We start from the raw sequence: 184,896 nt of genomic DNA on the forward strand, positions 1-184,896 counted from the left end.
TCATCAGGTAGGCCGGATCGCTGAGCGCCACCGGCATCCCCTGCTGCAGCAGCGTGTCGCGAATGATGCCGCCGCCGAGACCGGACATGATGGCCAGAACCACGAAGCCCACGATGTCGAGGCGGGCGGTGCGCGCGGCGACGCCACCCAAAATAGCGTTGGCGAGAACCCCGGCCAGGTCGACGGAAAGGATCACGTCGTTCAGGGCTGCGGTGTCCAGGGTGAAAGCTGCAGGTATCACTTGCCCCATTGTCGCGCACATCGCCCCGCCCACGTGCGCCGGTGACGCCCCGCGACGCACGGTTCTAGGCTGGACCCATGAGAATCACCGCGTTTTCCGACGTCTGCCTGCGGGTGGTCATGCTGCTCGCGGCCGCACCGCAACCCGGGCTTCTGACGGCACGGGTTGTCGCCGATGGCGTCGGCACTCCGTACAACCACGTGAGCAAGGCCATCATTCGACTGCGTGAACTGGGTCTCGTCGATGTCGTACGCGGCCGCGCCGGTGGCGTCAGCGTCAGCGAGGCCGGCCGCACCGTGACGGTCGGCTGGCTGTTGCGCCGCCTCGATACCAGAACGGATGTCGCCGCCTGCGACTCCCCGAACGGCCCCTGCCCCCTGCTGGCCGGCTGCGGACTGCGCGGTGCTCTCAGCCGCGCCCGCGAAGCCTTCTACGCCGAGCTCGACGGCCTCGTGATTTCTTCACTCCCGCACAGCCGGGTTTCCGGACCGGTGCTCGTCGGCCTCAGCGCCGGACCGGTCTGAGCGTCAGCCCAGCAGGCAATTTCTACAGAATGTAGAAGAACTGCCTTAATCTGGCATTTTTGATGCTACTTTTGTTGAGTACGCATTATTCCGACAGAAGGAGAAAGCATGCTTTCGGCTAAATCCACACCGATCATCGAAGCGACACTGCCGACGGTTGGTGAGCGGATGCCAGCCATCGCGCGCAACTTCTACGGCCGGATGCTCGGGGAAAACCCGGAGTTCTACGACGGCATGTTCAGCCGCTCGAACCAGAAGAGCGGCGCGCAGCAGCAGGCTCTCGCCGCCAGCGTCGCGCACTTCGCCACCCACCTCCTGGCGCACCCCGGCACCACGCCGGAGCAGCTGCTCAGCCGTATCGCCCACAAGCACATCTCCCTCGGCATCCGTCCCGAGCAGTACGACATCGTCTACAAGTACCTTTTTCAGGGCATCGCCGACGAACTCAGCGACGTCATCACCGCCGAGATCGCCGAAGCCTGGACCGAGGTCTACTGGCTCATGGCGCACGCCCTGATCAAGCTCGAAAACGGGCTGTATGCGGGACTGGCCAGCGACAAGGCCCTCGCCCCCTGGACCGTGACCGGCAAGGTCGCCGCCGGCACCGACGCCGTGACCTTCACCCTCGTGCCCGGCGATGACACCCCCGTCTCCAAGTCCCTCCCCGGCCAGTACGTCGGCGTGTCCGTCGTCATGCCCGACGGCATCACGCAGGTTCGGCAGTATTCCCTGTCAGCCGGTACCGGAACCGACGTGCGCGTGTTCACTACCAAGCTCGACACGGCCGGCGAGGTCTCCCCGGCGCTGCACCGCGACGTGCAGGTCGGCGACACCCTGATTCTGTCCCACCCCTGCGGCGACGTAACGCTTGCCGACGGTGATGGCCCGCTCATCCTGGCCTCGGCCGGAATCGGCTGCACCCCGAGCGCCTCGATCCTGCGGGCGCTGTCGGACAACGACTCCAAGCGCAAGGTGACCGTGCTGCACGCCGAGAGCACGCTCGACCGCTGGGCCATGCGCGAGCAGATGAACGACGACGTCGAGCACCTCGACTTCGCCGCCCTCGAACTCTGGCTGGAAAACCCCGTGGCCGGAGCCGACGATGGCGCCCACCTGGGTTACATGTCCCTCGACAACGTGACCATTCCGACGGATGCCACGGTCTACCTCTGCGGTCCGCTGCCCTTCATGCGCGCCATCCGCACGCAGGCGCTCGAATCCGGCGTGCCGGCCGCGAACATCCACTACGAGGTCTTCGGCCCCGACCTGTGGCTCGCTTCCGCCTAACCGTCATCACCCCGGGCTCACACCCGGAACATCGGTGCCGCCCGCCACGCCTCCACGTGGTGAGCGGCACCGGCGTCGTTTTACCGGCGTCGTTTTACCGGCGTCGTTTTACCGGCGTCGTTTTACCGGCGTCGTTTCACTTGGTTAAGATGCAGCTATGACTACAGGCGATTATGCACCAGCCGCCGCTGACCCCCGCACGCTCGCCCCCAAGGGCTCGGCAGGCCGGGCGCTTCTGCGGTACCTGCAGGAACAGGTGCAGGTGCTGCGCGAGCAGGATCCCCGGGTGCGCGAGAACGCCCCCGACGCCGTGCACAAGATGCGCACGGCAACCCGGCGACTGCGATCCGCGCTCGCGAGCTATCGGGCGCTGCTGAACCCCGCGACGGCCGATCAGCTTCGCGGCGAACTCCGCTGGCTGGCCGGCGTGCTCGGAATCGCCCGCGATGCCGAGGTGCTGCACGAGCGTCTGCGCGGTGAAGTCACCGACGAGGCCGCCGCACTCGGCATCGAGCCGAGCATCAACGCGATCGATGAGCTCCTGGGCTCCGATGTGCACACCGCTCAGCTGACCGTGCTCGACGTTCTGCAATCCGACCGCTACTTTCAGCTGGTGGCCGCCCTCGAGCAACTGCTCGCGAATCCGCCGCTCAGTGCCGATGCACGCCAGCCCGCGCGCCGGGTCGCGCAGAGCGAGATCGACGCGGATGTGAAGCGCCTGCGCCGGGCGGTGAGGGTTGCGGGGGCACTGCCCGACGGTGCCGCTCGTGATCACGCCCTGCACGAGGTGCGCAAACGCGCCAAGCGACTGCGGTACGCCGCCGAGGCCGCGGTCACGGTCGACCCACGGCGAGCGACCCGCATGGTCGCGCTCGCCCAGAGCCTGCAGGAGGCGCTGGGCGAGCATCAGGACAGCGTCGTCGCCCGCGACGTGCTGCTGCGGCTCGCAAACGAGGCGCACGCTCGCGGCGAGGACGCGTTCGGTTTCGGCCGACTGCACGCCCTCGAAGAGGTGCGCGCACGCGCAGCCGAGGCGCGCTTTCGCCGAGACTGGCGCACGCTGCTGCGCGCCCTCTGACCGGGCACTCTGACCGGGCACTCTGACCGGGCACTCTGACCGGGTCAAGCCGACCGGAACTGAAGCAGCGTCACGAGCTTGCGCTCCAGAGGCCCACATGCACCGGCGAACCACGGCGCACGACGGCCGGTGATGCGCCGGTCGCGAGCATCGCGGCCGTCGCCTCGATGCTCGTGACAAAGCTCTGCAGCGCGCGGGCGGCAGCGGATGCCCGGCTGGGGTCGAGGGTGCTCGCGCACCACAGCCCCGAGATCGGTGTTCCCGCCACGGGCAGGCGCTCGAGCGTACCGGCGTCGATCTCGCCCCGCACGACATGACCCAGGGCGAGCATCACGCCCTCGCCGCGGCGCACCGCGCTGAGGCCCTCGGCCTCGCTCGCCCGCTCGAGCACATCGGGCAGACCCGAGAGGGTGCCGAGCCACCTGTCCTCTTCGCTGAGTTGCTCCACCCCGGCCGGGCCGGCAAACCAGGGATAGACCAGCAGCTGGTCGGCCGAAATCAGACTCCCGGGGTGCGCCCGGTGATACCGACTGAGCGGATGCTCGCGAGCGGCCACCAGAATGCGCTGGTAACGCAGAAAGGGTACGACTTTCGCGTGCGGGCCGGCCGCTACCGGTCGTGCCCCGAGGGCAATGTCGCAGGAGTGGTCGACGAGCCGTGCACCCACGCTCGAGGCCGGTCCCACGCACACGTCGACTTCGCCGGCGGCGCCGGGCAGCCGAGCCGTAAACGCGTCAAACAGCCGGGGCGCCGCGTGCTCGGCGAACGCGGCCGTGACGAGAACCCGCAACCCTCCGGTCGAGCTGGCCGCGTGGGCGACCTCCCAGTGGATCTTGTCGGCCAGTCCCACCATTTCCTGAGCGTGTTCGGCGAGCGCCACGCCGCCGGGGGTCAACGCGATCCCGCCACCCGAGCGTAGGTAGAGCCGGTCGCCGAGGTCACGGCGCAGGGCCGCGAGCGCCGATGAGACCGCCGGTTCGCTGATGCCGAGGGCAGTCGCGGCGGCACGAAGCGAGCCCAATTGGGCGACGAGGGCGAAAGCCCGCAGCTGGCTCAGCGTCATCGACAAGCTCATAACCTTTCGCTTATCTCGATGTTGACACCGAGTCGGGTTGAGAGCAAGATGTGGCTCGTTCCGGTCTTCCGGTCTTCCGGTCCGTGACTTTCCGATCTTCAGATACACCTCAACGATGAGGAGTGAACTGTGCAGATACCGGCACCCTTCGACTATGCGCGCGCCAGCACCGTCGACAATGCCCTCGCTCTTCTTGAGCGACACGGACCAGAATCGCGCATCCTCGCCGGCGGGCACAGCCTGCTGCCGATGATGAAGCTGCGGCTGGCCCGCCCCGAATGGCTCATCGATATCAACGACCTCTTCGAGCTGGACTTCATCGTTCGGGGCGCCGACGCCCAGGGCGCAGACACCCTGCGCATCGGAGCCCTGACCCGGCACACGACACTGCTCGAGTCCGACCAGGTTCACGCGCTGTTCCCCATCATCACCGACGCCGAAAAGGTAATCGCCGACCCCATCGTGCGTAACCGCGGCACGATCGGCGGGTCGCTCTGCCAGGCCGATCCGGCCGAGGACCTCTCCACGGTCTGTGAGGTACTCGGTGCCGTGGCCGTCATTCGGGGCTCCGGCGGGGAACGCCTGCTGTCGATGGCCGAGTTTCACCGCGGGCCCTACGAAACCGCCGTCGCCCACAACGAGATCCTGTGTGAGCTGCGCTTTGCCGTGCGGGCCCGCACCGGAAGCGCCTACGAAAAGGTCGAGCGTCGGGTCGGCGACTGGGCCGTCGCCGCGGCCGGGGCCTCGGTGACGCTCGCGGCCGACGGCACCATCGAGGCCGCCACGATCGGCCTGACCGCCGTCGGGCAGACCGGCACCGTCGGCGCCGCCGCCGACGCTCTGCTGGGGCAGCTCCCGACCGAAGCCCTGTTCATCGAGGCCGGGCGCCTCGCATCCGTCGCCTGTGACCCGATCGCCGACCAGCGCGGCCCCGTCGACTACAAGCGCCACCTCGCCGACGAGCTCACCCGCCGAGTGCTGCGCCGGGCGACAGAGCGCGCCCATGCAAGCGCCACCTCGACCGCCACCCAGGAAGGCTGACACCATGCAGGTCACCATGACGGTGAACGGCACCGACATCACCGAAGAGATCGAACCGCGCGTGCTGCTCGTGCACTTCATTCGCGACGTGCTGAGACTGACCGGTACCCACTGGGGCTGCGATACCTCCAACTGCGGCACCTGCGTGGTGCTCATGGACGGCCAACCCGTCAAAAGTTGCACGGTGCTCGCGGCCATGGCCGACGGGCATGCCATCACCACGGTCGAGGGCCTCGCAACCGGCGCTGTGCTCGACCCCGTCCAGCAGGGCTTCATGGAGGAGCACGGCCTGCAGTGCGGATTCTGCACCCCCGGAATGATGCTCACCGCACGGGCCCTGCTCGATCACAATCCGCACCCAGACGACACCGAGATTCGCCAGGCGATCTCCGGTCAGATCTGTCGCTGCACGGGTTATGCCACCATCGTTCGGTCGATCAAGTGGGCCGCCGAGCATCCCGCGGCGGCCGAGCACGGCGACACCGTGCAGTCTGACACCGCGCAGTCCGACACCGGGCAGTCCCACAACACCGCGCAGTCCAGCAACACCGCGCAGTCCCAGAGCGCAGACGAGGTGCACGCATGACCCTCATCGAAGACCACCCGGCCAACCCGGCGGCCGGTGACGAAAGCCGGCCGATCGGCTACGGTCGACTGCAGCGCAAAGAGGACCCCCGCTTCGTGCGCGGCAAGGGCCACTACGTCGATGACATCGTGCTGCCCGGCATGCTGCACGGAGCCATTCTGCGAGCACCCGTGGCCCACGCCCGACTCGTGTCGATCGACACCAGCGAGGCCCTCGCCCACCCGCACGTGCACGCCGTCATCACCGGAACCGACCTGCAGGCCCTCGGCCTGGCATGGGCACCGACCCTGTCGATGGACGTGCAGGCCGTGCTCGTGACCGACAAAGTGCGCTTTCAGGGCCAGGAGGTCGCCTTCGTCGTCGCAGATGACCGCTACGCCGCCCGCGACGCGCTCGAACTGATCCGCGTCGAGTATGAGGTGCTGCCCCCGGTGATGGATGCCCGCACCGCCCTCGCTGCGGATGCCCCGGTCATTCGCGACGATCTGGAGGGGCGCACCGACAACCACATCTTCGATTGGGAGGCGGGCGACGCGGCCGAGACCGATGCGGTCTTCGCGTCAGCGGATGTGGTCGTCAGCCAGGAAATCGTCTACCCCAGGGTGCACCCGGCGCCGATGGAAACCTGTGGCGCCGTCGCCGACTTCGATGCCGTCGACGGCCGCCTCACGCTCTACGAGACGACGCAGGCCCCGCACGCCCACCGCACCCTGTTCGCCATGGTCGCCGGCATCCCCGAACACAAGATTCGGGTGGTCTCCCCCGACATCGGCGGCGGTTTTGGAAACAAGGTCGGCATCTACCCGGGGTACATCCTCGCGGTCGTCGGCTCGATCGTCACCGGCAAACCGGTCAAGTGGGTCGAAGACCGCTCCGAGAACCTCATGTCCACCTCGTTCGCTCGGGATTACATCATGCAGGGCGAGATTGCCGCCACGAAGGACGGCACGATTCTCGGCCTGCGCACGACCGTGCTCGCCGACCACGGCGCCTTCAATGCGACCGCGCAGCCCACCAAGTACCCGGCCGGCTTCTTCCACATCTTCACCGGCAGTTACGACCTCAAGGCCGCACACTGCAAGGTGACCGGCGTCTACACGAACAAGGCCCCGGGTGGCGTCGCCTATGCGTGCTCATTCCGGGTGACGGAGGCCGTGTACCTCGTCGAGCGGATGGTCGACATCCTCGCCGCGAAACTGGGCATGGACCCGGCGGAGCTGCGCCTGAAGAACTTCATCAAGCCCGAACAGTTTCCCTACGCGAACAAGACCGGGTGGGAGTACGACTCGGGCAACTACGAACCCACCATGCGTCTGTCGATGCAGATGGCGGGCTACGACGAGCTGCGCCGAGAACAGAAGGAGAAGCGCGAACGCGGCGAGCTCATGGGCATCGGCATCTCGTTCTTCACCGAGACGGTTGGCGCCGGGCCCCGTAAACACATGGACATTCTCGGCCTCGGCATGAATGACGGTGCCGAGTTACGCGTGCACCCCACCGGCAAGGCGGTGGTGCGCATCTCGGTGCAGAGCCAGGGCCAGGGTCACGAGACGACGTTCGCCCAGATCGTGGCCGAGGAGCTCGGCATCCCGCCGGAGGACATCGACGTCGTGCACGGCGACACGGACCAGACCCCGTTCGGCCTGGGCACCTACGGTAGTCGCTCGACGCCCGTGAGCGGCGGCGCCGTGGCGCTCGTGGCCCGCAAGGTGCGCGAGAAGGCGAAGTTCATTGCCGCGGCGATGCTCGAAACCCGCCCGGAAGACCTTGAGTGGGAGAAGGGCCGCTGGTTTGTCAAGGGCGACCCGAGCGTGGGCAAGACCATCGCGGAGATCGCGATGGGTGCCCACGGCACGGTCGCCCTGCCGGAGGGCATCGACGGCAACCTCGACGCCGAGGTCACCTACGATCCGCCGAACCTCACGTTTCCGTTCGGCGCCTACATCTGCGTCGTCGACATCGATCCCGGCACCGGGCGCGTTGTGGTGCGCCGCTTCATCGCGGTCGATGATTGCGGCACCCGCATCAACCCGATGATCATCGAGGGGCAGGTGCACGGCGGCCTGACGGATGGCGTGGGCATGGCCCTGATGGAGATCATCGAATTCGACAAGGAGGGTAACTGCCTGGGTGGATCGTTCATGGACTACCTCATCCCCACCGCGATGGAGGTTCCCGACTGGGAGACCGGCTACACGGTGACCCCCTCACCGCACCACCCGATCGGTGCGAAGGGCATCGGAGAATCCGCCACGGTCGGTTCCCCGCCGGCCATCGTCAATGCGGTCGTCGATGCGCTCGCCCCCTACGGGATCACCCATATGGACATGCCGTGCACGCCCGCCCGGGTCTGGGAGGCCATGCAGGGTCGCCCGCGCCCGCCCATTTAGGCCGCCTGATGTCGTCGACCCAGCACGCCGAGCAGCGCACCGCCCAACTCACCGCGCAACTCACCGCGCAACTCGCCGCGCAGCTCGCAGAGCGCCGCGAGCCGTTCGTGCGGGCGACCGTCGTGCGCGCGCAACGCCCCACGAGCGCGCACGCCGGGGACACGGCCCTCGTGCTGGCCACGGGGGTCATCGAGGGTTTTGTCGGCGGCGCCTGCGTCGAATCCTCGGTGCGCACCTACGGACTGCGCGCGCTGGCGGCACGGGAGCCGCTGCTGCTGCGCGTTGTTTCTGGTCACGACGGCACTGCTCTTAACGGCACTGCTCCTAACGGCACTGCTCCTAACGGCACCGCTCCTAACGGCACCGCTCCCGCCGAGTCCGGCGCGCCCCAGGAGGAAGGCGCGGTGCAGGAGGAAGGCGCGGTGCAGGTCACGAATCCCTGCCTGAGCGGCGGCACGATCGAAATCTTCCTCGAACCCTGTATTCCCCTTTTGCGCATCGTCATCGTCGGCGCTACCCCCATCGCCCAGGCCCTTGCCGCCCTGGGTTCAGCGTTGGCGTTCGATGTGGTTCTGGTCGAGGGCGGCGAGGCCACCCCGCTCGGCGACGACGCCGCACTCATCGTCGCCTCCCACGGCCGGGAGGAGGAACCCGCCCTCACCGCGGCCCTCACCGCCGGCGTGCCCTACGTCGCGCTGATCGCCAGCCGCACCCGTGGCCGCGCCGTCGTGGACTCCCTCGAGGTGACCAACGAGCAGCGTGCCCGGATCGTGAGCCCCGCCGGCCTCGATCTGGGGGCTCGCACGCCGGCCGAGATCGCGCTCTCGGTGTTCGCGCAGCTCGTGCAGTTGCGCGCCGCCGCTCGCGCGCAGGATCACGCGGGCTCGGCGATACCCGGCGCGACACCCGACACAACGCCCGACGCAACGCCCGAACCGACCGGGTCAGAACAGGCGAGGCCGCATCCGTCGCCGGCGTTCGCGATCGACCCGATCTGTGGCATGTCCGTCGCCGCGGTACCGGCGTCTCTGCACGTCGATATCGACGGCGGCACGGTCTATTTCTGCTCCAACGGATGCCGCACCGCCCACCGCACCCGTACGGCAGCGCTCGAGCGGGCCACATGAGCGGTTCTGGGCACGGCAGTTCTGGGCACAGCAGTTCTGGGCACACCGGTTCTGGGCACAGCAGTTCTGGGCACGGTAGTTCTGGGCACACCGGTTCTGGGCACGGTGCTCCGCGTCGCGGCGCCGGTGCCGAGGTGCGTCGCCTGCTGCCCGACGTCGACGCGGTGCAGAGCGCCTTCGACTCCGAGGACTATCTCGCCGACGAGGGTCTGGCGACCGCTGTGTTTCTCGCCGTGACCCTGGCGCAGCCGCTGCTGCTCGAGGGCGAACCCGGTGTCGGCAAGACCGAGGTCGCCAAGACGCTGGCTCGAGTGCTCGGCACTCCCCTGTTTCGGCTGCAGTGCTACGAGGGAATCGACGCCGGCGAGGCCCTCTACGAGTGGAACTACCCCCGCCAGCTGTTGGGTATCCGACTGGCCGAGGCGCGCAGCGACACCCTCACCGAGCATGAACTGTTCAGCGCCGACTACCTGCTGCGGCGCCCGATGCTGCAGGCGATCGAACACGCCGGGCCGCTCCCGGCGGTGCTGCTGCTCGACGAAATCGACCGGGCCGACGCCGAGTTCGAGGCCTTCACCTTCGAGCTTCTGGCCGAGGCCGCAATCACGATTCCCGAACTCGGAACCGTGCGCGCTGCGCATCCGCCGATCGTCATACTCACCTCCAACCGCACCCGTGACCTGCACGATGCCCTCACCCGGCGATGCCTGTACCACTGGATCGACTATCCGGCACCGGAGCGGATCGCCGCCATCGTGCGCCGCCGGGTGCCCGCCAGTTCCGCGCCGCTCGCGCTCGAGGCCGCCGCCGCGATCACGAAGCTGCGCTCGCTCGATCTCGTAAAACCGCCCGGCATCGCCGAGGCCATCGATTGGGTCTCGGCGCTCGCCGTGCTCGGCGTCGACCGTCTCGCCCCGCGGCAGGTCGAGCAGACCTGGGGCACGGTGCTGAAGAATCGCGACGACCTCGAACTCGCCGGTGCGCGCGGGGCGGCCTGGCTCGTGGCCGACTCAGCCGGTACCGATTCCCCCGGCGTGCATTCCCCCGGTGTGCATTCCCCGGGCGGCAGCCATGGTTGATCGAGCCGCACTGCCTGTTCGAGCCGCACTGGCTGACCGAGCCGCACTGGCTGCGGGATTGACGACGGCGCTGCGGCGGGCGGGCCTGCCGACGAGTCCCGATCGCGCTGCCCGCCTCGCGGAGGCCCTCGGCCAGGTCCCCCCGATCGCTCGAGGCCCGCTGTACTGGACCTGCCGAATCGTGCTGGTGTCCGCCCGCACCCAGCTGCCGGTCTTCGACGCCGTGTTCTCGGCCGTGTTCGACGGTGTGCTCGATCCCGCAGACAGTCGCGGCGACCCGGCGGCACCGCCCGCCGTCGGCGCAGAGGCCCGCACCCGGCCGACCCCGCCGGACGCGCGGCCGAGTGCCCCACCCCCGACCGACGCAGAATCCCCCGAGCCGCGCCCCGCGGCATCCGTGCCCCCGACCGATGACGACGCTGACGACGACGCTGACGACGACGGGGCGGATGCGACGGAACGGGACACCTTGCTCATGGTCGCCTCCCCGGATGAGCGGCTGCACACGACCTCGTTCGCCGAGCTGCTGCCCGGTGAACTCGAGCAGTTGCGGCATCTCGTGCGTCGTCTCGTGCTCCGCTTACCCACCCGCAGGAGTCGTCGAACCCGCCCGTCGCGACGCGCCGGCGGCCGCCTGTCGATTAGGCACACCGTGCGGGCGGCGCAGCGCACCGGCGGCGATTCCACCCGACTGATCTACGCCGCCCGTCGGCCGACGCCCCGGCGTCTGGTCTTTCTGTGCGACGTGTCAGGGTCGATGGAGCCGTACACCCGGGTGTACCTGTCGCTGTTGCAGGGCGCCGTGGCCACGGCACGCGCCGAAGCCTTCGTCTTCTCCACCCGCCTCACCCGCGTGACCCGCATGCTCGCGGCCCCGCAGCCCGACCTGGCCCTGGCCGCGGCCGCGGCGAGCACCTCGGACTGGGCCGGCGGCACCCGGCTCGCGGGCAGCATCCGCCTGTTCATCGACAACTTCGGGCGGCGGGGCCTCGCCCGCGGCGCAATCGTCGTCATCGTCTCCGACGGCTGGGCGACCGACGATCCGGCCCTCGTCGCCGCCCAGATGGCACGGCTGCGGCGCCTCGCCTGTCGGATCATCTGGGTCAACCCGCGTAAGGCCGCAACCGGCTACCAGCCGCTCGTGGGGGGAATGCAGGCGGCCCTGCCCTTCTGCGACGCCTTCGTCAGCGGCCACAGCTACGCGGCACTGCACGAACTCGCCGCCGTGATCTCGACCGCAGGCACAGCTCCATCCACAGGCACAGCTCCATCCACAGGCACAGCTCCATCCACACACACAACCAACCCACACCTAGGGGAATCTCATGCAACTTGACAGCACCTTCACCGTCGTCGCACCGGTCGACACCGTCTGGGCGACGCTCATGGATTTCGAGCGCGTCGCCGGCTGTGTGCCGGGAGCACAGATTCTCAATCGACTCTCCGATGATGCCTATCAGGTCGGCATGAAGGTCAAACTTGGCCCCGTCACGATGGCGTACCGGGGCCAGATGAACGTGCTCGAGCGCGATGCGGCCGCGCACCGGGCCGTCTTTGACGGCAAGGCGCAGGAGACCCGCGGTCAGGGCACGGCATCGGCGACCGTGACGCTCGTGCTCGTCGAAACCGACGGCACGACTCAGGGCACGGTGAGCGCAGACCTCGCCCTCTCCGGCAAAGCAGCCGCCATGGGCAAGGGCGTCATCGGAAGCGTCACCGACCAGATGATGGCCCTGTTCGCGAGCAACCTGCAGCAACTGATCGAGCAACCGGCGACGGATGCCGCGGGCACCGATACCGGCGAGACTCCGGTCGGCGCCCACCTGCAGGAGCCCACCGAGCACACCCAGGAGTCCGACCGGGCGGTCGCCGAGATGGCCGATATCCCGCCCGGCGAGGCCTATGCCGCCGACCGGCTCACGGCGGTCACGCCGGGGCCCGGCGAGCCGCGTCTTGACCCGCGCCGAAACGCACCCGGCGGGGTCAGTGCGGCTGGCGCGGCTGGCGCGGCCGGCGCACACCGTCCACTGCCGCACCATTCCCCGCCCGTGCCGCCCGAGACCAGTCTCAATGCCATGGACCTCGTGAAGGGTGTCGTCGCCGATCAGCTCAGCAACCCCGCCAAGCTGCTCGGGGTGATCGTCGGCGTCGCCTTTGTCGCGTACCGTATTGGGCGGCGCCGTTCCGGCCGCTAGTCTTCACCTCGATCACTAGATCAGCTCGACAGATCAGCTCGACAGATCAGCTCGACAGATCAGCTCGACAGTAACGGAGGACATGATGCGGCAGATTCTGAGTTCCGTGCTGGCCGGTTGGCGCACGGGCGAGCGCGCGGGGCTCGCCACCGTGGTGCGCACCTTCGAGTCGGCGCCCATGCCGGTCGGCTCATCGATGCTCGTGACCGCTGGTGGTCAGGCCGTCGGCTCGGTCTCCGGCGGGTGTGTCGAAGGCGCCGTCTACGAGCTCGGCACGCAGGTGGCCCTCGACGGGCAGCCGGTGCTCGTGCGCTACGGGGTGAGCGACGACGACGCCTTCGCCGTGGGGCTGTCCTGCGGCGGCATCATCGATGTCTTCGTTGAGGCCGTATCCCGCCAGACCTACCCGCAGCTGGAGTCAGTGCAGGCCGACATCGACGCCGGTCGCCCGGTCGGCGTCGCCACCATCATCGAGCATCCCGATCCCAGCCGGGTCGGCCGTCACCTGGTCGTGCGGCAGGGCGGCACCGACGGAAACCTCGGCTCGCCGCGGGCCAACCAGGCCGTCGGCGACGACACCCTCGGCCTGCTCGCCACCGGCCGCACCGACACCCTCAGTTATGGTCCAGAGGGGCAGCGACTCGGAGTGGGCATGCGGGTGTTCTTCGCGAGTTTCACGCCGCCACCGCGCCTGCTCGTGTTCGGGGCAATCGATCTTGCCGCCGCCCTGGCCAGAGCGGGCAGTTTTCTGGGCTTCCGGGTCACTGTCTGCGACGCCCGCGCCGTCTTCGCGACCCCAGCCCGGTTTGCGGGCGCCGACGAGGTCGTCGTCGCGTGGCCGCACCGTTACCTGTCAGAGCAGTTCGCCGCCGGTCTCGTCGATGAACGCACCGTCGTGTGCGTGCTCACACACGACCCGAAGTTCGACGTGCCCCTGCTCGAGGTGGCCCTGCGCGGGCCACGCCTGGCCTATATCGGTGCAATGGGGTCACGGCGCACCCACGATGACCGCATGCGACGGCTGCGCGAGGCCGGGGTGGGCGAGGCAGAACTCGCCCGTGTGCACAGCCCGCTCGGCCTCGACCTCGGTTCCCGCACCCCGGAAGAGACCGCCGTGTCGATCGTGGCCGAGATCATCGCCGAACGGTGGGGCGGTACCGGCGAGCCGCTTGGCACGCTGGGCCGCCGCATCCACCCGGAAGTTAGGCCCTCGCCTCCGCGTCCGCCAGCGACGACGGATGCCGCTCCCGAGCCACACCCCAGCCGCGTGGGTTAAGATTTTGGGGTGCCCCATGTTTTGACGCCCCTCCACATCGCCCTCGTCTGTCTGCACACCTCGCCCGGAGACGAACCGGGCTCCGGCGACGCCGGCGGCATGAACGTCGTCGTGCGGCACCAGGCCGAAGCGCTGGCCGCACTCGGGCACACCGTCGACATCCTCACCCGGCGCAGCTCCGCCACCCTGCCGGACTTCGTCGATCTCGCCCCGGGGGTCACCCTCCGGTTTCTCGACGCCGGCCCGGCCGAGCCCGTCGCGAAAGGTGACCACGAGTCGTTCGTCGATGAATTTCGCGCCCGCATGAGCGCCCTCGGACCCTGGGACGTCATCCACTCGCACCACTGGTTCTCGGGCATGGCCGCCCTGCCGCTCGCCCGGTTGACCGGCACCCCGCACGTGCAAAGCTTTCACAGTATCGCGGCGCCCGAGAGCTCACCGCTGTCCTGGGGCGAACGGCCAGAGTCCCCCGGTCGCCTCGCCGGTGAGGCGTGGCTTGCCCAACAGTCCGACGCGGTCATCGCGATCAGCGAGGCCGAGGCCGACACCGTGCTCGAACGCCTCGGTGGTTCGGCCGACCGTCTGGCCATCGTGCCGCCCGGTGTCGACGGAACCCTGTTTCGTCCGAGCGTCTCGCCACCGTCCAGCCCGGGCCAGTCCCACCCGCTCGAGTCGGGACCGCGCGAGTCTGGACCACGCGGCTATGCGATCGTCGCCGCACGCCTGCAGCCCCTGAAGGGGCTCGACCTCGCGATCGAGGCCGTCGCGGCCGTCGCCGAGGACCTGCGCCCCGACCTCATCATCGCGGGCGATGCGTCGAGCGACTTCGATGGCTACGTCGACGAGCTGCGCGAGCTGGCGGCCGCTCGCGGCATCGCCGACGGCGTTCGATTCGTGGGACCTCAGTCCCGCGAAGACTTGGCGACGCTGCTGAGCGGCGCACAAGTCGTGCTCGTGCCGTCACATTCCGAGACCTACGGACTCGTGGCCCTCGAAGGCGCCGCGAGCGGAGTTCCCGTTGTCGCGGCGGCGGCCGGAGGTCTGCGTGAGGCGGTCATCGACAGCGAAACCGGCTTGGTAATGCAGTCGCGCGACCCCGCCCTCTGGGCCGCCGCGATCGCGCGCATAGTCTCCGACCCGGCGTTCGCCGATCGATTGTCGCATGCCGGTCGCGAACGTGCCGAACTTCTCAGCTGGGAGCGCTCCGCCGCCGGCCTCGCCGCCGTCTACCGCGCGCTGCTGCACCCGGATGCTGCCGGGCGCCACCAGGAGCTCGCAATCGCGTGACACCGCGACCAACGAGTCTGCTCGACGGATGCCACACGGTTATGTTCGTGCACGCACACCCCGATGACGAGACCATCACAACCGGTGCCCTCATCGCCGAACTTGTGGCACGCGGCATCCGCGTCTGCCTGCTGACGGCGACCCGCGGTGAACGCGGCGAGGTCGTCGCCGGCACGCTCACGGGGCTCGAGGGCACGGCCGAGCTCGCCGCCGAGCGCGAGCGCGAGCTGCAACGGGCGACGGATGCCCTGGGCATCTCGCAGCGCTTCTGGCTCGGCGAGGCGCCGGCCCTGGCCGACCCACTGAGCGCCCGACGGTACCGCGATTCGGGAATGGAATGGATTCGCCCTGGCCTCGCCGGGCCGGCCGGCGACGTGCACGACGATGCATTGGTTCGGGCACCGCTGACCGCGGTCGTGGCCGATGTGGCGGCGCTGCTGCGCCACATCAGGCCCTCACTCGTGGTCAGCTACGACAACGACGGCGGGTACGGGCATCCGGATCACGTGCGCGTGGCCGAGGCAACCCTGCGGGCCGGCCGGGCGTGCGGCATCCGCTTCGCCGAAATCGTCGCGACGCCCGGTGTCGACGTGGAATGGTTCGACCTCGAGAGCCGTCGCAACACGGTGACGGATGCTCTGCGCCAGCATGCAAGCCAGCTCACGGTCGACGGCACCGATATCGTGCACTCGGGCGGCCAGCGCGAAGCCATCACGACCTCGATCGGCCTGCGTGTGACTCAGAACAGCGTGTAACAACGAACCCGATGGTGGAGATGCGGGGAATTGAACCCCGGTCCACTGCTGTGGTCATATGCCTTCTACGGGTGTATCCAGTGAAATCGCTTTCTCGGCCCCGGAATTTGCCACTGGCATCTACTCCGACAGGCCCAGCCTTCGTTTAAGTCCCTCTACACCCCGTGGCTCAATGTAGAAGCAATCTCTCTAAATGGCGTCAGGATCCGGGTAGAGAGCATTCCCGGTCTGGCGGACTTCTTAGTGCTTTCGCTTAGGCAGCGAGAGCGAAGTCGATGCGCTTAGAATCGGCATCTATTTTTTTGCAGAGATCGTTAACGAGATAACCCTGCATCCTCGACCCGCTTCTCACAATTGCGCAAACAATGTCGAAACCGATCATCCCCCTGGTGGGGTCGTTGTCACACGCTGTTGAGTTGTCAATCTGCACCGCCACCGAGTGGATTTGGTGCAGCCCCCAATACTACATCCCGGCTCAGGACGGGTCAAGGCGAATCAGTGCGGGTCAAGACGGAAGAACCGAGGGAGCGCCTAACTCACGGCGCGGTTGGCGCGGTGGTTTTGGGCGGGCCGCCACGTTTGGCTGGGGTCTATCCAGGCCGGGCCGAGTACTTCGGGCCGTCCGTGGGTCATGCGGATCTGCCAGCCCGAGGTGTCGATGGCGTGGTGATGTCGGTAGCAGAGGCAGACTCCGTTGGCGACTTCGGTTTTGCCGCCCTGGGCGTAGCTTTTCACGTGGTGCAGTTCGGTCCAGTACGCCGGGATGTCGCAACCCGGGATGATGCAGCCGCCGTCGCGAGACATGATGGCTTTGGTCATCGCCGGGGAGAACGCCCGCCGCTTATCGCCAACACGCAGCACCTCGTTATTCGGACCGAACAAGATGGGGATGAACCCGCCGCTGCAGAGGGCCTGGTCGACGGTCTTCAAGGAGACCGGGGCGTCGACCCCGTCGATCCAGCCGACGCCGCGCCCGGCGTTGAGGTCAACCGCGTTCACGTGCACCGTGACGGTGGGGGCGGAGCCGCCCATCACCCCAGCTTTCGGGTCGCGGGCGGCTTCACGGACCATGTCACGCAGAATATCGGCCCGCTTCTCGCCGGCGGGGCGACGGTCGATGTCGACGACGTCGGTGTCGGGCACGACCTCGGCCCCCTCGGACCCGTCGGCCCCCTCGGACCCGTCGGACCCGTCGGCCCCCTCGTGCCCGTCGGCCCCGTCGGCCCCGTTCAGCTCGGTCTGTCCGGCGGTGGGTAGAAACTTCACCGTCGCCCGCGCCGACAGCCGGGACGCGAAATACGTCTCGAACTCGCCCCGCAGGTCGGGCGTGACGCCGCCGAAGATCCGGTACAGGCCCCGTTCGAACGAGCCGAAACTGATGCTGCTCTTGGCCTCCCGAGCCTCTTCCTGAGGTGCGATACCGTCGGGGTCGAGGCGGGCCTGCCACTCATGTACCAACACCCGCATCCGATCAGCCGGCAACGCGATACCGGCGCCGGGGAGACCCTCGGTGTCGTCGTTGAGTGCGCCCGTCGCGTTGGCTACCAAGACTCGTTCGGCGAGGTGCAGGTCCGAGGGGTCGGCCTGCCGGATGACCTCCTGCAGGCCTTTCACGATGATCTCGGCCGAGTCCACGCCAATCTCCCCGGCGGCCAGTGCCGCACTCACGGTGGGAAACACCGCCGGTCGCAGCGGACCCACCCCGGATCGCACGCTGGTCAGCGCCCCCAGGCTGATGCGTCGGCTCACTTCCCGCACGGACACGTGGGTGACGCTCGTGATCAGGTCGAGCTTGCCGGTGCAGCCCATGCGCTTGGAGAGGCTGGGCGTGCCGCCGAAGAGCTCGACGTCGGCGCGGCGGGCAACCTCCGCTGTTGATGCAACGCGGGCACCATCGACGCGGCGGCCGAGCTGCTCAAGACCATCGAGAAGCGCGAGCGACTCGGCATCTTCTTGCAGCGCGTAGGTCAGCCCGGTCAGGGCCTTGGCGAGCAGCTCGTTGATGTGGGCGAGCTGGTCTACCGGATTGTGGTCGGCATCTGTGTCCGACGGGAGTGTCTGTGACATATTCTCAGTTTACTCCCGAATGAAGACAAATACCAGAGATTCTTCAAAACTTTTTCTGAGTCTGGTATTTATCGACGCCCCGAGTAGCGGCCTGTTCGGCCGGTTGATCGTGCTGCACCAGCTCCCGCTGTCGGAGTCTGAAACGCATCCTTTCAACCCGAGCCTCTCACCACCCACCGACACTCCACCCTCCGCGCCCCGGCGGCTCGCGCCGAGGCCCAAACGCGCGTTTCGGCAGCGCCAACGAGCACCGGTTACGGCGTCGAATGCGCGCTCGGTGGTTGAGCCTGCCGAAACACCGGTTTGCATCCTGCCAAACGCGCAGCACGGCGCGCGGCACGGGAGGGGGCGAGTGCCGCCGGCCTAGTCGCCGAGGTTGCGGCGGGCCGCCATGGCCCGGTCGGACTCCCGCTTGTCCTGGCGTTCGCGCAGGGTCTGTCGCTTGTCGTATTCCTTCTTGCCCTTGGCGACGGCGATTTCGACCTTGGCCCGGCCGTCGAGAAAGTAGATCCGCAGCGGAACCAGGGTGTAGCCGCCCTCTTTGGTCTTCTGGTGGATCTTCAGAATCTCCTGCTTGTGCAGCAGCAGCTTGCGCTTGCGGCGCGGCGGGTGGTTGGTCCAGGTTCCCGCCGTGTACTCGGGAATGTGCACGGCATCGAGCCAGGCCTCCCCGCCGTCGATGAAGGCGTATCCGTCGATAAGAGACGCTCGCCCGGCGCGCAGGGACTTCACCTCGGTGCCGCTCAAGACCATTCCGGCCTCGTAGGTGTCGCCGATGGAATAGTCGTGCCGCGCCTTGCGATTGCTGGCTACGACCTTTTCGCCACGTTCCCTGGGCACGGTCCCCTCCTTGAAAGTATGTGTGAGCCCGGTTGAAGCCGAGCAGCCCTCCAGTCTAGACCTTGAGGCCTAGACCTTGAGATACCGGGTGATGGCGAAGTTGGCCGAGAACGCGGCGAGCACCGCACCGACGACCAGCAGAATCGGAACCACAATCAGTGCGTCATCGAGGCCGACCAGGGCAAACCCGGTAAGGCGTTGCCCCAGATAGCCCTGCACGAAGAAGTTCACCAGAGCCACGATCGCGCCTCCCGCCAGCAGCGATCCGAGCAGCGCCGCAAACACACCCTCCAGAATGAAGGGGGTTTGAATGAACCGGTTTGATGCCCCCACCAGCCGCATGATGCCGAGTTCCCGGCGCCGCGAGAATGCAGACAAACGGATGGTCGTGGCTATCAGCAGGGCCGCCGCGACGAGCATCAGCCCGGCAATTCCGATCGCCGTGTAGCTGGCCACGTTGAGCACGGAGAAGATCTGGTCCAGATACTTACGTTGATCGGCGACGTTCTCGACCCCGGCAACGCCGGACAGGCTCTCGACGAGCACATCCGACTGTGACGGATCGTTGAGGTTCACCCAGAACGTCTGGTTGAGCTGGTCGGCCGTCACATAGTCGGCCACCGGGTTGCCGGCGAACTGCTTCTGAAAGTTCTCGAACGCCTGCTCGTGCGTTTCGAAGTAGTACTGGTCCACGAACTCGGTGAGGGTCGGTGACTCAAGCTGGGCTTCGACCGCCGCGATCTGTTCAGCGGATGCCTCACCCGCCGTGCAGGTATCACCGGGCGAGATCGCCGTGCACATGTAGATACCCACCTGCGCCTTGTCGTACCAGAAGCTTTTCATCTGGCCGATCTGCATCTGCATGAGCACCGCTGCCCCCACGAAGGTGAGCGAGATGAAGGTGACGAGTACGACGGACACGACCATCGATGCGTTGCGGCGCAACCCGTTGGCGGCCTCGGAAAGTACCAATCCCAGTCTCATCGGGTGGGTCCTACATTCTGTTCGCCGGTCTGGTCGGGTTTTTCGCCTGGCGCTCTCAGGCCGAGTTTCTCGGCGAGGGTCAGCTGGTCGGCGGCATCGTGTGCGGCTGCGGGTACGACAGGGCGAGCCATGACAGGTGCAGAATCTGCGGCAGCGCCCGCAGATGCGGGTTCGGGCGCGGCATCGGCCGTGAGGTCGGATGCGGTGTGCGGTGTGGTTTCCGGTGCGGCTTCGCCAACCGGCGCAGCGGCGGGGGCCACCGTCTCCGGCACGACCGGCGCCGGCTGGGCCGCACGAACCGGTGCGAACCGGGTGACCGGCATCCCGGAGTCGGGGGCCGTGACGACCACCGGCTGCGGATCAGACTCGGCGGCCGAAACGGCAACCGGTTCCGCAGCGGGCATCCGTTCGGCGCCCGCAGGCGCGGCGGCAGCCGCCGCAGCAGAAGCGGGCACAGAGTGGGCGGCGATGGGGACAGAGGGAAAGGTGAGCGGCTGGTCGGCGGCTCCGGCGCCCACCCGCACCGGATGGGCCACGGGTTCGGCCACACCAGCCGGCACCTCGGCCTGACGGGCCGCGGCTTCGAGGCGCGTGGCGTTGGTCTGCGCGGCAGCGGTGACGGTGGGGATCGCCGCGGTGGCGTAGCCGCCCTGGCGCTCATCACGCACGATCTCGCCGTTGACCAGCTCAATCACGCGGCGCTGCATCTCATCGACGATTCCGGCTTCGTGGGTGGCCATGATCACGGTCGTACCACCGGCGTTGATGCTGGCGAGCAGCGCCATGATGCCGGCGCTCGTGGTCGGGTCGAGGTTTCCGGTGGGCTCGTCGGCGAGCAGAATCTGCGGCTTGTTGACGATGGCCCGGGCAATGGCCACGCGCTGCTGCTCACCACCGGATAGTTCGTGGGGAAAACGCTGAGCCTTCTCGGCCAGCCCGACCATCTTCAGGGTGTCGGGCACGGCTTCCTGAATGAAGCCGCGCGACTTGCCGATGACCTGCAGGCTGAACGCCACGTTATCGAAGACGGTTTTGTTGGGCAGCAGCCGAAAGTCCTGAAAGACGACCCCGAGGTTGCGGCGAAAGTAGGGCACCTTGCGGTTCGAGATCGACCGCAGGTCCTGGCCGAGCACGTGGATGCTGCCGCTGGTGGGCTTCTCTTCCTTGAGCACGAGGCGCAGGCAACTTGACTTTCCCGAGCCGGACGCACCGACCAAGAAGACGAATTCACCACGCAGAATTTCGACGTCAATCGAGTTCAGCGCCGGTCGGGTCGTACCGGGATACTTCTTGGATATGTGATCAAATCGGATCATGGCAAGTCGAGCCTAGGCACGCAGCGGCTGAATATCGACTTGCGACTCGCCCCACCCACCGAATGCCAAGCTTGGAAAGCTCCGGCGGGGCTGCCGAAAGCTACTCCGCGGGTGTCTTCTTGCGCCAGCGGATGCCGGCGGAGATAAAACCGTCGAGGTCGCCGTTGAACACGTTGGTCGGGTTGTTGACCTCGTGGTTCGTGCGCAGGTCCTTGACCATCTGGTACGGAGCGAGCACGTAGCTGCGCATCTGGTCGCCCCAGCTCGCCGTGATGTTGCCGGCGAGTTCCTTCTTCGTCGCGGCCTCCTTCTCGCGCTCGAGCAGCAGCAGGCGCGATTGCAGAACGCGCATCGCTGCCGCGCGGTTCTGAATCTGGCTCTTCTCGTTCTGACAGCTCACGACAGTGCCGGTCGGCAGGTGGGTGATGCGCACGGCGGAGTCGGTCGTGTTCACCGATTGGCCGCCGGGGCCGCTCGACCGAAAAACGTCGACGCGAATATCGCCGTCGGGAACGTCGATGGACTCGGTCTGTTCGATCAGGGGCACAACCTCGACCGCCGCGAACGAGGTCTGGCGTTTGCCGGCCGAGTTGAAGGGACTCATGCGCACCAGCCGGTGGGTACCGGCCTCGACGCTCAGCGTGCCGAAGGCGTACGGCGCGTCGACCTCGACGATGGCCGACTTGATACCGGCCTCCTCGGCATAGCTGATGTCGAGCACGCTCGTGCGGTAATCGTGCTGTTCGGCCCAGCGCAGGTACATGCGCAGCAGCATCTCGGCGAAGTCCGCGGCGTCCACGCCACCGGCACCGGCGCGAATGGTGATGACGGCGTTGCGCTCGTCGAATTCGCCGTTCAGCAGGGTCTGCACCTCGAGCTCGCCGAGCAGTTTCTGCAGGCTCGCCAGCTCGATCGTGGCCTCGTCGGCGGAATCTTGGTCGCCGTGACCCTCATTGGCCATCTCCACGAGCAGCTCGAGGTCGTCGAGACGAGACTCGATGCTCTCCATCCGGGCGAGGGCACTCTGTCGGTGGCTGAGATCACTCGTCACCTTCTGGGCATGCTCGGTGTCGTTCCACAGGTCGGGCTCCCCCGCCTGCTCGCTCAGCTCGGCAATGTCGGCCCGCAGCCGCTCAACATCGACCACCGCACGAATATCGCCAAAGGTGGTCCGCAGTGCGGCGATCTGCTCCGAAAAATCCAGGTCAATCATGTCGACCCAGCCTACCGGCCCAGACCCCTCACACGTGCGGGCCCGCACGCCCGGTCGCAGTGGATACGGGCAGCTGGCGTAGCATCGAAATCTATGAGTAGTCCGGAGCGCCCCTTCAGCCTGCGATCGGTCGCCCTTGTCGCTTTTCTGCCGACCCTGCTGTTTTCGATCGGTGAGGGCGCCATCATTCCGTTGATCCCGCTCGTGGCCGATGATCTCGGCGCCACCCTCGCCCTGGCCGGTTTCATCGCCGCCATGATCATGTTCGGCGAACTGATCGGGGATATCCCGAGCGGCTGGGTCGTATCCCGCATCGGCGAGCGCAATGCCATGATCTGGTCATCCGCGCTGACCATCGGAGCCGTGCTGATCTGCCTGAGCGCGCCCAACCCCTGGGTGCTGGGTATCGGCATCTTTCTGGTCGGAGTCGCCACGGCCGTCTTCTCGCTCGCTCGGCACGCCTTCATGACGACCTATGTGCCGCTCGTCTATCGGGCCAGAGCCCTCTCGACCCTCGGCGGCGTCTTTCGGGCCGGCTGGTTCATCGGGCCGCTGCTCTCGGCCGGTCTCATCTACCTCACCGGCAGCACGCAGTCGGTGTTCTGGATGTTCATCGTGTGCAGCCTCGCCGCTGCCACGGTTCTGCTTCTGCTGCCCGACCCGTCGAGCACCTTCGCCCGCCCCGGCCGCCCCGATTCCAGCCGGTCGGCAGCGCAGCCCGCCTCGCAGCCGCAGGCACCGCCGGTCGTCGGCCTGTTCCAGACGATCTGGAGCCATCGTGGTGTGCTCACCCGGCTGGGCACCGGGGCCGCTCTGGTCGGCGCAATGCGGGCCAGCCGCACCGTCATCCTGCCGCTCTGGGCGGTCAGCATCGGCATCAGCGCGCCCGAGACCGCCCTCATCATCGGCATCGCCGGGGGAATCGACTTCGCCCTGTTTTACGCGAGCGGCCAGATCATGGACCGTTTTGGCCGCATCTGGACCGCGGTTCCCTCGCTGATCGGACTCGGAGTCGGCCACCTCGTACTCGCCACCACCCACGACCTGCCGAGCAACGTCGAGTGGTTCATCGCCGTCGCCATGTTCCTGGCCCTCGCCAACGGAATCGGAAGCGGCCTGATCATGACGCTCGGCGCCGATCTGGCCCCGAGACACGACCCGGCCCAGTTTCTGGGCGCGTGGCGATTCACGGCCGACTTCGGCAGCGCCATGGCCCCGCTGGGCGTCGCCGGCATCACCGCGCTCGCCTCGCTCTCGCTGGCCAGCGGCGTCATGGGCGTGCTGGGCCTGTGCGGGGCGATCCTGCTCGGCCGCTATATTCCGCGATACGCGCCGCACCCGCGCCGATGAGGCCGCTGGCCGCGAGCATCCGGGAATAGTCAGCCCGTGCCGGTGGTTCTGGGTTGTATGCCCCTCATCGGAGAATACGAAGCCAGCACATCCCAGTGGGTGCGCGACCAGGTCGAACTCTACGAAGGGTCAGGCGGCACAGAGGGCACCACGATGCGCGACATGCCCGTGATCGTGCTCACGACCCTCGGCGCCAAGAGTGGCAAGCTGCGCAAGGCTCCGCTCATGCGCGTCGAACACGAGGGCGCCTACGCCGCTGTTGCGTCCCTCGGCGGCGCCCCGAAAAACCCGGTGTGGTACGCGAACGTGATCGCGCATCCGCTCGTGGAGCTGCAGGACGGCACCCGTAAGTGGGACATGCGTGCCCGCGAAGTCACCGGCGCCGAGAAGGCGCTCTGGTGGGAGCGTTCCGTGGCCGCGTTCCCCGACTACGCCGATTACCAGGTGAAAACCGATCGCGAAATTCCCGTGTTCGTGCTCGAACCGGTGGCCGAGCTGACCGTCGCCCCGACCACGCCCGCCGTTTAGGCGTGGCCCGCCCGCGCCAGACGGCCGGCACTCGCTCACCACTGATCGACACGGTCAGGCTCGAGGGCCTCACCGACCACGACGGCACCGCCCTGCGACGCGGCGACGGATGCGAGGCGCAGCGCTTCACCGGCATCGACCTGGGCGGCCAGGATCTCACCGGTGCGACCTTCGAGGAGTGTGAATTCGTCGGGGTCGACCTGAATGAGGCAACCCTGCGCGGGATGACCGTGTCGGAGAGCCTCTTCACCGACCTGCACGCGCCGGTCTTCAGCGCGCCCCGATCCACCTGGCGTGACGTGCGCATCGACCACGCCCGCATCGGGTCGATGGAAGCCTACGAGGCGACCATGCGGTCTGTGCACATCGACGGGTCCAAGCTCGACTTCGTCAACCTGCGCAACGCGACGCTCACCGATGTGCTGCTGTCCAACTGCATCATCGATGAACTCGATCTGGGCAGCGCGACACTGCAGCGGGTCGAGCTGCAGAACTGCCGGATCGGCACGCTCGACGTCACCGGTTCGCGCAGCACCGACGTCGATCTGCGCTCGAGCGACTTCGGTGCCATCCACGGCCTCGACGGTCTGCGCGGCACCACGATCGACGACGTGCAGCTGTCGCTGCTCGCTCCCCTACTGGCCGCTCACCTCGGAATTCGCGTCGAATAGCGGTTACGGGTTGTCAAGCGGAATGAACCGATACTCGCTCGTCAGGTGCTCACGTTCGCACACCCCGCAATAGAGAACGCCGGAACTCTGCATCGCGGCGACCCGAGGCGAGCACTGGATGACTTTGGGACCACAGCACGGGGAGATCACCATAAAGCCCCCAGACTCGGCTGGCACATGCCCGCTGAGTCCGCGGTCGTGGTGCACCCCCTCGCAGGGAAGCACAGATTCAAAATCAAGCAGCGAGACGCTGCGCATGTCCAGGATTACGTCCATGAGTATCACGGTCAATCACAATGGGTGAAACAGTGCCGCGAAAAAACTGGGGCACACGGTGGCGGCCACACCGTATGGACAGGTTCCCAAACCGAACCACGTTCGATCCAATTCACAATTCCTGACAAGCCCGACCCGGGTAGGGGCCGAGCCGTGTAATAAAAAATGCCCCCTACAAGGTAGGAGGCTTCCTTTGTCGACTACGAGTTGGGGTTAGTCTACACGCAATTTTGATTAATGCTCAAAAGATGACGGGACTTGTGGAAAGTTTCCGCATCGCCTCCAATGGCCGTCGTCGTCGGCTGCCGTCACCGGCCGCCGAACGCCGACCGGGCGTCAGCAGTGACCTCGAGCGGAATGCCGGTCGGCAGAACCAGGTTCAGCACCGGCGGCCGCCAGTAGGCGATCAGCGTCACGCTCGCACCGATGTCGTCCACGGCGACGGCCCGACGAACACCCAGGCCCTCAAAGCCGTCGTGCAGCGCGACGGCCAAAAATCGTTCAACAGCCTCTGACACCGCCACGGAACTCAGGTGCGGAGCGGCCGTGCCCGAGGAGGTATCGAGGGTGAACGCCTCCGACGCCGCCAAGGCCGCGCCGTCGGCGAGGGTAAACAGGCGCTTGCGCTCGAGATACAGTGACGTCGCCGCCACGACCACGAGAATCAGGCTCGTCGCCAGCATCCCGTAGAAGATCGTCAGCAACAGGGTTGAGCCCTGCTCGCCGCTCCCTCGCCTGCTCGTTCGGCGGCGCCCGACCGTGTTCACTGTGTTTCCTGAAGGCGCGGTGTTTCCTGAAGGCGCGGTGTTTCCTGAAGGCGCGGTGTTTCCTGAAGGCGCGGTGTTTCCTGAAGACGCGGTGATTCCTGAAGGCGCCGGGATTCCTGAAGGCGCGGCACATCCCGAAACCGCGACACAATCTGGGTAGCGGAGCCGCGCAGCGGGATGCTCGCGGCGCTTTTCAGCGACAGGACATCGGGTACCAGCGGAAGCACGATGTTCAGGCCCACGGTCACCGTGACGGCCGCCTCGCGGGTGAGACAGCCCTCGCCGCCACCGCTACAGGTAACCCGCACCGTGGCCTCGTCGGCGTTGAGCCCGTAGTCGGCCAGCGCAAATTGAACCGCCAGAGCGGCCCGCCGGGCGGCGACCTGTTCGGTGGGAGCCTGCACGTAGACCCGCGCGGCCTGCCGGGCGGCCCCTTCGACCGCAAGAGCTCCGGCCTGCACCACCGAGAGTGTCACGACGAGGTAGACCAGCGGCACCAATAACAAGAACCCGGCCGTGAGAAACTCGAGCGACGCCGAACCGGACTCGTGTACTGGTCTGGCCGAGCCTGCCCGTCTGGTCTCGCGAACCTGTCTGCCCGAGCTAATCGCACCGACCCAGCGAAACGCGCTAGCCGAGCGTTTCGAGAGCCCCATGCCCGGTCACCTCGAGCCCGTCCTGAGGGCCGAGCAGCCCGAGAATCGGCAACGGAGCGCGTACCCGCACCGCCACGGTCGAGACCCCGCTCACGGTCTCAATGCTCGCGGTGACGTCGGCGGCGAAGCGATCTCCCAGCGCGGCGCTGATGAGATCACGGGTACGCAGGCTGCCGTCCGCCGGCACGTGGCCGGCGAGCGCGGCATACCGGGCACCCTCGGCCGCCGCATCCAGCACGGTGTTGCGAATGTGCAGGGCCAGGGCAAGCTGCATCACCGACAGGGTGAGCAGCGTCAACAGGGAGACCACCATGACGAACTCGGCGACGGCCGAACCGCTGTCGGCTGCACGGCCGCAGCGTAGCCGTTGCACCCGGGCGCGGGCGGACATCCGTCGCGAGACCATCGTCTTAGAAGGCACTCACGCGGTCGATCGCCTGTTGAAAGACACCGCTCAGCGCGGGGCCGGCCAGCCCCCAGATTATCAGCACGAGGCCCGCGGTCATCAGGGTGATCAACACCCAGCCGGGCACGTCACCGCGTTCCTCGGCCCAGCGCGGTGCACGCCGACTCCACTGCAGCCGGGATGTGATCGAGAAGAAGTACCGGGTCAGAAAGGTGAACATTGCGTACCTGCTTTCGTGTCGGGCCGAGAGTGCTCGTGAAAACTAGAAGCCGGTCTGCAAGACGACGAGACCGGGGAAAATTGCGAAGAGGATGGTCATCGGAAGAATCAGAAATACCACCGGAACCAACATGGCCACCTCCTTCTTGCCGGCCGTCTCGAGCAGGCCGCGCTTGGCCTGCTCGCGGGCGTCCTGAGCCTGTGCGCGCAGCACCTCGGCGAGTGGCGACCCTCGGTCGAGGGCACCGGTGACTTGGTCGGCAAACCGGTTCACCTCGGGCAGGTCCAATCGGCGGGCCATCGAAGCGAGGGCCGACGCGAGCGGCAGGCCCGTGTGCACCTCGGTCACGACTCCACCCAATTCGCGGGAGAGTTCACCAGAGCTCGACGCCGAAACGCGTCGAATCGAGTCGAGGATTCCCTCGCCCGCCGAGAGCGAGAGTGTGAGAAATTCGAGCACGGTGGGCAGCTCGCTGCTCATCCGCGCCAGCCGACGCACGGCCGCCCGCTGCAGGAGGGCGTCCCGGCAGAGCGCTCCGCCGAGCCCCGCGAGCAGCGGCGCCATCAGCTGAAGGGCAACGGGCAGCGAGCGGGCGGCCGGGGCGACGAGAACGAACACCGCGCCGGCGGCGAGCGCTGCCAGCGCCCAGACCAACTGTCGAAACCGAAACTCGTAGACCGTATGCGTCAGCCCGGCCTGCCGCAGCCGACGTTCGACGGCCTCTGCTCCGCCCAGAACGCGGGCCAGCAGTTGGGTGAGGGTTCCCAGCATCGGGGCTGCGAGGCTGCCGAGAACAGGGATCGGGTCGACGGTTTTGCGCCCGACAAACGCCCGAGCGGCGCTCGACACATCAAGAATGTAGGGCGCTACCCGGTCGATGAGTCGGGGGCGGCTGAGCCGGGGCGTCAGGCTCACGAGTGACCACAGGCCGACGCCGAGGCCCGTGCCGCAGAGCACGGCCCATCCGAGCGCAGAGGTTACCGCGGTCATCGAAACCACCGCCGTTCCTCTGGCAGCCGGCCGAGGGCGATCATGAACCGGTAGGCCAGGATCGAGACGAGGAGCCCCCCGGCAATCACGACGCTCCCCGTCGGAGTGTTGTAGGCGAATGCCGCTTCGGGCCGGGAGGCCAGCAGCACCAGGATGATCCACGGGGCCGCGACCCCGAGTCGAGCCGCGTTGACGATCCACGACTGACGCCCCTCGACCTCGGATCGAATCGCCGCATCCTGGCGCAGCCAGGCGGCCAGACTCCGCAGCACCACCGTCAGGTCACTGCCGCCGACTTCGCGAGCCATGCGCAGTGTTTCGAGGATACGGTCTGCGATCGGGTCGGCGAGTTGTTCCTTGAGGTGCGCCGCGCACTGCGCGAAGTTTCCCGTGGCCCGATACTCACGCTCGAAAGCGGCAAATGCGGCGCGGGTCGTGAGCGGGCCGGTGTGGGCAAGGCTGCTCACGCCGTCGGGCAGGGCGAGACCCGAACGAAGTGCCGATACCAGATGATCGACGACATCGGGCCACACCGTGCGATTCGCCCGGCGCCGGGTGCGGGCCCGCCACGCCACGACGAGCAGCGGTGCGGCGGCGCTGCCCAGACCCCCGATCGTAGTGAGTGCGGCCACGCTCAGCAGCCCCTGGGCCAGCCCGGCGCCGGCAAGGCCCAGAACCGCAGAAACCGCGACGAATCCCGTGACCGGAACGGTGCCGAGGCCGGCCTGAGCCAGCAGGGTGCGCATCCGCTGTCCGGCACCGCGCCTGGTCGGTTCGGCGGCGACCCGAGCCGGCCAGAGCACGGGGGCGAGCACGAGCACCAGGCCGGCACCCAACACCCCGCCGAGGGCTGCCCCGGCCAGAAGCACGCCGCCGGTCATGCGGCACCCGGCCCGAGCACGATCGCCGGGTCGAGCCCGGCCGCCCGAAACTTGGCGAGCTTCGTGGGATACCCGCCGGTCGCGGTGAGTCGCCCGTCCGGCGACAGAAAGATCGGGCTCGCCTCGATGAGAGAGCCGCTCAGCTGACCGCTCGGAGCGATGATCTCCGAGACCCGACGAAACCCCTGGCGGTCGAGTTCGCAGTGCACGACCAGGTCGATGCACCCGGCGACGGTGGGCAGCACGAAGGCCGAGTCGATGTTGCGACCGGCCAGCAACGGCAGCGTCGACAGCTTGGCCAGAGCGTCCCTGGCGCTGTTGGCGTGAATCGAACACATCCCCGGAAGCCCGCTGTTGAGCGCGATGAGCAGGTCGAGGCTTTCGGCCTCGCGCACCTCTCCCACGATCAGGCGATCGGGGCGCATGCGCAGCGCCTCTTTGATCAGGCGACGCAGGGTGATCTCGCCCGTGCCTTCGAGGCTCGGTTGGCGGCACTGCATGGCGACAACGTCGCGGGCAGTGAGGTCGAGCTCAAAGGTTTCCTCCACGGTGACGATGCGGTCCCTGGCTCGGGTTGCCGACAGCAGGGCGTTCAGCAGGGTGGTCTTTCCGGTCTGGGTGGCACCGGATACAAGAATGTTCTGCCCGGCCAGCACGCACATCCGCAGAAATTCTGAGGCCTGCGGGGTCAGCGACCCCAGCTCCACGAGCTGGTTCAGATCACGGATGCGACGGGTGAACTTGCGAATGTTCACCGCCACATTGTGCTTCGTTATATCCGGAATGAACACGTGCAATCGAGAGCCGTCGGGCAGGGTGGCATCCACGAACGGTGACGACAGGTCAACCCGGCGGCCGGAGGCCTGCAGCATGCGCTCGACGAGGTCACGCATCTCCTGCTCGGTGAACGTCATCGAGGTCAGTTCGGACACCCCGTCGCGTGCGACAAAGACTCGATCGGGTCCGTTGATCCAAATCTCCTCGATCTCGGGGTCGTCCAGCAGCGGCTGCAAGGGCCCGAAGCCGGTCAGCGAGGCGACGATCTCCCGGGCGGCCTGATGCTCGTCCCGAATCAGCGAACCATGGCCGCCGAGGGCTCGTTCGCTGTAGCGGCGCAGTTCGTCGCGCACATACTGCTCTGCAAGACCCCGATCTGCTGCCAGATCAACGCCCTCGCGGCGCACGCGCAGGCGGACTTGCTCGGTTATTTCGCGCACGGCCTCGGTCATGTCTGCATGATGCAGCATTCCGGCCCTCAGTGGGAATGTTATCCACAGGCAATATTCCGGCGCTGCATATTTGACAGCGCGCCAAGCAAGGGTGATTTGCCTGCGGCCAGTCGGTTTTCCGCCACTCTGGCTGAGGCACTCGGGTCACTGGTCTGCGAACGAGTCCGTTACGGTGTACGACGCGAGCAGGGCGAGTTTGTCGGCACTGTCGGTGCCAGAGTCGGGATGATAGATCGCCAAAACGAGAGCCTGAGTGGTGTCGCCGATCACGAGCTTCTCGCGATTGAGGGTGAGCTCGCCGACGAGGGGGTGAGCGATCGTGACGGGCCAGCTCTGTCGCGCCTGCACGTCCTGTTGCGCCCAAAGCACACGGAACCGATCACTCATGAGTGAGAGCTCTCCAACGAGCTCGATAAATCTGGCGTCGTTGGTGTCTGTGCCCACGGAGCGGCGAAAGCCCGCGACCAGTCGGGCGGTGGTGTCGTTCCAGTCGGGGTAGAGGGCTCGTTCGTCGGGATCGAGGAAGACCGCGAGCAGTCGATTTTCGCCCGGACGGAGTCGGGGAGAAATGGCGGTGGCGAGCGGATTGGCGGCAAGCACGTCGAAGTAGCGGCCCTCGACGAATGCGGGCAGTTGCAGGGCCGAGAGCAACTTGCTGATGCCTTCGGGAACGGTTTCACGGTGCGGCCGTCGGCGCCGCCGCAGGGGCGATTGCTCGGTGAGCGAGAGCAGGTAGGCGGTTCCGATGGGGTCCAGCCCGTAGACGCGGGCGAGGGCCTCGAGAATCTGCGCGGACGGATGTCGGTCACGCCCCTGTTCGAGGCGGAGGTAGTAGTCCGCGCTGATATCGGCGAGAAGAGCGACTTCGGAACGTCGGAGACCCGGCACGCGCCGGTTGCGTCCCGCGGGCAGCCCCACCTGCGCTGGACGTACACGTGCGCGCTGGGCGCTGAGATACTCGCCGAGCAGGTTTTCTCCAGGTGTCATCACCGAATCGTACGTCGTCGAAGGGGTCCTGGTCGTAGCCCTGTGAAGACCACTGTCACCGGGGCATACCCACGGCAGAGACGCCCGCACCAGTATCGAAAGAACACAAGCGCATCCGGGTTCTCACGCAGAACGGGTGGGCATCGCCAGTGCCGCGATTGCGGCAGACGAATGATGGAGAGAACCATGAACGGGTTGGCTGTAGTAACGGGGGCGTCATCGGGCATTGGCCGCGAATACGCGCGTCGTCTGGCGTCGCGGGGCGTTGACTTGATCGCGGTCGGGCGGCGACAGGAGCGCCTGAACGAGCTCGCGACGGAGTTTCCCGGAGTCACCGTGCAGACCGTGATCGCGGACCTGTCCACGCAGGAGGGCATCGACAAGGTCATCGCCGCCGTCGGGGCACAGCCGGTGACGCTGCTGATCAACAACGCCGGAGTCGCGCACTACAAGCCGTTCACCGAGCTGCCGCGGCAGCAAGCGGTGGAGCTCGTCGGGGTGAAGGTGCTCGCACCAACGCTGCTGGCCGGTGCGATCGCCCCGGGGATGGTCGCGCGCGGCACCGGGCAGATCGTCAACGTGGCGGGAATGATTGCCTTCAGCGCACCCGCAACGCTTGAGCAGGTACCGCTGCGGCGCGCCGTCTATGCCTCGAGTCTGGCCTACGCGGTTGCCCTGTCGCAGACCCTGCAGGCGGAGCTGTCCCCGCACGGCGTGCACGTGCAGGCGCTGCTCCCCGGTGTCGTCGCGACCGAGTTTCATGAGCGCCAGGGCTTGGACCTCAGTGCGGTGCCCCGGATGAGCGCTGCCGACGTCGTGACGGCGAGCCTGCGCGGCCTGGAACTGGGCGAAACCGTCACTGCTCCCGGAGTCGAGCACAACGAACTGCTGCAGAACGTATTCACCGCGGACCTCGCAGCGTTCGGCGCCCAGTCACCGCAGCTGGCGGCCCGTTACCGGTCCTGACCGGCACGCCGCCCCCGCAGAGCGGAGGGCGGCGTGCCGGGGATTTCTGGAGCAGGCGACGGATGCAGCGGGTCAGCGGGCGGACCAGCCGCCATCCATCGTGTAGCTCGACCCGGTGACCATCGCGGCCTCGGTCGACGCCAGCCAGGCCACGAGCGAGCCAACCTCGGCGGGTTCCACGAGTCGCTTGATCGCGCTTTCGGTGAGCATGATGCGGCTGAGCACCTCGGACTCGGGGATGCCGTGCGCGGCGGCCTGATCGGCGATCTGCTTCTCGACGAGGGGCGTGCGCACGTATCCGGGACTCACACAGTTGCTCGTGACTCCGTGGGCGCCGCCCTCGAGGGCGGTGACCTTCGACAGCCCCTCGAGCCCGTGCTTGGCCGCGACATACGCGCTCTTGAACGGCGAAGCCCGCAGTCCGTGCACCGATGACACGTTGATGATGCGCCCGAAACCGGCCGTGTACATCTGTGGCAGCACGGCACGAATGAGCAGAAACGGCACCTCGAGCATGAGGTTGATGATGCGGTGAAAGTCGTCCGGCGCGAAATTCTGGATCGGATTGATGCGCTGGATTCCGGCATTGTTCACGAGGATGTCGACGCCGTCGAGCGCCTCGGCGAGCGCTGCGTCGGTCACCGCCTGCGGGTCGAGCAGGTTGACGGGCCAGCTCGACCCGTCGACCTCCTCGGCGAGCGACGAGGCTCCGTGGTCGTCCATGTCGGCGACGATCACGTGGGCGCCGCGCTCGGCGAGGGAGCGTACGATGGCCGCTCCGATACCACTGGCTCCCCCGGTCACGACCGCACGACGGCCGGTCAGCGAGCCCGACGGCAGCGCGAGCTCGGCCCTCGGGGCGGCGGCCTCACGGTGCATCAGGTCACTCATGGAGCGCGGCTGCCGGGGTCAGGCCGTGCTTGTGGGCATCGACCGCGTCGATCTCACGCAGCGAGGCCCCGCGGGTTTCCTTGAGCGTGACCACGGCAACGACCGTGATCGCGCAGGCGATCATGAGGTAGACGGCGACCGGCACCCACGACTCGAAGCGCTGCAGCAGGGCCGAAGCGATGATCGGGGCGAGCGAGCCGGCGAGGATCGACGTGACCTGGTAGCCGAGCGAGACCCCCGAGTACCGCATGCGGGTCGGGAACATCTCGGCCATGATGGCCGGCTGGCCGGCGTACATGAGCGCGTGGAAGCACAGTCCGATGGTGATGGCGGCCACGATGAGAACCGGGTTGAGCGTGTCGAACATGGGAAAGGCGAAGAAGGCCCAGGTCGATCCGAGCACCGCGCCGGCGAGGTAGACGGGCTTGCGGCCGAGCCGGTCAGACAGGCGGCCGACCTGCGGAATCACGAGGAAGTGCACGACGTGCGCGATCAGCAGCGCGAGCAGCAGCTGGCTGGTGTCGTACTGGTGCACGGTCACGAGGTACACGATCGAGAAACTCACGATGATGTAGTACAGAATATTCTCAGCGAAGCGCAGGCCCATGGCACCGAGGATGCCCTTCGGGTACTTGCGAACGACCTCGAGCACGCCGTAGCTGATGGCCTTCTCGGCCTCGACCTGCGCGCGGGCTTCGAGAAAGATCGGGGCTTCGCTGACGTGGGTGCGAATGTAGTAGCCGATGACGACGATGACGGCCGAGAGCCAGAACGCGACACGCCAACCCCAGCTGAGGAACTGGTCGGCGGGCAGGATCCAGGTCATGGTCAGCAGCACGAGAGTTGCCAGCAGGTTACCGACCGGCACGGCGGCCTGCGGCCAGCTCGACCAGAACCCGCGGGACTTGTTGGGGCTGTGCTCGGCGACGAGCAGAACGGCGCCGCCCCACTCACCGCCCACGGCGAAGCCCTGAATGAAGCGGAGGGCGACGAGCAGTGCCGGGGCCCAGTAGCCGATGGTGTCAAACCCGGGCAGGCAGCCCATCAGGAACGTCGCGACACCAACCATGATGATGGTGACCTGCAGGGTGTGCTTGCGGCCGAGCTTGTCGCCGATCTGACCGAACACGATGCCACCCAGTGGCCGGGCGATAAAGCCAACGGCATAGGTCAGGAACGCGGCGATGATGCCGTCGAGTTCACTGCCGGCGTTGGGAAAGAACACCTTGCCGAAGACCAGGCTCGCGGCGGTGGCGTAGAGAAAGAACTCGTACCACTCGACGACGGTTCCGACCATCGAGGCCGCGACAATCTTTTTCAAGCCCGACTTCTCTGTGTCCGGCACACGCTGCCCGGCCGATTTACTCGACCCGCCGGCTTCCAGACGCTCATTGACGCTCATGGCTGTCTCCTTCACTGTCGTCTCTGACAGGTGGTGGGGTGAGGGATGGCTGGCTCGGTGAGCCGCCTGTACCGAGTATTCCTGCAGGCCTTGAGTGCAACAAGAACCACTTCGACACAGGCCGTGTGCATAATTGCAGACATGACGTTCCCCCACGTGCCCGCGACACCTCCCAACCCCGATGATCTGCTCGTCTTGCTCACCGTGGCGCGCACGGGGCGTTTTACCAGCGCGGCGGACAGCCTGGGCCTCAACCACACGACCATTTCGCGTCGCATCACGAGTCTCGAGAAGGCCCTCGGCGGGCGGGTGCTGTCCCGTACGACGGGCGGCTGGGAGGTCACCGACCTCGGCAGCCGCGCGGTGGAGGCGGCCGAACGCATCGAGGCCGCCGTCGGTGTTCTGCAGGCTCCGATGGATGCCCCGGCGCAGCTCACGGGGGTCGTGCGCATGTCGGCGACGGATGGCTTCAGCGCCTACATCGCGGCGCCCGCCGTCGCCGAGCTGCGGCGCTCACACCCTCAGTTGCGGGTGGAAATCGTGACGGTGACCCGGCGTGCCCTGCAGCACCGTTCCGGCCTCGATATCGAGATCGTCGTCGGGGAGCCACAGGTGCACCGCGCCGAGGCCTTTCGGCTGGGCTTCTATATGTTGGGCATGTATGCCTCCCGCGGTTACCTGGCCGAGCACGGGACTCCCGCCACCGTGAATGAGCTGACCCGACATCCACTCGTCTACTTCGTGGACTCGATGCTGCAGGTTGACGACCTCGACGCACCCCGCCGACTGGTGCCGACCATGATCGACTCGGTCAGCTCCACGAACGTCTTTGTGCACGTCGAGGCGACCCGCGCCGGCGCCGGCATCGGCTTTCTGCCCTGTTTCATGGCGGACCGGCACCCCGACCTGATCCGGCTGCTGCCGGAAGACTTTCACGAACAGCTCCCCTATTGGATGGTGCTGCGCCCCGAGTCCCTGCGGCAGCCATCGGTGGCCGCCGTGGTCGCGGCCCTGCGGTCGCGCACCATCGCCGTGCAGCGGGAGTTGCTCGGCGGGAACCGGGCGGACAAAGTAGACTGATCGGGTCGCTGCGGGAGTGGTGGAATTGGCAGACACGCAGGATTTAGGTTCCTGTGCTTTCGAGCGTGGGGGTTCAAGTCCCCTCTCCCGCACCAGCAACATCGCCGCCAGAAGGGGTTCTCGTGCTGCCTGCCGCCGCGCTCGATCAACAGCTCGGCGACCTGCTCGGCGCAACCGGGATCGTGCTCTTCTACCTCATCGTGTGGGGCCTGGTCTTCGCCGGAACCGCGCTCTTTCTCGGAGTCTTCATTCCGTTCGTCACCGGGGACTCGTTGCTCTTCGGGTCGGGCCTGGTCGCGAGCGCGAGCGGGGACCTCAATATCGTGCTGCTCGTCGTCGGCACCGGCGTCGCGGCTTTTCTCGGCGATCAGGTCGGCTTTCTGCTCGGTCGGCGTTATGGACGCGGCTATCTCGAGCGCCGCGGCGGCCGCCGCACCCTCGTCGCAATCGCGCGCACCGAATCCTTCTACCGCAAATTCGGCTGGTGGGCGGTCGTCATCGCCCGTTTCATGCCCTGGGCTCGGGTCTTCGTGCCGGTGATCGCCGGTGTCGGCCGCATGAACTACGTCAAGTTTCTGACCAGCAACCTGCTCGGAGCAGTGGCCTGGGGGGTCGGCCTGACGCTCACGGGGTATTACGCCGCCTCCATCCCGGGGGTCAAGAACGCGGCCTACGTGATCGCCGCGGTGTTCATCGCCGCGTCGATCGTGTTTGGCTACCGCACCTGGCGGGCGGACCGCCGTGCCGGCAGCGAGGCTGCGACCACGGCCGAGTTTCCCGGTCAGAGGCACACCCGAGACCGGTGAGGAAGCCCCCAATTTCACGGCGCATTTTCGCCTTAACGCGGTAACCTGTCGTCAGTATCCGCGCTCACCACCCCTTGCCCCCGTGGCCGCCCGCCGACTGGAGTTTTCTCTGTGAATCACACCGCCCTGATACCGTGGCTTGACCCGGAAGTGCTCATCGCCGGGTTTGGCCCGTGGGCTCTGCTCGGAGTCTGTGCCATCGTGTTCGCGGAGACCGGGCTGCTGATCGGATTCCTGCTTCCGGGCGACACCCTTCTCGTGATCACCGGGCTGCTCACCTTCGCCGGGGTCATCACCATTGACATTTGGTGGGTGGCCCTCGCCATCGGGCTCGCGGCCTTTCTGGGCGGCGAGGTCGGCTACCTGATCGGCCACCGCTTTGGCCCGCGCATCTTTGAGCGCAAGGAATCGGGCATTTTCAGCATCAAGAACGTCGAGCGCACCAACGCCTTCTTTGTGCGCTTCGGTGGCCTGGCCGTCATCGTCGCCCGCTTCGTTCCCATCGTGCGTACCTTCGCCCCGGTCGCCGCCGGCGTCGGCCACATGGACTACCGCAAGTACACCTTTTACAACCTGATCGGCGCCCTGATCTGGGGCGCCGGCCTGACGTTCGGCGGTTTTCTGCTGGGGTTCATCCCGCCCGTCGCCGAATTCGTGCAGAGCTACATCGACGTCATCCTGATCGCGGCCGTCGTGCTCACGCTCGTTCCCACCGCCTTCCACTACGCCCAGTCGGTGCGCAAAGCCCGCCGCCTGAACCAGCGCCCGGCGACCACCGAAAGTCTGGTGCTCGACCCGCACACCTTCAATACCGCCCACGACGGCCGCCACGAAGCCTGAGCTTTCCCGTACGAACCCGTACGAACCCGTACGACCATCGATCACCGCTATCGGTGGTGGTGCTCCTCGTGGGCAGCGTGCTCGGCGGGCTCCAGCTGAAAGGTTGAGTGTGCCACATCGAAGTGGTGAGCCAGACACTCGGACAGTTCGTCGAGAAGCGCGCCGGTCGTTCCGGCGGCCAGGACCTGCGGATCCACCACGATGTGTGCGCTGAACACGTGGGCTCCGCTCGTGATCGCCCAGACGTGCACGTCGTGCACCGCGAGCACACCCGGCGTCGAAACGAGGTGGCGACGAATCTCCGCCACATCGGTGTCGGCCGGCGTGGATTCGCTGAACACACGCACCACGTCACGCAGCAGAACGAAGGCCCGCGGCAAGATCATGGCCGCGATCAGCAGGGAGGCGATCGCATCCGCCTGCTCGAAACCGGTGAACAGAATCACGATCGCGGCCACAATCACGGCGACCGAGCCAAGGGCGTCACCGAGCACCTCGAGGTAGGCGCCCCGCATATTGATCGAACTGGCCTGCGCCGGGCGCAGCAGCAGCAGCCCGGCCACGTTGGCGAGCAGGCCAATGACGGCCACGAGCAGCATGCCGCCGCCGAGCACGTGACCGGTGCCCGGATCGAGCAGCCGACCGACGGCACCCATCACCACGGCCACCGCGACACCGACCAGGATCAGTCCGTTCAGCAGCGCACCGAAAACCTCGGCCCGCTGGTAGCCGAAGGTCTGCCGGTCGGTGGCCGGCCGAGCAGCCACGACGGTCGCCGCGAGGGCGATCGTGAGTCCGGCCAGGTCGGAAAACATGTGGCCGGCATCGGCGAGCAGGGCCAGAGATCCGGTGATCCAGGCACCGATCACCTCGACGACCAGCACCGTCGCCACAATCACGATCGTGAGCGTCAGCCGGGTGCGGTTCGACGCGGCGGCGTCGTGAGAATGCCCGTGCGAGTGCGCCATACCCTCAAACTAGAACCGCGACCGGGTAATTACCAGCCGGTGCGGCAGTTGGGAATGAGTGCCATTCTCAGCCGCTCAGACAGATTAGCCAGCCGCACGACCTCAGCCGAGCAGCGCGCGCAGTTCCGGCACGATGGCCTCGAAGGCGAGCGCCCGGTGGCTGATCTGATTCTTGACGGATGCCGTGAGCTCGGCCGCCGAGATCGCGTAGCCGTCGGGCAGAAAGATCGGGTCGTAGCCGAAGCCGTTGGCTCCGGCCGCTTCGGCGAGCACCTGGCCCGGCCATTCCCCGCTACCTACCCGCTCGGTGCCGTCGGGCAGGGCGAGCGCCACCACACAGGTGAAGTGGGCCGTGCGGTGCTCGGCCGACATATCGGCGAGCTGCCAGAGCAACAGCTCCAGGTTTGCGACGGCGTCTTTCGCCGGGCCGGCCCAGCGCGCGGAGAAGATGCCGGGTGACCCTCCCAACACATCGACGCAGATGCCCGAGTCGTCGGCGATCGCCGGCAGACCGGTAAAGGCCGCGGCCGCGCGGGCCTTGATCAGGGCGTTCTCGGCGAAGCTCGAGCCGTCTTCGATCGGTTCCGGCCCGTCGTAGGCGAGTACCTCGATTCCGGGCAGAGCCGGTGCGAGAATGCGGCGGAGCTCCTCAACCTTGTGTGGGTTGTGGGTGGCGAGAACGACCTTCACGGTCAGCGCCCCTGCACGGATGCGGGCGCGGCCTCGGCGAGGGCGCTCTTCTGAAACCCGGTGAGCGACACGGCACCGCTGAGGGCCAGGTCGAGGAGGGAATTCAGCTCGGTGCGATCGAAGGGGGCTGCCTCGGCGGTGCCCTGAACCTCAACGAACAGTCCGCGGCCGGTGACGACCACGTTCATGTCGGTGTCGGCCCGCACGTCCTCGGTGTAGGCGAGGTCGAGCATCGGCACTCCCCCGATGATGCCGACCGAGACGGCGGAGACGCTGTCGATGAGCGGCTGCGCCTTCGCCGAGATGAACTTCTTCGCACGACCCCACTCGAGCGCGTCGGCCAGCGCCACGTAGGCGCCGGTGATCGCGGCCGTCCGGGTGCCGCCATCGGCTTGCAGCACATCGCAGTCGAGAACGAGGGTGTTTTCGCCGAGGGCCTTCATGTCGACGACGGCGCGCAGGCTGCGGCCGATCAGACGACTGATCTCGTGCGTGCGGCCGCCGATCTTGCCTTTGACCGACTCGCGGTCCATGCGGGAATTGGTCGAGCGGGGCAGCATCGAATACTCGGCCGTGACCCAGCCCTTGCCCTTGCCGCTCATCCAGCGCGGAACGCCGTTGGTGAATGAGGCGGTGCACAGCACCCGGGTGTTGCCGAACGAGATCAACGCCGAGCCCTCGGCCTGCTTGCTCCAGCCGCGTTCGATGGTGATGGGGCGCAGCTGGTCGTTGGTGCGGCCGTCAACGCGCAAGGCTGCGGTCGGGGTGGCGGGGATGGTCACGGGTTCTCCTTGAGGTAGCGGGACTGAGCGGCGAAGGCCTCGATCGATCCGAGGCTGAGAGCCCCGGTCTCGATCAGGTCGACGCGTGAAATCTGGGGGCCGAGCAGGCGGTGGGCGAGCGCGAGAAAGTCCTCGGCGCTGTCGCCGGTCGCTTCGTAGCGGTAGCTCGGCGCGCTCGTCTGCTCGCGAGCGAGGCCCTGGCTCACGAGGGTGCGGTAGACGTCGTTGGCCGTCTCGGTATCGCTCGAGACGAGGGTCACGTCGTCGCCCATGACGTACGAAATCGCGCCGCGCAGAAACGGGTAGTGCGTGCAGCCCAGCACGAGCGTGTCCACGTTCTGCTCGCGCAACGGCGCGAGGTACTCCTCGGCGACGTCGAACAGCTCCTGCCCCGTGGTCACGCCGGCCTCGACGAACTCGACGAAGCGCGGGCAGGCCTGCGTGAACAACCGAATATGGGTGGCCGCGGCGAACGCGTCGTCGTAGGCAAGCGAGTTGACCGTGCCGACGGTGCCGATGACACCGACGCGCTGGTTGCGCGTGGTGATCACCGCACGCCTCACGGCCGGCTGGATCACCTCGATCACGGGCACGCTGTAGCGTTCGCGGGCATCACGCAGCATGGCTGCGGATGCCGTGTTGCACGCGATCACGAGCATCTTCACGTCTTGCGCCACGAGTTCGTCGAGCACTTCGAGGGCGTAACCGCGCACATCGGCTATCTTCTTCGGCCCGTAGGGCGAATGCGCCGTGTCGCCAATATAGAGGATGGACTCGTTGGGAAGCTGGTCTTTAATGGCCCGGGCGACGGTCAGGCCGCCGACTCCCGAGTCAAAGATGCCGATCGGTGCGTCTGTCACTGGATCAAGCTTAGTCGCGACGGATCGGTCAGGCGGGTCAGGCGGGTCAGGCGGGTCGGCCGGGTCAGGCGGGTCAGACGGGTCAGACGGGTCAGACGGGTCAGGCGGGTCGGCCGGGCAGGGCGGGCCGATGGGCGGATAGGCTGGCGAGGTGATCCCGACCCCCGCATTCCGCACCGACCGCTACGAGCTCACGATGGTCGACGCCGCCATTTCGAGCGGAACCGCCGACCGCGAGTGCATGTTCGAGGCCTTCGCCCGCCGCCTGCCGCCGGGCCGCCGCTACGGCATCCTCGCCGGCACCGGCCGCCTGCTCGAGCTCGTACGGGCATTTCGGTTCACGGATGCCGAGATCGGCTGGCTCGAAGAGAACGCGGTCGTGCGCCGCCCGACCCTCGACTGGCTCGCCAACTACGCGTTCAGCGGCAGCATCTGGGGCTACCAGGAGGGCGAAGCATACTTTCCGGGCTCTCCCCTGCTCAATGTGCAGAGCACCTTCGCCGAGGGCGTGTTGCTCGAAACCCTGATTCTCAGCGTACTCAACTACGACACCTCGGTCGCGAGCGCGGCCGCGCGCATGGTCTCGGTCAGCCTCGGCCGCCCACTCGCCGAGATGGGATCGCGCCGCACCGGCGAATACTCGGCCGTGGCCGCCGCGCGAGCGGCATACATCGCCGGCTTCTCGTCGACCAGCAACCTCGAGGCCGGGCGAAGCTGGGGAATCCCGACGATGGGCACCGCCGCCCACTCCTTCATGCTGCTGCACGATACCGAAGAGGATGCCTTTCGGGCGCAGGTCGCGGCCTTCGGTGTCGGCACGACCCTGCTCGTGGACACCTACGACGTGCCCACCGGCATCGCTCTCGCCGTCGCCGTGGCCGGCCCCGCCCTGGGGTCGATCCGTATCGACTCGGGCGACCTGCCGACCGTTGTCGCGGCGGCTCGTGCCCAGCTCGACGCCCTCGGCGCCGTGCAGACCCGCATCACGGTCACGAGCGACCTCGATGAGCATGCGATCGCCGCGCTCTCGGCGTCGCCGGTGGATGCGTTCGGCGTGGGGACATCCGTCGTCACCGGCTCGGGCGAACCCGCCGCCGGCATGGTCTACAAGCTCGTTGCCCACAAGAACGACTCCGGCCAGTGGACGAGCGTCGCGAAGACCTCAACGGCCAAGCTCTCCGTCGGCGGACGCAAGACCGCGCTGCGCCGACTCGACTCCGCCGGCATTGCCCGCGAAGAGATTGTGCAGCTCGGCGACGGCCCCGAGGGCGCAGCTCCGGCCCCGCACGGCGGGCTGGAACGCGAGTTGCTCGTGCCTTTGGTGCAGGGCGGAGTCGTCGACGAGCGCTACGTCGGAGTGGCCGGTACCCAGCGGGCCCGCCAGCATCACGCGGCGGTCATGCAGGAGCTTCCGATCGAAGCGTTCCGCCTCGGCCGTGGCGACGCGGTCATTCCCACGTCATACCGGTAACCGACCCAACCCCGTCGAGGCCTAGCTGGCCTTCATCTTCTCGTAGATGGCCTTGCAGGTCGGGCAGACCGGAAACTTCTCCGGATCGCGACCCGGCAGCCACTTCTTGCCGCATAGCGCCTTCACCGGCTTGCCGGACAGCGCCGATTCGAGAATCTTGTCCTTGGGAACATAGTGCGAGAACCGCTCGTGGTCGCCGGGCTCGATCTGCTCCTGCTCGATGAGTTCTTCGAGTTCGCGGTCGAGAGTCGACGTACCGCCGCCGGCGCCGGGCTGGCCTGGTTCTGCGATGCTTGCGCGAATGTCCTGAGTCATGGCCCAAGTCTAAGCGGGCGGGTACACGCTATGCACGCAGCGCTGAGGCGAGTATTTCGGGCCCGCGGCGTTCGAAGGCTCGCGCTCCGCGCCAGACCCCGACCACGAGAACGAACAGGCCCATGGCCACGCCGTAATAGAGGGCCGGCATAAACCAGTACGGGTCGACGAAGATGCCCAGCAGCAGCCCCAGCAGGGCCGGGCTCGACAGCACGATCGCACCGGTGAAGGTGAGCGATTGCACGATCGCGGAGGCCGTGTCGGATGCCTGCGGCTGCGCGAACGGGCTGTCACCGGGTTTGGTTGCCGGATAGGGGAAGCGAGCAGAGGTGTAGCTCGAGAAGCCGAGGCCGGTGAGAAAGATCGACGTGCTCACGCCGAGCATCGCGGGCAGCGGGCCCCAGTCGCCGTAGAAGAAGACGCTGAGCGCCGAACCGAGACCGATGAGGGGGATGCCCACGACCAGGGTCGGCACCAGACGACCGATGCGGTCGGCCACGCCGCGGGTTCCAGACGCGACGTGCAGCCAAATCGCGGTGCTGTCGTAGGCGACGTCGTTGTGGATCGTCCAGCCGAGAAACAGGCACATGAGCGGCACCGGAAGCAGGGTGAGGTAATGCTCGGGCACTCCCGCGATCGTGAGGGGGATGTACACCAGAACCGGCACGACCGGGATCATGATCAGTGACACCCAGTACCGTGAGTCTCTGCCCCAGGAGGTGATGCTGCGCGCGGCAATCGCCCCGGCGGGAGTGTGCGGCAGGCGGTCAAACCAGCTCAGGCCGCCATACTGCCTGGCCGCGGCTTCCCGCCCCGGCGTCACCAGCATGCGGGCCACGAGTGCGACCCAGGCCAGCCAGAGCAGCCCGGCGGTTGCGAGCGCCACGAGGAGTTTGAGCAGAGCGGTCGCCCACTCGCCGGTCGCGGCGTCACCGGGAACGGCCCAGGCCGCGCCCATCGGCGTCCATCCCAGAATGGCGGCCAGGCCGCCCACGAGATCGAGCCCGTATCGGCTCCACTCCACGTTGAGCAGCAACACCCCGATCGGAGCACAGATGATGAGCACGAGCACTCCGGCCGCGCCGGTGAACTCTCGTGACCGCCGGGTCGACAACAGAAGGGAGGCCAGCGAGGTGCTCACGCGGGTGGCCAGCATGCAGGTGACGAACAGTGCTCCCGCCGCGATCAGTGCCAGCAGTGTCTCTGGAATGCCGCGGGACCAGGTGATCACCGTGGCGAGCAGCGCGAGACCGAGCACGATGGCGGGAACCCCGAGAAAGGAAGACACGAGCAGTCCGCCGGCCAGAGAACGCGTCGGCACCCCGAACAGGGCGAAGTTGCGCGGATCCATGGTGTCATCGATGCCTACCAACAGGGGCATCACGAAGAAGCCCAGCACGACAAGCGCCCCGCCAACCGTGCACGCGTCACGAATCAGGGTGACGTCATCCACAAACCGGGCGCCGACCAGAACGGTGACGAGAACGGCGGCGATGGCGAGACCGTAGGCCAGGCCGACGAGAACACCGACTATTTGCCAGGGACTGCGCCGAAAGGCGTTTCCGAGCAGACGAACCTTCAGTCGGAGAAGCTGTGCAACCATTCCATGCCCTCCGCGACCTTGCGCCCGCCGGCCAGTTCGATGAAACGCTCTTCGAGCGTGGCCGAACCGCGCACCTCGGCAATCGTGCCGGAGGCCAGAACGGTACCCTGCACGATGATCGCGACGTGGTCACAGACACGCTGGATGAGGTCCATCCCGTGGCTGCTGAGCAATACCGTGCCACCGCTCGCGACGTACTTCTGCAAAATCTCGGTGACATTGACGGCCGAAACCGGGTCGACGGATTCGAACGGTTCGTCGAGCACGAGCACCCGCGGCGAGTGGATCATGGCACAGGCCAAGGCGATCTTTTTCGTCATTCCGGCCGAATAGTCGGCGACGAGTCGATTGAGGGCATCCTCGAGCCCGAAGGCTGCGGCCAGGTCGGCGCTGCGTTCTCGCACCGCGCGGTTGTCGAGTCCGCGCAGGGTGCCGGAGTAGTAGAGCAGCTGGGCGCCCGTGAGGCGATCGAAAAGTCGCAGACGATCGGGAAGAACGCCGATCAGTCGCTTCGCCTGCACGGGCTTGGCCCAGACGTCGATTCCGTGAACGTGGATGGAACCGGCGTTCGGCCGCAGGAGACCCGTGATCATCGAGAGCGTCGTGGTCTTGCCTGCCCCATTGGGGCCGACAATTCCATAGAACGATCCGGCGCGTACCTCCAGATCGACGCCCGAGACGGCGGTGGTGGGCCCGAAGCGCTTCACCAGACCGGATGCGCGCACAACGACGGGCGCGAGCGGATCGGCCAGTTCGACGGTGGCGCGCTCGATGACGGCCACGGGCTTGCGCTTCTTGGGCCGCGGGGCCGCAGCAGGCCGGTCGGGCGTCACGCTGGGCAGCGCTGTGGGCAGCACCGCGGTCACGAGAGCCTCAGCGGTCAGCTTCGACTCAGCGGTCAGCTTCGCCTCGGCAGCCGATCTCGCCTCCGAAGCCAGTCTCGCCTCCGAAGCCAGCGCTGCCTCACGGGTTTCTGCGGCGAGCGTCTGGGCTGCGAGCGTCTGGGCTGCGAGCGTCTGGGCTGCGAGCGTCTCGGCCCGGGCTGCTGCCGCCTCTGCCTTGCGGGCAGCTTCGGCGCGCGCAGCTACGGCACGGGCGGCCGCGGCGGTACTCGCGGCCGTCTTTGCCGCGCTCGACCGCGCCGCGCCGGGCCGCGCCGCGGACGACGAGGCTGACGAAGCAACTGCCGTGCGGGCCTGGCTGCGTGCAGCGGCAGCCGACTTGGCAGGTGAGGGTCTCGCAGGTGAGGGTCTCGCAGGTGAGGATTTCGCGGGTGAGGACTTCGCGGGTGAGGACTTCGCCGGTGATTCGGAGATCGTGCCGGGGCGGGCCTGTTGGGGGGGCGCGGGCTTGAGGGCGAAAGGTTTCGGCGCTGCCGACTTCGCTGCGGTGGTGCGCGGTCGAGCCGGCTTGGGGCGACCGGAGGCCGGCCGCGACGCGGTCACGGGTGCGACCGGGTCCGCCTCCGCTGCTGTGTTTCTCGAGGGATCTGAGGGTCTCGAAGACTCGCCCCTCGGGGGTTCGGCTCTCGGGGCTTCAGGGGTCACCCCGCTAACTTACCAACCGCACCCTGACACCCAGATGTGGGTCGGCAGCTGCGGGCCGCCCGCCACGGTCGTCGTGTGGTCACAGCTTGGGCACGGAATCTGCCCATACTTGGCCTCATTCTACTAAAAGTGTATGGTTATAGTGGCATAACGATGTGTCTTTGTGTGAACCAGTGGGTAAACCTTGGGCAAACTCTGACTTATTCAATCCCTGAGAAGTCGAGTGGTTCCTGAGGCTGCGCCCAAACCATTCTTGAGGAGATAATCGTGACCACCCAGGTAGTCATTCTCGCGGCGGGCATGGGCAGCCGTCTCGGCCGCTCACTTCCGAAGCCGCTCACCGAGCTCAGCGACGGCCGCACCATCATGCAGCAGCAGTTCGACAACATCGCTCACGCCTTCGGCACGGTCGCCAAGGTCACCATCGTTGTCGGCTACAAGCTCGAGCACATCATTGAGGCCTTCCCCCAGGCATCCTTCGTGTACAACGAGCAGTACGACCAGACGAACACCTCGAAGAGTCTGCTGCGCGCGCTTCAGGCGTCCGCTCCCGGCGGTGTGCTCTGGATGAATGGCGACGTGGTCTTCGACCCGGCCATCCTCGATCGTGCAGCGGCCATGATGGCCCGCGACCAGTCCTTCGTCATGGTCAACACCGACAAGGTGTCCGATGAAGAGGTCAAGTACACGATGAGCACTGAGGGCTACATCAAGGAGCTCTCGAAGACCGTCAAGGGCGGCCTCGGCGAGGCCGTCGGCATCAACTACGTGTCGGCCGCCGACAAGGCGCTGCTCATTCGGCACCTGATCAAGGTCGACGCGCAGGACTATTTCGAGCGCGGCATTGAACTCGCGATCGAAAAGAACCGCATGCTGGTCGAACCGATCAATATCTCGGACTTCTACGCCGTCGAAGTCGACTTCGCCGAAGACCTCGAGCGGGCCAACCTCTTCGTCTGATCCGTCACGGGCGAGCGCGGGCGGGCATCCGCCCGCGCAGACACACGCGCGTGCCCGCCCACGGCCCGCGCTCACCTACGCCCGCGCTCACCTACGCCCGCGCTCACCTACGCCCGCATTCACCTACGATAGAGCGCGTGAACAGATACGGTGCGCGTGAACAGATACGGTGCGCGTGAGTAGTTTTGCCGAGGTACGCCCGCAGCAGCGCACCGCCTTCGCCCGTTACCGACACTCCCTGTGGCTGCTGACTCAGCGGGACCTGCGGGTGCGCTATTCAACGTCGGTGCTCGGATATTTCTGGTCGATTCTCGACCCGCTCGTCATGGCCGGCATCTACTGGTTCGTCTTCACCCAGGTTTTTCAACGCCCGGTCGGCGACGAGCCGTACATCGTGTTTCTGCTGGCGGCACTGCTGCCGTGGATGTGGTTCAACGGTGCCGTCTCCGACTGCACGCGAGCGTTTCTGCGTGAGGCGAAGCTCATCCGCTCGACGCGCATCCCGCGCACCATCTGGGTGAACCGGCTCGTGCTGTCGAAGGGTATCGAGTTTCTGGCAGCGATCCCGGTTCTCATTCTCTTCGCGATCGTTTACCGCGCAGAGCTCAACGTCGACGCGGTGCTGTTTCCCCTCGCGATCGTGCTGCAGACCGCGCTCACTGCGGGAGTCGGCCTGCTGGTCGCTCCCCTGGTTGTCTTTTTCCGCGACCTTGAGCGCGCCGTGAAGCTGATTCTGCGCTTTCTGTTCTACGCCTCCCCCATCATCTACGGCACGAGCAACCTGCCGCCGGAATTGCAGTTCTGGGCCGCGTTCAACCCCCTCACCGGGATTTTCAGCCTGTACCGGGCCGCGTTCTTTCCCGACCAGCTTGATTGGTTCGCGGTGGCCGTCAGCGCGGCCATGTCGCTGGCCTTTCTGGGACTCGGTCTGCTCGTCTTCAGCCGGGCCGAACGCGCCGTTCTGAAGGAGATCTGATGTCGAATCCGACCGTTGCTTCACCGGGAACGACACCCCAGGCGCCCGTAATTGCACTGACGGATGTCGGCATCCGCTTTCGCCGTAATCGGCGTGGTCGGCGCTCGTTCAAGGATCTGTTCTCGAGCCGCAGCCGCCGTAGTCGACCGAATGAGTTCTGGGCCCTGCAGCACGTCAATTTCACGGTGCAGCGCGGCGAGGCGATCGGGGTGGTGGGCCGTAACGGCCAGGGCAAGTCCACCCTGCTGAAACTCGTGACCGGCGTGGTGTTGGCCGATGAGGGGCGCGTGCACGTCACCGAGGGGGTTGCTCCGCTCATTGAAATCACGGGCGGTTTTGTCGATGATCTCACGGTGCGCGACAACGTCTATCTGACCGCCGGGCTGCACGGCATGACCCGCAAGCAAATCGATTCTCGATTCGATGACATCATCTCGTTTGCAGAGATCGCCGATTTCATCGATACGCCCTACAAACACCTGTCGAGCGGCATGAAGGTGCGCATCGCCTTCGCCGTTATTTCGCGGCTCGAGGAGCCAATTCTGCTGGTCGACGAGGTGCTCGCCGTCGGCGACAAGGCCTTTCGGGAGAAGTGCTACCGCCGCATCGAGGAACTCCTCGCGGGCGGGCGCACCCTCTTCTTTGTCTCACACAATGAGCGGGATCTGCGTCGGTTCTGCACCCGTGGGCTGTACCTCGACAAGGGCGCCCTCGTGCTCGACGCCCCCATCGCCGAGGTGCTCGGCCGATACAACGCCGACTACGGTATCAAACCGGCCAAGCCGTAACTCGGCGCTGCTCTTAACGGCGGCGCTGTACTCAGCGGCGCTGTACTTAGCGGCGCTGTACTTAGCGGCGCTGTACGGCGTGTGCCTCCTGTTCACGGCGAAAGTCCAGAGCGGTGTAGCTGTCGCGGGTCGGCGGCAGGTGAGCCGTCGTGAAACCGATCAGCAGTTCACTGGGTTCCATCCCGAGCACTGTCGCCAGGCGGATGAGGGTATGGAAGGTGGGATTGCCGTGTCCGCGGTCGATTCGGGCGTAATTCGACACGTTGAGTCCGGCTAGATGGGCGACGGTCTCTTGATTCAGAGAGAGCGCCAGACGGCGTTCGCGCAAGCGACCACCCAAGATTCGGGACGCTTCAGATTTAGGCTCAGGCATGTCTCAGTTCTACTCTTACAGGGGATATGGCACCAGTGGTTTTGAGGCTCGCGGTACCCCCACTTTCGGCATCAGACCAGCACTGGGGTCATCCCGTCAACTCGCGTAAACTGACCGCGGCAGGCACTGCAGAGGTTTCCAGCCACACACGGCCATACACCGCCATACACCGCCACACACCGCCACACGAGGAGGCGCCACGATGTCCACGCAGCCCACACCCATCCTGTCTTCGACCGGCGGCACTCCCGAGGGCGGCCAGCTGCCGACCGGTGTCGTCAAGGGCTTCGATCGAATCATGTCGATCCACCGACCGGTGGTGCTCGCGCACATCCGCGGCATCCGCCGCCGCCACCCGGATGCGACGCCGTCCGAATTGGTGCGCATTCTCGAACGCCGGTATCTGGCCGCCGTCACGACGGGCGGGGCCGCTGTCGGCGCGACGGCCGTTATTCCCGGCATTGGTACCGGCGTGACGCTCGCCCTCTCCGGGGTCGAGACGGCCGGTTTTCTCGAGGCGACCGCCCTGTTCGCTCAGTCGGTGAGCGAGGTGCACGGTATCGCCGTCGACGAGCCGGACCGCGCGCGCGCCCTCGTCATGACGATGATGCTCGGGCACGAGGGCACCGACCTGGTTCGGCAGCTGGCCGGGCAGTTCACCGGCAGCGGAGCCGCTCGCGGCGCCTACTGGGGTGAACTGGTCACCAACAGCATTCCGCGGGCCATAGTGGGGCCCCTGACGGATCGGCTGAGGTCGGCCTTCATCCGCCAGTTCGCGGCCCGCGGGGGCGCGAGCCTCGTGGGCAAGGCACTGCCGTTCGGCGTCGGAGCCATCATCGGCGGTGCCGGAAACCACATTCTCGGCAAGCGGGTCATGCAGACCTCGAGGCTCGCCTTTGGACCGGCTCCCGACGGATTCCGACCGGAGCTTGATCCTCAGCTGCGCGAGATCACCCTTCGTCCGTCGCGACCGTCCCGTCTGTGGAGCGTTCGGCGTAAGGGCTGAGCGCGTCATCGCCCGCGTGCAGGGCCGCGAATCGGTCCCACTCCGCGAGCAGCCGGGCAATCGCAGCGTGAAACCGGGCGGTGGCGCTGCCGGGCGTGGTGTCGCCGAAGTAGCGGGTGACCCAGGAGGTCAGGCGCGCCCTGGCCGGACCGTCGACCGCGAGGGCATCCAGGGCTTCGATGATGTCGCCGGTCTGTACGGCGTAGAGCCATTCACAGTCGGAGAGGTATCCGCTCGTGTCGATCTCGGCCGCTGGATCGACCGGGCGGGTCACCATGAGCGGTTTTCCGGTCGCCAGACGGTCATAGACCATGGCTGAGATGTCGACAATGGCAACGTCGGCCGCGACCAGCTGCCAGCCGAGGTCCGGACCATCGTCGTAGACGTGTTGGGCCGTGGCATCCCGCGCGTTGGCCGCGGCAATCGCGGCGATGATGCGCCGGTTCGCGGCTCCGTACTCGGGGTCGGCGACCCCGCTGCGCGGGTGTGGACGATAGATCACCCGGTGTCGACCGCTCGCGAGCAGCGCCGTCACCAGAGCGACACCGTGGGTGGCGACGGAACCGTACGACGCCGACGGGCGGTCCCCCTCCCAGGTGGGCGCGTAGAGCACCACCGTGCGGTCGTCGGGGGTATAGGGTACATCGCGGGAGAAGTGGTCGGCCTGCGGGCGCCCAATGGGCAGGGCACGCTTGTCGAAGTCGTAGTCCCACAGCACCCGGTTCAGGCGCGCGAGGGCGGCATCGCCCGCAACGAAGGCGTAGTCGTAGGCCTTGAACTGATTGGTCAGCATGTACATCTTGTCGCTCTCACCGTGGTTGATGAAAACATGCCAGCGCCGTCCGTAGCGCATCATCTGAAAGTTGCGCGGGTTCTGGTTGACGTACAAGACAATACGGATGTCCTGTTCCTCGATGATGTGCTCGAGGTCGGATACCTTGCGCACGTAGGCAACCGGTACCGGCGACTCTTCCATGAGCATGACCGTGCCGCCGGCGGTGCGGCTCAACACGACGACCGGCCAGGTCTCGGCGAGGACGGCGAGCGGCTTGTACCACTGACGCATCTGGTACATGTTGACGGGGCCGTCGGCGAAGTAAACCGCGACCTTGAACCGCTTGGGTTCAAAGGGGGTTCGCGCGTTCATGCGCCCGGAGAGCCGGCGATCTGCGATGCGCGAGTGCACGGCATCCCGAACGAGTTTTACCGCGAGGCGGGCGTCCTTCTGAATATCCACCAATTGAGCCTACCGTCCGGTTCGTCTGCGCGATCGGCGCCCAGACCATCGGTGCCCAGTCGATCGGTGCCCAGTCGATCGGTGCCCAGTCGATCGATGCTCAGACGATCGGCAGCCGTCCGGCGCGGGTCATGCGCCAGACCGTGCGCATCGAGAGTGGCCGCCGCGGGCCGGGATCGCTGCGCCACCCCTCACTCCAGCCGCCGAACCAGGCACGCAGGGCGGTGGGGTTGCGTGCCCAGCGCAGTGCCTGAATCGCCGTCCACGCTCCGACGTACAGCGGAACGAACGGCAGCGGCAGGTTGCGGCGAGCCAGCCAAACCCGGTTTCGGGCGTTGAGCCGGTAGTAGTCGGCGTGCCGGGTTTGTTGGATGACCGGGTGATTGGCCTCGAGATCGCCCGCGTACCAGACCCGCAGGCCCTGATCCCAGACTCGCCAGGCCAGTTCGATGCCCTCGTGAGCGTAGAAGAACGGCTCGGCCCAGCCATCCGTTTTCAGAAAAACCGCGCGGGGCAGCAGCACGGCTCCCTCCCAGACCGAGAACACCGGCCCGGACTCGGTCGCGAGTCCCTTGCGAATTCGCGGAATCCAGCGCCGCGGCGACGCGATGCCGGTGGGGTCGGTGACCCGAGGCTGCAGCAGCCCGATGCTCGGATCCGCCCGCAGCGTGTTAATGGCGCTGAGCAGAAATGCGGGGTCGGGAATGCTGGCATCGTCGTCGAGAAAGAACAGGTACTCCCCGGCTACGAGCGGCACGCCCCGGTTGCGGCCGGCCGGAATTCCGAGGTTCTCAGCCAGGCCGAGCGCCCGCACACCGTGCGGGAGGCCGGCGGGCTGCCATCCGTTTCCCACACAGACCACGTCGAGCTGCACGCCCTGCTGCGCCAGAATGCTGCGGATGCCGCGCTCCAGGTCCCGGGGACGGGTGCCCTGGGTGAGCACCACGACCCCGACCGTCGGCAGCGGCGGGGCCGTGGGTGCGGTCTCAGGAACGAACACGCTTCGACGCCATAATCGCCACGAAATGACCGATCAGCGACAGAAAAGCCAGAGGCACGATGGCGAACAGCACGACCCGGTCGACAATCGGCTGGCCGAAGATCAGGCCGACGACGGCTGCGGCGAAGATGACCATGGTCAGCTCAACGGAGTGGTACAGGCGGTGAAAGGGCAGGAACCGCGCGAACTTGCGAGCCCTGGCCAGCAGGCTCGAGGTCGGCGTCTTCTCGCCATGGGTGTCGGCGAGTTTTGTCAGTCCCGCGTTGGCACGGGCCACGTGCACCATGTCGTTGAGTGCCTTGTTCAGCACGATGATCAACGCGAGCATCAGGCCGAGCGTGGTGAAGAGATAGTCCGCGGGCGCTTCGAAGGGGTATGCGGCGGCCCGAATGCCGAGGGCGATGGGAATCAGGGCCTCGGTCGAGTAATGCCCGACCTTGTCCAGAAACACCCCGGCCGGGGAGGACGTGCGGCGCCACCGGGCGACCTCGCCATCGCAGCAGTCGATGAGCATCTGCAGCTGCCCCAGCACGAGGGCCAGCAGGGCGCCCCCGATGCCCGGAATCAACAGCGCGGCGGCGGTCGACCAGCCGACCAGAATCATGAGCGCGGTCACGCCGTTGGCCGAAATGCGGGTCTTGAGCAGCATCCAGGTCACGTACGGCGACAGGTCGCGCAGGTACAGCGAGGCGGTCCAGTGCTCGGCGTTCGCGCGCAGGCGAACCTCGGGCGGCTGCGCCACGCGGCGCAGCTCGGCGATGGACGACGGCCGGTCGGAGTGAGGGCGAGCGGATGCGGGTGAACCGGGTGTCATGGTCACCTTCCGGTGTGAGCGCTGATGTTGCGGGTGAAGGTCAGGTAGCCGAGCACGAAACCGATCCCCCAGCAGAAGTGGATGCAGGGCAAGACTACGAGGAACCGCAGGGCAGTGCGAAATTCGTCTCGTCGCGACGCCGTGGCCGCCAACACGATTGCGAGGTATCCGAGTGGGGGAACCCACCCAAGAAGCAGCCAGGGGGTGTGCGCGAGCGCGAGCTGCACGAGGCCACCGAGTCCGGCCACCGTGCCGAGGAACACCGCGAGCACCATGGCGGGCGGAATGAAGTAGCGGATGCCGTTGGCTTCGGGAAACCGTCTGGCCAGTTCGCCGCGCCACAGCCCCGTCGAGAGCATTTGACGCGCCAGCCGGGAGACGCTCGGTCGCGGCCGGTAGAGCACCTTCAGGCGGGGTGTGAACCAGACCGACCCACCGGTCTCACGCAGGCGCCGGTTCAGCTCCCAGTCCTGGCCGCGCTTGATGTTCTCGTCGAAGAGTCCGACCCGAAACAGGCTCTCGGTTCTGAAACATCCGAGGTAGACCGTTTCGGCTTCACCCTCTGGGCCCCCCACGTGCAGCGGGGTACCGCCCAGACCGATGCGGGTGCCGTAGGCGCGGGCGACGGCCTTCTCGAAGGGGCTCACGCCCTGCGCGTCCATGATGCCACCGACGTTGTCGGCTCCGGTGCGCTCGAGGGTCTCGACCGCGATGCGGGCGTAGTCGGCAGGAAGCACCGAGTGAGCGTCGACGCGAATGATGATGGGGTACTGCGAGGCGCGGATGGCGGTGTTCAGGCCAGCGGGGGTCGAGCCGACCTCGTTGGCCACCACACGAATACGGGAATCAACCGCGGCCATCTCTTCGACCAGTTCGGTGGTGCCGTCGATGCTCGGGCCGAGGGCCAGGGTGACCTCGAAGGGACCGGCGTAGTCCTGGGTGAGCAGACTTGCCACGGCGTCGCGCACGTGACTGGCCTCGTTGAGCACCGGCATGACGTACGACACACCGGGCAGCTCGGGCGCGCTCCCTGTTCGGTCACTCCCCTGTCGGTCATGCACCTGGCTGGCCAGCTTTCCGGTTGAGGGGTAGGACGATAGAGCCTATCAGTCGGTCTCCCGCACGCATGCTCACACCCGCGGCCGCACGCACACACAGCTGCGCCGCCGGGGTGACCGGCGGCGCAGCTGGCGGGAGCCAGGAAGGATTGGCCCGTGGAGCCGGGTGCTTAGCTTGCGAGCTCCCCCACGGTGACAGACACGGTAACCGATTTGCCATCGCGTACATACGTGAGGTCTGCGGTGCCGCCCGCCGGAAGCACCCGCACCTGAGCGGTGAGGTCGTTTGAATCGGTGATCGGTACGCCGTTGAAGTTGGTGACGATGTCGCCCTTCTCCAGTCCGGCCTTCTCGGCTGCTCCGCCCGAGCTGACCTCGCTGATCAGCGCGCCGACGGTCGTGCTGCTCGCATCACTCGAAGCGGTCGTCACGCTTGCGCCCAGCAGGCCGTGGGTGGCGACGCCGTCGCTGATCAGTTCCTCGGAGATGCGCTTGGCAAAGTTCGAGGGAATGGAGAAGCCCACGCCGATGCTGCCGGCGGCGGTGGATGAGCTGCCGCCCGCGTTGGCGATCGCCACGTTGATCCCGATCAGCTCGCCCTGTCCGTTGAGCAGGGCACCGCCGGAGTTGCCGGGGTTGATCGCGGCATCCGTCTGAATCACCGGCAGCGAGATGCTGCTGTTGGCGGTGGGCGCCTGAGTGGATTCGGAGCCGTCAGGGTTGGGAATATCGAAATTCCAGAAATCGAAGGGGCTCTGGCCGCTGTCATCGGGAACGGTTTCATCGGGCGTCGCGGGGGCCGCCGAGGAGGCGACCGTGATGCTGCGGTTGAGGGCGCTCACGATTCCGTTGGTGACGGTACCCGAGAGGCCCAGCGGAGCACCGATGGCGATGGCGGTGTCGCCGACGTTGAGCTTGCTCGAATCGGCAAAGTCAATCGGGGTGAGTCCGCTGGCGTTGTCGAGTTTGATCACGGCAAGGTCTGAAATCGGATCGGTGCCCACCACGGTCGCGCTGTAGAGCTTGCCGTCGTCGGCCTTGACCTGAACGGCGACGTCGGAGACGGCACCGTCGAGGGTGACCACGTGGGTATTGGTGAGCACGTAGCCGTCGGCGCTGAGGATGACGCCGGAACCGGTGCCGCCCTCCTGGCCGCTCGCGACCTCGATCGTCACGACGCTCGGCGACGCCTTGGCTGCCACGGCGGTGATCTGGTTGACGCTCTCGGTATTGTTGACGACCACATTGCTCGGGCCGGTGGCGTCGCTCACTTCGATGCCGTTGCCGCGGCCGGAGTCGGCGAGCGCGTAGATGCCGGCACCGGAGACTCCTCCGACGAGGGCGCCAATGGCGAGCGCGGCGATCAGCGCGACGCTGTTCTTGCGTCGTGCGGGGTCTTTCGGCCCGGGGCCGCTCGGCTGGCCGGTCTCGGTCGCGTATCCCTGCTGCGCGAGGTACGGCGGGTAAGCGAGGGTCTCGGCACCGGCGGGAGCAACGGCGATCGGGCGGCCGAAAGCGTCTCGCGGGTAATCGACCGCAGAGCCGCCGGCAGGCAGTGCGGCGGTCGGGTAGGCCACGGTGTCCGCGGTGCGGTCGACGGATGCGCCCGCACCGGTCTCGTGGTCCGGCTGCGGGTTCTGCTGCTGCGGGTTCTGCTGCTGCGGGTTCTGCTGCGGAGCTGCTTCTACGGGGTGAACCGGCTGAAACGGCTGCACGGGGGCTGCCTCAACCTGGTTGGCCTCAGCCTGCTGGTTGGCCTCAGCCTGCTGGTTGGCCTCAGCCTGCTGGTTGGCCTCAGTGGGGTTGGCCTCAGTCGGGATCGGTTCAGGAATGTTGCCCGGTTCCTTGGTGCTGTCAGTCATGGGGTGCTCCTTCCAAGCTGTGCCAGCCTTGCGCCTCAACCTGAGCGTTTGGTATGCGCAAACTGGGAGCATTCAATGTCGACACCGTGCATTCAATGTCGACACCGTGCATTCAATGTCGACACCGTGCATTCAATGTCGACGCCGTGACGTTGCGCAGTGCTCGTTCACTCATAGTGCCACGGGGAATGTCATAGGTTGGAAGGATGCTGATTCTCATGAGATCCGTCGGGCCTGGCGCATGACAGTTTCGGGCGCGTGGCGCCGAACGGCCAGGGGCGCCGGACTACTTGCCGACGACGGCAGCGTCGCGGCCAGTATCTTCGCCGAAATGAGTGCCCTCGCGGTGCGCACGGGAGCGCTCAACCTGGGCCAGGGTTTCCCCGATGAGGATGGCCCGCCTGAGGTACTCGAGGCCGCGCAGCGCGCCATCCGCGACGGCATGAACCAGTACCCGCCGGGACGCGGCCTGCCGGTTCTGCGCGACGCGATAGCGCGGCACCAGAAGCGCTTCTACGGGCTCGATCTCGATGCCGACCGGCAGATCCTCGTGACGGCCGGCGCCACCGAGGCGCTCGCGGCGACAATTCTGGCGCTGCTCGAGCCCGGCGACGAGGTGGTCACCTTCGAGCCGTTCTACGATGCCTACGGTGGCCTGATAGCCCTGGGCGGCGGCATCCATCGCACGGTCCCGCTGCGGGCGCCGCACTTTCAACCCGACCTCGACGAGTTGCGGGCGGCCGTCACCGACAAGACGCGGCTCATCCTGATCAACGATCCGCACAACCCGACCGGTGCCGTCTTCTCTGCCGAGACCCGTGCCCTGATTGTGGAACTGGCCCACCGGCACGACGCCCTGATCGTGACGGACGAGGTGTATGAGCACCTCACCTTCGGTGCGGCACACGTGCCGATCAGCACGCTGCCGGGCGCGTGGGAGCGTACCATTACGATCTCCTCGGGTGGCAAGACGTTCAGCACCACCGGCTGGAAGGTCGGCTGGCTGAGCGCACCGGCGCATCTCGTGACCGCCATTCTCGCGGTCAAACAGTTTCTCACCTACGTCAACGGGGCTCCCTTTCAGCCCGCGATGGCGGTGGGGCTCGACCTGCCGGACAGCTATTTCACCGGTATCGCCGACGTGCTGCGCTCCAAGCGTGACACGCTCGCCGAGGGGCTGATCCGAGCCGGATTCACGATCAGCGTGCCGCAGGGTTCCTATTTCATCGTCGCGGATGCCCGGCCGCTCGGCTACGCGCACGGCGCCGACTTCTGCCGAGCCCTGCCCGGCCTTGCCGGTGTCGTTGCGGTGCCGATCTCGGCGTTCTGCTCCCCCGCACACCGTCACGAGTACGCCTCGCTCGTGCGCTTCGCCTATTGCAAGACAACGGATGTGCTCACCCAGGCCACCCGCAACCTCGCCGCCCTCGCCCCCGCGTAGCGCCTAACCCGACCCGACCCGAGCCAGTTTTCCTGCCGCGAGAGCGGGTGAATCGTCGGTGAGACTGGGTCTGACCGACGATTCACCCGCTTTCGCGAGAAGGGCGGGGCGTGGGTGCCGAGGAGGGTTAGGAGGCCAGGGCGGGGTAGTCGGTGTAGCCGACGGCTCCGTCGCCGTAGAAGGTCGCCGCGTTCGGAGCGTTGACCGGCAGGTCCTCGCGCCAGCGGCGCACCAGGTCGGGGTTGGCGATCGCGGGCCGACCAACGACGACGGCGTCGGCGTGGCCGTCGCGCACGATGCTCAGGGCCTCGTCACGGCTCGTCACCTCGCCGAAGCCGCTGTTGACGATGAAGGTTCCGTCGAAGCGGGTGCGCAGCTCCTGCACGAGCGCGCCGGTCGGGTCGGCGTGCAGCACGCTCAGGTAGGCGAGTCCGAGCGGGGCAAGGGCGTCAACGAGTGCGCCGTAGGTGGCAAGCACGTCGGCGGCGTCGGTCTCGAGCGCGTCCTGGATGTTGTGGGCCGGTGAGATGCGGATGCCGACCTTGCCGGCGCCGATCGCCGCGGCGACCGCGGTGGTCACCTCAACCACGAAACGGGCACGGTTGGCGGGGGAACCGCCGTAGTTGTCGTCTCGCACGTTAGAGGCCGGCGACAGGAACTCGTGCAGCAGGTAGCCGTTGGCGCCGTGAATCTCGACTCCGTCGAAGCCGGCGGCGATGGCATCCGTCGACGCCGTGACGAACTCGGCGAGAACGCCGGGCAGTTCGTCGGGCGTGATGGCGTGCGGCACCGGGTAGGGCTGCTTGCCCGTGCTGGTGCGGGTGTCACCGACGATGGCGATGGCACTCGGTGCCACGACCTCGTAACCGCCGTTGGTGTCGGAGTGACTGACCCGGCCGGCGTGCATGACCTGGGCGAAGATGCGTCCGCCGGCGGCGTGTACGGAGTCGGTGACGCTCTTCCAGCCGGCCAGCTGCTCGGGGGTCACGAGACCGGGCTGGCCCGCATAGCCCTGACCGGCGTGGCTCGGGTAGGTCCCCTCTGAGACGATGAGTCCCAGGGTGGCGCGCTGGGTGTAGTGCTCCACGACGAGCGGGCCGGGAATGCCGAGCGCGCCCGAGCGGGTGCGGGTCAGCGGGGCCATGATCACGCGGTTGGGCAATTCGATGTCGCCGAGGTTCAGGGGGGAGAAAAGTTTCACGAGCCACTCATTCTGTTGATCATGCCATCTGTTGATACGCCGCTGCCTGTTGCTATGCCACTGGCCGTTGATAAGCAGTTGGGGCCGCAACGGCGAACCCGGCGCACTGGTCGACAACGGCCGCACGGGCGCCCGTATTCCACTCGCGGTACTTCATCAGGCATTTCATCAGCCGCTTCTCAGGCACTCCGTGAAGTGGTTCCCGGCGTCGGTCGCTCCAATCCACCGGGGCGTCCGCGACGAACCTGTTACATGAGCACCACGATGACCCGGGCCACGCGCATCGATGCGTCGCGGGCACCGGAGGGGCGGCGTGCCGCCGATCCTCTCGGCACCGGCATGCTCAGCACGGAAGCAATCGGCGCCGGCTACTGTCCGTTTCCGATCAGCACCGATCCGCGGCAGTTCGGCCTCACGACGAGCACCATGCGCCTCGCGCACGGCGTGGTCGTGGTGCGCCACGGCCGCCGAACCCTGGGCGACACGGCCACCATCCTGCTGCACGGAGCCGCCGGATCCTGGACGACGTGGACACCGCTGCTCGCGGCGGCTGCCTCCGGCACCCCCGCTTCGCAGCGCCACGCCGAGACGGATGCCGCCACCCTGCCGCTGACGGACCTCATCGTTGCGGATCTGCCCGGCTGGGGCGAGAGCGCGCTCGCCGCCGACCCGGCCGACCGCACGGTGGAGGCGCTCGCGGCCACGGTCGCCGAGGTCGCGCGCGCCCTCGGCTACCGCCGCTGGGTCGTGCTCGGGCATTCGATGGGCGGGTTCGTTGCCCTGCAGCTCGCCGCCTCGGAACCGGAATCCACCGTGAGCGTTGCCCTCATCTCCCCCACGACCTTTTCGGTCATCGACAGCGTGCGTCACCCGGTCACGCGAGGTGCGGCCCTGCCCGCGTACACGGCCCTCCTGATGATGATGCGCCTGCTCGCCGGGCTCGGCCGGGTCGGAGAAGCGCTCATCGCCGGTGTCGCCCGACTGTCCCTGCTGCGCCTGCTCGTCTCTCCCCTCTTCGATCGGGCCGCCCGAATGGATGCGACCGTCATCGCCGCTCTCGCTTCAGAGGTTCGCCCCGTCGGCTTCACCGTCGCATCCGCTCAGGCCGGGGGATATGACGCTGCCGAGCGATGGTCGCGGATCGTGTGCCCGGTGCGTTCGGTCACCGGCGACTCCGACGTGTTCATCGCCGCGAGCGATGCCGAGCGGCTGCGGGGCGTCATCGCGAACTTCGAGACCGTGATCATGGCCGGCGCGGGACACTTTGCGCACATCGAGCGACCGTTCACGGTGCTGACAGCCCTGAACGCTCATGAGGGTTGACCCCCAATGCTTGGCACGTCTCTTGTGGCGGCCGCGCAAAAGGAGCAGAGTGAGTAGAGCAGCACAGTGAGTAAAGCTCCGGTTCATTTGCACAGTCGGTTCTCTTACGCAGTCGGTTCACTTGCACTGTGGAAAGCACCGCTTTCGCCGGCCCCTGCACCTCGCGCGACCGATCGAAAGTGACACACCATGGGTTCTCTCACCTACGACCGAGTTGTGGTCGAATTCGACGACCGAATTCTGGCCCACCTTCAGGTCGTCATCATTCAAAAGTTGCGCCGCGGCGAGAGCTTTCTGCTCTCCTGGCGCGATGCGGCGGTGGTCGGCGACGGCCGCAGTTCGGCGTGGCTGCATCCCGCCATTCCCCTGTATTTCAAGTTCGCCGGTGGTCGGGCTCCGATCATCAATCCGCAGTGGCTGGCTCAACTGACCCGGTCGGCCAACAGCTCACAGGGCCTCGTCGTGACCGGCGAGGAGAGTTCCATGGTCGAGCGCGACCCGGCCGCCCGTTCCGAAGTGGCGTTCAGCATTCGGCCGGCCGCCACCACCCGCGCCACGAAGGCCACCGAAAGCTAGCGCTCCACGACTCGAAAACGACGCAGGTGAAGCGCAGGGTTCCGGGCACGCACCGCGCGCAGCCGCTCCGCCGACAGCCAGGCGACCGCGACGTCGGTGGTCTCCCCGATCGTGACCAGTTCGACCCCCATGGGGTCGAGCACCAGGCTGTTTCCGACGCCGATCGGCGGGGCATGATCGGCGGCCGCGACGTAGACGGTGTTTTCCAGCGCCCGGGCGGTCAGCAGCGTGCGCCAGTGGTGCTCCTTCAGGGGCCCCCGCACCCATTCCGCCGGCACGAGCACCAGGTCGGCGCCAGCGTCAACGAGTCGGCGGGTGACTTCGGGAAAGCGGATGTCGTAACAGGTCTGCATTCCAACGGTCAGGTCGCCAACCCGAAAGGTCTGCGGCGCCTCGATCGGGCCCGGCAGCACCCAGTCGGATTCGCGTTCGCCGAAAGCGTCGTAGAGGTGCAGCTTGCGGTAGCTGGCGACGAGCTGTCTACCGGGATCCACCGCGATCAGGGTGTTACTGAACCGGCCAGGATCGGCTGTCGTTTCCACCATTCCGGCCACGACATACACGCCCAGTTCGGCCGCGAGGTCGGCGAGCGCCGTGACGAATGGTCCGTCGAGCGGTTGCGCCGCGGCCAGCCAGGTCGGGCCGAGAACCGGCTCGAAGAAGGCGGCGTATTCGGGAAACACGATCAACTGAGCGCCCCGCGCGGCCGCGGTTCGCGCGAGGGCGGTCATGGCCGCCAGGTTGTGCTGCTCGTTCGCCGTCGGTCGAAACTGGGCGACGGCCACCGCGGTGCTCGGGAACTCGTTCATGGCGCCAGCCTAGCCGTGGGACGGGTGGCTGCCCTGGATCGGCGGCCCCCGCACAACCTGTCGGCGCGCACGCTTGCGGGCATACTCGTGCCTGTTTTTCAGGCGCAACCGGCCGAACCGGCGCCCAACGTTCATCTGGGTGCCCTAGCGTCGTTCTGTAGCCCGTCCGACGAAATCCTGAGGTAGCCGAATGCCCAACACTCTGGTCATTATTCCCACCTATAACGAGCGCGACAACATCGGGCCGATTGTGGCGCGAGTGCGGGCGAGCGTTCCGCAGGCCGATATTCTCGTCGTCGACGACGCCAGCCCGGATGGCACGGGCGTGCTGGCCGACGCCCTGGCCGTCGGGGACACGCAGGTGCACGTTCTGCATCGCCGGGCGAAGGCCGGGCTGGGTGCGGCGTATCTGGAGGCGTTCGGTTGGGGCCTCTCCCGCGGTTACGACCGGCTCGTGCAGCTTGACGCCGACGGCTCGCACCTGCCCGAGCAGCTGCCCGACCTGCTCGCGGCCGCGAATTCGGCGGACGTCGTCATGGGATCCCGGTGGGTGCCCGGCGGACAGGTGAAGAATTGGCCGTGGCACCGGCGCGCGCTCTCGCAGGGCGGATCGATCTACTCGCGGGTGATTCTGCGCCTGCGGCAGCGCGATGTGACGGGCGGCTACCGCGTGTACACGAAATATGCCCTGGAGCGCATGCAACTGTCCAACATCGACAGTTTGGGCTATTGCTTTCAAATCGACATGCTGTTGCACGCGGTGCAGGCCCGTCTGCTGGTCGTCGAGGTTCCGATCACCTTCGTCGAACGAACGCTCGGCTCGTCGAAGATGAGCGGCCGCATCGTGGCCGAGGCGATGGGCCGGGTCACGCTCTGGGGGCTCACCGGCATGGGCGCCACACGCTCGACCGTCGCGCGGGCCGCGGCGAGTCCCGGCCGCGGCTAGCCCCGACCAGGCCTGGACCGCCTCAGTCTGAACAAACTCAGTCTGAACAAACTCAGTCTGAACAAACTCAGTCTGAACAAACTCAGTCTGAACAAACTCAGTCTGAACCAACTCGTCCGGCCACCTGCCATGAGGGTGGCCGGGTCCCTCACCGGACCTATATGATGGCTTCAACAGTTAGAGTCCCCGTGACCTTTACCTGATGGAATGACCTTTACCTGATGGAAGCCACCCTTCATGAAGCTGCGATGACAAGTCCCCGAGTGAACACGCTGGCCGTGTCGACGGTGATCTTTGCGCTGCGCCCCCGCGGCGATACCGGTGCGACCATGATCGGCACTCAGCTGCCCGACACTGCGCTGCCCGACACTGCGCTGCCCGGCACTCAGCTGCCCGGCAACCAATTGCTCTGGGTGCCGCTTGTACGCCGCACCCGCGATCCGTTCCTGGGGCTGTGGGCGCTGCCCGGCGGCTGGCTCTCGGCCGAGGAAGAACTGGCCGTCGCGGCCTCCCGCACGCTGCACGAGACGACCGGGCTCGCCCCGAAGTTTCTCGAGCAGCTCTTCACCTTTGGCGACCTCGACCGCTCCCCCGGTGACCGCGTCGTGTCGATCGTCTACTGGGCTCTCGTGCAGTCGACCGAGGCCGATCGTGCCACCGTCGACGACAACGTGCAGTGGTTCGCTGCCGATCGGCTGCCGCCGCTGGCCTTCGACCACAACCGCATCGTCGAATACGCCCTGTGGCGACTGCGCACGAAGATGGAATACTCCCGGATCGCGCAGGCCTTCCTGGGGACGACTTTCACACTCGCGCAGTTGCGCGAGGTGCACGAGGCCGTGCTGTTGCGGCCGCTCGACCCGGCCAATTTTCGGCGTTCGATGGAGACCTCAGGCACGCTCATCGACACGGGCGAACGGGTCGCGGGGGCCCGCCACAGACCACCCCGCCTGTACCGCTACAGTGCCGGCACCGAACATCCGGAACCCAGCCAACCCGCCGTCCGGCACACCATCCAGCCGCCCTTCCAGCCCACCATCCAACCCACCATCCAGCCCAGCCGCCACGAGGAGCACGCCCATGACGATCGCATCCGTTGATCGCACCATTGCCCTGATCAGCACCGCCAGCGCCGAGGGAAGACCTACCGCCGGCAGCACCTGCAGCCCCGATCTTGCGCGCAATCCCTGGGAGTTCGACGCCGAAGCCCCGGGCTACGGCCCGGGTTCGTCGATGGGCGACGTAATTCCGACCGGGTCGCCCCGGCAGGGCGAGCTGCCGGCGCGCTATCGCACGGCCAGCGCCGACGAGCTGGCTGAGCGCATCCGCTCGGCCAAGGCCGTTCTGGGCGAACGGGTGGTTATTCTGGGGCACTTCTACCAGCGCGAGGAGGTACTGCGTCACGCCGATTTCATCGGTGACTCCTTTCAGCTGGCCCAGGCCACCACGAGTCGCCCCGACGCCGAGGCGATCGTCTTCTGCGGGGTGCACTTCATGGCCGAGACCGCCGATCTGCTCTCGGGTGCCGATCAGGTCGTCATTCTGCCCAACCTCGCTGCCGGCTGCTCAATGGCGGACATGGCCGACCTCGACTCCGTGACGGAGTGCTGGGAACAGCTGGAAGACCTCTACGGCACCGAGCCGGATGCCTCCGGCCGGGTTCCCGTGATCCCGGTCACCTACATGAATTCCTCGGCCGCGCTCAAGGGCTTCTGCGGTGAACACGGCGGCATCGTCTGCACCTCGTCCAACGCGCAGACGGTACTGGAATGGGCCTTCGAGCGCGGGCAGCGGGTGCTGTTCTTTCCCGACCAGCACCTCGGCCGCAACACCGCCAAGGCGATGGGGGTACCGCTCGCTCAGATGCCGATGTGGAACCCGCGCCGCCCCCTCGGCGGCAACAGCGACGAGCAGCTGACCGACGCCCGCGTCATCCTGTGGCACGGATTCTGCAGCGTGCACCGCCGCTTCACGGTCGACCAGATCACGGCCGCCAGGGCCGAACACCCCGGCGTGCGCGTGATCGTGCACCCGGAATGCCCGATGGAGGTCGTGGACGCCGCCGACGAGAACGGATCGACGGACTACATCGGCAAGGCGATCAGCGCGGCCCCGGCCGGCTCGACCTTCGCGATCGGCACCGAGATCAACCTCGTGCAGCGCCTCGCCGCGGCGCACCCCGAGCACACCATCTTCTGCCTCGACCCGGTCGTCTGCCCGTGCTCGACGATGTATCGCATCCACGCCGGTTACCTGGCCTGGGTACTCGACGGGCTGGTCGGCGACGACGAGAACCCGCCGGAGGCCCTCAACCGCATCGTCGTCGCCGCCGACGTCGCCGACCACGCCAGGGTCGCCCTGGAGCGCATGCTCGCGGCCCGCCCGCCGGTGCCGGCATGACCACGCTGTCGGTGCTCGTGATCGGCAGCGGCCTCGCGGGCCTGGTCGCCGCGGTCCGGGCGACGGATGCCGGCCACCACGTCGTTCTCGTCACCAAGGCCGCCCTGCCCGAGAGCAACACGCGCTACGCGCAGGGCGGAATCGCGGCCGCGCTGTTTCCCGACGATTCCGTGCGCACGCACATCCGCGATACCCTGCGGGCCGGTTCCGGGCTCTGTTCCCCGGCCGCGGTGCGCATCCTCTGTTCCGAGGGACCGGCTCGGGTGCGCGACCTGATTCGGTTCGGCGTCGACTTCGATCGGGACGAGTCGGGAGTGTCACGGGGCCTCGAGGCCGCACACTCCCGCTCGCGGGTCGTGCACGCCGGCGGTGACGCGACCGGTGCCGTCGTCGAAAATGCCCTCGTCGCCACGGCCAGGCAGCGCGCCGCCCAGCCGAACGCCCGACTGCAGATTCTGGAGCACACCATGCTCACCGATCTCGCGGTGACCGACGGGCGGGTCACCGGCGTGCGAATCGTGCAGGGCGGCAAGCCCGGCACCCTCGCAGCGGATGTCGTGGTTCTCGCCACCGGCGGCGGCGGCATGCTCTATCGGCACACCACGAACCCGGCCGTGGCGACCGGTGACGGCCTCGCCGCGGCGTGGCGAGCCGGAGCATCCGTCGCCGATCTCGAGTTCTACCAGTTTCACCCCACCGCACTGGCCGTTCCCGGCACTCCCCTCGTGTCGGAGGCCGTGCGCGGTGAGGGCGCCGTGCTGCTCACCCGCGCCGGAGACCGATTCATGATCACCGAACACCCCGACGCCGAGCTCGCCCCGCGCGACGTCGTGGCCCGCGGCATCGCACGGCAGATGGCCGCGCAGAGCGGCGAGCCGGTGGTGCTCGACGCGACCGCTCTGGGGCGCGAGCTGCTCGAGCGCCGCTTTCCCACGATCACCGCCGCCTGCCGCGCGGCCGGGCTGGACTGGGCCCGGCAGCCCATTCCGGTGGCCCCGGCCGCGCACTACTGGATGGGCGGCATCGTCACCGACATCTGGGGGCGCAGCACCCTGCCCGGCCTGTACGCCGTGGGCGAGGTCGCCCGCACCGGCGCGCACGGCGCCAACCGGCTCGCCTCCAACTCGCTGCTCGAAGCCGCGGTCTTCGCCGACCGGGCCGTGCGAGCGCTGGCCTCGGAGCCGGGCAGAACCGCCGGCACGACGGCCACCCTGGTTCCGACGCCGACGGCGCCACCGACAGCGCCATCGACAGCGCCATCGGCGAGCGCGGCGACGCCGGGCCTGCGCGGGGCGCTGCAAGACCTCATGTGGCAGTCGGCCGGCGTGCACCGGTCCGGTGCCGGTCTCGCCACAGCCGTGCAGACCCTCGCCGGGTGGAGCGCCGCCGCAGCGCCCCGCACCGTCGCCGAACACGAGGACCGCAACCTGCTCGACCTGGCACGCATCACGGTCGCGGCCGCACTCGAACGCCAGGAATCCCGCGGCGCCCACCACCGGGCAGACTTTCCCGACCCGAGAGCGGAACTCGCCGTGTCGTCGGCGTGGACGATCGCCGCCGCAACACCACACCCGCTCCGTCCCGACGATGTCGATTCCGAGGCCCAGGAGGCCATTGCATGCTGACCGAACGCACGATCGACACCGTGGTGCGCGCCGCCCTCGACGAAGACGCACCGTGGGGCGACCTCACCTCTGAGGTGCTGATCCCGGTCGACGCGCTGGCTTCGGCCCGTCTGGTGGCACGAGAGCCCGGCGTGTTCAGTGGAGGCGCTGTGTTCGCCGCGGCGTTTCGTCTGATCGATCCCCGCATCAGCGTCACGCTGAGCCTTGCCGACGGCGAGCCGTTCGGGCGCGGCGACGTGCTCGCCACGGTTGACGGCCCCGCCCGCGGCGTGTTGCAGGCCGAACGCATCGGCCTGAACTTCGTGCAGCGCATGAGCGGAATCGCCACGCTCACGGCTCGCTACGTTGCAGAGGTGGCCGGCACCGCCGCCCGCATCGTTGATACGCGCAAGACGACCCCGGGATTGCGGGCCTTCGAGCGCCAGGCCGTGCGCGACGGCGGCGGTCACAATCACCGCTTCAGCCTGTCCGACACCGTCATGGCCAAGGACAACCACCTCGCCGTACTCGCCCAGAGCGGGCTGGGTCTCACCAACGCGCTGCTCGCGGTGCGAGCGACGCTCTCACACACCACCCACCTGGAGGTCGAGGTGGACCGCATCGACCAGATCGAGGAGGTGCTCGCGGCCGGCATCGACACGATCATGCTCGACAATTTCTCGACCGCGGATCTCGTGACCGGCGTCGCGCTCGTCGCCGGCCGCGCCCTCGTCGAGGCCAGCGGCGGGGTCTCGCTCGAGACAGTGGGTTCGATTGCCGCCTGCGGCGTCGACATCATCTCGGTCGGCGCGCTGACGCACAGCGTGCATGCGCTCGACCTCGGCCTCGACGTGCACGTGCGCGTGTGATCTACCTCGACCACGCGGCCACGACCCCCGTGCGGCCGGAGGTGCTCGCCGCCATGTGGCCCTTTCTCACGACCCGCTACGGCAACCCGTCGAGCCACCACCACGTGGGCGAAGCCGCCGCCGCCGCGCTGCTCGAGGCCAGGCAGACGGTGGCGCAGCTGCTCGGCTGTCGCATCGGTGACATCATCTTCACCGGCGGCGGCACAGAGGCCGACAACCTTGCCATCAAGGGGCTTGCGCTCGGCGCTCCCCGCGGGCGGCACCTCATCACGACGCCCCTCGAGCACGAGGCGGTGCTCGAGTCCTGTGACTATCTGCACCGGCTGCACGGTTTTGAGGTCACCCTGCTGTCGACGGATGCCACGGGCCGGGTCGATCCCGACGAGCTGCGTTGTGCACTGCGCCCCGACACCACCCTCGTCTCGGTGCAGTATGCCAACAACGAGGTCGGCACCGTGCAAAACATCGCCGCACTGAGCGCCCTGACCCGGGCAGCGCGGGTTCCCCTGCACAGCGACGCCGTGCAGGCCGCCGGCTGGTTGCCCCTCGACGTGGCTGCTCTCGCGGTTGATGCCCTGAGCCTGTCCGGTCACAAGCTGGGCGCACCTCCGGGTACCGGGGCGCTCTACCTGCGTGGCCGCCTGCCAATCGAACCGCTCCTGCACGGCGGCGGGCAGGAACGCGGCAAACGCAGCGGCACCGAGAACGTCGCCGGCGCGGTGGCCTTCGCGACGGCCCTGCGACTGGCCGAAGCGGAACGACCGGCGGCCGCGGCATCCGTCGCCCGACTGCGCGACGACTTCATCGAGGCCGTACTGCGCGACACCGCCGGCGCGCGACTCACCGGGCATGCCACCCACCGGCTGGCCGGATCTGCCTCGTTCGTCTTTCCCGGAACGAGCGGAGAGGCCGTGCTGCTCGAACTGGAGTCCCGCGGCGTCGTGTGCTCCAGCGGCTCCGCCTGCGCCGCCGGAAGCTCGGACCCCTCACACGTGCTCACGGCCCTCGGGGTGAGCGCCGATGAGGCCCACACAGCCGTGCGCTTCACGCTGTCGACGTCAACGACTGCGGCGCAATTGCAGCAGGCCGCACTCAGCCTGCGTGACTCGGTGATTCAGGTCCGTCGCCTTCAGACCTGAACGGCATCGCGCACCAAAGCACGCACACGAAAGGCCCGGAACCACTGGTTCCGGGCCTTTCTGGTGTTTCTGGTGTTTCTGGTGTTTCTCGTTGCGGGGACAGGATTTGAACCTGCGACCTCTGGGTTATGAGCCCAGCGAGCTACCGAACTGCTCCACCCCGCGCTACTGAACTAACTATACCCCCTGATTCGAGGGCCGCTGACCACCCGCCGGTGGCAACAGAAAAGTCCCGATCTCTTTCGAGACCGGGACTTTTCTACTGCATCTATCTTGGTTGCGGGGGCAGGATTTGAACCTACGACCTCTGGGTTATGAGCCCAGCGAGCTACCGAACTGCTCCACCCCGCGCTACAAGATTTAGGTTAGCACACCCCGGTGACCGGGTCGTACCACCGCCGGTTCGGCGGGGCACGACCCAGCTACCTGTTGAGGTTCTACTCGCCGAGCAGGGCGAGCATGCTCGCGATCGTCTCGGTGAGTTTCGCGTCAGCGACACCGAACGCGGCGAAGTCACCGGAGCTCAGCGCGGCCTGCTTTTCGGCGAGCGCCGTGTTGGCGACCTCGAGCAGAGCCTTGAGTTCGGCATCCGTCGCCGGGTCACCGGTCGAGGTGGCCCCGTCGGTGGCGCCGTCCGTTGCCGTCTCATCGGTCGGGCTCGTGGTCGAGATGTCGTCCTCGGTCACGGGCACCTCGGTGTCACCGGCCGCGGCTCCGGAGTCGCCGCCGAAGAGCACGTCGAGAGCGGAGTCGAGGGTGTCCTCGAAGGCGATCTGGTCTCCGAAGGCCACGAGCACCTTCTGCAGCAGCGGGTAGCTGGTGTCACCCGTGGACTGCACGTAGACCGGCTGCACGTAGAGCAATCCGCCACCGACCGGGAGCGTCAGGAGGTTGCCGTTGAGCACCGTGGACGATCCCTGTCGCAGCAGGTTGAGCTCGGTGGAGACCGTCGGGTCACCGTTGAACTGGTTCTGTACCTGGCCGGGGCCGGGAACGGTGCCGTCCTTGGGCAGGGTGAGCAGTCGCAGCGTTCCGTAGTCGTCATCGCGTTCACCGTCGACGGATCCCGCATCCGCGTTCACCGACAGGTAGCCGGTGAGAACGTTTCGGCTGCCCTCTCCCGAAGCGTTCGGCTGGAAGGTGGAGTAGAGCGAGTACGACGGCTCGTCCTGGTCGGGCATCTGCATCGTCAGGTAGTACGGCGGCTGCAGTGTCGGGTTCGCGGCCGGCGACGCCGGGTCGTTGGGCGAGGTCCAGGCGTCGTCCTGCGAGTAGAACGAGCCGGGCTCGGTGACGTGGTACTGGCCGAGAATCGCGCGCTGAACCTTGAAGAGATCGGCCGGGTACCGCACGTGGCTCATCAGGTCGCCGGTCATGTCACTCATCGGCTTGACCGTGGAGGGGAAGATCTTCTGCCAAGTCTGCAGCAGCGGCTCTTCGTCGTCCCAGGCGTAGAGGGTGACCTCGCCGCTGTACGCGTCGACGGTGGCCTTCACCGAGTTGCGCATGTAGTTCACGCTGTCGAGCGCGAAGGGCTGCGCCGGGGTTTCGGTGTCGGCGATGGCGTCGCTCAGGCTGACCGGCGTCGAGTACGGGTAGCTCGCCGAGGTCGTGTAGCCGTCGACGATCCACTTGACCCGACCGTCAACGACGGAGGGATAGGCGTCGGAGTCGAGCGTGAGGTACGGCGCAACCTTCTGCACGCGCGTGACGGGGTCGCGGTCGTACAGCACCTGCGACTCGTCATTCACGGAGTCGGCCAGGAAGATCTGCTCCGACTGGAACTTGAGCGCGTAGATGAGCTTCTTGAAGGCGTTGTCGAGAGCCGGGCCGCCGTCGCCGTCGAAGGTCGTGTAGGTCTGGCCGGCTCCCTCTTCGCCGGACGGGTAGTCCAGCTCGATCGGGTCTGAGCCCTCAGGGGCACCGACGATGGAGTACTCGGGCGAGGTCTCACCGAAGTAGATGCGCGGTTCGAACTTGCCGAGCTCACCGGTGGTCGGGATGCCCGACTCGAGGAACACGGGCTGGCCGTCGGCCGAGCGCTGGTTGCCGTAGGCAGCAACGACGCCGTAGCCGTGGGTGTAGATGGTCTTCGAGTTGACCCAGGTGTTGCCGTCGTTGAGGCCGTCAAGGTCGAGGTCACGCACGGCAACCACGGTGTCCTGCGTCTTGCCGTCGATCTCGTAGCGGTCAACGTCGAGGTTGGCGGGGAACTGGTAGTACTGACGGAACTGTTCGAGTTGACCGAAGGAGTCGCTGACCAGAGCCGGGTCGAGAATACGGATGTTGGCGGTCGTCTCGGCGTCTTCGCGCAGGGCTCCGGGCTCGGCGGTGGTGACGGCGTTGTACGGAATCTCGTCGACATCGGCGAGGCCATAGGCATCACGGGTGAGGTCGATATTGCGCTCGATATACGGCGACTCAAGCGACCGGGCGCTCGGGTCGACCTGGAAGCGCTGCACGACCCAGGGGTAGAGGGAGCCAATCAGCAGGCTGCTAATGATCAGCAGCGCGGTGCCGATGACCGGCAGGCGCCAGCGACCGATGATCGCGGTGACGATGAAGAGCACGGCGACGAGGGCGGCGATGCCGGCCAGGATTGCCCGGCCGGGGATGGTCGCGTTGACCTCGGTGTATGCGGCACCGGTGATCAGGTCGCCCTGAGCGGTCAGCGTCGAGTACTGGTCGAACCAGATGCTGATGGCCTGCAGAAACAGGTAGAGGCTCGCGGTGACGGCGATCTGTACTCGGGCTGCCTTGCTGATGAGAACCTCACGGCCGCTCAAGCGGATCGAACCGTAGAGGTAGCTCGTGGCCACCGCGACGAGCGCTGCGATGAGCACGACGGCGGATGCGAAGCCCAGCACGGCCTGATAGAACGGCAGGTCGAAGAGGTAGAAGGCAATGTCGAAGCCGAACTGCGGGTCGGTCTGGCCGACGGGCGTGCGGTTGAGCCACATCAGAATCGGCTGCCAGCGCGTGGCAGCGGCGACTCCGGCGAAGAGGCCGAGGAGCGCGGGGATGCCGTACATGGCCAGACGGCGCAGCGGCTCGATGACCTGCTGGTAGCGGTCGAGCTGTGAATTCAGCTTGGCGTAGACGGGGCGCATGCGGTACGCGAGCTGGATGCTCACCCAGACCGGCACGGACATCGCGATGAAACCAATGACGAACAACACCGCGCTGGCAATCCACTGGGTGGTCAAAACGTTGACGAACCCGAGTTGGTCGAACCACAGCACATCGGTATACAGTCCGGCGAAGATAAAGAACAAGATCACCAGCCCGGCGATGATCGCTGCCGTGATGGCGAGCGGGGCTCGGCTCCGGGGAGGAGCGCTGGCGGAAGATGAAGTCACGAATTGGCCTCTTGCTCTAAGTGGTCGGGTCGCCATCCATCTTAGACAAAAGGTGCCCGTAGCCGGGCCTCAAGCACTACACAGAACTCCCGGTTCGCTGAGAATTCGGTCTCGATCCGGTCACTACCTGGACTGCTAGGCGGCCGGGCAGGACGGCAGGGCGCTTGTGTCGCCGCCGGCCGCGAGGGCTTCGAGGGCAGTGACCGCCTCGTCGAGGGTGTCGACGGCAAATACCGTGAGTCCGTCGGGAATGTGGCCGGTCACCTCGTCGCAATTGTCAGCGGGGGCAAGAAACCACTCGGCGCCGGCTTCGTCGGCCCCGTAGAGCTTCTGCTGGATGCCGCCGATCGGTCCGACCTCGCCGGCCTGGTTGATGGTGCCGGTTCCGGCGACGTTTTCGCCGCCCTGCAGAGCTCCGGGGGTGAGCTTGTCGATAATGCCGAGGGCGAACATCATCCCCGCGCTCGGACCACCGACGCGATCGAGCTGAATCTTGACGTCAAACGGAAAGTCATACTCCGTGGTGACGCTGATGCCGACGATCACGGCCCCGTCCACCTCGATCGGAGTCACCTGAACGTTCTCGGCCTCGCCGTCTCGCACGATGGCGACCGTTGCGGCATCCGCCGTTCCGTTGTCCTGCAGGGCCAGCCGGAGTTCGGTGATGTCACGCACCGACACACCGTTCACCGAGACGACCTGGTCGCCGGCCTCGATGATGCCGTCGGCCGGTGAACCGTCGGCGAGCCCGACGACAGAGACGGTCGTCGGGTAGTCGTAGCCGAGATGTGTGAGGGCCGCGGCGACGGAGTCGGTCTGGGAGTTCACCATAGCGGTGGCGTTCTGCTCTTCGCGCTGCTCGGTCGTGACGTCGGCCGGATAGACGTCATCGAGCGGCAGCACGGCCTCGCTCGGGTCGAGCCAGGCCCGAGCGACGGCGAGCCAGCTCGGACGGTTTTCCCGGTTGCCGACCACCGATACGGTCAGCAGATCGAGACTGCCCTCGGTGGCGTACACCGTTTCCCCCGGAATCGTGATGAGTTCGGTCTCACCGTCGGGGTCGCCGTCGTCGCTGTCAGCGCTCGGCACCGTTCCGAGGGTGTTGTAGACCGGCCCGGGGCGTTCGATGACGTAGGGCGATGGGGTGAGGCCGAGGATCACTCCGGCGACGAGTGCGACGCCGAGGATGACCCAGCCGGTCGTACCCGAACGCCGGGGCCGCCGGGGGCTGGCAGTCGGGTAATCGCTGAAGAGAGCCACGGCTCACCTTTCACATGTTCGGGAGCGGTGTTGGGAAGATCGCGGTGTTCGCGACAGGCGGACACCGAAGCTCTTTAGCCTAGGACATTTCCCAGTCGCACCGGATTTCTCCGACTAGCGTAGAAGTACGCAACTGAGAGGTGCCTGACGTGGCCGACAACTCCCGACCCAATGACGACCAGAACGACGACGGGCTCAACGATGACGGCCTGAACAGCGACGACGGTCTGAACAACGACGACGGTCTGAACAACAATGCCCGAAACCCAGGCGGCCAGAATCCCGAGGACGAATTTCGGGACATGCTTCAGAACATCCTCTCGGGCAAGTCGACGATCGATCCGAGCCAGCTGGCCGGCGTCGCCGGACTGCCGAGCGACCCCGCCAGCATCGCCGCACTCATGAGCCAGCTGCAGGGTGCCTTGCAGGGCGCACAGTCGGGTACCGGCGCGATCAACTGGGACATCGCGCTGAAGTCGGGTCAGGAACGTGCCGCCACCGGTCAGCTGACGCCCACGACTCAGGAACGCACCCAGCTCGACCAGGCCTTTCACATCGCGGCGCTCTGGCTCGACGATGTGATCTCGGTCGCCGAACTGACCGCCGTGCCGCGCCTGCTGACCCGCAAGGAATGGGTGACCGCGACCCTGCCGCTCTGGAGCCAGCTGGCCGAACCGGTCGCGACGAGCATCTCCGAGTCACTCACGCGGGTGCTCACCGATCAGGCCCCCGAAGAGCTGCAGGGCATGATCGCCAACGCGAGCCAGATCGTGCGCAGCATCGGCGGAACCCTCTTTGCGATGCAGCTCGGCCAGGTCGTCGGACAGCTCGCGAGTGAGGTCGTCTCGGGTGGTGACGTGGGCATTCCACTGCTCGACGACGGTCAGGCCGCACTGCTCCCCCAAAACGTCGCCGAGTTCGGCGACGGCCTCGACGTTCCCACCGACCAGGTACAGATCTACCTCGCCGTGCGCGAACTCGCCCATGCGCGACTCTTTCGCCACTCCCGCTGGCTGCGCCTGCACCTGATCAGTTCCATCACCGATTTCGCGCACGGCATCACGATCGACTCGAGTCGGCTCGAAGAACTCGCGTCGGGCTTCGACCCGTCGAACCCCGAAGAGCTGCGCGAGGCGATGCAGAACGGTTCGCTCATCCCGCCGAAGTCCGAGGCTCAGCTCGCCGCGCTGGCGCGACTCGAAACCATGCTCGCGCTCGTGGAGGGCTGGGTCGACGTGGTGACGGTCGAGGCGACCAGCCGGCTGCCCAAGGCGGATGCGATCAACGAGACGGTCAAACGCCGCCGAGCATCGGGCGGTCCGGCGGAATCGGCGTTTGCGACGCTTGTCGGTCTCGAACTGCGTCCGCGGCGGTTGCGCGAGGCCGCCGCGATGTGGCAGGCGATCACGGATGCCGTGGGCAACGAGGCGAGGGACGCCCTCTGGGCGCACCCCGATATTCTGCCCACAATGGCCGACCTCGACGATCCTCAGGCCCTCGTCGCCCGGCTCACGAATGCCGCCAGGGGCGAAGCGGCCGAGCTCGACGACGTCGACCAGGCCCTCGAAGACCTGCTGCGCGACGACGGCGCGGAACGCCCCAAGGAAGAACGCCCCAAGGAAGACTGACCCGGTTGCGGGCGCCCCCGAACGGGGATGATCCGCCCGCAACCCGGCGCAACCTTGGCGCAACCTTGACCGACCTAGCCTCTTCATTACGGACAGAGAATCCCTAACGAAGGAGTTAGCACATGACTGTTTACGCCCCCGAGACCACGGCTCGTGTCGAGCCGGCCGGAGACGCCCGCGCGACCCGAATGCAGGCGGCGGTGGTGACCGAATTCGGCACCGACCTTTCCGTCGAAGAGATCACCGTTCCCCAGCCGGCCACCGGCCAGATCCTCGTCAAGCTCATCAGCAGCGGCGTCTGCCACACCGATCTGCACGCGGCCGAGGGCGACTGGCCCGTCAAGCCGACCCTGCCGCTCGTTCCCGGACACGAAGGCGTCGGTACCGTCGTCGCCCTCGGCAACGGGGTCACCAACCACCACGTCGGCGACATCGTCGGCAACGCCTGGCTCTGGTCGGCCTGCGGTAACTGCCAGTACTGCCGCACCGGCTGGGAGACGCTCTGCGAGTCTCAGAAGAACGGCGGCTACGGCGTCGACGGCTCTTTCGGTGAGTACATGCTCGTCGACGCCCGCTTTGCGGTGAAGATCCCCGAGGGCAGCGACCTGATCGAGATCGCCCCCGTGCTCTGCGCCGGCGTCACCGTTTACAAGGGCCTGAAGATGACCGAGGCCCGCCCCGGCCAGTGGGTCGTGATCAGCGGGATCGGTGGTCTCGGCCACATCGCCGTGCAGTACGCCAAGGCCATGGGGTTGCGCGTCGTTGCGGTGGATGTCGCAGACGACAAGCTCGCTCTCGCCACCAAGCACGGCGCTGAAATCGTGATCAACGCCCTGAACGAGAACCCGGTCGAGGCCGTGCAGCGCCAGACCGGCGGTGCCCACGGTGTGCTCGTCACGGCCGTGCACCCGGCCGCCTTCGGCCAGGCGATCGGCATGACCCGTCGCGGTGGCACGATCGTCTTCAACGGTCTGCCGCCGGGCGACTTTCCCGCACCGATCTTCGACATCGTGCTCAAGGGCCTCACCATCCGCGGCTCGATCGTGGGAACCCGCCAGGACATGGAGGAGGCCCTCGCCTTCTACGCCCGCGGCGAGATCCACCCGACCGTGTCGACCCGCTCGCTCGGGGAGATCAACGACATCTTCGACGAGATGAAGCACGGCAAGATCGACGGCCGCGTGGTCATCAAGTACTAGCTCACGCCCTGAGAACACCCGGGTCGAGCACCCGGCTCGAGCACCCGCTCACGAAAACGCACTTCTGGTCGCCATCACCCGGTTTCATCCGCGGTGTGGCGGCCGGGAGTGCGTTTCTCTCGTGTCGGCCCACGTTCTCGTGAGAAAGCCTGTGGACAACCCGGCGGCATCGGCTGTGCGTGTCTAGGGTGACGGCATGGTCATTCGCATTGATCCCCGTATCCCGTTGGTCTGGCGCACTCCCGACACGTTGCAGCTCGGCGTCGACCACCCCGTGGTCGTCACGGAGGTGAGCATTGCGCTCGAACGGGTCGTGGCCGCGCTGTGCTCCGGTATCCCCCTGGCCGCTGCACACCTGCTCGGAGTGGATGCCGGGGCGACCCCGGCGCAGGTGAGCGCGCTGCTGGCAACGCTTGGCCCCACCCTCATCGATACCCAGGCCGCGGGCCGCTCCCCGGCGGGCGTGGCAGCACCGGTCTGCATCGACGGCGATGGTCCCACCGCGAATCGGTTGCGCCGGCTGCTCGACGAGAGCGGTGTTGCGGTGTGTTCGCGTACCGAGAACAGCTTCGGCGCACCAGCAACGGATGCGGCAACGGACGCGGCCACGGACGCGCCCGGCGGCATCGCACTCGCCGTTGTGCTCGGCCATTACGCGCTGCGCCCCGGGCGCCACGAGTTCTGGCTGCGCCGCGACGTGCCGCACCTGCCGGTGGTGTTCAGCGACACCGAGGTGCGCATCGGCCCCCTCGTGACGCCGGGTCGCGGGCCGTGCCTCTACTGTCTCGAGCTCGCCCACACCGATGCGGACCACGCCTGGCCGCGCATCGCCAGCCAGCTGCAGGGCGCAACGGCTCCCACCGAAACGACCAGACTCAGCATCGACGTCGCCGGCCGCACGGCCGGGCACGTGCAGGAGTTTCTGACCGGCCGGCGAACACCGCTGGTGGCGCACTCCCTCGGGATCAACGAAAGATCGGGCGCGCTTACGCTCCGCGCGCACCATGCGCACGGGTCGTGCGGATGCCGAGCTCTTCCAGAAAACGGGACCGCTCCCGAGGAGCACGCTGCTGTGGGCCGGAGGCCGCCCAGCTGAGGGCCAGTCGGGTTCTGGCGCGAGTGATACCCACGTACAACAGCCGGCGTTCCTCATCGACCTGCAACGGCCCGGCGGCATAGGTGATGGGAACGAGCCCTTCGCTCAGGCCGATCACAAAGACAGCCTCCCACTCCAGGCCCTTCGCGGAGTGCATGGTCGACAGGGTCACCGCCGACACCGTCGGCTCGTGCTGCCCGGCCTGGCGCTCCATGAGCTCGTCGGTGAACTGCCGGAAGGTTGTGCCGGGAGCCGCCTGGTCGACGAGGCCCATCAGCGCGTTGAGGGATTCCCAGCGATTGCGCACCGCGCCCGGGGCATCCGGAGAGGTTTGGCTCCAGCCGAGCGAGCGCAGCACATCGCTCACGGACTTGAACAGCGGCTCACCGACGATCGACACGGAGGCGGCCCGCAGGCTCATCACCGCCTGTTTGACCTCGGGAAGGTCGAAGAATCGTTTGGATCCGCGGATCTGAAAGCTGACACCGAGGTCGCCGAGCGCGGCTTCGAGCACCGCGGCCTGCACGTTGATGCGAAATAGAATGGCGATGTCTTCGGCACGGGTGCCACCGGCGATCAGATCGGCCACGGCCTGGGCGATGCCGCGCGCCTCGGCTATGTCACTCGCGAAGTCGCGGATGACGGGCACCGTGCCCGCGTTCGCGCCGACTCCTGTGCCTGCGCCGGTGCTCGTGCCCGTGCCCGCAGCAGCGGCCTGCAGGGTCAGGGCGCCTGGTCGCCCGCGCATGAGCTGGTTCGCGGTGGCCACGATGGCGCCGGTCGAGCGATAGTTCTGTTCGAGGCGCACGACGGTTGCGTCCTCGTAGCGCCCGGGAAACTCGAGCAGATACTCGCTTCGGGCCCCGGCGAAGGAATAGATGGTCTGGCTGGCGTCTCCGACCACGCAGAGGTCACGGCGTTCACCGAGCCAGAGCAAGAGCAACGAATGCTGCAGGGGTGAGACGTCCTGGAACTCATCGACGACGAAGAAGCGGTACTGTTCCCGCACCTGCAGGGCGACGGATGGCTCGGCCTCGATCATGCCCGCCATGGCGAGCAGCACGTCTTCGAAGTCGATCTGTTTGCGTTCGTCTTTCAGGCGTTCGTAGCGTTGCTGCATGGCGACGACCTGATCGAGGTCGAGCCGTCCGGGCAGGGCGCGGCCGCCGATTCCAGCCCCGTACTGTTCGAGGCTCAGGCCGCTCGTCTTGCGCCACTCGATCTCGGCGGCGAGGTCGCGCAGGGTCGCGGTGTCGATCTTCAGGTGCAGGGTTTCGGCGACGTGTCCGAGCAACCGTGCCTTCCCGTCGAGGATGCGCGGCGCCTGGCCGCCGACCACGTGCGGCCAGAAGTAGTTGAGTTGCGACAGTGCCGCCGCGTGGAAGGTGCGCGCGGCGACCCCGCCGGCGCCGAGCTGGCGCAGTCGTCCGCGCAGTTCGGCCGCCGAGCGCGACGTGAAGGTCAGCGCCATGACCCGGTTCGGTGCGTAGGCGCCCGTCACGACCCCGTAGGCGATGCGGTGAGTGATGGCCCGGGTCTTGCCGGTTCCGGCGCCGGCGAGCATGCAGACCGGGCCGATCAGGGCCTCGGCCGCCACGCGTTGCTGGTCATCGAGCCCGGCCAGCAGCCCGTCGGGAGTGGTGTCGGCACGGTGGTTCATGCGGCGAGGTCCGTCACTGCGCGAGCCCCATCACTGCGCAAGCCACTGTTCGATCATCGCGTGGGCGATCGACGAGGGCCCGGGAAGCATCAGCCAGCTGGCCTCGGCGGCACGCAGTTCCGGCCGGGTGAACCAGCGCAGGTCGAGAATTTCCGCGCCGTCGGGCGCGAGCGCCGTGGGATCCTGGTCGTCGGCGACGCGCGCGGTGAAGCCGCACATGATCGAGGCGGGGAACGGCCACGGCTGGGAGCCGAGGTAGGTCGCGTCGGTCACGCGCAGCCCCGACTCCTCGAAGGATTCCCGAACCACGGCGGCCTCGAGCGACTCCCCCGGCTCGACGAATCCGGCCAGCAGGGAGTACCGATTGTTCTCCCAGAGGGCGTTGGATCCAAGCAGGAGCCGATCGGCGGCATCCGTGATGAGCATGATCACGGCCGGGTCGGTGCGCGGAAAGATCTGGCTGCCGCACGCGGTGCAGCGACGCACCCAGCCGGCCGATTCGATCGACGCCGGCGCGCCGCAGCGGGGGCAGAAACGGTGCGAGTGGTGCCAGTTGCGCAGGCCGAGGGCCTCGACAAAGACCCCGGTGTCGCGGTCGCCGAGCACCGCGGCCAGGTCACGCAGACTCTGCCAGTGGGTGACCTCCGGATCGAGATCCAGCGCCTGTTCCTCGGTGAGTTCAACGGCGAGAAGCGGCGTACCGACGGGCTCCGCGGCCTGCGGATCGACGGACCGGCCGAGGTAGAGCACGATCGTGTCCGCGCCCGGCGCGGGCAGGTTCGCGGCCGGCACACATGCCAGCTGCGGCGGGCTCGCCTCGCCGGGGCGCACGAGCGCCTTGCCGTTCCACAGGGCGACCACGCGTGTGGCGGTATCCGCCCACAGAATGGCAATCAGGTCGGCCCGGGCACGCGCCTCGTGGTCGCGGTCCACCAGGTAGCGGGACAGCGGCAGCCGCGCCGTGAATTCGAACGACGGCGCATCCAAGGACTGGGAATCTAAGGACTGGGAATCTAGGGACTGGGAATCTAGGGACTGGGAATCTAACGACGTGGATTCGAACGACATCCGGAACTCCGCAGGGCTGCTTGGGGGGCACAGAGACGGTGCCGAAGTGGTGTGGGGGCGTGGCGAACGACCACCATGGAGGAAAGTCGACCTAACCTAGTAGGCATGGCCAGATCTCATCTCACTCTAGCCGCGTTGGCTACTTCTGCTCTGCCGGGCCTCGACGTGGCCCGCACCCGTAAGCACAGTCACGGCAGCACCGGCATGTTCGATTCCGCGCTGCTGGTCGACCGTGACGGTCGCGAGCTCATCATTCGGGTGCCGATGACCCAATCGGCCGAAACCGAACAGTCCGCCGACCTGCTGGCGCTGCGCGCGCTCACCGTCGGCAACCGCAGTCGGCTGCCCTTCGACGTGCCACAGTTCGTGGGCCAGACCCCCGCCTCCGGCACCCGCGCGATCGTCTACGAGATGCTTCCGGGGGATTCATTCGCTGCGGATGCCCTCACCGCGCACGCGGGCGTCGCCGGCTCCATCGGCCGGGCGATCGCGGCGATTCATGCCCTGCCGACCGCGTTCATCCAGGCCGCCGGACTGCCGCAGCAGAGCGCCCAAGACTGCCGCACCGGCGTGATCGACCTGATTGATCGGGCGGCCGCGACCGGCTTTCTGCCGGCGGCGCTACTGCGCCGCTGGGAGCAGGCGACCGATGACGATGCTCTGTGGGGCTTTGCCGCCTGTGTGGTGCACGGTTCGCTGTCGGCCGATTCGATCCTGATCACCGACGACGCCGTCTCGGGCGTGCTGGGCTGGGCCGGCCTCAGCGTCAACGATCCCGCCCGTGACCTGCACTGGCTGCTCGCCGCCCGCGGTCACTACGCCGAAACCGCGATGGACACCTACATTGCCGCTCGGCAGGGCGGCGACGCCCACATCGTGCAGCGCGCCATGCTCTACGCCGAACTCGAACTGGCCCGGTGGTTGCTGCACGGGGTCGACAGCCACGACCAGGCCGTGATCGACGACGCGATCGGCATGCTCGACGGACTCGTCGGCACGGTTCACGACCGTTCGTCTCAGCCACTCTCCCCCGAGACCGGCCCGATCATGACCGTGAGCGACGTGGAGAGCATGCTCGACGACATCCCGAGCGGTGCCCGCGGAAACGGCCAAAACGGCGCTCTGCACACCGACAGCACGATGCACACCGACAGCTACGACGGCGACTTCACCGAAAGCGACTTCGCGGATTCAGATTCCGGGTCGGACGCCTTGAACGACTCGGATAATGCGCCCGCTTCCGGCACAGCGACCGACGCCCAGGCTGCCCGCAGGTCGTCTTCGGAGTAGAGCCGGTCGGGGGCGATGATCGTGTCGTCGGCGACGAAGTAGAACACGGCGTCGACGATGTCGGGGTCGATGCCCTTCCAGCGCGCATAGGCGAGACGGTAGAGCGCGAGCTGGGTCTGCTTGAGTTCGAGGTCGGCGGCGTTCTTCGGTGCCCGCCCGGTCTTCCAGTCCACGACCTGGTAGCCGGTGGGGGTCTCGTAGACGGCGTCGAGTTTGCAGACGAAGACCTGCTCGGCGAGTACCAGGTGAATCTCGATCTCCACGTCGACCGGTTGCCGCGAAGCCCACGGCGATTGTTCGAAGGTGCGCTGCAACACGGCGAGCTGCTCGAATTCGCGCGAGGGATCGTCGCTCCCGGCGCCCTCGAGCAGGTCGCCCTCGAGCAGGTCGGCATCATCGAGGTCGAACAGGCCGGCATCGACCCGGTCGCCCGATGCGAGCCCGCCCGAACGCTGTTCCACCCACGAGTGGAAGAGCGTACCGAGCCTGGTGGCTCGGTACGGGCGCTGCGGCATGGGACGCGCGAGCCCTCGGCTCACCGCGGCCGCATCGTCGACGTAGTCCTTGAAGCGCGAGGCCGGGATGCGCACGGGCAGTTGCAGGTCGATGCCGCCGGCCAGACGCAGCGCGCGCTCTTCAAGCAGCAGGGTCACCTCGCGTGCCCACTCGGAGCCGGCGGCCGTGCGCGGCGCTGGCGCTGGCGGGGCAGCATCCGTGGGCGCAGCATCCGTGGGCGCAGCATTCGTCTTTGCCGCGTCCGTCTTCGCAGCATACGTCTTCGCAGCATCCGTCTTCGCAGCGTCCGCTGCCTGCCGGGCGGCAGTCACGAGGGCGGCCGCGGCTTCAACGACCGGGCGGCGGGTTCCGAGCGGATCGAACGGCCACGTCTCCCGCAGGGTGTCGGCGGACGCGGGCTTGTCGGTGTCAACGCTCCCTTCAGGCAGGGCCGGGATGAGTCCGGCCTCTGCGAGCTCGACGAGGTACGGACTCGGTTTGCGCACTGTGCTGCCTGAGGCCCAATAGGAGCCGGTCAGCAACAGGGAGTGCTGCGCGCGAGTCGTCGCGACGTAGATCAGGCGGCGTTCCTCGGCATCGTGCCGGGCGGCGAGTTCGTCTTTGAAGGCGAGAAATTCGGTCTCGTACGAGAGCTGGGTGTCGTGCTGTCCCCAGCGCAGTTCGGGCAACTCTGACCGGTCGCCGCGAAACGGGTAGGGCAGTTCGCCGAAGCGCAGCCAGCCGGTGACCTCGCGCGCCGGCGCGGGCAGGCTCTTGGCGGTGAGATTGGGAATGGCCACGAAGTCCCATTCGAGACCCTTCGCACCGTGGATTGTGAGCAGTTGCACCGCGCCCGGCTCACCCGGTTCGGGGCGTGGGCCGAGATCGTCGTTGCGCTCGGCGCGGGTCAGCCAACGCAGAAAACTGCCGAGGGTGCCCTGTTCGTCGCTGTCTAGGAATGCTCCGACCGTGTCGTGGAAGGCGTAGAGGTTCTCGAGCCCGCGAGTCTCATTGGCGACCAGTTCGATGTCGAGGCGCAGCTCCTGCTCGATCAGGCGCACGAAGTCGAGCAACGGCAGTCCGGCCCGGGAACGGAAGAACGCCAGCTGACGGCCGGCGTTGCGCAGCCGCTCGCGGCCGGTCTCGCTGAAAGCGAGAAGCTGACCGTGGGTCGGAGCGGCCGTGGCCACAAAATCGAGGGCGTCAACGAGGGAGCGGCCGTCGTCGGCGACGACGGAGTCCCGCAGTCGGGCGCGCACCTCGTCGCTGACCTTCTTCTGGGCCCAGTCGTGGGTGGCGAGCCAGCCGGCGACCCCGGCGAGCGCCTGCAAGTCGCGTACTCCGACCCGCCAGCGCCCTCCACTGAGCAGTCGCACCAGTTCGCTGCCGGCGGCCGGGTCGTGCACGGCGCGCAGCACGCTGATCACATCGGCCACCTCGGGGGTGGAGAGCAGCCCGCCGAGGCCGAGAACGTGCGCGCGTACCCCGTGTTCGCGCAGCACCTCCGCGAAGAGGTCCATCTCGCGGCGGGCACGAAACAGCATGGCGCCGGTCTTATCGCTGCCGTTTGCACTGCTCTGATTGGCACTGGTCTGATTGGCGCTGCTGTGATTGGCGCTGCTCGGCAGGCGTGCGGCGAACCAGGCGGCGACCACGCGGGCCTCCTCCGCGATGGTCTCGACCATCGCGGCCTCGACCGTGCCCTGGGCCTTGCCGGGCGGTGTCTTCAGGGTGTCGACCTGAATGCCGTTCGGCTGGGCGCGCAGCTGGTCGCTGAGCGGGGCGACGAGGGTGTTGGCGACGCCGAGAACCGTGACGGGATTGCGCCAGGTATAGGACAGGCTCATGGCCGGCGCTTCGTCGTTGGAGAGACCGGCGAAGCTGCGCGAGAAGCCGAGCAGGTTGGCGGAGGACGCGCCGCGCCATCCGTAAATCGACTGGTGGGGATCGCCGACGGCCATCACCGGGTGGTGGGCGAACAGGGTGTGCAGCAGTTCGGTCTGCAACACCGAGGTGTCTTGGTATTCATCGAGCAGCACGATGCGGTACTGATCGCGATAGCGGTCGACGACGCTCTGCACCTTCTGGCAGACCTGCAGGGCGAGGGCGACCTGATCGGAGAATTCGATGAGTCCGAGACGGTGCTTTTCGGCGCCGTAGCTCGCGGCCAGCCGGGCGAGCACGGGCAGCGGGGCCACCGCGGCGAGCGAATCGGTGACCGAGGCGTAAGGGATCTTCTTGCGCGGTGAGCCGTAGGGCAGGTCGACGAGGTAGTCGAAGCCGGCGGCGAGGCCGGCTAGGTCGTGGCCTGCGACGTTGCGACTGGCGGGGTTCTCACCGGGCACGAAGGCTGGCGGGTTTTCGGCGAGGGCGCGACTCAGGGCGAGCACGGCATCCGTTACCGCGTCGATCTTCTTGCCGAAGGGCACGAGTTGGCCGTCGCCGTGCGTGATCACGACCTGACGGGCGAGAAGCCAGGCCGAGTTCTCGTCGAGCAGTACCGACTCGGGCTCCCGACCCAGCAACAGCGCGTTGTCGCTGAACAGCCGGCTCGCAAAGGAGTTGTAGGTGGAGACAACCGGGGTGTTGAAGAGGTCGGAACTGTCGCGCGTGAAGGTGTCGGCGGCCAGCTCGGTGGCGGCGGGAACGGGCAGTAGGCCCGCGGCGGCAAGCTCGCCGATGCGCTTGTTGATGCGCTCGGCGAGTTCCCCGGCGGCCTTGCGGGTGAAGGTGAGGCCGAGAATCTGGTCGGCGCGGGCGTGCCCGTTGGCCAGCAGCCACAGCACCCGGTTGGCCATGGTCTCGGTCTTGCCGCTGCCGGCACCGGCCACGACGAGGGTCGGTGTGAGCGGGGCCTCGATGACGCGCTGCTGTTCGGGGGTCGGCGGCGGCATTTTCAGGGTTGCGGCGATCGTCAGGGCCGAGATTGGCTGAGGGACAGTAGCGGTCATGAGCTCACCTGTTTGATGATGTGGATGCGGCAGGCGCCGAAGGAGCGCGGGTCGAGGCAGTGGCTGGCGATTTCGGCCTGAAAGACGGCGCCGCCCATGGCCGTGGCGTCGTCGCCGACCCGGGTACGGAAGGCGTCGAGTTCTTCGGAGGTGAAGACCTGCTGGGTGGGGTTGCGGTAGTTCTGTTTCTGAGTGCCGGAGGAGACGATCACGAGGCGGGCACCGGCGAGGTCCATGCCGGGTTCGACACCCGCGATCAAGCCGTCGGCGAAGGCCAGCTGATAGGCGCCGAGCTGCGGATGGTCGACCACGCCCGTGTCACCGGTGGGGTCGCCCTTGCCCGTTTTCAGATCAACGATCACCGCACGTCCGTCGGCGAGTCGTTCCACCCGGTCAATCGTGCCCGAGAGCACCGCGCCACCCACATCGAGGGTGAAGCGCCCCTCGGCGCTCAGCAATTCGCCGCCGGAGCGGTCGAAGTCGCCGAGGTAGGAGGCGAGCCGATCGGTCAGGGCTCGCGCCTCGACCTTCTGAACCTGGGACTGCCAGTCGGAGTCGAACACGAGCTCGCCCCAGCGTGCCTCCACCGCGGCCCAGAGCGCATCCGGGGTGCGGGCCGCCGGATCAGCGGGCGGGGTGTCTTCCATCGCCTTGTGGATGATGGTTCCGAGGTTGGCTGCGGTGTTGGTCGTGCCGCCGCCGATCTGGCCGATCAGCCAGTGCAGGGGGCAGGCTTCGAAGGAGGCCATCTTCGACGGGGAGACTCGCATCTTCTCGTCGCCGGCGTCGGGGTCGTTGAGCCGCTGGAGCGTGCTGGGCTCGGTCAGGCCGTACCATTCGGCCGGATCGGCGCCCGCGACCCCCTCGGCGGCGAGGCGGGCAAGTGTGGCGGCCTCTTCGATGGCGCGCAGCGAGACGGACGCGCCACGGTCGGCCGCACGGTCGACAGCACGGTCGGCCGCACGGTCGGCCGTGCGCACGGCATCCGTCACCTCGCGGCGCAGCCGGCCGACCATGCCGCGCAGCGACAGCGGGAACCGGCCGAGCGGTGCCGGATCGGCCGCCGGCAGCAGGCGCAGAAAGACGGAGGGCTGGTTGTCGTCGTTGCTGATGGCGGTGACGAGCAGCTCGTGGCGGGCGCGCGACGCGGCCTGCGCGAACATGCGCAGTTCGTCGTGCAGCACGGCGAGGCGGGCAGCGCCGCCGTCTGAGACGCGAGGGGCGCCGGGCTCCGTGGGGCTCGCTCGCACGGCCGGTTCGCCGACTGCGGCGAGGGCAAGATCGCCGGCGCCGAGAAGCGAGCCGCGAATGCGCAGGTCAGGCCAGACATTTTCTTGCACCCCGGCGAGCACGACGATATCGAATTGCTGGCCGATGGTTCCGCTGCCGGTCGAGACGGTGACGGCATCGCCGAGCGACCGGGGTGCGAGTGTGTCTTCGGGAACGTCGGTGTCGACGAGGTGCTCGAGAAAGAGCAGCGGCGGAGCGGCGGGGGTGCGCTCCACATAGCGCTGCGCCGCGGAGAACAGGGCCACGACCGCGTCGAGGTTGTGATTGGCCTCGTCGGCGCCGATGCCGGTGCCCTGGGCCTGATCGAACCAGGTGGTGGCGAGGCCGCTGCGGGTCCACAGCCCCCAGAGCAGTTCTTCGATCGTGGCCCCGGCGGCATATTCGACGGATGCCGCCGCCAGGCTGGCCCCGCAGGCCGCGGCCCGGCGGGCCGTGCGGTTGTCGATGCGGTCGAGGGTACCGGGCACGGTGAGCGCGGCGACAAGCAACTCGTCGGGACTCCGGGCCGGCGCCGCTGCCGCTGGCGCGCTCTGGGGGGCGGTGCCGGCCGTGCTGGCGGGGCCATGCAGCGTGTCGGTGTCGGCGTCGGTGCCGGTGCCGGTTTCGGTGTCGGTGTCGGCGTCGGTGCCTGTATCGATCTCGGTGTCGGCGAGGTCGATCAGGCGCAGCGCGGCGCGCAACCGGCGCAGGGTGATGGGGTCGAGGCCGCCGAGCGGGCCGCGCAGCAGCTCCACCGCCGCCTGAGCGTCGAGCGTGCGGCGGCCCAGGGTCACGTCGAGCGCCAGAATGAAGGCCCGCACCGCGAACTCGTCACGCAGGGCAGTCTGCGCGGTCGCCACCTGGGTGGGCACCTCGAGGGCGGCGAGGCCTTTCGACAGCGCGGGTACGAGCGAACCCGTGCGCACGATCACGGCCATACGCGACCAGGGCACCTTGCCCAGTACATGGCGCTCGCGCAGACGGCGAGCGATCACCGAGAGCTGGTCGGCCGGGCTGGCCACGACGACCGTCTGCACGGTATCGGTCGGCACGGCATCCGTCGGCACAGCATCCGTCGGCACAGCATCCGTCGGCACAGCATCCGTCGGCACAGCATCCGTCGGCACCGCATCCATCGACACCGCATCCATCGGCATAGCGTCGGTCGGCACCGCATCGGCGGCCATCTCGGCGGCGACGCCGGCACGCTGCGGGCCGGCTGCGGCCGCTCCGATGCGGCTCGTGATCTCGCTCACTACGCCCCGCACGGTGGGCCCGTGCCGGTAGACCGTGTCGAGGTAGAGCGTGCGAACGGCGCGAGTCTGCGGGCGCTGGCCCGGCGCTGCGGCACCCTGAACGACACGACCCTGAGCGACACGACCCTGAGCGACACGGCCCTGAGCGACACGACCCTGAGCAAGCCCGGCCAGATAGGTGCCCAGGCGACCGAGGGCATCCGGATGCGCACCGTGAAAAGAGCCGGTGCTGATGTCGGGGTCGCCGAAGAACACGATGGTGACGCCGCGAGCCGCGAACTGGGCCAGCAGGGTGAGGGTGGCCTGCGTGACCTCCTGCGCGTCGTCGACGATGAGCAGTCGCAGCCCGGCGAGCGTGCCGAGAGTCGCAGCACCGGCCGCCCCCGGAGCCGCGTCGTGCACGACGGCGGCCGCGAACTGGGCCAGTTCGGTGGAGTCGAACTGTCCGGGGCGGGTCTGGTCTTTCACCTCTTCATAACCGCTCACGAACTCGGCGGCCGCCACCCACTCCGGCCGACCGGCCGTCTGCCCGAGCGCGGCCAGGCGGGCGGGGGTGACCCCGTATTCCACGGCCCGCATCATGAGGTCGCGCAGTTCCGTTCGGAAGCCACGCAGGCGTCGCACCTCGGGGCCGAGGCTCGCCGGCCAGTTGGGGCCGGTGTTCTCGTCGAGGTGCCCCTGCAGCAGTTCGGCGATGATCTGGTCTTGCTCGCCACCGGTCAGCAGCGTCGGGCTCGGGCGTGCGGCCTGTGTTTCGGCGCCCTGCACGAGCTGAAAGGCGATGGAGTTGGCGCTGCGGGCCATGGGCCCGTTGGTGGGAATGGCGAGTCGCAGGGCGAGTCGGTCCCGCAGCGCGGTCGCTCCGGTGCGGGTCGGTACGAGCACGAGCACCTCGCTCGGCGAGTAGCCGCGACCCCGCACCCGATCGGCAACAAACTCAACGAGGGTGGTGGTCTTGCCGCTTCCCGGAGCCCCGATCACGGCGGCGCTCTCGCCGTCGGCGAGGTTGAGTACGGCGAGCTGCGCCGGGTCGAGCAGGGCCTGGTCGAGCAGGGTCTGCTCGAGCGAAACGTCGGGCTGCAGGGTGGTTTCGGGCGAGGGGCTGGTCACGTCTGCAACGGTACAAGGTTCCGCCGACAGTGAACTCGGTCGGGTCGGCGCGCCGTTCTGCCGTACTCTGAGCGGAGTCGACGAAAGGCATACCTGGTGGATATCCGCATTGGCATTTTCAATTCCCCCCGTGAGATCGGTTTCGAGACCTCACAGCCCGCAACGGTCGTCGAGGAAGCGGTTGCCGCTGCCCTCGCGGACCAGACCGGGTACCTCAAGCTCAAAGACGATAAGGGCCGCGTCTATATCGTGCCCTCGGTCGGCCTCGCCTACGTGGAAATCGGCTCGGAAGAGTCTCGCCGCGTCGGTTTCGTCGCGTAACTCCCCTCGTGGAACTGCTGTTCGTCGCCCTGGGCGGAACCGTTCTGGGCCTGGCCGCACGCTATCTGCTGCCCGGCCGGTCCACCCAGGGATCGGTCCTGATCCCGGCGATCGGCACCGCCGTCGCCTCGCTCGTCTGGGTCGCTCTGACCTGGCTCGGCTGGGCCTACGACGGCGGCTGGATCTGGGCGGTGTCCCTGGTTGTGGCCGGCGTCGTATCCGTCGTGAGCGATATTGTGCTCACTCGCACCCGGTCGCTCTCTGACCAGCGGATGCTGCACACGCTCGTCCACGCGGGCACGCCGGCACCTCACTAGGCTCAGCACCGCACTAGGCGCAGCACCGCACTAGGCGCAGCACCGCTGAGAAACGCACAAAGCACCCTCGTTGCTCGCGACGAGGGTGCTTTTTTCGTGTGTCACCGGATGCCGGCGGTGCGTCAGGCGGTGCGTCAGGCGGTGAGGCCCAGTCCGTCCATGCGGCGGGTGTGCGCGGCGATCAGATCGGTGAACACCGGTTCGATGCGCAGCTCGGTGAAGGCATCCGCTTCGGACGCCGGCATCGCCGAACGCGCGACGAGCAGCGTGTCGCCCACGAGGCGTCGGCCCCACATGGCCAGGCGCGAACCGAGAGCGGGCTGGGACGCGATGGCGGTCTGCAGTTCGCGCACGAGCACCTCCGTGCCGGCGTCATCGCCCAGCAGCTGGGCGATGCGGGGGCCCACGTCCCGCGGCAGCCCGTCGGAGAGCCGAATGAAGAAGTCATCGAGCAGGCCCCCCGTGAGGTAGCAGCTCAGCAGCAGTTCGTGCCAGTCGGCGCCGTGCGTCTTCGCCCGGAACGCGTCGAGGGCGGGCGCGAACGGAGCCATTTCGGTGGCCGGGTCGGCCTCGCGGCGACGGATCTCGGCGACCAGTCCGTGGTGCTTGGACAGCGCACGGCCGGCGGCGGCACTCAGCCCCTCCTTCGCGGCGAGGTCAGGAGCGGTGAAGACCGCCCGGGCCAGGGTTTCGAAGGCGCCCAGCTCGCAATAGGCCGACTGACCGAGAAAGTGGTTCAGCGTCGGGGTGAGCGAACTGATATCCATTTTGGTTGTCGGTTTCGCTGCACCACGCGTGCTGAGGCGGGGAGTCTCCGTGCGCGGCGGGCGTCGACCAAAGCTGGGGTTCACCTGCCCAGCATAGGACAGCGCGCCTCCCGGGGGCTGCAGACGACACGGGTAAGATGGCCTCACGTCACCGACACGGTTCGGTGACCCTGCGCCTAAGACAAAAGATGGCGCATACCGCTTCCAGCTACTGACAGGCATACATTCGTGACTTTCTCCGAACTCAAAATTGACCAGGACATGGTCGACTCCCTTGCCGCCAAGGGCATCCTCGAACCGTTCCCGATTCAGACCCAGACCATCCCCCTCGCCCTCGCCGGCCAGGACATCATCGGCCAGGCCAAGACCGGCACCGGCAAGACCTTCGGCTTCGGCCTTCCGGTCATTCAGCGCCTCGGCCTGAACCCGGAACCCGGTGTGCAGGCCCTCATCGTGGTGCCGACCCGCGAACTGTGCGTGCAGGTCTCCGAAGACCTCGAGCTCGCTGCCCGGGGCCGCGACACAAAGATCGTGTCGATTTACGGCGGCAAGGCGTACGAGGGCCAGATTGAACAGCTCAAGGCCGGCGCGCAGATCGTGGTCGGCACCCCCGGCCGCCTGCTCGACTTGGCCAGCCAGCGTCTGCTGAGCCTCGCCAACGTGCGAGAGATGGTGCTCGACGAGGCAGACAAGATGCTCGACCTCGGGTTTCTCTCGGACATCGAGAAGCTCTTCGCGCAGACCCCGGCCGACCGCCACACGATGTTGTTTTCGGCGACGATGCCGGGCCCGATCGTGGCACTCGCCCGCCGTTTCATGAACCGTCCGATTCACATCCGCGCCACGGATCCCGATGAAGGCCTCATGCAGGCCAACATCGAACACCTCGTCTACCGCGCACACAACATGGACAAAGATGAAGTCATCGGTCGCATCCTGATGGCTGAGGGCCGCGGCAAGACCGTGATCTTCACCCGCACCAAGCGTGCCGCCGCCAAGCTCGTCGAAGAGCTCGGCGACCGCGGCTTCAACGCCACGGCGGTACACGGCGACCTCAACCAAGAGCAGCGCGAGCGCGCCATGGCCTCGTTCAAGGCCGGCAAGAAAGACATCCTCATTGCAACGGATGTCGCGGCGCGCGGCATCGACGTCGAAGACGTCACCCACGTGATCAACCACACCATCCCCGAAGACGACAAGGCGTACCTGCACCGCGTCGGTCGCACCGGACGCGCCGGCAAGACCGGTATCGCGGTGACCTTCGTCGACTGGGACGACCTGCACAAGTGGGCACTCATCAACAAGGCGCTCGACTTCGGCGTGCCGGAGCCGATGGAAACGTATTCCTCGTCGCCGCACCTGTATGCCGACCTCAACATCCCGGTCGGTTCGAAGGGGCGTCTGCGTGCCACTCCCATCAAGGACGTCGTCGCCGGCGCACCCGCCGGGCGGTCCGACGGCGCTCGCTCCGGTTCGCGCTCCGGCGGTCGCGGCGCATCCGCCGGCCGCGGTGACGGGCGCCGTGAGTCAGGTCGCACCGAATCGGGTCGTACCGAGTCAGGTCGCACCGAGCCAGTGAAGACGGATGCCGCGCGCGGCACGTCCACGCGCCCCGACGCTGCCCGCGCCGGCGACCAGACCACGGACCGCCCCACTCGTACCCGCGTGCGCGTCGGCTCGACCACGAACCCCGACGCGCCGGCTGCTACCCCCGCCGCCGGCACCCACGACGGGGGCGGCGCCGAGCACCACGACGGCAACAGCGCCCCGCGTCGCCGCAGCCGCAGCCGCGGCCGCCGCTCCCCCCAGGAGTAAGTCGGACCGCCCACCCCGGACGATGTGATCCTGCTCCCTGAATCTTCCCGATGGGTGTGGCTAAATCAGGAAATCCGAGGCTACGACGACAACGGATGCCCGCAACTGCGGGCATCCGTTGTCGTGCGTTTCTGAATCTCCTGAATTGGCCCCGCAGCGGGGGCTCCGGCGCTGGGAGCGCGCGAGGTCGTGCGCCGTCAGGGGGTGACGGGAGCCGAACCGGTGGCCTCGGCGACGATGCGCTCAAGCACCTCGGGCGACGTGGTGTTCTCGCCCAGACGGTTGGGCTTGCCGGCGCCGTGGTAATCGCTCGAGCCGGTGACGGCCAGCCCATACTTCTCGGCCAGGTGATACAGCCGCGCCTTGGCCTCCGGACGGTTCTCCCGGTGCTCGAGTTCAAGGCCGAACAGCCCGGCGTCGACGAGTTCGGCGAGGCGGGACTCCGCCATCACATCGTCAACCCCGCGGGTCGCCGGATGCGCGATGACGGGCACTCCCCCGGCCGCCCGCACCAGACGCACGGCCTGAAGCGGGTCGGGCGCGTAGTGGGGCTGGTAATACCCTGCCTTCCAGTGCAGAATTCCTGCGAACGCCTCGCTGCGTGTCAGGGCGTGACCGCGCGCCACGAGCGCGTCGGCGATGTGGGGGCGGCCGACCGTGGCATCCGGGGTGGTCTGGGCGACGACATCCGCCCAGGTCAAAGCGTAATCGAGCCCGATGCGCGCGACCATCTGCTCGGCCCTGGTCAATCGGGCGGCACGGATGCGGATGGTTTCGGCGACGATCGCGGCATCGGTCGGGTCGAAGAGATAGGCCAGCAGGTGCACGCTCGCGTACTGAACACGGGTGCTGAACTCCATGCCCGGAATAAGGGTGATGCCGGTGTCGCGCGCGGTGCTGCCGGCCTCGGCCCAGCCGGCGGTGGAATCGTGGTCGGTCAGCGCCAGCGTGCCGAGGCCGGCCGCGACGGCGGCGCGCACGAGTTCGGCGGGCGTTTCGGTTCCGTCGGAGACGCTCGAGTGCGTGTGCAGGTCGATCGGGCCCGGGAACCCCACATGTGCTGACATTCCCCCATGTTAGTTGGGCGCCGTGATCGCGGGGCGCCGTGATCGCTGGCGCCCCGGCACCGGGAGCGCGGCCGACCCGCCCAACCCGCGCCGACCGGCGTGTGCCCAGATTCGTCACCTATTCTGACTGGTCTATGTTCTCCCGAATGTTCAGTCGAATCCTGCGCGCGCTGGCCGCCATCCTGCTCGCGGCGGGCCTCGCTGTGCTCACCTGGCCACAGGCCGTCGGCCTGCAGAACAGCTGGATCGTGGCCCACGCCGTCTCGTTCCGAGCCATCTTGGTGGTTGTCGCGGTCGCGGCAGCGGTGTTGTTTCTGGCGCTCGCGCTGATTCGTCGCCGTCGCGGTACGGTGCTGACACTGCTCGTACTCACCGTGCTGTTCGGGGCCGCCAACGCCGGCGTTCTCGCCGACCGCGGCTTCGGCAACTCTGCCGGCAGCAGCAATTCAGACACCGGAACCAGTTCGAACAGCACCACGGATGCCGTCACGGTGCTCAGCTGGAACACCCTCGGCGATGCCCCCGGTGCGACGGCCATTGCCGACCTGGCCCTCGCCGAAGGAGCCGACGTGGTCACCCTGCCGGAAACCACCGAAGAGGCCGGCGTCGCCATTGCCGAGCTGATGCGGGCCGGCGGTCGGCCAATGTGGGTGCACACCGTGGCGTTCGACCTCGTCTCCAAGGCCCGCTCGACGACCCTGCTGATCAGCCCCGAGCTCGGCGACTACACCGTCACCTCGGCGGCGGGATCCGGCCCGCCGGGCAACACCAACGTGCTCCCCACCGTCGTGGCCACGCCGGTGGCGGGTAGCGGCCCCACGATCGTGGCCGTTCACGCCGTCGCGCCCATCCGCTATGAGATGTCGAACTGGCGCTCGGACCTTGATTGGCTGGCAGCGCAGTGCGGCAACACGGGTTCGGCTGCGGCGAATGTGATCATGGCCGGGGATTTCAATGCGACTGTCGACCACATGGCCGGGCGGGCGGCATCCGGTGCCGCGTCGCCAGCCGCCGTGCTCGGGGAGTGCGTGGATGCGGCGAGCGCGGCCGACTCCGGCGCCGTGGGCACCTGGCCGACGAAGCTGCCGGCCGTGATCGGCAGCCCGATCGACCACGTGCTGGCGACCCCGAACTGGCAGGTCGACGACGTGCGCATCATCGAGTCGCTCGACGATGCCGGCAGCGACCACCGTCCGGTCGTCGCGACGCTCTCGAGCGCGTTCTGACTCTGTGATGATTCGGCCCTCGTTCGGGGGTGTTCACCTGCCGGACTTGTCGCCGTCCTACAGTGCATATAAGTCCCCTCGGGACTCTGCCGCCCGGCACCGCCGCCGAGCAGCACCGCACCGCTTCGAACGGACACCATGCGCTCCAGGCACGCCCTCGCCCTGTTCTCTCTTCCGCTCTTCGTCATCTCCAGCCTGGCCATCACCTCTCCCGCGGTTGCCGCTGAGACATCGGCGCAGATTCCGGTCACCGAACTGTTCGCCGAAGTCGGCACGGCCAGTCCCGTGACAAGCGGTTACAGCCGTGACCTCTTCACCCACTGGATCGACGCCGACGGTGACGGCTGCGATACCCGTCAGGAGGTGCTGATCGAGGAATCACTCGTGCCGGTCACGTTCTCGTCCGGGTGCACGGTCTCGAGTGGTGAGTGGTACTCGTGGTACGACGGTGCCACCTGGACCGCGCCGAGTGACGTCGACGTCGACCACTTCGTGCCGCTCAGCGAGGCTTGGCAATCGGGCGCCCACGCCTGGTCCGCCGACCAGCGCCGCGCCTTCGCCAACGACCTTGGTCTGGCCGTCGGCCTCGAGGCGGTCACCGACAACGTCAATCAGTCCAAGGGCGACCGGGACCCCGGCGCCTGGCTGCCGCCGCTCGCCGACCAGTCCTGCCGGTACGTGGCGGAATGGGTGGTGGTGAAGTACCGCTGGGCACTCACCGTCGACATCGACGAGCGCGCCGCGATGGACGACATTCTGGTGGGAGCCTGCGCGAACACGATCGTGACCGTTCCCGCGCGGGGCGGCAGCGAGGACATCGCACCAGAGGGAGACGTGCCCGCCAACCCGCAGGATTCACGGAACTGCACGGACTTCGCCAGCTGGCGTGAGGCCCAGGACTGGTTCGAGTTCTACTTTCCGCACTACGGTGATGTCGCCCGCCTCGACAGCAACGGCGACGGCATTGCCTGCGAGTCGCTGCCCGGGGCGCCCTGAGGCCGCGGGCAGCCTCACGCAGCCGCACGACGCCGCACGACGCCACGGCGACGGATGCCGGGCCAAATTCAGGCGGCAATGCCAGAATGGAAGAATGGCTACTTCCCGCAACACCGGCTCGGCTCCCCGCGACACCGTCCCTGCTCCCGCTCGCACCAACGAAAACCGATCGACGACCCCGGGCTCGGCCGGGTTCAAGTCGTACATTTCCAGCCAGTGGGCCGAGCGCGAAGACGCGCTGCCGGCGGCCCGCGAACAGGCTCCCTTCGCGGCCGCGCGCCGCGCACGCATCAGCGCCCAGTACCCCGGCCAACGCCTCATCGTGCCGGCCGGCAGCCTGAAGCAGCGCTCCAACGACACCGATTATGCCTTTCGGGCCCACTCGGCGTTTGCCCACCTGACCGGCTGGGGCAGTGACAGCGAACCCGGCGCCGTGCTCGTTCTCGAACCCAGCAGCGACGGCCACGAGGCGACCCTGTACTTTCGTGAGCGCGCCGGTCGCGACTCCGACGAGTTCTACGCCAACCCGGACATCGGCGAATTCTGGATCGGACCCCGCCCCTCGATCGCCCAGGTGTCCAGCGACCTCGGCCTCACCGTGCGCGGCATCGCCGACCTCTCCGAGGTGCTCGGCCTGACCGATTCTGAGACCCTCGTCGTGCGCGAAGCCGATGCGGCCTTCACCGACCGGGTCGACGAGGCGCGCCTGCGCTTTGCCGCCGAGCGGGTGCTCGGTTCGAACGCGGCCGATTCGCCCTTCAGCATCGAGATCAACGGCGCCCACGACCCCGACGTGCACTTCGCCCGCGACCTGTCCGAGCTACGGCTCGTGAAAGATGCCTACGAGATCGCCCAGATGCGCCTCGCCGTCGCGGCGACCGCGCGCGGCTTCGACGACGTCATTCGCGATCTGCCCCGCTCGAGCAGCCACGCTCGCGGCGAACGTCTCGTCGAGGGTGTCTTCAACACCCGCGCCCGCAGCGACGGAAACGCCGTCGGCTACGACACCATCGCGGCCTCCGGCCCGCACGCCTGCATTCTGCACTGGACCCGCAACGACGGCCCCCTCGTGCCGGGCGACGTGATCCTGCTCGACGCCGGCGTCGAACTCGACAGCTACTACACCGCCGACATCACCCGCACCCTGCCGGTGAACGGCACCTTCAGCCCCGTGCAGCGTCGGGTCTACGACGCCGTGCGCGAGGCAGCGGATGCCGCCCTCGCCGTCGTGCGCCCCGGCGCCATTTTTCGAGACGTGCACGCCGCTGCCATGGCCGTGATCGCGAAGCACACCGCCGACTGGGGCATGCTGCCGGTCACCGCCGAAGAGGCCGTGCTGCCCGACAACGGCCACCACCGCCGCTACATGGTGCACGGCACGAGCCACCACCTCGGCCTCGACGTGCACGACTGCGCCCAGGCCCGCCGCGACATGTACATGGACGGTGTGCTCGAACCCGGCATGGTCTTCACGATCGAACCCGGACTGTACTTTCAGCCCGATGACCTCACCGTGCCGGCGGAGTTCCGCGGTATCGGCGTGCGCATCGAAGATGACATCCTGGTCACCGAGACCCGCGGCGAGAACCTGTCGGCCGCGATCCCGCGCACCTCGGGCGACGTCGAAGCCTGGATCGCGACCCTCACCGCGTAACCCACGGCAGACCTCCCCACGAAAGCGGGTGAATCGTCGGTTAGCCACAAGCTCACCGACGATTCATCCGCTTTCGCGGATTCTGACGGCAGGCAGGGTCAGGCAGGGTCAGGCAGGGTCGCGCGAGGTCTCGGGAGCGTCGGGGTCGGCGGCAGGGGCCTGAACGGGCACCGGTGCGACGGCCTGCTCACCCTGACCGGTGAGCAGGTTACGGGCCCGGTTCACGAGGGCGCCGTCGACGATCACCTGGTAGTTGCTCGCGATCACCTGCATCGTCGAGGTGAAGTCGCGGCGGCGGCGATTGATGGCGTAGCTCACGAGCCCGAACATCATGCCGAAGCCGGCGCCGATCAGCACGGCGGCGAACACGAACGGCAGGCTGGAGCCGCTCGGCGAAAACAGGAAGAACAGCAGGCCGAAGAAGACACCGAGCCAGGCGCCGGATGCCGCTCCCGCCAACGCGACACGGCCCCAGGTCAGTTTGCCGGTCACCCGCTCGACGCTCTTCAGGTCGTTTCCCACTATCGAGAGCTGCTTGACCGGAAAATCGGCCTTGGCGAGCCGGTCGACGGCGGCCTGGGCATCGGCGTAGGTCGTGTATGTTGCCATAACCTCGCCCTTGGGCAGTGTGGGAGGAAGGCCGGCGCCTCGTCGGGGAAAGGGGCTCGGTGTGCTCATAGGACCATTCTTTCACGGCGCTCCGACGCCCGGACCGAAGAACGCTCGACGTGGCCTAGATTTGTACTGTGAGTGCCACCAGAGTTTTTGTCGCCCGTTTGGCCGGGTGCACCGTTTTCGACCCCGCGGGAGACCGCGTCGGTAAGGTGCGCGATGTTCTGGTCGTCTATCGAAAAAGTGACCCGCCCCGCGTCGTGGGACTGATCGTCGAAATCCCCGGTAAACGCCGGGTCTTCGTGTCGATCGGCCGAGTGACGAGCATCGGCAGCGGTCAGATCATCACCAACGGCCTCATCAACGTGCGCCGTTTCGAGCAGCGCGGCGGTGAGGTGCGGGTGATCGCCGAACTGCTCGGCCGCAAGGTCGCCTTCAACGACGGCACCGGCGACGCCACCATCGAAGACGTCGCGATGAAAGAAACCGACGAAGCCGAGTGGGAGATCAGCCAGCTCTTCGTGCGTCGCCCGAAGACCACGGCGTCTCCCTTCAACAAGGGAATCACCGACTTCGTGACCTGGGCCGAGGTGCACGAGAAGTCGACAGAGGGTCAGGCCCAGTCTGCCGAGCAGCTCATCGCGACGTACTCCGACCTGAAGCCCGCCGACCTCGCCAATACCCTGCTCGACCTGCCGCGTGAGCGCATGTTCGAGGTCGCGAGCGAGCTGCCCGACGACCGCCTCGCCGATGTGCTCGAAGAGATGGCGGAAACCGACCAGGTCGGCATCCTCACGATTCTCGGCGATGCCCGTGCCGCCGACGTGCTCGACCAGATGCAGCCGGACGACGCCGCCGACCTCATCGCCCAGCTGCCAGAGGAACGCGGCGAGCAGCTGCTCGACCTGATGGAGCCGGAGGAAGCAGAAGACGTACGTTTTCTGCTCTCCTACGCCCCCGACACCGCCGGCGGCCTGATGACCACGGAGCCGGTCATCGTCTCAGCCGACGCCACCGTCGCGGAGGGACTCGCCCGCATCCGTCGCCACGATCTCGCCCCGGCGCTCGGGGCGGCAATCTGCGTGACCCTGCCGCCCTATGAGGCCCCGACCGGCCGTTTTCTGGGAATGGTGCACTTTCAGCGGATGCTGCGCTACCCGCCCCACGAACGCCTCGGCACGCTGCTCGACCAGGGTCTCGACCCCGTCACAGCGGATACCTCGGCCGCGGAGGTGTCCCGGATCCTCGCGAGCTACGACCTGGTGTCGGTACCCGTCGTCGACGACAACCATCGGCTCGTCGGGGTCGTCACGATCGACGATGTGCTCGACTACCTGCTGCCGGACGACTGGCGCAGCCAGGACGGCAACGACGACGTGCACCGCCGGGCGGTTGCGCGCACCCACCTGAAGACCGGCAGTATTCCGCTGCCGGGCGCTCGGAGACCGGGTCATGGCCAGGGCTAGCAAGGCGGGCCTGCGCCTCGACGCGCCCAAAGGTCTGCGCCCCGGCACGCTGGGCGGCCGTCGAGGCGCCGGCAACGACCGTTTTGGCCGCTTCACCGAAGCGATCGCCCGCGGTATGGGCACCCCGTGGTTTCTGCTCGGCCTGACCGTCTTCGCAATCTCCTGGATTCTCTGGAACACCCTTGCCCCACCGGCCTGGCGTTTCGACTCCGTCTCGCTCGGGTTCATCGCCCTGACCCTCGTGCTGTCGATGCAGGCGTCCTATGCGGCACCCATGATTCTGCTCGCACAGAACCGTCAGGACGACCGCGACCGGGTGCAGTTCGAACAAGACCGGCAGCGCTCCGAACGCACCCTCGCCGACACCGAGTACCTGGCCCGCGAGGTCGTGGCCTTGCGCATCGCCATGAAAGACCTCGCCTCCAAGGACTTCATCCGCAGCGAGCTTCGCGCACTGCTGGAAATTCTCGACGCGGCCGACGAGGCCGAGGCCGCCGAAGCGGCCGAAGCAGCCGGTCTCGCCCGCCCGGCCAAGACCGACCGGCCCGACCGCGGCGACCGTAACCGCTCGGCTCGGGAACGCACCGAACGCGAACGCACCGGAAGGTCGGCTCTTGACTGACTCCCCCACCACGGAGGTGGAGACCGACACCACCGCAACCCGGGTACGAGCCGCCCTGACCCGGGTCATCGACCCCGAGATTCGCCGCCCCATCACCGAACTCGACATGGTGGAGAGCGTGGAGGTGAGCCAGACGGGAACGGCGACCGTGGGCATCCGCCTGACCATTGCCGGCTGCCCGGCGGCCGCCCGCATCGAGGCCGACGTGCTCGCCGCGACCGAGACCGTCGTCGGCGCGGGAAACGCCAGCGTCGTCGTGAGCGTCATGACCCGCGAACAGCGCACCATTCTCACCGAACGCCTGCGCGGCGGCGCCGCGGCGCGCGTCACCCAGTTCGGCCCCGACTCCCTCACCCGCATCTATGCGATCACGAGCGGCAAGGGCGGCGTGGGCAAGTCCACGATCACCGCCAACCTCGCCGTCGCCCTCGCCGGCCGCGGCCTCGCCGTCGGAATCATCGACGCCGATGTCTACGGCTTCTCGATTCCGGGACTGCTCGGCCTCGTGCACGACGGCCTCGCGGTGAAACCGACCCAGGTCGGCGACATGATTCTGCCGCCGGTCGCCCACGACGTGAAGGTCATCTCGATCGGCATGTTCGTCGACGACCCCGCGGTCGCCGTCGCCTGGCGCGGCCCGATGCTGCACCGCACCATCTCGCAGTTTCTGACGGATGTCTACTTCGGCGACCTCGACGTCTTGCTGCTCGATCTGCCCCCCGGAACCGGCGACGTGGCGATCACGGTGGGGCAGCTGCTGCCGCACTCCGAGGTCATCGTGGTGACGACCCCGCAGCCAGCCGCCGCCGACGTCGCCGTGCGCAGCGGCATCGTCGCCCGGCAGACCGGGCAGAAGCTCTACGGCGTGATCGAGAACATGTCGGGAATGGCCCAGCCCGACGGCAGCGTGCTCGAGATCTTCGGCTCCGGCGGCGGCCACGAGGTCGCCCGGCGGCTGAGCGAGGGTCAGCCGGAGGCGACGGCCATCGCGGCAACGGACACCGCGGCATCCGTGCCGCTGCTGGCCCAGGTGCCGCTGCTGGCCCAGGTGCCGCTGAGCGTACCGCTGCGCAGTGGCGGCGACACCGGCACGCCGATCGTGCTGTCGAACCCCGAGGACCCGGCAGCGGTCATGATTCAGACCGTGGCCGCGCGCCTCGCCACGCGGGCCCGCGGCCTGTCCGGCCGCAGCCTGGGCATCTCGCCGCGCTGAGCCGACCCTACCTCGACTTCTTGGTCTTCTTTTTCAGGGTCGCGGCATGGTCGGGCACCGAATGGTTCAGCTCACGCGGCGGGCGCTCGTAGTCCGAGCTCGGCGGGCGAGGCGGAATGTGCACCTTCGGCGGGTCGGTGTGCTCGTAGGGCACGAGTGAGAGCAGGTGGCTGATCATGTTCAGCCGGGATGCCCGCTTGTCCTCGCTCTCGACGACCCACCAGGGCGCCTCCGCGATATCGGTGTGCACGAACATCTCGTCTTTGGCCTTGGAGTAGTCGGCCCATTTCGTGATCGACAGCACGTCGGTCTCCGAGAGCTTCCAGCGCCGCATCGGGTCGTTGAGCCGCGACCGGAACCGTCGCTCCTGCTCGTGATCGCTGACCGAGAACCAGTACTTGACGACGAGGATTCCGTCTTCGACGAGCATCCGCTCGAAGAGTGGCGCCTGATGCAGAAACCGGCGGTATTCGTCGGCGGTGCAGTAGCCCATCACCCGTTCGACGCCGGCCCGGTTGTACCAGGACCGGTCCATCAGCACGATTTCACCCTTGGTCGGCAGGTGCTCGATGTAGCGCTGAAAGTACCACTGTCCGCGTTGGCGTTCGGTCGGCATCGGCAGCGCGACGATGCGGGCCATGCGCGGGTTGAGATATTCGGTGACCCGTTTGATGGCCGACCCCTTGCCGGCGGCGTCGCGGCCCTCGAAGATCACGACGACGCGGGCGCCGGATGCCTTCACCCACTGCTGCATGGTGACGAGTTCGGCCTGCAGGCGGCGCAGCTCCACCTCGTACACGGTCTTGTTCACGCGCTTCACCGGCGTGGACTGCTCAGAATCGGACACGATTTCTCCTGACTAACGGTCGGTACAGCAGGCGGTACAGCAGGCAGTACAGCAGGCGGTGCAGCGGGCAGTACAGCGGCCGGTCAGGTCGCTTCGGAGTCGAAGGGCGCGGGCCGGGCGTCGGTCCGGCTGCGGTCGGCGGCACGCTGGCGTTGGGCCGCGGCCCAGTCGGGGGCGGATGCTCCGCGCGACACGGTCGCAGGGCCCGGCGCCGATTGCCCCTTGGCCCCGGGGTCGGCCGGATCTTCCTGCAGGGCTTCGCGAATGATGCGGCGCGGGTCATACTGGCGCGGGTCGAGCTTTTTCCAGTCCAGGTCGTCGAATTCCGGCCCCATCTCGTCACGCATACGATCCTTGGCACCATTGGCCATGTCGCGCAGTTGGCGCACCAGACGGGCGAGCTGGGCGGCGTAGTACGGCAGGCGCTCCGGACCGAGCAGGAAGACGGCAATGATCCCGATCAGCAAGAGCTTTTCGAAAGTCAACCCAAACATATCCCCAGAATAACCCCCGGCGAGGCCTCCCCTGACCACGGGCTCGACGGCCCTAGTCTTGACCTAATCATCAACTGGAGTGGCATCGTGTCTGACATTGAATTGAACTGGAAATTCTCCGACGACTCTGTCGTGGAATCCGACGCCGTAGCGCGCGCACGGCAGCAGTCCCTCGAACTGGGTATCGACGCGATCGCGCCGTCGGTCGGGGCGCAGAGCGCCGTCATCGCCGCCGCGACCGGGGCACGCAGCATCCTCGAGGTGGGTACCGGCGCGGGAGTCTCGGGCATCTGGCTGCTCACCGGGTCGCCGAGCGCGACCCTGACCTCGATCGATACCGAGATCGACCACCAGCAGCACGCGCGGGCAAACTATCTCGACGCGAAGATCCCGGCAAACCGGGTGCGTCTGATCACCGGGCGCGCGGCCGAGGTCCTGCCGCGCATGAACGAGAACTCCTACGACATCGTCTTCATCGACGCCGACCCGCAGTCGGTCATCGAGTACGTTGAGCACGGCCTTCGTCTGGCTCGCCCCGGTGGAACCGTGCTCGTTGCCCACGCCCTCTGGCGCGGCCGGGTCGCGAACCCCGCCCAGCGCGACGACGTCGCGACCGGCTTCCGTACCCTGCTGACCGAGATCGCGTCGAGCAACGCCGTGATCAGCGCCCTTTCCCCCGTCGGTGACGGCCTGCTGCAGATCACGAAGCTGCGCGCCTGACGGCAGCCCAATTGCCAAAAAGGAAGGCCGCCCGGTACGGGGCGGCCTTCCTCTTAAAAGCGTGTGTATCTTGATGACTACTTGACGGGGTTAACAACCCCGGCGAGAGCATCGTGGAGTTCCTTGGCCTCTGCATCGTTCACGGAAACGACGAGTCGGCCTCCACCTTCGAGCGGAACACGCACAATAATGAGGCGCCCCTCTTTTACAGCCTCCATTGGACCGTCTCCGGTCCGTGGCTTCATGGCCGCCATGAACTCCCCTTTCATCAGTGATTAGTACCATTATCGACCATGTAAGGCCGAGAGGAAAATTGCCCCGCCGTTCGAGGTCAGATCTACGGTGGCGTCCAGTCCGCGCCGTCTACCCCCCAACAGAGCAACAGCCACCCCCATTGGCCCAGGATGCACAGAACAACCACTCCGACCCGGTACCAGAGGCTCCGCGGCAACGCGGCCGCACCCAGCAATGGGAACATCGGCATCAGCAGCCGAAACGTGCTCGATTGGGGAAAGAACACCGCGAGCAGGTAGAGCGCGTAGCTGGCCAGCCACAGGCGCAGGTCCACGCCGAGCCGGCGCACCGCGGGCGTGAACATGCAGAGGGTGAAGGCCAGAATCAGCGCTACCACCACGAGGATTCCGAGCGGCAGGCCCAGCCACCACACGCCACTTTGGAACCATGCCGTGAACGGAATGAGTTCGACGTAGCCGATATACGGCGCCCGCCAGGCCAGTTCGGTATCGGTGTAGGCCGTCAGGCTGCCGGTCACCGCCCAGGCCGCGGCCGGCCAGGCCAGTCCCATCACACCGCTGAAGACCGCGACGGATGCCGCGAGCATCCGTTGCCGAGGCGGAAAGGCATCTGTCGCCCGCGTGAACCAGCGGTAGCCCACGTGCAGGGCCAGTGCGAGGGCGAAGGCGAGCCCGCTCGGGCGCGTCAACGACATCACGGCAATGACCGGAAAGAGCAGGGCATAGCGCCGCTCCAGCAGCAACAGCAGTGCCAGGGTCAGAAAGAACAGGTACATCGATTCGGCGTAGCCGAACTGCAGCATCGGTGAGAGCGGGGCCACGCAGAACAGCACGACGGCGAACCGGGCCGCCGACGCGTCAAGCACCCGGCTCATCAGCCGGTGGAACAGCAGCGCGGTGCCCAGGCTGAAGGCGACGGATACGAAGACCGCGACCGGTTCCCAGCGCTGGCCGCTGACCTCCATCAGAAGGCGGGCCAGAACCGGGTAGCCGGGCATGAACGCCCAGGCACTCTCACCGATCTCGCCGGCGTCGGTGAGCGGCAGCACCGTGGGGTAGCCCACGACCGCGACGATGTTGTACCAGTGGGCATCCCACATGGTCGCAAAATCGGTGTATCGGGGGTTCGCACCGGTCCAGGCGTTGGCACCCTGCACGCTCGCCAGAACCGAGATGAGTGTCGTCGTGATGACCCGCGAGAGGGCCCAGATCAGCAGCACCTGCGCCCACCAGGGCCGAAGCCAGGCGGGCGCCGCGGCGCGGCGAGTGGTCACCGAGGCCGGCTCGGCGGGTGCTTGCTGCGCGGCCGAGGCCACCGGGCGGGTTAGTTCGCCGCCGCGGTGAGCCACGACCGCAGGCCGATTTCACAGTCGGTGATCTGGAAGAGCGCAACCCGTTCGTCGTCGGCGTGTGCCTTGAGCGGGTCGCCGGGGCCGTAGTTGACGGCGGGCATGCCGAGCGCCGAGAACCGGGCGACATCGGTCCAGCCGTACTTCGGCATGGCGTCGCCGCCGCCGACCGCGGCGAGAAACTGCTGCGCCAGCGGGGCGTCGAGGCCCGGGCGGGCGCCCTCGGCAAGGTCGACGACCGTCATCTCGTAACCGGGGAACAGCTCGTGCAGGTGAGCGAGGGCTTCGGCGCCGCTGCGGCTCGGGGCGAAACGGTAATTGACGTGCACCATGCACTCGTCGGGAATGACGTTACCGGCGATGCCGCCGGTAATGCCCACGGCGTTCAGGCCCTCACGGTAGACGAGGCCCTCGACCTCGACCGAGCGCGGCTCGTAGGCGGCGAGAATATTGAGGATCGGTGCGGCCTTGTGGATGGCATTCTCGCCGACCCAGGCGCGCGCGGAGTGCGCCCGCAGTCCAAAGGTGCGGATCTCGACCCGTAGGTTGCCGTTGCAGCCACCCTCGATGCGGCCGTTGGTCGGTTCGCCGAGAATCGCGAAGTCACCCGCGAACAGGTCGGGCCGGTTGCGGGCGAGACGACCGAGGCCGTTGAGGTCGTCGGAGACCTCCTCGTGGTCGTACCACATCCAGGTCACGTCGACGACGGGAGCGACGAGTTCAGCGGCGAGCTTGAGCTGCACGGCAACCCCCGCCTTCATGTCCACTGTTCCACGACCCCAGAGATAGTCGACCTCGTCGAGGGTCTCGAAGCGGGTCGGCAGGTTGTTGTTGAGCGGCACGGTATCGATATGACCCGCAATGACGACGCGCTGCGCGCGGCCCAGACTCGTGCGGGCGACGATGGTGTCGCCGTCGCGAATAATCTCGAGGTGATCGAAACCGGCGAGCGCCGCCACGATCGCGTCGGCGAGTGGGGTTTCATTGCCCGACACCGATTGCAGGTCACACAGCTGTCGGGTGATCTCGATGACGGACGCGGACAGGTTCAAAGTCAAGGTCTCAGGCACTCTACTAATCTAGAGGCATGTCTGCCGTCACGCCGCTCGAGCCCACTGTCCCCGATTTCGCTCTGTCCACCCCGACCCACGCCTGGGGTTACGGCCTCGCGACCGTCGCCGACGAGGGCACGGTGCTCGACACCTGGTTCCCGCAGCCGCACCTCGGCCCCTTGCCGGCGGGGCGCGACCGCTGGCTCGTTCCCGCGGAGCTGGATGCGGCATCCGTCGACGACCCCCGCCGAGCCGTGCACGTCGGCGCCGTCACCATCGAAATTGAGCTTCAGGCGAAGCCGGCGAGCACCTCGGATGCCTACCTGCGCCTGCACCTGCTGTCCCACCTGCTCGTTCTGCCCAACAGCATCAACCTTGACGGTATCTTCGCGCACCTGCCGAACGTCGTCTGGACCAACGCTGGCCCGGTGTTGCCGGCCGACTTCGCCCGCCTGCGGCCGTCGCTGCAGCGCCACGGCATCTCGGCGACGGGCCTGGATAAGTTTCCGCCGCTGCTCGGCTACGTCATTCCCGAGCGGGTGCGCATCGCGGATGCGTCCCGTGTGCGGCTGGGCGCGTACCTGTCCCCCGGCACCACCGTCATGCACGAGGGTTTCGTCAACTTCAACGCCGGCACGCTCGGCTCCTCGATGGTCGAGGGCCGCATCTCGCAGGGCGTCGTGGTCGGTGACGGCGCCGATATCGGTGGCGGAGCATCCATCATGGGCACCCTCTCGGGCGGCGGCACCCAGCGGGTTACGATTGGCGCCCGCGCGCTACTCGGCGCCAACTCGGGTGTCGGCATCGCGATCGGCGACGACACCGTCGTCGAGGCGGGCCTCTATGTGACGGCCGGCACCAAGGTGATTGTCGTCGGGGCACCGCGCACCGCCGACGGCGCACCGCAGACCGTGAAGGCCGTCGAGCTGTCCGGGCTGCCGAATCTGCTGTTTCGTCGCAATTCGCTCAGCGGCGCCGTCGAGGTACTCGAGCGCAGCGGCACCGGCATCGTGCTCAACGAGTCCCTGCACGCCTAAACGCCGAATTTCTCGCGCCGGCAGTCTCGCACCGGCACAGTCTCGCACCGGCACAGTCTCGCACCGGCACAGTCCCGCACCGGCACAGTCTCGCACCGGCACAGTCCCGCACCGGCACCGTCCCGCACCGGCACAGTCTCGCGAGCGAGCTGACCGAGGGATGAGCGGGCTGACCGGAGATTAGCCCTCGAGGTAGGCCACGGCTTCGGCGGCCGACCAGCCTGCGGGGTGGGCGGTGAGCAGCGCGGTGACCCCGTCGAGGTCGGTGCCGAGGGTGACCAGCGGGGCCTCCTCGTATCCGTCGCGGCGGGTCTGCCCAAGTCCGACGTTGGCGGTGAGTGCGTTGCAGAGGCACTTGCGGCCGGCGGCCTGCTCTGCCGAGCCGCCCTTGCGCACGAAGGTCGCGACCGGCTCGGCCGGGCAGCGGTAGCCGAGCACGCCGGGTGCCCGCTCGTAGGGCACCCGCAGGTAGCCCAGGTCGCAGAGGCGCACACGCTCTTCGTACAGCTCCGGGTCCGACAGGGTTCCGGGCAGCGTGGCGACCTTGAACGGGAATCCCGTCGACGACGCGAGCGGGTCGGTGCGGATCTGCAGGCCGGAGTTCTCGAGTTCTCCGAGCAACTGCGCGCGCAGGGTATCGTCGAGGCCGGACTCGGCGGCGAGCGCGAACAGGGTGCCGACCTGTACCCCGGCGGCGCCGAGTGCGAGAGCCTCGGCAACCCGCTCGGGGGTGCCGTAACCGCCGGCGACCCAGAACGGCAGGCCGACTGCGGCGACCTTGGCCAGGTCGGCGTCGTCCCGCGGGCCGTAGACCGGCTGGCCGTCGTCGTCGAGGGCGCCGCGTCCGCGCGGCGGTGCGTTGTGCCCGCCGGCCCTCGGGCCTTCGATGACGAAGCCGTCGGGCCGGGTCGACTCTTCGCGGGTCAGGTAGACGGCGAGCACGTGAGCGGCGACGATCGCGAGAAACAATGGCCGGTGCAGGGGCGGCAGCCCGCCGCCGGCCGCGTCGGAGCCCATCAGGGCCTCCGGGTCGAACTCGACGCTGTAGCGAGTCGTGGAGTCCTCGACGTGCAGATCGAGCGCACAGGTCTGGTGCCGCGCCAGCCCGTTCAGCAGGGCCGGAATTTCGGCCGGGATACCGGCCCCCATCAGCACATAGTCGACGCCGGCGAGCATGGCACCGTAGGCAGCACTCGGTGTGGCCAGCTGCACCTTCTCGAGATAGTTGATGCCGACGAGGCCGTCGTGGCCCTCTTTGGCGAGCCAAACCTCTGCGAAGTTCGCGACGACCGACAGTTCGAGCGACTTCACGAGCGGATGCTGACTCAGCTTCGCGATCGGAAGGTACGGAATTCCCGGCGCGCGTCCCCCTTCGCGAAAGTACTTCGTGCGCACTCGCTCGGCGAGCGCCGGCACCGGGAAGTGGTCGAGTGCGCGGCGCACGTGGCCACCCTCGTCGCCGTCCTGCAGGCGGCGGGCGATGACCGCGTCGAGGGCGGTGCCGCTGACGACACCGAGCTGTCCGCTCTGAGACACGGCGCGCGCGAGCTGCCACGAGGACACGGCCACGCCCATGCCGCCCTGAATGATCGTGGGCAGCACTCGTGTCGCGCGCTTATTTTCCGAGTCGCTCGTCGCGGAGGCGGTCATGTCGAGCAGAGTCATCGGGCGAACCTTTCAGCAACGGAAACCACGGCTGTGGGCCTACCCAAAGCGTATTCCCGTACATATTCCGACTCCGTCATACGTTCTGCCGACGGCGCAGCTCCCGCGCAGCGGCGGGCAGCATCCGTCGCCCGGGAGCTGCGCGGGTCGTGCGCCGCTACGCGGGACGTGCGCCACCCGCGCAGCGGCGCACCTCCCGCGCATCGCCCCACGCGCCCCACGCGCCCCAAAGCGCAGCGGCGCAGCTCCCGCGCAGCGGCCTACCGGCGTTGCCGTGGCTCCGGAACCCTGCATGCTGCTACGTTATTGCCACACGGCCCCATTCATGCCGCTCCGTTCAGCGTGAACATATGCACAGCACAGCACAACACCGCACAACACAGCACAGCACAGCACAGCTCGTCACAAGGGAGTGGCATGGGCACCGATCTACCCCGCAGCAGGCGGCACCGGCGCGTGCGCGCGGGTATCGTGGTGCTCGCCTCGCTCGTGGTTCTGCTGCTCGTGGCGACCGGCGTCGGCGTCGTCACCGTGACCCGCTCGTTTCCGCAGCTGGCCGGCACCATCGAACTCGCCGGGCTTGACGCGAAGGTCACCGTGTACCGCGACGACGCCGGGGTGCCGCAGATCGTCGCCGACACCGCCGGTGACCTGTTTCACGCCCAGGGCTTCGTGCACGCGCAGGACCGGTTCTGGGAGATGGACTTTCGCCGCCACGTGACGAGCGGCCGGCTCTCCGAACTGTTCGGCGAGAGCCAGCTGCCGACCGACACGTTCATTCGCACCCTCGGCTGGCGGGTCGTCGCCGAGGCCGAGGTGGCCTTGCTCGACCCGACCACACTCGGCTACTACGAGGCCTACGCCGACGGTGTCAACTCGTATCTCGATTCGCATCGCGGCGCCGAACTCTCGCTCGAATACGCGATACTCGGGCTGCAGAACCCCGAGTACGCACCCGAGCAGTGGACACCGGCGGACTCCGTCGCCTGGCTCAAGGCGATGGCCTGGGACCTGCGCTCGAACCTCGACGAAGAAATCGACCGGGCACTGCTCGGCGCCGCTCTGAGCCCCGAGCAGGTCGCCACCCTGCATCCCGGCTATCCCTTCGACTCACACCCGACAATCGCCGACGGCAGCGCTCTCGAAACGGCCCAGGCCAGCGCGGCGACGGTGGCGACGGATGCCCCGGGGACCGTTCCCGATACATCCGTCGGCGCCGCCGACACGGCCACGGCGCTCGGCGCCCTGCGCACGAGTCTCGCCGCGCTGCCCGAACTGCTCGGCCCGGCCGGCGGGGAGATCGGGTCCAACTCCTGGGTCGTTTCCGGCGCCCATACCGAGAGTGGCGCTCCGCTGCTCGCGAACGACCCACACCTCGGGCCGGCGCTGCCGTCGGTCTGGTATCAGGTCGGGCTGCGCTGTCGCAGCGTGACCGCCGACTGCCCCTTCGACGTGGCCGGCTACAGCTTCAGTGGGCTGCCCGGAGTGGTGATCGGCCACAACCAGCGCATTGCCTGGGGCTTCACCAACCTCGGTCCTGACGTGGCCGACCTGTACCTCGAGAAGGTCACCGGCGACGGCTACGAGTACGACGGCCAGCAAAAACCCTTGATCGTGCGCCAGGAGACGATCCGGGTCGCCGGGGGCGATGCGGTGACGATCGACATTCGCGCCACCGAGCACGGCCCCCTCGTCAGCGACCTCGCCGGCAGCGACTTCGAGCGCATCGCCGGCACGACCGAAACGGAGCTGTCGCTACAGTGGACGGCCCTGACCCCGGGGCGCACGGCATCGGCCATCTTCGCCCTGAACGCCGCGACGAACTGGACGAGCTTTCGCGCCGCCGCGAGCCTCTTCGACGTGCCCGCGCAGAATCTCATGTATGCCGACATCGACGGAAATATCGGCTATCAGGCGCCCGGAGCGATTCCGGTGCGCCGTTCGGGCGACGGCACGGTGCCCGTACCCGGCTGGAGCAGCGAGTACGGCTGGACCGGCACGATTCCCTTCGACGCCCTGCCGCAGGTGTTCAATCCGGCCAGCGGATACATCGTCTCAGCCAACAACGCCGCCGTCGGCCCCGACTACCCCTCCCTGTTGACGGCCGATTGGGACCAGGGCTACCGGGCCGAGCAGATCACCCTGCGCCTGCAGCAACTCCTGGACGCCGGCACGCCGATGAGCGGGGCCATGATGAGTGAGATCCAGGGCGACAACCACAGTGCCATCGCCGCAGCCCTGGTGCCGGTGCTGCAGGCCGTTCCGGTCACCGGTGATACCCGGGCAGCCCTGGCCCTGTTCGAAGGCTGGGACTTCGAGCTCGACGCCGACAGCGCTCCGGCCGCGTACTTCAGCGTGTTCTGGCGGGTGTTGCTCGAGCAGCTGTTCGCCGACCTGCCGGAGGGCACCGCGATGGTCGGCGGGCACCGCTCCTTCGCGGTCGTCGAAACCCTGCTCGCACAGCCGGACTCCGAGTGGTGGGCGAGCGCAGCGGTCGCGGCCAACACCGCCGCCGACAGTGACCCGGATGCCTACGCCGACCTGCCCGCAGCGGACGCCGGCGCGCGCGAGACGGTACTGGCTCTGGCCCTCGTCGATGCCGCCGCCGAGACGAGCGACCTGCTCGGATCCGACCCGACACGGTGGGAGTGGGGACAGATTCACGAGCTCGAGCTCACCCACGCGAGTTTCGGCACGAGTGGCATTTCACCGCTCGAGTGGCTCTTCAACCGGGGCCCGTATGCGGTGGCGGGGGGATCATCCGTCGTCAATGCCGTCGGCTGGGACGCGACCGAGGGCTATGAGGCCAACTGGGTTCCGTCGATGCGGCTCGTGGTCGACCTTGCCGATTTCGACAATTCGACCTGGGTGAACCTGACCGGTGCGTCGGGGCACGCCTTCCACCCAAACTACACCGACCAGGCGCCGCTCTGGCAGAGCCAGCAGACCCGCCCGTGGCGGTACACCCTGGCTGCGGTGGAAGACGCGATGCGCAACCGCCTGACCCTCACCCCGGTGACGGATGCCGGCGGCTGAGTCACAGGGACACGGTTTGCTGTCCTGCGCAAGGACGCAAGGACGCAAGGACGCAAGCCCGCGAGAAGCCAAAAAATGCCCCTTGAATGCAATTCAAGGGGCATTTCCTGGCGAGTCGCATGCGGCAGATTCGGCTCCAGGGGCCGTTCTTGGCAACTCGTGAACGAGAAGCCAAAAATTGCCCCTTGAGCGGCCGGGCCAGCCAGCGGCCAAGCCAGCCAGCGACCAAGCCAGCCAGCCAGCGGCCGAGCTGCTAGCGGACGGGGTAGTCCCGAGCGGGCGCGCCGACGTACAGCTGCTGCGGGCGGCCGATCTTGGTGGCCGGATCCTCGTTCATCTCACGCCAGTGCGCGACCCAGCCCGGCAGGCGGCCGATCGCGAAGAGCACGGTGAACATGCGGGTCGGAAAGCCCATTGCCTTGTAGATGACTCCCGTGTAGAAGTCGACGTTGGGGTAGAGCTTGCGTTCCTTGAAGTAGTCGTCGCTAAGGGCGAGGTGTTCGAGTTCCTGCGCGATGTCGAGCAGGTCGTCCTTCACTCCGAGAGCGGCGAGCACCTCGTGGGCGCTCTCCTTCACGAGGGTCGCGCGCGGGTCGTAGTTCTTGTAGACCCGGTGGCCGAAGCCCATGAGCTTGACGCCCTGCTCCTTGTTCTTGACGCGTTCGACGTAACGCTCGACGCCCTCGCCGGATGCCTTGATCTCACCGAGCATCGACAGCACCGCCTCGTTGGCACCACCGTGAAGCGGGCCGAAGAGGGCGTTGATGCCGGAAGAGACGGAGGCGAACAGGTTCGCATCCGTCGACCCGACCAGACGCACGGTCGAGGTCGAGGCATTCTGCTCGTGGTCCTCGTGCAGCATCAGCAGGCGTTCGAGGGCCTTGCTGACAACGGGGTTGACGACGTAGGGCTCGGCGCGGTTGCCGAAGTTCAGCTTGAGGAAGTTGTCCACGAAGCTGAGTGAGTTGTCGGGATACAGGAAGGCCTGCCCGATGCTCTTCTTGTGCGCGTAAGCGGCCATGACCGGCAGCTTGGCGAGCAGGCGAATGGTGGAAATCTCGACCTGCTCGGGGTCCTTCGGGTCGAGCGAGTCCTGGTAGAACGTGGACAGGGCCGAGACTCCCGAGGCGAGCACGCTCATCGGGTGGGCCTTGTGCGGGAGGGACGCGAAGAAGCTGCGCATGTCTTCGTGCAGCAGCGTGTGGTGACGAATCTTGTCGTCGAAGTTTTCAAGCTCGAGCTTCGACGGCAGCTCGCCGTAGATGAGCAGCCAGGCGGTCTCGAGAAAGCTCGAGTTCTTGGCAATCTGCTCGATCGGGTACCCGCGGTAACGCAGGATGCCGGCCTCGCCGTCGATGTAGGTGATCGCGGACCGGGTGGCCGCGGTGTTGACGAAGCCGTAGTCCAGCGTCGTCAGCCCGGTCTTCTTGGTCAGCGTCGAAATGTCGATGCTGGACACGCCGTCCACGCTGGTGAGAATCGGAAACTCTGCGGACCCTCCCGGGAACGTGAGAGTGACCATGTTCGGGTCGATGGTCTTCTGATCACCGGATGCTAATTGCTGCGCGACGTCGGTCACGGAGCCTCCCTGAATATCACTGACGGATGGGTGTGTCGATACGTCGCAGAAAGAAAAGCCTGGGCAACGCTGTCGCGACTACAGCCTAAACCGCTCGGCCGCCTACTGTCGCATCCGCTAAGAGATCACGGATTTCATTGGTGATAGTCGACAGCCCCGTGTGGGGGTCCCGTCAGGCTCGCAGCCGGGCGGCCGCGGCGGCCACGCGTTCGTCGGTCGCGGTGAGCGAGAAACGCACGTGTTCGGCGAAGTGGTCACCGTAGAACGGGCCGGGCCCGGCCAGGATGCCGCGCGAGGCGAGCCAGTCTATCGAGTCCCAGGCCGGGCGGCCCTCGGTCGCCCAGAGGTAGAGCCCGGCCTCGCTGTGGTCGATTCGAAATCCCGCGTCGAGCAGGGCTGGCAGCAGCACGGCCCGCCGGGCGCGATACTTCTCGCGCTGCACGGCGACGTGGTCGGGGTCGCCGAGGGCGGCGATCATGGCCGCCTGCAGTGGGGCCGGCAGCATGAGTCCGGCGTGCTTGCGCACGGTCAGCAGCCTCGCGAGCACGGCCGCGTCACCGGCCGCAAATGCGGCGCGGTAGCCGGCCATGTTGGACTGTTTGCTGAGCGAGTAGATTGCGAGCACGTTGCGGGTATCCCCGTCGGTGACCCTGGGGTCGAGAATGCTCGGGATCGGCGTCAGGTCCCAGGGGGCGTCCCAGCCGAGTTCGGCGTAACACTCGTCGCTCACGATCAGGGCGCCGAGCTCACGGGCGCGAGCGACGGATGCCCGCAGCTCGGCCACCGAGAGCACGCGGCCGTCTGGGTTGCCCGGGCTGTTCAGCCAGATCAGCTTCGTGCCCTTGGGCCAGAGGGCTGGGTCGTCGCAGGCGAGGGCTTCTGCGCCGGCCATCGCGGCGCCGATCGCGTAGGTCGGGTAGGCGGCGAGCGGATGCACGATCGTGTCACCCTCGCCGAGCCCCAGCATGAAGGGCATCAGCGCAACGAGCTCTTTCGAGCCGATCGTCGGCAACACCTGCTGCTGCGTGAGGCCGGGCACGCCACGGCGGCGTGCGTACCAGTCGGTGATCGCGGCCGCGAGCTCGGGGGTGCCGGCCGTCTGCGGGTAGGCGTGGGCATCCGTCGCCGCAGCGAGGGCCGCGCGGATCACGTCGGGCGTCGGATCGGCCGGGGAGCCGATCGACAGGTCGACGATGCCACCTACATGGGCGCGGGCCCGCGCCTGGAAGGGGACCATCTGATCCCACGGGTAGTCGGGGAGCGGCTTCAGCACGGGTGGTCTGGGCGCCGGGGCTAGTGTTCGACCTGGGGCGGCAGCACGGAGATGACCGGGTGGTCCTTGGCGATCACGCCGATCTTGGCGGCGCCGCCCGGCGATCCGATGTCGTCGAAGAACTCGACGTTGGCCTTGTAGTAGTCGGCCCACTGCTCGGGCAGGTCGTCTTCGTAGTAGATGGCCTCGACCGGGCAGACCGGTTCGCAGGCGCCGCAGTCGACGCACTCGTCGGGGTGAATGTACAGCGAGCGTTCGCCCTCGTAGATGCAGTCAACGGGGCACTCATCGATGCAGGCCCGGTCTTTGACGTCCACACACGGTAAAGCGATCACATACGTCACTAAATTCACAGTCCTTTCAAACGCGAAAGCGGCCCTTCGCGAGCAGGTGCAGCCCATTGACGGGCAGAGTACGAAGTCTACCGCGCGCGACCAGTGACCGAAATTGTCGGCCAGGCCAGTACGAGCGCCGCAACGAAGGCCGGAACGATCGTCCACAGGGTGCCGGGGAGTCCCTCCGGCACGAGCACCGAACCGCCGACCCCGCGCAGCGACAGCATGAAGGAGGTCAGCAACAGCCCTGCGGCGGTCAGGCCGACCACGAGTCGGTCGCGCAGCACGAGCCGCAGCCCGACCAGCAGGGCGCAGGCTGCGACGAGTGCGATCACGAGGCCGATCGGCAGGGACACCGCACCGCTCGCCGGGCCGATCTCGATCGTGGCCTGGTGCGCGATGGTGCCGAGCACCGCGAATACCGCGCCGACGACGAGACCGAGGGCGCCGGCTCCGAGCCGAGTCGCCAACGTTGGCGGCGCGGGGGCGGGCGGCGGATGCGGGGCATCGAGCCGGCTGTAGGTTTCCGCGCCGCTGACTGCCTGCCGAGTGCCGTCCGGCAGCACGAGGGCATGACCGTCGATGCTCCAGCGGGAGGGGTAGTCGGCGAGGGCGGCGAGTTTCTGCTCCACCTGGTCGCTCACGTCGATCGCGGTCAGGCGCTGGCCGCCACCGTCGGCGACCCCGCGGGTGAGAAAGGCCGGGATGCCGGCGGCGTGGGCCGCACGCACGGCTGCCTGGCGCATCCGCTCGTCGACGACACCGATGACCACGGCCGTCGCCCAGGCTGCGCTCAGGGCCTCGCCGAAGTAGGCGTCGAGGTCGGGGGTGAAATCGGGGGTGAGATCGGGGGTGAGATCGGGGGTGAGATCGGCCTCGAGATCGGGTGCGGGGGCATCTTCGGCGAAGAGCAGCAGTACCGGGGCGTGCGCGGCGCGCAACCGGGCGATGGTGCCGCCGGTGAGTCGGGCCTCGTCGCCCGGCAGGGCATGCACGAAGACGACCGACTCGCCGTTTGCGGACATGACCATGAAGAACTCCCTGATGGGGGTGTGGGGTGGGGGCGCAGGGCACGGGTGCGGGCGCGGGGCAGGCGCCCTCGAAGAATTCTAACTAGACAGGCACCAGCCAGAGCACTAGAGTCTCACTTGGTAAGGATAGCCTTGCCTAGCTTTTTTAGATCTCCGCAGCTACGGTTCCCCGCAGCTCCTGGCCCCGACCGGAAGACCGCGTGCTCGCAAACTATCTCATCGGCCTGCGTGAAGGCCTCGAAGCAGCGCTGATCGTCACCATTCTTATCGCGTACCTCGTCAAACTCGATCGCCGCGACCTGATCCCGCGCATCTGGCTCGGGGTCGGTCTCGCCGTTCTACTCGCGCTGGGCATCGGCGCGGTGCTGACCTTCGGCACCTACGGGCTGTCGTTCACGGCGCAGGAGACGATCGGCGGGTTACTGTCGATCATCGCGACCGGTCTGGTGACCTGGATGGTTTTCTGGATGCTGCGCACCGCCCGCAACCTGTCCGGTCACCTGCGTAGCAACATCGACCACCACCTCGTGGGGTCCGGGCTGGGCCTCGTCGTGGTCGCTTTTCTGGCCGTGGGCCGCGAGGGCATCGAAACGGCGCTGTTCCTCTGGGCCGCCGTGCAGGCGACGGGTCAGACCACCCTGCCGCTGACCGGCGCAGCCCTCGGCATCCTGACCGCGGTCGCCCTGGGGTGGCTGATCTACGCGGGAATGCTGAAGATCAACCTGGCCCGATTCTTCACCTGGAGCGGCGCGATCCTCATCATCGTCGCCGCCGGAGTGCTGTCCTACGGCGTGCACGACCTGCAGGAGGCCGGCCTGTTGCCGGGCCTGCACTCCCTGGCCTTCAACGTGAGTGCCGCCGTGCCGCCGGACAGCTGGTACGGCACCCTGCTGAAGGGCACCCTGAACTTCTCCCCCGCCACGACCTGGCTCGAGCTTCTCGTCTGGGTCGGCTACGTCGTGCCCACCCTCGCGCTGTTCATCAGGCTGAGCCGGCGCCCCACGTCGGCGTCGGCACCCACGCCGGCCGCTGCGAGCAGCCGGCCGCGCGCATCCGTCGACGCGCTCTAATTCGACACGCTCCAACGCTTTCGTCTCGACCCCACCCCATCAGAAGGATTGCCATGCGCGCCCCGCTCCCCCTCCTCGCCCTCGGCGCTCTCGCCCTGCTCGCACTCACCGGCTGCGTCGCCAACAACCCGGCGGGCACCGGCGATGGATTGACAGTGGACAGCAGCGCCGACGGATGCTCCGTCTCGGCCTCCGAGGTCGCCGCCGGAACCACGAGTTTCAGCGTCACGAACTCGGGTGACCAGGTCACCGAGTTCTACCTGCTCGGGGACGACGGCCTGCGCATCGTCGGAGAGGCCGAAAACATCGGCCCCGGCCTCACCCGTGATCTCGTCGTGCAGCTCGCCGAGGGCAGCTACTTCACCGCCTGCAAGCCCGGAATGGTCGGCGACGGCATCGGCAAGGCCGCCTTCACCGTGACGCCGTCGGAGTCGGGCACGGTCGTCAACGCCGACCTGGACAAGCAGGTCGAGACCGCGAACACGAACTATTCCTCGTACGTGAAGGACCAGATCGCCCAGCTCGTCACCGGCACCGACTCGTTCGCCGCCGCCTACGTCGCGGGCGACTTCGACACCGCCCGAACGTTATATGCCGCGACGCGCATGCACTGGGAGCGCGTCGAGACGGTCGCCGAGTCGTTCGGCGACCTCGACCCGAAGCTCGACCTGCGCGAGGCCGACCTCGAAGAGGGCCAGGACTGGACCGGCTGGCACGCGATCGAGAAGGACCTCTGGCCCGCAGAAGCCGAGGCCGGCTTTGCCGCGTACAGCGCCGAGAAGCGCGCGAGCCTCGCCGAACAGCTCGTCGTCGACACCGCCACGCTCAACGACAACGTGCAGGGCCTGAGCTTCACGCTCTCCCAGCAAACCAACGGCGCGATCGGCCTGCTCGACGAGGTCGCAAGCGGCAAGGTCACCGGCGAGGAGGAATTCTGGTCGCACACCGACCTCTGGGACTTTCAGGCCAACATCGACGGCGCCACGGTGCTCTACGCGGGCGTACGCGACATTCTCGTCGAAGAAGACGCCGATCTTGCAGTCAGCCTCGACAGCGAGTTCGCGTCGCTGCAGCAGCTGCTCGACGCCCAGCGGGTGGGCGACGGCTTCACCCTCTACACCGACCTCGAGCCGGCCGAGATTCGGGCCTTCGCCGATCAGGTCAACGCCCTCGCCGAGCCGCTCAACCAGCTCACCGCCACCCTCGTGCTGTGAGCCGGGCCATGCCTGAAGACACGGCCACCCAGACCCCGGCACCGACCACGGCTGCCGTTGATCCGGTGCGCGGGTTCTCCCGGCGCGCCCTCTTCGGCCTGGCCGGAGCGGGTGCGGTTGGCCTCGGGCTCGGTGTTGCCGGTGACCGGGCCGCAATCGCGGCGGCTGCAGCGGCGTCACCCACCGGCGGCTCCGTCAGCTACCCGTTTTTCGGCACCCACCAGGCCGGCATCGTCACCCCCGCGCAGGACCGTCTGCACTTCGCGGCCTTCGACGTCGCGGATGACCTCTCCCGCGACGATCTGATCGAACTGCTGCAGGACTGGAGCACGGCCGCCGCACTCATGACGGCCGGCCGCGATGTGGGCGAGTTCGGCTCGGTCAACGGCCCGTACGACGCCCCACCGGAGGACACCGGCGAGGCGCAGGGGCTGCCGCCCGCGGGCCTGACGATCACCTTCGGCTTCGGGCCGACGCTTTTTCAGGCAGCGGATGGCGCGGATCGTTTCGGTCTCGCCGCCCGCCGCCCCGAAGCACTCACCCCGCTGCCGCACTTTCCCGGCGACATGCTCGAGGCCGGCCGCAGCGACGGCGACCTCTGCATTCAGGCCTGCGCCGATGACCCGCAGGTCGCGGTGCACGCGATCCGCAACCTGTCGCGCATCGCCTTCGGCCGGGCGGCGATTCGCTGGTCGCAGCTCGGGTTCGGGCGCACCTCCTCCACGTCGACGAGCCAGGCCACCCCGAGAAATCTCTTCGGTTTCAAGGACGGCACCGCCAACATCAAGGCCGAGGAACCTGACGCCGTGAATGATCAGGTGTGGGTCGGGGACGGTGACGGCCCCACATGGCTGGCGGGCGGATCGTATCTGGTGGCCCGGCGCATCCGCATGACGATAGAGACCTGGGACCGCACCCTGCTGCGCGAGCAGGAGACCGTGTTCGGCCGCACGAAGGGTGCCGGGGCACCCCTGTCGGGCGGTACCGAGTTCAGCGAACCCGACTTCGTGATCGTTGGGCGCGCGGACGCACCGCTGATCGACCACGCCGCGCACGTGCGGCTGGCACACCCGACCCAGAACGCGGGCACCCGGATGCTGCGGCGCGGCTACAACTTCGTCGACGGCAACGACGAACTCGGCCGCCTCAACGCCGGCCTGTTCTTCATCAGCTTTCAGCGCTCCCCCGAACAGTTCACCCGGGTGCAGCTGAACCTCGCCAAGAACGATGCCTTGAACGAGTACATCCGACACGTCGGCAGCGCCCTCTTTGCCGTGCCCCCCGGCGCCGCGACCGGCAGTTACGTCGGCGCCGCCCTCTTTGCCTAACTCCCGCCGACGAACAACCGTGGCTGGATCAAACAACCGTGGCTAGATCAAACAACCGTGGCTAGATCAAACAACCGCGGCTAGATCAAACAACCGCGGCTAGATCAAACAACCGTGGCTAGATCAAACAACCGTGGCTAGAACGGTGGCGGGGCGTCTCGGTCGATCGGCGGAATCTGGATCGGCGGTACCTGGATCGGGGTGGCGGGGTCGGTGTAGTAGACGTGTCCGGTCGGTGAGGTCCAGGCGAGGACGCCGTCTTTCACCTGCACGAGCTGCCATCCGGTTTGGTGTTTGAGCAGATGGTGCATTTTGCATAGGTGTGAGAGGTTGTCGTGGGTCATTTGCCCGCCGAATTGGCGGTCGAGGGTGTGGTCGATCTCGGATAGTCGGGCGGGTCGGCCGCAGCCGGGGAATCGGCAGGTTCCGTCGCGCACCTGGAGGAACCGTTTCAGGTCCGCCGGCACCTGGTCGGGGTTCTTGCTCACCGAGAGGACGACGCCGGTTTCGGGGTGGGTGAGCAGGCGGATCCAGCTGGTCGCGGTGCCGGCCAGCCGGCGGGCGGTCTCTGCGTCGATCGGGCCGTAGCCTTCGAGGGTGGCGGGGTCGTCGTTTTTGCCCATCAGGGTCAGTGCCGGCACGGTCACGTGCACCGTTGCGACGATGCCGGCGCCGAGGCCGTCGTCGGTGACGCCGCGCAGCAGCAGGTCGCTGGCCACATCGGAGCGCAACTGGGTCAGGGTGCGTTTCTCGTCGGCGCCCTGCAGGCTGAGGGCGATGTCGGTGATGCGGGCGTGCGCGGCCTCGGCCCAGTCGGCGGACTGGTAGAACTCCAGCATCGCCATGCCATCGTGCCGCGGCAGGAATCGCACGGAGCGGTCGCCCAGGCACATCTCCCGCCGCTTCTCAATCGACCACGGATGCTGACGCTCCCGCACCTGACGTGCCACCGCCCTAAACCGCACCGGCGTGGTGCGGGCCGCTCGTGGCAGGACCGCCGCCTCGAAGTCCTCGAGGGCCTCGGCGGGCAGCGCACGAATCTCTTCGACCACGGTGCGGGCGTGCTGGTAACTGATCGTGCCGTCGCCGAGGGCCGCGAACGTCTGCGGCAGCCGATTGACCAGCATCGAACTCTCCAGCAGGATCCGGCCGGCGCTGACCTCGGGAATGCGCAGCGCACAGGCAACCTCGGCCCGCAGGCCGCGCATGGCCACTTCGTAACCATCCCACTGCGCACCGGTAATCGGGATGCCCGGCAACACCGCCCGCTCGGTGAACTCCTGCGCCGCCGCGATCGCCACCGCCCGATCCCGATGCGCCGCCGCGAGACGACGCTCGGTCGCCACGATCGTATCGATATGCGCGGCCCGCTCCGAAGCGAACCGGTCAGGCGGCACCGGGACAGCATCCGGATCCGCCGGCTCCTCATGCTGGATGTCGGCCCACCACTTCAGGTCGTAATCGGCCAGTACCTGCACGTCAGCCCAGTCATCCACACCAGCCCAGTCATCCACGCCAGCCCAGTCATTCAAGCCAGCCCAGTCACCCACGGCACCGCCCTGGCCGCCCGGGGCATCGGGCGGGGGACTTTCCTCACTCTCGGTAGTCTTCATGAGCAATAGTCAACACCGACCCTCCGACATTCCAGCCCCGACCAGACCCCAAATCGGGTCTAAATCAGTGATACCCAAAAAGAACTTTTCAGTATTTTTCACACCGCTCCCGCGTGCCGGATCCACGCAGAGGACTTAAAGCCAGAACCCCCGCAGCCGAGGCTGCGGGGGTTCTGTGGTTCAGAAGAGGACTTAGGCGTCCAGCTTCTTCACGCGCGAGACCAGGCGCGAGCGAGCGCCGGCCGTGAGCTCAACCTTGCGAATACGCACGGCGGCGGGGGTGACCTCGACGCACTCGTCTTCACGGGCGAACTCGAGGCACTGCTCGAGCGAGAGCACCTTGGGCGGCGTCATCGACTCGAACGAGTCCGAGCTGGACTGACGCATGTTGGTCAGTTTCTTTTCCTTGGTGATGTTGACGTCCATGTCGTCGGCGCGCGAGTTCTCGCCGATGACCATGCCCTCGTACACCTCGGAGGTCGGCTGCACGAAGAACGACATGCGCTCCTGCAGGTTGATGATCGCGAACGGGGTGACCGATCCTTGGCGGTCGGCCACGATCGAGCCGTTGGTGCGGGTGCTGATGGTTCCGGCCCAGGGCTCGTAGCCGTGCAGGATCGCGTTGGCGATACCGGTACCGCGGGTGTCGGTGAGGAACTGGGTGCGGAAGCCGATCAGGCCACGCGAGGGAACGATGAATTCCATGCGAACCCAGCCGGTGCCGTGGTTGGCCATGTTCTCCATGCGGCCCTTGCGGGCGGCGAGAAGCTGCGTGATCGCGCCGAGGTACTCTTCGGGCGCGTCAATGGTGAGGTGCTCGAAGGGCTCGTGGATCTTGCCGTCGATGCGCTTGACAACCACCTGCGGCTTGCCGACGGTGAGCTCGAAGCCTTCGCGACGCATCTGCTCGACGAGGATGGCGAGGGCCAGTTCTCCACGGCCCTGCACCTCCCAGGCATCCGGACGTCCGATGTCGACGACCTTGAGCGAGACGTTACCGACCAGTTCGCGGTCGAGACGGTCCTTGACCATGCGAGCGGTGAGCTTGTGGCCCTTGACCTTGCCCATGAGCGGCGAGGTGTTGGTTCCGATGGTCATCGAGATGGCCGGGTCGTCGACCGTGATGGTCGGCAGGGGGCGCACGTCTTCGGGGTCGGCGAGGGTCTCACCGATGGTGATGTTCTCAATACCGGCAACGGCAACGATGTCGCCGGGGCCGGCGCTCTCGGTCGGGTAACGGTCGAGCGCCTTGGTGATGAGCAGCTCGGTGATCTTGACGTTGCTGACGGTGCCGTCCTGCTGCACCCAGGCCACGGTCTGGCCCTTCTTGATCGTGCCCTGGAAGATACGCAGCAGCGCGAGGCGGCCGAGGAACGGCGAGGCGTCGAGGTTGGTGACGTGCGCCTGCAGGGGGTGCGTGTCATCGTAGGTCGGTGCCGGAATGTGCTTGAGGATCGCGTCGAACAGCGGCTCGAGGTCGTCGTTGTCGGGCAGGGTGCCGTCTTCGGGCTTGTTCCAGCTCGCGGCACCGTTACGGCCAGAGGCGTAGACGACGGGCACGTCGAGAACGGCGTCGAGGTCGAGGTCGGGGAAGTCGTCGGCCATGTCGCTCGCGAGACCGATGAGCAGGTCCTGGCTTTCGGCCACGACCTCGTCGATGCGCGCGTCGGGACGGTCGGTCTTGTTGACCAGCAGAATGACGGGCAGCTTGGCTTCGAGCGCCTTGCGCAGCACGAAACGGGTCTGCGGAAGCGGACCCTCTGAGGCGTCAACGAGCAGAACGACACCATCGACCATGGACAGGCCGCGCTCGACCTCGCCACCGAAGTCGGCGTGGCCCGGGGTGTCGATCACGTTGATCGTGATGGGGCCATCCTTAGCGTGGATGCCCTTGTACGAGACCGCCGTGTTCTTGGCGAGAATCGTGATGCCCTTTTCGCGCTCCAGCTCGTTGGAGTCCATGGCACGTTCTTCGACCTTGGAGTGGTCGGCAAACGAGTCGGTCTGCTGGAGCATCGCGTCGACCAGCGTCGTCTTACCGTGGTCAACGTGAGCGACGATGGCAACATTTCGGAGGTTATTGCGCGTAGCAATCGCCATAAAAATAGATCCTTACGAAGAATGAATGCCGCAGACTACCGCTGGCGACGAAGAATGGAAACAAGGGGTCATAGGCTGACCCAAAGTACTATCCTACCGTATCCTCACGGCGGCTCGACGGAGAACGCGGCGCAGGGCTGATCTAGGCGGCGCCCGAGAGCTTCGCGGCCTGGCGCGCCTCGCGGCGCAGGCGCTGTTCGGCCGGGTCTGGAACCGGAACCGCGCTGATCAGACGCTGCGTGTATGCCTCCTGCGGTGACCGCAGAATCTGGGCGCTCGTACCCTGCTCGACGAGCTTGCCCTTGTGCATCACGGCAATGCGGTGCGCGAGGGCGTCGACGACCGCGAGGTCGTGGCTGATGAACAGGCAGGCGAAGCCGAGGCTGCCCTGCAGCTCCTGCAGCAGGTCGAGGAACCGTGCCTGAACCGAGACGTCGAGCGCGCTCGTGGGTTCATCGGCAATGAGCAGGTCGGGATGCAGGGCCAGCGCACGGGCGATGCCGACCCGCTGCTTCTGCCCGCCGGAGAGTTCGTGCGGAAAGCGGTTGCGGTAGCTCGTGGGCAGCTCAACCTGCTCGAGCAGGGTCTGCACGCGCTTGTCGAGTTCGTCGCCGCGCGCCTCGCCCGAGAGGTACAGGGGCTCTCCGATCGACTCGCCGATCGGCATCCGTGGGTTCAGCGACGACGCCGGGTCCTGAAAGACGATGCCGGCCTTGCGGCGCAGCGGGCGCAGGTCCCGCAGGCTCGCCTTCGAGATGTCCAGGCCGCAGCTGATCAGGGTTCCGTCGGCGATCGGCAGCAGTCCGACGGCGGCCCGCCCGAGCGTTGTCTTGCCCGAACCGGACTCCCCCACGAGCCCGACGATCTCGCGCGGGAAGACCTGAAAGTTGATCTCTTTTGCGGCACGGAATGCCGGGATGCGGCCGCGCTTGGGGTAATCGATGGCCACGTTCTGAAAGTCGAGCACGGGGGCGCCGCCGGCCACCCGCGCGACCTGTTCGCGCTCGACGGTCTCGATGCCGCGCCCGAGGTGCGGCACCGCGGCCAGCAGCTGCTGGGTATACGGATGCTGCGCGTTGTTGTAAATTTCGTCGATCGTTCCGGTCTCCACCGTGAAGCCGTTCTTCATGACGAGAACCCGGTCGGCGAGGTCGGCCACGACGCCCATGTCGTGGGTGATCAGGATGATGGCGCTGTCGAGGCGGGTGTGCAGGTCGCGCAGCAGGTCGAGAATCTCGGCCTGCACCGTGACGTCGAGGGCCGTGGTGGGCTCGTCGGCGACGAGCAGCACCGGGTCGCACGAAATCGACTGCGCGATCATGGCCCGCTGACGCTGACCACCGGAGAGTTGGTGCGGAAACTTGTTGAAGGTGAGTTCAGGCGTGGGCATTTCGACCATCGTCAGCAGCTCGATCGCCCGGGTCTTCGCCTCGGCGGGAGACATGTCGAAGTGCGAGCGCAGCGCCTCGGAGATCTGGAAGCCGACGGTGTAGACGGGGTTCAGCGCCGTCATCGGCTCCTGAAAGATCGTCGCCACGGTATTGCCGCGCACCTTGCGCAACTCCGCCTCCGGAATGCCGTTGATCTCCTGGCCGAGGAGTTTGATGGAGCCCTGAATGCGCGCGTTCTGCGGCAGCAGGCCCAGCAGGGCCATGGTGCCGGTGCTCTTTCCGGAGCCGGACTCCCCCACGATCGCGAGTACCTCGCCGCGGCGCACCTGATAGTTCATGCCGATGCTGGCCGGGAACAGTTCGCCCTCGACCCAGAAGTCCACGTCAAGGTCGGTGACCTCGAGCACAACCTCGGGAAGCCCGTCGCGGGCCGGTGAAGCGGATGCTGCGTCGGAGTTTCCGAGGGCTGCTGCGTTAGTCATTGCTCACGATCCTGTTTGATAGCGCTAAGTGATAGTGCGAAAATAGTCGGATGCCCACCGAGCCGTCTGAACCTCGTCCGACTTTTGAGTATCGCCCGATGTTCGGGCGTGTGCTGGCCTGCATCGTTGGCGTGGTCTGCCTGGCCGGTGTGATCGGGCTGGCATTGGCTGGTGACAACGGCAACCTGCTGCGCACGGTCTGGCTGCCGATGCTGCTGGCATTCCTCGCTTTCGCCCTGTTCTGGCGTCCGAAGATTGTCGTTGCCGACGAAGCCGTGACGGTCGTGAATGTGTTTCACACCGTCGTCGTGCCGTGGGGCCTGATCGAGCGCATCGACACCCAGTACAGCGTGACCCTGCACACACCCACCCGTCGCGTGTCGGTGTGGGCGGCGCCGAGCCCCGGAGTGCGCGGGGCGATCGGCATCGAACGTGCCGATGTGCAGAACCTCAGCACGTCGGCCTACGGCGCCGGAAACAGCGTGCGCCCCGGCGATTCGGTCAGCACTCCCTCTGGACAGGTGGCCTTCGTGCTGCGTCAGCGTTGGGAAGAGCTGCAGGGCGAGGTGCCCGCCAACCCTGCTCCGGGCGCCCTGCTCTACACGCTCCACCGCACCACGATCGCCGTGTTCGGCGCTCTGTTGCTGGGCTTCGCGCTGGGCGCCCTGCTCCCCTAGTTCCACGATCTGCACCGCCGCACCTACTTCGGCGTGCGGGTGGCGTGGGCGCGACGAGCGAGCGCCTTCGCGAGCGCCTTCGGCGACGGCATCTTCTTCTGGCGCGGGTCGAAGGCATCCCGCAGCCCGTCGCCGATGAAGTTGACGGTGAGAGCGATGACGATGATGAACACACCGGGCCACCAGAACAGCCAGGGCCGCGTCGCGAACGCGGCCTGGTTCTCTGACACGATCACGCCGAGTGAGGTGTCCGGGCTCTGCACCCCGAAGCCGAGGAAGCTGAGCGCCGTCTCGGCAAGGATGGCCCCGGCCATGAGCAGGGTCGCACTCACGATGATGACACCGACCGAGTTCGGCAGGATGTGCTTGAAGATGATGCGCTTGTCGCTCGCGCCGGATACCCGGGCGGCATCCACAAATTCGCGTTCCCGCAGGGAGAGAAACTCGCCGCGCACCAGCCGGGCGAGGCCGGTCCAGGCGAACAGCCCAAGGAACAGGCCCAGCACGGGTGCTCCGAAACCGCCGACCGCACGGCCGACGACCGCTCCGATCACGAGGAACGGAATGGTGATGATGACATCGGTGAAGCGCATCAGCAGGGCGTCGCCGATGCCACGGTAGAAGCCGGCGAGTGACCCGATCAACACGCCGAGGCCGGTTCCGACCGCTCCAACGAGCACCATGATCATGATGGACTGCTGCGCGCCGCGCATGACGAGGGCGAAGATGTCCTTGCCGATCTGGTCCTGGCCGAACGGGTGCGGGCCGATGCCGAAGCCCGGCCCTGGAATCAGGTTCAGTGTGGGAACCCCGCGGTTGATCAGCGGCGGGGTCGCGTTCCAGTGCCACTGCCACCAGCCGGGGATGCTGATGCCGAACATGTGCAGCCCGACCGAGCTGTAGGCCAGCACGATCACGAAGGCCAGCACGATGATCGAGATGACCGCGCCCTTGTGGTGGAAGAAGCGCTTGCGCACGATCTGACCCTGGCTGAGGCCGACCGTTTGCCGCTGCTCGATCGTGGTTTCGTCGGCGGATCCTCCGTCAGACGGCGGCACCTGCAGGGCGGAGTTGAGCTCAGACATTAGGACACCCGAATTCTGGGGTCGAGGGACGCGTAGAGAAGGTCGGCGACCAGGTTGAAGACAACGGCGAGCAGACCGGTCACGACGAAGAAGGCCATGACCGGGTTCGGGTCAATGTGACGCAGTCCCTCCAGGAAGAGCTGGCCCATACCGCTCCAGCCGAACACGGTCTCGGTGATCACCGCGCCGCCGATCAGGGCACCGATGTCGAGGGCGATCACCGTGGAGATCGGGATGAGCGCGTTGCGCAGGGCGTGACGCACCACGACAGTGCGCTGCGTGAGACCCTTCGACCGAGCGGTGCGAATGTAGTCCTGATTCATCACCTCGAGCATGCTCGCCCTGGTGTAGCGGGTGAGGCTCGCGAAGGAGATCAGAATGATCGCGATCGTCGGCAGCAACAGGTGGGTGAAGGTATCGATGCCCTGGATCCAGAAGTTTCCGCCGAGGTTCGGGGTCGCCGATCCGATCGTGGCGATCGGGCGACCGTTGATGCGCGTGGAGTTGAAATAGGCGTTCCAGTACATCAGGAACCCCTCGAGTGCGATCACGGCGCCGATGATGAAGGCGACGATGGCCGAGGTGCGGGCCGACTGCCAGCGGTCGCGTCCGCCGAAGAAATAGCCGATCACACCTCCGCCGATGATGGCGCCGACAGCGAGCGCCAGGAACAGCGGCAGGTTCATGCCGGGGAAGACGAAATAGGTCATCGGGTAGTACAGTGCGATGCCCACGACGGCGGTCACCAGAGCACCCCGCACGGCGTGCTTGTTCGCAAGGCCAACGGAGATCGCGGTGACTCCGAGTGCCGCGGCAATCGCCGTGACGGCAACACCCACGATGCCCACGTTCGGGGTCGTGAACCAGTTGGTCAGTTCGAAGTAGACGAGCATGGCCGCGGTCGATGCTGTTGCCACCCCGAGGGTGACGAGCCGGCGTTTGGCCGCTCCGCCCAGAAAGGACATCCAGAGCAGGCCGGACACGATCGAGATGCCGATCACGACCGGAACGCCGATCAGGGGGTCGGCGAGCCAGTTGTTGAAGCCGATGGCGATGTACTGCTTGAGCAGCACGGCCACCCAGAAAATGGGGAGCGAGAAGAACAGGAACGACGCGAAGGTGATCGAGTAGTCGTATCCGCTGTACTGGCGAAGGGCCGTAGTGATACCGACGATCAGGCCGACAACGATGGCGATGATCTGGGCGCCGGTGACCAACTGCAGTGTTGATCCCATGGCCTGTTCCAGCAGCGTGAGCACGGGCAGTCCCTGCACGTTGACGCCGAAATCGCACTGGCCGACGAAGCACTGGCCGACGCCGCCGAGCCAGAGAAAGTACCGAAGAAATGGGGGAACGTCAAGGTTGAGTCGCATGCTGAGCGAGTCCATGAGCTGTTGCTTGTTCGGGGCATTGCCCTGGCGCAGTTCCTCGAGCGGATCGCCGGACAGGGCGACGAGCATGTACATGAGAAACGTTGCGGCCAAAAGAACGAAAAAAGCGGCGATCAGACGCCGGGTGACAAATGAAGCCATGAGCGGTGGCAACCTACCTGTAGTCGGGGGAAGGCGCTGGGACCAGTTGGTCCCAGCGCCCGCACTGCATGTCAATCGTTAGTCGAGATTTCACTCGTTAATCGAGCTGGGGCTCCACTATGCGTCTGCCAGTGTCCAATCCCAGACGTTCCAGAAGATGGTCGGCGCCAGAATCGACGGCTCGATGCCCTCGATCTTGTCGCTGAACGCCGTGACTCCGGGGAACTGGAAGATCGTGACCCCGTAGTAGTTGTCGTAGAGCAGCTTGTCGAGTTCCTGCTGAAGCGCAACCTGTGCTTCAGGGTCGAACTCGCCACTCAGCTCCTGGATGACCGAGTCGACCTCTTCGTTGGAGAAGAAGTTCATGTTGTTGATGCCGCCGGTTTCGAACGTCGGTCCCGATTCCGTCACCGCGAGGCTCGTGGACTGCCAGCCGAACAGCGAGGCGTCGTACGCGCCGGGGGTTCCGAGCAGGCCACCCCATTCGGTGCTGCCGCAGTCGGTCACGTTGAAGCCGGCGAGGGCTGCGGAGGTCTGGATCAGCTGGAACTCGTTGACCCGACGCGGGTTGTTCGAGGCGTAGAGCACGCAGACCTCGGGGCTCGTCACTCCGGCCTCGGCGAGGAGTGCCGTGGCACCCTCGACGTCGACGTCGGCGTAGGCCTCTGAGCCGTTGGCGGCGACGGAGTCGTCGTAGCCTGCGGCGCCCGGAACGAGAATCTGCGAACCACGCAACTCGGCGTCGTCGCCGACGATCGGCTTGATGAGCTTGTCGAGGATCTCCTGACGCGGGATGACCTTCAGGAAGGCCTCACGCACGAGCGGGTCGTTGAAGACACCGCTCTTGGACTGGTCGACCTGCAGGTCGACGTGCTCGTAGGTTCCTTCAACGCCCTTGATCACCGTGACGTTCTCAACCGCGTCGAGCGCGGTCACGAGGTCGGAGGTGGACTGGGGCGAGATGACATCGACGTCGCCGTTTTCGAGCGCCTGAACGGCAGCGAGCGGGTCGTCGATGAAGCGAACCGTGATCTCTTCGATCGACGGGGTGTTCGCTCCGGTGTAGTCGGGGTTCGCCGTGAGAGTGATGTACTGGTCGGCTACGAACGCGGAGATCGTGTACGGGCCGGTTCCGAGGTAGAGCTCGGGGTCATCGGGCAGTTCGGTGAAGTTGAAGCCGCCGTTCCAGAACGAGGAGATCGGTGCGAGGGCGGCATCGTCGCCGTCTTCGATGGCCGCGACAACGGCATCCTTGGCCTCGGCGTTGTCGGTGAGCTCGAGGGCGTTCTTGCCCACGACGTGTGCGGGCAGGGCGCTCGGCAGGGCCAGCTCCCAGTCGACGTACGGCGAGCTGTAGACCATGGTCATCGACTTGCCGTCGTCGCTGATGGTGGGGGTGTCGCGCACGAGACCCAGGCCGGAGTCGGGCTGGGCGCCGGAGTCGAAGTAGACGACGTCGGTGGGGAACGCGTCGGTGAATTCACCGGTTTCCGCATCGGTGAAGTCGGCGGGATCGAAGTCGGGGGTGTCGAGGGAGCGCGAGTTGGCGGCCCAGTCGAGCAGCAGGTCGGCAGCGTCGACGTCGGTTCCGTCTGACCACTTCACATCGTCGGCGATGGTGTACTTCACCGTGAGCGGGTCTTCGGAGACCATTTCGTAGCTGCCGAAGGCCTCGTTCGTCACCAGCTCCGGGGTGTTGTCGTAGTAGTTGAACCAGTCGTTCGTCATGTAAATGATGTTGTTGTTGGCCGTCGCGTTACCGAAAGAGGTCGCCCCGTTGTACGAGTAGAAGGCCTGGTTCCATGCGACGTTGACCGACGTACCGGTGTCGAGTCCGGAATCGGCCGTGGGGGCCGAACAGCCGGACAGAACGAGCGCGGCGGCGCCAACGGTGGCAACAGTTGCCCCGATGCGTCTGATTCTCATATTTCCTCCTGTGCAGGGTGGACCAGTGAAAGTGATCCGCAGAGGCTCACTTCCGTGCTGGGTACCTTTGACCCTAGGGAGGGGTAGACACCAGCGCCTAACAAAGTCGCGAAACGTTACACGTTGGTAACCAATAATTGCGAATAATTGGCTGGAATGCACAAATTCATCGATGTAAGCGCTTCAACTGACTGAGAACGTTCGTCACACCGCCGGTTTACTCAATTATCTTGATTCACCGGCGATGCCCGGAGCGGCCCAGAGCGGCCCAGTAGAGCCTGGACGCTACCGGCCGAACTCGAAGTCCCCGCCGGGAATCGCCGCGAGCAACTCCTGAGTGTAGGCCTGCTGCGGGTTGTCGAAGACGTCGTCCGTCGACGCCGCCTCGACGATGCGACCCTTCTGCATGACACAGACGTTGTCGGCCACGAGGCGAACCACCGCGAGGTCGTGCGTGATGAACAGGTAGGTCAGCTCGAGTTCGGTCTGCAGCTCGGTCAGCAGGTTCAGAATCTGGCCCTGCACGAGCACGTCGAGCGCCGATACCGCCTCATCGAGCACGAGCACGTCGGGCTTGAGGGCGAGCGCCCTGGCGATGGCGATGCGCTGCCGCTGCCCGCCCGAGAGCTCGCTCGGGTAGCGAAACTGAGTCGCCGCCGGTAGCGACACTTGGTCGAGCAGCTCGAGTACGCGAGCCTGACGCTCTCTACGGGAGCCGATGTTGTGTGCGAGCAGTGGTTCGGCGATCGTATTGCCCACGTTGTACTGCGGATCGAGCGAGCCATACGGGTCCTGGAACACGGGCTGCACGCGCCGTCGAAACTTCAGCAGCTCCTTGCCCTTGAGCCCGGCCACGTCTGTGCCGTCAAACGCGATGCTGCCGCTCGTGAGGGACTCGAGCTGCAGAATCAGTTTGGCAACGGTGGATTTGCCCGAGCCCGACTCGCCGACGATCGCCGAGGTGGTGCCCTTCTTGATACCGAAGGACACATCGTTCACCGCGAGCAGCTCGGTGTACTTGAGCCCCTTGGTGCGGATGCGGTACATCTTGCTCACGCCCTGGACCGTGATGAGGTCGCCGGACGGTGCCAGCTCTTCCCGAATCGCGGCCCGGTCGATCAGTGCGGTGTCGGTGCCTCCACTGGAGTAAATATCCGCTGCCTCATCGTGCTTCTTCGCCTGGATGCGCTTGGAGGCGAGGCTCGGTGCCGCCGCCACCAGGCGCTGCGTGTACGGATGCTTCGGGTTGGCCAAAATCTGCTGTGACGGCCCCGACTCGACGATCTTGCCCTTGTACATGACCACGAGCTGTTCGGCCCGCTCCGCGGCGAGGCCGAGGTCGTGGGTGATGAACAGCACGCTGGTGCCGTAGTCGCGGGTCAGGGTGCCGAGGTGGTCGAGGATCTGGCGCTGCACGGTCACGTCGAGCGCACTCGTTGGCTCGTCGGCGATCAGTAGTTTCGGGCGGCTCGAGAGGCCGATGCCGATCAGCACCCGCTGGCGCATGCCGCCGGAGAACTGGTGCGGGTACTGCTTGAGACGGTCTTCGGCGTCGCTGAGGCCGGCCTCCTGCAGCACTTCGACCGTGCGCGCACGCAGGGCCTTGCCGCGCAGGTCGCTGTTGGCCTTGATCGCCTCTTCGACCTGGAAGCCGATGTTCCACACCGGGTTGAGGTTCGACATCGGGTCCTGGGGCACGTAGCCGATCTGGCTGCCGCGCACGCCCTGCATCTCGGTCGCCGTCAGCGCGGTCAGGTCGCGGCCCTGGAACAGAATCTGCCCGGCCGTCACCCGCCCGGTGCCGGCCAGCAGATTTATGATGGCCTGCGCCGTCGTGGTCTTGCCCGAGCCGGACTCCCCCACGATCGCGAGGGTCTGACCCGCGTAGAGGGTGAGGCTGACGCCGCGCACGGCGGGAACGACACCGTACTGGGTCGTGAAGCCGACCTCGAGGTCGCGAATCTGCAGCAGCGGGCTGCTGTCATCCACGGAAATGGTGGGAATGGACTGGGTTACTAACCGGGTCATCGGCGTGCCCTCGCTTGGGGGTCGAGGGCGTCGCGAACCACGTCGCCGAGCATGAGAAAGGACAACACGGTCACCGAGAGTGCGGCTGCGGGATACAGCAAGACCTGGGGGGCCGTGCGAATGGTGCTCTGGGCGTCGCCGATGTCGTTGCCCCAGCTCATGATGCCCTCGCCCAGACCGATGCCGAGAAAGGACAGCGTGGCTTCGGCCACGATGAACGTACCGAGTGAGACCGTCGCGATGACGATGACGGGGGCGATCGCGTTCGGCAGCACGTGGCGCACGAGAATCGTGAACTTCGACACTCCGAGGGCGACGGATGCCGTCACATAGTCGGAATTGCTGGCCGTCAGTACCGCGCCGCGCATGATGCGGGCGATCTGGGGCCAGGCGAAGATCGACATCACGAGCGCGATCGTCACCGGAGTGCGGTCGGGCAGCACGGAGAGCAGCACGATGGCGCCGAGCACGGTCGGAACGGCGAAGAAGATGTCGCCGATGCGGGAGACGATCGCGTCGAGAAATCCGCCGTAGTACCCGGCGAGGGCACCGACGACGATGCCAACGATCGTGACGAGTACCGTGGCGAGAATTCCCACGGTGACGGATGCCTGCGTGCCGAAGATCACGCGGGCGTAGATGTCACAGCCCTGAAAGGTGAAGCCGAGGGGATGCCCGGCCTCTGGCCCGCCGTTGCTGTTTCCGAGCTCGCAGCCGTCGTTGGGCTGGGCGCTCGCGAACAGTCCGGGAAAGATCGCCACGAGGGCGACGAGCAGAATCAGGGCGGAGGAGATCCAGAAGGTGGGCCGGCGACGCATGGCCTGCCAGGCATCCGACCACGTACTGCGCGCCTTCTGACTCTCGTCGAGCTTGTCGAGCGGGGCCACCGGAGTGTCCTCGAGCGCGGCAACGAAGTGCTCCTGATCGGGGCGGGTGCCCCGCGGGGCGTCGGGAACGGTACTACTTGGCATAACGGATCCTCGGGTCCAGGGCTGCGTAGAGCAGGTCCACGAACAGGTTGGCGACGACGAAGATGACCACCATCACGGCGATGAAGGAAACCACCGTTGGCCCTTCGCCGAGCTGGATGGCGTCGTAGACGGTGCCGCCGACGCCGTTGATGTTGAAGATTCCCTCGGTGACGATGGCGCCGACCATGAGCGAACCGATATCGACACCCAGAAAGGTGACGACGGGAACGAGCGAGTTGCGCAGCACGTGCACGGTCACGACTCGAGGCCGGGACAGTCCCTTCGCCGTCGCGGTGCGCACAAAATCAGCGCCCAGATTGTCCGACACGCTGGCACGGGTGAGGCGCACGATATAGGCGAACGAGACGGATGCCAGCACCAGCGCGGGCAGGATCAGTTCGTCCAGCGGCGCTGCCCCACTCACCGTGGTGCGGAATATCCCAAGCTGCACGCCGAAGACGAACTGCAACACAAAACCGATGACGAAGGTCGGCACACTGATCAGCAGCAGGCTCACGACGAGGGCGCTCGCGTCGAACAGTTTGCCCTTGCGGAGGCCCGCGACGAGACCGACGAGGATACCCGCGCTGGCCTCGAAGAACAGGGCGAGCATGGCCAGACGGGCCGTGATCGGGAAGGCGGAGGCCATGACCTCGGAGACCGGGCGACCAGAGAAGGTCGTGCCCAGGTCGCCCTGGAAGAAGCCGCCGATGTAGAGCAGGTACTGCTGAATCAACGGTTTGTCGAGGTTGTACTCGGCGCGGATCTGGGCGATCACGCCCGGGGAAACCGGGCGGTCACCGTAGAGGGCCGCGATCGGGTCGCCGGGAAGGGAGAAGACCATGAAGTAGATGAGAAAGGTGGCGCCAAAGAACACGGGGATCATCTGGAGCAGGCGCTTGCCGGTGTACCAGAGCATCAGGTCGCCACAGTGGAACGAATGAGCATGAAAATCGCAATCGATGAAGTGACTCTTGTCGCTGCGCGCGAAAGTCGCGCCAGTCTTGGGTGTGCGCTGTCCGGGGCACGAGGCCCCGAACAGCGCACGGTGAAGCAGGTTCTCAGGTGGCGGGCGCGCTACTCCTTGGTGATGTTGGAGTACAGCGGAACGGAATCCCAGCCGAACTCAACGTTCTGAACCGTGTCGGCCCAGACGCCGGTGACGTTGGCGTACCAGAGCGGAACGGTCGGCAGGTCCTTGAGCAAAACCTCCTGCGCTTCCACGTACTTCGCCGTGGCGTCTTCGACGCTGGATGCCGAGGCACCCTCGTCGAGCAGGCCGTCGAACTCTTCGCTGCTGTAACCCTCGTAATTCGAGCCGGCGCCGGTCTTGTACAGCGGGGCCAGGAAGTTGTACATCGAGGGGTAGTCCGCCTGCCAGCCGGCACGCGTCGCACCGGTCAGGGTCGCGGCCGAGCGGTCATCGAGCGCGGCCGCGAAGGTCGGGTACGGCTTGCCGGCTGCTTCGATGTCGAGCGTATTCTTGATGCTGTTGACCACGGCGTCGACCCAGGCTGAGTGGCCTCCGTCGGAGTTGTAGGCGATGTCGAAGGTGTCCTCGTAGGGCGAGATCGCATCCGCTTCGGCCCACTTGGCGACGGCCTCCTCGGGATTGTACTCGAGAACCTCTGAGCCCTCGAGGGAGTCCGAATAGCCGTCGATGACCGGCGACGTGAAGTCGGTCGCCGGGGTGCGGGTGCCCTGGAAGATGACGTCGGTGATCTCTTCGCGGTTGATCGACATCGAGATCGCGGCCCGGCGCAGTTCGCCTTCTTCACCGCTCCAGTGCTCGAGGTAGTACGGCATGTTGAAGGCCTGGAATACGGCGGCCGGCTGGTTCACGAACGTGTCCGGAAAGTCGGACTGGTAGCTCGCGAAAGCGGATGGCGGCAGCGCATCGAGCACATCGAGGTCACCGCCCTGCACGGCCGCGTAGGCACCCTCCTGGGTGCCGTAGAAGACGATGTCGAGGCCGCCGTTCTTGGGCACCCGCACGCCCGCATAGTCGGGGTTGGTCACGAGGGCGATCTGCACGTCGTGCTCCCACGCTCCCTCGGCGGCGAGTTCGTACGGGCCGTTGCCGATCGGGTTCTCGCCGAAGGCATCCATGTCTTCGAAGGCGACCTTGGGAAGCGGGGAGTAGGCGGTGTAGCCCAGTCGCAAGGGCCAGTCGGCCTCGGCGGTGGCGAGTTCGACCGTGAAGGTCGTGTCATCCACGACGGTCAGGCCGCTCATGGTCTCGGTGAGCGGGTCGCCGACCTGCAGCGGAGCGCCGGCCTCGTCAACCGCGCCGGACGGGTCGTCCATGGTGTTCTGCACGTCGGAGTAGCCGACGATGTTGTCGAAGAAATACGAGGATCCCTGAGCGTTGTCGTAGAGCGCCCCGTAGTTCCAGGCGTCGATGAACGACTCGGAGGTGACCGGTTCGTCGTTGGTGAAGGTCCAGCCGTCATTGAGCGTGACGGTCCAGGTCGTCGCGTCGTCGGACTCGATGGACTCGGCAACCTCGAGCTCCTGCTCACCCGTTGCGCTGTAGGACACCAGCCCCGCGAAGACCGACGTGACGATCTTGCCGCCACCGGCCTCGGTGGTGTTGGTGGGAATCAACGGATTCTGCGGTTCGGAGCCGTTCGTGGTGACGATCGCGCTCCCGTCGCCCGTTGATTGCGGTTCGGATGAGCAGCCGCTGAGCGCGAGCGCTCCGACGGCGGCCAGAGCGATGGCAGTGGTGCCCATTCTCCTGATTTTCAATTGTCCTCCAGTGCACAGGGGGTACCCGGCAAGGCTCGTGGCCACGCCGTTGTACCAGTTCTATGTACCCTAGATAGGGGTCAGAGCATCCCCCCACTCGGGGGGCTTAACGTTACCGATACGAAACATTTGACCTGCTATAAGTGCAGTATTCTAGTAAATTGTGCAGAAATGCTCGGTTAATGGCCTGTCGGCGCTCTGTCAGCGGGCCCTCAGAGAGAGCGGCAGAGCGGCAGCCGCAATGACAGAATGAGCACATGGCCCCCGCGACGGTTCCGCTCTCTGCCCTGCTCATCTTTGACGGGGACTGCGGCTTCTGCACGACCGCTGTGACCTGGGCCACGCGGCTGTTGCCGGCTATGCCGCACGCCTCCCCGTTTCAGTGGACCGACCTCGAGACCTACGGCGTGACGCTCGCCCAGGCCACCCACCGGGTCTGGTTCGTCGCCGACGGTCGACGCTACGGCGGCGCGGCCGCGGTCGCTGCCATCCTGCGCCGCCAGCCGATCGCCGCCCTGAGGTTCTGCGGCTGGCTCGGTACGGTGCCACCGTGGTCATGGACCGCCGAGGTCGGCTACCGGCTGGTCGCTCGCTACCGCCACAGGCTGCCCGGCGGCACGCCGGCCTGCAGGATGCCCGCCGGTGCCTGAACGCTCCGCATCCGAGCGGCCCGCGCCTGGTCGGCCGTCGCCCGAGCGGCCGTCGCCCGAGCGGCCCGCGCCTGCCCCGCAGGGCGGGCTCGTCGTGCCCGCCCTGTCCCGGCCCGACAAGACGCGACTGTACTGGGAGGTCGCGATCGTTCTCGGGCTGTCGCTCGGGGCATCCGCTGTCTATTCGATCGTGTCGATCATTGCCCGGCTGACGGATGTCACGCCCCTCGCCGAGCAGTCGGCCACACTGAACGGGTCGCAGTCCCCGCGGGAGTGGCTCGACTTCACGTACCAGTTTCTGGGCATCGTCTTCGGGGTGTTCGCCGTCGCACTCGTGCTCTTTCTGCTGTGGCGGCCGGGGCTGAGCGCGTTTCGGCGCATCGGCTTCGACCTCACTCGGCCGGGGCGCGATGTTCTCGGCGGCCTGGGGCTGCTGCTCGTCATCGGCATTCCGGGGCTGGGCCTCTATCTGGCGGGTCGGGCATTGGGCTTCACGGTCGCCGTCGTGCCGTCTCCGATCGACACCTTCTGGTGGACGATCCCCATTCTCGTACTCTCGGCGCTGCGGGCGGCACTGCTCGAGGAGATCATTGTCGTGGGCTACCTGTTCACCCGGCTGCGCGAGCTCGGCTGGTCGCGGTGGACGATCATCCTGTCGTCGGCCGTGCTGCGCGGCAGCTACCACCTGTACCAGGGAATCGGGCCGTTCTTCGGCAACGTCGCGATGGGAGTGGTGTTCGGCTGGTGTTACGAGCGCTGGGGTCGCACGATGCCGCTCGTGGTGACGCACTGGCTGCTCGACATTCTCTCGTTCGTCGGCTACCCGCTCGCGCTGGCCTGGTTTCCGGGGCTGCTGGCCCCCGCCAGCTGACCTCGCGCGGATGACCTCGCACGGATGACCTCGCGCGGATGACCGCGCCCAAAACGGGTGGCCGCTACGGCCGTTACCGTAGCGGCCACCCCGGTTGTTGAGCCCGTCGAAACATAGGGGCGGTGGTGAGCGAGACCCCGCATCACCACCGCTATTCGACCGTCCGCACCCTACTCGAAGGCCTCCGGCGGCGGGCAGGAGCAGGCCAGGTTGCGATCCCCGAAGGCGTTGTCGATGCGACGCACCGGCGGCCAATACTTGCCACGCACGAGCGAGGCGAGCGGGTAGACCGCCGTCTCCCGGTCATACGGATGCTCCCACTCCCCCGAAATCACGGCCTGCGCCGTGTGCGGTGCATTGTGCAGCGGGTTGTCGTCGGCCGGCCAGGTGCCGGCGCCCACGGCATCCGCTTCGGCCTTGATCGCGAGCATGGCCTCGACGAAGCGGTCGATCTCGCCGAGGTCTTCGCTCTCGGTCGGTTCGACCATGAGCGTGCCGGCCACCGGAAAGCTCATCGTCGGCGAGTGGAAGCCGTAGTCGATCAGGCGTTTCGCGACGTCGTCGACGGTGACCCCGGTCGCCGCCGTCAGCGGCCGCAGGTCGAGGATGCACTCGTGCGCGACGAGTCCGTTCTCGCCCGAGTAGAGCAGCGGGTAGGCGCCTGACAGGCGCGAGGCGACGTAGTTCGCGGCGAGTACGGCTGCTCCGGTGGCGGCGCGCAAGCCGTCGGCGCCCATCATGCGCACGTAGGCCCAGGAGATGGGCAGGATGCTCGGGCTGCCGTACGGCGCCGCCGAGACCGGCCCGCCGCCGTGTACGACGGTCGCGGTGGGCTGGTCAGGGGGCGTCAAGAGGTAGTGCTCGTCGCTCTGGGCGAGCGGATGCCCCGGCAGGAACGCCGCGAGGTGGGCCTTGGCCGCGACCGGGCCGACGCCCGGGCCGCCCCCGCCGTGCGGGATGCAGAACGTCTTGTGCAGGTTGAGGTGCGACACGTCGCCGCCGAAATCGCCGTAGCGCGCGAAGCCGAGCAGGGCGTTGAGGTTGGCGCCGTCGACGTAGACCTGGCCGCCGGCGTCGTGCACCGCGCGGCAGATGGTGGCGACCTCATGCTCGTACACCCCGTGCGTCGACGGGTAGGTGATCATGAGCGCGGCGAGGTCGGCGGCGTGCTCGGCGATCTTCGCCTGCAGATCGTCGAGATCGACGTTGCCGAGGCTGTCGCAGGCGACGACGACGACGCGCATGCCGGCGAGGGCGGCGGATGCCGCGTTCGTGCCGTGCGCGCTCGAGGGAATCAGGCACACCGTGCGGGCCGTATCCCCCCGGGAGCGGTGGTACCCGGCAATGGCCAGCAGGCCGGCGAGTTCGCCCTGGCTGCCGGCGTTCGGCTGCAGGGACACGGAGTCGTAGCCGGTGACGTCGGTCAGCCACGTTTCGAGCTGGCGCACGAGGCCGAGGTAGCCCTCGACATCCGCTCGCGGAGCGAAGGGGTGCAGGCCGGCAAACTCGGGCCAGCTGACGGCCGCCATCTCGCTCGCAGCATTGAGCTTCATGGTGCAGCTGCCGAGCGGGATCATGCCACGGTCGAGCGCGTAGTCGGCGTCGGCGAGGCGCTTGAGGTAGCGCATCATGCTCGTCTCCGAGCGGTGCGTGTTGAAGACCGGGTGGGTGAGGAATTCGCTCGTGCGGGCCAGTTCGACCGGAAGCCCCTCGACCGCGGTGCCGAAGTCGACGTGGCCGAAGGCGTCCGAGCCGCCGAAGGCCTGCACGACCCAGGACAGGTCGGTCAGCGTCGTGGTCTCATCGACCGAGAGGCCGAGGGTGTCCGCATCGATCAGGCGCAGGTTCACGTCGTTGTCGGCGGCGCGGGCGAGAATCTCCTCGGCGCGGCCGGGCACCGACACGAGCAGGGTGTCGAAAAAGCTCGCCCCGAGCACCTCGGCGCCGGCGGCGGTCAGGGCCGCGGCGAGCTGCCCGGCCTTCTCGTGCACCTGGCCGGCGATCTGGCGCAGCCCGTCGGGCCCGTGGTAGACGGCGTACATGCCGGCCATCACGGCGAGCAGCACCTGCGCGGTGCAGATGTTCGAGGTCGCCTTGTCGCGGCGGATGTGCTGCTCGCGCACCTGCAGCGCGAGGCGGTAGGCCGGGTGGCCGTCGGCGTCGACGCTCACTCCGACGAGGCGGCCCGGCAGCTGGCGTTCGAGGCCCTTTCGCACGGCCATGTAGCCGGCGTGTGGTCCGCCGAAACCCATCGGCACGCCGAAACGCTGGCTGGTGCCCACGGCGACATCCGCGCCGAGTTCGCCGGGCGAGGTGATGAGGGTGAGGGCGAGCAGGTCGGCCGCGACGACGGCGAGGGCCTTCTGCTCGTGCGCGAGGGCGATGACGGATGCGGGATTCCACACCCGTCCGCTGGCCGCCGGATACTGCACGAAGACACCGAAGTACTCGCCGAGGTCGGCGGCGGTGGTCTGCTCGTTGAGGTCGACGACGGCGAGTTCGATGCCGAGGGCGGCCGCGCGGTTCGCGAGCAGCGCGTGGGTCTGCGGGAAGGCATCCGCATCGACGATGAAGCGGCGGGCGGCGACCTTGGAGGCGCGGCGGGCCAGCAGCATGCCCTCGACCACGGCGGTGGACTCGTCGAGCATCGACGCGTTCGCGGTCGACAGGCCGGTGAGGTCGGCGATCATGGTCTGAAAGTTGATGAGGGCTTCGAGGCGGCCCTGCGAGATCTCCGGCTGGTAGGGCGTGTACGCGGTGTACCAGCTCGGGTTCTCGAACACGTTGCGCTGGATCACGGCGGGCGTGATCGTGTCGTAGTAGCCGAGGCCGATCATCGACCTCTTGACGGTGTTCCACTCCGCCATGACGCGCAGTTCGGCAATCGCCTCCCGCTCGGTCGCGGCCGGCGGCAGGGTGCTGTCGCCGGGGGTGCGGAAGGAGTCGGCGTGGATGTTCGCCGGGATCGCGGCATCGACGAGGGCGTTCAGGGAGTCGTAGCCGAGGGTGGCCAGCATGTGCTGCTGGGCGGCGGCATCCGTGCCGATATGGCGTTCGACGAAGGGCAGGGCGGCGGGTGCGGGGGTCGTGCGCAGGGTCGGGGAGCTCGACATAGTCATAACGGCGGCTATTCGCCGGTGAGGGCGGTGTACTCGGCGAAGCTGAGCAGGGCGGGCAGCTCGGTGAATTCGACCTTGATCAGCCAGCCCTCGCCGAAGGGGTCGCTGTTGACCAGTTCGGGGCTGTCGACGACGGCCGCGTTCGTGGCCGTGACGGTGCCGTTCACCGGGGCGAAGAGCTCACCGACCGATTTGGTGCTCTCGATCTCGCCGACGACGGTGCCGCTCGCGACGGCGCTGCCGACCTCGGGCAGCTCGACGAAGACCACATCGCCGAGCTTCTCGGCGGCGTAGGCGGTGATGCCAACGGTCGCGACGCTACCGTCGACCAGCACCCACTCGTGCTCACTGGTGTACTTGAGTTCAGACTTGTCTGCCATGGGAATTCCTCTCAGGTGAATCAGTATGAAGCTGAATCAGTATGAAGCTGTGAAATCAGGAGCTGCGCTATTTCTGGCGCTTATAGAAGGGAAGCGACGTGACCGTCGCGGGAATGCGGGTGCCGCGCACGTCGACGTAGACCTCGGTGCCGAGGCGGGCGAGCGGCGCGGGCACGTAGGCCATCGCGATCGGGTAGCCCAGCGTGGGCGAGAGCGCACCGCTCGTGATGATGCCCTCGGGTTCGGTCGCATCGAGGCTGCGAAAGATGCGGTAATCGGCACGCCCGGCGCGCTTGCCGGTGCTGATCAGCCCCACGAGCACCGGGGCTTCGGCGCTCGGGCCCTCTTCGCTTGCGGCCCGGCCGATGAAGTCGGTGTCCTTGGCGAGGTTCACGACCCGGCCGAGTCCGGCCTGGGCGGGAAACGTGTTGCGGGTCAGTTCGTGGCCGTAGAGCGGCATCCCCGCCTCGAGGCGCAGCGTGTCACGGCTCGCGAGCCCGGCGGGAACGAGCCCGGCGTCGGTACCGGCCGCCAGCAGCGCGTCCCACAGGGCGGCCGCGTTCGCATTCGGCAGGTACAGCTCGAAGCCGTCTTCACCGGTGTAGCCGGTGCGGGCGATGAACACCGGCACCTCGGGCAGGTCGATACCGGCGAAAGTGCCGGTCACCGCGCGGTAATAGCGCAGCGTTCTGAGGTCAGCAGATGCTCCGAATCCGGCCGTCTGCGCCAGGATAGCGAGTGCGGCGGGGCCCTGCACGGCGATCAGGGCGGTGTCATCACTCTCGTCGGTGACGGTAACGTCGAAGCGCGCGGCGCGCTGCTGCAGGGCGTCGACCGCGGCAAAACGGTTGCCGGCATTGGCGACCACGAGGAACTCGGATTCGGCGGTGCGGTAGACGACGACGTCGTCGATGATGCCGCCGTTCTCGGCCAGCAGCAGGCTGTATTTCGCCTGCAGCAGCGTGATCGCGGACAGCTGCCCGGCGAGCGCATAGTCGAGGTAGGCGCCGGCATCCGGTCCGCTGACCCGGATCTCGGCCATGTGCGAGAGGTCGAAGAGGCCGGCGGCGGTGCGCACGGCGTGGTGCTCGGCGAGGTCACTCGAGTAGCGCACCGGCATCTGCCAGCCGGCGAAGTCGGTGAAGCTGGCACCGGCATCAATGTGAGCCTGGTGCAGGGGCGAGAAACGCTGGGCGTTGGTGTCCGTGACGGTCATGAGTTCTCCGGTGTCGCCGGCCGGAGCCGTGGGTCAGCGAGGCTCAGGTGAACCCCATTGGTGCGACCAGCCTAACGCGTGCAATCTGCGCTCGGGGTGCACGACATCGCAGGTCCTGCGGCTGTGCCCGGTGCACACCTCCTGGGCCGACTTCCGGACCTTCTAGTCTTGTGGCCAGGCCTCACCGAGTGTTTCGGTCGCCGCTGTCGCGAGGTCGAGCACCGAGGTCAGCAGCCCCTCCATGGTCTCGGAGCGCAGCAGCGCGATCTGGTCGAGCGGGCCGAGCGGCGCGACCGCGGCGAGCTGCCAGGCCGCCGCCACCGGGTCGGTCGACAGTTCCACCTCGGGCGACCACTGCTGGTCGGTGAACTCGCTCGCGAGGGCGAGTCCGCGCCGCACTGTCGCTTCGACCTGGGCCCGCAGCGGCAGCAGGGAGTCGTGCCAGTCGAGCTCGGCGAGTTCTCGCACGACGGCCTGCGGATGCGGCTCCTCGGCCATCCACTCGACCACCTCGATGCGCCGCTCGCCCTGGGCGAAGACACCGAGGTAGCCCTCGGGCGCGGACACCTGAATCACCCGCGCGACGGTACCGACGTCGAACCGGTGCTCGCCGCCGCCGACCTCCTGGCCGCGTTCGATCAGCACCACGCCAAAATCCGGCAACGGGGCATCAAGTACCTTGGCGAGCATGACGAGGTAACGCTCCTCGAACACCCGCAATTTCATGGGCATATAGGGGAACAGCACGGATCCGAGCGGGAACATCGGCAGGGTCGTCATGGTCCCAGCGTTTCACGCCTCGGCCCGCACGCCAAGACCCCTGTCCCTGCACGCCGCCTAGCCCGCCGCCCTAGCCCGCCGCCCTGGCCCGCCGCCCTCGCCCCGCGGGCGGCGTCATATCCGCGAGAGCGGGTGAATCGTCGCTCTGAGCAGGCCTGACCGACGATTCACCCGCTCTCGCGGAAGGGCGGCCGCCCTGCCCTGCCGACCGGCGGGGTCGCGTAGCCTAGAAGGCACACGAATCGCGCCCGCCACGAAAGGCTTCTCTCTTGGACATCACCCTGCTTCGGCAGTTCATCGCCGCGGCCGAGGAACCGGACTTCGTGCGCGCCGCGAACCTGCTCGGCGTGACCCGCCAGAAGCTGAGCGCCGGTATTCGTACCCTTGAAAAGCAGGTCGGCTTCGCTCTCTTCGACCGCGACGCCCCCGCCACCACTCTCACCGAGGCGGGCACTGCCCTGCTGGCGGATGCCCGCCTCGAGCTGGCAGCATCCGTCGCCAACGCCAAACGCACGAGTCCGAACACCGGCGGAAAGGCCAAAGCGTCGAAGGGTCAGGGCCGGGCGCCCGCGGTGAAGGGGCAACCGCGCCCCGGCAAGAAACGCCAGTCGCGCTGACCTGTGCCCGCCCGCGCCGGAGGTTTCAGACAGGTAACGGCTGGGCGGAACACACCTGCGGGGAACGCTCGTGAGGCAGGATGGACAGATGGACTCATCAACGGTGCCCCTGCTGCGCGTGCGTGACCTCGCGGTCAGTTTCAGAACGAGCGGCGGCGATGTGGATGCCGTGCGGGGCGTGTCCTTCAACATCCCCCAGGGCGAGACCCTCGCCATCGTCGGCGAGTCGGGTTCCGGCAAGTCCACCACGGCGATGGCGATCATCGGCCTGCTGCCCGCCAACGGGCGCATCACCGGCGGCAGCATCGAATTCAACGGTCGCGAACTGGTCGGGCTGCCCGAATCGGAGATGCGCGGCATCCGTGGCGCGTCGATCGGCCTCGTGCCGCAGGATCCGATGTCGAACCTCAACCCGGTGTCGCGCATCGGCACTCAGGTCGCCGAGACGCTGCTCGCACACGGCAAGGCCACCCGCAAAAACGTCACCGAGAAGGTCGTCGAGGCGCTGAGCGCGGCCGGACTGCCGAACGCCGCCGAACGGGCTCGCCAGTACCCCCATGAGTTCTCGGGCGGAATGCGCCAGCGAGCCCTCATCGCCATCGCGCTCGCCTGCTCGCCGAAGCTGCTCATCGCCGACGAACCCACGAGCGCGCTCGACGTGACGGTGCAGCGCACCATCCTCGACCAGATCGACCGGATGACCGCCGAACTTCATTCCGGCGTGCTGCTCATCACCCACGACCTGGGTCTGGCCGCCGAGCGCGCCTCCCGGCTCGTGGTCATGCACCGTGGCCTCGTCGTGGAGACCGGCCCGGCCGCCGCCCTGCTCCGGGCCCCGCAGCACGACTACACGAAGGCTCTCGTGAACGCCGCCCCGAGCGTCGCGGCGATTCGCGCCGGGTCGGTTGCGGCTCGACCCGTGATTCGCCTCGCCGATCGGCCCGATGGCGCTCAGCCCGCTGCGGTGCCCGTCGACAATATCGTCGAGGTGCGCGGACTCACCAAGCACTACCCGGTTCGTGGCCAGAAGAGCCCGTTCGTGGCCGTCGACGATGTGTCATTTGACATTCCGCGCGGTCAGACCGTCGCGATCGTCGGCGAATCGGGGTCGGGCAAGACCACGACCGCGCGCATGCTGCTGCGCGTCTTCGACCCCACCTCCGGCTCGATCAACTTCAACGGCCGCGACGTGGCCAAGCTCGATAAGAAGCAGCTGCGCGACTTTCGCGAGCGGGTGCAGCCGATCTTTCAGGACCCGTATTCCTCGCTCAACCCGTCGTTCACGATCGGGCGCATCATCGAGGAACCGCTCGTCGCCTATAAGCGCGGCTCGCAGACCGAACGGCGCACCCGCGTGCGCAGCCTGCTCGACCAGGTCGCGCTACCCACAACGATGCTGCGCCGCTACCCCAGCGAGCTCTCCGGCGGCCAGCGCCAGCGGGTCGCGATCGCTCGGGCGCTCGCCCTGAACCCCGACCTGATCATCTGCGACGAGCCGGTGTCGGCCCTCGACGTGCTCGTGCAGGCACAGATCCTCGACCTGCTGACCGAGCTGCAGGACCGCCTCGGCCTCAGCTACCTGTTCATCTCCCACGACCTCGCGGTCGTTCGGCTGATCAGCGACCGGGTCTGCGTCATGCAAAACGGTGCGATCGTCGAGTCGGCGCCCTCGGAGCAACTCTTCAGCAACCCAGAGCACCCGTACACTCGGCAGCTGTTGGCTTCGATCCCCGGCAACGAACTGCAGATCGCCTAGCTCGCCCCGCGTACCATTCGACGGAGTTCGACCCCGAAAAGCACATCGGCAGCCCGCAACAGATGTTTTCGAGACCGATCTCCGTCGAATGGTACGGCCCACACCAGTTCCGGACCCACCGCCGGGCAGCGGATGCCCCGGGGGCGGGCCCCGCGCATCCGTCGCCGCTCGCCACGCGTACCATTCGACGGAGTTCAGCCCGATCAGCCGGCTTCGCAGCCCGAAACACACGTTCTCAAGCCCGATCTCCGTCGAATGGTACGGCCCACACCAGTTCCGGGCCCACCGCCGGGCAGCGGATGCCTCGGGGGCCGACCCCGCGCATCCGTCGCCGCTCCGCCCCGCGTACCATTCGACGGAGTCAGACCCTGAAAAGCACGTCGGCAGCCCGAAACATCTCTGAAACGGGCGAAACTCCGTCGAATGGTACGGGGCAGAGACGCTAGCGGCGGCCGCGCGGGTCGAGAGCCTCCCGCAGGGCCTCGCCGAAGAGGGTGAAGCCGAGTGCGGTGATTGCGATGCAGATACCGGGCAGGAACGCGAGTTGCGGGGCGATCGCCAGCTCGTTCTGGGCGTAGGTCAGCATGCGACCCCATTCCGCGGTTTCCGGGCGGCCGCCGCCGAGACCGAGGAACGACAGCGCCGCCGCATCGATGACGGCGGTCGCGAGGCTCAGCGTGCCCTGCACCACGACCGGGCCGAGACTGTTGGGCAGCACATGGCTCATCGTCACCGTACGCCGACTCAGCCCGAGGGTTTGCGCGGCCAGCACGTAGTCAGCGGTGCGCTGCTGCAGCATCGACGATCGCAACAGCCGCGCGAAGATCGGTACCTGGCTGGCACCGATGGCGATCATGATGGCGAGCGGTCCCTGGCCGAGGATCGCGGCGATGCTCACCGCGAGCAGCAGGTTCGGGACCGACAGCAGAATGTCGACCAGGCGCATGAGCACGTTGTCGACCCAGCCGCCGAAGGCTCCGGCGATGATGCCGATGAGCATGCCGCCGGCCAGGCCGAGGGCGGTCGAGACCAAGCCGATCACGAGCGAGGCGCGGGCACCCCAGATCAGTTTCGAGAGCACGTCGCCGCCGAAGCGGTCGAGACCCAACGGATACGCAGCGATCTCGCCGATGCCGGGAATGACCGTCGGGCGAATCTCGCGCTGTCCGGGCAGTGCCTCACCGCCGTAGGGGGCGAGCCACGGGGCGAGCAGGGCCACCAGCACGAACAGGAAGACGATGATCGTGCCGGCGATTGCCTGCGGGTTGCGCCGCAACCGCGCGAAGGCGTCGCCCCACAGGCTCGAGCCGTGGTCGGCGGCACTGCCAGAGGGCGGGGTCGGCGTTCCGGGCGCACCAGGCAGACCGGTGGGGCCGGCCGGCGGAAGAGAAACACTCATTGCACACGCACCCTGGGGTCGATGAGGCTGTAGCTGAGGTCCACGATCAGGTTGATGATCGCGTACAGCACAGCGATGAAGAGAATGAAGCCCTGCAGCACGGGAAAGTCGCGCGCAAAGATGGCGTCGGCGAGAAAGCGTCCGATACCACTGAACGCGAAGACCGTCTCGGTGAGCACCGCCCCCGAGATCAGCAGGCCGAGCTGCAGCCCGATCGTCGTCACGACGGGCAGCATCGCGTTGCGAAGCACGAACCGGTCGCGAATGGTGCGCTCGAGGATTCCCTTGGCGCGGGCGGTTCTGACGTAGTCGGCGCTGGCTACTTCGAGAACGGATGCCCGGGTGATGCGCACAATGATGGCCAGCGGGATCGTGCCCAGCGCAATGCCGGGCAGAATCAGGTGGGTGAAGGCATCCCAGGCGGCGTCGTACTCACCGGTCAGCAGGCCGTCGAGCACCCAGAAGCCGGTGAAGTGGGTCGCGTCGATGCGCGAATCCTGACGGCCGTCGGGCGGGAACCAACCGAGCTGAACCGCGAACACCCACTTCAGGATGAAGGCGAGGAAGAACACCGGGATGGTGATGCCGATCAGGCTCACCACGACCGAAACGTGGTCGGCGGCTTTGCCGTAGTACTTGGCCGCGACGTAACCGAGCGGAAGTCCGATGCCGATGGCGAAGATGAGGGCAACGATCGTCAGTTCGATCGTCGCGGGAAAACGCAGGGCGAATTCCTGCAGCACCGGGCGGCCGGTCTCGATCGAGACGCCGAAGTCCCCCGTGAGGAGGCGCTGCATGTAGGTGAAGTATTGCTCGACGATGGGTTTATTGAACCCATATGTTTCGTTGATCTCGGCGATGGCGTCCGGGGTCGCCCGCTCGCCGAGCAGGGCGGTCGCCGGACCGCCCGGAAGAGAGCGCACCCAGAGAAACAACAGCAGGGACAACCCGAGCAGGGTGGGAATCACGAGGGCGATTCGTTTAGCTATGACGCGGAGCACACGAGCCTTTCGATGACCCGGGGGAAGAATGCGGTTGCACTCTTCCCCCGGGCGGTGGACTAACTATCTTGTGGCGCGGCGTGCGTCTATTCGCTCAGTTCGATGCGGTTGAACGTCTCATCGTTGACGGGGCTCACGGGGTAGCTCGTGACCCGCTTCGAGAACGCCAGCGACGGGGCCGGGTGCGCGAGCGGGATCGCCGGGATGAACTCCGCGATCGTCTGATTGATGTCTTCGTAGAGCGGGATCTGTTCTTCGAGGTTGCTGATGCCGCGGGCCTCGTCGAGCGCTGCGAACAGCTCGGGGTTGTTGAAGCCGTACTCGGGCTTCTCGTCGCCGAAGAAGACGCCGACGAAGTTGTCGGTGTCGTTGTAGTCGCCGGTCCAGCCGAGCAGGTGGATGCCGTGGTCCGTCGAGGCCTGAACGCGGTCCAGGTAGTCAGGGCTCCAGGCGTTGGGCTGCGGGTTGATCGTGATTCCGATTTCACTGAGCTGGGCGCTGAGGTTGGTGAAAACCTCTTCCGGTGTCGGCATGTACGGCCGGGAGACCCCGGTCGGGTAGTTGAAGTCGAGCGTGAAGCCTTCGGGGTAGCCGGCCTCGGCGAGCAGTGCCTTGGCCGCTTCGGGGTCGTACTCGAACGTGGTCACGTCTTCGTTGTAACCGGCGACCACCGGCGGGATGAACTGCGTGGCGAGCTGGGTGCCCTCGGGCAGCGTCTGGTCGATGAGCTGCTGCTTGTCAATGGCCATCGACAGGGCTTGGCGCACGCGCACGTCCTGCAGTTCCGGAACGGCCTGGTTGATGCCGAGGTAGAGGATCGTGAACGGGTCGCGCGGCATGATCTGGAAGCCGTCGGCGGCCAGGGCTACCGTGTCGGCGGGGGCGACGAGGTCATAGCCGTCGATACTGCCGGCCTCGAGGGACTGGCGACGGGCCTGTGGGTCGTCGATGATGCGGAAGATGATCGACTGCACATCGCCCTGTTCGCCCCAATAGTCGGCATAGGCGCTCAGCTCGATCTGCGAGCCGACCTCCCACGAGTCGAAGACGAACGGGCCGGTTCCGACGGGGTGACCCTGCGCGTACTCGCTGAGGCTCGGTGCTTCTTCGGAGCCACCGATCTCGTCGGCGGCGAACTCTTCGAGCGCGGCGGGGCTCTGCATGGCGAAGGCCGGCAGCGAGAGAGCGGCGATGAATCCGGCGAACGGCAGGGCCAGGTTGACCGTGACTTCGCCCTCGGTGTCGCCGACGGCACAGCTGTCGTAAACGGCACCCTCCGGGGCATCGGCGTAGGCGCGGAACAGGCTGCCGTAGTAGTAGGCGACGGCCGGGCTCTGGGCGACGCCGGTGAAGTTGAACCAGCGGTCGAAGTTGAAGCAGACGGCGTCGGCGTTGAAGTCGGTGCCGTCGTGGAACGTCACGTCTTCTTTGAGAGTGAACGTGTACGAGAGCCCGTCGTCGGACTGTTCCCAGGACTCGGCGAGCAGCGGGGCGGGGTCGGCGGTGCCGGCTTCGACGCCAACGAGGCCCTCAAAGATCTGGCGGGAGACACGGAACGACTCGCCGTCACTCGCGAAGGCCGGGTCGAGGCTCTTGGGGTCGCTCGACGCGGCGAAGACGAAGGTGCTGTCGACGTCACCCGTGTCGGTGGCGGCACCATCTCGGTCACTCTGCACGCATCCGGTGAGGAGCACAACACCAGCAACGACGATGGCGGCGGCGGTCATGCCGCGCCCTCGGGATTTCACTCTGAACACGGGGATTCTCCTGTCCGATGATGGAATGTCACGATATTTGCGACATTGGAAAGTACGTGCCACCGCCCCAGGGCGAAATCGGCATGGTTCGAGGCTATGTCGCCCGATGTTTCCTGCGCATTGCCTCCACTGAATGGGGCATAACGTTTTGGCATCGAATGACTATTTGTGCATTCTGACGCACGAAACCGTTCGTCTGATCGGCCTGTGCGCACAATTTCGCCACGGCAGCCCCCGCGAGACCGACGCTCATTCGAGCGGATGCGCAGACAAATCGGACCTGCCCGTTGACTCAAACGGGGGTGCACGCCATGATCGGCGCGACACCGGTGCGACCGGTTCCATTCGGCCACCACCACCCGTCGGTCACAGCCCGTCGAACAGAGGAAGCGCCGATGCACACTCGAGGTACCCCCGCACCCTCCCGGCCGCGACTGCTCTGGGCATCCGCTCTCGCCGTCGCCCTCGTCGGCACCCTGATCACGGGGCTATTCGCGCCGCTGGGGGTGCCGGCCGCCCGGGCCGCCGGTCCCTGCGACGTGCCGATCGTGAACGCCGTCGCGTGCGAGAACACCAAGGCCGGCACTCCCGCCTCACAGTGGGACGTCTCCGGTGCCGGCGACCCCACGATTCAGGGCTTCGCCACGGACATGAGCGTCAACCTCGGCGGCCGCATCGGCTTCAAGGTCGACACGACCGCGGCGAGCTTTCGCATCGATATCTACCGAATAGGCTTCTACGGCGGATCAGGGGCGCGGGCCATCGGTTCCGTCACCGCGACGACCGCGCGTGATCAGCCCAACTGCGTGAGCAACTCCGGCACCGGACTCGTCGACTGCGGCAACTGGAGCGAATCCGCCTCGTGGACCGTTCCCAGCACCGCGGTCTCGGGGGTCTACATCGCCCGCCTCGTGCGCACCTCGGGCGCTGCCGGGGCCAGCCACGTGATCTTTGTCGTACGCGACGACGCCAGCCGGTCGGACCTGTTGTTTCAGACCTCCGACACGACCTGGCAGGCCTACAACCAGTACGGCGGTAACAGCCTCTACACCGGATCCCCCGTCGGTCGCGCCTACAAGGTGAGCTACAACCGGCCCGTCACCACGCGAGGAAACGCGCCGGAAGACTCCCTGTTCAACGCCGAATACCCGATGATTCGCTGGCTCGAAGCGAACGGTTACGACGTGAGCTACTCGAGCGGTGTCGACAGCGACCGGCGCGGCGCGCTGATTCGCAACCACAAGACGTTTCTCTCGGTCGGCCATGACGAATACTGGTCGGGCAACCAGCGCAATCAGGTCGAAGCGGCCCGCGATGCGGGCGTCAACCTCGCCTTCTTCAGCGGCAACGAGGTGTTCTGGAAGACCCGCTGGGAGAACTCGATCGACGGCTCGGGCACCGCGTTCCGAACCCTTGTCTCCTACAAGGAAACCCAGGCCAACTCGCGCATCGATCCGACCGGCATCTGGACCGGCACCTGGCGCGACCCACGCTTCAGCCCGCCAGCGGATGGCGGTCGGCCAGAGAATGCTCTGACCGGGACCTCGTTCCGGGTGAACTGTTGCACGACCCAGATGCGCACGACCGGGGCGTTCAAGAGCCTGCGGCTGTGGCGGGGAACCAGGGTGGCCGGTCTCGCGGCGAGCGCCTCCACCCAACTCGGCACCAACACCCTCGGCTATGAGTGGGACGAAGACCCCGACAACGGGTTCCGTCCCGCCGGCCTGCTGCCGATGTCAACGACAACCGTCGGCGGCATGGACGTGCTGCAGGACTACGGCTCGAGCTATGCCAGTGGTTCCGCGACGCATTCGCTCGTGCAGTACCGCGCCGCGAGCGGGGCTCTCGTTTTCGGCGCCGGTACCGTGCAGTGGTCGTGGGGCCTCGACGGCACGCACGATCGCGGCAGCACCACCCCCGACACCGCGATGGCCCAGGCCACCGTGAACCTGTTCGCGGACATGGGCAGCCAGCCGGCCACGATTCGGGCCGGACTGAGCGCGGCATCCGCTACGACCGACAGCACGCCACCGACGTCGGCGATCACGTCGCCCGCGGCGGGCGGCATCGCCGCGAACACCACCATCACCATCACCGGCACGGCGGCCGACACCGGCGGCGGGGTGGTCGGCGCCGTTGAGGTCTCGACCGACGGAGCCCGCACCTGGCATCGCGCGACCGGCACCACCGCGTGGACCTACAGCTGGCGCACTCCCGGTTCGGGCTCGGCGACGATTCAGACCAGGGCGGTCGACGACAGCAGCCGCCTCGAGGTGGCCGGCTCCGGGGTCACGGTCACGGTCGGCGGCACGCCGCCACCACCCCCGCCGCCGGTCACCTGCCCGTGCACGCTGTGGGATCCGGCGACGGTGCCGGCCACCCCGGCCGACACCGACACCGCTGCGGTCGAGCTCGGCACGCGCTTTCGCGCCGACACGAGCGGCGCGGTCACGGCGGTGCGGTTCTACAAGGGTCCCGGCAACACCGGCAGCCACACCGGGCGGCTGTGGTCGGCGGCCGGTGGCCTGTTGGCCACCGCGACGTTCTCGGGTGAGACCGCGACGGGCTGGCAGCAGGCCAGCTTCGCGACCCCCGTGAACCTCACCGCCGGGGCCTATTACGTGGTCTCGTACCATGCCCCCGTGGGCCGGTATGCGGTCGCCGCCAATCTGTTCACGGCGGCCGGACTGACGCGCGGACCGCTCTATGCGCCGCGCGACGGAGAGTCAGGGGCGAACGGCGTGTACCGCTACGGCGCGGCCGGGCAGTTTCCGAACGCGACCTTCCAGGGCTCGTCTTACTACGTCGAACCGGTCTTCGTGCCGGGCACGACACCCCCGCCAGGACCGGACACGACCCGGCCGACCGTCACCGGGCGCAGCCCGGCGGCCGGCGCGACCGGGGTCACCACGACGTCGGCGGTCAGTGCGACGTTCAGCGAGGCCGTCAGTGGCGGTACCCTATCGGTCGCGGCCTCGGCCGGCGGTGTGGTCGCCGGCACGACGGCGCTCGATGGTACCGGGCGAGTGCTCACCTTCACTCCGAGCACCGCGCTGGCCGCCGGCACCGCCTACACGGTCTCGTTGTCGGGGTCAGCGGATGCCGCGGGCAACGTCATGCAGGCCGTCTCCTGGACCTTCACCACGGCATCCGCCCCGCCCCCGCCGGGCGCCTGCCCGTGCAGCCTGTGGCCGACCACGACCGTGCCGACCACGAGCACCAATGGCGACTCGGCGGCCGTCGAACTTGGGGTGCGGTTCAGCTCCGATGTGAACGGTTTCGTGACCGGAGTGCGGTTCTACAAGGGGACCGGAAACACCGGCACCCACCTCGGCCGCCTCTGGTCGACCGCCGGTACGCAGCTGGCGACGGCGACCTTCACCGGGGAGTCCGCGACCGGCTGGCAGCAGGTGACCTTCGCGACGCCCGTCGCGGTGACCGCCGGCACGACGTATATCGCGTCGTACTACGCGCCGGTGGGCCGATACGCGGCCGACGCGAACTACTTCGCGACCACCGGCGTCGACCGGGCGCCCCTGCACGCGCCGGTGTCTTCGGCAACCGCGCCCACGAGCGTCTACCGCTACGGCGCGGGCGGCGGGTTTCCGAGCAGCACCTTCCGGGCCACGAACTACTGGGTGGATGTGGTCTTCACGACCGGCTGAGCGAGCCGCTAACGGCAGGAAAGGTGCCGCGCCGGCGGTCAGGCCTCCGTGACCTGGCCGCCCGCGACCCGCCAGTGCCGGTCGATGCGCACGGCATCGAGCATTCGGCGGTCGTGGGTCACGAGCAGCAGGGTGCCCTCGTAGTGTTCGAGGGCCTGCTCCAGCTGTTCGATCGCCGCGAGATCGAGGTGGTTGGTCGGTTCATCGAGCACGAGCAGGTTCACCCCCTGCGCCTGCAGCAGCGCGAGCCCGGCCCGGGTGCGCTCCCCCGGCGAGAGCTCGCCGGCCGGCCGGTTGACGTGGTCGGCCTTGAGCCCGAATTTCGCGAGCAGCGTGCGTACCTCGGCCGGCGACAGGTCCGGCAGCAGCGCTTCGAGGCTCGCCGCCAGCGGTTCGTCGCCGTCGATCAGGCTGCGGGCCTGATCGATCTCGCCGATCGTCACGTTGCTGCCGAGGTGGGCCGAGCCCGCATCCGCGCTCTGACGCCCGAGCAGAGCGCGCAGCAGCGTGGTCTTGCCGGCACCGTTGCGTCCGGTGATGCCGATTCGGTCGCCGACGTTGATCTGCAGCGAGACCGGCCCGAGAACGAAGTCTCCCTGCCGAAAGACGGCGCCGTTCAGGGTACTGACCACGGTGCTCGACCGGGGCGCGGCGCCGATCGTGAACTCCAGCTGCCACTCCTTGCGCGGTTCGTCGACCTCGTCGAGGCGTGCGATGCGGCTCTCCATCTGACGAACCTTCTGGGCCTGCTTCTCGCTCGATTCAACGGATGCTTTACGCCGGATTTTGTCGTTGTCCGGCGCCTTCTTGATCGCGTTGCGCACACCCTGACTGGACCATTCGCGCTGCGTGCGGGCCCGACCGACGAGGTCAGCCTTCTTCGCGGCGAACTCATCGAACTCCTCGCGCTTGTGGCGGCGAGCGGTGGCACGTTCCTCCAAATAGGAGTCGTAGCCGCCGCCGAAGAGCCGGTTGGAACCCTGACCGAGGTCGAGTTCGAGAACCCGGGTCACGCAGCGGGCGAGAAACTCACGGTCATGGCTGACGAGCACGACGCCGCCGCGCAAGCCACGCACGAAGGTTTCGAGCCGCTCGAGGCCGTCGAGGTCGAGGTCGTTGGTGGGCTCGTCGAGCAGCACCACGTCGAAGCGGGACAGCAGCAGTGCGGCGAGCCCGACCCGAGCGGCCTGCCCGCCGCTGAGCGCGGTCATCAGCGTCTCGGCCGAGACGGCCGAACCCGCCGCATGCGCCGGGCTGCCCGGGCCGCCCGGTGCGGTCGGTGTCGCGTCGGCGAGCGCGAGGCCGAGTTCGGCGAGCACCTGCGGCAACCGCTCGTCGAGGTCGGCGGCGCCGCTGGCCAGCCAGCGGTCGAGGGCACTCGAGTACACGTCGGCCGGGTCCCGCCCGTCGGCGCGGGGCGGCGGGTTCGGGTCGCCCAGGGCCTCGGCGGCGGCGTCCATGTCGGCCGTGGCCGCGGCGCAGCCGGTTCGGCGCCCGATGTAGCCGGCAATCGTTTCGCCGGGCAGGCGGTCGTGCTCTTGGGGCAGGGCGCCGATGAAGGCATCCGTCGGTGAAATCGTCACCGTGCCCGCCTGTGGTTCGGTCACGCCGGCGAGCAGGTTCAGCAGCGTCGACTTGCCCGATCCGTTCACCCCGACGACGCCGATGACGTCGCCGGGCGCGACGCTGAGGTCGAGATTGTCGAAGAGGGTGCGGTGGCCGTAGCCGCCGGCGAGGCCACGGGCCACGAGGGTTGCGCTCATCCGTCAATTCTGCCAGACGCGATCTCTGAGGTATTCTGCAGAAAGTGGGGCTTCTTGCCGCCGGACATACACCTGTCCGAGCTGGGCATCCGGAGTTCAACCGGAATCGGCCGCGGCCCCCCACACGAACGGCCCGCCCCCTCGGCGCGCCGACGACCAGTTCTGCCGGGCCTTTCGCGCTGACCAACGCCGCCGAGACCCGTGCCGCCGCCCTCCGCGACAGATTGTGAGCCACCCATGAAGCGACCCCCCGAGTCCCGCACCGTGCTGCCCATCCCCGACCCGATCCGCGAGAACGGCGTGCCGGTCGAGGCGCTGCTGCCCCCCACCGGCGCCCCGAACGTGGTGGTCGTCGTGATCGATGACATGGGTTTCGGCGCTTCCTCGCCGTTCGGCGGGCCGTGCCTGATGCCAACCGCGCAGCGCCTCGCCGACGAGGGTCTGCGCTACAGCCGCTTTCACGTCACCGCGCTGTGCTCGCCGACCCGGCAGGCCCTGTTGACCGGCCGCAACCACCACTCCGTCGGCATGGGCGGCACCACCGAAATGGCGACATCGTCGCCCGGCTACAACGGTTACCGCCCCTCGAGCGCCGCGACGACCGCGCAGATTCTCGGCGGCAACGGCTACAGCACGGCGGCCTTCGGCAAGTGGCACCAGACCCCCGCGCGCGAGGTCAGCCTGTCGGGACCCTTCGACCGCTGGCCCACGGGCGAAGGCTTCGATGAGTTCTACGGCTTCATGGGCGCCGAGATGAACCACTGGTACCCGCAGCTGTTCCACGGCACCACCCCGGTCGTGCCCGAGCAGCGCCCCGAAGACGGCTACCACCTCTCCGAAGACCTCACCGATCACGCCATCACCTGGATCCGCACCCAGAACGCCCTCACCCCCGACAAGCCCTTCTATACCTACCTCGCCTTCGGCGCGACCCACGCCCCGCACCACGTGGCCCCGGAGTGGATCGACAAGTACCGCGGCCAGTTCGACGGCGGATGGGACGTGCAGCGCGAGCAGACCCTCGCACGTCAGAAGCGCCTCGGTCTGGTACCCGACGACGCCGAGCTCGGCCCCTGGGCCGAGGGCGTTCCCGCCTGGGACGAGCTCGATGACGAGGCCAAGGCCGTCGCCGCCCGGTTCATGGAGACCTACGCCGGCTTCGCCGAGCACACTGATGCCCAGGTCAGCCGCCTCATCGACGAGCTCGAACGCCTCGGGCAGCTCGACAACACCCTGATCGTGTACCTGCTCGGCGACAACGGTGCCTCGGGTGAGGGCGGAATCGAAGGCACCCTGCACGAACACCTCGTCGGCCACGGCATCCCCGACAGCACGAGCGACATGGCCGAGAAGCTCGACTCCTTCGGCGACGCCACGACCTACTCGATCTACCCGGTCGGCTGGGCCCTGGCGATGAACGCGCCCTACCAGTGGACCAAGCAGGTGGCGAGCCACTTCGGCGGCACCCGCGACGGCATGATTTTGCGCTGGGGAGACCAGATCACGGGAGCCGCCGCGGGCACCGTGCGGCACCAGTTCCACCACGTGATCGACATTCTGCCGACCATCCTCGAGGCGACCGGGCTGCCGCAGCCGACGAGTGTCAACGGCGTCGTGCAGAGCCCGATCGAGGGCACCTCGATGCTGTACACCTTCGCCGATGCCGAGGCGCCGGACCAGCGCACCACCCAGTATTTCGAGATGTGCGGCAACCGTGGCATCTACCACGAGGGCTGGATGGCCGTCACCCGGCACGGCACCCCGTGGCTGATGCTGCCCGACGGGCTGCCCGCCTTCGAGGACGACGTCTGGGAGCTCTATGACACCTCCGTCGACTGGACCCAGGCCCACGACCTCGCGGCCGACCTGCCCGACAAGCTCGAGGAGCTCAAGGCGGTCTTCGTGACCGAGGCCACGAAGTACCAGGTGTTCCCGCTCGACGACCGGGTCACCGAGCGCGAGAACCCGTTCCTGGCGGGGCGCATCGACCTGCTCGCGGGCAAGGATTCGATGACCTACTCGGCCGGAATGGGCCGGTTCACCGAAGAGACCACGATGAACACCAAGAACCGCTCGCACACCCTGACGGCGAGCGTCGTGGTGCCCGAGGCCCAGGCCGACACCGTGTCCGGCGTGCTCATTGCCCAGGGCGGCCGGTTCGGCGGCTGGTCGCTGTACTGCCACGAGGGCGCGTTGACGTACTCGTACAACACCTACGGTACCTACAAGTTCACCGTGCGCGGGGAGACGACGCTCGCAGCCGGCGCCCACGAGCTGCAGATGCGGTTCGACTATGACGGCGGTGGCCTCGGCCGCGGCGCCACCATCACGCTGCTCGACGGTACGGCGGTCATCGGCGAAGGCCGCGTCGACCGCACCACGGCGTACTATTTCTCCTTCGACGAGACGCTCAACATCGGCGTCGACCTCGGCACCCCGGTGACCGACGACTACCTGGCCGTGGACAACGGCTTCACCGGTGAGATCGACTTCGTGCGTATCGACGTGCTCGAGGACGCCGTCACCGGCACTGAAGAAGACGTGGCCCGGCACGTGATGGCGCACCAGTGAGCGGGCACTGCTGTAGTCCGAGCAGCGAGGAACGGAAAACGCAGGCCACCGCCCCGGGAGCCGCGACGGGGCATCCGCTGACCGAATCGGCGCTGACCGAATCGGTGCTGAGCGAATCGGCGCTGACCGAATCGGTGCTGAGCGAATCGGCGCTGAGCGAATCGGCGCGGACCGGCGCGTTCGGCGACGCCGTCAGTCTGCCCGGCGGCGCGTTCCTGATGGGCAGCGACGACCCACTCGCCTACCCCGACGACGGCGAGGGACCGGTGCGCAGCGTCACGGTCGGGCCGTTCCGCATGCAGGCGACGACGGTCACGAATGCCCGGTTCGGCGCCTTCATCGCGGCCACCGGGTACGTGACGGATGCGCAACGCTACGGCTGGTCGTTTGTCTTCGCGGGAGAGCTTCCCGATGTGTTTCCGCCGACCCGCGGCGCCGTGCAGGCACCCTGGTGGCGGCAGGTCGAGGGCGCCACCTGGAACCTGCCCGGCGGACCCCTCGGCGGCCTGACCGCGCTGCCGGAGCATCCGGTCGTGCACGTCAGCTTTAATGACGCCACCGCCTATGCGACCTGGGTTGGCGGCCGGCTGCCGACCGAAGCCGAGTGGGAGTACGCGGCCCGCGGCGGCCTCGAACAGCAGAATTTTCCCTGGGGAAACGACCGGGAACCCGGCGGCGAGCACCGCATGAACGTCTGGCAGGGCACGTTTCCGGCGAGCAACAGCACGGCGGACGGCTGGTACGCGACCGCCCCGGCACGCTCATTCGAGCCCAACGGCTACGGCCTCTACAACATGACCGGAAACGTCTGGGAGTGGTGCGCGGACTGGTTCACGCCGGGCGAAAACCGGGTCGCCAAGGGCGGCTCGTTCCTCTGCCACGAGTCGTACTGCCGGCGCTACCGGGTGTCGGCGCGGCAGGGCCTCGGCCCGGATTCCACGACCGGAAATACCGGGTTTCGCTGCGTGGTCTGAGGCCGGAGCGGGGGTCAGCGCCGCCCGGCGGTGGCCTCGCGCTGCAACGGCGTGACCTCGGCCAGCGGCACGTTCAGCAGGTTCACGAGCGGGGTCATCGCCCGAAAACGTTCGATCACCAGGGCGGTGAAGTCCACGCCGAGGGCCGCGTCGCCGGGCAGGTTCGCGGTGACCGCCCACTGCCGGTTGCGCAACAGGTCGACTGCCGGGTGCTCGGCGTCGAACCCTTTCGGCGAGCGGATGAGCCGGTGCCCGTCGAGCGGTTCGGCCAGCCCGGTGCGCTCCACGGCCGAGAGCACCCGCCGCATCTGGGTGTGGTGCTCGAGCAGGTACTCCCGAATCGCAAACAGCTGCGGCGCCGCCGGCAGGTAGGAGCCGGCGGCGATCATCACGCCGTGCACGCCGATCTGCACGAAGTAGCCGGCTCCGCCGGTCTTTTCGAGGCCCTGCCGCGGCCAGAAGGCCGCGACGTGGGTCTTGTACGGGGTCTTGTCGCGGGCGAACCGCACGTCGCGGTAGATGCGCATCACGGCCTTCGCGGGCGGTCGCACGTGCTCGGGCGCGAACTCGGCCAGGCCGGCGCTGATCGCGTCGGCGATGAGCAGCATCCGATCTTTGAGCTCGAGTTCGTAGGTTGATTTGTGTTCGAGGAACCACTCGCGGTTGTTGCGGTGTTCGAGTTCTTCGAGAAAGTCGAAGCTCGCCTCACTGAGGTGGGGTCCCGTGATCGGGTCGCTCACTTTCCGGCGGACTTGGCGGCGGCCTTCGCGGCCCGTTTGGTCTCGCGCACCCGGGTCAGCGACTCCGGGTCGACGATGTCCGCGACGGAGCGGAACGAGCCCTCTTCGCCGTAGGGCGCGCTTGCTTCGCGCCAGCCCGTCGCCTTGAGACCGAGCCGCTTGCCGAGCACGGCGAGAAAGATCTTGGCCTTCTGCTCGCCGAAGCCGGGGAGCTTCTTGAGGCGTTTCAGTATCTCGGCGCCGTCGGGGTCGCCGCGGGTCCAGAGAGCGGATGCGTCGCCGCCCCACTCCGCCGCGATCACGCCGGCGAGGGTCTGTGTGCGGGCGGCCATTGAGCCCGGGTAGCGGTGCACAGCGGGGGTGGCGCGGAAGATCTCAACGAAGGCGTCGGCGTCGTGCTCGGCGATCGCGGACGGGTCGAGGGTGCCGAGGCGGTCCTTGACCTTGGCCGGGCCGGCGAACGCGGTTTCCATGGCAATCTGCTGGTCGAGCAGCATGCCCAGCAACAGGGCGAACGGGTCATCGGAGAGCAAAGCATCGGCGGCTAAATCGCCGGTCAAGTGCAGCATCATAGGTTCCATTCTGCCACCGGATGCCCGCGGGCTGGCCCGAGATCGGCATCCGTCAGCCCCGTTCTCGCGTTCCTCGCCGGGGTCTCACTGAAAATTGGGGAGGTCTCACGGCGAACGGCTCGATGCGGCCGGATAGGTCAGTGCGCTGCGAGCACAACCTCCGCGATCAGCCGGTCGAGCCGGCGAATATCGATGGCCTTGCCCACCTTGATCTTGATGTGACCGGCCCGTGTCCACAGCTCGAGTTCAGCGTTGAAGTCGAGCGTGCCGGCATTCTCTGAGGACCACATGTTCACGCTCGTGTACGGCAGGGAGTACAGCTCGATCTTCTTGCCTGTGATGCCTTGGGCATCGCGCACGATGAGGCGTTTCGTCGTGAAAATCGCACTATCTCGAAACGTCTTGAAGGCGGCGATGGGCTGTTCCCCGGCCACCAAAATCTCCTCAAGGCCCGCAGGAATCGGAGCTTCGGCAACGAAAGTCCAAACGGTGATTGCGGCGGCTTCCATGTTTCTCCCTGCTCGTGGACTATCGGGTGACACACCCCCCACCTTAGTGAACGGCCGGCGCGGGCAACTCAATCGCGACGAGGCTTAAAGCGTTCTATTCCCTGCCGTCCTCGAGAGGGATCAGCATCGTGCGGAACGGACCGGCAACGGAGTGGAGGTCCCAGATGCGGTCAGCGACGTCGTCGATGCCGCCCGGGAGTTGAAGCTGAGGGATACCACCGGGAATCACCAATTGATTGACGCGGATGCCCTCACCCTCGAGGGCATCGTGGAGCATCTCGCCGTAGGCACTCTCGGCAGGGAAGGCGATCGAGGTGCCGGCGAAGCCCGCACGTGCCTTCACCGAGGTTCCGCCGTTGATCATGATGATGCTGCCGCTACCCGCCTGCCGCATCGCGGGGAGCACCGCACGCGCCGCGTGGATGAGCCCGAGGGCCGAGAACTGCAGGGCCTCCAGCGCCAGCTCGGGAGTCATCTCCAGCACCGGTTTCAGGTAGTCGCGTGACGGGAGCGGGCTGTATTGCAGCGCGGTGATGGGCCCGAGCTCTGCCGCGGCGCGCGCCAGGGCGTCTTCGAGGGTGGCCGGCGTGCGAACATCCGCTGCGTACGCACTCGCGGTGAAGCCTGCAGCCGTGAGCTCGGCTGCCATGGCGTCCAGCTTCGACTGGCTCCGCGAGATGAGGGCTATCGAGAAGCCTTCCCGCCCGAACTTTCGCGCAACTGCCGCGCCGAGTCCGGGTCCAGCTCCGATAATGGCAATGACAGGCATGATGGGTTCCTTCGGTCGATGATGTTGTCGTGACCACGCGCGGCCGGAGTGATCGCCTAGCGGCTGGAGCGGGGCTCCTCCGGGTACCGTAGCCGACCAGCCTGTGCACCCTCAGGATTTGGGCTTGGCCCCCGCCCGGAAGCCCTATCGCACCCGCTGAAACCGTTCTACGGTATGCCCAGAGCCGATGTCGTCTCCATGCCGTCTTGACAGCAGACAAAACCGGCCCGAACCCGATCGGAGCCAGACATGCTAAAGAAGCTGTCCCTTGTCACGGCCGTCGCAGCCGTCGCAGCCGTATCGCTGTTGATAATGCCGGTTCTGCCCGCCACGGCCGCGCCCCTGTCCGGGGCCATTTTCACGACCGACAGTTCCGGGGTTCCGGTGAACCTGAACATCTACCCCACCAAGGAAGCGGTCTACCTCAACGGCGGACCGGGCATCAACGCCCCCGACGGCGCCGCCGGACTTCCCGCCGACACCTATTCCTTCCAGGTGACCGACCCATCCGGCGGGACGTTGTTGTCCAGCGACGCCGTCGAATGCCGACAATTCACCGTCGACGGTAGTGGTGTGATCCAGAACGTCCTGGCTTCCGGTGTCTGCGCGCACGCGACCGGATCAGACGGCGAAGACGGCGGGGCAACCGTTCAGCTGTTCCCCTACGCTGACACGCCGAATAACGGCGGCGTCTACAAGGTATGGGTCAGCCCGACGTCGCGTCTTGACTGCTCCGCTGCGGGCAACAAGAACTGCTTCGTTCCCCGGTACAGCAAAACGGACAACTTCAAGGTGAGGGACAGCCGGATTGTCGAAATCGATACCAGGTTCTGGAAGGCCGGATATTCCCAGCCGCTGGACGGGATGCTCGCCATTTGGACGGACACCAACGGTGCAACGAATGAGAAATATTCGGAGTACAACCCCGCTGTCCTGGCATTCCATGAAGCGCACGTCGAGGCGGCCGAGCAGGGCACCCATCTGATCCAGGTCAGCGATCAGGCCAATTGCGCGATCGCCCGGGTGGTCAGCCCGACAGGCAAGATCAGCACCGCGACGGGCGGCTCGGTGAGCATTGCGGTTTCGGTGAAAAACCACAGTGCCGGCAACGCAACCTACTTCGTGGACGTGTACTGCCGTTAGAAAACGGAGCCGTGGTGCGCGGCGATCACGTGCGGCGGGCAACCACCCGCCGCACGTGACTACGACCACACGCGGTACCCGACTCATCGCTCGAGCCAGCTGCAGCAAGCGGCATTCCAGACGTTGAATCCGAGGGCGCGGCGCACTACCCGTAGCCGGCATCCGCCTCACAGGACTTACTCGTCTAGGTGCAGAGACCCCACGTGTAGGGATGTGCGGCCTGATCCAACACGGCAGTTCCGCCGACCAGTGTGACGAGGGCTGGCTTAGTGGAGGTCAGGAACAATCCGAGTCCACCGGGGATGCACTGCTTCTGAGCCAGGTAGAGGCCGGCGTGCAGGCCACCCGCAGCGGCCGCAGCGGCCAGCGCATCGGGGAAGTTCTCACCCGATGCCACGAAGACATGCCTGGTGAACTGGCCCGACCATTCGTTGATGAGTCGAGACGTGTCATAGCGATCTGTTCCGGCGAAGCGCTTGACATTCTGGACGCGCGTCGTGAGTTCGTTTTCGATCGCCGGAGAGACGGCCGCAGTTCCGCCACCGATGCTTGCTTCCGTACACCCGAGGTCGGCAATCACAGACCTGGCAGACACTCCGAGGCTTTGGCTGAGGCCGTCAACGAGAAGCAGAGGGCCAGCGCTTGCGGCCGCTGTCGCGCTCAGCGACAGGGCATCTGCGAAACTCCGGCCCGAAGCGATGAAGACGGTGCCACAGCTCGGGAACGCCAGACGCGCGATGGCGGCGGATGTGGCATAGCGATCGGCGCCAAACACTCGTTGCGTTGCGTACCCCCGATTCGTCAGGGCTGCGACGACGCTGTCGTCAATGGCTCCCGGTCCGCCGGCCACGATCACGCGTGCCGGCTGGAGCCGATTGAGCTCGGCAATAACCGAGGGAGGGATCGAGAGTGGTGTCGTCAGGAGCAGCGGTCCACCCATCTGTGCCGCAGCCGCCGACGCGCTCAACCCATCGGGAAAATTCTCCCCACTCGCGAGGAACACCACTGGCGCCGCAGCAAACGCATAGCGCGAGACGGCCACGGCGGATTCATAACGATCAGCCCCGGCCACCCGTTCGACGGTGGGTTCGAGCGGTGAGCTTTCGAACGGCACGAGCGGATCGATGCCGACGGTTCCACCGGCAACGAAGGTGAACAGCGTGTCCGCGAACCGGCCTACATTTCCACTCGTCCCGTTGAGCCCCCAGCTCTGGGTTCTCGAACCGACGTTGATGTAATAGTTCCCAGGGGCGATGCCGGCCGCCTCAAAGCGCCCAGACGCGTCGGTGGAAGCCGTGTAAGCATAGCGCTCCCCGGCGGAACGGCTAAGAGCGACGTAGAAGCCCTCCTTGACCGGGTTATTTGGGCTCTCTAAGAAACGAATGGTGCCGCTGAATGTCGCGGTCACTGCGTCAGCCGCCTGCGCTGCCGGGACGGCTCCTCCAGCCATCAACAGCAGAATGAGCAACAGCGAACTGGACAGGCGTTTCATCGGGGCAGGGCTCAATTCGATCAGCGGGTTTGACGAATTGCCCGATCACGACAGGTTCTCACAGCGCTGACGCAGTGTCCAGCGACAACGCGGTCCCGTCGACGATGTCGAACTCGCTGGGGTGACAAATTCGAGGGCCGAGCGACGTCGGCTGAGCATCCGCCACCCGTCGCCGGATAGTCGACCAGGTGACCGGGCCGGAAGCGGTACTCCACCAGGTTTCGTTTCCGGTCAACATCTGAGAAACGCTAGACGTCGCCCGCGTATCCCACGCCCAGGTCAGCCGCTGCCTGCCTCAGACGCCTATGTTGGTCAGTTGTTAAACCTGAACTCGACCACGTTCCGAAGTCGAATCACCGGTACCGCGAGCGGGAAACGCGTTCCCAGTTCGCACACGGTTGAGTCGACCCCCGTCGCGTTGTCTCGCACGGGGGCATCGTGTCGGGTGGCGCAGGTTCCGCCCACGCGTCACAATCATCCGAGTCAACGAATTCATGCGCCTGCGTCCAAAGCCGCGTGGCGGGCTGATAGGTGTTCATGAACATTTCGCAATCGCAACAACATGCGCCCATCGCTGAGAGCCGCGCCAGGAGTGCCGTAGCGCGAGGGGCAACGCTATCTCGATAGTGCGATGCGAACCGGTGGGTGCCGTCGCACCCGAACTCGTCGAGTTGGCGAGCCACGAAGCAGGCGAGACATTCGCCCGCCGTGGGAGTCATGAGCGTCGAGGCGGCATCGTGAAGGATCCGCTCAGCCCGTTCGGTGATCGATGTGGGTTCCATGCGGAAACCCTGCCACGAACCTCAGACATCGGAACTCGCCACCGTTCCGGGACCGCGCAAGGCGGATCGCTGTGTCGGCCGTGAGGCCCCGCCTGCCGTGAACGATCTCATCGATCTGGCGCGACGGTTCTGCGTAATCCCGAATTGTGCTGTGCGGGATATGCCGCTGTCCCCGCTGACCCAGGCCGTCCGACTATCCATAAGTTTGGACACGATTTGTCTGCCGTGACCTCACGATTCGACAGATGCTCCGCGAAGCGACCACCGACCGAATCCCCGAGTTCGCCCACGACGACCTGGGTCGCTTTGCCTGGGGTACCAACCTTTACCCAGACTCCATGATTATCTCCAGCGCGGAGTCGATCGACCGTGCGCTCGTCAATGATCCCCGGCTGGACACGCGACGATCAGGAAAGAGTCGGACCTCCTGCCAGTGAATTCCGGAGACTGAAGACGGCGCGCCGCCTCAGTTCAATCGGCCAGTCCGAGAAAGACCATGATCAGGCGCTCCAGGTCGACAAGCTGTGGCGAAGACATCCGGCCGATCTTCTGCCCCAGGTGTGCTCGACGCACCGTGGTGATTTTGTCGACCATTACGAAGCTGGCTTCATCGAGGCCGGTCAGGGCATCGGCGGGGATTGGTAGCCGCAGTAGCGGAGCGGAAACTCGGGTGGTCGTCAACGGACACACAGTGACAGAATCCGTGCCGTCGAAGCGATCATCCTGCAGCACGACTGCCGGTCGTGGTTTGGACGCGTAAACGCCTCCCGCGACGGACCAGATCTCGCCTCTGATCAGTCCTCCCACGGAGCCGAGACGGCTTCGACGAAGGCCTGGTCATCGCCGGCGTCGTCCACACGAGCTACCGCGAGAGACTGTCGATGCGCTTCTGCCACGAACGACTCGGAACGCACGTCGGGGACCCACACCTGAACCAAACGGAAGCCCTGCTCCCGCATCCGGTCCCGATGCGCACCCACCCTGTCTCGTACAGCCATGAAGTGATGTTACATGTAACACTTGGGGCGCGCTAGGGGCGTGCGCACGCAGAACTAGACGTTGAAGCGGAACTCCACCACGTCGCCGTCCTGCATCACGTATTCCTTGCCCTCGATGCGGGCCTTGCCCTTGAGGCGAGCCTCCGCGATCGAGCCGGCGGCCATCAGGTCGTCGAAGGAGAAGATCTCAGCCTTGATGAAGCCCTTCTGGAAGTCGGTGTGAATGACGCCGGCGGCCTGCGGGGCGGTCCAGCCCTTCTGAATCGTCCAGGCGCGGCACTCTTTCGGGCCGGCGGTGAGGTAGGTCTGCAGGCCGAGGGTGTCGAAGCCGATGCGGGCGAGCTGGTCGAGACCGCTCTCGGCCTGACCGGTCGAGGCGAGCATCTCCGCGGCATCCTCTGCATCGAGCTCGCTGAGCTCGGATTCGAGCTTCGCGTCGAGGAACACGGCGTTCGCCGGGGCGACGAGGGCCGCGAGAGTGTCGAGCTTGGCCTGGTCCTGCAGCACGGCCTCGTCGACATTGAAGACGTAGATGAACGGCTTCGCCGTCAGCAGGCCGAGCTCGCGAATCGGTTCGAGGTCGAGGCTGGCCGCAGAGAGCGGCTGGCCGGCATCCAGAATGGCCTGCGCCTTGACCGCGGTCTCAAGCACGAGGGCGGGCAGCTTGCGGCCCTTGACCTCTTTCTCAAAGCGCAATACGGCCTTCTCGAGGGTCTGCAGGTCGGCGAGGATCAGCTCGGTGTTGATGGTCTCCATGTCGCCGGCCGGGTTGACCTCGCCGTCGACGTGCACCACATCGGGGTCGGCGAATCCGCGGATGACCTGGGCGATCGCATCCGCTTCGCGAATGTTGGCGAGGAACTTGTTGCCGAGCCCCTCCCCCTCGCTGGCGCCCCGCACGATGCCGGCGATGTCGACGAACGACACCGGGGCCGGCAGCAGGGTCTTGCTGCCGTAGATGGTCGCGAGATCGGCGAGGCGGGAATCGGGAAGGTTCACGATCCCGACGTTCGGCTCGATGGTGGCGAAGGGGTAGTTCGCCGCGAGTACGTTGTTTTTGGTCAACGCGTTGAAGAGGGTGGACTTGCCGACATTGGGCAGTCCGACGATTGCAATTGTAAGAGCCACGAGAGTCCAGTCTACCGTTTCGTGCGGGAAGCGCTGTCGGCGGGCGTGTCGGAGGCTCGTGAGACGATGACACGTGCTGAATTTCACCGCTATCGATTTCGAAACCGCCAACTCGTCGGGCGCTTCGGCGTGCTCGGTCGGGCTGGTGAAGGTGCACGACGGCAAGGTCGTCGACAAGGTGTACTGGTTGATTCAGCCGCCGCCCGGGCACGACACCTTCCTGGAATGGAACACGAAGATCCACGGCCTGCGGGCAGCGGATGTCGTGGGCGCCGACACCTGGGCGCAGCAGCTCCCGAAGCTGGTCGCCTTCGCCGACGGCGACCCGCTCGTGGCGCACAACGCCGGATTCGACCTCGGCGTCATCAAGACCGCCTCCACCGTCACCGGCCAGACCGTTCCCGACTTCTCGTACGTGTGCAGCCTTCAGGTCGCCCGCCGCACCTACCACCTCGACTCCTATCGGCTGCCGCTGGCCGCCGCAGCCGCCGGCTTCGAAGGCTTCTCGCACCACAATGCGCTGGCGGATGCCGAGGCGTGCGCCGCCATCATCATCCACGCCGCCGCCGTGCACGACTCGAAAACCCTGGGCGGGCTCGCCCGCTTTCTGCGGGTGAAGATCGGCGTGATCGGGCCGGAGGCGACCAAGGAGCACGCCTCAAACCATGGGCCGATGGCCTTGCAGTAGCCGAATCCTCCCCGAGGCGGCACGCCTTTCGGGGAGTGTCGGAGGGTGCTGACAGACTTATTTGCATGGACACTCTCAGCCTGATCCTCGGCCTTCTCATCGGTGCACTGCTCGGCGCCCTGCTCGTCTACGTTGTGCTCGCGCGACGCGCGGGCGGGCGTCCGCTTGCCGTCGACCCGGCAATGCTCGACGCCCGGCACCAGATGGCCCTCGCCGAGCTGCGCGCCGGGGAAGCATCCGTTCGCGGCGCGCTGCAGGCCGAGCTGTCGGCCGCCCTCGCCACGGTCGACGGCCTGCGCGGCCAGATCGTCGACGTACGGCAGCAATACCGCGAACTGAGCGAACTCCAGCACACCGACCAGGCCGCGCGCACCGAACGTGACCGGCAAGAGAGCAAGGTGCTGCAGGCACTCGCCCCGGTGAAAGAGAGCCTGCAGGACATGCAGAAGAAGGTGTCGGAGCTCGAGGCCCAGCGCACCCTGCAGCACGGCGAGCTCAGCGAGCAGCTGCGGTTCGCGACCGAATCCGAGGAGCGGCTCAGCCGCACGGCCGAGTCGCTCGCATCCGCTCTTCGCGCGAACAGCACCCGGGGGGTCTGGGGCGAGACTCAGTTGCGCAGCGTGGTCGAGGCCGCGGGCCTTCTCGAACGGGTCGACTTTGATGTTCAGGCGAGCATCAGTTCAGACGCCGGAGCCGGCCGGCCCGACATGGTCGTGCACCTGCCGGGCGGTAAAAACATCGCCGTCGACGCCAAGGTGCCCTTCAGTGCGTTCCTCGAGGCCAGCCAAATACCGGCGACGGCGACGGGTGCGGAGGGCGACCGCCGCGCGACGCTCATGAAAGCGCACGTGAAGGCCGTGCGTGACCACGTCATCGCGCTCGGCGGCAAGGCCTACTGGCAGGGGCTCGAGGCCTCCCCCGAGATCGTGATCGCGTTCATTCCGAGCGAGTCTCTCGTGTCGTCGGCGCTCGAGGCCGACCCATCGATCATGGAGTTCGCCTTCAGCAAGCGGGTCGCGCTCGCTTCCCCCGTCACCCTCTGGTCGGTGCTGAAGACCGTCGCCTTCAGCTGGCAGCAAGATGTGCTGACCCACGACGCCAAGGTGCTCTTCGACCTCAGCCGAGAGCTCTACACGCGATTGTCGGTCACGGCCACTCACATCGAGAAGCTCGGGCGATCGATCGAACGCACCGTCAAGGACTACAACGGCTTCGTCGGGTCGATGGAACGTCAGGTGCTGCCGACTGCCCGCAAGCTCAACGCGCTCGACGAATCGATCGTGCTCGCGCCGCTCGCCGCCATCGACGAACCCACCCGCGAGCTGGCCGCCTACGAGTTCGTCGCCGAGCTCGAACAGTCCCGGTAGCCATCCGCTCGCTGCCACCCGGGTTAACCGCCGCGAGAGCGGGTGGCTCGTCGGTGAGACCAGGTCTAACCGACGAGCCACCCGCTCTCGCGGGACGTGCAGGGTGTTACGAGACCGGCTAGGCCGGGGTTAGAGCCACTTCGCGGCCTGGTGTTCCGCGATGACACGGCGCGCCGTGCCCGAACGCGAGCGCAGCACGATGCTCTCGGTGNGTGCCCGAACGCGAGCGCAGCACGATGCTCTCGGTGCGGATCATCGGGCCCTTACGACGCACACCGTCGACGAGTCCGCCATCCGTCACGCCGGTGGCGACGAAGAAGGTATTGTCGCCGCTGACCATGTCTTCAACCTCGAGGAGCTTGTTCAGGTCGAGGCCGGCCGCGATGGCCTTCTCTTTTTCGTTCTCGGCGGGGGCGAGGCGGCCCTGCATGTAGCCGCCAAGCGCCTTGATCGCGCAGGCGGTGGTGATGCCCTCGGGGCTGCCGCCGATGCCGACGCACATGTCGATGCGGGTCTCGTAGCGGGCGGCGTTGATGCCGCCGGCGACGTCACCGTCGAGCATCAGGCGTGTTCCGGCGCCGGCGCTGCGGATTTCGTCGATGAGCTGCTCGTGACGGGGGCGGTCCAGTACGGCGAGCACCATCTCGTCGACGGGCTTGCCGGTCGCCTGTGAGTAGGCGCGGATGTTGTCGCCAATGGACTGGTCCAGGCTCACGACGCCGCGGCCGGCGGCGCCGGTGACGATCTTGTCCATGTAGAACACCGAGGAGGCGTCGAGCATAGTGCCGCGGGAGGAAACGGCGATCACGGAGAGGGCATTCTGGCGGCCGGCGGCGGTGAGGCTCGTGCCGTCGATCGGGTCGACCGCGATGTCGCAGGCCGGGCCGCGGCCGTTGCCGACGCGCTCGCCGTTGAAGAGCATGGGGGCTTCGTCTTTTTCGCCCTCGCCAATGACGATGAGGCCATCGAAGTTGACGGTACCGAGGAACGCGCGCATCGCGTCGACGGCAGCCTTGTCGGCGGCGTTCTTGTCGCCGCGGCCGATGAAAGGCACCGCGCGAATGGCGGCGGCTTCGGTGGCACGCACGAGTTCCATCGCAAGGTTGCGATCGGGGTGAGAGTAGAGGATGGCGGATTCGGGGCTGTTCACAGTAGGTCCTCCCGGACGTAGATTCGACATCGGTGGCGACGGATGCGCCGGAATCGCGCGAAATCTCCCGCCCACAGGAGCCTAGCGCCCTCGTCGAACGCTGTGGCCTTCCGGGCGGCTGCCGGGCCCGTTCCGGCCCGTCAGTCGATAGGGTGGAATCGACTAAGCCGCTTACCTTTCAGGAGACGCTATGCCCATCGCCACCCCCGACCAGTACGCCGAGATGCTGAACAAGGCCAAGACCGGAGGATTCGCCTACCCGGCGTTCAACGTGTCATCGTCGCAGAGCATCAACGCCGTACTCCAGGGCCTCACGGAAGCCGGCTCCGACGGCATCATCCAGGTCACCACCGGCGGCGCCGACTATTTCGCCGGCCACACCGTGAAAAACCGCGCATCGGGCGCCCTCGCCTTCGCTGCTTTCGTGCACGCCGTCGCCGACAACTATCCGATCACGGTAGCCCTGCACACCGACCACTGCCCGCAGGGAGCACTCGGCGACTTCGTCATGCCCCTGATCGCGGCGTCGGAGGACGAGGTCAAGGCTGGCCGCAATCCCATCTTCCAGTCCCACATGTGGGACGGTTCGGCCATCGCGCTCGGCGAGAACCTCACCGTGGCAACGGATGTGCTCAAGCGCACCCGTGCGATCAACGCGATCCTCGAAGTCGAGATCGGCGCTGTCGGCGGCGAAGAAGACGGCGTGCAGGCCGACGTGAACGAGAACCTCTATACGACCCTCGACGATGCCGTCAAGATGGTCGAGGCCATCGGGCTCGGCGAGCAGGGCCGCTACATGGCCGCCCTCACCTTCGGCAACGTGCACGGCGTCTACAAGCCGGGCAACGTCAAGCTGCGCCCCGAGCTTCTGAAAGACATCCAGACCGGCCTGGCCGCGAAGTTCGGCACCGCCGACCTGCCCCTCGACCTCGTCTTCCACGGCGGCTCCGGCTCGACCGATGCCGAAATCGCCGAGGCCGTGCGCAACGGTGTCGTGAAGATGAACATTGACACCGACACTCAGTACGCGTTCACGCGCTCGATCGCGGACTACATGCTCAAGAACTACGACAAGGTCATCAAGGTAGACGGCGAAGTCGGCAACAAGAAGGTCTACGATCCGCGTGCCTGGGGCAAGATCGCCGAGTCCGCCATGGCTGCCCGCGTCGTTGACGCGACCCGCCAGCTCGGATCTGCCGGGCACTCGAACAGCTAGACCGGGCAGAATGGGTCGAAGACGCCGAGGCCAGTCGGTCCGGCGCTTCGACCCCACGCTTGGCCGCCCGCTTTGGCCTAGACCAGGAGTTACAGGAACACCATGTCTGACACCGCCGCATCCACCCCCTCCGGCACCCCGCCGGTCGACCGCCGGCCTCGGCCCCAGTACGGCGAGCTGGCTCCCGAGGGCTGGGTCTGGAAACCGCCGGCGGATGCGCCGCCCGCGACCGGCGACGCCACCGCACCGGCCGGCGAGGCAGGCACCGCGGCACGTGCAGCCACCGACGTGTCAGCGCCGACTAAACCCGGCCGGTCCGCCAAGCCGGCCAAGGTCGCCAAGGTCGCCAAGCCGGCTAAGGTCGCCAAGCCGGCTACAGACGCCCGGACTCCCAAGACCGCGACCTTCATTCAGTCCACTCCGACCTCGGCCACCGACCCAGCGCCAGCGGGGGCCGCACCGACCCGCGCGGTGCCGGCCTGGGACCGCTACCTGACGATCACCCTGTTGTTCGTCGGACTGCTCGCTACGTTTTCGGCCGTATCGACGTTCAGCGGCGTGCCGACGGTCATGCAGCAGCTGTACACGATGCAAGACCTCGGAACGTACGAAGCGGCAGCATCCGTTTCGGGAACACTGCTCGCCGGCAGCATTCTGGAGGGCCTGATCTGGGCAGCAACGACAGCCCTGTCCGTCTCGCTGATGGTGCGTGGCAAACGCACCTTCTACCTCCCCATCATCGGCGCCGTCATCTCCGGAGTCGTGCTGTTCGCCGTCATGGCCGTCGTCGTCGTGACCGACCCGACCCTGCTGACGTTCTACGGCCAGCCCTAACGCCCCGTACCGTTCGACGGAGTTTGCGGGCCAACGACGGCTAATTTAAGCTCAAACGGCAGTTTCCGCGTCACACTCCGTCGAATGGTACGCGAACGGATGCGGCCGGCCGGATGCCCGGCCGCAGCGCCCAGCATCCGCCACAGCCGCGCCACCGTCCTCGGCGGCAGGGCGTACCATTCGACGGACGCGGGCCCTCAAAACCGGCTTTCACGCACGCGACCGACCAATTCGCTGCCGAAATCCGTCGAATGGTACGCGAAGCTACCGTCGCTTGGGCCGTTCGGGCAGCAGCGAGCGGATGCCGGCGGCTGGCCCGTCCGGACGACCCGCGGCATCCATCCTGGCCGGGCCAAGTACCCAGCGGTTCCGTACCATTCGACGGAGAAGGCGCGCTGAAAGGCCTTGTATGTGAACTCGGAAGGACCGCGGGGCGTTACCGACCGTCGAATGGTTCGGCTCAGGAAGTTCTCCACAGGCGGCGATGTCGTCGGAGTTTGCTGTTCTGGCGCAGCCGGTGCGACAGACCACCGATGCGGTGTGATGCTCACCGACATGAATCCACTGACGGACAGTATTTTCGCCCACGGGCTGTTTCTGAAGCGTGCAAGCCTGTTCCGGCTCGGCTACTCGCGCCGGCAGATCGCCTCCGCGGTCGCGACGGGAGCAGTCCTGCGCGTGCGCAAGGGTTGGTATACCGTGCCGAGCACCCCCCTCATGGCAATCGAAGCGTTCTGCATCGGCGGGCGACTCACCGGCCTGAGTGCCTTCAAAACGTACGGATTGTGGACACCCGACACGGCCAAACTCCACGTGACAGTACCTCATGACGCTCGAGCTCTGCGTCGACCGTGCGATATGAACACCCGGCTTGGCCTCATCGACCGAGAACACTGCGCGATCACGTGGACCGATGATCGGACCGCGCGCGCCGCGGACACCCCGTGGCGGACCTCGATCATCGACGCGCTCGTGCACATTCTCACGCACGAAGGCCGCATCGCCGCCATCATTTGCCTCGACGCGGCACTGAACGCCGCGCAGCATGGCCGACCAGGTATCGATGAGCACGACCTCGATACAATCTTCGCCCGAGCCCCACGTGCGGTTCAGGGCTGGCGCGCCGAGGTCGACGGCCGCGCCGGCGCGGGCGGTGAAACCGAGTTTCGACTACTCACCGCAGCGGCCGGCATCCCCTTCGTGCCCCAACCCTTTGTCGACGGAGTCGGGTACCTTGACGGGCAGATCGGGCCGCACACCTTCGTCGAAATCGATGGCAAAGAATGGCACGACAACCCTCGGGCACGCGAGATCGACACTCATCGAGATGCCGTTGTCGTCAGACAGCACGGAACTGTCATCCGGGTCACCTACCAGATGTATCGCACCCATTGGAGCCTGACGCTGGCAGCTCTGCTGTGCGCCATCGAAGACGACTGGAAACTCGACGCACCGTCGCAGTTCCCGCCATTCCCCTGGCGGCCGAAGAAGCCCCGGAAGCCGCGCCGGGAGCGTAGCCGGCGGCACCGGAAGCAGCCGGCTGAGTCGAGCAAGTTGATCGATGAGGCCGAGCAGGCACGCCACTAATCTGCGCACTCGCTCCGTCGCGGTTTTCCAGGTTGTACCATTCGACGGAGTTGGGCGTGAATATCTCGGTTTGTCGGCCGCGGCAGAGCACTTTCAGCCCGAATTCCGTCGAATGGTACGGGCAGGGGACGCCGCGAACGAAACCCTGCCCATCCGCTCTCCGCCAAGCGACGGGCACCAGACGGGGCCCACGCGAGAATCACCCGAGCGGGTCAGCGCCCGTACCATTCGACGGAGTTGTAACGGGTCAAGACCGGCTTGTGGCCGACGCAGCGCGCAAAAGGGGCTCACACTCCGTCGAACGGTACAGACACGGGCGGGGCGGGCGGGCGGGCTAGTCGTTGGAGGCGATGCGGCCGCCGAGGGCGCGGGCATCCGTCTTGCCGGCGAGGTCCTTGCGCAGTTCCTTCGGCAGCGAGAAGAGCAGGTCTTCCTCGGCCGTTTTGACCTGCTGCACGTCGCCGTAGCCGGCGTCGGCAAGGTCGCGCAACAGCTCTTCCACGAGTTCTTCGGGAACGGATGCCCCACTCGTCACCCCGACGGTGGCCACGCCGTCGAGCCACTCCTGCTTGACCTCGCTGGCATAGTCGACCCGGTACGCGGCGGAGGCGCCGTATTCGAGGGCGACCTCGACCAGACGCACGGAGTTCGACGAGTTCGCCGAGCCGACCACGATCACCAGTTCGGCGTCTTCGGCGACCTTCTTGATCGCCACCTGGCGGTTCTGGGTGGCGTAGCAGATGTCGTCGCTCGGCGGGTCTTGCAGCAGCGGAAAGCGGGCGCGCAGGCGGCGCACGGTCTCCATGGTCTCGTCGACGCTGAGCGTGGTCTGGGACAGCCAGACGACCTTGGTGGGATCGGCCACCTCGATGGTGTCGGCCTCATCGGGGCTGCCGACGAGGGTCGTGTGCTCGGGGGCTTCCCCGGCGGTGCCCTCGACCTCTTCGTGGCCTTCGTGGCCGATCAGCAGAATCTGAAAGTCGTCACGGGCGAAGCGCACGGCCTCGCGGTGCACCTTGGTGACGAGCGGGCACGTCGCGTCGATGGCCTGCAGGCCACGCGCAGCGGCGGCATTGACGACGGCCGGCGACACGCCGTGCGCGCTGAAGACGATGTGGGCCCCGGTGGGAACCTCGTCGACCTCGTCGACGAAGATGGCGCCCTTCTTCTCGAGTTCGCTGACGACGTGGGTGTTGTGCACGATCTGCTTGCGCACGTAAACGGGAGCGCCATACAGGTCCAGGGCCTTTTCGACGGCGATCACGGCCCGGTCGACGCCGGCGCAGTAGCCGCGGGGGGCGGCGAGCAGCACCCGTTTGTGTCCGATGACCGGGGTATCCTTGAGCCTGTTGCGTGCGCTCGGAATGCGAGGCATGCCGAGGCCGATCGAGGCCGCGGCGGCGGGAGCGGCGGCGGACGTGGTGGCATGGATGGGGCGGGAAGATTCTGCACTCAGGGTCACCAATCCAGTCTAGGCGCGCAACCCTGAACCCCCCGTGAACCCAACCCCCGTGAACCCAACCCCTGTGAACCCAACCCCTGTGAGGAAGCCCCCAGATGACGGATGCACCCGCCACACTCGAGACACCGTGGCCGGTCGCGCTGTTGTCCAACAAGATCCGCGGCTACATCGAACGCCTCGGCACGGTCTGGGTCGAGGGCGAGGTCACCCAGTGGGGCGGTAGCGGCGGCAACGTCTACGGCAAGCTCAAAGACCTCGGCGAAGACGCCACCGTGAGCTTCACGATCTGGTCCTCGGTCAAGTCTCGCCTCACGGCCGATTTCAAGCAGGGCGACCGCGTCATCGCGCTCGTCAAACCCAACTATTGGGTCAAGGGCGGCACCCTCACCATGCAGGTCTTCGACCTGCGGCACGTCGGAATCGGCGATCTGCTGGAGCGCCTCGAACGGCTGCGGGCCCAGCTTGCCCAGGAGGGCCTCTTCGATCGCTCCCGCAAGGTCGCGCTGCCGTTTCTGCCGGCCTGCATCGGGCTGGTGACCGGCAAGGACTCCGACGCCGAAAAGGACGTGATCCGCAACGCCCAGTTGCGCTGGCCCGCCGTCGAGTTTCGTCTCGCCTACGCCGCGGTGCAGGGTGACCGGGCGGTCGCCGAGGTGACCGCCGCCATCCAGCTTCTCGACGCCGACCCCACGGTCGACGTGATCATCGTCGCCCGCGGCGGCGGCGACTTTCAAAACCTGCTCGCCTTCAGCGACGAGGGCCTGCTGCGCGCCGCGAGCGCCTGCACGACCCCACTCGTGAGCGCGATCGGTCACGAAAACGACCGGCCGCTGCTCGACGACGTCGCTGACCTGCGGGCGTCCACGCCGACGGATGCCGCCAAACGCGTCGTTCCCGACGTCTCCGACGAACTCAACCGGGTACAGCAGGCCAGGGCGCGGCTCAGCAACCGGCTCACCGGCGTGCTGTCGTCCGAGGTCGACCGGCTGACCCAGTTGAGAAGCCGCCCGGTGCTCAGCACCCCGACCTGGATCGTCGACTCCCGCGCCGAAGACCTCACCCGATACGTGGCCCGCGGCAGCGAGCTCGTCGAGCGGGTCGTGGAGCGCGCCGGTGCCGTGGTCGACGACCTGCGCTCCCAGCTGCGGGCGCTGTCGCCCCAGGGCACCCTCGACCGCGGTTACGCGATCGTGCAGCTGCCCGGCGGTGCCGTGCTGCGCACCGCAGACGAGGCACCCGCGGGCACCGAGCTGCGCATCACCGTGGGAACGGGCACGGTGCCCGCCACCAGCACGCTCACCCCCAGCGTTTCAGAGTTGATTTCAAAATAGAATGGATGCCATGACCACTTCGGCCCCCCAACCCACGACCGCAACCGCGTCCGTCCCCGACCTGAGCGGGCTCAGCTACGAGCAGGCCCGCGACGAACTCGTGCGCGTGGTCAGCGAGCTGGAGCAGGGGTCGAACACCCTCGAGCATTCCCTCGAGCTGTGGGAACGCGGCGAGGCTCTCGCCGGACGCTGTGAAGAGTGGCTGATCGGAGCGAAGGCCCGCCTCGACGCCGCCCGCGCCCGCCAGCAGGCCGCCGCCGAATGAGTCGCGCCAAACGCGAACCCCGAATCGTTGCCGAGCTGGGCCGGCCGGAAACCCGCGAGGAGACAGCCGAGCGGCTCGCCACCGGGTCCCGCAACTATCGGTCCCGCAAGACTCTCAACAACCTCGTGCTGTCGCTGCTCGCGACCCTCGTGACCGTGCTCGTGATCGTGCTGCTCGTGCCGCGCAACGACAACCCGATCCTGCTCGACGTGGACTACCAGGCGAGCGCCGCGCAGCTGCAGACGGCCATCGACGAACCGCTGCTGAGCCCCGACCTGCCCAGCGGCTGGCGGGCCAACGCCGCAGAGTACCGCTCCGACGGATCCGACGGAGTCTCGGCCTGGTACATCGGTCTGCTGACCCCCGAGAACCAGTTCATCGGCCTCACCCAGGGCTTCGACGCCAACCCCACCTGGCTGTCGCAGCAGGTCGGCGACACGCCCGTCTCGCAGACCCTCATGATCGAGGGGGTGAAGTGGGATGTCTATGTGAACCCCGCCACCACAGACCAGGGCAACTTTGAATATGCCCTCGTCACCGCGGCCGGCGACAGCACCTACCTGCTGCTCGGCACCGCCGAACCCGCCGAATTCGCCGAACTCGCCCGAATTTCGGCTCCCACAATCCTGGACAACGAGGCCTCATGACCCCGACCCCTCCCGCATCCTTCGGCGCCACGACCGCCGATCTGCCCACCCCGGCCGAGGCGTGGCGGGAGCTGCTCGAGGGCAACCAACGCTTCGTGGCCGGCGAGCCGCGGCACCGTGCCGACGTCGACCGCCGAGCGGAGCTCACCCACAAACAGACTCCGCATGCCGCCCTGTTCGGCTGCAGCGACTCCCGACTCGCGGCCGAGATCATCTTCGACCAGGGCCTCGGCGACCTCTTCGTCATCCGCAATGCCGGCCAGATCATCTCCACCTCGGTGCTCGGCTCGCTCGAGTACGCCGTGGCCGTGCTGCACGTACCGCTGATTCTGGTGCTCGGCCACGATGAGTGCGGGGCCGTGCGCGCCGCCATCGACTCGCAGGCCGAAGACGCCACGCCGTTGCCGCCGCACATCGCTCACATCATCGACAAGATCATTCCGGCGGTGCGCCGCGTTGGCGGGGCGACGGATGCCGCGTTCCTCGTTCCAGAGAACGTCGATGCGGCATCCGTCGGCCGAGAGCACCTGCGTGACACCGTCGCCGAACTGCTCAAGCGGTCGGAGATCGTCAGCGACGCCATCGCAGACGGTACATTGGCTATCGTCGGCGCGAACTACCGGCTGGCCGAGGGCCAGGCCGACCCCCATATCGTCGTGGGAGTGATCTAGGCCCCCGGGCCGTTCTCTCACGCAGCAGAAATAGCACGCCGTTCAATCAACACGCAGTTCAATCAACACGCAGTTCAATCAACACGCAGTTCAATCAACACAATGCACGAGCACGACCGCATCGAGCACGACAAAACAGGCATGACTTCATACAGCACCGAAAGGGAATGCACACAGTGGTGGACAACTCTGAAAACGCCGGTTACCGGATCGAACACGACACGATGGGAGAGGTGCGGGTTCCCATTGCCGCCCTCTACGGGGCCCAGACGCAGCGCGCCGTCGAAAACTTCCCGATCTCCGGCTCCACGCTGGAATCCGCGCAGATCGCGGCGCTCGCTCGCATCAAGAAGTCCGCGGCCCTCGCCAACGCCCAGCTCGGCGTTCTCGACAACGCGATCGCCCAGGCGATCGCCGCGGCCGCCGATGAGGTCATCACCGGCAAGTACGACTCCGAGTTTCCGATCGACGTCTACCAGACCGGCAGCGGAACCTCCTCGAACATGAACATGAACGAGGTCATCGCGACCCTCGCGACGCGTTCGCTCGGCAGCGCCGTGCACCCCAACGACCACGTCAACGCGAGCCAGTCCTCCAACGACGTGTTCCCGACCTCGGTGCACATCGCCGTCACGAGCGCGCTCATCGACGAGCTCATCCCCTCGCTCGACCACCTCGCCGTGTCGCTCGAGGCGAAGGCCGAACTGTGGAAAGAGGCCGTCAAGGCCGGCCGCACCCACCTCATGGACGCGACCCCGGTCACCCTCGGCCAGGAATTCGGCGGTTACGCCCGCCAGGTGCGCCTCGGCATCGAGCGCATCCGCACCGCGCTCCCCCGCATCTCCGAGGTTCCCCTCGGCGGCACCGCGGTCGGAACCGGCATCAACACCCCGGCCGGCTTCCCGCAGCTGGTCATCGAACTGCTCGTCACCGAGACCGAGCTTCCGATCACCGAGGCCCGCGACCACTTCGAAGCGCAGGCTAACCGCGACGGCCTCGTCGACGCATCCGGTGCCCTGCGCACCATCGCCGTGAGCCTCACCAAGATCTGCAACGACCTGCGCTGGATGGGCTCCGGCCCGAACACCGGCTTCGGTGAGATCAACATTCCCGATCTGCAGCCCGGCTCCTCGATCATGCCCGGCAAGGTCAACCCGGTCATCCCCGAGGCCGTGCTCATGGTCTGCTCGCGCGTCATCGGTAACGACGCCACCATCGCCTGGTCCGGCGCCTCTGGCTCGTTCGAGCTCAACGTCGCCATCCCGGTGATGGGCACCGCGCTGCTCGAGTCGATCCGACTGCTGAGCAATGCCACCCGCGTGCTCGCCGACAAGACCGTCGACGGCCTCGTCGCCAACGTCGAGCACGCCCGCGCCCTCGCCGAGAAGTCCCCCTCGATCGTCACGCCGCTCAACCGCGTGATCGGTTACGAAGCCGCCGCCAAGGTCGCCAAGAAGGCCGTCGCCGACGGCCTCACCGTGCGCGAGTCGGTCATCGCCCTCGGACACGTGGAGCGCGGCGATCTCACGCTCGCCGAGCTCGACAGCGCCCTCGACGTGCTCTCGATGACACGTCCCCCGCAGAAGAAATAGCCCGCAGAAGAAGTAGCCCACCTCACAAACCGCCCGGCCCCTGACAGGGCCGGGCGGTTTCGTGCACGCTACAGGACCTCGTTTCCCTCCAGCATCTCCGTGACGAGCGCCGCAATCGCGCTGCGCTCCGACCTGGTCAGGGTCATGTGCGCAAAGAGCGGATGCCCCTTCAGCGTTTCAATCACCGACGCGACTCCATCGAACCGGCCCACGCGCAGGTTGTCGCGCTGTGCCACGTCGTGGGTCAGCACGACCCGCGAGTTCTGCCCGATGCGGCTCAGAACCGTCAGCAGCACGTTGCGTTCAAGCGACTGAGCCTCATCAACGATGACGAAGGCGTCGTGCAGGGAACGACCACGGATGTGGGTGAGCGGCAAGACCTCGAGGATCCCGCGCTCGAGCACCTCTTCAAGCACGTTCTCGGACACGAGCGCGCCGAGCGTATCGAACACCGCCTGCGCCCACGGACCCATTTTCTCGCCCTGGTCGCCCGGCAGAAAGCCGAGTTCCTGGCCGCCGACCGCGTACAGGGGCCGAAACACCATGATCTTGCGGTACTGCTGGCGCTCCAGCACGGCTTCGAGCCCGGCGCAGAGAGCAAGGGCCGACTTGCCCGTTCCCGCGCGACCACCGAGCGAGAGGATGCCGATGCTCGGGTCGAGCAGCAGGTCGATGGCGAGGCGCTGCTCGGCCGAGCGACCATGCAGGCCGAAAACGTCGCGGTCACCGCGCACGAGCTTGAGCTCGCCCTTGCCGGTGACGCGTCCGAGGGCTGATCCCCGGTCGGAGTGGATCACCAGGCCGGTGTTGATGGGCATGTCCTGCACGAGTCGGGTGGTGAGCTGCTCTTTGTCATAGAGCTCGCTGACCTGGTCGGCACCGAGAGTGATCTCGTCCATGCCGGTCCAGCCGGAGTCCACCGCGAGTTCGTGGCGGTACTCGTCGGCGGCGAGGCCGAGCGAGGCGGCCTTCACCCGCAGCGGCAGGTCTTTCGAGACCACCGTGACGAGCATGCCGTCATTGGCGAGGTTGAGGGCCACCGCGAGAATGCGGGAGTCGTTGTCGTTCAGCTGCAGGCCGGACGGCAGAACCGACATGTTCGAGTGGTTCAGTTCGACGCGCAGGGTGCCGCCCTCACCGACCGGAATCGGAAAGTCCAGGCGCTCGTGCTTCAGCCGCAACTCATCGAGGTTGCGCAGGGCCTGCCGGGCGAAATACCCGATTTCCGGGTCGTTGCGCTTGGATTCCAGCTCGCTGATGACCACGACGGGCAGCACGATGGAGTGCTCGGCGAAACGAAAAATGGCCTTCGGATCAGAGAGCAGTACCGAGGTATCGAGCACGAAGGTGCGCTCTGCTTGTTCAACGGACGAGTCCGCTCGGTCTGCTGCCTGATAGTCCACTCGGTTAGCGGTCACAACCACTCCCACCCTGCGCCGACTGGCGCGGAATTTCACTTGGCGAGTCGGCCACTCAGATCTTCCCGAACTGAGAATATCGAGCCGTACTTATGTGGCCGTCTCGATCAGATCTCATATCTGATGAGCGCCACGCTACGTCGCGCGGTGCCAGAAAGGAAGAGGACACGCCCGCGGCAATCTTCTATTAACCTGACGTTTGCGCGGCACCGCCCCGCTTTGGGGGTGTGCGTCGGCGGCGCGATCCTGGCTCGAGCGCGCTAGTAGGACGCGGCGCTCGAGTAGGAAGTGAAGGCAGCACGCACCATCTCCACGGTGTCGGTCGAGAGTTCCGCGTGCACGCTGAGTCTGACCGTGCCCCCGCGCACCGTCGCGGTCACGCCATGGTTGTGCAGCGAGGCGCTCAACAGCGTCAGGAGCTCGCGCGGCGGGTCGAGCACCACGATACCCGCCCGCTCCCGCTCGTCGCGGGAGGAGAGCAACGGCACCGCGTACTCGTCGGCCAGGTCGATGAGTTCGCTCACGTTGTCGGCGACGGCCGCTTCGATCCGAGTGAGGCCGACGGTCTCGACCTCCTCGAGCGCCGCCGCGAACCGGGCCTGGGCGACCGCGTCGCCGTTGCTGACCTGGAAGGCAGCGGCTCCCGCGCGAGGCCGCGTGATGATGTCCCAGGGGTCGCCGCCGTCCTCGTCGGGTTCGGCGCCGGCGAACCCGGAGAACACCGGCACCAGGCAGTCGAGGGCGCGGTCGCTCAGCGCGAGGAATCCGGTGCCCCAGCCCGCGCGCATCCACTTCTGGCCACCGGTCGCGACCACGTCGGCCACCTCCCACGGAGCGTCAACGACCCCGAAGCCCTGGATCGCATCGACGACCAGCAGCCGATCGCCAATGACCTGGCGGATGCCGTCGAGATCGACCCGAAACCCGGTGCGGGAATCGACGAGGCAGACCGCGACAACACCGACGGAATCGGTGAGCTGTTCGCGAATCAGCCCCGGCGTCACCCGGCCGTGCGGCCCGTCACCGCCGAGCCCGTCACCGCCGAGTCCGTCAAGGCCGAGCCACAGTGGGGTGACGACGTGCAGAGCCTCGGCCGCGCGCGCCGCGGCGAAAGGCAGGCTGGGGAAATCTGCGGGCGAGAGCAGCACCTCGCCGGTCAGGCCGAACAGGGCGTGCATGAGTCCGGTCGTGGTGTTGGGCTGCAGGGCGATCTGGTCACTGCGGAATCCGGTTGCGCGGGCAACGGCGGAAACTGCCCGCGCCTGCTGCTGGCCGAGGTCATCGAGGCTGCCGAAGCGGGCCCGCGAGAGCACGTCGGTTTGGCCGAGGGTTTCGGCGACGACGGTTGTCGACAGTGGCCCGACCCGGCCGTAGTCGAGGTATCCGGATTCCTCGCGGAACCCGCTGCGGTAGGCCGCGAGAGCGGCCTGGCCCGCGGCATCCGCTGTTGGACGAGTGCGGGCCATTTCAGCCGCCGTACCGACGCTGGCGTTTGGCGAAGTCGCGCAGCGCCCGCAGAAAGTCGACCTGGCGCAGGTCGGGGCCGAGCGCCTCGACGAAGTAGAACTCGCTGTGGGCGCTCTGCCAGAGCATGAAGTCGCTCAGCCGCTGCTCACCGGAGGTACGAATCACCAGATCAGGGTCGGGCTGCCCGGTCGTATACAGGTGCTGGCCGATGAGTTCGGGGGTCAGTGTCGCGGCGAGGTCCTCGAGCGTGCCGCCGTCGTGCAGGTGCATCGCGACGATGCTGCGCATCGCATCCGTGATTTCGGTGCGTCCGCCGTAGCCGACGGCGAGGTTCACGTGCAGGCCGCGCTGCGCGCTCGTGCGGGCCTCGGCCGCCTCGAGCGACGCGACGAGCGGGTCGGGCAGGCAGGCCTTCGCCCCCACCTGCTGCACCCGCCAGTCCCGGTAATGGGAGAGATCTTCGGCGAGTTCGGCGATGATTTCGAACAGGTCGGACAGTTCCTCCGACGCACGGTTGGTGAGGTTGTCGGCGGAGAGCAGGTACAGCGTCACGGTCGAGATGCCGAGATCGTCACACCATTCGAGAAACTCACGCATCTTCGCAGCGCCAGCGCGATGCCCGTGCGAGACCGAGTCCAGCCCCAGCTGGCGCGCCCAGCGCCGGTTGCCGTCGATGATCATGGCAACGTGCCGGGGAACGTTGTCGCGGGTCAGCCCGCGCCGCAGACGGCGCTGGTACAACCCGTAGAGGATGCCCCGCGCGAGTGGGACCTGCGGTTTCTTCACACAGTCACGCTAGTGCACGCGGGAGCCGAACACCGCAGCGAGCGGGTGCCGGTGCTCGAACAGTGCCGCGCAGAAGTCGTAGTCTTGCACCATGTCATCCGAGGATTCCAGCACGCACCTGCCGCTGATCGAAGCGGCCGACGCCCACCCCGACGAGGTCAAGCCGACCTGGCGGGGCTGGATTCACGCGGGCACGTTCCCGGTCACGATCGTGGCCGGCATCGTGCTGCTAATCGTCGCCGACGGGCCGGCCGCGAAGTGGAGCTCGTTCGTCTTCGTGCTGAGTTCCATGCTGCTCTTTGGCAACTCAGCGCTCTATCACCGCTTCAATTGGAAGCCGCGCACCCGCATCCTGCTCAAGCGCATCGACCACGCCAACATTTTTTTGCTGATCGCCGGGTCATACACGCCGATCACGGTGCTCGCCCTGCCGACGGAGAAGGCCACGCTGCTGCTGTGGATCGTCTGGGGCGGCGCGGTGCTCGGCATCGCCTTCCGGGTGTTCTGGATCCACGCTCCGCGCTGGCTGTACGTGCCGCTCTACCTGCTGCTCAGCTACGGCGCCCTCATCTTCATCGTCGACTTCTTCACGGCCAACGCGGTCATGATGACGCTGATCCTGGTCGGCGGGCTCTGCTACACCGTCGGCGCGGTGGTCTACGGGCTCAAGAAACCCAACCCGGTGCCCGGTGTCTTCGGGTTCCACGAGATCTTCCACACCCTCACGGTCGTGGCTTTTCTCTGCCACTTCACGGCCATCACGATGATCGCGGTGAACCCGCTCTACCCGTAACGGCGCGGGCGCGGGCTACTCCGGTTTGTCTTCCTTGGCCGCGATCTCGGCTTCGAGACGTTCCTTAATCTCGGCGCGATAGGTCGTGCGACGGATGCGACGGACCATGTCGAATCCAATCAGCACCGTGGCCGCGGCCACGAGAAATATTGCCGCGAAGCCGATCGGGCCCGGCGTGACGGTGTTCGGGTCGAGGTCAGAACCGGGCGAGTTCTGCAGCACGAAGGTCGCCGCAGCGAACACGGGCGCCACCATCATGTCGATCATGAGTCGCCCTTGATGCCGGCGAAGAGGTCGGATTCGGGCATGTCGGTGTCCACCTTTGAGTCAATGAGCTGAAAGTCTTCGTAGGGCCAGGCCTCGCGCACGAGATCGTTCGGCCAGAAAAAGAAGCTGCTGGTCGGGGCCACCTGGCTGGCGTGAGCGCGCAACGCTGCGTCTCTCGCTTCCAGAAAGTCACCGATCGGCACGTGAGTGGTCGCGAGCGTTGGCCGATCCTTCATCCACTCTCGTGCCTCGCTGAGCGGCTCCAGCAGCGGGGAGTCCGGCTCCTTCACACTCAGCGCGAGGTACATGGCATCGATGCGTTCGAGGTTGAAGATGCGGTCGTAGTAGAGCTTGGAGATCTGCCACGGTTCGCCGGTGTTCGGATACCGCGCCGGGTCGGCCGCGGCGCGATACGCCTCGAGCGACACCTCGTGGGTACGAATGTGGTCAGGGTGCGGATAGCCGCCCTGCTCGTCGTACGTGATCAGCACCTGGGGGCGGAACTCTCGAATGATGCGCACGAGCGGCTCCGCGGAGTACTCGAGCGGAATGTCGGCGAAGGAGTTCTTCGGAACCGACTTGTCGTCGTTCATGCCCGAATCCTGATATCCGAGCCAACGGTGTTGCACCCCCAGCGCCTGCTGGGCCCGCTTCATCTCGAGACGACGGAGGCCGGTGATGTCACGTTCGGCCATCGCGTGGCCGGCCAGTTCCTGGTTCAGGATGCTGCCGCGTTCGCCACCGGTACAGCTGACGACGAGCACTTCGGCGCCCGCGCTCACGTAAGACGCGTAGGTCGCCGCCCCCTTGCTTGACTCGTCGTCGGGGTGGGCGTGAACGGCCAGCAGTCGCAACACAACGTACTCCTCAGGAATGCCAGATAAACTTTCCTCAAGCCTAATCCTTGAGCCACGGCCCATCGTTCGAACCGGGAGTCCAGTCGCCAGTGCCAGCCACGCCCAGCACCGAGATACCAGTCGCCGCGCCTGTCGCCGTGCCCGCCGAGAGCGCCGAACTCCAGTCACGCTATGGGCGAACGCCGCGCGCCCGCACCCGAGACAAGAGATCCCTCTGGGCCCTCGGCGGTATTTTCGCCGTTGTGCTCACGGCCTGGGTGGTCTGGACCGGCCTCGACGGCGCATCCACGGTGATCGAAGCCAACGACACTCGGCACAGCATCATTGATGACAACAGCGTCAGCGTCACCTTCGAGGTGTCGATGCCAGTGAACAGCGCCTCGACCTGCGCGGTACAGGCACTCAACGAAAGCTTCACCGTGGTGGGCTGGAAGATCATCGAGCTGCCGCCATCCGCTCAGTACAACCGCTCGTTTACGGAGATCGTGCGCACCACGGAACTTCCCAATACGGGTTTGATTTACGAGTGCTGGCTGTCCTAAACTGTGATATTCGCCCTGACGTATCGTCGGGGCGTCGACTATATCTGCGGGCCGGGCGCCGACTGGCGCACTTGCGCGGCCATCGACGCGGGTTGAGCAGAACGGAGGAGATCTACCGTGAGTACCGACACAACGGTCACCTGGCTGACCCAGCAGGCATACGACCGCCTCGCAGCGGAATTGGACACCCTGAGCAACTTCGGTCGGGTCGACATCGCGAAGAAGATCGAGTCTGCCCGGGAAGAGGGCGACCTCAAGGAAAACTCCGGCTACCACGCGGCTAAAGAAGAGCAGGGCAAGATGGAGGCGCGCATCCGCACCCTGATCCTGCTGCTGCGCAACGCCGAGGTCGGCCATGCTCCCGAAAGCAACGGCATCGTCGCCCCCGGAACCGTCATCACCGCCACGATCGCCGGCGACGAGAGCCGCTTTCTGATCGGCAGCCGCGAAATCGGCGGCAACAGCGACCTCGATGTCTTCAGCGAGCAGAGCCCGCTCGGCTCGGCGATCATCGGCCTCAAGGTCGGCGGATCCACGACCTACACGACCCCGAACGGCAAGCAGATCGCCGTCGAGATTCTCAACGTCGAGACTTTCACCGGCTGACTCGACGGATCGTGCCGCGGGGCCCGGCCAACTTCGGTTGGTCGGGCCCCGCGGCCTTTAACGGCTCCCACCGCGACCACCGCGTACCATTCGACGGACATCGGGCGCCAACAGTACCGGCAAAGTCAAGTCGTCGGAGCAACGTGGTGGTTTTAGGCTGCGAGGAGCAGCTGGTTGAGCCGTTGGCCCGGGGTGTCGAGGTCGAGGGTGGGGCGG

The 184,896-nt window shown here is 67.1% G+C and carries 159 protein-coding genes, 3 tRNA genes, 1 other RNA gene and 1 pseudogene (1 of these 164 cut by a window edge); 76 read left to right on the forward strand and 88 right to left on the reverse strand.

Annotated features, from left to right (window positions below):
* A protein-coding gene (locus tag E3T55_RS08780; protein WP_241992962.1) for a trimeric intracellular cation channel family protein crosses the window boundary here: on the reverse strand, positions 1-241 show its start. Its footprint begins 512 nt before the window's first position; the window shows 241 of its 753 coding nt (coding positions 1-241); the start codon lies at positions 239-241; the stop codon falls past the left edge of the window.
* A 77-nt stretch (positions 242-318) separates the two neighbouring features.
* On the opposite strand from E3T55_RS08780, the gene E3T55_RS08785 reads away from it, so the two are divergent.
* The 3 genes from E3T55_RS08785 to E3T55_RS08795 all read left to right on the forward strand — a co-directional run bounded on the left by E3T55_RS08785 (position 319) and on the right by E3T55_RS08795 (position 3,130).
* Positions 319-765 carry an RrF2 family transcriptional regulator gene (locus E3T55_RS08785; RefSeq protein ID WP_134519188.1) on the forward strand — a complete coding sequence of 149 codons (447 nt, stop codon included), beginning with the start codon at positions 319-321 and terminating at the stop codon, positions 763-765.
* Positions 766-873: 108 nt separating this feature from the next.
* Positions 874-2,052, forward strand: coding sequence for a globin domain-containing protein (locus tag E3T55_RS08790; RefSeq protein ID WP_134519189.1), 1,179 nt, complete (start codon positions 874-876; stop codon positions 2,050-2,052).
* A gap of 157 nt (positions 2,053-2,209) precedes the next feature.
* Positions 2,210-3,130, forward strand: coding sequence for a CHAD domain-containing protein (locus E3T55_RS08795; protein ID WP_134519190.1), 921 nt, complete (start codon positions 2,210-2,212; stop codon positions 3,128-3,130).
* A 70-nt stretch (positions 3,131-3,200) separates the two neighbouring features.
* Here the strand turns inward: E3T55_RS08795 and E3T55_RS08800 are convergent, their stop codons facing one another.
* Positions 3,201-4,193: a LysR family transcriptional regulator gene (locus E3T55_RS08800; RefSeq protein WP_134519324.1), complete on the reverse strand. Its 993-nt coding sequence runs from the start codon at positions 4,191-4,193 to the stop codon at positions 3,201-3,203.
* Between the two features lie 141 nt (positions 4,194-4,334).
* On the opposite strand from E3T55_RS08800, the gene E3T55_RS08805 reads away from it, so the two are divergent.
* From E3T55_RS08805 to E3T55_RS08850, 10 genes are all read left to right on the forward strand, one after another.
* A complete protein-coding gene (locus E3T55_RS08805; RefSeq protein WP_134519191.1) occupies positions 4,335-5,246 on the forward strand; it encodes an FAD binding domain-containing protein in 912 nt (303 codons plus the stop codon).
* A 4-nt stretch (positions 5,247-5,250) separates the two neighbouring features.
* Complete coding sequence (locus E3T55_RS08810; RefSeq protein WP_134519192.1) at positions 5,251-5,832, forward strand: (2Fe-2S)-binding protein; 582 nt, start codon at positions 5,251-5,253, stop codon at positions 5,830-5,832.
* Complete coding sequence (locus E3T55_RS08815) at positions 5,829-8,222, forward strand: aerobic carbon-monoxide dehydrogenase large subunit (protein WP_134519193.1); 2,394 nt, start codon at positions 5,829-5,831, stop codon at positions 8,220-8,222. Before E3T55_RS08810 ends, E3T55_RS08815 begins: the two co-directional genes overlap by 4 nt.
* A gap of 8 nt (positions 8,223-8,230) precedes the next feature.
* Positions 8,231-9,349, forward strand: coding sequence for an XdhC family protein (locus E3T55_RS08820; RefSeq protein WP_134519194.1), 1,119 nt, complete (start codon positions 8,231-8,233; stop codon positions 9,347-9,349).
* A gap of 134 nt (positions 9,350-9,483) precedes the next feature.
* Positions 9,484-10,428 carry an AAA family ATPase gene (locus E3T55_RS08825; RefSeq protein WP_241992963.1) on the forward strand — a complete coding sequence of 315 codons (945 nt, stop codon included), beginning with the start codon at positions 9,484-9,486 and terminating at the stop codon, positions 10,426-10,428.
* Positions 10,421-11,764: a vWA domain-containing protein gene (locus tag E3T55_RS08830; RefSeq protein WP_134519196.1), complete on the forward strand. Its 1,344-nt coding sequence runs from the start codon at positions 10,421-10,423 to the stop codon at positions 11,762-11,764. Before E3T55_RS08825 ends, E3T55_RS08830 begins: the two co-directional genes overlap by 8 nt.
* Positions 11,754-12,623 carry an SRPBCC family protein gene (locus E3T55_RS20755; RefSeq protein ID WP_241992964.1) on the forward strand — a complete coding sequence of 290 codons (870 nt, stop codon included), beginning with the start codon at positions 11,754-11,756 and terminating at the stop codon, positions 12,621-12,623. The genes E3T55_RS08830 and E3T55_RS20755 overlap by 11 nt, the downstream gene beginning before the upstream one ends.
* 85 nt (positions 12,624-12,708) lie before the next feature.
* A complete protein-coding gene (locus E3T55_RS08840) occupies positions 12,709-13,899 on the forward strand; it encodes an XdhC family protein (protein WP_134519325.1) in 1,191 nt (396 codons plus the stop codon).
* A gap of 9 nt (positions 13,900-13,908) precedes the next feature.
* Positions 13,909-15,186 carry a glycosyltransferase gene (locus E3T55_RS08845; RefSeq protein WP_241992965.1) on the forward strand — a complete coding sequence of 426 codons (1,278 nt, stop codon included), beginning with the start codon at positions 13,909-13,911 and terminating at the stop codon, positions 15,184-15,186.
* The gene (locus E3T55_RS08850) at positions 15,183-15,941 is read left to right on the forward strand and encodes a PIG-L deacetylase family protein (protein WP_134519197.1); all 759 of its coding nucleotides are present in this window, start codon (positions 15,183-15,185) and stop codon (positions 15,939-15,941) included. Before E3T55_RS08845 ends, E3T55_RS08850 begins: the two co-directional genes overlap by 4 nt.
* A 12-nt stretch (positions 15,942-15,953) precedes the next feature.
* Here E3T55_RS08850 and ssrA read toward each other — a convergent pair.
* The 6 genes from ssrA to prfB form a co-directional block, all read right to left on the reverse strand.
* Positions 15,954-16,327: a transfer-messenger RNA gene (ssrA, locus tag E3T55_RS08855) on the reverse strand.
* A gap of 145 nt (positions 16,328-16,472) precedes the next feature.
* Positions 16,473-18,008, reverse strand: coding sequence for an HNH endonuclease signature motif containing protein (locus E3T55_RS08860; RefSeq protein WP_134519198.1), 1,536 nt, complete (start codon positions 18,006-18,008; stop codon positions 16,473-16,475).
* Between the two features lie 363 nt (positions 18,009-18,371).
* Positions 18,372-18,848, reverse strand: a complete 477-nt coding sequence (smpB, locus tag E3T55_RS08865; RefSeq protein ID WP_134519199.1) for an SsrA-binding protein SmpB — start codon at positions 18,846-18,848, stop codon at positions 18,372-18,374.
* A gap of 69 nt (positions 18,849-18,917) precedes the next feature.
* Entirely contained in the window at positions 18,918-19,832 is a 915-nt protein-coding gene (ftsX, locus tag E3T55_RS08870; protein WP_134519200.1) for a permease-like cell division protein FtsX, read from the reverse strand.
* Positions 19,829-21,148: a cell division ATP-binding protein FtsE gene (gene ftsE / locus E3T55_RS08875; protein WP_134519201.1), complete on the reverse strand. Its 1,320-nt coding sequence runs from the start codon at positions 21,146-21,148 to the stop codon at positions 19,829-19,831. The genes ftsX and ftsE overlap by 4 nt, the downstream gene beginning before the upstream one ends.
* Positions 21,149-21,248: 100 nt before the next feature.
* The gene (prfB, locus tag E3T55_RS08880; protein WP_134519202.1) at positions 21,249-22,361 is read right to left on the reverse strand and encodes a peptide chain release factor 2; all 1,113 of its coding nucleotides are present in this window, start codon (positions 22,359-22,361) and stop codon (positions 21,249-21,251) included.
* A 93-nt stretch (positions 22,362-22,454) separates the two neighbouring features.
* On the opposite strand from prfB, the gene E3T55_RS08885 reads away from it, so the two are divergent.
* The 3 genes from E3T55_RS08885 to E3T55_RS08895 are packed head-to-tail and all read left to right on the forward strand — an operon-like array spanning position 22,455 to position 24,910.
* Positions 22,455-23,711: an MFS transporter gene (locus E3T55_RS08885; RefSeq protein WP_134519203.1), complete on the forward strand. Its 1,257-nt coding sequence runs from the start codon at positions 22,455-22,457 to the stop codon at positions 23,709-23,711.
* 57 nt (positions 23,712-23,768) lie between these two features.
* Complete coding sequence (locus E3T55_RS08890; RefSeq protein WP_134519204.1) at positions 23,769-24,239, forward strand: nitroreductase family deazaflavin-dependent oxidoreductase; 471 nt, start codon at positions 23,769-23,771, stop codon at positions 24,237-24,239.
* Between the two features lie 2 nt (positions 24,240-24,241).
* Positions 24,242-24,910: a pentapeptide repeat-containing protein gene (locus tag E3T55_RS08895; protein WP_134519205.1), complete on the forward strand. Its 669-nt coding sequence runs from the start codon at positions 24,242-24,244 to the stop codon at positions 24,908-24,910.
* Between the two features lie 584 nt (positions 24,911-25,494).
* Here the strand turns inward: E3T55_RS08895 and E3T55_RS08900 are convergent.
* The 8 genes from E3T55_RS08900 to E3T55_RS08935 form a co-directional block, all read right to left on the reverse strand.
* Positions 25,495-25,953, reverse strand: coding sequence for a pilus assembly protein TadG-related protein (locus tag E3T55_RS08900; RefSeq protein ID WP_241992966.1), 459 nt, complete (start codon positions 25,951-25,953; stop codon positions 25,495-25,497).
* Positions 25,950-26,429, reverse strand: coding sequence for a hypothetical protein (locus E3T55_RS08905; RefSeq protein ID WP_174775450.1), 480 nt, complete (start codon positions 26,427-26,429; stop codon positions 25,950-25,952). Before E3T55_RS08905 ends, E3T55_RS08900 begins: the two co-directional genes overlap by 4 nt.
* A gap of 154 nt (positions 26,430-26,583) precedes the next feature.
* The gene (locus E3T55_RS08910; RefSeq protein WP_420897990.1) at positions 26,584-27,030 is read right to left on the reverse strand and encodes a TadE/TadG family type IV pilus assembly protein; all 447 of its coding nucleotides are present in this window, start codon (positions 27,028-27,030) and stop codon (positions 26,584-26,586) included.
* Entirely contained in the window at positions 27,020-27,235 is a 216-nt protein-coding gene (locus E3T55_RS08915) for a hypothetical protein (protein WP_134519206.1), read from the reverse strand. The genes E3T55_RS08910 and E3T55_RS08915 overlap by 11 nt, the downstream gene beginning before the upstream one ends.
* A gap of 42 nt (positions 27,236-27,277) precedes the next feature.
* Positions 27,278-28,225 carry a type II secretion system F family protein gene (locus E3T55_RS08920; protein WP_134519207.1) on the reverse strand — a complete coding sequence of 316 codons (948 nt, stop codon included), beginning with the start codon at positions 28,223-28,225 and terminating at the stop codon, positions 27,278-27,280.
* Complete coding sequence (locus tag E3T55_RS08925) at positions 28,222-29,106, reverse strand: type II secretion system F family protein (RefSeq protein WP_134519208.1); 885 nt, start codon at positions 29,104-29,106, stop codon at positions 28,222-28,224. The genes E3T55_RS08920 and E3T55_RS08925 overlap by 4 nt, the downstream gene beginning before the upstream one ends.
* On the reverse strand, positions 29,103-30,335 hold the full coding sequence (locus E3T55_RS08930; RefSeq protein WP_134519209.1) for a TadA family conjugal transfer-associated ATPase: 1,233 nt from the start codon (positions 30,333-30,335) through the stop codon (positions 29,103-29,105). The genes E3T55_RS08925 and E3T55_RS08930 overlap by 4 nt, the downstream gene beginning before the upstream one ends.
* A gap of 144 nt (positions 30,336-30,479) precedes the next feature.
* On the reverse strand, positions 30,480-31,322 hold the full coding sequence (locus E3T55_RS08935; protein ID WP_134519210.1) for a helix-turn-helix domain-containing protein: 843 nt from the start codon (positions 31,320-31,322) through the stop codon (positions 30,480-30,482).
* A 186-nt stretch (positions 31,323-31,508) separates the two neighbouring features.
* Between E3T55_RS08935 and E3T55_RS08940 the strand changes: the two genes are divergently transcribed.
* Positions 31,509-32,288: an SDR family NAD(P)-dependent oxidoreductase gene (locus E3T55_RS08940; protein ID WP_134519211.1), complete on the forward strand. Its 780-nt coding sequence runs from the start codon at positions 31,509-31,511 to the stop codon at positions 32,286-32,288.
* Positions 32,289-32,360: 72 nt separating this feature from the next.
* Here the strand turns inward: E3T55_RS08940 and E3T55_RS08945 are convergent, their stop codons facing one another.
* Positions 32,361-33,167 (reverse strand): 3-hydroxybutyrate dehydrogenase, encoded by an 807-nt coding sequence (locus tag E3T55_RS08945; protein WP_198418546.1) that lies wholly within the window; start codon positions 33,165-33,167, stop codon positions 32,361-32,363.
* Between the two features lie 4 nt (positions 33,168-33,171).
* The gene (locus tag E3T55_RS08950) at positions 33,172-34,581 is read right to left on the reverse strand and encodes an MFS transporter (protein WP_134519212.1); all 1,410 of its coding nucleotides are present in this window, start codon (positions 34,579-34,581) and stop codon (positions 33,172-33,174) included.
* Between the two features lie 141 nt (positions 34,582-34,722).
* Between E3T55_RS08950 and E3T55_RS08955 the strand changes: the two genes are divergently transcribed.
* The 4 genes from E3T55_RS08955 (at position 34,723) to E3T55_RS08970 (ending at position 37,307) form a co-directional block, all read left to right on the forward strand.
* Positions 34,723-35,661 carry a LysR family transcriptional regulator gene (locus E3T55_RS08955; RefSeq protein ID WP_134519213.1) on the forward strand — a complete coding sequence of 313 codons (939 nt, stop codon included), beginning with the start codon at positions 34,723-34,725 and terminating at the stop codon, positions 35,659-35,661.
* A gap of 10 nt (positions 35,662-35,671) precedes the next feature.
* Positions 35,672-35,756 (forward strand) — tRNA-Leu (locus tag E3T55_RS08960).
* Positions 35,757-35,783: 27 nt separating this feature from the next.
* Positions 35,784-36,467 carry a DedA family protein gene (locus E3T55_RS08965; RefSeq protein WP_241992967.1) on the forward strand — a complete coding sequence of 228 codons (684 nt, stop codon included), beginning with the start codon at positions 35,784-35,786 and terminating at the stop codon, positions 36,465-36,467.
* 111 nt (positions 36,468-36,578) lie between these two features.
* Entirely contained in the window at positions 36,579-37,307 is a 729-nt protein-coding gene (locus E3T55_RS08970; RefSeq protein WP_134519214.1) for a DedA family protein, read from the forward strand.
* 47 nt (positions 37,308-37,354) lie between these two features.
* Here the strand turns inward: E3T55_RS08970 and E3T55_RS08975 are convergent, their stop codons facing one another.
* From E3T55_RS08975 to murI, 4 genes are all read right to left on the reverse strand, one after another.
* Positions 37,355-38,275, reverse strand: coding sequence for a cation diffusion facilitator family transporter (locus tag E3T55_RS08975; protein WP_134519215.1), 921 nt, complete (start codon positions 38,273-38,275; stop codon positions 37,355-37,357).
* Between the two features lie 102 nt (positions 38,276-38,377).
* The gene (rdgB, locus tag E3T55_RS08980; RefSeq protein ID WP_134519216.1) at positions 38,378-38,971 is read right to left on the reverse strand and encodes an RdgB/HAM1 family non-canonical purine NTP pyrophosphatase; all 594 of its coding nucleotides are present in this window, start codon (positions 38,969-38,971) and stop codon (positions 38,378-38,380) included.
* Positions 38,968-39,747, reverse strand: a complete 780-nt coding sequence (gene rph, locus E3T55_RS08985; RefSeq protein ID WP_277613501.1) for a ribonuclease PH — start codon at positions 39,745-39,747, stop codon at positions 38,968-38,970. The genes rdgB and rph overlap by 4 nt, the downstream gene beginning before the upstream one ends.
* The gene (gene murI / locus E3T55_RS08990; protein ID WP_134519217.1) at positions 39,744-40,607 is read right to left on the reverse strand and encodes a glutamate racemase; all 864 of its coding nucleotides are present in this window, start codon (positions 40,605-40,607) and stop codon (positions 39,744-39,746) included. Before murI ends, rph begins: the two co-directional genes overlap by 4 nt.
* Positions 40,608-40,758: 151 nt before the next feature.
* Between murI and E3T55_RS08995 the strand changes: the two genes are divergently transcribed.
* Positions 40,759-42,078 carry a nicotinate phosphoribosyltransferase gene (locus E3T55_RS08995; RefSeq protein ID WP_255455385.1) on the forward strand — a complete coding sequence of 440 codons (1,320 nt, stop codon included), beginning with the start codon at positions 40,759-40,761 and terminating at the stop codon, positions 42,076-42,078.
* Between the two features lie 21 nt (positions 42,079-42,099).
* Here the strand turns inward: E3T55_RS08995 and E3T55_RS09000 are convergent, their stop codons facing one another.
* Genes E3T55_RS09000 through E3T55_RS09010 form a run of 3 tightly spaced genes read right to left on the reverse strand, consistent with a single transcriptional unit; the run spans position 42,100 to position 44,862 of the window.
* The gene (locus E3T55_RS09000; RefSeq protein ID WP_134519218.1) at positions 42,100-42,393 is read right to left on the reverse strand and encodes a DUF3039 domain-containing protein; all 294 of its coding nucleotides are present in this window, start codon (positions 42,391-42,393) and stop codon (positions 42,100-42,102) included.
* Between the two features lie 28 nt (positions 42,394-42,421).
* A complete protein-coding gene (locus tag E3T55_RS09005; RefSeq protein WP_134519219.1) occupies positions 42,422-43,996 on the reverse strand; it encodes a hypothetical protein in 1,575 nt (524 codons plus the stop codon).
* On the reverse strand, positions 43,972-44,862 hold the full coding sequence (locus E3T55_RS09010; protein ID WP_241992968.1) for an ABC transporter ATP-binding protein: 891 nt from the start codon (positions 44,860-44,862) through the stop codon (positions 43,972-43,974). The genes E3T55_RS09005 and E3T55_RS09010 overlap by 25 nt, the downstream gene beginning before the upstream one ends.
* Positions 44,863-45,810: 948 nt before the next feature.
* Here E3T55_RS09010 and E3T55_RS09015 point away from each other — a divergent pair.
* The 3 genes from E3T55_RS09015 (at position 45,811) to E3T55_RS09025 (ending at position 48,267) form a co-directional block, all read left to right on the forward strand.
* On the forward strand, positions 45,811-46,503 hold the full coding sequence (locus tag E3T55_RS09015) for a phosphocholine cytidylyltransferase family protein (RefSeq protein ID WP_134519220.1): 693 nt from the start codon (positions 45,811-45,813) through the stop codon (positions 46,501-46,503).
* Between the two features lie 175 nt (positions 46,504-46,678).
* The gene (locus E3T55_RS09020) at positions 46,679-47,479 is read left to right on the forward strand and encodes an ABC transporter permease (protein WP_134519221.1); all 801 of its coding nucleotides are present in this window, start codon (positions 46,679-46,681) and stop codon (positions 47,477-47,479) included.
* Entirely contained in the window at positions 47,479-48,267 is a 789-nt protein-coding gene (locus E3T55_RS09025) for an ABC transporter ATP-binding protein (RefSeq protein ID WP_134519222.1), read from the forward strand. Before E3T55_RS09020 ends, E3T55_RS09025 begins: the two co-directional genes overlap by 1 nt.
* Positions 48,268-48,328: 61 nt before the next feature.
* On the opposite strand, the gene E3T55_RS09030 is transcribed toward E3T55_RS09025, so the two are convergent.
* Positions 48,329-48,595 carry a helix-turn-helix domain-containing protein gene (locus tag E3T55_RS09030; protein WP_166791726.1) on the reverse strand — a complete coding sequence of 89 codons (267 nt, stop codon included), beginning with the start codon at positions 48,593-48,595 and terminating at the stop codon, positions 48,329-48,331.
* Between the two features lie 247 nt (positions 48,596-48,842).
* Here E3T55_RS09030 and E3T55_RS09035 point away from each other — a divergent pair, with 247 nt between their 5' ends.
* A complete protein-coding gene (locus E3T55_RS09035; RefSeq protein ID WP_241992969.1) occupies positions 48,843-49,646 on the forward strand; it encodes a hypothetical protein in 804 nt (267 codons plus the stop codon).
* Here E3T55_RS09035 and E3T55_RS09040 read toward each other — a convergent pair.
* From E3T55_RS09040 to E3T55_RS09060, 5 genes are all read right to left on the reverse strand, one after another.
* Positions 49,591-50,883 (reverse strand): CDP-glycerol glycerophosphotransferase family protein, encoded by a 1,293-nt coding sequence (locus E3T55_RS09040; protein ID WP_241992970.1) that lies wholly within the window; start codon positions 50,881-50,883, stop codon positions 49,591-49,593. The genes E3T55_RS09035 and E3T55_RS09040 overlap by 56 nt on opposite strands.
* 100 nt (positions 50,884-50,983) lie before the next feature.
* A complete protein-coding gene (locus tag E3T55_RS09045; protein ID WP_241992971.1) occupies positions 50,984-51,883 on the reverse strand; it encodes a glycosyltransferase family 2 protein in 900 nt (299 codons plus the stop codon).
* Positions 51,870-52,697, reverse strand: a complete 828-nt coding sequence (locus tag E3T55_RS09050; RefSeq protein WP_134519224.1) for a CDP-alcohol phosphatidyltransferase family protein — start codon at positions 52,695-52,697, stop codon at positions 51,870-51,872. Before E3T55_RS09050 ends, E3T55_RS09045 begins: the two co-directional genes overlap by 14 nt.
* 2 nt (positions 52,698-52,699) lie before the next feature.
* Complete coding sequence (locus E3T55_RS09055; RefSeq protein ID WP_420897991.1) at positions 52,700-53,704, reverse strand: glycosyltransferase family 2 protein; 1,005 nt, start codon at positions 53,702-53,704, stop codon at positions 52,700-52,702.
* Between the two features lie 221 nt (positions 53,705-53,925).
* The gene (locus E3T55_RS09060) at positions 53,926-55,617 is read right to left on the reverse strand and encodes a S1C family serine protease (RefSeq protein ID WP_134519225.1); all 1,692 of its coding nucleotides are present in this window, start codon (positions 55,615-55,617) and stop codon (positions 53,926-53,928) included.
* A gap of 241 nt (positions 55,618-55,858) precedes the next feature.
* Here E3T55_RS09060 and E3T55_RS09065 point away from each other — a divergent pair, with 241 nt between their 5' ends.
* On the forward strand, positions 55,859-57,058 hold the full coding sequence (locus E3T55_RS09065) for an aminotransferase class I/II-fold pyridoxal phosphate-dependent enzyme (protein WP_134519226.1): 1,200 nt from the start codon (positions 55,859-55,861) through the stop codon (positions 57,056-57,058).
* 127 nt (positions 57,059-57,185) lie between these two features.
* On the opposite strand, the gene E3T55_RS09070 is transcribed toward E3T55_RS09065, so the two are convergent.
* Positions 57,186-58,259 (reverse strand): alkene reductase, encoded by a 1,074-nt coding sequence (locus E3T55_RS09070; protein WP_134519227.1) that lies wholly within the window; start codon positions 58,257-58,259, stop codon positions 57,186-57,188.
* Positions 58,260-58,511: 252 nt separating this feature from the next.
* On the opposite strand from E3T55_RS09070, the gene E3T55_RS09075 reads away from it, so the two are divergent.
* Positions 58,512-59,582, forward strand: coding sequence for an alpha/beta fold hydrolase (locus E3T55_RS09075; protein ID WP_166791727.1), 1,071 nt, complete (start codon positions 58,512-58,514; stop codon positions 59,580-59,582).
* A 189-nt stretch (positions 59,583-59,771) separates the two neighbouring features.
* Complete coding sequence (locus E3T55_RS09080; protein ID WP_241992972.1) at positions 59,772-60,158, forward strand: DUF7882 family protein; 387 nt, start codon at positions 59,772-59,774, stop codon at positions 60,156-60,158.
* Here the strand turns inward: E3T55_RS09080 and E3T55_RS09085 are convergent.
* Positions 60,155-60,967 carry a carbon-nitrogen hydrolase family protein gene (locus E3T55_RS09085; RefSeq protein WP_134519229.1) on the reverse strand — a complete coding sequence of 271 codons (813 nt, stop codon included), beginning with the start codon at positions 60,965-60,967 and terminating at the stop codon, positions 60,155-60,157. The two genes, E3T55_RS09080 and E3T55_RS09085, sit on opposite strands and share 4 nt — an antisense overlap.
* Positions 60,968-61,157: 190 nt before the next feature.
* Here E3T55_RS09085 and E3T55_RS09090 point away from each other — a divergent pair, with 190 nt between their 5' ends.
* From E3T55_RS09090 to E3T55_RS09115, 6 genes are all read left to right on the forward strand, one after another.
* The gene (locus E3T55_RS09090) at positions 61,158-61,913 is read left to right on the forward strand and encodes a polyprenol monophosphomannose synthase (protein ID WP_134519230.1); all 756 of its coding nucleotides are present in this window, start codon (positions 61,158-61,160) and stop codon (positions 61,911-61,913) included.
* Positions 61,914-62,161: 248 nt separating this feature from the next.
* The gene (locus tag E3T55_RS09095; protein ID WP_198418544.1) at positions 62,162-63,013 is read left to right on the forward strand and encodes an NUDIX hydrolase; all 852 of its coding nucleotides are present in this window, start codon (positions 62,162-62,164) and stop codon (positions 63,011-63,013) included.
* Positions 62,994-64,313, forward strand: a complete 1,320-nt coding sequence (gene nadA, locus E3T55_RS09100; protein WP_134519231.1) for a quinolinate synthase NadA — start codon at positions 62,994-62,996, stop codon at positions 64,311-64,313. Before E3T55_RS09095 ends, nadA begins: the two co-directional genes overlap by 20 nt.
* Positions 64,310-65,938 (forward strand): L-aspartate oxidase, encoded by a 1,629-nt coding sequence (nadB, locus tag E3T55_RS09105; protein ID WP_134519232.1) that lies wholly within the window; start codon positions 64,310-64,312, stop codon positions 65,936-65,938. The genes nadA and nadB overlap by 4 nt, the downstream gene beginning before the upstream one ends.
* Positions 65,932-66,786, forward strand: a complete 855-nt coding sequence (gene nadC / locus E3T55_RS09110; protein ID WP_134519233.1) for a carboxylating nicotinate-nucleotide diphosphorylase — start codon at positions 65,932-65,934, stop codon at positions 66,784-66,786. The genes nadB and nadC overlap by 7 nt, the downstream gene beginning before the upstream one ends.
* Positions 66,783-67,925 (forward strand): cysteine desulfurase family protein, encoded by a 1,143-nt coding sequence (locus E3T55_RS09115; protein WP_134519234.1) that lies wholly within the window; start codon positions 66,783-66,785, stop codon positions 67,923-67,925. The genes nadC and E3T55_RS09115 overlap by 4 nt, the downstream gene beginning before the upstream one ends.
* A 91-nt stretch (positions 67,926-68,016) precedes the next feature.
* On the opposite strand, the gene E3T55_RS09120 is transcribed toward E3T55_RS09115, so the two are convergent.
* The 4 genes from E3T55_RS09120 to E3T55_RS09135 form a co-directional block, all read right to left on the reverse strand.
* A tRNA-Met gene (locus E3T55_RS09120) sits at positions 68,017-68,090 on the reverse strand.
* Positions 68,091-68,199: 109 nt separating this feature from the next.
* A tRNA-Met gene (locus tag E3T55_RS09125) sits at positions 68,200-68,276 on the reverse strand.
* 86 nt (positions 68,277-68,362) lie between these two features.
* Positions 68,363-71,284 (reverse strand): UPF0182 family membrane protein, encoded by a 2,922-nt coding sequence (locus E3T55_RS09130; RefSeq protein ID WP_174775452.1) that lies wholly within the window; start codon positions 71,282-71,284, stop codon positions 68,363-68,365.
* Positions 71,285-71,419: 135 nt separating this feature from the next.
* Positions 71,420-72,544, reverse strand: coding sequence for a YlbL family protein (locus tag E3T55_RS09135; RefSeq protein ID WP_134519235.1), 1,125 nt, complete (start codon positions 72,542-72,544; stop codon positions 71,420-71,422).
* Positions 72,545-72,846: 302 nt separating this feature from the next.
* On the opposite strand from E3T55_RS09135, the gene E3T55_RS09140 reads away from it, so the two are divergent.
* The 3 genes from E3T55_RS09140 (at position 72,847) to E3T55_RS09150 (ending at position 76,467) form a co-directional block, all read left to right on the forward strand.
* Positions 72,847-74,172, forward strand: coding sequence for a zinc-dependent metalloprotease (locus tag E3T55_RS09140; protein ID WP_134519339.1), 1,326 nt, complete (start codon positions 72,847-72,849; stop codon positions 74,170-74,172).
* A gap of 188 nt (positions 74,173-74,360) precedes the next feature.
* Positions 74,361-75,371, forward strand: a complete 1,011-nt coding sequence (gene adhP / locus E3T55_RS09145) for an alcohol dehydrogenase AdhP (RefSeq protein ID WP_134519340.1) — start codon at positions 74,361-74,363, stop codon at positions 75,369-75,371.
* 196 nt (positions 75,372-75,567) lie between these two features.
* Positions 75,568-76,467: a hypothetical protein gene (locus tag E3T55_RS09150; protein WP_134519236.1), complete on the forward strand. Its 900-nt coding sequence runs from the start codon at positions 75,568-75,570 to the stop codon at positions 76,465-76,467.
* Here the strand turns inward: E3T55_RS09150 and E3T55_RS09155 are convergent.
* Together E3T55_RS09155 and nudC are read right to left on the reverse strand one after the other, a co-directional pair.
* A complete protein-coding gene (locus tag E3T55_RS09155) occupies positions 76,358-78,127 on the reverse strand; it encodes an ATP-dependent helicase (RefSeq protein ID WP_134519237.1) in 1,770 nt (589 codons plus the stop codon). The genes E3T55_RS09150 and E3T55_RS09155 overlap by 110 nt on opposite strands.
* Positions 78,128-78,157: 30 nt before the next feature.
* Positions 78,158-79,114: an NAD(+) diphosphatase gene (nudC, locus tag E3T55_RS09160; RefSeq protein WP_241992973.1), complete on the reverse strand. Its 957-nt coding sequence runs from the start codon at positions 79,112-79,114 to the stop codon at positions 78,158-78,160.
* A 285-nt stretch (positions 79,115-79,399) separates the two neighbouring features.
* On the opposite strand from nudC, the pseudogene E3T55_RS20760 reads away from it, so the two are divergent.
* Positions 79,400-80,038, forward strand: a pseudogene (locus tag E3T55_RS20760) (phosphotransferase); the annotation flags it as partial.
* A gap of 311 nt (positions 80,039-80,349) precedes the next feature.
* Here the strand turns inward: E3T55_RS20760 and E3T55_RS09170 are convergent.
* Both E3T55_RS09170 and E3T55_RS21025 read right to left on the reverse strand, forming a co-directional pair.
* Positions 80,350-83,931, reverse strand: a complete 3,582-nt coding sequence (locus tag E3T55_RS09170; protein ID WP_134519240.1) for an ATP-dependent DNA helicase — start codon at positions 83,929-83,931, stop codon at positions 80,350-80,352.
* Positions 83,928-87,566: a UrvD/REP family ATP-dependent DNA helicase gene (locus tag E3T55_RS21025; RefSeq protein WP_134519241.1), complete on the reverse strand. Its 3,639-nt coding sequence runs from the start codon at positions 87,564-87,566 to the stop codon at positions 83,928-83,930. Before E3T55_RS21025 ends, E3T55_RS09170 begins: the two co-directional genes overlap by 4 nt.
* Positions 87,567-87,662: 96 nt before the next feature.
* On the opposite strand from E3T55_RS21025, the gene E3T55_RS09180 reads away from it, so the two are divergent.
* Together E3T55_RS09180 and E3T55_RS09185 are read left to right on the forward strand one after the other, a co-directional pair.
* Positions 87,663-87,887 carry a DUF3107 domain-containing protein gene (locus tag E3T55_RS09180; protein ID WP_134519242.1) on the forward strand — a complete coding sequence of 75 codons (225 nt, stop codon included), beginning with the start codon at positions 87,663-87,665 and terminating at the stop codon, positions 87,885-87,887.
* Positions 87,888-87,895: 8 nt separating this feature from the next.
* Positions 87,896-88,204 carry a hypothetical protein gene (locus E3T55_RS09185; RefSeq protein ID WP_134519243.1) on the forward strand — a complete coding sequence of 103 codons (309 nt, stop codon included), beginning with the start codon at positions 87,896-87,898 and terminating at the stop codon, positions 88,202-88,204.
* A gap of 134 nt (positions 88,205-88,338) precedes the next feature.
* On the opposite strand, the gene E3T55_RS09190 is transcribed toward E3T55_RS09185, so the two are convergent.
* On the reverse strand, positions 88,339-88,971 hold the full coding sequence (locus E3T55_RS09190) for a ferritin-like fold-containing protein (RefSeq protein WP_241992974.1): 633 nt from the start codon (positions 88,969-88,971) through the stop codon (positions 88,339-88,341).
* Positions 88,972-89,199: 228 nt separating this feature from the next.
* Between E3T55_RS09190 and E3T55_RS09195 the strand changes: the two genes are divergently transcribed.
* A complete protein-coding gene (locus tag E3T55_RS09195; protein WP_134519245.1) occupies positions 89,200-90,786 on the forward strand; it encodes a DEAD/DEAH box helicase in 1,587 nt (528 codons plus the stop codon).
* A 197-nt stretch (positions 90,787-90,983) separates the two neighbouring features.
* Here the strand turns inward: E3T55_RS09195 and E3T55_RS09200 are convergent, their stop codons facing one another.
* Positions 90,984-91,853 (reverse strand): PHP domain-containing protein, encoded by an 870-nt coding sequence (locus E3T55_RS09200; RefSeq protein ID WP_134519246.1) that lies wholly within the window; start codon positions 91,851-91,853, stop codon positions 90,984-90,986.
* A gap of 146 nt (positions 91,854-91,999) precedes the next feature.
* On the opposite strand from E3T55_RS09200, the gene E3T55_RS09205 reads away from it, so the two are divergent.
* From E3T55_RS09205 to E3T55_RS09215, 3 genes are all read left to right on the forward strand, one after another.
* The gene (locus tag E3T55_RS09205; RefSeq protein WP_134519247.1) at positions 92,000-93,079 is read left to right on the forward strand and encodes an endonuclease/exonuclease/phosphatase family protein; all 1,080 of its coding nucleotides are present in this window, start codon (positions 92,000-92,002) and stop codon (positions 93,077-93,079) included.
* A gap of 138 nt (positions 93,080-93,217) precedes the next feature.
* A complete protein-coding gene (locus E3T55_RS09210; protein WP_134519248.1) occupies positions 93,218-94,075 on the forward strand; it encodes an excalibur calcium-binding domain-containing protein in 858 nt (285 codons plus the stop codon).
* 94 nt (positions 94,076-94,169) lie between these two features.
* Complete coding sequence (locus E3T55_RS09215) at positions 94,170-95,729, forward strand: aminopeptidase P family protein (RefSeq protein ID WP_134519249.1); 1,560 nt, start codon at positions 94,170-94,172, stop codon at positions 95,727-95,729.
* Between the two features lie 108 nt (positions 95,730-95,837).
* On the opposite strand, the gene E3T55_RS09220 is transcribed toward E3T55_RS09215, so the two are convergent.
* Positions 95,838-96,407 (reverse strand): YflT domain-containing protein, encoded by a 570-nt coding sequence (locus E3T55_RS09220; protein ID WP_241992975.1) that lies wholly within the window; start codon positions 96,405-96,407, stop codon positions 95,838-95,840.
* A 68-nt stretch (positions 96,408-96,475) separates the two neighbouring features.
* Between E3T55_RS09220 and E3T55_RS09225 the strand changes: the two genes are divergently transcribed.
* Genes E3T55_RS09225 through E3T55_RS09235 form a run of 3 tightly spaced genes read left to right on the forward strand, consistent with a single transcriptional unit; the run spans position 96,476 to position 99,642 of the window.
* A complete protein-coding gene (locus E3T55_RS09225; RefSeq protein ID WP_134519250.1) occupies positions 96,476-97,807 on the forward strand; it encodes a magnesium transporter MgtE N-terminal domain-containing protein in 1,332 nt (443 codons plus the stop codon).
* Complete coding sequence (locus E3T55_RS09230; protein WP_134519251.1) at positions 97,794-98,429, forward strand: DUF1003 domain-containing protein; 636 nt, start codon at positions 97,794-97,796, stop codon at positions 98,427-98,429. Before E3T55_RS09225 ends, E3T55_RS09230 begins: the two co-directional genes overlap by 14 nt.
* Complete coding sequence (locus E3T55_RS09235; RefSeq protein ID WP_134519252.1) at positions 98,422-99,642, forward strand: Mrp/NBP35 family ATP-binding protein; 1,221 nt, start codon at positions 98,422-98,424, stop codon at positions 99,640-99,642. Before E3T55_RS09230 ends, E3T55_RS09235 begins: the two co-directional genes overlap by 8 nt.
* Positions 99,643-99,649: 7 nt before the next feature.
* Here E3T55_RS09235 and ppk2 read toward each other — a convergent pair whose 3' ends face one another.
* Together ppk2 and E3T55_RS09245 are read right to left on the reverse strand one after the other, a co-directional pair.
* On the reverse strand, positions 99,650-100,489 hold the full coding sequence (gene ppk2, locus E3T55_RS09240) for a polyphosphate kinase 2 (RefSeq protein ID WP_241992976.1): 840 nt from the start codon (positions 100,487-100,489) through the stop codon (positions 99,650-99,652).
* Between the two features lie 83 nt (positions 100,490-100,572).
* Entirely contained in the window at positions 100,573-100,983 is a 411-nt protein-coding gene (locus E3T55_RS09245; protein WP_134519253.1) for a twin-arginine translocase TatA/TatE family subunit, read from the reverse strand.
* Positions 100,984-101,070: 87 nt separating this feature from the next.
* On the opposite strand from E3T55_RS09245, the gene E3T55_RS09250 reads away from it, so the two are divergent.
* Complete coding sequence (locus tag E3T55_RS09250; protein ID WP_134519254.1) at positions 101,071-101,703, forward strand: O-methyltransferase; 633 nt, start codon at positions 101,071-101,073, stop codon at positions 101,701-101,703.
* 77 nt (positions 101,704-101,780) lie between these two features.
* On the opposite strand, the gene E3T55_RS09255 is transcribed toward E3T55_RS09250, so the two are convergent.
* The 3 genes from E3T55_RS09255 to dapE all read right to left on the reverse strand — a co-directional run bounded on the left by E3T55_RS09255 (position 101,781) and on the right by dapE (position 104,376).
* Complete coding sequence (locus tag E3T55_RS09255) at positions 101,781-101,957, reverse strand: DUF3117 domain-containing protein (RefSeq protein ID WP_119974726.1); 177 nt, start codon at positions 101,955-101,957, stop codon at positions 101,781-101,783.
* An 83-nt stretch (positions 101,958-102,040) separates the two neighbouring features.
* On the reverse strand, positions 102,041-103,306 hold the full coding sequence (locus E3T55_RS09260) for a hypothetical protein (protein ID WP_241992977.1): 1,266 nt from the start codon (positions 103,304-103,306) through the stop codon (positions 102,041-102,043).
* Positions 103,282-104,376, reverse strand: coding sequence for a succinyl-diaminopimelate desuccinylase (gene dapE / locus E3T55_RS09265; RefSeq protein WP_134519255.1), 1,095 nt, complete (start codon positions 104,374-104,376; stop codon positions 103,282-103,284). The genes E3T55_RS09260 and dapE overlap by 25 nt, the downstream gene beginning before the upstream one ends.
* Before the next feature lie 17 nt (positions 104,377-104,393).
* On the opposite strand from dapE, the gene dapD reads away from it, so the two are divergent.
* Complete coding sequence (gene dapD / locus E3T55_RS09270; RefSeq protein ID WP_134519256.1) at positions 104,394-105,395, forward strand: 2,3,4,5-tetrahydropyridine-2,6-dicarboxylate N-succinyltransferase; 1,002 nt, start codon at positions 104,394-104,396, stop codon at positions 105,393-105,395.
* A 180-nt stretch (positions 105,396-105,575) separates the two neighbouring features.
* Here dapD and E3T55_RS09275 read toward each other — a convergent pair whose 3' ends face one another.
* Positions 105,576-107,060 (reverse strand): nitronate monooxygenase, encoded by a 1,485-nt coding sequence (locus E3T55_RS09275; protein ID WP_241992978.1) that lies wholly within the window; start codon positions 107,058-107,060, stop codon positions 105,576-105,578.
* 417 nt (positions 107,061-107,477) lie between these two features.
* Here E3T55_RS09275 and E3T55_RS09280 point away from each other — a divergent pair, with 417 nt between their 5' ends.
* Entirely contained in the window at positions 107,478-110,096 is a 2,619-nt protein-coding gene (locus E3T55_RS09280) for a penicillin acylase family protein (protein WP_134519257.1), read from the forward strand.
* 253 nt (positions 110,097-110,349) lie between these two features.
* Here the strand turns inward: E3T55_RS09280 and E3T55_RS09285 are convergent, their stop codons facing one another.
* The 4 genes from E3T55_RS09285 to E3T55_RS09300 form a co-directional block, all read right to left on the reverse strand.
* Positions 110,350-111,618 (reverse strand): citrate synthase, encoded by a 1,269-nt coding sequence (locus E3T55_RS09285; protein ID WP_134519344.1) that lies wholly within the window; start codon positions 111,616-111,618, stop codon positions 110,350-110,352.
* Between the two features lie 229 nt (positions 111,619-111,847).
* On the reverse strand, positions 111,848-112,948 hold the full coding sequence (gene dapC, locus E3T55_RS09290) for a succinyldiaminopimelate transaminase (protein ID WP_277613502.1): 1,101 nt from the start codon (positions 112,946-112,948) through the stop codon (positions 111,848-111,850).
* A 20-nt stretch (positions 112,949-112,968) separates the two neighbouring features.
* The gene (fdxA, locus tag E3T55_RS09295) at positions 112,969-113,292 is read right to left on the reverse strand and encodes a ferredoxin (protein ID WP_134519258.1); all 324 of its coding nucleotides are present in this window, start codon (positions 113,290-113,292) and stop codon (positions 112,969-112,971) included.
* Positions 113,293-113,369: 77 nt separating this feature from the next.
* Positions 113,370-114,314, reverse strand: a complete 945-nt coding sequence (locus tag E3T55_RS09300) for a hypothetical protein (RefSeq protein ID WP_134519259.1) — start codon at positions 114,312-114,314, stop codon at positions 113,370-113,372.
* 200 nt (positions 114,315-114,514) lie between these two features.
* Here E3T55_RS09300 and efeU point away from each other — a divergent pair, with 200 nt between their 5' ends.
* From efeU to efeB, 3 genes are read left to right on the forward strand one after another with little or no spacing between them, the layout of a single operon-like run.
* A complete protein-coding gene (gene efeU / locus E3T55_RS09305; RefSeq protein WP_134519260.1) occupies positions 114,515-115,384 on the forward strand; it encodes an iron uptake transporter permease EfeU in 870 nt (289 codons plus the stop codon).
* Positions 115,385-115,437: 53 nt separating this feature from the next.
* Positions 115,438-116,598, forward strand: coding sequence for an iron uptake system protein EfeO (gene efeO, locus E3T55_RS09310; RefSeq protein ID WP_134519261.1), 1,161 nt, complete (start codon positions 115,438-115,440; stop codon positions 116,596-116,598).
* A gap of 8 nt (positions 116,599-116,606) precedes the next feature.
* Positions 116,607-117,926, forward strand: a complete 1,320-nt coding sequence (gene efeB, locus E3T55_RS09315; protein WP_134519262.1) for an iron uptake transporter deferrochelatase/peroxidase subunit — start codon at positions 116,607-116,609, stop codon at positions 117,924-117,926.
* A gap of 137 nt (positions 117,927-118,063) precedes the next feature.
* Here the strand turns inward: efeB and E3T55_RS09320 are convergent, their stop codons facing one another.
* The 3 genes from E3T55_RS09320 to E3T55_RS09330 all read right to left on the reverse strand — a co-directional run bounded on the left by E3T55_RS09320 (position 118,064) and on the right by E3T55_RS09330 (position 123,512).
* Positions 118,064-119,539, reverse strand: coding sequence for an HNH endonuclease signature motif containing protein (locus E3T55_RS09320; protein WP_134519263.1), 1,476 nt, complete (start codon positions 119,537-119,539; stop codon positions 118,064-118,066).
* A gap of 192 nt (positions 119,540-119,731) precedes the next feature.
* Complete coding sequence (gene typA / locus E3T55_RS09325; RefSeq protein ID WP_134519264.1) at positions 119,732-121,639, reverse strand: translational GTPase TypA; 1,908 nt, start codon at positions 121,637-121,639, stop codon at positions 119,732-119,734.
* Between the two features lie 142 nt (positions 121,640-121,781).
* Positions 121,782-123,512, reverse strand: a complete 1,731-nt coding sequence (locus E3T55_RS09330) for a dipeptide ABC transporter ATP-binding protein (RefSeq protein ID WP_134519265.1) — start codon at positions 123,510-123,512, stop codon at positions 121,782-121,784.
* Positions 123,513-123,610: 98 nt separating this feature from the next.
* On the opposite strand from E3T55_RS09330, the gene E3T55_RS09335 reads away from it, so the two are divergent.
* The gene (locus E3T55_RS09335; protein WP_166791728.1) at positions 123,611-124,189 is read left to right on the forward strand and encodes a PH domain-containing protein; all 579 of its coding nucleotides are present in this window, start codon (positions 123,611-123,613) and stop codon (positions 124,187-124,189) included.
* Between the two features lie 23 nt (positions 124,190-124,212).
* Here the strand turns inward: E3T55_RS09335 and E3T55_RS09340 are convergent, their stop codons facing one another.
* The 7 genes from E3T55_RS09340 to E3T55_RS09370 form a co-directional block, all read right to left on the reverse strand.
* Positions 124,213-125,274, reverse strand: a complete 1,062-nt coding sequence (locus E3T55_RS09340) for an ABC transporter permease (RefSeq protein WP_134519267.1) — start codon at positions 125,272-125,274, stop codon at positions 124,213-124,215.
* Complete coding sequence (locus E3T55_RS09345; RefSeq protein WP_134519268.1) at positions 125,274-126,806, reverse strand: ABC transporter permease; 1,533 nt, start codon at positions 126,804-126,806, stop codon at positions 125,274-125,276. Before E3T55_RS09345 ends, E3T55_RS09340 begins: the two co-directional genes overlap by 1 nt.
* 117 nt (positions 126,807-126,923) lie before the next feature.
* Positions 126,924-128,732 (reverse strand): ABC transporter family substrate-binding protein, encoded by a 1,809-nt coding sequence (locus E3T55_RS09350; RefSeq protein WP_241992979.1) that lies wholly within the window; start codon positions 128,730-128,732, stop codon positions 126,924-126,926.
* A gap of 285 nt (positions 128,733-129,017) precedes the next feature.
* Positions 129,018-130,760: a dipeptide ABC transporter ATP-binding protein gene (locus E3T55_RS09355; RefSeq protein WP_134519269.1), complete on the reverse strand. Its 1,743-nt coding sequence runs from the start codon at positions 130,758-130,760 to the stop codon at positions 129,018-129,020.
* Positions 130,757-131,731 carry an ABC transporter permease gene (locus E3T55_RS09360; protein ID WP_134519270.1) on the reverse strand — a complete coding sequence of 325 codons (975 nt, stop codon included), beginning with the start codon at positions 131,729-131,731 and terminating at the stop codon, positions 130,757-130,759. The genes E3T55_RS09355 and E3T55_RS09360 overlap by 4 nt, the downstream gene beginning before the upstream one ends.
* Positions 131,721-132,650: an ABC transporter permease gene (locus tag E3T55_RS09365; RefSeq protein WP_134519271.1), complete on the reverse strand. Its 930-nt coding sequence runs from the start codon at positions 132,648-132,650 to the stop codon at positions 131,721-131,723. Before E3T55_RS09365 ends, E3T55_RS09360 begins: the two co-directional genes overlap by 11 nt.
* A gap of 158 nt (positions 132,651-132,808) precedes the next feature.
* Positions 132,809-134,467, reverse strand: coding sequence for a peptide ABC transporter substrate-binding protein (locus E3T55_RS09370; protein ID WP_134519272.1), 1,659 nt, complete (start codon positions 134,465-134,467; stop codon positions 132,809-132,811).
* Positions 134,468-134,739: 272 nt separating this feature from the next.
* Here E3T55_RS09370 and E3T55_RS09375 point away from each other — a divergent pair, with 272 nt between their 5' ends.
* Together E3T55_RS09375 and E3T55_RS09380 are read left to right on the forward strand one after the other, a co-directional pair.
* On the forward strand, positions 134,740-135,132 hold the full coding sequence (locus tag E3T55_RS09375; protein WP_134519273.1) for a thiol-disulfide oxidoreductase DCC family protein: 393 nt from the start codon (positions 134,740-134,742) through the stop codon (positions 135,130-135,132).
* Between the two features lie 94 nt (positions 135,133-135,226).
* Positions 135,227-136,003, forward strand: a complete 777-nt coding sequence (locus E3T55_RS09380; RefSeq protein WP_241992987.1) for a CPBP family intramembrane glutamic endopeptidase — start codon at positions 135,227-135,229, stop codon at positions 136,001-136,003.
* Positions 136,004-136,173: 170 nt separating this feature from the next.
* Here E3T55_RS09380 and gcvP read toward each other — a convergent pair whose 3' ends face one another.
* The 4 genes from gcvP to E3T55_RS09400 all read right to left on the reverse strand — a co-directional run bounded on the left by gcvP (position 136,174) and on the right by E3T55_RS09400 (position 141,498).
* The gene (gene gcvP, locus E3T55_RS09385) at positions 136,174-139,122 is read right to left on the reverse strand and encodes an aminomethyl-transferring glycine dehydrogenase (protein WP_134519275.1); all 2,949 of its coding nucleotides are present in this window, start codon (positions 139,120-139,122) and stop codon (positions 136,174-136,176) included.
* 8 nt (positions 139,123-139,130) lie between these two features.
* Complete coding sequence (gene gcvH / locus E3T55_RS09390) at positions 139,131-139,502, reverse strand: glycine cleavage system protein GcvH (RefSeq protein WP_134519276.1); 372 nt, start codon at positions 139,500-139,502, stop codon at positions 139,131-139,133.
* A gap of 67 nt (positions 139,503-139,569) precedes the next feature.
* Complete coding sequence (gene gcvT / locus E3T55_RS09395; protein WP_134519277.1) at positions 139,570-140,718, reverse strand: glycine cleavage system aminomethyltransferase GcvT; 1,149 nt, start codon at positions 140,716-140,718, stop codon at positions 139,570-139,572.
* 162 nt (positions 140,719-140,880) lie between these two features.
* Positions 140,881-141,498 (reverse strand): LON peptidase substrate-binding domain-containing protein, encoded by a 618-nt coding sequence (locus tag E3T55_RS09400; protein ID WP_134519278.1) that lies wholly within the window; start codon positions 141,496-141,498, stop codon positions 140,881-140,883.
* 269 nt (positions 141,499-141,767) lie between these two features.
* Here E3T55_RS09400 and E3T55_RS09405 point away from each other — a divergent pair, with 269 nt between their 5' ends.
* The gene (locus tag E3T55_RS09405) at positions 141,768-142,115 is read left to right on the forward strand and encodes a LysR family transcriptional regulator (RefSeq protein ID WP_134519279.1); all 348 of its coding nucleotides are present in this window, start codon (positions 141,768-141,770) and stop codon (positions 142,113-142,115) included.
* 88 nt (positions 142,116-142,203) lie between these two features.
* Positions 142,204-143,871, forward strand: coding sequence for an ABC transporter ATP-binding protein (locus tag E3T55_RS09410; RefSeq protein WP_134519280.1), 1,668 nt, complete (start codon positions 142,204-142,206; stop codon positions 143,869-143,871).
* A 442-nt stretch (positions 143,872-144,313) separates the two neighbouring features.
* Here E3T55_RS09410 and E3T55_RS09415 read toward each other — a convergent pair whose 3' ends face one another.
* The 3 genes from E3T55_RS09415 to E3T55_RS09425 all read right to left on the reverse strand — a co-directional run bounded on the left by E3T55_RS09415 (position 144,314) and on the right by E3T55_RS09425 (position 147,998).
* Positions 144,314-145,270: an ABC transporter permease gene (locus tag E3T55_RS09415; protein WP_134519281.1), complete on the reverse strand. Its 957-nt coding sequence runs from the start codon at positions 145,268-145,270 to the stop codon at positions 144,314-144,316.
* Positions 145,267-146,271, reverse strand: a complete 1,005-nt coding sequence (locus tag E3T55_RS09420; protein ID WP_134519282.1) for an ABC transporter permease — start codon at positions 146,269-146,271, stop codon at positions 145,267-145,269. Before E3T55_RS09420 ends, E3T55_RS09415 begins: the two co-directional genes overlap by 4 nt.
* 86 nt (positions 146,272-146,357) lie before the next feature.
* Positions 146,358-147,998, reverse strand: a complete 1,641-nt coding sequence (locus tag E3T55_RS09425) for an ABC transporter substrate-binding protein (RefSeq protein ID WP_134519283.1) — start codon at positions 147,996-147,998, stop codon at positions 146,358-146,360.
* Between the two features lie 425 nt (positions 147,999-148,423).
* On the opposite strand from E3T55_RS09425, the gene E3T55_RS09430 reads away from it, so the two are divergent.
* Positions 148,424-151,693, forward strand: a complete 3,270-nt coding sequence (locus E3T55_RS09430; protein WP_134519284.1) for a DUF4082 domain-containing protein — start codon at positions 148,424-148,426, stop codon at positions 151,691-151,693.
* 38 nt (positions 151,694-151,731) lie between these two features.
* Here E3T55_RS09430 and E3T55_RS09435 read toward each other — a convergent pair whose 3' ends face one another.
* Positions 151,732-153,456 carry an ABC-F family ATP-binding cassette domain-containing protein gene (locus E3T55_RS09435; RefSeq protein ID WP_134519285.1) on the reverse strand — a complete coding sequence of 575 codons (1,725 nt, stop codon included), beginning with the start codon at positions 153,454-153,456 and terminating at the stop codon, positions 151,732-151,734.
* A gap of 237 nt (positions 153,457-153,693) precedes the next feature.
* On the opposite strand from E3T55_RS09435, the gene E3T55_RS09440 reads away from it, so the two are divergent.
* Together E3T55_RS09440 and E3T55_RS09445 are read left to right on the forward strand one after the other, a co-directional pair.
* Positions 153,694-156,027 (forward strand): arylsulfatase, encoded by a 2,334-nt coding sequence (locus E3T55_RS09440; RefSeq protein ID WP_134519286.1) that lies wholly within the window; start codon positions 153,694-153,696, stop codon positions 156,025-156,027.
* Positions 156,028-156,161: 134 nt separating this feature from the next.
* Positions 156,162-157,001 carry a formylglycine-generating enzyme family protein gene (locus E3T55_RS09445; protein WP_478213437.1) on the forward strand — a complete coding sequence of 280 codons (840 nt, stop codon included), beginning with the start codon at positions 156,162-156,164 and terminating at the stop codon, positions 156,999-157,001.
* Positions 157,002-157,015: 14 nt separating this feature from the next.
* Here E3T55_RS09445 and E3T55_RS09450 read toward each other — a convergent pair whose 3' ends face one another.
* From E3T55_RS09450 to E3T55_RS09465, 4 genes are all read right to left on the reverse strand, one after another.
* Positions 157,016-157,741 carry a DUF2461 domain-containing protein gene (locus E3T55_RS09450; protein WP_198418545.1) on the reverse strand — a complete coding sequence of 242 codons (726 nt, stop codon included), beginning with the start codon at positions 157,739-157,741 and terminating at the stop codon, positions 157,016-157,018.
* Positions 157,738-158,313 (reverse strand): HhH-GPD-type base excision DNA repair protein, encoded by a 576-nt coding sequence (locus E3T55_RS09455; protein WP_174775454.1) that lies wholly within the window; start codon positions 158,311-158,313, stop codon positions 157,738-157,740. Before E3T55_RS09455 ends, E3T55_RS09450 begins: the two co-directional genes overlap by 4 nt.
* 137 nt (positions 158,314-158,450) lie before the next feature.
* Complete coding sequence (locus E3T55_RS09460) at positions 158,451-158,822, reverse strand: PH domain-containing protein (protein WP_134519289.1); 372 nt, start codon at positions 158,820-158,822, stop codon at positions 158,451-158,453.
* Between the two features lie 94 nt (positions 158,823-158,916).
* Positions 158,917-159,591 (reverse strand): SDR family NAD(P)-dependent oxidoreductase, encoded by a 675-nt coding sequence (locus E3T55_RS09465; RefSeq protein ID WP_134519290.1) that lies wholly within the window; start codon positions 159,589-159,591, stop codon positions 158,917-158,919.
* A gap of 249 nt (positions 159,592-159,840) precedes the next feature.
* Between E3T55_RS09465 and E3T55_RS09470 the strand changes: the two genes are divergently transcribed.
* On the forward strand, positions 159,841-160,734 hold the full coding sequence (locus tag E3T55_RS09470) for a hypothetical protein (RefSeq protein WP_134519291.1): 894 nt from the start codon (positions 159,841-159,843) through the stop codon (positions 160,732-160,734).
* Positions 160,735-160,918: 184 nt separating this feature from the next.
* Here the strand turns inward: E3T55_RS09470 and E3T55_RS09475 are convergent, their stop codons facing one another.
* The 5 genes from E3T55_RS09475 to ychF form a co-directional block, all read right to left on the reverse strand.
* The gene (locus E3T55_RS09475; RefSeq protein WP_134519292.1) at positions 160,919-162,226 is read right to left on the reverse strand and encodes a cell wall-binding repeat-containing protein; all 1,308 of its coding nucleotides are present in this window, start codon (positions 162,224-162,226) and stop codon (positions 160,919-160,921) included.
* 353 nt (positions 162,227-162,579) lie between these two features.
* The gene (locus tag E3T55_RS21165) at positions 162,580-163,008 is read right to left on the reverse strand and encodes a DUF2695 domain-containing protein (RefSeq protein ID WP_134519293.1); all 429 of its coding nucleotides are present in this window, start codon (positions 163,006-163,008) and stop codon (positions 162,580-162,582) included.
* Between the two features lie 471 nt (positions 163,009-163,479).
* A complete protein-coding gene (locus E3T55_RS09490) occupies positions 163,480-163,815 on the reverse strand; it encodes a type II toxin-antitoxin system PemK/MazF family toxin (protein ID WP_255455386.1) in 336 nt (111 codons plus the stop codon).
* A complete protein-coding gene (locus E3T55_RS09495) occupies positions 163,803-164,006 on the reverse strand; it encodes an antitoxin MazE family protein (protein WP_134519294.1) in 204 nt (67 codons plus the stop codon). Before E3T55_RS09495 ends, E3T55_RS09490 begins: the two co-directional genes overlap by 13 nt.
* A gap of 54 nt (positions 164,007-164,060) precedes the next feature.
* Entirely contained in the window at positions 164,061-165,134 is a 1,074-nt protein-coding gene (gene ychF, locus E3T55_RS09500; protein WP_134519295.1) for a redox-regulated ATPase YchF, read from the reverse strand.
* Positions 165,135-165,207: 73 nt separating this feature from the next.
* Between ychF and E3T55_RS09505 the strand changes: the two genes are divergently transcribed.
* Positions 165,208-165,822 (forward strand): exonuclease domain-containing protein, encoded by a 615-nt coding sequence (locus E3T55_RS09505; RefSeq protein WP_134519296.1) that lies wholly within the window; start codon positions 165,208-165,210, stop codon positions 165,820-165,822.
* Between the two features lie 65 nt (positions 165,823-165,887).
* A complete protein-coding gene (locus tag E3T55_RS09510) occupies positions 165,888-167,189 on the forward strand; it encodes a DNA recombination protein RmuC (protein ID WP_134519297.1) in 1,302 nt (433 codons plus the stop codon).
* A 118-nt stretch (positions 167,190-167,307) separates the two neighbouring features.
* Here E3T55_RS09510 and glpX read toward each other — a convergent pair whose 3' ends face one another.
* On the reverse strand, positions 167,308-168,369 hold the full coding sequence (glpX, locus tag E3T55_RS09515) for a class II fructose-bisphosphatase (protein WP_134519298.1): 1,062 nt from the start codon (positions 168,367-168,369) through the stop codon (positions 167,308-167,310).
* Between the two features lie 160 nt (positions 168,370-168,529).
* On the opposite strand from glpX, the gene fbaA reads away from it, so the two are divergent.
* From fbaA to E3T55_RS09530, 3 genes are all read left to right on the forward strand, one after another.
* Positions 168,530-169,555 carry a class II fructose-bisphosphate aldolase gene (gene fbaA / locus E3T55_RS09520; RefSeq protein ID WP_134519299.1) on the forward strand — a complete coding sequence of 342 codons (1,026 nt, stop codon included), beginning with the start codon at positions 168,530-168,532 and terminating at the stop codon, positions 169,553-169,555.
* Positions 169,556-169,657: 102 nt separating this feature from the next.
* On the forward strand, positions 169,658-170,389 hold the full coding sequence (locus E3T55_RS09525; protein ID WP_134519300.1) for a DUF6264 family protein: 732 nt from the start codon (positions 169,658-169,660) through the stop codon (positions 170,387-170,389).
* Positions 170,390-170,800: 411 nt separating this feature from the next.
* The gene (locus E3T55_RS09530) at positions 170,801-171,976 is read left to right on the forward strand and encodes a hypothetical protein (protein WP_134519301.1); all 1,176 of its coding nucleotides are present in this window, start codon (positions 170,801-170,803) and stop codon (positions 171,974-171,976) included.
* A gap of 334 nt (positions 171,977-172,310) precedes the next feature.
* On the opposite strand, the gene E3T55_RS09535 is transcribed toward E3T55_RS09530, so the two are convergent.
* Entirely contained in the window at positions 172,311-173,351 is a 1,041-nt protein-coding gene (locus E3T55_RS09535) for a 4-hydroxy-3-methylbut-2-enyl diphosphate reductase (protein WP_134519349.1), read from the reverse strand.
* A gap of 182 nt (positions 173,352-173,533) precedes the next feature.
* On the opposite strand from E3T55_RS09535, the gene xseA reads away from it, so the two are divergent.
* The 5 genes from xseA to E3T55_RS09560 all read left to right on the forward strand — a co-directional run bounded on the left by xseA (position 173,534) and on the right by E3T55_RS09560 (position 177,944).
* The gene (gene xseA, locus E3T55_RS09540) at positions 173,534-174,769 is read left to right on the forward strand and encodes an exodeoxyribonuclease VII large subunit (RefSeq protein WP_134519302.1); all 1,236 of its coding nucleotides are present in this window, start codon (positions 173,534-173,536) and stop codon (positions 174,767-174,769) included.
* A 10-nt stretch (positions 174,770-174,779) separates the two neighbouring features.
* Positions 174,780-175,034: an exodeoxyribonuclease VII small subunit gene (locus E3T55_RS09545; RefSeq protein WP_134519303.1), complete on the forward strand. Its 255-nt coding sequence runs from the start codon at positions 174,780-174,782 to the stop codon at positions 175,032-175,034.
* Positions 175,031-175,681 (forward strand): DUF4245 domain-containing protein, encoded by a 651-nt coding sequence (locus E3T55_RS09550; RefSeq protein WP_134519304.1) that lies wholly within the window; start codon positions 175,031-175,033, stop codon positions 175,679-175,681. Before E3T55_RS09545 ends, E3T55_RS09550 begins: the two co-directional genes overlap by 4 nt.
* Positions 175,678-176,352 carry a carbonic anhydrase gene (locus E3T55_RS09555; protein WP_134519305.1) on the forward strand — a complete coding sequence of 225 codons (675 nt, stop codon included), beginning with the start codon at positions 175,678-175,680 and terminating at the stop codon, positions 176,350-176,352. The genes E3T55_RS09550 and E3T55_RS09555 overlap by 4 nt, the downstream gene beginning before the upstream one ends.
* 179 nt (positions 176,353-176,531) lie before the next feature.
* A complete protein-coding gene (locus tag E3T55_RS09560) occupies positions 176,532-177,944 on the forward strand; it encodes a class II fumarate hydratase (protein ID WP_420897996.1) in 1,413 nt (470 codons plus the stop codon).
* Positions 177,945-178,012: 68 nt separating this feature from the next.
* Here the strand turns inward: E3T55_RS09560 and E3T55_RS09565 are convergent, their stop codons facing one another.
* The 3 genes from E3T55_RS09565 to E3T55_RS09575 all read right to left on the reverse strand — a co-directional run bounded on the left by E3T55_RS09565 (position 178,013) and on the right by E3T55_RS09575 (position 181,615).
* Positions 178,013-179,362: a PhoH family protein gene (locus tag E3T55_RS09565; RefSeq protein WP_420897997.1), complete on the reverse strand. Its 1,350-nt coding sequence runs from the start codon at positions 179,360-179,362 to the stop codon at positions 178,013-178,015.
* A 260-nt stretch (positions 179,363-179,622) separates the two neighbouring features.
* Complete coding sequence (locus tag E3T55_RS09570) at positions 179,623-180,828, reverse strand: aminotransferase class V-fold PLP-dependent enzyme (RefSeq protein WP_134519307.1); 1,206 nt, start codon at positions 180,826-180,828, stop codon at positions 179,623-179,625.
* 1 nt (position 180,829) lies between these two features.
* Entirely contained in the window at positions 180,830-181,615 is a 786-nt protein-coding gene (locus E3T55_RS09575; protein ID WP_134519308.1) for an isoprenyl transferase, read from the reverse strand.
* Between the two features lie 91 nt (positions 181,616-181,706).
* Between E3T55_RS09575 and trhA the strand changes: the two genes are divergently transcribed.
* Positions 181,707-182,408 carry a PAQR family membrane homeostasis protein TrhA gene (gene trhA, locus E3T55_RS09580; RefSeq protein ID WP_134519309.1) on the forward strand — a complete coding sequence of 234 codons (702 nt, stop codon included), beginning with the start codon at positions 181,707-181,709 and terminating at the stop codon, positions 182,406-182,408.
* A 15-nt stretch (positions 182,409-182,423) separates the two neighbouring features.
* Here the strand turns inward: trhA and E3T55_RS09585 are convergent, their stop codons facing one another.
* Together E3T55_RS09585 and mca are read right to left on the reverse strand one after the other, a co-directional pair.
* Complete coding sequence (locus E3T55_RS09585) at positions 182,424-182,675, reverse strand: hypothetical protein (RefSeq protein ID WP_134519310.1); 252 nt, start codon at positions 182,673-182,675, stop codon at positions 182,424-182,426.
* Positions 182,672-183,520, reverse strand: a complete 849-nt coding sequence (mca, locus tag E3T55_RS09590; RefSeq protein WP_134519351.1) for a mycothiol conjugate amidase Mca — start codon at positions 183,518-183,520, stop codon at positions 182,672-182,674. The genes E3T55_RS09585 and mca overlap by 4 nt, the downstream gene beginning before the upstream one ends.
* Positions 183,521-183,621: 101 nt before the next feature.
* On the opposite strand from mca, the gene E3T55_RS09595 reads away from it, so the two are divergent.
* Both E3T55_RS09595 and greA read left to right on the forward strand, forming a co-directional pair.
* Positions 183,622-184,074: a DUF4307 domain-containing protein gene (locus E3T55_RS09595; protein WP_166791729.1), complete on the forward strand. Its 453-nt coding sequence runs from the start codon at positions 183,622-183,624 to the stop codon at positions 184,072-184,074.
* A gap of 117 nt (positions 184,075-184,191) precedes the next feature.
* Positions 184,192-184,680 carry a transcription elongation factor GreA gene (gene greA / locus E3T55_RS09600; RefSeq protein WP_134519312.1) on the forward strand — a complete coding sequence of 163 codons (489 nt, stop codon included), beginning with the start codon at positions 184,192-184,194 and terminating at the stop codon, positions 184,678-184,680.
* Positions 184,681-184,896: the final 216 nt, after the last annotated feature.

Origin of the sequence: Cryobacterium frigoriphilum (assembly GCF_004403305.1) — a bacterium.
GTDB lineage: Bacteria > Actinomycetota > Actinomycetes > Actinomycetales > Microbacteriaceae > Cryobacterium > Cryobacterium frigoriphilum.

What these genes read in the sequence shown, in the direction of transcription:
- E3T55_RS09440 (WP_134519286.1), top strand. Translation starts at nt 153,694, where the DNA reads ATGAAGCGACCCCCCGAGTCCCGCACCGTGCTGCCCATCCCCGACCCG.
- typA (WP_134519264.1), bottom strand. Translation starts at nt 121,639, where the DNA reads ATGGCGATTGCTACGCGCAATAACCTCCGAAATGTTGCCATCGTCGCT.
- E3T55_RS09320 (WP_134519263.1), bottom strand. Translation starts at nt 119,539, where the DNA reads ATGAAGACTACCGAGAGTGAGGAAAGTCCCCCGCCCGATGCCCCGGGC.
- xseA (WP_134519302.1), top strand. Translation starts at nt 173,534, where the DNA reads ATGACGGATGCACCCGCCACACTCGAGACACCGTGGCCGGTCGCGCTG.
- E3T55_RS09060 (WP_134519225.1), bottom strand. Translation starts at nt 55,617, where the DNA reads ATGACTGACAGCACCAAGGAACCGGGCAACATTCCTGAACCGATCCCG.
- E3T55_RS09370 (WP_134519272.1), bottom strand. Translation starts at nt 134,467, where the DNA reads ATGGGCACCACTGCCATCGCTCTGGCCGCCGTCGGAGCGCTCGCGCTC.
- E3T55_RS09200 (WP_134519246.1), bottom strand. Translation starts at nt 91,853, where the DNA reads ATGTCAGCACATGTGGGGTTCCCGGGCCCGATCGACCTGCACACGCAC.
- E3T55_RS09025 (WP_134519222.1), top strand. Translation starts at nt 47,479, where the DNA reads ATGTCGAATCCGACCGTTGCTTCACCGGGAACGACACCCCAGGCGCCC.
- E3T55_RS09330 (WP_134519265.1), bottom strand. Translation starts at nt 123,512, where the DNA reads ATGACTAACGCAGCAGCCCTCGGAAACTCCGACGCAGCATCCGCTTCA.
- E3T55_RS09510 (WP_134519297.1), top strand. Translation starts at nt 165,888, where the DNA reads ATGGACACTCTCAGCCTGATCCTCGGCCTTCTCATCGGTGCACTGCTC.
- E3T55_RS08945 (WP_198418546.1), bottom strand. Translation starts at nt 33,167, where the DNA reads ATGCACCGTGAGGCCGCCGCCCCGAGGGCCGAGCTCGCGCTGCCGTCG.
- E3T55_RS09340 (WP_134519267.1), bottom strand. Translation starts at nt 125,274, where the DNA reads ATGTCTGAGCTCAACTCCGCCCTGCAGGTGCCGCCGTCTGACGGAGGA.
- nadA (WP_134519231.1), top strand. Translation starts at nt 62,994, where the DNA reads ATGACGATCGCATCCGTTGATCGCACCATTGCCCTGATCAGCACCGCC.
- E3T55_RS08940 (WP_134519211.1), top strand. Translation starts at nt 31,509, where the DNA reads ATGAACGGGTTGGCTGTAGTAACGGGGGCGTCATCGGGCATTGGCCGC.
- E3T55_RS09050 (WP_134519224.1), bottom strand. Translation starts at nt 52,697, where the DNA reads ATGACACCCGGTTCACCCGCATCCGCTCGCCCTCACTCCGACCGGCCG.
- E3T55_RS09095 (WP_198418544.1), top strand. Translation starts at nt 62,162, where the DNA reads ATGACAAGTCCCCGAGTGAACACGCTGGCCGTGTCGACGGTGATCTTT.
- gcvH (WP_134519276.1), bottom strand. Translation starts at nt 139,502, where the DNA reads ATGGCAGACAAGTCTGAACTCAAGTACACCAGTGAGCACGAGTGGGTG.
- E3T55_RS09360 (WP_134519270.1), bottom strand. Translation starts at nt 131,731, where the DNA reads ATGCCAAGTAGTACCGTTCCCGACGCCCCGCGGGGCACCCGCCCCGAT.
- E3T55_RS09400 (WP_134519278.1), bottom strand. Translation starts at nt 141,498, where the DNA reads ATGACGACCCTGCCGATGTTCCCGCTCGGATCCGTGCTGTTCCCCTAT.
- E3T55_RS09570 (WP_134519307.1), bottom strand. Translation starts at nt 180,828, where the DNA reads ATGGCCCGCACTCGTCCAACAGCGGATGCCGCGGGCCAGGCCGCTCTC.
- E3T55_RS09065 (WP_134519226.1), top strand. Translation starts at nt 55,859, where the DNA reads ATGACAGTTTCGGGCGCGTGGCGCCGAACGGCCAGGGGCGCCGGACTA.
- E3T55_RS09355 (WP_134519269.1), bottom strand. Translation starts at nt 130,760, where the DNA reads ATGACCCGGTTAGTAACCCAGTCCATTCCCACCATTTCCGTGGATGAC.
- E3T55_RS21165 (WP_134519293.1), bottom strand. Translation starts at nt 163,008, where the DNA reads ATGGAACCCACATCGATCACCGAACGGGCTGAGCGGATCCTTCACGAT.
- E3T55_RS09230 (WP_134519251.1), top strand. Translation starts at nt 97,794, where the DNA reads ATGGCCAGGGCTAGCAAGGCGGGCCTGCGCCTCGACGCGCCCAAAGGT.
- E3T55_RS09090 (WP_134519230.1), top strand. Translation starts at nt 61,158, where the DNA reads ATGCCCAACACTCTGGTCATTATTCCCACCTATAACGAGCGCGACAAC.
- E3T55_RS09285 (WP_134519344.1), bottom strand. Translation starts at nt 111,618, where the DNA reads ATGGTCACTCTCACGTTCCCGGGAGGGTCCGCAGAGTTTCCGATTCTC.
- dapD (WP_134519256.1), top strand. Translation starts at nt 104,394, where the DNA reads ATGTCTGCCGTCACGCCGCTCGAGCCCACTGTCCCCGATTTCGCTCTG.
- E3T55_RS20755 (WP_241992964.1), top strand. Translation starts at nt 11,754, where the DNA reads ATGCAACTTGACAGCACCTTCACCGTCGTCGCACCGGTCGACACCGTC.
- E3T55_RS09335 (WP_166791728.1), top strand. Translation starts at nt 123,611, where the DNA reads ATGTTCGGGCGTGTGCTGGCCTGCATCGTTGGCGTGGTCTGCCTGGCC.
- E3T55_RS09085 (WP_134519229.1), bottom strand. Translation starts at nt 60,967, where the DNA reads ATGAACGAGTTCCCGAGCACCGCGGTGGCCGTCGCCCAGTTTCGACCG.
- E3T55_RS09080 (WP_241992972.1), top strand. Translation starts at nt 59,772, where the DNA reads ATGGGTTCTCTCACCTACGACCGAGTTGTGGTCGAATTCGACGACCGA.
- E3T55_RS09350 (WP_241992979.1), bottom strand. Translation starts at nt 128,732, where the DNA reads ATGAGAATCAGACGCATCGGGGCAACTGTTGCCACCGTTGGCGCCGCC.
- E3T55_RS08890 (WP_134519204.1), top strand. Translation starts at nt 23,769, where the DNA reads ATGCCCCTCATCGGAGAATACGAAGCCAGCACATCCCAGTGGGTGCGC.
- E3T55_RS09585 (WP_134519310.1), bottom strand. Translation starts at nt 182,675, where the DNA reads ATGATCGACATGATGGTGGCGCCCGTGTTCGCTGCGGCGACCTTCGTG.
- E3T55_RS08800 (WP_134519324.1), bottom strand. Translation starts at nt 4,193, where the DNA reads ATGACGCTGAGCCAGCTGCGGGCTTTCGCCCTCGTCGCCCAATTGGGC.
- E3T55_RS09415 (WP_134519281.1), bottom strand. Translation starts at nt 145,270, where the DNA reads ATGAGTGTTTCTCTTCCGCCGGCCGGCCCCACCGGTCTGCCTGGTGCG.
- E3T55_RS09555 (WP_134519305.1), top strand. Translation starts at nt 175,678, where the DNA reads ATGACCCCGACCCCTCCCGCATCCTTCGGCGCCACGACCGCCGATCTG.
- E3T55_RS09155 (WP_134519237.1), bottom strand. Translation starts at nt 78,127, where the DNA reads ATGAACCACCGTGCCGACACCACTCCCGACGGGCTGCTGGCCGGGCTC.
- E3T55_RS09190 (WP_241992974.1), bottom strand. Translation starts at nt 88,971, where the DNA reads ATGGATATCAGTTCGCTCACCCCGACGCTGAACCACTTTCTCGGTCAG.
- E3T55_RS09430 (WP_134519284.1), top strand. Translation starts at nt 148,424, where the DNA reads ATGCACACTCGAGGTACCCCCGCACCCTCCCGGCCGCGACTGCTCTGG.
- E3T55_RS09215 (WP_134519249.1), top strand. Translation starts at nt 94,170, where the DNA reads ATGGCTACTTCCCGCAACACCGGCTCGGCTCCCCGCGACACCGTCCCT.
- E3T55_RS08820 (WP_134519194.1), top strand. Translation starts at nt 8,231, where the DNA reads ATGTCGTCGACCCAGCACGCCGAGCAGCGCACCGCCCAACTCACCGCG.
- E3T55_RS09005 (WP_134519219.1), bottom strand. Translation starts at nt 43,996, where the DNA reads ATGGTTGCACAGCTTCTCCGACTGAAGGTTCGTCTGCTCGGAAACGCC.
- adhP (WP_134519340.1), top strand. Translation starts at nt 74,361, where the DNA reads ATGCAGGCGGCGGTGGTGACCGAATTCGGCACCGACCTTTCCGTCGAA.
- E3T55_RS09300 (WP_134519259.1), bottom strand. Translation starts at nt 114,314, where the DNA reads ATGGTCATGTCCGCAAACGGCGAGTCGGTCGTCTTCGTGCATGCCCTG.
- gcvT (WP_134519277.1), bottom strand. Translation starts at nt 140,718, where the DNA reads ATGACCGTCACGGACACCAACGCCCAGCGTTTCTCGCCCCTGCACCAG.
- prfB (WP_134519202.1), bottom strand. Translation starts at nt 22,361, where the DNA reads ATGATTGACCTGGATTTTTCGGAGCAGATCGCCGCACTGCGGACCACC.
- E3T55_RS08830 (WP_134519196.1), top strand. Translation starts at nt 10,421, where the DNA reads ATGGTTGATCGAGCCGCACTGCCTGTTCGAGCCGCACTGGCTGACCGA.
- E3T55_RS09460 (WP_134519289.1), bottom strand. Translation starts at nt 158,822, where the DNA reads ATGGAAGCCGCCGCAATCACCGTTTGGACTTTCGTTGCCGAAGCTCCG.
- E3T55_RS08955 (WP_134519213.1), top strand. Translation starts at nt 34,723, where the DNA reads ATGACGTTCCCCCACGTGCCCGCGACACCTCCCAACCCCGATGATCTG.
- E3T55_RS08785 (WP_134519188.1), top strand. Translation starts at nt 319, where the DNA reads ATGAGAATCACCGCGTTTTCCGACGTCTGCCTGCGGGTGGTCATGCTG.
- ftsE (WP_134519201.1), bottom strand. Translation starts at nt 21,148, where the DNA reads ATGATCCGATTTGATCACATATCCAAGAAGTATCCCGGTACGACCCGA.
- E3T55_RS09280 (WP_134519257.1), top strand. Translation starts at nt 107,478, where the DNA reads ATGGGCACCGATCTACCCCGCAGCAGGCGGCACCGGCGCGTGCGCGCG.
- E3T55_RS09525 (WP_134519300.1), top strand. Translation starts at nt 169,658, where the DNA reads ATGTCTGACACCGCCGCATCCACCCCCTCCGGCACCCCGCCGGTCGAC.
- E3T55_RS09475 (WP_134519292.1), bottom strand. Translation starts at nt 162,226, where the DNA reads ATGAAACGCCTGTCCAGTTCGCTGTTGCTCATTCTGCTGTTGATGGCT.
- nadC (WP_134519233.1), top strand. Translation starts at nt 65,932, where the DNA reads ATGCTGACCGAACGCACGATCGACACCGTGGTGCGCGCCGCCCTCGAC.
- E3T55_RS08795 (WP_134519190.1), top strand. Translation starts at nt 2,210, where the DNA reads ATGACTACAGGCGATTATGCACCAGCCGCCGCTGACCCCCGCACGCTC.
- E3T55_RS09035 (WP_241992969.1), top strand. Translation starts at nt 48,843, where the DNA reads ATGTCCACGCAGCCCACACCCATCCTGTCTTCGACCGGCGGCACTCCC.
- E3T55_RS09495 (WP_134519294.1), bottom strand. Translation starts at nt 164,006, where the DNA reads ATGGCTGTACGAGACAGGGTGGGTGCGCATCGGGACCGGATGCGGGAG.
- efeB (WP_134519262.1), top strand. Translation starts at nt 116,607, where the DNA reads ATGCCTGAAGACACGGCCACCCAGACCCCGGCACCGACCACGGCTGCC.
- E3T55_RS09255 (WP_119974726.1), bottom strand. Translation starts at nt 101,957, where the DNA reads ATGGCGGCCATGAAGCCACGGACCGGAGACGGTCCAATGGAGGCTGTA.
- nadB (WP_134519232.1), top strand. Translation starts at nt 64,310, where the DNA reads ATGACCACGCTGTCGGTGCTCGTGATCGGCAGCGGCCTCGCGGGCCTG.
- E3T55_RS08935 (WP_134519210.1), bottom strand. Translation starts at nt 31,322, where the DNA reads ATGACACCTGGAGAAAACCTGCTCGGCGAGTATCTCAGCGCCCAGCGC.
- E3T55_RS08920 (WP_134519207.1), bottom strand. Translation starts at nt 28,225, where the DNA reads ATGACCGCGGTAACCTCTGCGCTCGGATGGGCCGTGCTCTGCGGCACG.
- E3T55_RS09365 (WP_134519271.1), bottom strand. Translation starts at nt 132,650, where the DNA reads ATGCTCTGGTACACCGGCAAGCGCCTGCTCCAGATGATCCCCGTGTTC.
- E3T55_RS09465 (WP_134519290.1), bottom strand. Translation starts at nt 159,591, where the DNA reads ATGCCTGTCATTGCCATTATCGGAGCTGGACCCGGACTCGGCGCGGCA.
- E3T55_RS09375 (WP_134519273.1), top strand. Translation starts at nt 134,740, where the DNA reads ATGGCCCCCGCGACGGTTCCGCTCTCTGCCCTGCTCATCTTTGACGGG.
- E3T55_RS09075 (WP_166791727.1), top strand. Translation starts at nt 58,512, where the DNA reads ATGAGCACCACGATGACCCGGGCCACGCGCATCGATGCGTCGCGGGCA.
- E3T55_RS09455 (WP_174775454.1), bottom strand. Translation starts at nt 158,313, where the DNA reads ATGATGCTGCACTTGACCGGCGATTTAGCCGCCGATGCTTTGCTCTCC.
- E3T55_RS08885 (WP_134519203.1), top strand. Translation starts at nt 22,455, where the DNA reads ATGAGTAGTCCGGAGCGCCCCTTCAGCCTGCGATCGGTCGCCCTTGTC.
- E3T55_RS09410 (WP_134519280.1), top strand. Translation starts at nt 142,204, where the DNA reads ATGGACTCATCAACGGTGCCCCTGCTGCGCGTGCGTGACCTCGCGGTC.
- E3T55_RS08975 (WP_134519215.1), bottom strand. Translation starts at nt 38,275, where the DNA reads ATGGCGCACTCGCACGGGCATTCTCACGACGCCGCCGCGTCGAACCGC.
- E3T55_RS09000 (WP_134519218.1), bottom strand. Translation starts at nt 42,393, where the DNA reads ATGACTCAGGACATTCGCGCAAGCATCGCAGAACCAGGCCAGCCCGGC.
- E3T55_RS09535 (WP_134519349.1), bottom strand. Translation starts at nt 173,351, where the DNA reads ATGCCTCGCATTCCGAGCGCACGCAACAGGCTCAAGGATACCCCGGTC.
- E3T55_RS09470 (WP_134519291.1), top strand. Translation starts at nt 159,841, where the DNA reads ATGCTAAAGAAGCTGTCCCTTGTCACGGCCGTCGCAGCCGTCGCAGCC.
- E3T55_RS08915 (WP_134519206.1), bottom strand. Translation starts at nt 27,235, where the DNA reads ATGTTCACCTTTCTGACCCGGTACTTCTTCTCGATCACATCCCGGCTG.
- E3T55_RS08810 (WP_134519192.1), top strand. Translation starts at nt 5,251, where the DNA reads ATGCAGGTCACCATGACGGTGAACGGCACCGACATCACCGAAGAGATC.
- E3T55_RS09275 (WP_241992978.1), bottom strand. Translation starts at nt 107,060, where the DNA reads ATGACTCTGCTCGACATGACCGCCTCCGCGACGAGCGACTCGGAAAAT.
- E3T55_RS09170 (WP_134519240.1), bottom strand. Translation starts at nt 83,931, where the DNA reads ATGACCGCTACTGTCCCTCAGCCAATCTCGGCCCTGACGATCGCCGCA.
- E3T55_RS08860 (WP_134519198.1), bottom strand. Translation starts at nt 18,008, where the DNA reads ATGTCACAGACACTCCCGTCGGACACAGATGCCGACCACAATCCGGTA.
- E3T55_RS09425 (WP_134519283.1), bottom strand. Translation starts at nt 147,998, where the DNA reads ATGACCGCCGCCGCCATCGTCGTTGCTGGTGTTGTGCTCCTCACCGGA.
- E3T55_RS09220 (WP_241992975.1), bottom strand. Translation starts at nt 96,407, where the DNA reads ATGAGCACACCGAGCCCCTTTCCCCGACGAGGCGCCGGCCTTCCTCCC.
- trhA (WP_134519309.1), top strand. Translation starts at nt 181,707, where the DNA reads ATGTCATCCGAGGATTCCAGCACGCACCTGCCGCTGATCGAAGCGGCC.
- E3T55_RS09245 (WP_134519253.1), bottom strand. Translation starts at nt 100,983, where the DNA reads ATGTTTGGGTTGACTTTCGAAAAGCTCTTGCTGATCGGGATCATTGCC.
- ftsX (WP_134519200.1), bottom strand. Translation starts at nt 19,832, where the DNA reads ATGAGACTGGGATTGGTACTTTCCGAGGCCGCCAACGGGTTGCGCCGC.
- E3T55_RS09435 (WP_134519285.1), bottom strand. Translation starts at nt 153,456, where the DNA reads ATGAGCGCAACCCTCGTGGCCCGTGGCCTCGCCGGCGGCTACGGCCAC.
- gcvP (WP_134519275.1), bottom strand. Translation starts at nt 139,122, where the DNA reads ATGACTATGTCGAGCTCCCCGACCCTGCGCACGACCCCCGCACCCGCC.
- E3T55_RS08790 (WP_134519189.1), top strand. Translation starts at nt 874, where the DNA reads ATGCTTTCGGCTAAATCCACACCGATCATCGAAGCGACACTGCCGACG.
- E3T55_RS08815 (WP_134519193.1), top strand. Translation starts at nt 5,829, where the DNA reads ATGACCCTCATCGAAGACCACCCGGCCAACCCGGCGGCCGGTGACGAA.
- E3T55_RS09150 (WP_134519236.1), top strand. Translation starts at nt 75,568, where the DNA reads ATGGTCATTCGCATTGATCCCCGTATCCCGTTGGTCTGGCGCACTCCC.
- fbaA (WP_134519299.1), top strand. Translation starts at nt 168,530, where the DNA reads ATGCCCATCGCCACCCCCGACCAGTACGCCGAGATGCTGAACAAGGCC.
- E3T55_RS09140 (WP_134519339.1), top strand. Translation starts at nt 72,847, where the DNA reads ATGCTTCAGAACATCCTCTCGGGCAAGTCGACGATCGATCCGAGCCAG.
- E3T55_RS08930 (WP_134519209.1), bottom strand. Translation starts at nt 30,335, where the DNA reads ATGACCGAGGCCGTGCGCGAAATAACCGAGCAAGTCCGCCTGCGCGTG.
- E3T55_RS09550 (WP_134519304.1), top strand. Translation starts at nt 175,031, where the DNA reads ATGAGTCGCGCCAAACGCGAACCCCGAATCGTTGCCGAGCTGGGCCGG.
- efeO (WP_134519261.1), top strand. Translation starts at nt 115,438, where the DNA reads ATGCGCGCCCCGCTCCCCCTCCTCGCCCTCGGCGCTCTCGCCCTGCTC.
- E3T55_RS09205 (WP_134519247.1), top strand. Translation starts at nt 92,000, where the DNA reads ATGTTCAGTCGAATCCTGCGCGCGCTGGCCGCCATCCTGCTCGCGGCG.
- E3T55_RS08840 (WP_134519325.1), top strand. Translation starts at nt 12,709, where the DNA reads ATGCGGCAGATTCTGAGTTCCGTGCTGGCCGGTTGGCGCACGGGCGAG.
- E3T55_RS09210 (WP_134519248.1), top strand. Translation starts at nt 93,218, where the DNA reads ATGCGCTCCAGGCACGCCCTCGCCCTGTTCTCTCTTCCGCTCTTCGTC.
- E3T55_RS09545 (WP_134519303.1), top strand. Translation starts at nt 174,780, where the DNA reads ATGACCACTTCGGCCCCCCAACCCACGACCGCAACCGCGTCCGTCCCC.
- E3T55_RS08950 (WP_134519212.1), bottom strand. Translation starts at nt 34,581, where the DNA reads ATGAGCGTCAATGAGCGTCTGGAAGCCGGCGGGTCGAGTAAATCGGCC.
- E3T55_RS08925 (WP_134519208.1), bottom strand. Translation starts at nt 29,106, where the DNA reads ATGACCGGCGGCGTGCTTCTGGCCGGGGCAGCCCTCGGCGGGGTGTTG.
- E3T55_RS09345 (WP_134519268.1), bottom strand. Translation starts at nt 126,806, where the DNA reads ATGGCTTCATTTGTCACCCGGCGTCTGATCGCCGCTTTTTTCGTTCTT.